This window comes from Cupriavidus sp. SZY C1 (assembly GCF_032190535.1).
GTDB lineage: Bacteria > Pseudomonadota > Gammaproteobacteria > Burkholderiales > Burkholderiaceae > Cupriavidus > Cupriavidus pauculus_C.
The window spans coordinates 1-229435 of the sequence record NZ_JAUANU010000002.1; the positions used below are offsets into that span (position 1 = coordinate 1).

Consider the following 229435-nt stretch of genomic DNA (forward strand, 5'->3'; position numbering starts at 1 on the left):
AGTCGCCGCAGGAGTTTGAGGACAAGTTCAAACGCCAGACAACCTTAATACCTGTCTGAAAAAACTTGACCACTACAAACCCCTCTCCCGCGCGCGGGAGAGGGGAGCAAGAAAGCAGTGGAGACCTGGACTTGAGACCCAATGTTTTCTCCCCTCTCCCGCACGCCTGCGGTACGCCAGGCACCGCGGGACGTCCATCGCCCAGTCTTACTGCGCCCCCTTGTACACCCACTGCATCAGCGCGTCGTGCGCTTCCTGCGCGGCCGAGGCGTTGGGGTGGTTGATGTAGGCCACCACCACGTAGCGGTCGCCGTTGAGTGCGTCGACGTAGCCGGCCAGCGCGCGGACGTCGGCCAGGGTGCCGGTTTTCAGGTAGGCGTTGCCGGCGGCCGTGGCGCGCGTCAGGCGGTTGCGGAGCGTGCCGTCGACGCCCAGGATCGGCAGCGAGTCGACCAGCGTCGGGCCGACGTTGCTGGCCAGCGCCTGTTGCAGCAGGCGGGCCATGTCGTAGGCGCTGATGCGTTCCTCGCGCGACAGCCCCGAGCCGTTTTCCATCACCAGCCCCGGCATGTCCAGCCCCTGCCTGGCCAGCCACTGGTGGATCACGCGCGACGATTTGTCGGTGCTGGCCGGGCCCTTGCGGTCCATTTCCGCGCCGATCGTCAGGAATAGCTGGCGGGCCATCACGTTGTTCGAATACTTGTTGATGTCGCGCACGATGTCGCCAAGCGGCTGGCCGTAGTGGCGCGCCAGCAGGAAGGCGCCGCGCGGCACGGCGCCGCTGCGCAGCCCCGGCGTGCGTGCAAAGCGGCCGCCGGCGTTCTGCCATTCGGCGACGAACCCGCCCCAGATGAAATCGCTATGGCTCAGCGTGGCCAGGTTGACGATGTGCTCGCCGCAATCGGCCGAATAACTGCCGTCGAACGAGGCGACGACCGTGCCGTCTGGCTGCGGCATGATCGCCGGCGTGGCGCGTGACTTCCAGTCGCCGCAGCGGCCGTTGGCCAGCGTCAGCCGATTGTCCACGCGCAACTGCGCCAGCGCCGGGGTAACGGCAACGCCGACGGTGCGATTGGCCGCGTCGGGCGTGATCGTGAACGAAAGCGTCTTGAAGGCGTAGAGCAGGGCGTCCGGATTCACGTTGTAGGCGCGCTGCGTCTCGCCGTCGATCGTGTAGCCGGCTTCGGCGCCGTCGGCAAAGAAGCTGCGGTCCAGCACCACGTCGCCGTCGATGGTGGCGGCGCCGGTGGACCGGGCCGTGGCCACGAGCTTGGCCATTTCCTCGGGCACCAGCTTGGGATCGCCGCGGCCGCGCAGGTAGACGTTGCCGTGGATCGTGCCGTCGGGGCCGGGCTGGGCGTCGGCGTAGAGCGAAGTCAGCCAGCGGAAGTCGGGCCCCAGCAGTTGCAGGCCGGCGAACGTGGTGACCACCTTCATCGTCGACGCCGGATTCATCGGCGTTTCCGCATTCCAGCTCACGCGGGCCTGCGGCGCGCCCACCTTGACGACGTAGAAACTGGCGGCCGACAGCGGCACCTGCGCGCGGCGCAGGGCCGTGGTCACCGTGGCGGGCAGGCCCGACCGCGCGGCGGCGGGATCGGCCGGCTCGGCCCTGGCGCGTGCCACGCCAGCGGTGGCGGCAGCGGTGGCCGCCGCCGTGGCGGCGCGCGCGGCCTTGGTGTTCTTCGAGGGCTTGGCCTGGGCTCCGGACAGGCCGAGGATGAGCAGCGTGGCCGCGACGATGGCGGGCGACAGGCTGCGGCGGAGCAGGGGCGGGCGGTTGGGCATGGCGAGCATGTTAACGCATGGTCCATGCAGCCCGGATGACGTCATGCGGCCGTTTCCGGCCGCAATTCCCGCGCGAGGTCGACCCCGCGCCGCGTGGCGGGGCCGCGTTCGCCGGTCAGCCGTTGGCCGACTGGCAGTCGCGCGTGGCGGAGGGCGGGGCGGCGTTGGGCGTGGCGTTCGGGATCGGGAAGACCGCGTCGTACGCCCAGTTGTAGAAGAACGCGTAGACCATGTAGTAGCCGGCCACGGCAATGTCCATGATGAAGGCGTCCACGAGGCCGATATTCAGGTACCACGCCACCGATGGCAGGAACACGATCAACAGCCCGCCTTCGAACATGACCGCATGGAGTACGCGGATCGGCGTGGACTTCTTGAGTTGGCCCGTGAACCGCAGCATGGCCCGGTCGAACAGGATGTTGTAGACGTAGTTCCACGTGGCGGCGATCAGCGCGGCGACCGCGCCGACGATGCCCATCTGGTGCAGGTCGTAGCCAAAGACCAGGCTGGCCAGCGGGGCAAAGACGATCAGACCGATGACCTCGAACCCGACGGTGTGACGGATACGGTCCGCAGTGGTACGCATGTGATTCTCCAGATGCCCGGGTATCGGGCGACGATGGGCGCCATTCTATCGGCCAGACAGCGGGTCGCAAGTTGGATACCATCTGCCAAACCGATAGATCGCGGGAGTGACCCGTCCCATGAGCCTGTCCCTGGACCAACTGCAGGCCTTCGCCGCCGCCGCCGAGACCGGCTCTTTCTCCGCCGCCGCCCGGCGCCTGGGCAAGGCCCAGTCGGTCATCAGCGCGGCAGTGGCCAATCTCGAAGTCGACCTGGACACCGCGCTGTTCGACCGCAGCGCGCGCTACCCCGTGCTGACGCCGGCCGGCGAGCGGCTGCTGCTGGAGGCGCGCGTGATCCTGGAGCGCTGCGAGCATTTCCGGGGCGTCGCCAAGAGCCTGGGCGAGGGCGTGGAGTCGCGGCTCACGCTGGCTGTCGACGAGCTGTATCCCGAGGAAACGCTGGGCGAGCTGCTGACCGAGTTTTCCGAGCGCTTTCCGTCCGTCGAGCTGGAAGTCCTGTTCCCGCTGATGGAGGACGTGAGCCGGCTGGTGCTGAGCCAGTGCGCGGACCTGGGCATCATGTGGCGCCAGGAAATCCTGCCGCCGGAACTGGGCTTCCACGCGCTGGGCTGGGTGCCGATGCCGATCATCTGCGCGCCCGACCACCCGCTCGCGGCGCATCCCCGCGTCGACTTCGAGGACCTGAAGCGCTACCGCCAACTGATGGTCGCCACGCGCAGCGACAGCGAGGAAAAGAAACGGCTGCGCGTGGCCGCCGAGGTCTGGTGGGTGGAAAGCCAGTGGGTCATCGTCGAACTGGTCAAGCGCCGCCTGGGCTGGGCCTTCGTCCCCTGGCACGTGGCCGCCAACTCCCCGGCCGCCGCCGGCCTGGTATCGCCGCAGGTGACCTTCCAGGACCAGGACTGGCCCGTGGCGATGGAACTGGTCTGGCACAAGCAGCGCCCGCTGGGCAAGGCCGCCACATGGCTGCGCGAGCGGGTCAGCCAGCAGGCGCTGCCGGTGCCGGCGGGGCGGTAGGGGGATGCCGTGGGTTACCGGTCGAGAAACCAGCGCACGAAATTGGCCGCACGCCGATCCGCCGAGGTGGGCGGGAACGTCAACGTGTGGAGCTCGAACGTCCCGCCCCGGACAGGCTGCGCGGCGTCGGTATATCGAATCTCATTGTCGCCAACGTCGAATTTGTTTGCGGGTGACCAGGGCGCGAAGTGATAGCTGCGATGCGCCAACAGTCTCCCCAGCCGGTCGTAGACGCGAAGGCGGGCCTCATGCGGATGGCCGGCCGGGCCGTCAGGGAGGCTGCAAACCTCCAGGACATAGCCTGCGCCGGCGAGTGTTCTTTCGGCCGACCCACAATCCCAGGGACGAGGGTCCAGGCGGAGGGCATAGATGGCAACGGTGCCTGCCAGAAGCAGGCACAGCAGGGAGAAGGTCCGTAGCCGGACCCAGGTTTTCTCGGACATGAGTGATGGGGATTACGGGTCGTTCGTCAGCGCTCCTGTCGATGCGTGACGACGATAGCGCGACACGCTAACGCAGCCACGGTCCGTTGTCTCTCGCACTTCTACGAATTTGGGATGCCTGCCCGCCAGCGGGCGGTGGACGCAGCCGGGCGCTACCTGCCCAACTACGATGCGTGCCAGCCCCGGGCGGCCGTCATGCCGCCGGCCGCCTTTCCCAATGTCACGACGCCCCGCCCGCGGCCCCCTGCTGCGGGGCGGGCTGCGCCGGCTGGGTGGCCTGCGGCGCGCCGTCGGCGGTCGGGCCATGCCACCCACCCCCCAATGCCTTGATCAGCGTCACGGCCGCCGTGCACTGGCGGCCCGTGATCGATAGCGCCGTGCGTTCGGCGGTGTAGGCGGCGGTCTGGGCGGTCAGCACGTCCAGCAGGCCGGCGGTGCCGGCCTTGTAGCGGTTGTTGACCAGCGCCAGCGCCTCGCGGGCCGAGCGCAGGGCGTCGTACTGGACCTGCGCTTCCTCGTCCAGCAGGCGGGCGGCGGCTAGGTTGTCCTCGACTTCCTGGAAGGCTTCCAGCACGGTCTGGCGATAGTTGGCGACGGTCTGGTCGTAGGCGGCCACGGCCTGGGCCTTGGCGGCGCTGCGCAGGCCGCCGTCGAACACGGTGCCGGCCAGGCCGGCGCCGACCGACCATACGCGGTCCGGCAGCGACAGCCAGCGCGCGAGCGTGCTGGCTGTCAGCCCGCCCGATGCGGACAGCGAGAGCGTCGGGTAGTAGGCGGCCTGCGCCACGCCGATGTCGGCGTTGGCCGATGCCATGCGGCGTTCGGCGGCGGCGATGTCCGGACGGCGTTCGAGCAGCGTCGACGGCACCGCCACGGGCACGCGCGGCAGCGTGACGTCGGCATCGGCCACGGCCAGCGCCAGGTCGGCCGGCGGCTTGCCAACGAGCACGGCCAGCGCGTGTTCGTACTGGGCGCGCGTGATCCGGATGTCGATCAACTGGGCCTGGGCGGACTTGAGCTGGGTCTCGGACTGCAGCACGTCGGAGCGCTGCGCCGTGCCGGCCTGGTACTGGTTCTGCACCAGTTGCAGCGAGCGCTGGTAGTCGGCCACGGTGCGTTCCAGCAGCGCGCGCTGGGCATCGGCCACGCGCAGCAGGAAGTAGCTCTGCGCCAGCGTGGCCTGCGTGGACAGCAGCGTCGATGCCAGGTCGGCCTCGCTGGCCTGCGCGCCGGCCTGGGCGCTTTCCACCTGCCGGCGGATGCGGCCCCAGACGTCGATCTCCCATGTGGCGGACAGCGTCGCGTTCTGGCCGTTGGTGATGCGGCCGCCCGAGCTGGACGCGCCGCGCGACACGCCTGCGTTGGCGCCCACCGTCGGGAAATAGCCGGCGCGCGCGGCCGCCAGCGCGGCGGTGGCCTGGCGGTAGACGGCCTCGGCGGCCTTGATGTTCTGGTTCGATACCTGGACCTGCGACATCAGGCCGTCGAGCACCGGATCGTCGAACGCGCGCCACCAGTCGGGGCGGGCCATCGTGTCCTGCGGCTCGGCGGTCTTCCAGTCGCCGGTCCAGGCGGGCATCGCGTCGCCGGCTTCCTTGAACGCCTTGGGCACGGGGGCGTCGGGGCGCTGGTAGTCGGGGCCCACCGCGCAGCCGGCCAGCAGGGCGCAGGCCAGGGCAACGGCGGAGAACGAAGCCGGGATCGGGAAATGGCGGCGGAACATTGCGGGAGCTTTCATCAGTGTTCAAGGTGCGGCGCGGCGCCATCGCCACGGCCGCGCTGGCGGCGGGCGAGCCAGGCGTTGACTTTCAGGCGCCAGCGGTCGAGCGTCAGGTAGACCACTGGCGTCGTGTAGAGCGTGAGCAACTGGCTGACCACCAGGCCGCCGACGATGGAGATGCCCAGTGGGGCGCGCAGCTCGGCGCCGTCGCCGCGGCCGATGGCCAGCGGGATGGCGCCCAGCAGCGCCGCCGCCGTGGTCATCATGATCGGCCGGAAGCGCAGCAGGCAGGCGCGGAAGATGGCGTCACGCGGGCTCAGGCCGTCGCGGCGTTCGGCGTCGATGGCGAAGTCGATCATCATGATCGCGTTCTTCTTGACGATGCCGATCAGCAGAATCACGCCGATCAGCGCAATGATGCTGAACTCGGTCTTGAACAGCAGCAGCGCCAGCAGCGCGCCCACGCCGGCCGACGGCAGCGTCGACAGGATCGTCAGCGGGTGCACGTAGCTTTCGTACAGAATGCCCAGCACGATGTAGATCGTGATGATGGCCGCCAGGATCAGCAGCGGCTGGCTCTTGAGCGAGTCCTGGAACGCCTTGGCGCCGCCGGCGAAGTTGGCCTGCAGCGTCTCGGGCGCGCCGATCTGGGCCATCGCCAGCTTGATGGCGTCGGTGGCCTGCGACAGCGAATAACCCTCGGCCAGGTTGAACGAGATGGTCGACGCCGCGAACTGGCCCTGGTGGTTCACGCCCAGCGGCGTGCTGGTGGGCACCACGCGGGCAAAGGCCGACAGTGGCACGCGGTTGCCGTTGCCGGTGACCACGTAGATGTCCTGCAGCGCGTGCGGCCCCTGCAGGTACTCGGGGCTCAGTTCCATGACCACGCGGTACTGGTTCAGCGGGTGGTAGATCGTCGACACCAGCCGCTGGCCGAAGGCATCGTTCAGGATGGCGTCCACCTGCTGGGCCGTCACGCCGAGCTTGGACGCCGTGTCGCGGTCGATGATGACCGACGTCTGCAGGCCCTTGTCGTTGGTGTCGGTGTCCACGTCCTCCAGCCCCTTGATGTTCGAGATGGCCGCGCGCACCTTGGGTTCCCAGGCGCGCAGCACCTCCAGGTCATCGGACTGCAGCGTGAACTGATAGGCCGAACTGCTCTGCCGGCCGCCCACGCGGATGTCCTGCACCGGCGTCAGGAACAGGCTTGCGCCGGGCTCGCTGGCCAGCTTCACGCGCAGCCGGGCGACGATCTGGTCGGCCGTCTCGGTGCGCTCGGACAGCGGCTTCAGCGTCACGAACATCTGGCCCGTGTTGCGCTGGGAGCCGCCCGTGAAGCCGGTAACGTTGACCACGGCCGGATCGGACTGGACGATCTTGATGAAGCTGTCGAGCTTGGTCCGCATCAGCTGGAACGACGTGGCCTGGTCCGCGCGGATGAAGCCGATCAGCCGGCCCGTGTCCTGCTGCGGAAAGAACCCCTTGGGCACGATCACGTACAGGTACACGTTCAGCGCGATGGTCAGCAGCAGCACGATCCAGACGACCGGGCCGTGCCGCAGCGCCACGCCCAGCGTGCGGCCGTAGGCGTCCTGCATCCAGGTGAAGACGCGCTCGCTGGCGCGGTAGAAGCGGCCCTGCGGCACGTCCGGGCGGGGCGTGCGCAGCAGCCGCGCGCACATCATCGGCGTGGTGGTCAGCGACACCACCAGCGACACCAGGATAGCCACCGACAGCGTGATGGCGAACTCCTGGAACAGCCGGCCGACGATGCCGCCCATCAGCAGCAGCGGGATGAACACGGCGATCAGCGACAGGCTCATCGACAGCACCGTGAAGCCCACCTCGCGCGCGCCGCGCAGCGCGGCGGCCAGCGGCTTCATGCCTTCCTCGATGTGGCGCGAGATGTTCTCCAGCACCACGATGGCGTCGTCGACCACGAACCCCGTGGCAATCGTCAGCGCCATCAGCGAGAGGTTGTTCAGCGAGAATCCGGCCAGGTACATGACCGAGAACGTACCCACCAGCGACACCGGCACGGCCACGCTGGGGATCAGCGTGGCGCGCACGTTGCGCAGGAACACGAACACCACCATGATCACCAGCGCCACCGAGATCATCAGCGTGTGCTCCACCTCGCGCAGCGACGCGCGGATGGTGGGCGTGCGGTCCATCATCACGTCCATCGAGATCGTGGCCGGGATCATCTTGCGCAGCGTCGGCAGCATCGCGTTGACGCGGTCCACCGTCTCGATGATGTTGGCGCCGGGCGACCGGTTCAGCACCAGCAGCACCGACGGCTTGCCGTTGGCCGACCCCGCATTGCGGATGTCCTGCACCGAATCCACCACATTGGCCACGTCCCGCAGCCGCACCGGCACCGCGAACGAATTGGGGCCCGGGTTGGCCGTGTTGCCGCCCGTGGCGCCGGTGCTGATGGTCTGCGTGCCGCTGCTGGTGGTGATGGTGGTCGTGGTGACGCCGTTGACGGTCTTGGTGCTGACGTTGCCGCCGGCGGCCGCGTTGGCCGTGCTGGCGATCAGCGCGCCGGCCGAGGTCGACGAATACGTGCCCGGCGTGGCGTAGCGGATGATCAGCGGCATGTAGTCCTTGGCCGCCATCGCCTGGTCGTTGGCATACACCTGCCACGCCGTGCTGGCGTTGTCCAGGATGCCCAGCGGCCGGTTGGCGTTGGTGGCGCTGATCGTGTTGCGCACATCCTCCAGCGAGATGCCGTACTGGTTCAGCGCCGTGGGATTCAGCTCCACGCGCACGGCCGGCAGCGACGAGCCGCCAATCGTCACCTGGCCCACGCCCTCCACCTGCGACAGCTTCTGCGAGAGGATGGTGGACGCCGCGTCGTAGAGCTGGCCGCGCGACATGGTGGGCGACGTCAGCGCGATGATCATGATCGGCGCGTCGGCCGGGTTGACCTTGCGATAGGTGGGATTGTTCGGCAGGCTCGTGGGCAGCGTGGCGCGGGACGCGTTGATGGCGGCCTGCACGTCGCGCGCGGCGCCGTCGATGTCGCGCGACAGGTCGAACTGCAGCGTCACGCGCGTGGAGCCCAGCGAGCTGCTCGACGTGATCTCGGTGACCCCGGCAATCGCGCCAAGCGCGCGCTCCAGCGGCGTGGCCACGGTGGCGGCCATGGTCTCCGGGCTGGCGCCGGGCAGCGACGCCGAGACCGAGATCGTCGGAAAGTCCACTTGCGGCAGCGGCGATACCGGCAGCAGCCGGAACGCGGCCAGCCCCGCCAGCAGGATGCCGATGGTCAGCAGCGCGGTGGCAACCGGGCGATGAATGAAGGCGGCCGACAGGTTCATCGCAGGGTCGGCTCCTGCGGATGGCGCGGCGCCACGCCGCCGTCACCGCTGTCGTCGCCAGCGTTGCCCGTGCCGCCCGTGCCGTCATCGCCACCCTCGTCCGGGTCGCCAAAGCGGCGCTTGCGCCAGCCCTTGAGCCGGTACGCCACGCGGTCGAACGCCAGGTAGATCACCGGCGTGGTGAACAGCGTCAGCACCTGGCTGACCAGCAGGCCGCCCACCATCGTGATGCCCAGCGGCCGGCGCAGCTCGGACCCGATGCCCGAGCCCAACATCATCGGCAGCGCCGCCAGCAGCGCGGCCATCGTGGTCATCAGGATCGGCCGGAAGCGCAGCAGGCACGCCTGGAAGATCGCGTCGTACGGCTTCATGCCGTGCTCGCGTTCGGCTTCCAGCGCGAAGTCGATCATCATGATCGCGTTCTTCTTGACGATGCCGATCAGCAGGATGATGCCGATGATGGCGATGATGCCCAGGTCCTGGCGGAACAGCAGCAGCGCCAGCAGCGCGCCCACGCCGGCCGACGGCAGCGTTGACAGGATGGTCACCGGGTGGATGGTGCTCTCGTACAGCACGCCCAGCACGATGTACATCGTCACCACGGCGGCCAGGATCAGCCAGAGCGTGTTCGACAGCGACGCCCGGAACGCCAGCGCGGCGCCCTGGAATTCGGTGGCCATCGAGATCGGCAGGCCGATTTCCTGCTCCACCTTGGTGATCTTGTCGACGGCGGCGCCCAGCGACTCGCCCGGCGCCAGGTTGAACGAGATCGTCGCGGCCGGGAACTGGCCCTGGTGGTTGATGACGAGCGGCCCGGTACGCTCGGAAATACGCGCGATCGACCCCAGCGGCACCTGTCCGCCCGACGACGACGGCAGCCGCAGCTCGGCCAGCGACGCCGGGCTGGTGCGGAATTCCGGCATGGTCTCCAGCACCACGCGGTACTGGCTGGCCTGCGTGAAGATCGTGGAGATCAGCCGCTGGCCGAAGGCGCTGTAGAGCGCGCTGTCTATCACGGCCGTGGTGATGCCGAAGCGGGCGGCGGCGTCGCGGTCGATCTCGACGAACGCGCGCAGGCCGTTGTTCTGCTGGTCGCTGGCCACGTCGCGCAGCTCGGGCTCGCGCTGCAGGCGTTCCACCAGCTTCGGCACCCATTCGGCCAGCACGTTCGGATCGGGGTCCTCCACCGTGAACTGGTACTGCGTGCGCGCGACGCGTTCCTCGATCGTCAGGTCCTGCACCGGCTGCATGTAGAGCGCCACGCCGCCCAGCTTCTGCACGGCCGCCTGCAGGCGGTCGGTCACCACCGCCATGCTGTCGCGCTCGTCCTTGGGCTTCAGGTTGATCAGCATGCGGCCGGCGTTGATGGTCTGGTTGGTGCCGTCCACGCCGATGAACGACGAGACGCTGGCCACGGCCGGGTCCTCCAGGATCACCTTCTGCACCGCTTCCTGCTTGCGGCCCATCGACTGGAACGAACTGGTCTGCGCGGCCTCGGTGATGGCCTGGATCACGCCGGTGTCCTGCACCGGGAAGAAGCCCTTGGGCACCAGCAGGTAGAGCAGGCCGGTCAGCACCAGCGTGCCGACGGCCACCACCAGTGTGGCGGTCTGCCGCGCCAGCACCCATTCCAGCGCCCGGCCGTACTTGGCGATCACGTTGTCGAAGAAGCGGCCCGTGGCCAGGTGGAAGCGCGACTGTTCGGACTCGGGCACGTGGCGCAGCAGCCGCGCGCACATCATCGGCGTCAGTGTCAGCGACACCACGGCCGAGATCAGGATGGAGACGGCCAGCGTGATGGCGAACTCGCGGAACAGCCGGCCCACCACGTCGCCCATGAACAGCAGCGGGATCAGCACGGCCACCAGCGAGAACGTCAGCGAGATGATCGTGAAGCCGATCTGCTTGGACCCCTTGAGCGCGGCCGCCATCGGGGAATCGCCTTCCTCGATGTAGCGCATGATGTTCTCGATCATCACGATGGCGTCGTCCACCACGAAGCCCGTGGCGATGGTCAGCGCCATCAGCGTGAGGTTGTTGATCGAGAAGCCGGCCAGGTACATCACGCCAAACGTGCCCACCAGCGACAGCGGCACCGCCACGCCCGGGATGATCGTGGCCGACACGTTGCGCAGGAAGATGAAGATCACCATCACCACCAGCGCGATGGCCAGCAGCAGCTCGAACTCCACGTCGCGCACCGAGGCCCGGATGGTGGTCGTGCGGTCGGTCAGCAACTGCACGTGGACCGATGCCGGCAGCGCCGCCTGCAATTGCGGCAGCAGCGTCTTGATGCGGTCCACCACCTCGATCACGTTGGCGCCGGGCTGGCGCTGGATGTTCACGACGATGGCCGGCCTGGCGTTGGCCCAGGCGGCCAGGCGGCTGTTCTCGGGGCCGTCGACGATCTCGGCCACGTCGGTGATGCGGATCGGCGCGCCGTTCTGGTAGCCGACGATGATCTGCCGGTACTCGTCGGCGGACTTGAGCTGGTCGTTGGCGTCGATGGTGGACGCGCGCGACGGGCCGTCGAAGCTGCCCTTGGCGCCGTTCACGTTGGCGCTGCCGATGGCCGTGCGCAGGTCGTCGATCGACATGCCCAGGTTGGCCAGCGCCGTCGGGTTGGCCTGGATGCGCACGGCCGGGCGCTGGCCGCCGCTGATCGTCACCAGCCCCACGCCCTGGATCTGCGAGATCTTGGCCGCCACGCGGGTGTCCACCATGTCCTGCAGCTTGGGCAGCGGCAGCGTGTCGGACGTCATCGCCAGCGTCATGATCGGCGCGTCGGCCGGGTTGACCTTGCTGTAGACGGGCGGCATCGGCAGGTCGGCCGGCAGCAGGTTGCCGCCGGCGTTGATGGCGGCTTGCACCTCCTGCTCGGCCACGTCGAGCGACAGCGACAGCTCGAACTGCAGCGTGATCACCGACGCGCCGCCCGAGGACGACGACGACATCTGCTTCAGGCCCGGCATCTGGCCGAACTGGCGCTCCAGCGGCGCGGTGACCGACGACGTCATCACGTCGGGACTGGCGCCGGGGTAGAGCGTGGTCACCTGGATGGTCGGGTAGTCGACCTCAGGCAGCGCGGAAAGCGGCAGCAGCTTGAATGCGACCAGCCCCGACAGCAGGATGGCCAGCATCAGCAGCGCCGTGGCGACCGGCCGCTCGATGAAGATGCGTGAAGGATTCATGCCTTGCCCGTCCTGCGCTTACTGCTGCGGCCGCTGACCGACGCTGGCGCCCGGGTTGGCCGGCGAGTTCGTGGTCGGGTTGGGATTGGTGTCGGCGTCGCGCAGGCGGCGGCGCTCGCCGGGCAGCCCGGCGGCATCGCTGGCCGCGCCATGCGCCGCGCTGGCCCCGTGGGCACCGCTGGCACCGCTGGCACCGTGCGCGCCGCTGGCGCCGCCCCAGTTGCCGCGCCGCCCGCGCGCGCGCGGCGCGCTGGACGGCTGCAACTGCGCGGCCCGGGCGGCCGGGTCCACGGCCTCCACGACCATGCCTTCCTTGAGCCGGTCGGCGCCGTCCACGACCACGCGCTGGCCCGGCTCCAGGCCCTTCAGCACGACGGTGCGGGTGCCATCGGTCGGTCCCAGCGTCACCACCTGGACCTTCACGGCGCTGTCGTCGCCCACCACGTAGACGAAGGTGCCCTGCTGGCCACGCTGGATGGCGGCCACGGGGATCACGGTGGCATCCTCCATGGTGTCCACGCGCGTGCGCACGTTGACGAACTGGTTCGGGAACAGCATCCCGTCGGTGTTCTGGAAGATCGCCTTGAGCTTGACCGTGCCGGTGGTGGTGTCGATCTGGTTGTCGGTCGTCAGCAGCGTGCCTTCGGCAAGCTGGTTGCGCATCTGGCGGTCCCAGGCCTGCACGGCCAGCTTCTCGCCGGCGTTGAGCTTCCTGAGCACCGACGGCAGGTTGTCCTCGGGGATCGTGTAGAGCACGGTGATCGGCTGGATCTGCGTGATCAGCGCGATGCCGTTGGTGTCGCCGGTGTTGACGATGTTGCCCGGATCCACCTGGCGCAGGCCGATGCGGCCCGACGTGGGCGCCACGATCCGCGTGTAGCCCAGGTTCAGCCGCGCGTTGTCGACGTTGCCCTGGTCGGTCTTGACCACGCCCTCATACTGGCGCACCAGCGCGTCCTGGGTGTCCACCTGCTGCTTCGAGATCGAATCCTGCGCCAGCAGCGTCTTGTAGCGCTGCTGGTCCAGCCGGGCGTTCTGCAGCAGCGCCTGGTCGCGCGCAAGCTGGCCCACGGCCTGGTCCAGCGCGGCCTGGAACGGGCGCGGATCGATCTCGGCCAGCACGTCGCCGGCCTTGACCATCTGGCCTTCCTTGAACAGCACCTTGAGCAGCGGCCCCGACACCTGGGCCCGCACCGTCACGTTGGCCACCGGCGTGACGTTGCCCAGCCCGTTGAGCACCACGTCCATGTTGCGCCGGGTGACCGTGCTGACCACTACCGGCGAGCGCGGCATCGCGTTCGCCCCGCCCGCTCCGCCCGGCCCCCGCCGGCCCGCGCCCATGCCCGGCGCGCCACTGGCGCCCCCGGCGGCGGCCCCGGCTGCCGGGGTGTCCGCGCGGTGGCCGTACCAGTACCAGGCGGCACCCGCCAGCACGACGATGACGGCGGCGGCAATCCAGGTGCGGCGGCGCGGGCGCGACGGACCGCGCGGCGGGGTGGGGGGGAGAGGCTGACCTTGTTGTGGGTTGGACATGAACGGAATCCTGGGAACCGGCACGACGAAAAAAAGGGGGCGCGTGCCAAACGTATCGCACAGCGGTTGTGACGGCGAAGTGGCAGAAGTATGCCGCATCGCGGGGGCAGGGCGACCCGCCGTCGGATGGGATGGCGCCCGGCATGGGCGCGACACGGGTTGAAGGATAATGTGCAGCCGTCAGCCCCCGTATTTCGCGCCTTCCCGCTTTTATTACACCGGGTTACGGGCGGCGCGGGTGTAACCTCCAGAAACAAAACGCCCGGCGCGGTTTGCAAAGTTGCATGCCGGTCCTGACTATCATGTGCCTATGCGTACAAACCAGCCCACCCAGATCCTTGTCGTCGACGACGACCCCGAACTGCGCGACCTGCTGCGCGAGTACCTGACATCGCAAGGCTTTGCCGTGTCGGTGCTGCACGACGGCGACGGCCTGCAGGCCCGGCTGGAGCGCGAGCGCCCCGCGCTGATCGTGCTGGACCTGATGATGCCCAAGGTCGACGGCCTCACGGCCCTCCGCAACCTGCGTGCCAAGAACGACGACATCCCCGTGATCCTGCTGACCGCCCGGAGCGACGAGATCGACCGGATCGTCGGGCTGGAGATTGGCGCCGACGACTACCTGGGCAAGCCGTTCTCGCCGCGCGAGCTGCTGGCGCGGATCAACGCGGTGCTGCGCCGCAAGCTGGCCCGGCCCGCCGCCGCGCCCGAGGACCGCGAATCGGTGGCCTTCGGCCCGTTCCGCGTGAACTTCCGCCAGCGCTCGCTGGAACGCAGCGGGCAGGCCGTCAACATCAGCGACACCGAGTTCGCGCTGCTGAAGCTGCTGCTGATGCATCCGCTGGAGGTGCTGTCGCGCGAGCGGATCGTGGAGCTGATGTACGGCACCGCCAACGGCATCAGCGACCGCGGCATCGACGTGCAGATCTGGCGCCTGCGCCGCCTGCTGGACGAGGACGCGCAGCGCCCGCGCTATATCCAGACCGTCCGTGGCCGCGGCTACACCTTCGTGCCGGACGAGGCCGAAGACAGCGTCCCGCAATAACTTCCTGGCATGAAGCTGAGAATCGATACCCTGTTCGGGCGGATGGCGCTGCTGATTGCCGCCGTGCTGGTGATCAGCCATTTCTCGTGGCTGGCCATCCTGCGCATGGACCGGCGCCAGCAGCAGATCGACTATTCGGTGGAACAGATGCTGTTCCAGCTCGACAGCATCCAGCGCGCGCTGGACGCCAGGCCGCCGGTGCCGCTGCCCAGCCTGGTGGAGGTGGCGGACACGGCCGCCGCCGACGAGCACGCCGGTCCGGCCAAGGCCGGCCGCCCGCGCCGGCTGGTGGAGCAGTTCACGGGCCGCCTGCCACCGGGGTCCGAAGTGCGGCTGGAGGACGAGCTGTCCACGCCCCGGCTCTGGATCAAGCTGCCGAACCGCAGCCGCTGGATCGCCATGCCGATCCTGTTCGTGCACAACCCGCCGCCCGACAACCGGCTGATGCCGGGCGTGGTGCTGGTGGTGGGCGTGGCTATCGTGTTCGCGCTGTTCGTGGCGTGGCAGATCCAGCGCCCGGTGCGCGACATGGCCGAGGCGGCCGAGAAGGTGTCGCGCCAGCAGGTGGTGCCGCCGCTGCGCGAGCGCGGGCCGCACGAGCTGCGCCAGTTGATCGAGCGTTTCAATCGCATGGTGGCCGACCTGTTCCGCATCGACCAGGAACGCAACACGATGCTGGCGGGCATCGCCCACGACCTGAAGACCCCGCTGGCCCGGCTGCGGCTGCGCGCCGAGATGCTGTCCGATCCCAAGGCGGCGGCCGGGGTGACGCGCGACGTCGACTCGATGTCGGCCATCGTCGAGCAGTTCCTGAGCTTCGCCCAGAGCAGCGAGCCCACCGCCCGCCCGGTGCCGGTGGACAAGCGCATCGGCGAGCTGGCCGCGTCGCTGCAGGAGCAGGACCGGCAGGTGGTGCTGGAACTGGCCGCCGGCGACGGTTTCCGGATGATCGCCACGCAACTGGACCGCATCATCGGCAACCTCGTGGACAACGCCTACGCCTACGGCGCGCCGCCCGTGTGCGTGGCGACGGCCCGCACCCAGGAGGGCTGGCGGCTGACCGTGGAAGACCAGGGGCCGGGCATCCCGGCGGAAGCCATCGAGCGCGTGACCATGCCGTTCGTCCGGCTGGACCCGGCCCGTGGCGGCAACGCCCACTCGGGGCTGGGCCTGGCGATTGTCGACCGGCTGGTCCGCCAGGGCGGCGGCCGCCTGACCATCAGCAACCGCGAGGAAGGCGGCCTGCGCGTGGAAATGGTGTTCCCGTTCACGGCACTGGCCCAGGCCGCCTAGGCCGCGTAGATATTGCGCTGGTTTGCGCCCCTCTCCCGCACGCGGGAGAGGGGTCGGGGGAGAGGGCCGGCCGTCCAGTCAGCGACTGGCCGCCCCCTCAAGCCTTCTTCTTCTCCCCGATCCGGCTTTCCTTGCCGGCCAGCAGCTTGGCGATGTTGGCGCGGTGGCGGGCGATCAGCAGGATGCTGATGACCAGCACGGCGCCGGCGATGATGTCCACGCCGGACGTCAGCACGTAGAAGAACGGCGCGAAGATCGCGGCCACCAGCGCGGCCAGCGACGAATAGCGGAAGAAGAACGCGATGATCAGCCACGTGGCCAGCGTGCCCGCGCCCAGGATCGGGTCGATGGCGAACAGGATGCCGGCCGCCGTGGCCACGCCCTTGCCGCCCGCGAAGCGGTGGAAGACCGGGAACAGGTGGCCCAGGAACACGGCCAGCGCCGCCAGCGCGATGCCGGTGTCGTCGATGCCGTAGCGCGCGCCGACGTACCGGGCCAGCATGACCGCCACGTACCCCTTCAGGCCGTCGCCCAGCAGCGTCAGGATGGCGGCCTTCTTGTTGCCGGTGCGCAGGACATTGGTGGCGCCGGGGTTGCCCGAGCCGTAGCTGTGCGGGTCGGGCAGGCCCATGACCTTGCTGACCACGACGGCGAACGACACCGATCCGATCAGGTAGGCGATGACGGCAGAAATCAGGTTGACCATTGTTGGGTGATGAAGACAAGGAATTTCAGGCTGGCGCGATTGTAGCGCGGCAGCGGGGCCGTTGACTCCGGGGTTACCCCACGGGCCACGGGCCGGCCATCGGGTTCAGTCCGGCAGCGCGCAGGCCACCGGGCTGGCTTCCAGCACGTCGGTCAGCACGGCCGGCGCGATGCTGACCAGATAGCCGCGCCGCCCGCCATTGATATAGATCGTCTCCAGCGCCAGCACGCTGCCTTCCACGTAGACCGGCATCCGCTTCTTCGTGCCAAACGGCGACGTGCCGCCCACCAGGTAGCCGCTGTGCCGCTGCGCCACCTCGGGCTTGCACGGCTGCACGCTCTTGGCGCCGATCTGGCGCGCCAGGTTCTTGGTCGACACCGAGCAGTCGCCGTGCATCAGCACGATCAGCGGCCGGGCGGCCTCGTCCTCCATGACCAGTGTCTTGACCACGTTGTGCTCGGGCACGCCAAGCTGGCGCGCCGATTCGCCGGTGCCGCCGTGGTCGACATAGTCGTAGGGATGCTCGCCGAAGGCCACGCCGCGCTTGCGCAGCAACTGCGTGGCCGGGGTCTCGGAGACGTGTTTCTGTTTGCTCATGGGATGCAAGCCCGCGCTGGCGTCAGCCGCGCGGATGGTGGTGCAGGTGCAGCTCTCGCAGGCGCTCGCGCGCCACGTGCGTGTAGATCTGCGTCGTGGAGATGTCGGCGTGGCCCAGCAGCAGCTGCACCACGCGCAGGTCGGCGCCATGGTTGAGCAGGTGCGTGGCAAACGCGTGCCGCAGCGTGTGCGGCGACAGCGGCGCATGGATGCCGGCGTCGCGCGCGTGCTTCTTGATCAGGTGCCAGAACGCCTGGCGCGTCATGCCCTCGCCGCGCTGGGTCACGAACAGCGCGTCGCTGGCGCGGCCGGCCAGCAGCGCCGGACGGCCCTCGGCCAGGTACTGGCGTAGCCAGTCGCCAGCCTGGGCGCCGAACGGCACCAGCCGCTCCTTGTTGCCCTTGCCGCCCACCACGCGCGCCACGCCCTCGTTCAGGCCGATCTCGATCGTCTTCATGCCGGTGAGTTCGGAGACTCGCAGGCCGCTCGCGTACATCAGCTCCAGCATCGTGCGGTCGCGCAGGCCCAGCGGTGTGCCGGTGTCGGGCGCTTCGAGCAAAGCTTCCACCTGCGCCTCGGACAGCGTCTTTGGAAAGCGCGGCGGCTGCTTGGCCGGCCGCAGCAGCAGGCAGGGGTCGGCCTCGATCATGTGCTCGCGCAGCGCCCACTGGTAGAAGCGGCGGAATACGGTGAGCCGCCGGTTGGCCGACGACGCGCGCGTTTCCGTATGGCGCGCCGAGAAGTAGCCCGACAGCGCCGTATCGTCCACGGCCAGCAGTGCGCCGGCGCCGGTCTCGTGCAGCCAGCGCGCCAGCAGCGCCAGGTCGCGGCGGTAGGCGTCGATGCTGTTGCGCGACAGGCCGTCTTCCAGCCACAGGGCGTCGCAGAACCGGTCGATCAGCGCCAGGTCCTCGTCCAGCGTGGCGCTCATAGCAGCATCGCCCCTTCGTGCCGCAGCAGCCAGCGCTTGACGCCCAGGTGGAAGCCTTCTTCGCCATGGTGGGCAAAGCCGCCCAGCCCGTTGGCGGCCACCACGCGGTGGCACGGAATCACGATCGGAAACCAGTTCTGGCCGCACGCCTGGCCCACGGCGCGCGGCATGCTCTGCAGCCCGCGCGCGATGGTGCCGTAGGTGGTCAGCCCGCCGCGCGGGATGGCGCTGATCGCCTGCCAGACCTTGCGCTGGAAGTCGGTGCCGCGCGTGGCCAGCGGCAGGTTGAACACGACGTCGGGGTTGGCGTAGTAGGCGTTTAGCTGGGCGGCAACCTGGCGGGTCAGCGCGTCGGCCGGGGCGATGTCGGCGAACGATTCGGGCAGGTAGACGATTTCCCGCACCTGCCCGCCCTCGACGCGCACGCCGACCTTGCCGAAGGGCGCGGGCAGGACGGCATCGAAGGGACGTGGCATGGCAGCGGGGCAGGAACGAAGGCGAGGCCCCGATTTTATTCCGATTCTGGCGGGCCGGCGCCAGGACCCTCGCCGCCAGCCCGCCGCCCGGAAAAGAAAAACCACCGGCGCGCGGTGGTTTTTGTCGTCGGCGGGCGGGTGCACCCGCCGCTGGCTTACTGCTCCAGCTTGATGTTCTGCACCTTGACCAGGTTCTTCATCTTGTCGAATTCCTTCTTGATCTCGGCGGCGTGCTGGGCCGGGGAGTTGCCCGACGGCTCGGCGCCGGCAGCCTGCAGGCGGTCGACAAAGCCCTTGTCCTGCAGCGCCTTGACCACGGCGCCGTTCAGCTTGGCGATCACGTCGTCAGGCGTGCCGGCCGGGGCCACCAGGCCGTACCAGGCCGGGTCGTTCGGCTCCTTCAGGCCCATTTCGCCAAATGTCGGCACGTTGGGCAGGCCCTCCACGCGCTTGTTCCAGGCCACCACGATCGGGCGCAGCTTGCCGGCCTTGATGTACGGCATCGACGACGGCAGGTTGTCGACCATGATCGGCACCTGGCCGGCCAGCACGTCGTTCAGCGCCGGGCCCGCGCCACGGTACGGAATGTGGACCATGAAGGTCTTGGTCGACACCTTGAACTGCTCGCCCAGCATGTGGCCGAAGCCGCAGGTGCCCGACGACGCGTACGAGTACTTGCCCGGATTGGCCTTCAGCACGGCCAGGAATTCCTTGTAGTCCTTGGCCGGGAAGCTCGGGTTCACCGCGATCACGTTGGCCACGTTCGCCACGTTGGCGATGGGCTTGAAGTCCTTGATCGGGTCGTACGACAGCTTGGGGTTGCAGGCCGGGTTGACGGCCATGGTCGACACCGTGGAGATGCCGATCGTGTAGCCGTCCGGGGCCGACTTGGCGATGGCGTCGGCGCCAATCGAGCCGCCCCCGCCAGCGCGGTTTTCCACCACCACCGGCTGGCCCAGGATGCGGCTCATCTGGTCGGCCACGCCACGGCCGACGATGTCGGTCGTGCCGCCCGGCGCGAACGGGATGATCAGGCGGATGGGCTTGCTAGGGTAGTTGCTCTGCGCGTGCGCAATCGATGCCACGGACGCGGTGGCCGCGATGGCCAGGGTCAGTGCGGTCTTTACAGCTTGCATGGATGAGGGTCTCCCGTCGTAAAAGCCGGGCAGGTCGCCCGGGGAGGTCATGAATCACCGGCGCCACGGATGGCGTGAGGCGCCGGCGTGCTTGGATCAGCCGCCCAGCAGGCCGCGCTTCAGGTTGCGGTCCACCGGGTGTTCGCCCAGGAAGATCCGCAGCACGGCCTGATAGAAATCTTCGCCCGGGATGGCCTGGCCGCGCGGAATGCCATTCAGCGTGACCGCGGTGCCGCCATCGGGGGTGAAGTCGAAATTGATGATGTCGCCGCGCTGCGCCGTGCCCAACTGGGTCATCGTGCGTTCCAGCAGCAGCACCCGGTCTGACAGAAGCTGCAACTGCAGCTCGGAATGGTTCTCGCGCAGCCCTTCGTTGAGGGCCTTCACGAACTGGGCCGATTCCACCTCGCGCAGCGGCCGGATCTGCAGCCGCTTCGGCCCGGGGGACCCCAGCGCCACCGTGGCGTTGCGCGCCCGCTCGGGCAGGTACAGCGCCGCCGCGTAGCCCTTGATCACGAACACCTGCCGCAGCCCGGTGCCGTTCAGCGGCAACTGCTTGCCGCCCAGGCGCGCCATGTCGTCGAACCGCACGCCCTCGATCTCCATGGCCGATGCCGCCGGCAGCAGCAGGCCGAACGCCAGCGACGCGCACAGCGAAACGGCAAGGCGGCGGGAAAGCAGGGCGCGGCGGGACGAAGACGGCTCGGACTTCATGGTGCGACAGGCGGTTGCGGCGGGCGGTGCAAAACCGAGGGCAAGGCAAATTCAGCGTGCCATCGTGCATGAAATCTGAAAAAATACCCATCCGTATCTGCCCTAGGCTTCACTTTTGACGAAGCCTGCCGTCGGGCCGGACGATAACGACAACATTCGAGACATGTCTGCCGCCCTGCTGCTCGTGCCGGACTTCAGCCTGATCCTGATCGGCTGGCTGCTGGTCCGATATACCCCGTTTGACCGCACGTTCTGGGCTGGCGTCGAGCGCCTGGTCTATTTCGTCCTGTTTCCCGCGCTGCTGTTGCAGTCGACCAACAGTGCGCGGTTCGATTTCTCCACCACCTCCGCCATGCTGGGCCTGGCGCTGGCCACGATGGCCTTCGGCATGGTCACCGGCTTCCTGGTCAGGTTCGTCCTGCGGCCCGACCCGGTGGACTTCGCCTCGGGCTTCCAGACCGCGTTCCGTTTCAATTCCTATATCGGCCTGGCGCTGGCGTCCCGCATCGGCGGTGGCGAGGGGCTGGCGCTGATGGCGCTGGTCGTCGGCATCACCGTGCCCATCTGCAACGTGGCGGCGGTCTGGGCGCTGGCCCGGCAGGGCGAGGCCCGGCTGCTGCGCGAACTGGCGCGCAACCCGCTGATCCTGGCCACGGCCATCGGGCTGGCGACCAACCTGCTGGGCCTGCATCCGCCCGAGGTGGTCGGCATGACGCTGGGCCGCCTGGGCTCGGCGTCCACGGCGCTGGGCCTGATGACGGTGGGCGCCGGGCTGCAACTGAGCGGCGCCACGGGGGCAGTGGGGCCGATGGCGTGGTGGACGGCCGTCAAGCTGCTGGCCATGCCGTGCTTCGCCTGGCTGGCCGGGCGCCACCTGCCGCTGACCACGCTGCAGTACGAGATCGTGGTGGTCTACGCCGCGCTGCCGACCGCGTCCAGCGCCTACATCCTGGCCGTGCGCATGGGCGGCAACGGGCCGATGGTGGCGGCCACCATCTCGGCGATGACCGTCGCGGCCGTGGTTACCACGCCGGTCTGGCTCTCGCTGGTCAGCTAGTCGATCAGTCTGCGGCGGGGTCCTGGGCCAGCGCCCAGTCGACATGCTCGCGCACCAGCGGCGTGGCCGTGTCCTGGCAGGCCCGCAGCGCGGCGCGGATGCGCGCGGCCAGCGCCGGATCGTCCGCCGCCGCCCGCCGCAGGCTGTTGCCCAGCCCCACGGCCAGGTTGCGCAGCCAGCGTTCGTGGCCGATGCGCCGGATCGGGCTGCCTTCCAGCCGCTGGTTGAACTCGGCTTCCGTCCAGCCGAACAGGTCGACCATGTCCGGCGCGTCAAAGCCGTTGCGGACGTCGAAATCGGGCAGCGTGGCACGGTGCGCGAACTTGTTCCACGGGCAGGCCAGCTGGCAGTCGTCGCAGCCATAGACGCGGTTGCCCATCGGCGCGCGCAGCGGCTCGGGAATCGGCCCCTTGTGCTCGATGGTCAGGTACGAGATGCAGCGGCGCGCGTCCAGCCGGTATGGCTCCAGGATAGCGCCGGTGGGGCAGATATCGATGCAGCGGCGGCAGCTTCCGCAGTGCGGGACTTCGGCCGGGTCCGCCGGCAGCGGGATATCGACCAGGATCTCGCCCAGGAAGAACATCGACCCGCCGTCGCGGTCCAGCAGCAGCGTATGCTTGCCGCGCCAGCCCAGCCCGCCCTGGCTGGCCAGCGCCACCTCCATCACCGGCGCCGAGTCGGTGAACACGCGATACCCGAACCTGCCGATCTCGGTCTCGATGCGGGCCGCCAGTTGCTGCAGCCGGTTGCGCAGCACCTTGTGATAGTCCCGGCCGCGCGCGTACAGCGAGACGACGGCCGTGGCCGGATCGTCCAGCCGGGCCAGCTCGTGGCGCCGCCAGTCGGCGGGGCCGTCGGCCGGCAGATAGGGCATCCGTGCGACGATGGCGCGCACCGTGCCCGGCACCAGTTCATGCGGCCGCGCGCGCCGTGTGCCGTGGTTCGCCATATAATCCATGTCGCCGTGGCAGCCCGCCTGCAACCACGCGAGCAGGCCCGCCTCGGCGTGCCGCAGGTCGACGTCGGCCACCCGGATCTCGTCGAAACCCAGCTCGCGTCCCCACCCGCGCAACGCCACCGCGAGCGAGTCCAGCGCCGCCTGCCCGATGACGGGGGCGGTGGCGGCGGGCGTCGGGACGGCGTCTTGCGCGGGCGGATTCCCGCGGCTCGGCGGGGTGGGGGCGGGCACTGCACGGTCGATCATCCCTGAATTGTACGCAATGCCCCTGCTTGAAGAACGCATCCTCCCGCTGCCCGACGAAGCCGCCACCGGCCGGCTGGGCGCCGCGCTGGCCGGGGCCGTGCGCGCCATGCCGCCGCGCACGGTGCACGTGCAGCTTTCCGGCGACCTGGGCGCCGGCAAGACCACGCTGTCCCGGGCCGTGCTGCGCGCGCTGGGCCACGCCGGCAAGGTCCGCAGCCCCACCTACACGCTGTGCGAGCCGTATCCGGTGCAGCGCGCCGATGGCTCGGCGCTGACCGTCTACCACTTCGACCTGTACCGCTTTGCCGATCCCGAGGAGTGGATCGACGCCGGTTTCCGGGACTGTTTTGCCGAGCCGGCCTTCAACCTGGTGGAATGGCCCGAGAAGGCCGGGCGCCTGCTCGGGGAACCGGACCTGCACGTGTGGCTCCAACCGGACAGCCGCGTGCTGCATTCTGGCGACAATCGTGCCGATAACGGTGCCGATGACGACGCGGATCGCCGCATGGCGACGTTGCGCGCCTATACTCCCACTGGACTTATCCTGCTGAACGCATGCTGATCAAGCGACTTGCCACTGACCGACCCGATGGACCCGACGGCCTGCTGCAGGCCCGCCGGAAATGGATGGCGCAGGCCCTGAAGGTGGGCGCCGGAACGGTCGTCCTGTCGCTCGCGGGCCCGCAGATCGCGTTCGGCGCCGGCATCGTGGCCGTGCGCGTCTGGCCGGCCGAGGACTACACCCGGGTCACCATCGAGTCCGACGAGAAGCTCGTGGCCGTGCACCAGATGATCCGCAACCCGGACCGGCTGGTGGTCGACATCGACGGGCTCGACCTGTCGCCGACGCTGCGCGAGCTGGTGGCCAAGATCACGCCGAACGACCCCTACATCCAGTCGGTGCGCGTGGGCCAGAACCGGCCGCGCGTGGTGCGGATGGTGTTCGACCTGAAGGAAGACGTCTCGCCGCAGGTGTTCACGCTGCTGCCGATCGCCGAGTACAAGAACCGGCTCGTGTTCGACCTGTATCCGGTGAATCCGCCCGACCCGCTCTGGAAGCTCGTGCGCGACACCGAGGACAAGCAGCGTCGCTTTGCGTCGAATCCGCCGCCCGCGGGCACCGACGCCGCCATCGCGGGCGCGCCCGCCGGGGCCGAGGAAGACGCCATCGGCGCCATCGTGCGCAAGTTCGAGGACCGCGACCAGTTGCCGCCGGCCACCACCGCGCCGCCGCCGCCCGTGGTGGCGACCGTGAGGCCGAAGCCGTCGGCACCGGACAAGCCGTCCGCGCCGCCCGCGCCGCCGCCGCTGGCCCAGACCAACGTGCCGCCGCCCAGCCAGTTCAAGATGCGCCGGCTGCTGACCGTGGCGCTGGACCCCGGCCACGGCGGCGAGGACCCTGGCGCCATCGGCGCGGCCGGATCGCGCGAGAAGGACGTGGTGCTGCAGATTGCCACCCGGCTGCGCAAGAAGATCGACAACGAACCGAACATGCGCGCGATGATGACGCGCGACTCGGACTTCTTCGTGCCGCTGAACGTGCGCGTGCAGAAGGCCCGGCGCGTGCAGGCGGACCTGTTCGTGTCGATCCACGCCGACGCGTTCGTCTCGCCCGAGGCGCGCGGGGCGTCGGTCTTCGCGCTGTCCGAGCGCGGCGCGTCGAGCTCCGCCGCGCGCTGGCTGGCCAACAAGGAAAACAACGCCGACCTGATCGGCGGCACCAACATGGGCAACAAGGACGCCCAGGTGTCGCGCGTGCTGCTGGACCTGTCGACCACGGCCCAGATCAACGACAGCATGCAGGTGGGCAAGTCGGTGCTGGCCGAGATCGGCGGCATCAACAAGCTGCACAAGGGCAGCGTCGAACAGGCCGGGTTTGCGGTGCTCAAGGCGCCGGACATTCCGTCGATCCTGATCGAGACCGCCTTCATCTCGAACCCCGAGGAAGAGCGCAAGCTCAACGACGACGCCCACCAGGAACAACTGGCCAACGCCATCCTGCGCGGCATCAAGGCTTACTTCGCCAAGAACCCGCCGCTGTCGCGGAATCCGTCGGTGTAGGCGGCGCCACAACACCCGCACCACCAAACAAAAACCGGCGCCTGGGCGCCGGTTTTTTCATGGGCGGGACCGCTCAGGCCCGTACCGTGTTGCGGGCTTCCTTCACGTCGTCGCGGCTGGCGTAGCGGGCGGCCAGCACCGAGCAGACGATCAGCTGGAGCTGGTGGTAGACCATCAGCGGCAGCACCAGCAGGCCCAGCGCCGGGTGGCCGGCGAACAGGATCTTGGCCATCGGGATGCCGTTGGCCAGGCTCTTCTTGGAGCCGCAGAACACCGCCGTGATCTCGTCTTCCACCGAGAAGCCCAGCCGGCGCGCCGTGAACGTGGTCGTGCCCAGGATCACGAACAGCAGGATGGCGGCGATGCCCATCACGGCGCCGATGGTCTGCCACGAATACTGATGCCACAGGCCCGCAGCGGTGGCATCGCAAAACGACGAATACACGATCAGTACGATCACGCCGCGGTCGATCTTGTTGGTGATCTGCTTCTTCCTGGCCAGCCAGTTGCCGATCAGCGGCCGGAACGCCTGGCCCAGCGCGAACGGCAGCAGCAGTTGCAGCGCCACGCCCATCAGCGCGCGGCCCAGCGGCATCGACGCGCCGCTGGCGCTGATCACCAGGCCCATCAGCAGCGGAGTCAGTGCCATGCCGATCAGGCCCGAGATGGTGGCGTTGAAGATGGCGCCGGGCACATTGCCGCGCGCCATCGACGTCATGGCGACCGACGACGACACCGTGGACGGCAGCGCGCACAGGTAGAACACGCCCAGCAGCAGCTCCGGCGGCAGCGTGTTGCGCAGCGACAGCATCAGCAGTGCACCCACGATCGGGAACACCACATAGGTGAACGCCTGCACGAACGTGTGCAGCCGCCAGTGCTTGGCCCCGGCTACCAGCTTTTCGCGCGACAGCGCGGCACCGTGCAGGAAGAAGACCAGCGCGACACCCAGGTTGGTGACGATGCCAAGGTGGAGCGGGCCGTCGCCGGCGCCGATCTCGGGCGCGAGCAGCGCCACGGCGATGGCGCACAGCATGATCAGAACGAACCCGTCGATCAGGTCGTAGGCTTTCTTGAAAGGAGCTAGGAGGGCAGACATCGGGGATAGTGCTTAAGGGTTTCCGCTTGGTATTGGACGCTTGTCTTGCTTAGAATGCAAATTCATTTATTGCATCCATCTATCGCTTCGTTGCATGAATTACACACTGCGGCAATTAAGGGTCTTTCTGGCGGTGGCGGCGCACGGCAGCTTCAGCCGGGCGGCGGACGCCGTGGGACTCACCCAGCCGGCCGTGAGCCGTGGTGTGGCCGAGCTGGAAGACGCGCTGGGCGTCCGGCTGCTCGATCGCACGACCCGCGAGGTGGTGCTGACCGATGCCGGCACCGCGCTCGTCCCGGCACTGGAGCGACTTTTGGGCCAGCTCGATGACACGCTCGAAGAAACCCGCCAATTAGGCGAGCGCTATCGGGGGAGGGTGGTGATAGCCAGTGCGCCGACGATCTCGGCGCGGCTGATGCCGCTGTACGTGTCGGCCTGCGCCAGCCAGTACCCGGAGATCCGGCTGTTCGTGCGCGACAACGTCCAGGCCGACGGCCTGGAGCAGATCCGGGCCGGCGCGGTGGACTTCGGGGTGCTGATCGATCCGCTGGCGCGCGAGGGGCTGACCATCGCGCCGCTGGCGACCGATCCGTTCTGCTTCGTCTGCCGGCGCGACCATCCGCTGGCGCAGGCCGAATCGGTGCCGTGGAGCGCGCTGCATGGCGAGCGGCTGGTGCTGCTGGACTTTGCGTCGGGCAGCCGGCCGCTGATCGACCGGATTCTGGCGCGCCACGGCGTGGCGCCGCAGGTGGTGCAGGAGCTGGGCCACTCGGCCAGCGTGTTCGGCATGGTGGAGGCGGGCATCGGGGCGTCGGTGCTGCCGTCGTTCTCGCTGCCCCTGCCGGAAGCGTCGCCGCTGGTGTCCCGCCCGCTGACGCCGCGCGAGGAGCGCAGCATCGTCATGGTCCGCCGCGAGGACCGCTCGCTGTCGCCGGCCGCCGCGGCGGTCTGGGAGCTGGTCCGGAACCTGCCGATCCCCGCCGAGGCGGCGGGCTGATCAGCTAGTCCCTGGCGGTATCCAGCCTTACTTCGGCTGCATCCGGATCGCGCCGTCCAGCCGGATCACCTCGCCGTTCATCATCGTATTGCCGATAATGGCCTGCGCCAGCCGCGCAAACTCGGCCGGGCGCCCCAGGCGCGGCGGGAACGGCACCATCTTGCCCAGCGCGTCCTGCACTTCGGGCGGCATGCCCAGCAGCATCGGCGTCTCGAACAGGCCCGGCGCGATGGTCATGCAGCGCACGCCGTCGCGGGCCAGGTCGCGGGCGATGGCCAGCGTCATGCCGACCACGCCACCTTTCGACGCCGCATAGGCGGCCTGGCCGATCTGCCCATCGAACGCAGCCACCGACGCGGTATTGATGATCACGCCGCGCTCGCCCTCGGCGTCGGGCGTGTTCTGCACCATGGCCGCCGCCGCCAGCCGGATCATGTTGAACGTGCCGATCAGGTTCACGCGGATCGTCTTCTCGAACGCGTCCAGCGGGTGCGGGCCGTTCTTGCCCACCGTCTTCGACGCCACGGCAATGCCCGCGCAGTTGACCAGCCCGGCCAGCCGGCCCAGCTTCACGGCCGCGTCCACCGCCGCCTGGCCGTCGGCCTCGGCGCTGACATCGCACCGGACAAACTGGCCGCCCAGTTCCTGCGCCAGCGCCGTGCCGGCCGCCTCGTTCAGGTCGGCGATGACCACCTTGCCGCCGGCCTTGGCCAGCATCCGCGCCGTGCCTTCGCCCAGCCCCGAGGCGCCACCGGTCACGATGAATACGTTGCCCTGGATGTCCATCCGTCCGTCTCCTAGTTCGTTGTTGCGTGTTGTGGGGGTCCCGCATCGCATGCCGTTTACGTTAACGTAAATCGCCGGGCGGCGGAACCCGCATCGATACGGAGCCCGGCCGGAAAGCAAAACGGCCCAGCCGAAGCTGAGCCGTTTGTCACGGGCGGGGATGCGCCGGGATTACTTCAGCGCCTCGAACACGCTGGCGGTGATCTTGTCGACGTCGCCGACGCCCGAGATCTTGCGGTACTGCGGCGGCGCCACCTTGGCCGAGGCGTCGCCCTTGGCGGCCCAGCCCGAGTAGTAGTCCACCAGCGGGCGCGTCTGCTGCGAGTAGACGTCCAGGCGCTTGCGCACGGTCTCTTCCTTGTCGTCGTCGCGCTGGATCAGCGGCTCGCCGGTCTCGTCGTCGACGTTTTCCACCTTGGGCGGGTTGTAGCGGACGTGGTACGTGCGGCCCGACGCCACGTGCACGCGGCGGCCGCTCATGCGCTCGATGATCGCGTCGAACGGCACGTCGATCTCCAGCACGTAGTCGATGGCCACGCCGGCTTCCTTCATGGCCTCGGCCTGCGGGATCGTGCGCGGAAAGCCGTCGAACAGGTAGCCCTTTTCGCAGTCGGGCTGCTTAAGGCGGTCCTTCACCAGGCCGATAATGATGTCATCGGACACCAGGCCGCCCGCGTCCATCACTTTCTTGGCTTCGATGCCCAGCGGCGTGCCGGCCTTCACGGCGGCGCGCAGCATGTCGCCGGTGGAGATCTGCGGAATACCGAACTTCTCGCAGATGAACTTGGCTTGCGTGCCTTTGCCGGCGCCAGGCGCGCCCAACAGGATCAAACGCATTTACGGGTCCTCAAGGTATTTGAATTCGGTCTGGCGGGGGGGTATGGAAGGAGGGTACCGCCGCAACTTGACGCGGGACTTACGCGGTGCGTGCCGTAGGGCGCGTGCCCAGGCATGTGCCGGCGTCCGCTCATGCGGCGCCCGGCGCGGCGGCAACGCGCATCCGGGCTGGCTCGATCTCTCTATCTCCCCACCGAGCCTTTGCAGCCGTGCCTCTCACGGTCTGCGGGCTCTGTATCGGCAGGCATTATGCCACGGGCGATGCCGGTTCGGCCTTCGTCCAGGTTGCAGCAGTATGAACCCCGGCGTGAAACCGGGGTCTACGGCAGCCGCCGTCAGGGGCCTTCCTGCGCCATGCCCTGCGTCCACAGCGCGCGCACGCGTTCCAGGTCGGCCGGGGTGTCCACGCCCGGTGCCGGGGCGGCGGCCGTGACCATCACGCCGATGCGCTCGCCATGCCACATCGCGCGCAGCTGTTCCAGCGCCTCCACCTGTTCCACCGGCGAGATCGCCAGCGTCGGGAAGCGGCGCAGGAAGCCCGCGCGGTAGGCGTACAGGCCGATATGGCGCAGCACGGGCATGTCCGGCAGCGGCACGCTGGCCGACGCGGCCGGCTGCGTGGGCACCGCCGACCAGGCGTCGCGCGCCCACGGGATCGGCGCGCGCGAGAAATACAGCGCCCGGCCCGCGTTGTCGCACACCACCTTCACCACGTTGGGATTGAAGACCTCGGCCACGTCGTCCAGCGGATGGGCGGCGGTGGCGATGGCGCAGTCCGGGTGCGCGGCCAGGTGCAGCGCCACGGCGTCGATCAGGTTCGGATCGATCAGCGGCTCGTCGCCCTGCACGTTGACCACGATGGCGTCGTCATCGAGCCCGAGCAGCGTGGCGACTTCCGACAGGCGATCGGTGCCCGAGGGGTGATCGGCCCGCGTGATGACGGCCTCGACGGCATGCGCCGCGCAGGCCGCGGCCACCTCGGGGGCGTCGGTGGCCACCACGGTGCGCCGGGCCGACGACGCGTGCGCCCGCTCGGCCACGCGGACGACCATCGGATGGCCGCCGATGTCGGCCAGCGGCTTGTTCGGCAGCCGCGTGGAGGCCAGCCGCGCCGGAATGACGACGGTGAATGCGGGAATGCTCATGATGCGCGGGAGGGCGGAAGACGGAAGGGGCGGGGGGCGCGGGCTCAGTTGCCGGACGGCTCCACGGGCACCACGCGGCCGGGCACCGACTGGCGGGCCTCGTCGGCCAGCATGACCGGAATGCCGTCGCGGATCGGATAGGCCAGCTTGTCGGCGTGGCAGATCAGTTCCTGGGCGGCGCGGTCGTATTCCAGCTTGCCCTTGCAGAGCGGGCAGACGAGGATTTCAAGCAGCCGGTTGTCCATCCTGGTGTTCCTTGTCGAGCCCGGTCGTCGTGCCGCTGGCAGCGGATTGTCCCGTGGTGACGGGCGTGGCGACGGCCGGGTTGCGCGCCAGCACGGCGCGGCGGATTTTATCGATCAGGCCCGCGTCGATCACGGGCGTGGTGGGGACGACCCAGATCCTCGGGTCGTCAAAGCGCTCGCATTTTACGGCATCCTTCTCGGTGATCAGGATCACGTCGGCGTGCAGCGCGGCGTCGTTGTCCGCGAACGGGTCGGCGGCAAAGTCGTAGTGGTCCGGCAGCGGCAGCGTGGCGATCGACGTCAGGCCCGCCGCGCGCAGGCTGGCGAAGAAGCGTTCCGGATTGCCGATGCCGGCCGCGGCCAGCACGCGCTGGCCCGCGAACCGCGCCACCGGGCGCGCCATCGTGGGGTCGGCAAGCTGCCAGGCATCGGCCAGTTCCAGCCGCATGCCGTAGACGTCGGGCTTGTCGGGCGTGGCGCGGAAGTGCGGGTCGTTGATCAGCGTGGCGTCGCGCGGGCGGTCCAGCGGCTCGCGCAGCGGCCCGGCCGGCAGCAGCATGCCGTTGCCGCCCATGCGCGCGTCGAACATGACGATCTCGAAGTCGCGCTGCAGCCGGTAGTGCTGCAATCCATCGTCGAGCAGCAGCACGTTGACGCCCGGATGCGACACCAGCATGGTCTGCGCGCACAGCGCCCGGTCCGGAAAGACCCAGACCGGCACGTCGGTGGCGCGCGCAATCAGCAGCGGTTCGTCGCCCACGTCAGAAGCCTTGGACGTCGGCTTGACCCGGCGCGGATGCGTGAGCGTCACCCCGTAGCCGCGCGAGACCACGCCCGGGCGCAGGCCCGCTTCCGACAGCGCATGGGCCAGCGCGATGACGGCGGGCGTCTTGCCGGTGCCGCCCACGGTGACGTTGCCGACGACGATCACCGGCATCGGCAGCCGCGTGGACTGGAACCAGCCGCGCTGGTAACCATGGCGGCGGATGCGCGCCACCAGGCCGAACAGCAGCGACAGCGGCCACATCAGCCAGGCAAACCAGCCGCGGCGCTGCCACTGGGCGGTGACGAAGTCGGCAAGGGCGTGTCGGGGTGCGGGCATGAAAGGGAGGGAAGCAGGCCGGGCCGCCGTCCAGGGCTGGATGGGCGGCGCCGGCCGAATGCGGACATTATGCATGGCGCGGCGCACGCGCCCAAGCGTGGCGCCCGCCCTGGCCGCCGGCTAGCGCGGCTGCGAACTCTGCGTGGCGAAGGTCAGCCGCGACAGGCCGGCCACGCGCGCGGCCTCCATCACGTTGATCACGGCCTGGTGGGTGGCCTGGGCGTCGGCATTGACGATTACCACGGGCTGCTGGCCGCTGCCGGCCGGGCCGGCGGCGCTGCGCAGCTGGTCGGCCAGGCTGGTCACGTCCTTCTGCTCCAGCACCTGCTTGTTGACGGAATAGACGCCGCGCGCCGACACCGAGACGACGATCTCGGTCGGATGCTGCTGCGCGCGGTCGGCATCGGCGGTGGGCAGCTGGATCTGCAGCTCGGTGAAGCGCGAGTACGTGGTCGTGATCATCAGGAAGATCAGGATCACGAGCAGCACGTCGATGAGCGGGATCAGGTTGATCTCGGGCTCCTCGCGCCGCTGGCGGGAACGGAAACGCATGGCGTGCTCCCGGCCGCGTCAGGCCCGCCGCTGCGGCAGGATGGCGTCCAGGAACGCGGTGGCGCGGAATTCCAGCTCGGCCACGTAGTCGTCCACGAGCCGGCGGAAGTAGCGCCAGAAGATCAGGGCCGGAATCGCCACGATCAGGCCGAAGGCCGTGTTGTAGAGCGCCACCGAGATGCCGTGCGCCAGCTGTTCGGGGTTGGCGCCGGTGCCGCCCTGGCTGCCGAAGATCTCGATCATGCCGATCACGGTGCCCAGCAGGCCCATCAGCGGCGCCACCGACGCAATCGTGCCCAGCGCGTTCAGGTAGCGCTCCAGGTCGTGCGCCACCACCCGGCCGGCTTCTTCCACCACATCCTTGGCGGCGTCGCGCGACGTCTGCGGCTGCAGCACCACGTGGCGCAGGCCGGCGGCCAGCACGCGGCCCAGCGGCGAATTCTTTTCGAGCGTGTTGACCACCTCGGGCGTGGCCTTGCGCTGCTGGGCGGCGGAAAGCGCCTCCTCGTACAGCCGCGGCGGCAGGATCTTGCTGCGCTTGAGGGAGATGAAGCGTTCGACGATCAGCGCCAGCGCGATGACCGAGGCCAGCAGCAGCGGCCAGATCGGCCAGCCGGCCGCTTGAATGATGGAAAACACGTGGACCCCCGAAATTCTACGTAGACGACAGACCCGAAATGGACGGCTTGAAGCACGAACGACGTGGCAGCCTTTGATGCGGGTCGCGCCCAACGCGCGCCGCACCGGCGATGCTCGAAAAATTGCAGGCGCCACTCTAACCCGCCCGCCGCCAGCGCGGCAAGCCACGCACACCGGCCGCTGTCTGCGGCTTTCCACACATAACCGGGACAGGATTGTGGACCGGTTGTGGACAGCCTTCGGAAAGGTCGCGTAAACCGTTGATTGCAAAGGGCCCCGGGTCGATTGCCTGTTTTTTGGGCAAGCGGGGCAAAGCGGCCATGTGGCGCCTGCTTTCCTTGTCGAACAGGGTTTGCGGACGGTCTGCGGGCGCTCCCGGCCCCTGAATGGGGCAGCTTTCCACATCCGCACGGGACACGGCTGTGGACGGGCTGTGGAAAGCCTTTGAAGATTCTACGTAAACCGTTGATCCGAAAGGGAAAGATCTTCCGTGCCTAATTATTGGGCAACCGCACGCCGCGATCCGGGCGCCAGACAGCCTGCTGGCGGGGCGACGCTTTCCACACCGGAGCAGGAAAGGATTGTGGATCGGTTGTGGATAAACCGGGGAGAAGCGGGCTAAGCCGTTGATCCATAACGACGTATACGTTTCTGCCTAAATTTTGTGCAAACGTAGGCTCACGTGCCTTGTGCGTCGCGGTCGACAATCCGGGGCCCCAGGCCGTTACCACAGCCGGCTCTGGCCTGTCACGTATACGTTGTCCACAGATCCGACGCTTGACAAATCCATTATCCAAAGCTTCTGTGGATAACTTTGTGAACAAGCGTCCCCGGATTTTGGTAAGTCGTTGACGCGTAAGGTTTTCTCTTACATTGCCTGTTTTTTGGACCGGGGCGAATCTTCAACAGAATCAAAGGCTTGTACGGATTCATGCGGATTCCGGGGCCGGCCGTGTGCACCGCGCGATGCCTCTTGACATAGCGGTTATGCTGTGGACATGTCCATCCCACGCCGCCTGCGCGGCCGTGCCCCATGCCAGAGAACGAGAACCTTTCGCGTTTTGCGCCGTCCCAGGCGCCTTCGCGCACGCGCGACGTGATCCCGGTCAGCGAACTGAACCATGCCATCGCCGGCGTGCTCGAACGCAGCTTTCCGCTGGCGTGGGTGCGGGGCGAAATCTCGAACTTCACGCGCGCGGCCAGCGGCCACTGGTATTTCTCGCTGAAAGACGCCCGCGCGCAGATCCGCTGCGTGATGTTCCGCGGCCGCAACCAGCATGTCGACTTCACGCCGCGCGAGGGCGAGGCCGTGGAGGTGCGCGCCGTGGTGTCGATGTACGAGGCGCGCGGCGAGTTGCAGCTTGGCGTGGAAGCCATGCGCCGCGCCGGCCTGGGCAACCTCTACGAGGCGTTCCTGCGGCTCAAGGACAAACTCGCGCAGGCCGGTCTGTTCGATGGCGCACGCAAGCGGCCGATTCCGCGCCATCCGCGCACGATCGGCGTGGTCACGTCGCTGCAGGCGGCGGCCATGCGCGACGTGCTGACCACGCTGCGGCGGCGCGCGCCGCACGTGCCGGTCATCGTCTATCCGGTGCCGGTGCAGGGCGCCGGTGCCGCCGACAAGATCGCGGCGATGCTCGACGTGGCCAGCGAGCGGGCCGAATGCGACGTGCTGATCCTGTGCCGCGGCGGCGGCAGCATCGAGGACCTGTGGTCGTTCAACGAGGAAGTGGTGGCCCACGCCATCGCCCGCAGCCGTGTGCCCGTGGTGGCCGGCGTGGGCCACGAGACCGATGTGACGATTGCCGATTTCGTGGCCGACGTGCGCGCGCCGACGCCCACCGGTGCCGCCGAGCTGGTCAGCCCCGACCGCGACCACCTGCTGCAGGCCGCCCGCCGCGCCCGCGACGCGCTGGCGCAATGCATGGACCGCCAGCTCGCCCGCCGCGCGCAGCACCTGCAATGGCTGACGCGCCAGTTGCGCAGCCCGCAGGCCCAGTTGCAGGAGCGCCGGGCGCACGTCGACAATCTGGCGCGACACCTGCGGGCGGCATTGCGCGACACGGTGTCGGCGCAGCGCCACCGCCACGACGTGCTGGCGATGCGCTGGCGCGCCTGCAAGCCGGACGCCGCCCTGCAACAGCAGACGCTGGACCGCCTTGCCGCGCGCATGGACATGGCGCTGGAGCGGCGCCACGAGCGCGACACCCAGCGGCTGGCGCGCGCGGCCGGCGCGCTGGAGCTGCTGGCGCCCCAGCGCACGCTGGAACGCGGCTACGCCGTGCTGCTCGATGCGCGCGGCCGGGCGCTGCGCTCGCCGCACGAACTGCGCCCGGGCAGCATCGTCGAGGCCCATCTGGCGGACGGTACCGCCGACGTGGAAATCGCCGGCGTGCAGGCCAAGCTGGCGACATTCTGATGCCCCGCGACGCGCCCTGCTGCGACTGATTCTCAGTCGACCCCAGGCGCTTCCCCGGCCCGCCGCCGGGGAAACTAACATGAGGGCAGGGGGCTTTCCGGGGCCGTTTGCGCGGGTCTGGCAAGTCACCTACAATCGTCCGTTCTCCCCACCCAAAACCGAGACAGAACAATGGAACACAAGCTCCCCCCGCTCCCGTACGCGCATGATGCCCTGGCTCCGCACATCTCCAAGGAGACCCTGGAGTTCCATCATGACAAGCATCACCAGACCTACGTCACGAACCTGAACAACCTGATCAAGGGCACCGAGTTCGAGAACGCGTCGCTGGAAGAGATCGTCAAGAAGTCGTCGGGCGGCATCTTCAACAACGCGGCCCAGGTGTGGAACCACACGTTCTACTGGGAATCGATGAAGCCGAACGGCGGCGGCCAGCCGACCGGCGCCCTGGCCGACGCGATCAACGCCAAGTGGGGTTCGTTCGACAAGTTCAAGGAAGAATTCACGAAGGTGGCCGTGGGCACCTTCGGTTCGGGCTGGGCCTGGCTGGTCAAGAAGGCCGACGGCTCGCTGGACCTGGTGTCCACCTCGAACGCCGCCACCCCGCTGACCACCGACGCCAAGGCCCTGCTGACCTGCGACGTGTGGGAACACGCCTACTACATCGACTACCGCAATGCCCGCCCGAAGTACGTCGAGGCATTCTGGAACGTCGTGAACTGGGACTTCGCCGCGAAGAACTTCGCCTGAGCGAACCTGTAGCCCAGCATGAAAGCCCCGGCCAGCCGGGGCTTTTTGCTTTGCGCAGCCCCGCCGATCCGCACCTCAGGACACCTGCCGCAACCGCCGCCGCCACGCCACCGCGCCCGTCGACGCCAGCGCCACGCCGGCCACGATCAGCGTGCAGGCCAGGAAGACCATTGACCAGTCGCGGTCCCTGACGTGGCCGGCCAGCGCCAGGCCCAGCATCGACAGCACCGGGGTGCCGTAGCCCAGGACGCCGATCTGCGCCGCGTTGCCGTGCCGCATGGCGTAGTCCCACAGCACGAACGCGATGCCGAGCGGGCCCAGGCCGATGGCCAGCACCCAGCCCAGGCTTGCCAGCGGCAGGGCGGCCGGCGGTTCCAGCACCAGATGGCTGGCGATGGCCAGCAGCCCGGCGCCCAGGCAGAAGCCGCCGACGGCCCACGACGAGAACGGCGGCAGCCAGCGGGCGCCCAGCGAGTAGACGGCCCAGACCACGGCGGCCAGCAGCGCCATCGCGTAGCCGGCCGCGTACGCGGGGCTGAACGCGACGCCGCCCGGGCCGGACAGGATCGCCACGATGCAGCCGCCGAACCCCAGCAGCGCACCGGCGATCTTCGCCACGCCATCGGCGCCGCGCCAGACCGGCGTGCCGAGCAGCACCAGGATCAGCGGCCACAGGTAGTTGATCAGGTTGGCCTCGGCGATCGGCGCCAGCCGGAACGCCATCACCAGCCCCGCGTTGTAGACGAACAGGCACGCCACGCCGAAGGCCAGCGTGCGCAGCGGCACGCGCCAGTCGCGCAGCCGGTGCACGCAGGTAAGGCTGCCCGCGCACAGGGCCAGGCCGGTCAGCAGCAGCGGCGGCACGTCGGGCGCGCGGGACACCAGCGTGGCGAACGACGCCCAGAGAACGATGGCGCCAGCGGCGCCGAGCCATGCGGCCAGGGTCATGCGAGTACTCCGGGGGCGGCCGTGTCTTCGTCGGCCAGCAGGTTGAAATCGGTCAGGCAGTTCAGCCGCATGGCGCGGATGTGGTCGGTCATGAAGTCGATGAACACGCGGATGCGCGTGGGCAGGTGCTGGCGGCTCAGGTAGCAGATGTAGTGGCCGCGGTCGTCGGGCGCGTGCCGGCGCAGCGCCACCACGAGCTGCTGGTCCGCCAGCGGCTGGCAGATCTGGTAGCCGGCCATCTGGGCGATGCCCCAGCCTTCCAGCACCGCGTGCAGCACCAGGTCGGCGTCGTTGAACGTCATCCGCGCCCGGGGCATGTACTTGCGCACCACGCCGTCCACCTTGAACTCCCATTCGAAGATGCGCCCGCTTGAGAAGCGGAAGTTGATGCATTCGTGCTGCGCCAGTTCGTCCAGCGTCTGCGGCAGCCCGTGGGTGGCCACGTACGACGGCGCCGCGCACAGCGCCATCTGCATCGGTATCAGCTGCTTGGCGATGATGCTGGAGTCCTCGATGCGGCCGTTGCGGAACGCCACGTCGATCTGCTCGGACGCAAAGTCGGTGGGCCGGTCGTCGAGCAGCAGGTCGATGGCGATGTCCGGGTAGACCTTGACGAACTTGTCCAGCAGCGGCGCCACCACCTTGCGGCCGAAGCCCACCGTCGAGCTGATGCGCACCAGCCCGCGCGGCGGGCCCTGGCGCAGCTCCAGCATGTCGTTCATCGCCTCGACGATGTGCGTCACGCCCTGGTGGCAGTTGTCGAAGAAGCGCTGGCCCTCGCGCGTGAGCTGCGTGCTGCGCGTGGTGCGCAGGAACAGCCGCGTGCTGAGCTGGGTTTCCAGCTTCTGCACGTTGCGGCTGACGGCCGAGCGGCCGATGCCGAGCCGCTCGCCGGCCTTGGCAAAGCTGCCCTCGCTGGCCACGGCCATGAACGCCATGATGCCGGCGTAGCTGGCGGCGAAACTGGTCGACAGCGCGTCGGCGTGGTTCGGCAGGCTGAGCCGGAAACTGCGGTCCGCCGCGTCGGGTGACGGCGCCGGTTCCGCCGCCTCCGGTAAGTCCTGTGATTCCGGTAAATCCGGTGATTCCGGTGGTGTGGTGTGTGTCGATCCCATATTCTTTCCCCTGATGCAATCGGGCGCCGTCCGTCGCGGCAATGCCCTGTAAGCGAGTCTTGCGGGCGTGGCCCGCGGCTAGGCGGCGTGTGTGCGGCCGGGCTGCTACGCGGCGGCGCAGGGCAGGCGCACCACGAAGGTTGTCCCGCCGCCGGGCCGCGCCATGGCGTCGATGGTGCCGCCGTGGTCGGCCACGATGCGCCGGCAGATCGACAGCCCCACGCCCATGCCATCCGCCTTGGTCGTCTGGAACGGCTCGAACAGCCGGGGCAGGGCGTCCGCGGCAAGGCCGCAGCCCCGGTCGCTGATGGTCGCCACGGCCGCGTGGCCATCGGCACGCAGCGTGACGGTCAACGGGCGCGCGGCGCGTGGCGCGGCGTCGGTGCCGGCCATGGCCTCGATCGCGTTGACCACGAGGTTGACGAAGAGCTGCTGCAGCGCCGCGCGCTCGCCCAGCACGGGCAGCGGCGCGGCCGGCAGGTCCAGCGCCGCCGTCACGCCGTGGCGGCGCAGGTCGTCGTCGAGCCAGCGCAGCGTGTCGCGCAGCACGCCATCCAGCGGCACCGGCTGCGGCGGCCGCGCCTGCGGGCACGCCAGCCCGCGCAGGTCCGCCAGCACGGTGCCGGCGCGTCCGGCATCGGCCACCAGCGATTCGAGCGAGGCAATGGCGCGGGCCACGTCGGGCGGATCCTGGCGCAGCCAGCGCAGCGCGCCCTGTCCGCGCGTGGCGACGGACGCCACCGGCTGCACCACGTCGTGCACGATCATCGCCACGCTGCGGCCCAGCACGGCCAGGCGATCGGCATGCAGCGCGCGGCGGCCATCGGCATCGGCAGCCGGGGGCGCCGGCGCGGAGGCGCTGGGGTCCACCACCGCCACGCGAACTGCGTCATTCATTGCTTCTCTCGCTGATTTCGGTCACGCCGCCGGCTCGGCAGGACACCTTCCCGCATACCCCGAACACCCGTATGGACCGGTGCGTTCGATGTTAATAAGCGCTTAATATGCCGTAAATGACAGCGTTCCCGTGTTTCCTGCCAGACGGCCAGCCGGGCGCGGCACTTCAGTGCGATTTCGTCGCCGATTGGTGCAAAAGTGGAAACGGCGTGGCTCGCGCCGGCCGCTTGTGACCGGGCCCGCCGCTCACTAGACTCGCTCCCCGATTTGTCCTGTCGCACCGACAACCCGCCACGTGCCGCGGGGACGCCCGGCCCATGCCCGTCCGTCGTGCGACGCCACCGGACCTGACAGACGGGAGCCCAAAAAACGATGACAACCCTGCCCGTGCCCACGCGGCCCCTCCAACCGTTTGCCGCGTCGCGGCGGGGCCGCCCCGCCCCGGCCGTGTCACGCACCGCGCGCAAGCTTGCGCGGGACTGCCCCGCTGTCATAGCATCCACCGTCCACCGCCTTACCTGCCATGCTTCCGAACCAGCCGCCCCCCGCCCCGGGAAACATTGAAGACATGCCGCGCAACGTCCTGTTCGTGGCATACCCCGACGTCAGCCTGCTCGACCTTGCCGGACCCCAGACCGTGTTCTGGGCCGCGTCGAACTACGCGCGGGCGCGCGGCATGGCCGGATACCGCTGCCATACGGCCAGCTATGCGGGCGGCCCGGTGGCAACCGTGGAGGGCACCACGCTCGATTCGGTCTCGCTGGCGTCGTTCGACCTGCGCATGGTCGATACGGTGATCGTGCCGGGGTCGCCAACCATCCTCGAAGTGGCCCGCACCGAGACCGCGCTGATCGGGTGGCTGGCCGGCGCGGCCGGCACGGTGCGCAACATGGCGTCGGTGTGCAGCGGGGCGTTCCTGCTGGCCTTCGCGGGCCTGCTCGACGGCAAGCGCGCCACCACGCACTGGGCCATGCTGGGCCGCTTTCGCGAACTGTTTCCGACCGTCGACCTGGACCCGGACGCCATCTTCGTGCGGCAGCAGAACCTGTGGACGTCGGCGGGCGTGACCACCGGCATCGACCTGGCGCTGGCGATGGTGGAGGCCGACTACGGCCACGAGGTGGCGCTGAACTCGGCCAAGGAACTGGCCGTGTACATGAAGCGGCCCGGCGCCCAGCCACAGATCAGCGAGATCCTGATCTCGCAGAGCCGCCAGGTGCCGGTGTTCGAATCGCTGCACCTGTGGATCATGCAGAACCTGTCGCGCGCGGAGCTGTCCGTGGAGCAACTGGCCGAGCACGTCGGCATGAGTCCGCGCAACTTCGCCAGGGTCTACAAGGAAAAGACCGGGCGGACGCCGGCCAAGGGCGTGGAGCACTTTCGCGTGGAAGCGGCGCGGCGCCAGCTGCAGGACCTGGACCGGCCCATCGAGGTGATCGCCCGCGACTGCGGCTTTGGCAGCGAGGAACGGATGCGCGTGACGTTCCAGCGCCACTTCGGGCTGTCGCCGAGCGAGTACCGCCTCAAGATCAACCGCTAGCGCCGGCCCCGGCCGGCCCGCGATCCGATTGATGCTTTTTGGGAAACATGGTGCGTCCGGCGCCAGTCTGGCGCGGCGCGGCGGCGCCACCTAGCATGCCGGTATGTGGACGCGGTCCACCCCAGCATGGAGAGAGACATCATGAACATCGTAGTGATTGGCGGCACGGGCCTGATCGGCAAGAAAGTGGTGGCGCGCCTGCAGGCGCAGGGGCATCAGGTGCGGGCGGCGTCGCCGGCCAGCGGCGTCAACGCGGTGACCGGCGAAGGGCTGGCGCAGGCGCTGAACGGCGCCCAGGTGGTGGTCGACGTGGCGAACTCGCCGTCGTTCGAGGACAAGGCGGTGCTGGAATTCTTCGAGGCGTCCGGACGCAACCTGGCGGCGGCCGAGAAGGTGGCCGGCGTGTCGCATCACGTGGCGCTGTCCGTGGTGGGCACCGACAAGCTCGAACAGAGCGGCTACTTCCGCGCCAAGAACGCCCAGGAAGCGCTGATCCGCGGCGCGGGCGTGCCGTACACCATCGTGCGCGCCACCCAGTTCCTGGAATTCCTGGGTGCCATCGCGCAGTCCGCCGGCGGCGCCGACACGCTGCGCATCACCACCGCCTACATCCAGCCGATGGCCTCCGACGACGTGGCGCAGGCCGTGGCCGACGCCGCGCTGGCGCCGCCCGTCAACGGCATCGTCGAGACCGCCGGCCCCGAGCGCTTTCGCATGCACGAGATCGTGCGGCGCTACCTGGCCGATACCGGCAACCCGCTCACGGTCAGCGGCGACCCGGCGGCGCCTTACTTCGGCGCCGTGCTGCAGGAAGGCACGCTCGTGCCCGAGGGCGACGCGCGCCTGGGCACCATCCGCTACGAGGACTGGATCCGCACCCAGCAGAAATAGCCGCCAGGAGACACTTCCATGGAGAACGAGGGGCTACAGCCCCCGCCATTGACGTTGCTCGACCGCTACCTGGGTCAGGGATTCACCGCGCTGTACACGACGACGGTCACCGTGACCGGCGGCCAGGCCGCGCATGGCCGCGCGTCGGGCGTGGCGCGCTCCGACGACGGCAACCTGATCCTTGAACTGCGGCTGCCCGCCGCGCTGGGCGGGCCCGGCAGCGGCACCAATCCGGAACAGCTCTTCGCGGCCGGCTACGCCGCCTGCTTCCACGGCGCGCTGAGCCTGCTGGCCAGGCGCGCCGGCATCGACATGACGCCGGCGACGGTGGCTGCGCAGGTGTCTTTCGGCCGCGATCCTGTGGATGGCGGCTACGCGCTCGTGGCCGAGATCCGCATCCGCATGCCGGGCGTGGCACGGCCCGTGGCCGAGGAACTGGTGCGCAACACCGAGCGGCTGTGCCCGTACGCCAAGCTGGCGCGCGAGGGCATGCACAGCATTGTCTGCGTCATCGACTGACCCGCCCGCCGATTGGTGTTCCCAGGGCAACAGACTGGGCACCGACACGGCACTACCCGCGCCCCACGGGGCGCACTACGATTCGATGCAAGCAGTGCCCACCTTGGCGCGATCGTGCAATTGGGCCCGGCGAGCAACATTCCCATCCACCTGCAGGAGAGACACATGTCGCAACGTTTGAACTACTTTCAGCAATCCCCGGAACTGTCGAAGAAGCTCGTGGAACTGGGCGGGCTGTTCCAGAAGACGACGATCGAGCAGCACATCCGCGAACTCGTGGAAATCCGCGCCTCGCAACTGAACGGCTGTGCGTTCTGCGTCGACATGCACATCAAGCAGGCCAAGATCCACGGCGAGCGCGAGCTGCGCCTTCACCACGTGGCCATCTGGCGCGAATCCACGCTGTTCGCCCCGCGCGAGCGCGCCGCGCTGGCCTGGACCGAGGCGCTGACCCAGCTGCCCGCGCACGGCGTGCCCGACGACCTGTACGAGCGCGTGCGCACGCAGTTCTCGGAAAAGGAACTGTCGGACCTGACGTTCCAGATCGGCGTGATCAACACCTGGAACCGCCTCAACGTGGCGTTCCAGACCGTGCCGGGATCGGCCGACAAGATGTTCGGCCTGGACAAGGCCGGCCTGGAGTGATGCCATGAGGCGCTTTGCATCGCTTGCATCGCTCGCGGCGCTGGTTGCCGCGGCCGGGCTGGCCTTCGCGCAGCCCGCGCTGGCCGGGCCCACCGACGCCAAGGTCACGGAACTGACCCGCCAGGCGCTGGCCGACTACCCGGGCAAGGAAGTCGAGATGATCGTCGTGGAGTACCCGCCGGGCGGCTACGACCCCGTGCATCGCCACGACGCGCACGGCTTCATCTACGTGCTGGAAGGCACCATCGTCATGGGCGTGAAGGGCGGCAAGGAAGTCACGCTCAAGGCCGGCCAGACGTTCTACGAAGGCCCGGACGACGTCCACACCGTGGGTCGCAACGCCAGCAAGAGCAAGCCGGCCAAGTTCGTCGTGTTCCTGATCAAGAAGCAGGGCGCGCCGATCCTGACGCCGGTCCAGTAAGCCATCCCACGCCGGCAGGCCCCAGGCGGGGCCCCGCCGCGCGCATCCCGTGCCCGCCGCCCCGCGCGGCGGCCACATCCCGATGCCTGCCCCCGTCTTCATGTAGCGACCTTGTTCGGTCCCGTTGGCCGACGCCTTCCGCCTCCGGGGGCGTCGGCCTTTTTTCCGTGCCGCGCGGGGTTGTCACCGGCCCGGCCGATTGGTGCGCGCACGGAAACGCGGCCTCCCCCGGCGGCGTCTTGTTGCGGTGCCGCGTGGTTTCTAGACTGGTTGCACCATCGTTCCATCCCTGCCTGCAGCGTTATCCGGAGTCCATCGTGCACGCCATGACACCCAAGCCCCCGCGCGGCCGCGAAGCCGTCGAACCGGTCGTCTACATCGTCGACGACGACCCCGGCCTGAACCACGCGCTGGCCGACCTGCTGGCCTCGGTCGGCATCCGCTCGCGGTCGTTCCTGTCGGCCGACGCGTTCCTGGCCGCGCAGATCGAACCGGTGCCCGGCTGCGTGGTGCTGGACGTGCGGCTGCGCGGCGCCAACGGGCTGGAGGTACAGCGCGAGATGGTCCGGCGCGGCATCGGCCTGCCAGTGGTGTTCATCACCGGGCACGGCGACATCGAGATGACGGTGCGCGCGATGAAGGCCGGCGCGCTCGACTTCCTGCCCAAGCCGTTCCGCGACCAGGACTTTCTGGACGCCGTGACAGGCGCCATCGACGTGGACCGCTGCAAGCGCCAGGCGCTGCAGTGCTGCGACGACCTGCGCGCCCGCTACGCCACGCTGAGCGCCCGCGAGCGCGAGGTGATGGCGCTGGCGGTGTCGGGGCTGATGAACAAGCAGATTGCCGGGCGCATCGGCATCAGCGAGGTCACGATCAAGATCCACCGCAGCCGCGCCATGCGCAAGATGGCCGCGCGCACGTTCGCGGACCTGGTGAAGATGGCCATCGAGCTGGAGCTGCCCACGCTCGGCCAGAACGCCATGGCGCCCCGCCACGCCCATGGCCAGGCCGCCCGCAGCCTCGATCCCGCGGGCCACCTTGACGGCCGCCTCCTCGTTGAGATCGGCCACGGCCACGGCCGCGCCCTCCCGGGCCAGCAGTTCCGCGATGGCCTTGCCGATGCCGCTGGCGGCGCCCGTGACGATGGCCGATTTGCCTTGAAGCTTCATGATGTTCTCCGGATAACGGGTTGGCTTACTGTTGCAGGTAGTCGAACACGACTTCGCCGAGGCCCAGCGTCAGGTCGGCCACGTAGTGCCTGGCGCCCAGCACCTCCAGCACCGGCAGCGACGCCACCGGGGCCAGCGCGTGGGGAAAGAGCGACAGGGCGGCGGGGCCGGTCCAGGCGCCCCGCACGGCCACGTCCTTGAGGAAGAAACAGACCAGCTCGCACACGCGCGCCGTGCCGTCGACATGGGGCAGGATCTTGAGCAGGTAGTTCGGCGTGCCGGCCAGGGCGTCGCGCACCGGGTCTGGCGCGATGCAATGGTGCTTGTAGCCCATCGTCCCGGTCGCCACGCGCACCGGGCCGTAGTCGAGCGTGCCCACCAGCGTGTCCTTTTCCATCGACAGGCGCGGGCTCGCCAGCTTCTTCGGAAACCCCCAGATCTCGCGGCCGCCCGCCAGCGGCGGATGGTCGTCCAGGAACATCGCGTGCGTGTAGTTGCCCGGCCGCCCCTGGTAGGTCACCGGAATCACCTGGCCGGACTCGGTGTAGTCGCCAAAGCCCGTGGAATCGGGCATGCGGATGAATTCGTAGTGGACGACGGGCTCGGCCACCGCCAGCGGCTCGGGCACCACCGCGCGCAACAGGTCCGGATCGGTGCGGTACGAAATGACAAGGTATTCCCGCTGCAGGAACCGGTACGGTCCCATCGGGTAGGCCGGGCTGCACAGCGGCGTGGCATACGCGCGCTCCCGGATGGTCTGGACGTCCATGGCATGGCCTCCATAACAATGCCGCGCCGCGACGCCGCCGTCCCGATGACGGCAGCCCATCGCGGCCCGGATTCATTCTGGAAGGCCCGGAGGCGTCAAGCCATTACACCTGCGTATCGCCGGCGCGATGCTTAGGTATGAGGGGGTGAGCGGTTTGGGGGACGTTAGCTGAAGATGCCCAGCCCGTGCTTGTCTATGATTTGCAGGAGCCTGGCCGCCATGCCGCTGGGCTTCTTGTCACCGCGTTCCCATTGCTGCACCGTGGAGGTGCTGGTGTTCAGGTACACCGCGAAAACGCTCTGGCTGACGTTGAATGTCTGCCGAAGCCTGGCAATGTCCCTGGCCTTGAACTCGGGAGGCTTCTCGATGCAGGATGCGTCGAACTCCCGCATGGTCTTCTTGTCGATGATCCGGGCGTCGTGCAGCCCTTTTGCGGCGCTGTGAATCGCCTCGAACGCGTCGCTTCTATAGCGCGTCTTACCCATTGCAGATCTCCACGAGCTCTCTTGATTGCAGCAATCGGTCCATGTCTGCGGCTTTCATCGCGTTATAGAGCTTGGCAAGTTTCCGAAATTCCTTGAGTTCGGCATCGTCGATGTTCTCGCGGTCCTGCTTGGCGAAAAGGAAAACATAGATCCAGAAACTTCCGACTTTGCTCAGGATGATGCCGCGCCGCCGGTTGCCGTCCAGGCGCTTTTTCCAGACGTTGCCGCCCAGGTTGTCGCCTTGGCCGCTGCTGAGGGCCTTGGCGGCCCGGCACAGATCGTCATCGCGAATGCCGCCTGCCTCGGCGGCTTTTGCAAACCATCTAGTTTTAAAGACCCGGTGAAAGTGCATTGCTATTGGTGTGTTGCATGGAATCCTACACCATAGCACTGGGTGCTACAAATACGCCAGATTCCTTCTTGACCGACAACAAGCAAAAAGCCCCGGCAACGCCGGGGCTCCTGAACCGATCGGGTCGTGCCAGGCGGCTTACTGTGCCGTCCAGCCGCCGTCCATGGCCCATGCCGCGCCGCGCACCTGGTCGCCGGCGGGCGAGCACAGCATCAGCACCAGGCCGCCGAGCTGTTCGGGGGTGACGAACTGGCCGGACGGCTGCTTGTCGGACAGCAGCCGGGCCTGGGCGGCGTCGCGCGGGATGTTCTCGCGCTGTGCGATGGCGTCGATCTGGGCGGCCACCAGCGGCGTCAGCACGAAGCCGGGGCAGATCGCGTTGCAGGTGATGCCGGTGGCGGCCGTCTCCAGCGCGGTGACCTTCGTCAGGCCCACCAGCCCGTGCTTGGCGGCCACGTAGGCCGACTTGCCGGCCGAGCCGACCAGCCCGTGGACCGACGCGATGTTGACGATCCGGCCCCAGTTGGCCGCGCGCATCGCCGGCAGCGCCAGCCGCGTGGTGTGAAAGCCCGAGCTGAGGTTGATGGCGATGATGTCGTCCCACTTCTGGACCGGAAAGTCCTCCACGGGCGACACGTGCTGGATGCCGGCGTTGTTGACCAGGATGTCCACGCCGCCAAAGCGCGCCTGCGCCAGCGCGAACATTGCCTCGATCTCGTCGGGGCGGCGCATGTCGGCCGGGTGGTGCACGGCCTGGGCGCCCGTGGCGGCGATGGCCGCCAGCGCGGCGTCCACGTCGCCAAAGCCGTTCAGGACGATGTTGGCGCCGGCCTGGGCCAGCGACTGGGCGATGCCCAGCCCGATGCCGCTCGTGGAGCCGGTGACCAGCGCGGTCTTGCCTTGCAGATTGACCATGATGCCTCCTTGCTTGTCAGACCAGGCCGGTCAGGTAGAACACCAGGATCACGAAGAACACGGCCAGCGTCTTGATCAGCGTGATGGCGAAGATGTCGCGGTACGACTCGCGGTGCGTGAGGCCGGTGACGGCCAGCAGCGTGATGACGGCGCCGTTGTGCGGCAGGGTGTCCATGCCGCCGCTGGCCATCGACACCACGCGGTGCAGCACTTCCAGCGGAATCTGCGCGGCCTGCGCGCCCTGGATGAAGACGTCGGACATGGCCGCCAGCGCGATGCTCATGCCGCCCGAGGCCGAGCCGGTGATGCCGGCCAGCGTGCTCACCGACACGGCCGCGTTGACCAGCGGGTTGGGGATGCTGCGCAGCGCGTCGCTGACCACCAGGAAGCCCGGCAGCGCGGCGATGACGCCGCCGAAGCCGTATTCCGAGGCGGTGTTCATCGATGCCAGCAGCGCGCCCGACACGGCGCTCTTGGTGCCTTCGGCAAAGCGGGCCTTGACGGCGCCGAACGCGGTGGCCAGCACGACGACGATGCCCAGCAGCAGGGCGCCCTCGACGGCCCAGATGGCCGTCACGCTGGCGATCTTGGTTTCCACCGGCTTGGACAGGCCTGGCAGCGACACGCTGTTGGCCTGGCCGTACCAGAGCGGGATCATCCGCGTGAGCCAGAAGTTCGACACGCCGACCACGATCAGCGGCAGGATGGCCAGCAGCGGCGGCGGCAGCTTGCCGCCTTCCATGCGCTGCGGCTCGTTGACGAGGCTGGTGCCGTAGCCCTCGCCGCGCGCGGCGGCGGCGCGGCGGCGCCATTCCAGGTACGACAGGCCCACGATGATGATGAACAGCGACCCGGCCACGCCCAGCACCGGGGCGGCCCAGGACGTGGTGTTGAAGAACGTGGTCGGGATGATGTTCTGGATCTGCGGCGTGCCCGGCAGCGAATCCATCGTGAACGAGAACGCGCCCAGCGCGATGGCGCCCGGCATTAGGCGCTTGGGGATGTTGCTCTGGCGGTAGAGCTCGGCCGCGAACGGGTAGACCGCGAACACGACCACGAACAGCGAGACGCCGCCGTAGGTCAGCAGCGCGCAGACCGCCACGATGACCGCGTTGGCGCGCGAGCGGCCGATGTAGCGGATGGCGGCGGCGACGATCGATTCGGAAAAGCCGGACAGCTCGATGACCTTGCCGAACACGGCGCCGAGCATGAACACCGGGAAATAGAGCTTCACGAAGCCGACCATCTTCTCCATGAAGATGCCGGAGAACACGGGCGCCACGGCCGACGGGTCGGTCAGCAGCACGGCGCCCAGGGCGGCCAGCGGGGCAAACAGGATCACGCTGTAGCCGCGGTAGGCGGCGAACATCAGGAACGCCAGTGCGGCGAGCACTACTACAAAGGACATGGGGTCTCCATCGCTTGTTCTTGAATGCGGTCGAGCAGCGCGGATGCCTGGCCGTGCCGTCGAATGCGATATTCCCTCGCGCAGATGACAAGGGGCCGCTTCAGTAGCAGGCTCTGTGCCACACCAAAAACGTTGTCGAAAAGGCGCTGGAAGTGTATCCCACGCCCTTTTGTCTCGACATTGAGACAACGCAAGCGGTGGCGAACCACCCGTGTCTCCGTTGTGAGACACTGCGCGTCTTCACTTCGAGACACCCACACCCGCATGCAAAAGATCGCCGAGCCCGGTGGCGCCCTGCTGCTGGACTACGACTACGTGGCCCGGCGGGCCATGGAATCGCTGTTCCGCACGTTCGAGAACTTCAGCGAGGGCACGTTCGTGGTGGACGAGCACGCGCACGTGGTCTGGATCAACAAGCGCTACGCGGCGCGCTTCGGGTTCACGAACCCGCAGGACGCCATCGGGCTCGACTGCGAGCAGGTGATTCCGAACAGCCTGATGCGCGAGGTGGTGACCACCGGCAAGCCGATCCTGCTGGACCTGCTGGAAACCGACCGCGAGCCGATGATCGTGACGCGGCTGCCGATCAAGGACGACAGCGGCCGCACCATCGGCGCGGTGGGTTTTGCGCTGTTCGACGAACTGAAGGCGCTGACGCCGATCTTTGCGCACTACTCGCGCGTGCAGGCCGAACTGGCGGCCGCGCGGCGCTCGCTGGACCATGCCCGCCGCGCCAAGTACACGTTCGCCAGCTTTGTCGGCGCCAGCCCGGCCGCGCAGGAGGTCAAGCGCCAGGCGCGGCGCGCGGCGCTGGTGGAGTCGCCGGTGCTGCTGCTGGGCGAGACCGGCACGGGCAAGGAACTGCTGGCCCACGGCATCCACGCCGGCTCGGCGCGCGCCGAACGGCCGCTGGTGACCGTCAACGTGGCCGCCATCCCCGAGACGCTGCTGGAGGTCGAATTCTTCGGCGCGGCGCCGGGCGCCTACACGGGCGTCGACCGCAAGGGCCGGGTTGGCAAGTTCGAGCTGGCCGACGGCGGCACGCTGTTCCTGGACGAGATCGGCGACATGCCGCTGGCGCTGCAGAGCAAGCTGCTGCGCGCGCTGCAGGACCGCGAGTTCGAGCCGCTGGGGTCGAACCGGATCGTGCGCAGCGACGTGCGGATCATCGCCGCCACGTCGGCCGACCTGCCGGCGCTGGTGGCCGACGGCCGCTTTCGCGCCGATCTCTATTACCGGCTCAACGTGCTGACGATCGAGCTGCCGCCGCTGCGCGCGCGCCGGGCGGACCTGCTGCCGCTGGTGTCGGCCATCGTCGAGGAACTGAGCATCAAGGCCGAGCGCCATCCGATTGGCCTGCAGGATGATGCGCTGCGGCTGCTGGCCGACTACGACTGGCCCGGCAACGTGCGCGAGCTGCGCAACGTGCTGGAGCGCGCGGTGATGCTTTGCGACGAGGATTCGGTCGACGCCACCGCGCTGGCGCCGCTGCTGGGCGCCCGGCGGCCCGCCATGGCGGCGCTGGCACCGGAGCCGGCGCCGGCCGGACCGGGCGAGGTGGTCCCGGCGCTGGCACCCGTGGCCGCCGTGGCCGCCGAAGTCCTGCCAGCCGCACCCGCCTCCGCGCCGCCGCTGTCCTACGCCGATGCCATGGCGCAATTCGAGGCTGCGTTCCTGGCGCAGGCGCTGGATGCCTGTGGCGGCCGCGTGGCCGAGGCCGCCGCGCGCGTGGGCATCAGCCGCGCCGCGTTCTACAAGAAGCTGGCCGCCGCGCGCGGGGCGGGCTGACCGTACGAACCGACACGGCGGCGTGATACCGTCGCGCGAGGCAACGTGAAGGGAGGATGCATGCAATCGGGCATTGTCGAGACCGGCTATGGTTCCGATCCGGTCGGGCTGGTCAGCGGTTTCCTGTTCGAGCCGGGGCGGCCCGGGCGCGAGATCGATTCCAACGCCGCCGCCGCGTGGCTGCGCGGCCATCCCGCGGCCGGGCCGGACGATGCGACGCAGGGCGAACGCCCGTTCGTCTGGCTGCATTTCAACCTGTCGCACAGCGCCTGCGAACGCTGGATGCGGGCCCAGCTGGCGTTGCCCGAGGACTATTTCGAGGCACTGCGGCAGGGTTCGCGCTCCACCCGGATCGAGCGCCAGGACGACGCGCTGCTGGCCGTGGTCAACGACGTGATCTACAACTTTGGGGTGACGTCGACCGACATTTCGACACTCTGGGCCCATGCCGACTCCCGGCTGGTGGTCACCGCCCGGGCCCGCCCGCTGCGCTCGGTAGACCGCTTGCGCGCCGCCGTGCGCCGGGGCGAGATGTTCGGCTCGCCGCTGAAACTGGTGGTGCACCTGCTGCAGGACCAGGCCGACGTGCTGGTGCAGATCGTGCGTGAGACCGGCGTCAACGTGGACCAGATCGAGGATCAGTTGCTGTCGCAGCGGCTGCAGTCGAACCGGGCGGACCTGGGGTCGATGCGGCGCGGGCTGGTGCGGCTGCAGCGGCTGCTGGCGCCCGAGCCCGGCGCGCTGTTCCGGCTGCTGAACCGGCCGCCCGCGTGGCTGCAGGAAAGCGACCTGCAGGAGCTGCGGGAGTCGACCGAGGAGTTCTCGCTGGTGCTCAGCGACCTGGCCGCGCTGGTGGAGCGGATCAAGCTGCTGCAGGAAGAAATCGCCGCCAAGCTCAACGAGCAGACCAACCGCACGCTGTTCACGCTGACGCTGGTCACGGTGCTGGCGCTGCCGATCAACATCGTGGCGGGCTTCTTCGGCATGAACGTCGGCGGCATCCCGCTGGCCGAACACCCGCACGGCTTCTGGGTGCTGGTGGTGCTGGTGGCCAGTTTCACGGTGCTGGCGGGGCGCTGGGCGTTCCGCAAGCAGGAAGGCGGCATGATGTGATGCATCGTGCCTCTATGACAGTTCATCGAATTGCCACGGGGCGGGCGTACGATCGGTCACCAAGGCGCCCGCCGTCCGGCGCGTGCAATGGAGGATAGCCATGAACTACAACGACGAGGAACTGATCCGCCGCATCCACCGCGAGGTGGCGGACTACTACGACGAGGAACTGGAGCTCGAACTGGAAGACCGCGACCCGACGCTGGTGCAGAGCGTGCTGGCCGGCGAATCGGGCGGCCCCGGCGACAACAGCAATCTCAACGGCGACGAGGCCGAGCGCGCCGAGCGTCATCGCTACTTCCGCGAGCTGTTCCGCCTGCAGGGCGAACTGGTCAAGCTGCAGAGCTGGGTGGTGGCCACGGGCCACAAGGTGGTGATCCTGTTCGAGGGCCGCGACGCGGCCGGCAAGGGCGGGGTCATCAAGCGCATCACGCAGCGGCTCAACCCGCGCGTGTGCCGCGTGGCGGCGCTGCCCGCCCCGAACGACCGGGAACGCACGCAGTGGTACTTCCAGCGCTATGTGTCGCACCTGCCGGCGGCCGGCGAGATGGTGCTGTTCGACCGTAGCTGGTACAACCGCGCCGGCGTGGAGCACGTGATGGGCTTCTGCACCGACGAGCAGTACGAGGAATTCTTCCGCTCGGTGCCGGAGTTCGAGCGCATGCTGGTGCGCTCGGGCATCCAGGTCATCAAGTACTGGTTCTCGATCACCGACGACGAGCAGCACATGCGCTTCCTGAGCCGCATCCACGACCCGCTCAAGCAATGGAAGCTGAGCCCGATGGACCTGGAGTCGCGCCGCCGCTGGGAAGACTACACGCGCGCCAAGGAGGTCATGCTGGAGCGGACCCACATCCCCGAGGCGCCCTGGTGGGTCGTGCAGGCCGTCGACAAGAAGCGCGCGCGGCTGAACTGCATCCACCACCTGCTCCAGCAGATGCCCTACGTGGAGCCCGCGCAGGCGAGCATCGTGCTGCCCCAGCGCGAGCGCCATGCCGACTACACGCGGCAGCCGGTGCCCGACAACATGTACATCCCCGAGGTCTACTGACCCGCGCCCACGCACGCCAGCCTGCGTGCGTTTCACGACAGATTGAAACGGCCGTTGCATCGAAAGATTGCCCAAAGCGATCTAACGGCCGCTCAATCTGACGCCATCTGCGTCGTTATTGGGAGAGCCCTCCGCCGGACGCGAGCCTGCGCCCGACCCGGAGGTCGCTTTGTTTCTGGAGTCCCCAAGATGCGTCGCAATACCCTGCGTGCCGGTGCACGCGCCCGATTCCCCGCCGGATTGACCGGTATGGCGGCGCTGGCCGCGCTTGCCCTGGCCGGCTGCGGCGGAGGCGGTGGCGACGATGCCGGCGGCAGCGCCGCGACCAGCCAGGCGTCTGCCGCCCCGGCGCCCACGTCGCCCACGGCGGCCGAGCCGCTGCTGGTCAACGGCCTGTCCCAGGCGTGTGCCGGCTGCGGCGCGGCCACATCGAGCAGCTATGCGGGCACCGACGTCGGCGTCTGGGGATACCCCAACGGCAGCGGCGCGGCCGTCGACGTCCAGTACGCGATCTCGGGCGTGGCCGGCAAGTCGGTCTGGCTCCAGCTCTACAACACGGCCGCCGCCGCGGTGGCGATGCCCAGCGGGCTGTCGTCGCGCGTGGCCGCCGAGATGATCTCGCCACAGGGGCTGACCGAGACGTCGGACGAAGAGGCCATGCACCGTGCCATCGGCGAATTCAACCGCAGTGGCTGGGCCGATGCCGCCCGCCCGGCTGGCGAGCCGATGCGCAGCACGCTGGCGGCGCCGGCACCGCTGGCGGCGTCGCTGGGCACCACGGCGATGGGCGAGGGCGCCACGCGCAACTGGTACCACATCGACGGCACCCAGCGCCCGGCCACGCTGCGCAAGCAGCTCGCCGCCAGCGACGGCACCCGGGTCAACCTGTGGGTCGAGACCGCCGAGGCGGCCAATGTGAGCGATGCCATGGTGGCCGAACTGGGCGGCGCGTTCGCGGGTGGCGGCATGGTCTACGACCGGCTGGTGGGCCTGGGCGGCAAGCTCTGGGGCGCCAACGCGTTCACCACGTCGATGCTGCCGGCCGGCATGCCGGTCGATATCGTCGTGCTGAACTTCAACCGCGACGGCAAGCCGTACGGCACCGTGGGCTATTTCTGGGGCGTGCACAACTTCCTGAAAAGCAAGGAAGCGAACAGCAACGAGGCCATCTCGCTGTACCTGGACAGCGAGACGATGGCGGCCGGCGCCGACGGCATGCGGTCGGTCAAGACCACCATGGCGCACGAAGGCACGCACATGCAGAACTTCTACCGCCGGCAGGTCAGCATGGGCGCCACCTACGCCTACGACACGTGGCTGGAGGAAATGACGGCCATGCAGATGGAAGACTTCGTCAGCGCCGCCATCAGCACCAGCTACAACCCCATCCGCGACGTCCGCCTGGCCGACTACTACCGCTACAGCGACTACAACTGCGACGTGACGGTCTTCACCGGCTTCGGCGCCACCTGCGAGAGCTACGCGGTGTCGGGCAGCCTGGGCGGTTTCCTGAACCGCCAGCTTGGCGTGGGGTTCTTCCGCGACCTGCTGGCCCGGCCCACGGCCAACTCGCGCCAGGTGCTGGACGAGGCGATTCGCGCGTCCCGGCCCGAGTGGGGCTTCGACCAGGCGATGGTCAACTGGCGCGCCACCACCAACAGCAACATGCCGCTGGGCCGCACGCCGGGCAGCTACGGCTATCCCGCATGGACCGACGGCACGCTCACGCTGCCCGCGATCGACCCGTCGGCGGCGGGCTACCTGGCGCTGCGCCGGCTGCCGGCCACCGCGCCGTCGATGTTGCAGGGCAACGCCAGCTACATCGCGCCGCGCAGCCCGAACACCAGCGGCGTGTACACCGACAAGGTGCGCGTGCCGGCCGGCGTGTCGCTGTCGGTGGTGGTCTACTGAGTCGTCGGAAAGGGGCGCCAGTCAGCGGCGGCCGCTAGAGCCGCACGGCCGGGAACGCTTCGGCAAAGCTCTGGACCGTGCCGGTCAGCGCGCCGTCGTAGCCGGGCAGGGCGTTGACACGCTCGCGGAAGCTGCCGCTCTTCATGGCGGCCACGGCCCCGACCAGCGCGGGGCTGTCCAGCGCCTCGGTCTCCAGGGCGAAGAAATAGCGCTCCTTGAGCACCGGCACGAACTCCAGGTTGAAGCGCCGGGCGGCCGTTTCCACGCCGAACCCCACGTCGGCCATGCCGCTGCCGATGTAGGCGGCCACGGCGGCATGGGTGAATTCCCCGTTGCTGAAGCCCTCGATGGCGTTGCTGTCGATGCCGCGCCGCGCCAGCATCAGGTCCAGCAGCAGCCGCGTGCCCGAGCCGGGCTGGCGGTTGACAAAGCGCACGTCGGCGCGCGTCAGGTCTTCCAGCGAATGAATCTGCAGCGGATTGCCGGGGCGCACGAACAGCCCCTGCTGGCGCGTGGCCAGGTGGATCAGGCAATGCTTGCCGGGGTGCAGCCAGCGCGTGAAGCCGCGCAGCGTCTCTTCCTCGAACTCGCCCATCGGCACGTGGAAGCCGGCGATGTCGCAGGCGCCCTCGGACAGCGCGGCGGCCGCCTCCAGGCTGCCGCAGTACTTCAGGTCGTGGCGGACCTTCTGCTCGTCAAGGAAATCCCTGAGTGCGGCCACGGCAAATCCGTGGCTGGCGTGGATGCGCACGGCCGGGTCGCTGGCCGCCATCAGCTTCTTGAGTTCGATCTCCAGCTCGGACGCCAAGCTGTCCAGCGTAGGCGTCAGCCGCGCCGCAATGCGCTTGCTGGCCCACACGAGCTGCTGGGCCAGCGGGGTCAGCGTGGACCCACGGCCGCGCGTCTTGGCGATCAGCGCCCCGCCGAACAGGGTTTCGGCGTCACGCAGGATGCCCCAGGCGTAGCGATATGACAACGCCATGGCCTCGGCCGATTGCGCGATGTTTCCGGTCGATTCGATCAGGCCCAGCAGGGCCACCAGACGGGACACATCCAGCGCTGGCGCGGGTGCCGGGGCGGTATCGTCGCGGATCTGCAGGTGGGGAAGGATCGAGATGCGTAGCATATGCGGAAAATAGCATATTGAACGGGGCAAAACACGGTCATATAGTGGCACAAAGAGGCCGAAGCGCCCGTTGTGATGTGCCCGAATATGAATAAGAAAGCCGATATCGGGATCGACAGAACAGAATGGAGACAGCATGCCAGACACCGCCATCCCCACGGCGCCAGCCGGCAGTGGCACCCCCGTACCCGCATCCGAGATTGCGCGCATCGTCGCGGCCCGGCGTGACATGCCTGGCGCGCTGCTGCCGATCCTGCACGACATCCAGGACAGCCAGGGCTTCATCCCGGCCGACGCGGTGCCGGTCATTGCCAAGGCACTGAACCTGTCGCGCGCCGAGGTGCATGGCGTGATCACGTTCTACCACCATTTCCGCCAGCAGCCGGCCGGCCGCCACGTGGTACAGGTCTGCCGCGCGGAGGCCTGCCAGTCGGTGGGCGCCGATGCGCTGGCCGAGCACGCCTGCCGCAAGCTGGGCTGCGATTTCCATGAGACCACGGCCGACGGCCAGTTCACGCTGGAGCCGGTCTACTGCCTGGGCCAGTGCGCCACCGGCCCGTCGATGATGATCGGCGAGCGGCTGCACGGCCGCGTGGATGCCCGGCGCTTCGACCGGCTCGTGGACGCCATCCGCGAAGACGAGGAGGTCCGCGCATGACCACCACCGTCTTTGTCCCCCGCGACTCCACCGCGCTGGCGCTGGGCGCCGACGAGGTGGCCCAGGCCATCGCCGCCGAGGCCGCCCGGCGCGGCGCCGACGTGCGCATCGTGCGCAACGGCTCGCGCGGCATGTTCTGGCTGGAGCCGCTGGTCGAGGTGCAGACCCCAGCCGGCCGCGTGGCCTACGGCCCGGTTGCCGAGGACGATGTTGGCGCGCTGTTCGACGCCGGCTTCCTGGCGGGCGGCGCCCACGCGCTGGCGCACGGCCCGACCGACGAGATCCCGTTCCTGAAGCACCAGGAGCGCCTGACGTTTGCCCGCGTCGGCATCACCGACCCGCTGTCGCTGGACGACTACATCGCCCACGAGGGCTACGCCGGCCTGACGCGCGCGCTGTCGATGACGCCCGAGCAGATCGTGCAGGAGGTGCTGGACTCCGGCCTGCGTGGCCGGGGTGGCGCGGCGTTCCCCACCGGCATCAAGTGGAAGACGGTGCTGGCCGCGCAGTCGCCGGTCAAGTACATCGTCTGCAACGCCGACGAGGGCGACTCGGGCACGTTCTCGGACCGCATGGTCATGGAGGACGACCCGTTCATGCTGATCGAAGGCATGACCATCGCCGGCCTGGCCGTCGGCGCCGAGTCCGGCTACATCTACACCCGTTCCGAATACCCGCACGCGATTGCCGCCACCGAGGCCGCCATCGCCATCGCCACGCAGGCGGGCTGGCTGGGCGACAACATCCGCGGCAGCGGCCGGCGCTTCACGCTCGAAGTGCGCAAGGGCGCCGGCGCCTACGTGTGCGGCGAGGAAACCGCGCTGCTCGAAAGCCTGGAAGGCAAGCGCGGCGTGGTGCGCGCCAAGCCGCCGCTGCCGGCGCTCAAGGGCCTGTTCGGCCAGCCGACGGTCATCAACAACGTGATCTCGCTGGCCACGGTGCCGGTGATCCTGTCGCGCGGCGCGCAGCATTACCGCGACTTCGGCATGGGCCGCTCGCGCGGCACGCTGCCGTTCCAGCTGGCCGGCAACATCCGGCAGGGCGGGCTGGTGGAGAAGGCATTCGGCGTGACGCTGCGCGAGCTGATGTTCGACTTCGGCGGCGGCACGCGCAGCGGCCGGGCCATCCGCGCCGTGCAGGTGGGCGGCCCGCTGGGCGCGTACCTGCCGGAATCGCGCTTCGACACGCCGCTGGACTACGAGGCCTACGCCGCGTTCGGCGCGGTGGTGGGGCACGGCGGCATCGTGGTGTTCGACGAGACGGTGGACATGGCCAGGATGGCCCGGTACGCGATGGAGTTCTGCGCGATCGAGTCATGCGGCAAGTGCACGCCGTGCCGGATCGGCTCCACGCGCGGCGTGGAGGTGATCGACCGCATCCTGGCGGGCGACCAGCCGGTGAAGCACGTGGCGCTGGTGCGCGACCTGTGCGACACCATGCTGGCCGGGTCGCTGTGCGCGATGGGCGGCATGACGCCGTACCCGGTGCTGTCCGCGCTCGACGAATTCCCGGAGGACTTTGGCCTGGCGCCAAAGCCCGCCCGGGCCGCCTGACCGCCGGCCGCCGCCTCACGGCCACCCAACCAGAATGACGCGCCTCTCAGGGGCGCGCATCCCTACAAAGCAGTGCATTACGGGAGACGTCCCTTGAACGCTCGCGACGATTTCGACTACGGTACCCCGGCCATCGACAACGACCTCCAGGTCACGCTGGAAATCGATGGGGTTGCCGTCACCGTGCCAGCCGGCACCTCCGTCATGCGCGCCGCCGCCGAAGCCGGCATCGGCGTGCCCAAGCTCTGCGCCACCGACTCGCTCGAACCGTTCGGCTCCTGCCGGCTGTGCCTGGTCGAGATCGAGGGCCGGCGCGGCTATCCGGCATCGTGCACCACGCCCGTGGAAGCGGGCATGAAGGTGCGCACGCAGAGCGGCAAGCTCGGCGACCTGCGCCGCGGCGTGATGGAGCTGTACATCTCGGACCACCCGCTGGACTGCCTGACCTGCCCGACCAACGGCAACTGCGAGCTGCAGGACATGGCCGGCGTGGTCGGCCTGCGCGAGGTGCGCTATGCCGACGGCGCCGGCGGGGCCGCGCCGATTGCCACGCACACCCAGATGAAGAAGGACGAGTCGAACCCGTACTTCACGTACGACCCGTCCAAGTGCATCGTCTGCAACCGCTGCGTGCGCGCCTGCGAGGAAACGCAGGGCACGTTCGCGCTGACGATCAGCGGCCGCGGCTTCGACTCGCGCGTGGCGGCCGGCACCAGCCAGCCGTTCATGGAGTCTGACTGCGTGTCGTGCGGCGCCTGCGTGCAGGCGTGCCCGACCGCCACGCTGACCGAAACGTCGGTCATCCAGCTTGGCCAGCCGTCCCACAGCGTGGTCACCACGTGCGCGTACTGCGGCGTGGGCTGCTCGTTCAAGGCCGAGATGAAGGGCAACGAGGTGGTCCGCATGGTGCCGTACAAGGACGGCGCCGCCAACGAGGGCCACGCCTGCGTGAAGGGCCGCTTTGCCTGGGGCTATGCCACGCACAAGGACCGCATCCTGAAGCCGATGATCCGCGCCAGGATCACCGACCCGTGGCGCGAGGTGTCGTGGGAGGAAGCCATCGGCTACGCGGCGTCGCAGTTCCGCCGCATCCAGGCCGAGCACGGCCGCGATTCCATCGGCGGCATCGTGTCGTCGCGTTGCACGAACGAGGAAGGCTACCTGGTCCAGAAGCTGGTGCGCGCCGCGTTCGGCAACAACAACGTCGACACCTGCGCGCGGGTTTGCCACTCGCCCACGGGCTACGGCCTGAAGACCACGCTTGGCGAATCGGCCGGCACGCAGACGTTCCGCTCGGTGGCCAAGGCCGACGTGATCATGGTCATCGGCGCCAACCCGACCGACGGCCACCCCGTGTTTGCCTCGCGCATGAAGCGCCGCCTGCGCGCGGGGGCCAAGCTAATCGTCATCGACCCGCGCCAGATCGACCTGGTCGATTCGCCGCACATCCGCGCCGACTACCACCTGCAGCTGCGCCCGGGCACCAACGTGGCCGTGGTCACGTCGCTGGCGCACGTGATTGTCACCGAGGGCCTGCTGGCCGAGCAATTCATCGCCGAACGCTGCGAGGACCGCGCGTTCCAGCAATGGCGCGATTTCGTGGCGCTGCCGGAGAACTCGCCCGAGGCGCTGGAAGCGTCCACCGGCGTGCCGGCCGACCTGCTGCGCGGCGCGGCCCGGCTCTACGCCACGGGCGGCAACGCGGCCATCTACTACGGCCTGGGCGTGACCGAGCATGCGCAGGGGTCCACCACGGTGATGGGCATCGCCAACCTGGCCATGGCCACCGGCAACGTCGGCCGCGAAGGCGTGGGCGTGAACCCGCTGCGCGGCCAGAACAACGTGCAGGGGTCGTGCGATATCGGCTCGTTCCCGCACGAGCTGCCGGGCTACCGCCATGTGTCCGATTCGACGGTGCGCAGCAGCTTCGAGTCGGCCTGGGGCGTGGAGATCAACCCGGAGCCGGGCCTGCGCATCCCGAACATGTTCGAGGCAGCGCTGACGGGCTCGTTCAAGGGCCTGTACTGCCAGGGCGAGGACATCGTCCAGTCCGACCCGAATACCCAGCACGTGTCCGAGGCGTTGTCGTCGATGGAATGCATCGTCGTGCAGGACATCTTCCTGAACGAGACGGCCAAGTACGCGCACGTGTTCCTGCCGGGCTCGTCGTTCCTGGAAAAGGACGGCACGTTCACCAACGCGGAGCGCCGCATCTCGCGCGTGCGCAAGGTCATGCCGCCGCAGGCCGGCTACGCCGACTGGGAGGCGACGATCCTGCTGTCGAACGCGCTGGGCTACCCGATGCACTACACGCATCCGTCCGAGATCATGGACGAGATTGCGCGGCTGACGCCGACGTTCTCGGGCGTGAGCTACCAGAAGCTCGACGAACTGGGCAGCATCCAGTGGCCGTGCAACGCCGAGGCGCCGCACGGCACCCCGACCATGCACGTCGACGGCTTCGTGCGCGGCAAGGGCAAGTTCATCATCACCAAGTACGTGCCGACCGACGAGAAGGTGACCAGGAAGTACCCGCTGCTGCTGACCACGGGGCGCATCCTGTCGCAGTACAACGTGGGCGCGCAGACGCGGCGCACGCACAACGTGCACTGGCACGACGAGGACCGGCTGGAGCTGCATCCGCACGATGCCGAGGAGCGCGGCATCAAGGACGGCGACTGGGTGGGCGTGCAGAGCCGCGCGGGCGAGACCGTGCTGCGCGCCATCGTCAGCCAGCGCATGCAGCCGGGCGTGGTGTACACCACGTTCCACTTCCCCGAGTCTGGCGCCAACGTGATCACCACCGACAACTCGGACTGGGCCACCAACTGCCCCGAGTACAAGGTGACCGCGGTGCAGGTGATGCCGGTGGCGCAGCCGTCCACGTGGCAGCGCAACTACCAGGCGTTCAACGAGGAACAGCTTGCGCACCTGCGGGCGGCAGGCGAGACGGCGCAGGCCGGCTGACGCGGGGCGGGCGATGAAACGCGACGTGCCATCCCCCGACAGCGCCGCCGGCACCGACGCGGTGCCGGCGCAGCGCACGTTCGCGGTGCGGCGCTGGCGCCACGGCGTGATGACGCCGGAGGTGGACCACCTGGCCGAGGAAGTGCCCGTGGCGCTGGAGTACAACGGCATCTCGCACGCGGTGATGCTGGCCACGCCGGCCGACCTGGAGGACTTTGCCATCGGCTTCAGCCTGAGCGAGGGCATCGTCGGCAAGGCCGCTGACATCTACGGCATCGACGTGGAAGCGGGCGAGCAGGGCATCACGGTCAAGGTGGAGATTGCCACCGGGGCCTTTGTCGAGCTGAAGGGGCGCCGCCGCGCGCTGGCCGGGCGCACCGGCTGCGGGCTCTGCGGCACCGAATCGCTCGACGAGGTGATGCGGATGCCGCAGCCCGTGCGCAGCGCGGCCACGTTCGATCCGCGCGTGTTCGAGCATGCGTTTGCCGCGCTGCACAAGCGCCAGGCGCTGCTGCGCGATACCGGCGCCACGCACGCCGCGGCCTGGATGCGCGCCGATGGCGAGCTGGCGCTGGTGCGCGAGGACGTGGGCCGCCACAACGCGCTGGACAAGCTGGCCGGGGCGCTGGCGCGCGGCGGGCAGGAAGACATCGCCCAGGGCGCGGTCATCGTCACCAGCCGGGCCAGCTACGAGATGGTGCAGAAGACCGCCGCCATCGGGGCCGGCGTGCTGGCGGCGGTGTCGGGTCCCACGGCCATGGCGGTGCGGCTGGCCGAGACGGCCGGGCTGACGCTGGCCGGCTTTGTGCGCGGCGGCACCATGGTGGTCTACGCCCACCCCCAACGAATCCAATCCGAGTAAAGCGAGAAGGGTCAGCGATGCATATCGAGAACCTGGTCAAGATGGCCAACCAGATCGGCAGCTTCTTCGAGGCGATGCCGGACCGCGAGGAAGCGCTGGCGGATATCGCCGGGCACGTGAAGAAGTTCTGGGAGCCGCGCATGAAACGGGCGTTCCTGGCGCACGTGGACGCCGGCGGCGAGGGCGTGGACCCGATCGTGCTGGAAGCGGTGGCGCACCACCGCGACCGCTTCGAGGTCACGCTGGCCGCCACCGCCGCCTGAGCTACTTCTTGAGCCGGTAGAGCAGCTGCAGGATCGCCAGCCCGAACACGGTGGCGATCACGGCCGTCATCTCGCGGCCCATGCCGCAGGCCACGCCGATGGCGGCCACGGTCCAGATGCTGGCCGCCGTGGTCAGGCCGCGGATGTCTTCCTCGCTGGCGTTGTGCTTGATGATGGCCCCGGCGCCCAGGAAGCCGATGCCGGACATCAGGCCCTGCAGCACGCGGCTCATGTCGTTCAGCGGCATGCCGGCCTGCAGCGGCACCAGCACGAACAGCGCCGACCCCATCGCCACCATCATGTGCGTGCGCAGTCCCGCGGGCTTGCCGGCCGCCTCGCGCTCGTAGCCGATCAGGCCGCCCAGCAGCACGGCCAGCGTCAGGCGCAGCAGGATGCGCGTCAGTTCCTTGACGTCGGGCACGTCGGCAAATTCCGAACGCAGCGTGCTGTAGATTTCTCCCCAGACTCCTTCCATGGCAGTGTCCTCTTGTCAGTTTTCTGGTCGTCGGAGGCTAGCACGGCAGGGCGGGGCGGCGCCATCGGGCGTCCGCTGACAGCGGGCACTCAGCGCAGCCGCAGCGGCTCCAGCAGCGCGGCGTCGTACTGGGCGCGCGTGATGCGGCCCAGTTCCATCATCCGCAGCAGGATGTAGGTCTGGCGCTGGCGCGCGCGGCGTGGGTTGACCACGGGATTGTTGGCCGACGGCGCCTTGGGCAGCCCGGCCAGCATCGCGCATTCGGCCAGCGTCAGCTGGTCCACCGGCTTGCCGAAATAGGTCTGCGCGGCCTCGCCAAAGCCGTAGGCGCCCTGGCCCAGGTAGATCTTGTTCAGGTAGAGCTCCAGGATCTCGTCCTTGCTCAGCGCGCGCTCGATCCGGTAGGCCAGCAGGATCTCGTAGAGCTTGCGCGTGTAGGTCTTCTGGCGCGACAGGAAGAAGTTGCGGGCCACCTGCATCGTGATCGTCGACGCGCCCTGCGACAGCTCGTCGGACAGGTTGGCGATGCCGGCGCGCATCACGCCCACGTAGTCCACGCCATCGTGCAGGTAGAAGCGGTCGTCCTCGATGGTGACCACCGCCTCGGGCAGCGTGTGGGGAAAATCGGCCAGCCGCACGTAGCCGGCGCTGTGCCGGAACGCCATCAGCGCGTCCAGCGAGGGTAGCTGCCGGTTGGCCATCAACACGGCAAACGCAACCAGCAAAGCGCCACCCACCACGGCGAGCAGCACGAACTTGACGAAGGCGGACCAGAGACGTTGCATGGCGCGTATTGTGCCATTGGTCCACGAGGGTCTGAGGTCTTGCTCCCCTCTCCCACTTGTGGGAGAGGGGAGTCGGACGGCGCGGCGAGAACCGTTATGGCTCCGGCACCCCCACCCCCAACTCCAGCGCCAGCCCCTCCAGATTCCGCCAGATATTCGGATTGATCTCCAGGTACCCATCCGCGGCCGCGCGGCAGGCGGCTTCGTATTCGCCCGGGTACTGCACCTGCGCGTGGCCTGGCGCCGTGGGGGTGTCGTGCAGGTACTGGATGAACGCTTCCACCTCGCCGCGTTCCCAGTTCAGGCCCAGGTCGAACTCGGGGTTGAGCAGCACGGCGAACAGGTTGTTCGTGGCCACGCCGCCGCGCGGGTTTTCGGGCTGGATGGTGCCGCCGCCGGACAGCACGCCGGCCAGCAGCTCGGCCACCACGCCCAGCGCGTAGCCCTTGTGCTGGCCGAACGGCAGCAGGGCCCCCGGCCGCTCGCCGAACATCGCCGATGCGTCGGTGGTGGGGTTGCCATCCGCGTCGATGATGCTGTGCTCGGGCGCCGGCTCGCCTTTCTCGGCCAGCACGCGGGCCTTGTTGATGGCGATGGCGCTGGTGGCAATGTCCACCACCATCGGCGGCCGCCCGTTGGGCATCGGTCCGGCAAAGCAGAGCGGGTTGGTGGTCAGCCGCGCCACGCGGCCGCCGTACGGTGCCACCACTGGCGGCCGGTTGATGACGTTGGTAAAGCTCAGCAGCACCAGGCCGGCCGCGGCGACCATCTCGCCGTAGTGGCCCATGCGGCCCAGGTGGTGCGACTTGCGCAGCGTGACGATGCAGTGGCCGTGCTCGCGCACGCGGTCGATGGCCTGCTGCATCACGGTCTTGCCCACGTGCTGGCCAAAGCCGCCGTGGCCGTCGAAGACCATCAGCGTGCCGCGATCCAGCACGCATTCGGCGCGGCCGGCCGGGTTGACGCTCTGGCCGTCGATGGCCCGCCGGTAGTTCGGCAGGATCGAGATGCCGTGGCTCGTGTAGCCGCTGCGGTCGGCTTCGACAAGGTGCTCGGCGACATCGTCAGCGATGTCGATCGGCACATTCTGCGCTGTCAGAATATTGCGCGCAAAGGCGCGCGCGGCCTCCAGGGACAGTTTCATGATGGGGACGCTTGGTTGTCAGTAAGTGATTGGCGTGTTGGCAATCCGGGGGCGCGGGCGCGGGGTGTCAGACCCAGCCCAGCCAGCGCCAGTACGTGCTGGCGAACAGCAGCATCAGCAGGTAGCCGATGATCGTGACCGGGATGCCGACACGGGCGAACTGCTTGCCGTTGAAGGTATCGGTACCCAGGCACACCATGTTCTGCGGCGCGTTGATCGGCAGGATGAAGCCGAAGCTGACCGTAAAGCCGAGCAGCATCGTCATGCCCACGCGGTTGATGTCGCCCGGCAGCTGCTGCAGCACCGAGATCAGAATCGGCAGCAGGGCCGCCGTCAGCGCCGTGGCGCTGGCAAAGCCCAGGTGGATCAGGATCAGGAACCCGGCCAGCACGGCAAAGATCATCAGCGTGCCGTGCTCGGCCAGGCCCGAATGCTCGACCACGAACCGGCCCAGCCACTGGCCGGCTTGCGTGGTCAGCAGCGCGCTGCCCAGGCTGATACCCACGCCGAACACGATCAGCGTGCCCCACGGTGTGCGCTGCTGCATCGTCTTCCAGTCCATCACGCCGATGCGCGGCATCATCAGGATCACCAGCCCCACGAACGTGATGGTGGCGGTATCGAACGCATGCAGCTTGCCCTCGGTGGCCCAGAACAGCAGCAGGCCGATGGCCACGGCGGCCAGGCGCTTCTGCGGACCCGTCATCGGCCCCAGCGCGGCCAGCTCGCGCTGCACGGCTTCCTTGCCGCCGGCGATGGCGTCGGTCTCGGGCGGCAGCAGCCAGCGCACCAGGAAGTACAGCACGGCCGACATGACGATGGCCCACGGGGCGCCGGCCACCAGCCATTGCAGCCACGTCACCCGCTCGCCCAGCAGCTTGTCCATGAATCCGGCCGTCAGCAGGTTCTGCGCGGCGGCTGTCTGTATGCCGACGTTCCAGACGCTGGTGGCCTGGGCCACCATGATCATGATGCCGGCGGCAATGTTCGACTTCTTGTCGACGCCGAACGCCGCGATCACGCCCATCATGATCGGCACGGTACAGGCGCTGCGCGCGGTGGCGCTGGGCACCACGAGGCTCAGCAGGATGGTCACGGCGATGGTGCCCAGCAGGATGCGCCGGGTGCTGGTGCCGATGGCCGACAGCGTGACCAGCGCGATGCGCCGGTCCAGCCCGGTCACGGTCATCGCGGCCGAGATGAACAGCGCGGCGGCCACCAGCGCCAGCGCGGTGTTCGAGAACCCGGCCAGCGCCATGCCCAGGGCCCGCGACGTGCCGTAGAGGGTGTTGGGATCGTTGACCATCGGCGCAAAGCCGATCAGCCCCGCCATCAGCGACGTGATCATGATGGCGCTGGTTTCGTACGTGACGGCCTCGGTAATCCAGACCACCACGGCGAACGCCAGGATGGCCAGCATGCGCTGGCCCGCCACGGGCAGGTCGGGCGGCATGGGCAAGGCCACCAGCAGGAGCAGTACGGCGACGGCGAGGTAGAGGCCCCAGTGGATGCGCAACTTGGGGGCGGCAGGCGTGGCAGCCGTGGCGGTGGGACCGCCAGGGCCGGCAGGAGAGACTTGCGGATCAGGCATGGTGAATCCTTGGTAAGGAGCAGCCTGTCGAACCCGTCGGGACGCGCAGGTCGCGGCGTTCGACATGGACTCATTATGTGAAGCAGGGCGGGCGTCGCCAAGCCGACTCGGCCTTTGAAATTGCGGCAGATCAAATCGCTGTGAAGTCAGAAACAGTCAAGCGAAATGGCCCGTTGCAGCACCCGCAACGGTTCCCGGGGTATCGTTGCCAGCGGGATGTCCCCCAGTGCGTCGATCTGAAATAATTGACGCCGATGCTGAACATTTTCGAAAGCGTGCCGCATGGCGCGCCAGGACCGATATGCAGAACCCTTCCGAAACGCTGATCGCGGCCGCGCTGCGGCCTTGCCTGGACCTGGAGTCGATCAGCAACGCGCGCGACCTTGGCGGCCTGACCGGCCATGCGGGCCGGCGCGTGGTCCAGAACCGCCTGTACCGCAGCGCCAACCCGGCGCTGGCCTGCGCGGCCGATATTGACAAGCTGCACGCGTTGCGGCTCGACATCGTGGTCGACTTCCGCTCGCCGGGCGAGAAGTCGCCGGCCGAGGCCACGTTCGGCGAGCGCTTCCAGTGGCTCGCGGTACCCGTGCTGGACGGCACCATGGCGATGGACGTGCTGATGCCGCGCCTGCGCGCCAGCAACGCGGCGCAGATGCACGGCTTCATGCTCGACGTCTACCGCGACTTTCCGGTGCGCTACCGCGATGCGTTCGGCACGTTCCTGCGCCACGCCGAGGCCGGCAAGACGCTCTTCTACCACTGCACCGCCGGCAAGGACCGCACCGGCTTTGCGTCGCTGCTGCTGCTGAGCGCGCTGGGCGTGGCCCAGGACGACATCGTCGCCAACTACCTGGAATCGAACCACTGGAACCAGCGCTTCAACGAGAAGCTGCTGGCCGGCGCCAGCCAGCTCGGGGTCTCGCCCGACGCGATGCTGCCGCTGCTGGAAGTGCGCCCCGAGTACATCGAGGCGTCGATGGATGCGATCAGGCAGACCTACGGCAGCGTCGAGCGGTTCCTGGCCGACGACCTGCGCGTCGACGTGGACCGCCTGCGCGGCCACTACCTGGTGTCATAGCCCGCCGGTCTCGCGCAGGATGCGGGCCGTCGACAGCGCGATCATGCCTTCCTCGTCGGTCGGCAGCACCAGCACCGGCACGCGGCTGGTGTCGTGGCTGATGCGCTGGCAGTTGTCGCCATTGGCCGCGGGGTCGAGCGCGATGCCGAACAGTTCGGCCAGGTGCGCGCAGATGCGGGCGCGCACGTCCGGCGCGTTGGCGCCGATGCCGGCCGTGAAGACCAGCGCGTCCAGCCCGCCCAGCGTGACCGCCAGCTTGCCGACTTCCTGCGCGGCGCGCCACGCGTAGAAGTCCACCGCCAGCCTGGCGCGCGGCGTGTCGCTGGCCAGCAGGGCACGCATGTCGCTGCTGATGCCGGAGATGCCCTTCAGGCCCGATTGCCCGTACAGCATGGCCTGGATCGCGTCGGGCGCCATGCCCTGCGCGGCCAGGTACAGCACCGCGCCGGGATCGATCGACCCGCAGCGCGTGCCCATCGGCATGCCGTCCAGCGCGGTCAGTCCCATCGTCGAATCCACGCTCCGGCCGCCGCGCATGGCGCACAGGCTGGCGCCATTGCCCAGGTGCGCCACGACCACGCGGCCGTCGGCCAGGTCCGGCGCCACCTGCCGCAGCCGCCGCGCGATATAGGCGTACGACAGCCCGTGAAAGCCATAGCGCCGCACGCCCTGCTCGTAGTAGGCGTACGGCAGCGCCATGAGCTGCGTCAGCGGATCGCGCCCGGCGTGGAACGCGGTGTCGAAGCAGGCCACCTGCAGCAGGTCGGGCACGGCGCCACGGATGGCGCGGATCGCGGTCAGGTTGTGCGGCTGGTGCAGCGGCGCCAGCGGCACCAGCGCCTCCAGCCGGGCGATCACGTCGTCGTCGATGCGCACGGCATCGGCAAACTCGCTGCCGCCATGCACCACGCGATGGCCGATGGCCACCGGCGGCGTGTCGCGCAGCGCCACGCTCAGCGTCAGCCGGATCAGCCGGAACGCGGCGTCGTGGTCCGCCACCTGCTCCACGGGAAATTTCTGATCGGTCACTTCGCGGCCGTCGGCCATGCGCGCCACCAGGCGCGGCGCCACGCCGATGCCTTCGATCTGGCCGTGCGCGGCCAGCGTGGGCTGGATGTCGACGTTGTCGTGCGCGGCCTCGGGCACCGCGTAGATCGACACCTTGACGCTGGACGAACCGGCGTTGACGACGAGGATGACGGGATGGGGTGTGCTCACGCGGATCGCTCCTCAGGCGGGCACCGCAACCTGGGCGGTGCGGCGCGAATGGGCCAGCAGCACCGCGATGGCGCAACTGCCGATGCGCGCGCGCACGCTGTCGGCGCGGCTGGTCAGGATGATCGGCACGCGGGCGCCCAGCACGATGCCGGCCGCCTCGGCGCCGGCCAGGAAGGTCAACTGCTTGGCCAGCATGTTGCCGGCTTCCAGGTCGGGTACCAGCAGGATGTCCGGGTCGCCGGCCACCTCGGAGCGGATGCCCTTGGTCTCGGCCGCGGCCTTGCTGATGGCGTTGTCGAACGCAAGCGGGCCGTCCAGCAGCCCGCCCTCGATCTGGCCGCGCTCGCTCATCTTGCACAGCGCCGCGGCCTCGATGGTCGACGGGATCTTGTCGGTCACGGTTTCCACGGCCGACAGGATGGCCACCTTGGGCCGCTCCACGCCCAGCACGCGCACGAGGTCGATCGCGTTGCGCACGATGTCGGCCTTCTCGATCAGCGTGGGAAAGATGTTGACCGCCGCGTCGGTGATGAACAGCGGCTTGTGGTAGTTCGGCACGTCCATGGCAAAGACGTGCGACAGGCGCCGCCCGGTGCGCAGGCCGCTGGCGCTGCGCGCCACGGCGTGCAGGATCTCGTCGCTGTGCAGGCTGCCTTTCATCAGCAGCTCGGCGCGGCCGGTGCGCACGGCCTCGACCGCACTTTCGGCGGACGCGTGGCTGTGCGGCGCGTCGATGATCTCCACGTTGTCCAGCGCCAGCCCCTGCTCCTGGGCCACGGCGCGGATGCGGGCGGCCGGCCCGCACAGGATCGGCACGATCAGCCCCAGCCGGGCCGCTTCGAGCGCCCCGTCCAGCGACGACGCGTCGCAGGGGTGGGCCACGGCGGTGGGAATGGGCGGCAGGCCCTCGCAGCGGGCGAGCAGCCTGGCGTACTTGTCGTCGGACGGCGGGGTCGGCATGGGCGTACGGGCTCCGGCTGGGCAGCAGCCGCAACAGCGAAGGCGGATGCTGCGTTGCGCAAACGTCTCGACGCAGTATAGGCGACGCACCCGTGCCATTGGAATGTCTTGCGCCTGTCATATACGGCGCCGTCAGCGGGATTGGCCTTTGGTAACGGTTGTCATGCCGGGCCGAGGCTGGTAGATTTTTGCTGTTGCATCGCAGCAAGCGACGCCCGCACCACGCCCGCATCGGCCCCCGCTGCACGCCATCGGACTCCGCCTATCCCCAAGGAGAAACGGAAATGAATGCACGCCAACCTGTGACGGGCCGCGCGCCCGGACAGGGCGCCTCCGCCTCGCCCTCATCGCCCTCAACGCCTGACTCGCCCGCATCGCCCTCCGCGCCGTCCCCGGCATATCCCCCGCTCCCGCTGCACCCGTTGGCCCAGGCCGCCTGGGAATACGGGATCGACGCGTGGCAGCGATCCATCCTGTTCCTCGACGTCCTGCGCCAGCGCGGCAACGAGACGGCGACGCACGAGAAAGGCGGCATGCCGCCCGTGCTGGTGTTCGACTACGAGGTGCTGATCGACGGGCGCGACCTGCCCCGGCCGGTGAACTACGCGCTGCTGCGCATCGTGCCGCCCGCCGCGCATCCCACCGACATGACCAAGCGCGCGTTCGTGGTGATGGACCCGCGCGCCGGCCACGGCCCCGGCATCGGCGGCTTCAAGGCCGACAGCGAGATCGGCAACGCCATCCGCACCGGCCATCCGTGCTACTTCATCACGTTCTACCGCGACCCGTGCCCGGGCCAGACCATCGAGGACGTGGCGCGCACCGAGGCCCGCTTCCTGCGCGCCGTTGCCGAGCGGCACCCCGACGCGCCGGGCCGCCCGTTCGTGATCGGCAACTGCCAGGCCGGCTGGGCGCTGCTGATGCTGGCCGCCGCCGCGCCCGACGTGACCGGCCCCATCCTGCTGGCCGGCGCGCCCGTGGCCTACTGGTCGGGCGTGCGCGGCAAGAACCCGATGCGCTATGCCGGCGGGCTGCTGGGCGGCACGTGGCTGTCGTCGCTGGCGGCGGACCTGGGCAACGGGCGCTTCGACGGCGCGTGGCTGGTGCAGAACTTCGAGAAGCTGAACCCTTCGAACACGCTCTGGGAAAAGCTCTACAACGTCTACGCCAAGGTGGATACCGAAGGGCCGCGCTTCCTGGAGTTCGAGCGCTGGTGGGGCGGGCACTTCCTGATGAACCGCGCCGAGATCGACTGGATCGTGCAGAACCTGTTCGTCGGCAACCACCTGACGGCCGGCGACGTGCGCAGCAATGACGGCCAGTCCGTGGTCGACCTGCGCAACCTGCGCTCGCCGGTGATCGTGTTTGCGTCCTGGGGCGACAACATCACGCCGCCGCAGCAGGCGCTGAACTGGATTCCGGACCTGTACGCGAGCGTCGACGAGATTGTCGCCAACGACCAGACCATCGTCTATTGCCTGCATCCGTCGATCGGGCACCTGGGCATCTTCGTGTCGGGCAGCGTGGCCAACAAGGAGCACTCGGAACTGTTCTGCGCGCTGGACCTGATCGACGTGCTGCCGCCGGGCCTGTACGAGGCCCGCATCGAGGACTTCGCGCCCGACGCGCCGCACAGCGAGCTGATCGAAGGCCGCTACCTGGTGCGCTTCGAGCGGCGGACCATCGACGACATCCTGGCGCTGGACGACGGCCGGGCCGACGAGCAGCCGTTCGAGGTGGTGCGGCGCGTGGCCGAGATCAACCAGCACGTGTACGACACGTTCGCGTCGCCCGTGGTGCGCGCGATGGCGAACGAGCCCACGGCCGAGGCGATCCGCGCGATGCACCCGTCGCGGCTGGAGCGCTCGCTGTTCGCCGACGGCAACCCGTGGATGCAATGGGTCGCCATGATGGCCCCGGCCGTGCGCGACGCGCGCCAGCCGGTGTCGCCGGACAACCCGTTCCTGGCGATGCAGCAGGCCATGTCCGACCAGATCGTGCGCTCGCTGGACCAGTACCGCGACGCGCGCGACGCCTGGCAGGAGCGCATGTTCGAATCGATCTACGCCGCGCCGTGGCTGCCGGCCATGCTGGGCATGACGACCACGCCAAAGCGGCCCGAGTCGCCGGCCGTGACCGCGCTGCGCAAGGAGGTGGCCGAACTGCGCCGCCGCGAGGCCGAGCGCGAGATCGGCACGGGCACCGCGCTCGACGCCTTCCTGCGCGTGCTGTCGTACGTGACGCAGGGCCGCTCGGCCATCGAGGAGCGGCCGTTCAACCTGCTGCGCAAGCTCGCACGCGAGAACCCGCCCGAGAAGCGCATCACGCTGGCCCAGTTCAAGGACGCCGTGCGACGGCAGAGCTATATCGTCAGCCTGGACCCCGAGGCCGCCATCGCGGCGCTGCCGGCCCTGGTGCCCGACATGCGCGAACGCCGCCGCATCATGGTGCTGGCCCACCGCGTCCTGACCGTCGGCGGCCCGCTGGACGCCGATTGGCTGGCCCGCTACCGCGAAGTCGCCGAAGCCTTCGGCACCGACCACGGCAACGGCAAGGCAACCCAGGAAGCACAAGCGGAATAGTCGACGGGGGCCTTGCCTTCCGCGTCCGGTTGTCTCCCCTCTCCCGCAAACGGGAGAGGGGAGCAAAGATGGCGGTGTGTTCGGCTGTTGCCGCAGCCGGATGCGCTAACCCTCACCCCAGCCCCTGTCCCGCAAGCCAGACAGGAAAGCAAAACCCACCCCAACCCGGAGCCCCCACCATGGTCCACGTTCCCACTCCGCCGCTGTCCGGGCAACGCGTGCTGATCGTCGGCGTTGCCAACGAGGATTCGATTGCCTGGGGTTGTGCGCGGGCGTTCCGCGAACTCGGGGCCGAGATTGCGCTGACGTACCTGAACGACAAGGCGTACCCGCACGTCGCGCCGCTGGCCGAGCGGGTGGATGCGCCGATCCTGATGCCGCTGAACGTGGAGGACGACGCGCAGATGGACGCCCTGTTCGACCACATCGCCAGAACGTGGGGCCGGCTCGACGCGGTCGTGCATTCGGTGGCGTTCGCGCCCAAGGCGGATTTGCAGGGCGGGCTGCTGAACTCATCGGCGGCCGGCTTTGCGCGGGCCATGGACGTGTCGTGCCACTCGTTCATCCGCATGGCACGCCGGGCCGTGCCGCTGATGGACAAAGGCGGCACGCTGTTCGCGATGAGCTACGACGGCGCCAACCGCGTGGTGCCGAACTACGACCTGATGGGGCCCGTGAAGGCCGCGCTGGAGGCCACCTGCCGCTACCTGGCCTACGAACTGGGCCCGCGCGGCATCCGCGTGCATGCGATCTCGCCGGGGCCGCTGAAGACGCGCGCGGCGTCCGGGCTCAAGGATTTCGACGTGCTGCTGGCCGAAGCCGCCGGCCGCGCGCCGCTGGGCGAGCTGGTCGACATCATGGACGTGGGCTTTGCCACCGCCTACCTGGCCACGCCTTATGCGCGCCGCGTGTCGGGCAATACGGTGTACGTGGACGGCGGCGTGCACATCATGGCGTGAAACGTGCGATAGCCGCATCGTTGGGCGCCGGGCCGCGGCACGCGGCCTAGAATACATGCATCACCACTTCCAACAGGGAGAGGCTGCAATGCAGGTACTGATCCGCGGGCTACATCGTGATGTGACCGAGGAAATGCTGCGCGACAAGCTCCAGACCCATGCCCGGGTCAACTCCGTGGAGATCGTGCGCGACGGCGACCCCAACCACCCGTGGGCCTGGGTGGATCTGGCGGTCGACCCGTTCACCTGCTGGCACCTGCTGCGACGGTTCGACAAGCAGTACTTCGCCGGCAGCGTCATGCGCTGGTACATCCCCGCCCACCAGAGCTGACGTCCCCGCCGGGCGTCCGGCGTTGGCGGTACCATACGGGCCATCCGACACCACAGACAGGCTTTGCGCAATGCTTGAACTCCAGGGCGCCATCTGGTTCCGCGCCGGCCAGCAGGACTGGGGCGGCAAGGACCGCATCGCGCTGCTGGCCGCCATTGGCGAGCACGGCTCGATCACGGCCGCCGCGCGCGCGGTGGGCATCAGCTACAAGGGTGCGTGGGACGCCATCGACGCGATGAACAACAGCGCCGGCGAGCCGCTGGTGCTGCGCGCGGCCGGCGGCAAGGGCGGCGGCGGTACGCGGCTGACCGCGCGCGCCGAGCGGCTGATTGCCACCTACCGGGCGATGGAGGCCGAGCACGCGCGCTTCATCGCCCAGCTTGAACGCGCGGGCGCCATGGCCGACGCGCATCCCGAAGACCTTCACCTGATCCGCCGCATGATGATCCAGACCAGTGCCCGCAACAAGCTGTTCGGCCGCGTGGAAACCGTACGCGCCGGCGCCGTCAACGACGAAGTCACGCTGGCGCTGCCGGGCGGGCAGCGGATCGTCGCCACGATTACCCACGAGAGCGTCGAGACGCTGGGCCTGGCGCCCGGCGCCGAAGCGTTCGCGCTGGTCAAGGCGTCGTCGGTGCTGATCGGCCTGGCCGATCCGGCGGCGCGGCTGTCGGCGCGCAACCAGTTGCCCGGCACGGTGGCCCGGGTGGTGCCCGGCGCGGTCAATGCGGAGGTCGTGCTGGAGCTCGATGGTGGCGGCACCGTGGCGGCAATCGTCACGCAGGCGGCAGTGGCCGACCTGGCGCTGCAGGCCGGCACGCGCGCGCTGGCCATCTTCAAGGCGTCGAGCGTGATCCTTGGCACGATGGGCTGAGCAACGGCCCGCGCTGGCGCCCGGCCGGCTGGCTAGATGACCGGCGAGGTCTCGGGCGCGTAGACCGGCGGGTGCCGGTGGGCGCGGCCGCTGGCGTGGATGCGGCCCTCGCGGATTTCCAGCACGTGGTCGCCCAGCACGTCGACATCCTCGGGGTCGTGCGAAATCATCAGCATCGGCACGTCCAGGCTTTCCTGCAGCGCGCGCAGTTCCTGGCGCATGCGGATGCGCAGGGCCGGGTCCAGCGCGGAAAACGGTTCGTCCAGCAGCAGGATGTCAGGCCGGGCCGCCAGCGCGCGGGCCAGCGCCACGCGCTGCTTCTGCCCGCCCGAAATCTGCGCCGGATACTGGCCGACGATGTCGCGCAGGCCGAACGCATCGACCCAGCGCGCCGCCTCGGGCGGCAGCGCGCGCCGCGCGGGGTTGCGCCAGCCGCGACGCAGCCCGAACGCAATGTTCTGCGCGACGGTCAGGTGCGGAAACAGCGCGTAGTCCTGGAACAGGTAGGCCACGCGGCGGTCCTGCGGCCGCAGGTCGACGCCGGCGTCGCTGTCGAACAGCGTGCGGCCATTCAGCACGATGCGGCCGCTGTCGGGCGCCATCAGCCCGGCGATGGCCCGCAGCGTCAGGCTCTTGCCGGCGCCGGACGGGCCGAACAGCGCCACGCGCCGGCTGTCGGACGCGAACGCGATGTCCAGCGCGAAATGGCGGTCTTCCGACGCCATGCGCTTGCGGACGGTGATTTCCATGCTCATGGCGGCCTCACTTGCCCGCAGGCGCGCGCGTGAAGCGGCGCCGCTCGAACAGGTTGGCCGTGCCGCGCTGCGCCGGCGGCACCAGCCGCGCCGCCACCACGAGCAGCACGATGCAGGTAATCGACGTGACCAGCACCAGCAGGTTGGCGGTGTCGTCGTTGCCGGCCTGCACCGCCTCGTAGATCGCCACGGACAGCGTCTGCGTGCGGCCGGGCAGGTTGCCGGCCACCATCAGCGTGGCGCCGAACTCGCCCAGCGCCCGCGCAAAGGCCAGCAGCACGCCGGCCACGATGCCGGGCAGCGCCATCGGCAGCGTCACGCGGAAGAAGATGGCCGCCTCCGAGATGCCGAGCACGCGCGCGGCGTTCTCAAGCTGGTGGTCGACACCCTCGAACGCGGCCCGCGCCGACTTCAGCACCAGCGGAAACGCCACCACGGTCGACGCCAGCACCGCGCCCTGCCACGTGAAGACCAGTTCGATGCCCAGCCGTTCCAGCCACGCGCCAAACACGCCGCGCCGGCCCACCAGCACCAGCAGGTAGTAGCCCAGCACGGTAGGCGGCAGCACCAGTGGCAGCGTCAGGATGGCGTCGACGACGTCGCGCGCCCGCGAGCGCCAGCGGGCCAGCGCGTAGGCCGCGGCCACGCCCAGGATCGCGTTGAGCAGCGTGGCCCAGCCCGCCACCTTCAGCGACAGCAGCAGCGGAATCCAGACGGCGTCCATGGCGGCGATGCGAACCGGGAACCGGCGGTCAGGGCTTCTGGAAGCCGAACTTCGCCAGCGTGGCCTGGCCCTCGGGCGACAGCACGTACTGGACGAAGGCGTTGGCCTGCTGGGCCTGGCGGGCCTGCGCGGTGACGGCGATGGGGTAGGTGACCGGCGTGGGGGTCGGCACGCGGGCGGCGACCTTGACCTTGTCCGGCATCACGGCCGCGTCGGTGGCAAAGACAAAGCCGGCGTCCACCTCGCCGCGCGCCACGTAGTCCAGCGCCTGGCGCACGTTCTGCGCGGGCACGCCCTTGGCCTCGACGGCCGTCCACAGCCCCTGCGATTCCAGCGCGCCGCGCGTGTAGCGGCCCACCGGCACCGACGACGGGTTGCCGTACGCCACGCGCTTGACGTCGGCGCGGGACAGGTCGGCCGGGGCGCCGATGCCGAGCCTGCTGTCGTGCGGCACGATCAGCACGATCGCGTTGGCCGCGAAATCCTTGCGCGTGGCCGGCTGGACGACCTTCTCGGCCACCGCCTTGTCCATCGCGCTCTGGTCGGCCGACGCGAACACGTCGGCCGGGGCGCCCTTGACGATCTGCTGCATCAGCACGTCCGACGCGCCAAAGTTCAGCACCACCTTGGTATCGGGATGGGCGCGCTCGAATTGCTCGCCAAGCTGCTTGAAGGCGTTGGTCAGGCTGGCGGCGGCGGACACCACGAGGTCCGCGGCAAAGGCCGACGGCGCGGCAAGGGTCAGCGCGACCAGGGCGGCGCGGCGGGCGAAGGGCAGGAGGCTCATGGCAGAAGCGTCGGGGAAAGGGAGGGGGTGCCGGATCGTTGGCATCCGCAATATAAGCGGCTATATAACGGGGCGTCAATCGCGCCGATGGATAACCCTCTTCAACCGATTGAAATAGTCCCGCTGGCGGCGCTGGTCGAGCGATATGGCGTTTTTGTCATATTTAGAGCGATTGTCACGAGAATGACGCGATATCGCCACTTGGCTGCCATCGCCGGTTCGCACAATTTCCTCCCACAGAAGAAACACAATCACAGGGGAATCCGAGACCATGCAACTCCATCGCATCCGGGCCGCCTTGCTGGCGGCCATGGTAGCCAGCACCCTGGCCGCTTGCGGCTCCGACGACGACAACGGCGCCGGTAACGGCAACGGCGGCCAGACCGGCGGCGGCACCGCCACCGTGCCGGCCGGCACCAGATCCACGCTGGCCCTGCTGGAGACGACCGACCTGCACACCAACGTACTCAGCTACGACTACTTCAAGCTGGCCGAGGACAAGTCGCTGGGCTTCGAGCGCGTGTCGACGCTGATCAAGGCCGCCCGCGCCGAATTCCCGAACACGATGCTGCTGGACAACGGCGACACCATCCAGGGCACGGCACTGTCCGACTACCAGGCGCTGGTCAAGCCGGTCACGTGCGGCGAGACGCTGGCGATGTACAAGGTCATGAACGCGGCCGGCTTTGACGGCGGCGGCATCGGCAACCACGAGTTCAACTACGGCCTGCAGTACCTGAGCCAGGTCACCGGCAACCGCTTCAACGTGGACGGCCTGCCCGACCCCTCGGCGCAGCAGACCTGCGCCGGGCCCAAGTTCCCGCAGGTGCTGGCCAACGTCTACAGCGTCAAGACGCGCCAGCCGCTGTTCCAGCCGTACGCGATCCTGTCGAAGACGCTGACGGCCACCGGCCCCGACGGCAAGACGGTGTCGGCGCCGATCAAGGTCGGCATCATCGGCTTTGCGCCGCCGGCCATCCTGAGCTGGGACAAGCGCTGGCTGGACGGCAAGGTCTACACCGAAGGCGTGGTCGAGACCGCGCAGAAGTACATCCCCGAGATGCGCGCCAAGGGCGCCGACCTGATCGTCGTGATCTCGCACGGCGGGCTGGACAACTCGGCGTACTCGCCGACGATGGAAAACGGCAGCTACCACCTGTCGAAGGTGGCGGGCGTGGACGCCATGCTGATCGGCCACTCGCACCAGGTCTTCCCGGACGCGGCCAGCACGGTTGGCCAGTTCAACCTGCCGGGCGTGGACAAGGTCAAGGGCACCGTCAACGGCGTGCCGACCGTGATGGCCAACTACTGGGGCAAGCACCTGGGCGTGGTCAACCTGGCGCTGGCCTACGACGGCAAGGCGTGGAGCGTGGACCGCGCCAACACCAAGGTCGAGGCGCGCTCGATCCAGAACGCCGACAAGACCTACGTGGCCGCCGACGCCAGCGTGGCCGCCGCCATCGACACCGAGCACCAGGCGACCATCCAGTACGTGAAGACGCCCATCGGCAGCACCGACTACCGCATGACGAGCTACTTTGCCGACGTGGGCGACCCGGGTGCGATCCAGATCGTCAACCAGGCCCAGGCCAAGTATGTGAAGGACTACCTCGCGGCCAACCTGCCGGCGCTGGCATCGCTGCCGGTGCTGTCGGTCTCGGCCCCGTTCAAGAGCGGCTTTGGCGGCGGCAGCGACTACACCGACGTGGCGATGGGCAGCCTGGCCATCAACAACGCGGCCGACCTGTACCTGTACCCGAACACGGTCTACGCGGTGAAGGTCAACGGCGCCGAGGTCAAGGCGTGGCTGGAGACGGCCGCCAAGCGCTTCAACCAGATCAACCCGGCGCTGACCACCGAGCAGCAACTGATCAGCACCTTCCCGGGCTACAACTTCGACATGTTCACCGACGCCGACATGCAGTACGAGATCGACGTCACGCAGCCCGTGGGCAGCCGCATCAAGAACCTGACGTACAAGGGCGCGGCCGTGACCGCGGCGATGGACTTCATCGTGGCGACGAACAACTACCGCGCCAGCGGCGGCGGCAATTTCCCGGGCCTCGACGGCACCAAGACCGTCTACGCCTCGCCGGACGCCAACCGAGACGTGCTGATCAGCTACATCAAGTCCGTGGCCAACGTGACCCGCGCCGCCAACGGCAGCGCTCGTAGCTGGCGCTTCACGAAGGTGGCGACCAGCGGCGACGTGGTGTTCAGCTCGGCCGCCGGCATGCTGGCGCAGGCCGCCGCCGGTGGCGTGGCGGGCGTGACGCTGGTGGCCGCCGACGACGGCAGCAACAAGAACCTGTCGAAGTACCGCATCGACCTCAACCAGTAACCGTCACGCCGCCGACCACCCGGCCACCTCGCCCGATATGCCGATGCCTGCCACCGCCGCCGCCCCGACCCTCCCCGCGCTGCCCCGTCGCCTGCCGCGCATCCACCCGCTGTTCGTGGCGGCCACGCTGGCCGTGGCCGTGGCTACCGCCGGCGTGGCCGGTGCGGCCATGTGGCGCCACCAGTCCGACGCACGCCAGGCCGAAATCGCCCAGTGGCAGGTCCTGGCGACGTCCGCCGGCGACGCGGCGGCGCTGGACCGCCTGCAGCAGGCCGCCGGGTCTGGCGAGGCCGCCGCGCGTGCCGCGCTTGGCGAAACGCTGATGGCGCGACCCGACGCCGCCACGCGTGCCGACGGCGAGCGCTGGCTGCGCATGGCTGCCGAAGGTGGCCAGGTCCGCGCGCAGTTCCTGCTCGGCAAGGCGGCGATGCTCGGTACCCTGGCGGCCGGCCGAGCCGACCTGCCGCTGGCCTGGCAACAGCTCGACGCGGCGGCGCGCGCCGGCGACATCGGCGCCGCCTACTACCTGGGCCTGCTGTATCGCGGCGGCTACGGCCGCACGCCCGACCCGGCCGCCGCGGCGCGCTGGTTCCGCGTGGCCGCCGACGGCGGCGTGGCGCACGCGATGTTCATGCTGGCCAATGCCTACCGCGAAGGCGAGGGCGTGGCCCGCGACGACGCCCGCGCCGTCGCCTGGTACGAAGCCGCCGCCGAGCGCGAGCATCCGGCGTCGATCCAGGCGCTGGCGATGGCCTATCGCGACGGCGGCCTGGGCCTGCCGCGCGACGCCGCCCAGTACCGCCAGCACATGGCCGAAACCGCCCACGCGCTCAAGCACCCGGCCATCAACCCGTAGCCCGGCGCCGCGCGCTACTGGTAGCTCATGGTGAAGGTCGCCAGCGCGCCCACCGTGCCGGGGCCGACCACGCCGGTCGTCACGTACTCGGCGCTCAGCGGAATCTGCATCAGCGGCTCGGAATGGCCCACCCGCCACTGGTTCACCGTGCCGCGCTCGGCCGAATCGGGGCCGAAGAAGACCGGCGCGCTGGCCGGGTTCAGGATGCGGATGCCCACGCCCGTGGCCGTCGAGGCCGGCGTCAGCGTCAGCACGTCAGACCGGTTGCCCGGCGTCGTGGCGTCCGTCATCGTGATGTAGACCGGCACGTCGGTGCGGCGGCAGTTCAGCGTGATCGTGAACGGCGTCCGGCCGGCGTTCACGCCGTCGCCCCGCAGGCTGCTCGACGCCACGACCGGCAGGTCAACCGTCACGCTGCGGGTGGCCACCGTGCAGGTGGGCCGCTCGGGGATGCCGTTGTTGAACGAGATCGACGCCAGCGGCGGCGACATCGTCCGGGTCGCGTAGTCATAGCTGTACAACTGGTAGATCACGCCCATGTCGACGCGGTCGCTACGGTCCGGCACGTTGATCCGCTCGAACAGCTTGACCAGCCGGTTGGTGAGCACGAACGATCCGGTCTGGCCCGCCGACGAGATGTAGCGGATGATGCGCCTGCTCACGGGATCGGTCCGGTCGGCGCCCGATACGGTGTAGCCGCCCGGGCTGATGGCCACGCGCATGCCCATGCCGTAGGTGTTGGCGTCCCAGAACGCGGGATAGTTGAAACGCGAGCCCGCCGCCGAGAACCCGGTTGGCGAAATCACGATGCCGTACCCGTGCCGGCTGCGCGGGCAGCGGAACGACACGGTCGTGGCCAGGTCGGGCGTCAGCGCCGTGCCGATCGGGGCGCCTTCCACCGGGTAGGAGATCGGCGACGACAGCGCAGACGGCTGCGCCTCGATGGTGCAATGCTGCACGCTCTGCGCAGCGGCCGGCAGCGCGGCCAGGCCGCCCAGCGCAAGCGCCACGGTTGCGGCGCGCAGGTGGATGGATGGCATCACGGGGTCTCCTTCGCATCGGGCTGGCATACCGCGCGGATCTGCGCGTATGCCGTGGCGTGGCGGGTGCTGTCGGGCAGGTTCACGTCGATCGCGCAGCGCTGCGCGCCGCCGGCGCCCCACGTCACATAGAGCCGGTCGACGTTGTCCAGCCCGCGCGCAAAGATGATGCCGCTCTGGCCCACCACGCCCACCTCGGCGCCGGCGCCGTTGGTGACCTGGGCGCCGAACGGCAGCTTGCCGCCGTCGGGCCGCGTGGCCGACACGATGGCCGACCGGCCCGTGACCGCGGCAAAGCGGATCTTGACCGCCGCGTTGGCGCGCGGCGCCACCTGTGTGCTTGTGGCGTCGAGCGAGACATCGAGCGGCAGGCCCTTGGGATCGAGCTGGATCGTGTTCATGCTGTAGGGGTGCAGGTACGGCACGATGGCGTAGCCGAACCGGTCGATCCGCACGCCGGGCGCATTGGCCACGCGCGCGCCACTGGCGCCCTTGGCCTCGACGATGCCGATGGTGTCGCCCAGGAAGTTGGCCAGCGTCACGCCGCCTGCATGGGCCACCAGCGCACCCTGCAGGCCGGCTGAGTACTGCGTGTAGCCGTTGCCGCCGCTGGCGGAGGCCGACACGGTCGTGTACGGGCTGCGGTACTGGACGTTGCCGCCGCCGGACACCTTGCTGCCGGCAGCCCGGTTCACGTTCAGGCCGTAGGAGACCGCGTTGTCCTCCAGCGCGGTGCCGCTGAGCATCAACTGCTGCGACGATCCGCCGCCGTTGTCGTGCGTCGTGCCGAACGACACCAGCGGCGCGTGGGCGCTGCGCCCCAGCGGCGCGGTCAGGTTGGCGAACACCTGGGTCGTGTAGCGGCCGGTGTAGGCATCGCGCAGCCGCGACGCCGACACGTTGAACGTCATGTTGGTGCCGAACAGCCGCAGCGTGTTGCTGTAGCCGGCCTGGAACATCAGCGCGGTGTCGCGGCGGTTCCAGTAGGCCGTGGACGTGCCGGTGGCGTACAGCGTGCCCAGCCGGCCGCCCAGGTTCTGGTTCAGCGTGAGCTGAAGCTGGCTGCGCTGGCGCGCCACGCCGTCGCCGTTGTAGGAGCCGTCGCGCGCCGCAAACGCGTCGCGCATCGACCAGAAGCCCTTGGTCGCGTAGCGGTAGGCGGCCACCGTCAGGTTGGTGCTGGTGGTCGGCACATACTTGCTGTAGCTGATGCGGAAGCTCTGGCCGCTGGCGTCGTTGGCGCCCGGGATCTTCGCGCGCGCGTGCGTGGCGTCGAGCGCGAACGCGCCGATGGGCAGGTTGAAGGCGGCGCCGATCAGCGCGGCCTGATAGCCCTCGGACAGCACCGCGCCCGCGTAGCCGGTGGTGAGGTTGCTGAACCCGTGCTGGACCGTGCCCTGCACGAGCTTCTCGCGCGACGGCGTGGTGTGAGAGCCGCTCCGGTACTCGCCAACCGTGGCCGAGTAGCGCGTGAGGCCCGGCCGGATAAGCTGGACGACCGACGCGTAGGGCACCGTGAAGCTGCTCTGGCTGCCGTCGGCCTCGGTGACGGTGACCAGCAGGTTGCCGCCGTAGCCGGTGGCATGGAGGTCGTCGATCTCGAACGGACCCGGCGCCACCGTGGTTTCGGGTTGCCGTCCTGCGATACCGACACGCGCGCGTTGGTCCGCGCCACGCCGCGCACCAGCGGCGCATAGCCGCGCGTGGAGTCCGGCAGCATGCGGTCGTCGGTGGCCAGGTTCACGCCGCGCACCGAGAAGCTGTCGAACACGGCGCCGTCGGTGAAGGCGTCGCCGAGCGTGAGCTGGCTGCGCCATTTGGGCAGGTCGCGCTGCACGTACGTGGCGATGTTCTGGTACGCGTAGCGCTCGCCTACCGACTGCCACGACATCGACGAGCGCTGGCGCAGGTGCCAGCCGGCCACATTCAGCCCGGCATCGATGCCAAGGTAGGTGTTGGTGCTGTGCTGCGCCCCGTTCATGCCGAACGTGTTGAGCTGGTAGCCGAGCGTGGCCGACGGCACGCCGCTGTCCAGCAGTTCGTGCGGCACCGTGCCGGCCGCGCGGCGGCGCATCAGCGCCTGCGCCACCGTGAAGTTCAGCCGCATGTCGTTGACGCTGAACGACCACGTCACGTCGTCGGAAATGGCGGCCGGATGCAGGCAGGCGCCGTCCGCCGCACCGGCCGCGGCGCTGGCGGCGGCATCGGCAATGGCGGTGCGGCCGGCCGGCGGCAGCGCTTCCTCGTTCAGGTTCAGCCGCGACAGCGTGGCCGGGTCCAGGCAGGGCGCCGCCGCGTCGTCCGGCCCGGCAAAGCGCACCGTCTCGCGCGCAATCCACGTGTCGTTCAGGTAGATGTCGACCGGGTAGCTGCCCGGCGCGACGGGGTTGCCCTTGTCGAAGCGGCTGACGTCCACGCTGGAACCATCGGCCCGCCGCAGGAACTGCGCGTTGAAACGCACCTGCGCCAGCGTCTCGGTGACCGGCGTCTCCGCCAGCACCGGCGCCGGCAGCACCGTGGAGGCCACCAGGCAACGCGCGGCCAGGCGGCGTGGCGATCGGGTCCGCATGTCAGTCCGTTGGCGCTGCCGCAATCCGGGATACGCCTTCGACGGCCGCCCCGAAGTCGTTGATCGTGACGTGGCGCACCTCGCCGGCATCGACGCTGCCGCGCACGGCGTCGCCGAGCGGGAATTCCACGGTCGCGCCCGGCGCGGCCATGGCGCCGGCGTCGTTGCGATGGACCGCGCTCCCCACGCCGGCCTCGACCACGGTGAAGGTCACGTGGTAGGGCGTGGGATTGGTGGCCGACAGCACCTGCTGGCCATCGGCCTTGCGCAGCAGGCGCCAGCGCACGCTGGCGGGCGCTGCGTCGGCGCTGCCGGGCAGGCCGCGCGGCCGGAACATCAGCTTGATGCGGGTACGGAACGCGAACTGCAGTTCGTTGCGCTGCGCGGCGCCGTCCGCCGCCATCGGCGGCACTTCGAGCACGTTGAGCCAGAACAGCGACTCCCGGTCCGTGGGCAGCGGCTGTTGCAGGTAGATGATGCGCAGCGCCTGTCCCTTGCGCGGGTCCAGCCGGAACAGGGGCGGGGCCAGTGTGAACGGCGCGTGGGTGTCGTCGGGCGCGGCATTGGCATCGCCGTCGTCGATCCAGGCCTGCACCAGCGCGGGCGCGGTGCCCTCGTTGGTGAGCCGCAGCGTGACTTCGCGTTCGGTTTCGGGATAGATGACGCGCGTCCCGGCCAGCACCACGGAGGCGTGGGCGGCCGACGTCGCCACGATGGCGAGGCAGGCGGCCAGTGCCACCCGCCAGTGTGAGATTCGGGACATGAGAACGTTCGGCTTGGGCTCCGGCAACAAGGCCGAAGGCTGGAAATACAAATGGATTACCGCCGGCATGGACCTGCCATGCCGGCGCACAATCACGGTGGCCCCGCTTAGGGGTAGACCACCGAGTACGTGACGGTCGTCAGGACATCGCCAGCGGTGGCGGCGCCCGTGGCCACGTATTGCGCGTAGTACTGCAGCGTGGCGGCGCCGTCGGCCAGTGCCACCTGCTGCGAGTTCTGTGCGGCGTAGGCGGCGCCCAGCACGATGTTGTCCAGCGCGTCGTTCAGCAGGCCGACCTGCACGTTGGTGGCGGGGGTGACCGCCGGCGTGGTTTCGGTGGCCGCCGAGGCCACGGCCGTGTTGACCAGGCGGCCCGAGGTGTTGTCCACCGTGGCGCCCGGCTCGAAGTAGACGCCCACGTTGCCGGTGTTCGGCGTGCAGCCGGTCAGGCGGATGTTGAATGGCGTGCGGCCGGCCACGGCGCCCTGCCGGTTCAGCGCGCCCGCGGCCACGGTGGGCATCGGCACCGTGAAATTGGCGGCGCCGCCGTTGCCCGACAGCGTGCAGGTCTGGCCCGTCACGCGCCCGGTAAAGGTAATCGTGCCGTCGGAGGCCATTGCCGGTGCCGACATGGCGGCGAACAGGATGGAAGCGGCCAGCGCTTTGGTATGGATGCTTTTCACTTGAATTCTCGCGTCTTCATTTGAATGGAGGGGTGTCATCGTCACTTTGGCCGCGCATGCAATGCGTGCATGGCGCGTGCATTGGGCGCGGCCGCAACGTGATGCGGCGCCGATGACAGGGCCGAAGACTAACGAGGTAAAGCGGGCGGAAATATCGGAAAATCTCGAAATTTCGGGGCGGGATTTATTTATGACGCATTTGTCATGATTCCCGATAAGATTTTCTATGAGGCCAATAGCGAGGATTTTCTGATAATCGCTAAGAATAATCCGAATAATTCTGATCGATTAACAGACACTGCAGTTGCGGGGCATCGCGATATATCCATGGAAGCGGCGCCGGGGCTGCGTTATTCTCATGCGCATTCCGCCCAAGGACACCCCATGAAGACCCTCTACCTCGCCGGCTTCGACGTATTCCGCAAGGACGCGCTTGCGTGGGGCGCCCACCTGAAGGCGCTGTGCGCGCGGCATGGCTACACGGGCCTCTATCCGCTGGACAAGGCGGTGCCCGCCGGGCTGTCCGGCCCGGCGGCGGCACAGTGGATCTACGAGGCCAATATCGCGCTGCTGCGGCAGGCGGACGTCGTGATGGCCAACCTGGACGACTTTCGCGGCCCGGGCGAGCCCGACAGCGGCACCGCCTTTGAAGTGGGATTCGCCGTGGCGCTCCAGAAGCCGGTCTGGGGCTACGCGGCCGATGCCGGCACGCTGCTGGACCGCGTGCGCCACCATGCCGACGCCGATGGCAGCGCGCTGGACGCGCGGGGCTACGTGGTGGAGGACTTCGGCCTGCCGATGAACCTGATGCTGGCGTGCAGCGTGCGGCTGGTGAGCGGCGACGCCGAAGCGTGCCTGAAGGCGATGTCCGAGGCGGACCGGCGCCGCGCCGCGCGGCGGGCGCAGGCGGCGGCCGGCAACGACGCCGAGGACTAGCGCACCGGCAGCGGCGCGGTGGTGGCCGTGGGTCCGGGCGCGCCAGCCGTGCCGGCCTGCACGCGCAGCGACCGCACGCCCGTGGCGATGTCGGACGCCGTCGTCGCCACGATCTGGCGGTAGGCGCCCACCACATCCTCAACCTGTCCCGATACCGGCACCTCGGCCTCGGTGCGTCCGCTCAGCACGTTGCCGTCGGGCAGGCGCCGCACGGTCCAGGCGATGGTCGCGCCGGCCCGCTGGCCCGGCTCGCCTTCCAGTCGCACCACTTCGGTCGTGATGCGGAAGATCGTGCCGACTTCGGCCAGCCCCTGCTGATAGGTATCCACCGCGCCCAGGTTGGCCTGGAGCTGCTGCGACAGCGCGTCGCGCAGTTCGTCGGGCAGCGGCGCCGACCAGCGCGACTGGTCCAGCAGCCGCACGTTGCCGTTGGCGTCGCTCATCACGAGCTGCGCCCGGTTCAGCCGCTCGGGCACGCGCACCGGCGCCACCTCGATCCAGACCGGCTGCGCCGCGGCCGTGGACGGTGATGAGGGGGATGTGGGCGATGGGGCAGCCGCCGGCGTGCCGGCCGCCAGCGAGTAGTAGCGCGGCTCGGGCGACGCGCAGCCGCTCAGCCCGGCCACGGCCAGCGCCATCGCGCCGGCAATCAGCGTGCGTTTCATTGCTTGTCCTCCGTCTTGCCGCGCAGCAGCGCTTCGGGGTGGCGTTCCAGGTAATCGGTCAGCGCGCGCAGCGACACGGCCGTGCGCGTCAGTTCCTGCAGCATGCGGCGCGTGTCCTGCTGCAGCGGCGCGTCGGATGCCAGCGTGCCGTTGGCGGCCGTCAGCGTGCGGCGGGCGTCCTGCAGCGCGGCCAGCACCTGTGGCGCCACGTCGCCGTTCAGCTGCGCCACGAGCTTGTCGGCCGACTCCAGCATCCGGTTCATCGACACCATCGCGGTCCGCGCCTCCTGGCCGATCTGGTCGAACGGCACCTTGTCGATCTTGTTGACGATGTCGCCCAGCTTGGCCTGCAGTTCGTCGAACGTGCCCGGCGTGGTCGGGAATTCCGGCATCGGCGCGTCGAGGTCGATGTCCTTGGCCGGGGGTGCCTTCGGAAAGAAGTCCAGCGCCACGTAGAGCTGCCCGGTCAGCAGGTTGCCGGTGCGCAACTGCGCGCGCATGCCGCGCTTGACCAGCGCCTGGACGATCGTGCGCTTGCGCGCCTCGTCGGCCACGTCGCGTTCGCGGAAGCCCATGCGCGACGGATAGAGCTCGACCACCACGGGCATCCGGAACGCCTTGCGCTCGCGCTGGTACTCGATGCCGATCGACCGCACCTGGCCCACGATAACGCCGCGGAAGTCCACCGGCGCGCCCGGCGACAGCCCGCGCACCGACTGGTCGAAGTTCAGCACGGCCAGCGTGGGCGCCAGTTCCTCGGGCTCCTTCATGGCCTCGGCCTGGTCGCCGGCCAGCAGGAACTGGGTGTTTTCGGCGGCGGCCGCCTGGGCCGACGAGTTGTCCGGGGCCTGGAACGCCACGCCGCCCAGCAGCACCGTGACCAGCGACTGGGTCGACAGCTTCAGCCCGCTGGCGTCGAGCTTCAGGTCCACGCCGCTGGCGTGCCAGAAGCGCGTGTCGGCGGTCACGAGCTTGTCGTACGGCTTGTTGACGAACACGCGCATCGTGATGTCGCGGCCGTTCGGCTCCAGCTGGTAGGCCACCACCTGGCCCACCTGCACGCGGCGGTAGTAGACCGGCGAGCCGATGTCGAGCGAACCCAGGTCCTGCGCGCGCAGCACGAACTGGCGGCCGGACGCGTCGGTGGTCACCACGGGCGGCACCTCCAGGCCCGTGAAGCTGCGCGTCGGCTCGGCCGACTTGCCGGCATCCACGCCGATGTAGGCGCCCGACAGCAGTGTTTCCAGCCCCGACACGCCGCTGATGGCAAAGCGCGGGCGCACCACCCAGAAGCGCGTGTCCTTGACCGCGAAGTTCTCGGCGTCCTTGGTCAGCTCGATCGTCGCCATCACGTGCGAGCGGTCGGACGCCAGCCGCACGGACTTGACCAGCCCGATGTCGACGTCCTTGTAGCGCACGGCGGTCTTGCCCGGCGTCAGGCCCTCGGCGGTGCTGAACGTGACCGTGATCTCGGGCCCGCGCGACGCCAGCGTGTTGACCAGCAGCGAGATGCCGACCACGGCGGCCACGATCGGGATCAGCCAGACCAGCGACGGCAGCCAGCGCGCGCGGCGCCGGCGGGCCGGCTGCGGCAGGCCGGGCGGGCCGGCGGGACCGGACGGAGGAGGGGAGAGGTCAGGATCGGCCATTGTCGGATTCCGGCAGGTTCGATGAGGGGCGGGCGTCCATGGCGTCCCACAGCAGGCGCGGGTCGAACGACAGCGACGCCAGCATGGTCAGCACGACGACGGAGGCAAAGGCCAGCGCCCCGCCCCCGGGAATGATCGTGGCCAGCGCGCCGGCGCGCACCAGCGCCGCGAGCAGGGCCACCACGAAGATGTCGAGCATCGACCAGCGGCCGATGATCTCGACCAGCCCGTAGAGCCGCGTCTGCTGCCGGATCCGCCACGTGGACCGGAAGTGCACCGACGCCAGCAGCAGCGTCAGGATCAGCATCTTCAGCAGCGGCACGATGATGCTGGCAATCAGCACCACGCCGGCCAGCAGGTGCGAGCCGGACAGCCACAGGTAGATCACGCCGGACAGGATGGTGTCGCGCTGGGTGCCCAGGATCGACTCGGTCACCATGACCGGCAGCAGGTTGGCCGGGATGTAGAGGATGAACGCCGACAGCAGGAAGGCCCAGGTGCGCGCCAGGCTGGCCGGCTTGCGGTGGTGCAGCGTGGCGCCGCAGCGCGGGCACGGCTGGCCTTCGAGCGCGATGGGGCTGACGAGGTCGCACGCGTGGCACGACAGCAGCCCGCGCGACGCCGCCGTGGGCACCTGCGCCACCGGCGTGCGTTCGTCGTCGTCGGTCAGCTCGGCCACCACGCCGGCCGCCACGCGGCGCGAGCGGGCCAGTTGCTCGCGGGCCTGCGCCGCGCGGTTCGGCCGGGGCGGGGTGGGACGCTGCGGCGCGGTCATCGCGCGTCTCCGGCGGGCGGCACCTCGTCGGCGCCGGGCGGCTCCAGGTAGTGCCAGAGGTCGCGCGGATCGAACGACAGCATCGCGGCCAGCACCACGACCAGCGCGCCGAACGACCAGAGCGCCACGCCCGGTATCACCTGCGCCATCGTCGACAGCTTCACCACGGTCACCAGCACGCCGATCATGAACACCTCGATCATGCCCCACGGCCGCGTCTGGCGGATGCCGCGCACGATGCGCTCGAAGCCGGCCGGCATGCGATGGCGGGCCATCGGCACCAGCAGGTAGCACATCATCAGCATCTCGGACAGCGGGAACAGGATGGTGGTGCCGAACACCAGCAGCGCCACCAGCGTCATGTGGTCGGCATGCAGCGCCATCACGGCGCCCCAGAGCGTGGTCTCGGTGCGCACGCCCTTGAGGTCCATCTCGACGATGGGATACGTGTTCGATACCAGGAACAGGATCAGCGCGGTGACCACCAGCGGCAGCAGCCGGCGGTACGCGCGCGTGCTCTCGCGGTACAGCATGCCGCCGCAGCGCAGGCACGTGGCGCGCTCGCCGGGCGCCAGCGCCGTGCGTTCGTAGAGCGCGTCGCAGTACTCGCAGGCCACCAGCCGGTGCAGCGCGGCCGGCGGCGGGGCCGTGGGCGGCGTGTCGCGCGGTGCGGTCATGCGTCGGGCGTCAGTTGCGACGGCGGCGCCGGCGTGACGTCGGTCACGGCGGGCCGCTCCTGCGTGCCGATGGTCCAGTCGCGCAGCAGCGCGTAGGCCACGGCCAGCACGGTCGGGCCCAGGAACACGCCCAGGAAGCCGAACGCCAGCGCCCCGCCCAGCACGCCCATCATGATCCAGATCAGCGGCAGCCCGGTGCCCTTGCTGATCAGCAGCGGCTTGATCACGTTGTCGGCCATGCCCACCACCACGCCGCCCCAGACCACCATGAAGATGGCCCAGCCGGTCTCGCCGCCGTGGTACAGCCACAGCGCGGCCGGAATCCACACCAGCGGCGGGCCCATCGGGATCACCGACAGGAAGAACGTGATCAGGCCAAGGATGGCGGCGCCGGGCACGCCGGCGATCCAGAAGCCGATGGCGGCCAGCACCGCCTGCACGAACGCCGTGCCCAGCACGCCGTAGACCACGCCCTTGATCGTGCCGCCGGCCAGCGCCATCAGGTGGTCTGCGCGCTCGCCCGCCACGCGGCGCATGCCGCCGCGCAGCCAGTCCACGGCCAGTTCGCCGCCGGTATAGAAGAAGAACGCCAGGATGATTGACAGCGCAAGCTGGCCCAGCCCGCCGCCAATCGACAGGCCCGCGCCCAGCAGCGCATGGCCCACCGGCGCGATCAGCTTGCGCAGGTTGGCCACCATTTCGGAATCGGCGTGGATGATCTGGTCGTAGCTGGCCTGCAGCTGCGGGCCCACGTAGGGCAGGCTGCTGAGCCATTCGGGCAGCTGCGGCAGGCCGCGCTCGGCGTAGCGGTTGACGAGTTCGGTGAGCTGGTCCAGATGGGCGGAAAAGCTGGCGCCCGCGTAGACGAACGGGCCCAGCACGATGACGGTGGCGATCAGCACGCAGACCAGCGCGGCCAGCCCGCGCCGGTTGCCGAACCAGCGCGACAGCACGGTATAGGGGTACCAGGAGCTATAGGCCAGGATCGCGCCCCAGACCAGCGCGGTGGCAAACGGGGCCAGCACCAGCAGCGACCCGCCTATCAGGACGATCAGCGCGAATACGGCGGCAAGCTTCTCAATCAGTTGTCCGGAACTCATCGTCGCGCGCCTGACCGGCGTCCATGTGGCAAGAACGCCGTAAGCATAGCGGAATTCGCCTGCCGTTCCGGGTTTTCCCTTGCCCGTCCGGCCGGGCGCGGCGGGTCAGGCGGCGGGCGGCTCCGCGGCGCCGCCCTGGCGCAGCAGCGCGGCCACGAGGTCGGACTGCGTGACGATGCCCACCACGCGCCGCTCGGCGTCCAGCACGGGCACGTGGTGCAGGCCGCCGTCGGAGAAGCCCTGCGCCAGCTCGACGATGGGCTGGTCGGTGCGGGCCGAGATCACGCTGCGGGTCATCAGGTCGCGCACGGTGCCGTTGACGCGCCGCGAGTTGGCGCGATAGGCGCGGAAGAAATCGCTCTGCGTCAGGATGCCCAGCAGCCGCCGCTGGCGGTCCAGCACGGGCAGCGCCTTGATGCGGTGGCGCGCCAGCAGCGCGGCGGCGTCGGCGGCCATCTGGCCGGGGCGCACCGAGATCACGTCGCGCGACATGATGTCCACGCAGCGCGCGCCGCCAAAGCGCCGCGAATAGGCGCGCAGCTCGGCCGCCACCAGGATGGCTTCCAGATCGTCTTCCTCGATGTCCAGAAATTCGCCGCGTGCGGCCAGTACCGCATCCAGGTCCGCGCGCGTGAAGCCGGTGCGGCGGCTGGGCGGCGCATCCTTGGTGTCATGCTGGGCCGCCGGCTCGGGCGGCCGGTGCGGATAGCGGCGCCGCGTGAAGTTGTTGAACGCCAGCGCCGTCAGCAGCAGCAGCGCCGAGTTGATGGCCACCGGAATCACCACGAAGCCGAATCCCAGCGCCTGCACGGCCGGGCCGCCGAACACGGCCGTCACCGCCACCGCGCCGCTGGGCGGGTGCACGCAGCGCAACTGGAACATCAGCGCGATGGCGCCGGCCACGGCCACGCCGGCCGCCAGCCCCGGGTCGGGGATGAACTTCGCGCAGGCCACCCCGACGGTCGCGGCCACGAGGTTGCCGCCGATGATCGACCACGGCTGCGCCAGCGGACTGGCCGGCACGCCGAACAGCAGCACGGCCGACGCACCCATCGGCGCGACAAACCACGGGTTGAAGCCGAGCAGGAACTGGCGGCAGATCCATTCGGTGATCGCCAGGCCCAGCAGCGCGCCAAGACAGCTCTTGAGGCGCTCGTGCCGGCTGGCGGCCACCGGCATGGGGACGAAAGTGCGCAGCCAGGCACGGGCCTCTGCGACGGAGGAGGTCGGGTCGAATCCAGCGGGCATCGAAAGCGGGGGCGGCTTTAGAAGTGTCGGGGGCGCCACGGCGCATTGGCCGGACTCGTGAATGTATCACAGCATGATATATTTCGGCGGCTGCGTACCCGCGCATGATCCCACTCGCCCCGCCCCATGTCCATGTCCAGTCATCCCGCATCGCACCATTCCCCCAAGCGCGATTACGCCGTCAACGGCCGCCTGCCCATGCTGGCCGGCATCGCGCTGCTGATCGGCGCGGTCAGCACCGGCGCGGCGTTCGTGCTCGTGAACCTGATCCGCTTCTTCACCAACCTGTTCTTCTTCCAGACGCTGTCGTTTGCCGAGCGGTCGCCGGCGCACCATGCGCTGGGGCCGTGGGTGATTGCCGTGCCGGCCATCGGCGGGCTGATCGTGGGGCTGATGGCGCGCTACGGCAGCGACAAGATCCGCGGCCATGGCATCCCCGAGGCCATCGAGGCCGTGCTGTTCGGCAAGAGCCGGATGTCGCCCAAGGTGGCGGTGCTCAAGCCGCTGTCGTCGGGCATCGTGATTGGCAGCGGCGGGCCGTTCGGCGCCGAGGGGCCGATCATCATGACCGGCGGGTCCATCGCGTCGCTGCTGGCCCAGTACCTGCACCTGACCGCCGCCGAGCGCAAGACGCTGCTGGTGGCCGGCGCGTGCGCGGGCATGACGGCGATCTTCGGCACGCCGGTGGCGGCGGTGCTGCTGGCCGTGGAGCTGCTGCTGTTCGAACTGCGCCCGCGCAGCCTGCTGCCGGTGGCGCTGGCCTGCGCGGTGGCCGGCTTCCTGCGGCCGTTCCTGTTCGAGGCCGGCCCGCTGTTTCCGCTGCACACCGTGCCGGCCGGCACCGTGGCGCTGGGGTCCTGCGTGTTCGCCGGGCTGCTGTGCGGCGTGCTGGGCGCGGGGCTGACGCTGGCGCTCTATCGCACCGAGGATGCCTTTGCCCGGCTGCCGCTGCACTGGATGTGGTGGCCGGCCATCGGCGGCCTGGTGGTCGGCATCGGCGGGTACTTCGAGCCGCGCGCGCTGGGCGTGGGCTACGACGTGATCGGCGACCTGCTCAACAACCGGCTGGCGCTGGAGGTGGCCGTGGCGCTGCTGGCGGTCAAGGCGGTGATCTGGATTGCCGCGCTGGGCTCGGGCACGTCGGGCGGCGTGCTGGCGCCGCTGTTGATGCTCGGCGCCGGGCTGGGCGTGGTGCTGGCCCCGCTGCTGCCGGGCGGATCGCCGGCGCTGTGGGCGCTGGTCTGCATGGCCGGCGTGCTGGGCAGCGTGCTGGGCGCGCCGCTGACGGCCATCGTGTTCGCGTTCGGCCTGACCCACGACAGCGAGGCGCTGCTGCCGCTGCTGCTGACCACGGCCGTGGCCTACGGGTTCTCGGTGCTGACGATGAAGCGCGGCATCATGACCGAGAAGATCGCACGGCGCGGGCTGCACATCTACCGCGAGTACGGCGTCGATCCGCTGGAACGGACGCACGTGGAAGACCTGATGACGCGCGATGTGGTGACGCTGGATGCCGACCTGCCGGTGGCCGATGCGCTGGCCCGCCATTTCGGCCCGCATGCCGCGCATCGCGCCTATCCGGTGGTGGCGCAGGGCCGCGTGGTGGGGATGCTGCATCGCAGCGCCATCGAGGCGGCTCGTGCCGGTCACGACACCGGCCTGCGCTGCGGCGACCTTGTGGCCGGGCAGGGTGATGGCGACCCCAATACGCCGCCCGTGCTGCTGGCATCACAGACCGGCCGGGCCGCGGCCGGGCGCATGGCGGCGCTGAGCGTGGCGCGCCTGCCCGTGGTCGACAGCCTGGAAACGATGCGGCCGGTCGGCATCGTCTCGCTGCGCGACCTGCTGTCGCCCAGCGAACACGCGCTGCACGAGGAAACGCACCGCGAGCGGCTGCGCGGCCGGCCGCAGGCCGTCGCCGGTCAGAGCTTGTAGCTCGACAGCAGGATGCTGGTCTCGGTGGCGGAAATGCCATCGACCAGCCGGATGCGGTCGAGCGTCCGGTCGAACTGCTCCAGCGTATCGGCGCGCAACTCGGCGATGATGTCCCAGCGGCCGTTGGTCGTGTGCAGCGTCTGCACGTTCGGGTCGCCGCGCAATGCCTGCAGCACCTGGCGCGCCTTGTTGCCTTCCACGGCCACCGTCATCCACGCGCGGATGCGGTGCGGCTCGGCCTCGGGCTTGAGCCGCACCGTGTAGCCGACGATCTGGCCTTCCTTCTCCAGTTTCTCGATGCGGTTCTGCACCGTGGCGCGCGACACGCGCAGCGCCTTGGCCAGCGCCGTCACCGGCGTGCGCGCGTTGTCGCGCAGCAGTCCCAGCAGTTGTCGATCGGTGGCATCCATGGCGCGCTCCCTGGTGCGGTACGGCCGGCATTGCATATCGCCAGCGAAGTCTGGCGAATTGTTAGACGTCCATAGCAATTTGTCCAGTTTGTTGACTGTTCGCTGACGCGCACGCGACCCACAATCCACATCAGGGACGCCCGACACGCCGGGCGCCACTGACAAGGAGACTGCCGTGCTCGACCGTCCGACCATCCTGCTGGTTGCCCCTACGTTCTACGACGTTTCCTACGCCATCAATCCGTGGATGGACCCGGCGGCATGGGCCCGCGACCCGAGCGGCATGCACCGCCGCGCGCTGGCCGCGTTCGATGCGCTGCGCGACGCGCTGGACCGCGCCGGGTTTGCCGTCGAAGTGGCCGACGGCGCGCCGGGCCAGCCCGACATGGTGTTCCCGGCCAACGCGGCCGTGGTGCTCGACGGCAAGGCCGTGCTGGCGCGCTTTCGGCATCCGCAGCGGCGCGGCGAGGAACAGCCGTTCGCGGCGATCTTCGCGCAACTCCGCGAACGCGGCCTGATCGATACGGTGGAACGGCTGCCCGAGGGCTGCTACCAGGAAGGCGCGGGCGACTGTATCTGGGATGCGCGGCGCGGCCATTTCTGGGCCGGCTTCGGCCCGCGCTCGTCGCACGAGGCTGCCAGCGCGATGGCGCGCCAGTTTGGCCAGGAAGTGGTGGCGCTGGAACTGGCCACCGAGCAGAGCTATCACCTCGATGTCTGCTTCTGCCCGCTGTCCGGCGGCGAGGTGCTGTACTACCCGCCGGCGTTCACCGACGCCGCGCTCGGTGCGTTGCGCGCCCGCGTGCCGGTGGCGCAGCGCATCGAGGCCACCGAGGACGACCTGCGCCACTTCAGCGTCAACGCGGTCAATCTGGACGACCACGTGGTGATGACGCGCACCACATCGCATTTACGCCATGAACTGGGCCGGCGCGGCTATCGGCTGCATGAGGTGGACCTGTCGCCGTACATGATGTCGGGCGGCGGCGCCTATTGCATGACGCTGCGGCTGGACCGCGCCAGCACGCCCGTGCGGCGCGCCGCGGCAGCCTGAGGGGAGGGGCGCCATGACTTCAACGAACGCCGCCGTGAAGCACGCCTCGCCCGGCGCGCGCCGCACGCGCTTCCTGGATGCGGGCGACGTGGCCGGGCTGGTGCGCGGCATCGGCGTGCGGCAGGCCATCGTGGCCGTGGCCGATTGCGTCTGCGAGGACTTCCTGCGCTGGGTCGACTTCGAAAAATCGGCGCGGCTGGCCAGCCATTCGCCCGTGGGGGTGATCGAGCTGATGCCGGTCAGCGACGGCCACCACTTCGCGTTCAAGTATGTCAACGGCCATCCCCGCAACGCGCGGCTGGCGCTGCCGACGGTCATGGCCTGCGGGATGCTGGCCGAGGTGCGCACCGGCTTTCCGCTGCTGCTGGCCGACCTGACGCTGGCCACGGCGCTGCGCACGGCGGCCACGTCGGCGCTGGCCGCGCAGGCGATGGCGCGCGGCGGGGCGCACACCATGGCGCTGATCGGCAACGGCGCCCAGGCCGAATTCCAGGCGCTGGCGTTTCATGCGATGGCTGGCATCACCACGATCCACGCGTTCGACATCGACCCGGCCGCCACCGCGCGGCTCATGCACAACCTTGCGGACGTGCCGGGGCTGGCCATCGTGCCGGCGCGGTCGGTGCGCGAGGCGCTGGCCGGGGCCGACATCGTCACCACGGTCACGGCCGACAAGACGCGCGCCACGATCCTCACGCCGGACATGGTCCGGCCCGGCATGCACCTGAACGCGGTAGGCGGCGACTGCCCGGGCAAGACCGAACTGCACGTCGATATCCTGCGGCAGGCGCGCATCGTGGTCGAGTACGGGCCGCAGTCGCGCATCGAGGGCGAGATTCAGCAATGGCCCGAGGCCCCGGTCAGCGAACTCTGGGAAGTGCTGGCCGGCCGGGCGCCGGGCCGCGCCAGCGCCGACGAGGTGACCGTGTTCGATTCGGTCGGCTTTGCGCTGGAAGACTACGCGGCGCTGCGCTGGCTGCACGCGGCCGCCCAGGCGCACCACGCCGGCCGCGATGTCGAGCTGGTGGCCATGCCGCCCGACCCGCGTGACCTGTATGGGTGGATGATGGGGTCACCCGTTGAGGCGGTGGTGCAGGTCGAGGCCGCCCCGACCTGATGCCTCACCCCAAAAACAAAACGGCCCGGACAAGTGCCGGGCCGTTTCAATATCAGACATTAACGAAACATTAAGCGCCGCCGCGTCCCATCATCAACTGGGCGCGCAGGAAGCCCTTGATCTCCTCCAGCGACGGCGTCTTCAGGAACACCATGATCCCCCACTGCTGCAGGGCATCGGCCACGCCGTCGTAGGCCTGGCGGTTGGTAATCACCGCAAAGATCACGCGCTGGCGGGCAAAGAAGTTCTGCAGCTTCTCGATCGTCGCCGATTCGGCGTCGTTGAGTTCCTCCACGTAGTACAGCACCACGCGGGGGCGGGCGTCGACCGACGTGATGACGGTGTCCACCACGTCTTCCAGCACCTGCGTCTTCAGCGGCAGGGACCACTTGCCCAGTTGCGCGCTGATGCGCTGCGCCTCGGTATGGTTGGGATGGAAGACCACGAGGTCGAGGTTGTGCTCGACGGCGGTGTCCGGGATGGCGCGGTCAGCCAGCAGCCGGTGCACGGTCTCCTTGTGGATGCGACGGTGGCCGCCATTGGTCTTCCACGCGCCAAGTTCGCCGCGTTCCACCATTTTCTGCACGGTGCCGAGCGATACGTTGAGCAGTTTTGCCGCGGTTCGCGTGCTGTAGTATGGCTTTTCAGCCAGTTCTGGATCCAGTTTCATCCAATCACCCGTAGTGTCGTTCAGCAGCACAGCACGACTGGCGTACTGCACGGGCGTCCTCGGACACGCCACGTCGGTCATTGACCGGGCTGCTGTTTTTCCTGACCCTGATGCTTGCGACCCGCTCCCCGGCCGGTCTTTGTTGCTTTGTTGTGCGTTGACGTAGCAACGGCTTCAGGTTGCCGTGCCCGCTTGCTGCTTCCGGCTCGGCGGGCCTCCCACATACTCCCCGCTTGCCGAATGCCAATAGTATGGCTTCAAGATGATTCGTTGCCAGAGGGAAAGCAATGATTGGCGTCACACTTTTGTTGTTTAACGAACATCGATGCGATTCGGTAGACAACGGGCGCCCTCTGTCCGACTTGTTCCATGACGCCCGACATGAATGCCGCCCGCGTCTCGTACCCGATCACAGACCCTGCGCCTCGCGTGCCGGTTCCCGCGTCATATACATTTGACACATTTGCATGCGGGGTATTGCACTTGCACACGTGCCGCGTGCCCATCATCACCCCGCCGATTACCCCGCCGATCACCCCGCCGCCAGGCCGTACTTGCGCACCTTGTCGAACAGCGTGGTCTTGGCCACGCCCAGTGCCTCGGCCGCGCGCGTGAGGCTGCCGGCGTGGCGGCGCAGCGCATCGGCCACCAGCGCGCGCTCGAACTGCTCCACGGCCTGCGCCAGCGGCAGCGCGGCCGGTGCCGTGACGCCGTTGGCGGGATCGCACCCCAGCCCCAGCACGTGGCGCTCGGCCACGTTGCGCAGCTCGCGCACGTTGCCGGGCCACGGGTAGGCCACCAGCGACGCCATTTCCGCGGATGAGGCCGGCAGCGCCTCGCGCTCGAACCGCAGCGCGGCCTGCGCCACGAAGTGTTCGAACAGCAGCGGCACGTCCTCGCGGCGCTCGCGCAGCGGCGGCAGCTCCAGCGTGACCACGTTGAGCCGGTAGTACAGGTCGGCGCGGAACTGGCCCGCGTCGGCCAGCGCGCGCAGGTCGGCCTTGGTGGCCGCCACCACGCGCGTGTTGACCGGCACCGGCTGGTTGGACCCCAGCCGCTCCACCACGCGCTCCTGCAGCACGCGCAGCAGCTTGATCTGCATCGGCATCGGCATGCTCTCGATCTCGTCCAGGAACAGCGTGCCGCCTTCCGCATGCTCGATCTTGCCGATGCGGCGCTTGGCCGCGCCCGTGAACGCGCCGGCCTCGTGGCCGAAGATTTCCGATTCGAACAACTGCTCGGGCAGGCCGCCGCAGTTGATCGGCACGAAATGCCGCGCGCGCCGGCCGCTGGCCTCGTGCAGGCAGCGCGCCACCAGTTCCTTGCCGGTGCCGGTCTCGCCGTGGATCAGCACGTTGGCGGCGGTGTCGCCAATGCCGGCAATCATCTGGCGCAGCCGCTCGATGGCCGGCGAATGGCCGATCAGCCGCGCCGCCAGTCCCTCGCGCCCCGCCAGGCGGGCACGCAGTTCCGCCACTTCCAGCGCCAGCCGGCGCTTGTCCAGCGCGCGGCGGCACGTGGCCACCAGCCGTTCGGGCGAGAACGGCTTCTCCAGGAAATCGTAGGCGCCCTGCTTCATCGCCTGCACCGCCAGCGTGACGTCGCCATGGCCGGTGATCATGATCACCGGCAGCGCCGCGTCGCGCGTGCCCAGCTCGCGCAAGAGCGCCATGCCGTCGGCGCCGGGCAGGTGGATGTCGCTGACCACGATGCCCGCAAAGCCGGCCTGCACCGTGCGCAGCGCGGCCTCGGCGCTGGCAACGGCGAGCGTGGCGATGCCTTCGAGCCGCAGCGCCTGTTCGCAGCCCAGCCGCACGTCGGCGTCGTCCTCGACGATCAGCACCGTCAGCGGGGCCGGCGTGCCGGCGGCGTCCAGCGTGTCGATCGGTTCAGCCGACATGGCGGCGCTCCTCGCGTGCGTGCGGCAGCGCCACCGTGAAGCAGGCGCCGCCATCGGGATGATTGCTGGCGGTCAGCGCGCCGCCGTTCTCGCTCAGGATGCCGGCCGACAGCGTCAGCCCCAGCCCCAGCCCCTCGCCAGCCGGCTTGGTCGTGAAGAACGGCTCGAACAGTTTGGCGAACGCCGCCTCGGACAGTCCCGGGCCGTTGTCGCGCACGGTCAGGTGGACCATGCCGCCCGACGCATACGCATGCAGCCACAGCGCCGGGCTGGCGCTGTCCTTCATCGCGTCCAGCGCGTTGCCGATCAGGTTCACCAGCACCTGCTCCAGCCGGTTCGGGTCGCAGGCCACGGCCAGGTGCGGGTCGATGTCGCGCTCGATGCGCGGCGCCACGGCCGCCACGCGCGTTTCCAGCAGGAACAGCGCGTTGTCCACGGCCTCCACCAGCCGGGCCGACTGGCGCTGCGCCGGCGCCGGGTTGCGCGCGAACGACTTCAGCGCGCCGGTAATGCGGCCCATGCGCTCGACCAGGCTGATGATCCGTTCAAGGTTGCCCTGCGCGGTGGCGTAGTCGCCGTGCGCGATGAACTTGCCCGCGTTGCCGGACAGCGTGCGCAGCGCGGCCAGCGGCTGGTTCAGTTCGTGCGCGATGCCGGCCGACATCTGGCCCACCGCGGCGAGCTTGCCAGCCTGCAGCAGCCCGTCCTGCGCCTGGCGCAGGTTGGCCTCCGTGCGGATGCGTTCGGCCACTTCGGCCTGCAGTTGCTGGTTGGTGGCGGAAAGATCGGCGGTGCGCTCGGCCACCTTGCGTTCCAGTTCGCTGTTGGCGGCCTCCAGCGCGGCGCGCGCGGCCAGCCGTTCGCCGATGATCCGGCGCCGCACGTTCCACGCGGCGCCCAGCAGCAGCACGAAGGCGGTGAGCACGCCGGCCAGCGCGGCACTGTTCAGCGCCGCCACGCGCGCCTGCGACGTATTGGTCAGCAGCGTCAGGTCCCAGTCGGTGCCTGGCAGCGCCAGGTGCTGGGCCAGCATCGGCGGACCCTGGCGCAGCCGCACCAGCGCGTCGCCGCCCTGCGCGGGGCCGTTGGCCAGCGGCCGCACGGTGGTCAGCGCCAGTTGCGGCAGCGGCGCGCGGTTGTACTGCAGGCTGCGGTCCAGCCGGCTGCGCTGGTCGCTGCTGAGCGGCCGCAGCGCGGCCAGCTTCCACGACGGGTCGGACGCCAGGATCACCACGCCGTTCTCGTCGGCCAGCAGCATCTGGCTGTCGTTGCCCTGCCAGCGGTTTTCCAGCGGCTCCAGGCCGATCTTGACCACGGCCACACCCACCGGGCGGTCGCGGTCGCCCAGCGGCGCCGACAGGTAGTAGCCCGATTCGCTGCGCGTGGTGCCCACGCCGTAGAAGCGGCCAAGCTGGCCCTCGATGGCGGCGCGGAAGTAGGGCCGGAAGCTCAGGTCCTCGCCCAGGTAGCTGTCCGGGCGCTGGTAGTTGCTGGTGGCCAGCACCTTGCCGCGGGCGTCGAGCAGGTAGATGACCCGCGTGCCGGCGCGGCCGTTCAGCGCGGCCAGGTAGGCGTTGGCATCGGCCACGCGCGTGGCGGACGCCGGCTGGCGCAGCAGCGCGTCGATGCGGGCGTCCAGCGACAGCAGGCTCGGCACGTAGTCGTAGCGCGCCAGTTCGCTCTCCAGCGCCTGCGCGTACAGGCGCATCTGCACCTGGCCGCGCTCGGCCTGGCGGGCCAGCGCGGCGTCGTAGGTGTAGCGGTAGCCCAGCCAGCCGGCCACCGCCACCAGCACGGCCAGCATCAGCAGGGCGATGAGGGGCGCGGCGCGGCGCCACGCGGACGTGGCCGGAGACGCCTGGAGACCGTCGGAGGGGGACAAAATCATGCGGATTCGGGAATGCGGAGGCTGCGAGGTGGCGTATCAGGCAGTTCGCGTGGTCGAAATTGCCATCGCGGGCCGCCGACGCCATCGGCAAGGCGACGTTTTACCACAGCCGCGCCTGCGGCCACCCCAAACCGGGCCCGCCGGCTCCCCCGTTCGGGTGGTGCGGTGCGCGGCCCGTCCGCGCGCGCCAGACGCAAAAAGGCCCGGCAGCCTGATCGGCAGCCGGGCCCCTGGCACGCCTGGGTCAGCTTACTTGCTGGCCATGGCCTGAACGGGTGTCAGGCCGGTATCGGCGGCCGAGGTGTCATCCTCGTCCGCCAGCTCCGGCGCGCCAATCGCGTTCTCGCTTTTGGCGACAACGGTCGTGGCAATGGCATTGCCCAGGACATTGGTCACGGTGCGGCCCATGTCCAGGACGTGGTCGATGCCCAGCACCAGCAGGATGCCGGCCTCGGGCAGGCCGAACATCGGCAGCACGGCGGCCACCACCACCAGCGATGCGCGCGGCACGCCGGCAATGCCCTTGCTGGTCACCAGCAGCACCAGCAGCATCGTGATCTGCTGCGACAGCGACAGCTCGATGCCGTACACCTGCGCCACGAACAGCGCGGCGAACGACGTGTACATGATCGACCCGTCCAGGTTGAACGAGTAGCCCAGCGGCAGCACGAAATTGGTGATGCGGCTCTTGACGCCAAAGCGGCTCAACTGGTCGATCACCTTCGGGTAGGCCGATTCGCTGCTGGCCGTGGCAAAGCCGATCATCAGCGGCGCGCGCAGCTGGCGGATCAGCTTGAAGATGTCGCGGCCCAGGAAGTAGTAGCCCCCGGCGATCAGCGCGATCCACAGCAGCGCCAGCGCGGCATACACGCTGCCCAGCAGCTTGGCGTAGACCACCAGCACGCCCAGGCCCTGCGACGTGATCACGGCCGCCACGGCGCCGAACACGCCCACCGGGGCGAACGCCATCACGTAGTTGGTCACCTTGAGCATGATGTGGCCCAGGCCGTCGATGCCGGCCAGCACGGGCTTGCCCACGCCGTCCTTGAGCGTGCCCAGCGCAAAGCCGAAGAACAGCGAGAACACCACGATCTGCAGCACCTCGTTGGTGGCCATGGCCTCGACGAAGCTCTTCGGGAACATGTGAGCCACGAAGTCGCGCAGGTTCAGCGCGCCGGTCTTCAGGTTCGACGCGGCGTCGGCGGCCGGCAGCGGCAGGTTCATGCCGTGGCCCGGGGCCAGCAGGTTGGCCATCGCCAGGCCCAGCAGCAGCGACGTGATGGACGCCGCCATGAACCACGCCATCGCCTTCAGGCCGATCCGGCCAACGGTCTTGCCGTCGCCCATGCTCGCAATGCCGGACACCAGCGTGGCGAACACCAGCGGGCCGATGATCATCTTGATCATCCGCAGGAACACGTCGGTCAGGATCGACAGCTTGTCGGCAATCGCCTTCGCGGCGGCCGCGTCCGGCGCCATGTTGTGCGCGGCCGTGCCGGCCAGCACGCCAAGCAGCATCGCTACGAAGATCAGGGTTGGCAGTCGTTTTGTCATCGTGGGTTCTTCCTCCTTTGTCCTGTACGCGCACCGGGCGTCACTTATGGCAACGTCCCGGCGGCCTTGCCCATGGGGCGGCGCCATGTGTGCACGTCCCGTGCCAGCCTGTTCGCGCCTGGATACAGGTGTAAGGCCTTGAATACAAAGGGATTTTCTGGGGTGCGGCGGACGGGGCGTTCGGGAGGCCGAACCGGGGCGGGGAAGGGGTGTTCGGGAATCCGAACGGGCGGGGAGGGCGGGGAGATAGGGCAGGCGCTTGGGGTTCAGTCGGGTTGCTCCGCTCTCCCGCGTTGCGGCAGAGCGGAGCAACCCCCGGGCGGGAGCCGACAAACTACGCCTCCGCGCTCTCGCAGGTATCCAGGAATGCCTCCAGCGGCATCGGCTTGCCGATGGCGTAGCCCTGGGCGTAGTCCACGCCGATGGCGCGCAGCGTATGCAGCGTGCCTTCGTCTTCCACCCATTCGGCCACGGTGCGCACGCCCAGGCGGTGGCCGATGTCGTTGATCGAGCTGACGATCTCGCGGTCCACGGCGTTGCGGGCCAGGTTGCGGATGAAGCTGCCGTCGATCTTGAGGTAGTCGACCGGAAACTGCTTCAGGTACGAGAACGACGACAGCCCGGAGCCGAAGTCGTCCAGCGCCACGGTGCAGCCGGCGCTGCGCATGTCGGCCACCACGCGGGCGGCGGCGGTCATGTTGTTGATCAGCGCCGTCTCGGTGATTTCCAGGCGGATGCGGCTGGCCGGCAGCGCCGAGTCTTCCAGCGCGGCGTGCAGGAACGGCAGCAGGAACGGCTCGCCCAGCGAGTTGGCCGACAGGTTGATTGACACCGACAGCCCCGGCACGCCGGCCAGCCGGGTGCCGTACTGCTGCAGCACGTTGCGGATCACCCAGCGGTCGATGTGGCCCATCAGGTCGTAGCGCTCGGCGGCCGGGATGAACGCGCCGGGCATGATCAGCGTGCCCTGCTCGTCGACCATGCGCACCAGGATCTCCACGTGGCGCGAGTCGTCCTGGCCCGGGCGCAGCGAGCGGATTTCCTGCGCGTAGAGCCGGAAGCGGTTGGCTTCCAGCGCCGAGTGGATGCCGGCGGCCACTTCCAGCTCGCGGTGGTGGCGCCGGGCGTCGCTCTCGTCGCGGCGATAGACCGACACGCGGTTGCGGCCGGCCGCCTTGGCGGCGTAGCAGGCCACGTCGGCGCGGCTCATCAGTTCACTCACGGGCGGCACGTCGGCGTCGATGGCCGCGATGCCGATGCTGGCGCCCACGTCGTAGACGCGGCCGTCCCACGGAAAGCGGCGCTCGCGCACGGCGTCGATGACCTTCTGGCAGACCTGCTCGGCGTGGTCGACGCTGCAGTCCTTGAGCAGCAGCGCGAATTCGTCGCCGCCCAGCCGCGCCAGCAGGTCGTCGGGCCGTACCTGGTGGCGGATCACGTAGCCCAGCTCGCGCAGCAGCACGTCGCCGGCGCCGTGGCCGGCCGTGTCGTTGACAATCTTGAAGCGGTCCAGGTCGATGAAGCAAAGCGCCGCGCGATGGCCCTGCGCGCGCGCCTGCTCGCACGACTCGCGCAGCCGCTTCTCGAACCAGGCGCGGTTGGGCAGGCCGGTCAGCGCGTCGTGCGTGGCCGAGTGGGCCAGTTCGCGCTGCAGCGCGCGCGACGTGGTGATGTCCTGGAACACCAGCACCGCGCCCAGCACGCTGCCGTCGTTGGCCAGCACCGGCGCGGCCGAATCCTGCACGTCGTGGCGCTCGCCGGTCAGGCTCTGCAGCACGGCGCCTTCCTGCAGGTAGGCCGGGCGCAGCGTTTCCAGGCACTGCTCCACCGGGCTCGGAATGGTCAGGTCGGTGTCCTCGTCGACGATGCGGAACACCTGTTCCAGCGGCTGGCCCATCGCGGCGTCCATGCTCCAGCCGGTCAGCTGCTCGGCGATCGGGTTCATGAACGTCACGCGCATGACGCGGTCCGTGCAGATCACGGCGTCGCCGATGGAGCGCAGCGTGATGTGCAGCCGCTCCTTTTCCTCGAACAGCGCGCGGTGCAGGCTGCGCTGCTCGGTGATGTCCCAGTTGGTGCCCACCAGCGCGCGCGTGGTGTCGTCCTCGTGGCGCGAGATGGTGGCCATGGCGCGCACGTGGCGGATCTCGCCCGTGGGCCGCACCACGCGGTATTCGGTGTCAAAGCGCCGCACGCCGCGGATGGCCTGGCGCATCTCGGTGCTCACGCGGCTCACGTCCTCGGGGTGGACCATCGCGATCCACTGCGCCAGCGTGGGCGGGCCCAGTTCCGGCGGGGTGCCGTGCAGCGCGTGCATACGGGTGTCCCAGGTGATGGCCGCCTGCGAGAAATCCCATTCCCAGATGCCCACGCCGCCGGCCTCCACGGCAAGCTGGGTGCGGCGCGTGAGCTGTTCGAGCTGTTCCTGCGCCAGCTTGCGGGCGTGGATGTCTTCCACCTGGGCGATGAAGTGGTTGGGGCGGCCCGTGTCGTCGTCGCGGTCCAGCGACACGGCCAGCAGCGTCCAGCGGTAGTGGCCGTCCTTGTGCCGGTAGCGCTTTTCCATCCGGTACGAATTGATCTCGCCGGCCAGCAGTTGCTCCACCTTGCGCAGGTCGGCGGCCAGGTCGTCGGGGTGGGTCATGAGCTGGAACGGCAGGTCGCGCAGTTCGTCGGCGGTGTAGCCAAGCTGGTCGGTCAGCGCGTGGTTGACCACGAGCCAGCGGCCGTCCATGCCCACCAGCGCCATGCCGATGGCCGAGTGCTCCAGCGCCTGCCGGAAGCGCCGCTCGCTGCTGCGCAGTTCCAGCCGGCCCTTGCGGTTCTGTTCGGTCATGAACGCGATGCAGACCGGAAAGACCATCACCAGCGCGCCCGACAGCGGCACCGACCGCGACGCCAGGAATTCCATGCCCGACACCAGCCCGATGCATTCGGCGGCCACGGCGGCCAGCAGCGTCAGCAGCGCCGTGGCAAACGGGTTGCTGGCCAGCGCGACGATCACCAGCGGCAGCGACATCACCACGAACGGGTCGTGCCCGGCCTGCAGCGCGCCGGCGCCAATGGCCACGCACAGCGTGTAGAGCCCGGCCAGCCGCGCCAGCATCGGCCGCTGGCGGGTGGCGCGCACGCGCTCGCGCGAGATCGACACCATCAGCGGCAACAGCAGCACCATGCCGATGGCGCCCGCGTTCCACCAGTTCCACCAGACCTTGGGGAACGCCGTGCCGTACTGCGCCGAGATCACCCAGGCGCCCAGCAGGCCGCTCAGCGCCGGGCCCACCGTGGACGCGATGCCCAGCGTCAGCGCGAACGTGGCCAGCTGGCCCGAGCGCGCCATCGCATGGTGGCCGACCATGCTGCGCACCAGCAGCGCCGAACCGGCCAGCTCGGCAAGGTTGGCGATGGACAGCAGCAGCGCGGCGCCCGGCGGGTGGCCGGCGCCCAGCATGTCCGCCGCGATGTTGGCGGCCAGCATGACCCCCAACAGCGCGGGGGCCTCGCGGCGGGGGCGGTGCAGCAGCAGGCCCAGGCCGAACGCGTTGGCCGTCCACACGGCGGCGGCGTGACCGGGGATGCGGGCCAGCCACAGGCCGACCAGGGCCAGGACGAAGTAACCCGCCGCCGCCAGCAGCAGCGGGCGCCCGCGGCCGGTAGCCGGGGGCGGGGAGGGTAGGACGGGTGCGGCCGTGTCAGGCGTCATCTGTTTCGGGATTCCCTTGGCGCGTGGGGCGCCGAATGCCATGCCGGCGCGGATGCGATGGCCGCACCGTGCCCAGCGTGGGTGGCACTTTAGTCGCGCCAGGCGGAATCCGACCGGGGAGATAGGGGCGACTGCATGGCTCTGTTGGGGCTGGCGCCGGGCGCGGCAATCTGGTATGGGAACGCGGTGGGCCGCGCTGCAAGTGGCCGGGCGGCCCCAGGTTCTGTACGATCGCGCACGGAAGGCGGGGCGCCGGGCCGATTCAATCGGGCGGCGCGGTTTGCGCATCCTGGTTCGACGCTCCCCGGAGGGCACTCATGGACGTCAGGCGATTCTTCCGCATTGCCAGCTCGGCGCTGGCCGCCTTCATCATCTTCGTGGTGCTGGCCGTGGGCAGTACGTACTGGTGGGGCGGGCGCAAGCTCGTGCGCAAGGTGGACGTGGCGGTGCAGCCGGTGCCGATACCGACCGACGCGGGCGCCATCGCCCATGGCCGCTATCTCTACGAGTCGCGCGGCTGCGCCGACTGCCACGGCGCCCGGGGCACGGGCAAGCAGGTGTTCGACGAGGCCAACGGCTTCCGGGTGTTCGCCCCTGACCTGACCCGCGCCAATCCGGACATGGCGGCCTACCAGCCGGCGGACTGGGACCGCGCCATCCGGCACGGCGTGGCGCCGTCGGGCCGGCCGCTGCTGGTGATGCCCAGCGAGGACTACAACCGGCTGTCCAACGACGACTTTGCCGCGCTGGTGGCCTATGTCCAGAGCCTGCCGCCCGGCCCGGGCCGGCGCGGCGAGGTGCATTTCCCGTGGTACCTGCAGGGCATGTACGGCGCGGGCGTGATTCAGGACGCGGCGCAGAAGATCGACCACACCCTGCCGCCGGCCGCGCCGGTGGCCGCGGCGGTGACCACCCAGTACGGCGCCTACGTGGCCAATTCGTGCAAGGGCTGCCACGGCGCGGACCTGCGCGGCGGCCATATCCCCGGCGCGCCGCCGGACTGGCCGTCGGCGGCCAATCTGCAGCCGGGCGGCGCCATGAAGGCGTACCCGCAGGCCGGCCAGTTCGTGACCATGATGCGCACCGGCAAGCGGCCCGATGGCACCGAAGTCAGCCGCGTGATGCCGTTCAGCGCTTTCGCCAAGATGAACGACACCGACCTGCAGGCGCTCTATCTGTTCCTCACCCAGAAATAATCCCCCTCCTGGTGCGCGCGGCCCGTGTGAGCGCGGCTGCGCAAAGTTTTCAGATTTCTACTATGCTCCCCGGGTTCGCCGGGTGGCCAGGGACCGTTTGCCGCCATCAGCCCGGCGTGACACGCGAACAATCAATGGGCCAAGCACCCAAGGAGTCCCCCAACATGACCACCCTCACCCTCAACGGCAAGACCGTGGAGGTGGACGCCGATCCGTCCACGCCACTGCTGTGGGCCTTGCGCGACAACCTCGGCATGACCGGTACCAAGTTCGGCTGCGGCATGGCCGCGTGCGGCGCCTGCACGGTCCACATCAACGGCACCGCCACGCGGAGTTGCGTGATGCCGATCTCGGCCACGGCCGGCAGCAAGATCGACACGATCGAGCACATGGGCAACGACAAGGTCGGCAAGGCTGTGCTCGCGGCCTGGCTCAAGCATGACGTGGCGCAGTGTGGCTACTGCCAGAACGGGCAGGTCATGAGCGCCGTGGGCCTGCTGCGCAGCAAGCCGCGGCCGACCGATGCCGACATCGACCAGGCCATGGCCGGCAACGTCTGCCGCTGCGGCACCTATCAACGGATCCGCGCGGCCATCCACGATGCCGCGCGCACCATCGCCGTCAAGGCTTGAGGGGGCTGTCATGCGAATTCGAGGCATCGAGGCCCTGGCGGGCGGCAGCGGCGCGCCCGGGGCACAAGCAGACGCACCGGGCACATTGAGCCGGCGCGGGTTCCTGAAGCTGTCCGGCCTGGCCGGCGGCGGGTTTGCGCTGGGCATTGCCGGCGTGGACGCAGCGCAGGCGCAGCAGGCCGCCCGGCCGGCGTCGCCGCCGCAGGCGTTCCTGACCATCGCGCCGGACAACACGGTGACCATCGCCGTGAACCGGCTGGAATTCGGCCAGGGCGTGCAGACGGCGCTGCCGATGGCGCTGGCCGAGGAACTGGACGTCGACTGGAAGAACGTGCGCGCGATCCTGGCGCCGGCCGGCGACGCGTACAAGGACCCGGCGTTCGGCATCCAGATGACCGGCGGCTCCACGGCGCTGAACCACTCGTTCGAGCAGTACCGCGAACTCGGCGCGCGGGCGCGTGCCATGCTGATCGCGGCGGCGGCGCGCCAGTGGGAAGTAGATCCGGCAAGCTGCAGCGCGTCGATGGGCGTGGTCACGTCTGGCAGCCACCGCGCCACCTATGGCGAACTGGCGCAGGCGGCGATGAACCAGCCGGTGCCGGCGCAGGTGCGGCTCAAGGACCCGGCCCAGTTCCGCATCGTCGGCAAGCCCACGCCGCGCCTGGACGCCGCGTCGAAGCTGCACGGCGACCCGGTGTTCGGCATGGACGTCCAGCTCAAGGGCATGGCCGTGGCCGTGGTGGCCCGTCCGCCGCGCTTTGGCGGCAAGGTCAAGTCGTTCAATGCCGACAAGGCCCGCCAGGTCAAGGGCGTGGCCGAGGTGATGCAGGTGGACGTGGATCGCGGCGGCTCCGGCGTGGCCGTGGTGGCCAACGGCTACTGGCCGGCCAAGACCGCGCGCGAGGCGCTGGAGATCGTCTGGGAAGACACCGGTTCCACGGTCAGCACGGCCGCGCTGTTCGACCAGTACAGCAAGCTGGCCGCCCAGCCCGGCATCGTCGCCCGGCCGCTCGAAGGCGGCAGCATCGACACGGCGCTGTCGGGCGCGGCAAAGGTGATCGAGGCCGAGTACCGCGTGCCGTACCTGGCCCACGCGCCGATGGAGCCGCTGAACTGCACGCTGCAGCCCGAGGTGTCGGGCGGCAAGGTGTCGGCCGTCAAGGTGTGGGTGGGCTCGCAGTTCCAGACCATCGACCAGGCCGCCATCGCGCGCACGCTGCAGCTGGCGCCCGAGAAGGTCACGCTGAACACGATGATGGCGGGCGGCGGGTTTGGCCGCCGCGCGGTGCCCACCGCCGACTACCTGGTGGAAGCGGCCAACGTGCTGCGCGCCTGGGTGGCCAAGGGCCATACCGGGCCGCTCAAGGTGATCTGGAGCCGCGAGGACGACATCAAGGGCGGCTACTACCGTCCGCTGCACGTGCATCGCGCGCGCATCGGCGTGGACGCCCAGGGCAAGGTGGTGGGCTGGCAGCACACCATCGTCGGCCAGTCGATCATCAGCGGCACGCCGTTCGAGCCGATGATGGTCAAGAACGGCGTGGACGCCACGATGACCGAAGGCATCGTCGAGAACGACTACGACCTGCCGCTGCAACTGCACGTGCACCATCCCAAGGTGGACGTGCCGGTGCTCTGGTGGCGCTCGGTCGGCAATACGCACACCGCGTTCGTCAAGGAGACGCTGGCCGACGAGATGGCGGTGGCGGCAAAGCAGGACCCGGTGGCCTGGCGCCTGGCACGGCTCGACGAGAAGAAGCACGCGCGCCACCGCGCCGCGCTGCAACTGGCCGTCGACAAGTCGGGCTACGGCAGGAAGAAGCTGCGCAGGGGCCATGCCTGGGGCGTGGCCGTGCACGAGTCGTTCGGCTCGGTGGTGGCGTACGTGGTGGACGTGTCGGTGGTGAAGGGCGAGCCGCGCGTGCACCGCGTGACGGCCGGCGTGCACGCCAACCGCGTGGTCAACCCGCTGACCGCCGAGGCGCAGATCCAGGGCGGCTGCGTGTTCGGGCTGTCGATGACCCGGCCGGGCTTTGCCATCGAGATGGAAAACGGCGTGGTCAAGAACAGCAACTTCCCCGACTACCCGCCGCCGCGCATGCCCGACGCACCGGTCGTCGACGTGTTCTTCGTGCCGTCCAACGACAACCCCACCGGGCTGGGCGAACCGGGCACGCCAACCATCGCCCCGGCCGTGGCCAACGCGCTGTTCCGCCTGACGGGCAAGCGCCAGCGGCAGTTGCCGTTTGTGGTGGGTTGAGCCGTGCTGGCTGAAAGCTAGCGCCCGCCTCCGGGTTGCTCCCCTCTCCCGCCTGCGGGAGAGGGGCCGGGGGAGAGGGCAAGGCGGTTCCGCTTGCCGATATCGCGTCTTGAACGGCCGGCCCTCTCCCCTAACCCCTCTCCCGCGCGCGGGAGAGGGGAATCGTTGGCGCCATGCCTCGGCGACGACCGCCCCTCACCCCTCCCCAACCATCCCCGTGATCCGCTCCCGCAGCGCTGCCGGCGCCGTGTAGTACGTCGCGCCGCGCCGGACCGCGGTGTGGACGGCCTGCAGCTGGCCCAGCGCGGCCAGGCAGGTGTCGCAATCCTCCAGGTGTCGCTCCAGCCGGACGCTGTCCGCGCCGCCCACTTCGCCGTCGGCCGTGGCTTCCAGCAGGGTCATCGCTTCCTTGCAGTTCATGCTGCCTCCTTGCCGAGCATGGCCACCGTGGTTGCCAGCATCTGCCGGGCGGCTTCCAGCCGGGTCATGACCGTGGCCGGGGCGATGCCGGCGATCTGGGCGATGTCGCGGTAATGCAGCGCCTCCACGTCGCGCAGCACCAGCATTTCCCGATAGCCGACGGGCAACCGGGCCAGCGCGGCGTCGATGCCGGCGATGTCGCCCGCCGGCCACGTGGCGCGGCGGTCGGGCGGGGCGGGCAGGGTGTCAGGCGATGCCGGGGCGTCCTGCGACCAGGTGCGGCGCACGATCGCCAGCAGCCAGGCGCGGGCATCGCCCGGTGGCAGGCTGTCGGCCAGGGGCCGGGCGGCCAGCACGGCGGCCTCGGTGACGCGCGCGGCGTCGGCGTCGCTGCCGCACAGCCAGCGCGCATAGTTATAGGCGGCATCCAGATGGGGCAGCACCCGGGTGTCGAACGGGGAGCGCATGCGGGGTCCCTCCGTGGGGCCGGGGGGTCCGGCCGACTCGCAGATTCTATGCCGCGTGCCGCGCCGTGCGATGCTAGGGTTTTCTCGCGCCGGGTCGTGCGGCAGCGCACGGCCGTTTCAGCGTACGATGGCCGCTGGCATGATCGGCCAGCCCCATCTCTATCAGGCGGACACCATGGAAACGCAGGAAAGCACCCTGACCCTCGCACTGCTGACGGTGCCGGCCCGTGCCGCCATCTGCCGCGCGCTGCTGGAGGCAGGCGACGACGGCCTGCCGGCCGTGGTGCTGGCCAAGGCATCGGGCGTCACGCTGCGCCGCGCGGCCCATCATTTCCAGGAAATGGTGCAGGCCGAGGTGCTGGCGCTGGCCATCCGCGACCGTGAGGTCTGCTACGTGCTCAAGGCCCGCCGGGCCGTGCGCGAGGCGCTGGACTACGTGGACCGCAGCGGCCTGAACTAGCCGCCCCTTTCCCCTTGCCGGCCAAGGGCTCCCGCCATCGCCCTTCGGGAAAACCCCCATTCAGCCCTCGTCTTGAAATCGAAATACCCCGTCCCTATAATTAGCACTCGCTGGGGGAGAGTGCTAACAACCTGTTAGCATCCCCTGCGGTACCAACCCCCTGGCCGTTGCCGACAACGGCCATTTGTGATTAGAAACTCACTTTTTGTATCTAGGAGTCCGTATGAACCTGCGTCCTCTGCACGACCGTGTGATCGTGAAGCGTCTGGACAACGAAACCAAGACCGCGTCCGGCATCGTGATTCCCGACAATGCAGCCGAAAAGCCGGACCAAGGCGAAGTGCTCGCCATCGGCCCGGGCAAGAAGGATGACAAGGGCAACAACATTGCCCTCGACGTGAAGGTGGGTGACCGCGTGCTGTTCGGCAAGTATGCCGGCCAGGGCGTGAAGGTGGATGGCCAGGAACTGCTGGTCATGCGCGAAGAAGACATCATGGCCGTCGTCAACAAGTAAGACGACCCGCCTGACCGCAACACACCAGATTCCCTGACCGTCCCCACCATGACCGCGGGACGGTCATCCCAGATTCGGAGATTGAGAACATGGCAGCAAAAGACGTAGTGTTCGGCGACGCCGCACGTGCCAAGATGGTCGAAGGCGTGAACATCCTCGCCAACGCAGTCAAGGTGACCCTGGGCCCGAAGGGCCGCAACGTGGTGCTGGAGCGCAGCTTCGGCGGCCCGACCGTGACCAAGGACGGTGTGTCCGTGGCCAAGGAAATCGAGCTGAAGGACAAGCTGCAGAACATGGGCGCCCAGATGGTCAAGGAAGTGGCTTCCAAGACCAGCGACAACGCCGGTGACGGTACCACCACCGCAACCGTGCTGGCCCAGTCGATCGTCCGCGAAGGCATGAAGTTCGTGGCCGCCGGCATGAACCCGATGGACCTGAAGCGCGGTATCGACAAGGCCGTGGCCTCGGCCGTGGAAGAGCTGAAGAAGCTGAGCAAGCCGACCACGACCAGCAAGGAAATCGCCCAGGTTGGCGCCATCTCGGCCAACAGCGACGCCTCGATCGGCGAGCGCATTGCCGAAGCCATGGACAAGGTCGGCAAGGAAGGCGTGATCACCGTGGAAGACGGCAAGTCGCTGGCCGACGAGCTGGAAGTCGTGGAAGGCATGCAGTTCGACCGCGGCTACCTGTCGCCGTACTTCATCAACAACCCGGAAAAGCAGGTTGTTGCCCTGGACAACCCGTTCGTCCTGCTGTTCGACAAGAAGGTCAGCAACATCCGCGACCTGCTGCCGGTGCTGGAGCAAGTGGCCAAGGCCGGCCGCCCGCTGCTGATCATCGCTGAAGACGTGGAAGGCGAAGCCCTGGCCACGCTGGTGGTGAACAACATCCGTGGCATCCTGAAGACCGCCGCCGTCAAGGCTCCGGGCTTCGGCGACCGCCGCAAGGCCATGCTGGAAGACATCGCCATCCTGACGGGCGGCACGGTGATCGCCGAGGAAGTGGGCCTGACGCTGGAAAAGGCCACGCTGCAGGACCTGGGCCAGGCCAAGCGCATCGAGATCGGCAAGGAAAACACCATCATCATCGACGGCGCCGGCGACGCTTCGGCGATCGAAGGCCGCGTCAAGCAGATCCGCGCCCAGATCGAGGAAGCCACCTCGGACTACGACCGCGAGAAGCTGCAAGAGCGCGTGGCCAAGCTGGCCGGCGGTGTTGCCGTGATCAAGGTTGGCGCTGCCACCGAAGTCGAAATGAAGGAAAAGAAGGCACGCGTGGAAGACGCGCTGCACGCCACCCGCGCTGCCGTGGAAGAGGGTATCGTCCCCGGCGGTGGTGTGGCCCTGCTGCGCGCCCGTGCTGCCATCTCGGGTCTGCAAGGCGACAACGCCGACCAGAACGCCGGTATCAAGATCGTGCTGCGCGCCATGGAAGAGCCGCTGCGCCAGATCGTGCTGAACGCCGGTGAAGAGGCTTCGGTCGTGGTGGCCAAGGTCATCGAAGGCAAGGGTAACTACGGTTACAACGCTGCTTCGGGTGAGTACGGCGACCTGGTGGAAATGGGCGTGCTGGACCCGACCAAGGTGACCCGCACCGCGCTGCAGAACGCCGCTTCGGTGGCGTCGCTGATGCTGACGACCGACTGCGCCGTGGCCGAAACGCCGAAGGAAGAGTCGGCTCCGGCAATGCCGGGCGGCATGGGCGGCATGGGCGGCATGGACGGCATGATGTAAATCGCGCCGGACTGCCAGGCCCGACGGCCTGACTGTCAGGAAACCCCCAAGGGTGCGAGCCCTTGGGGGTTTTTGGTTTTTGGCGGAGATTATTTGCCTGCTGGTTGGCTCCCCTCTCCCGCTCGGCGGGAGAGGGGCCTGGGGAGAGGGCATGGCGGTTCAAAATGGCAACCGGTCGGCAAGCAGAGCCTCGACGCCCTCTCCCCCAACCCCTCTCCCGCTCGGCGGGAGAGGGGAGCAGAACAGGAAATGCACGAGGCAAGATCGCTCAAACCACCACCACCTTCCCCCAGTCGAACACCGGGTTCTCCGGCTGGCTGCGGCGGCGCGAGATGTAGCCGCGCGGGTTGCAGGCCACGCGGGTGTCGTCGATCCAGTAGTCGAAGCTCGTGTGGGTGTGGCCGTTACCCGCAAGCAAAGATAAAATGGACATAGAATTTTCCATATAAATCAATTGCTTACCGAAAGGCAATGATGTCCGTTGTTTTTTGGAAAAAATGGACAAACAATATCCCCAGCGGGCGAGAACTGCGCATGCAACAAATCAGCAGCCGCTTGTCTGGTATAGCGCGAAATAGCGCCCAATTGAAAGCATCCTGCCGGTCGTCGCCTCGCCAGTGTATCCCCGGTGACGCGGAGGCGTTGGGCTTGGTGCCTAGCCGGCACCTGGCGTTAGCTCTGTCCCTTCGGTGCTTTGCCTTGGACTGTTTAACGCTGATGGGAGGCTCCTCGTTTCTCTCCCATGCTCCAAGACGTCAAAAGTGTCAATAATCAAAGTATCATTTCCGCTTAACGGAAAAGGCGCCGCATGGTCGGCAACTCAGGTTCTGGGGCGGGGTGCCCCCCACAAGTGGGGTAGTGGCACTCATGCGCGGTCAGCATTCGAATTGGGTCCGTACGTGTCAAAAGACAAGAGCTTTAGCGATAAGACTAGCGCGGATGATAAGAGTATTGGATTCGATTACCAGTACTATTATTTTCTCGATAAAGTTTTGAATCTCAAAACCGGACAGTCGGCGGGTCTTGAGGTAAAAGATGACGTTCATACGGAGCTGGATGTGGACGTCAATATCCTTTTTCAAATCAAGCACACTGTTCAAACAAGCGCGGCCGGCGACCCGATAGCGTTGACAGAACTCGATTCCGACCTTTGGAAGACTTTATATAACTGGTCTCAATTCATCTGTGATAAAAGTCAGGGGCGCGGCACATCGAGGGAGCAGTTGAAGTACCTCGAAAAAACCGAGTTTCATTTAGTCTCTAACAAAACCTCTAGCGCAAAAAACAAATTCCTGAGCTTCGTCGAGTCTTATCAGTGTGGCGACGAGACCTTTGATGCACTGTATTCACATATTGAGTCTCTGGGGCAAAAGGCGGAGGACGCCAATATAAAGTCCTACATTCAATCGGTTCTAAAATTATCGAAAACCGTTTGCAAAAAATTTTTCCAGCGTATTCGCTTCGAGCTGATACTGAATGACGTCATTGGCCGTGTGAAGCAGTCGATACTCGAAAAGATTATTGATGCGGATAAGATTGACCAAGTATTCAGTCGCCTCGATTCTAATATTCGCGCTGACAATTTCATGGCGGTGAAGCGCGGAGAGGCTATTCAGATAAGCTTCGAGCAGTTCATGCAGCGATATAAGCGTATTTTCGATGACGGCCGGACTAAGAAGTTGGTATTTCCTCCTTTTACTCCGGATTTGCCTGACGATATCTTTGCTCAGCGATTCATAAAATGTCTGCTTGCTATTAATGACATTACGATTTCGGGCGAGGAGCTGGCAATTGACTACACAAAATATAAACTTCGTTTGGCGACATATTTAAATCAATGGGTCCAGACTGGCGACCTCGTTATGGATGAGGTGCATGAATTTCATGACGAAGTCTTCGCAAGATGGAGAAATGAGTTCCGTGCGGCATTTCGTGGATGTAGCACAGCCAGTGACATCGTTGATGCGGCGCTATTGATGTTAAATACGCTGCGACGGGAGAGATTCACGTTAGGCGACACTGAGCTCAATACTTCCCTTAGCAATGGTGAGCTTTATTATCTCTCGGATATTGAGAGGATTGGATGGCATAGGGATTGGGAGGTGAAATGAGCACGAAATGGTTGGGGTACAATAATGTTGGCATTTCGGCGGTTGCCCTCATGAGCGTCCTTTCTCATGCCAGATTCCTTACTATTCCGAAGGCGCTATTGGTAATGCCTCTGGTAATGCATGAGGCTACTATCAGGTTTCTCAGTCACGGCGGTGTCCGCAAACGAGAGGCGGCGGCGTTGGCATCGACACATCCTGAGTTCTTCGCCAATTTCTCGACGCGTTTCGACGAAAGCTTGTCCTCGAGCTTGAATGCCATTCAACTTTTGGATGCATCGGGTTTTCTTCGATTCCATGATGGACTACATTTGTTGTCTAGCTTGGGCGTGGATTCGACATTCGGCGCTCGTGCAAAGAAAATAGCGAAAGCTGGTGAAAACATCGCGGCGCTGCTGGCAAGCCCGGTCGAGGAACTGTATTTAAATTTTAGGGTGCAGCTGTGAATTTCGGAATCGACTTCATTACCCTCTGGTCGTGCAATGGTTCTCGGCGTAGCCTTGAGTTCAAACGAAATCGCGTCAACGTCCTTACGGGGGAGAGCCATACTGGGAAGAGTGCATTGCTCGATATTATCGACTACTGCTTCCTGGCGAGCTCACATAAGCTTCCTGACAGCGTGATTAATGAGAATGTCGCGTGGTACGCCGTCACGTTTTTCATTAACGATAAGACATTTACGATTGCGCGTAGAAGCCCGACCGAAAATACCGTTTCATCAGATTACTATTTTTCTACTACGGGGTTTATTCCCGAAAGTCCAGAGCCGAACACGAAGGAGGATGACCTGAAGGGAATTCTGGAGGCGGAATTCCACATTGATGATAAGGTCACCGTGGCGTATGGCGGCAAAGCACTGAAGGCCGGCTCGAGAGTTTCCTTTCGATATTTCTTTCTGTTCAATACTATATCCGAGGATATTATCACGAACAGTAAGGTTTTCTTTGATAAACAATCCGAAGAGCGGTATCAGGAGGCATTGCCTCGTATCTTCGATATGGCGTTGGGAATTGACGACCTTCCTAATATTGCGGCACGGGAGAAGCGAGAAAGTCTCAGGAAGGAGATTGCTCGGCTGCAGCGCAAAGAAACGTATCTCGACTTGGGAAGGGCCACATTCGACGAGGAAGTCCGTGGAATTGCCGCTAAGGCTTTCGAGTACGGGGTAATCTCCGCCGCTCCGGAAGAAATGTCCACTGAGGCAGTCCGCGACGCAATTTACAGAGCCGCATCACCTGAATCTGCTGCAAAAATGGACCGCTATGCCGAAGCAAGCGCAGAGCTCTTCGTGATAGACCGACGACTCCGAAAGCTTAGGCAGTTTGCTGACGAATACCGCACGTACAAGTCAACGCTTAAGTCGACAGAGGACAGTTTGCGTCCTATTGAACAGATTTTAAAGCAAGCTCCGACTATAGTGAAGTCGGAAATTTTCGACGACCTCATTAGCGGAATCAAAACTGACCTGCTAGCAGTCAAACGGGCGATTGTCGGTAAGCAGCCGGTGGATGGGCAGGTGCGGGACATGGTCAAGGAGTTGGAAGGGGAACAGGCAGAGTTGCGGAGAGAATTAGAGGGACTTCCCCAAGAGCCCAGGTCTTTTGCATCGGAGCGCGAGAAGTGGATATTTATTGGCGAGGCCCTTGGCAAGCTAAATACCTATAAAGAGGATGCCCCTGCCGTGCTCAACACGGCTACGCGTAGTGTGGATGAGCTGCAGAAGGAGATGGACGCCATCGATGTGAGAGATGTCGAAGAAACACGCGATGCTGTCGTCTCCATGATTAACGAGATTGCGCTAGAGCTGCTCGGGGAAACTCGTACAGCCCTTGCGAACTACGCTAGCTATCAAACCGACTTCAATTATAAGGAAAAGCGTCTACGGCTACGAAAGCCGAAATCGAAGTTGATTGAGAATGTCGGTAGCAGTTCCAATCACATGTTTTTGCACTTGCTGCATTTCCTTGCGTTGCATGAGGTGGCGATTAGCCATAAGTCCGTCTTCATTCCAAGCTTTCTCATTGTGGACCAGCCGAGTCGTCCCTACTATCCAGATGAGCGTGCCAACGACGATGTGAAGTTGACCAATAGTGACAGTGAAAAGGTGTCTATAGCGTTTAGCCTTCTCAATAGCTTTGTCGAGCGAATGAACCGAGACTACCAGGCAGAGTTCCAAATGATTGTATTGGAGCACGTACCAAGAGACACGTTCGACGGAATGGCATACGTTCACATCCTGCCTGAGTTTCGAGGTGGTGAAGCGCTTATACCGGAGTCATGGCAGTCGCATTGAGGTTGGCTTCCAAGGAGTCGCTGCCGCCGAAAGTATCGCGAGCCAAAGACTGGCAAGACCTGATAGGCCGTGGTCGCGCACCCGCATGGCTCCGCAAATGACCGGAGCGCATCCTCATTGCAGAAGAAGCGTAAGCAAGCCGGGCTCTCTCCTAGGTGACCCGGCTGCATTTACAGGCAACACTTTGCACGTAAAGCGGGAAATTGGTTATAGCTAGCAGAATCTTGCCGGTTATTGCGAAGCCTCCAAGGCCGGCATGTTATATCCTGTGTGCTTACCGCCATTGCTCGCTTGGCAATGTTCTCGTGGAGCTTCGTCTCTTCTGTTAATCGACGGTCGAACCCTTCGGCAAACGCCGGCGGTCGATAACGATTAGCTGCGATGGGGTTACTCGCTCACGACCACGTTCGATTTGAGAGCAAGGGGGGCGGTATGGCACGAAAGACGTTGAGAATGCCGACGTGCCCCCCTGTTGTTACGATGATGGTGCTGAAAGCCGATGGCGTCGGTCAGACCCCGTCCGTAACGCGGTCGAAGCGGGCGTGTGCGCCCTAGGACTCTATCTCGACGACACACTTCGATGGTTGGTGGCTCGGTTAGGCGAGCTCCCATGTCGCGTTCCGAGTCGACACACGTACTCCAGCGTTGTCGGTTGGCGGCGGTCCTGGTGGGATTGGTGGACGCCTGACAGCCTCATGGCGAGGCCTGGCCGCCTCAAACGTCCGCCGCCGTCGCGAGACCTCCAGATACCTAAGGAAATCTGCCTACCCCGTTCGGGGGTTGGACTTTTTGAAGGGCGGATTGTATGGTGGTCCGCTATACAAATGCTAACGCCGTCCATGGAAGCAGAAAAGACTGTGGCCCTCAGCTTTCGGGTTACTCCCACGATGAAGCGGAAGCTCGAGGCCGCTGCTGCGCAGGAGCGCAGGAGCCTGACAAATATGTTTGAAGTCTTGGTGGACGACTTTTGCCGGACGCACGGCATTAGCGACGATGAGGTTGGTAGCCAGAGAAAGGCTGTCTCCACGGGGAAAAAGAGGGCATGAACGCAATAACAAAGTTACTGGCGGCAATTCATCCATCACTTGCCAGCCTGCACGGTGTCCCGCTGTATGTGTTCCTCGTCGTCGCGCTGCTGACGGTAGCATTCCTGATTGGCTACGCATACAAGGGTAGTCAAGTCTGCTGGCAGATTTGGTCAACGCTGCGGGCGATTCGCGCGCTCCGCAAGGACCACGGCTCTCCTAATCCCGCCGAAGTTGGCCGAGCGTTTCGATGGGAGCCACTCAAACACCTCTGGGCTGAGTATTCCGACACGCTGCATGAGTTGCGCGTGGCAGGCTCAGGTGACGCCGCGCTCACGGAAGTCCGCGCGACCGTGGCCGCCGAGTCGATGTTTACTCGAGAAGTGCTGGTCGATGGACGTCTGTTTGACGACTTCACTCGGCATCTTCCCGGTGTGCTGACTGGCCTGGGCATCATTGGCACCTTCGCAGGACTTTTGGATGGTCTTCAACAGTTCAAGCCGACCCCCATCGAGGATGCGGTAAACGGCCTTGGCCCATTGCTGCTTGGTGTTCAGCATGCCTTTGTCGCTTCGGGGACGGCTATTGCTTGCGCGATGCTGGTGGTCTTCATCAGTCGTCTCGTGTTGGCATACCTTTATCGGTTGGTTGAACACCTCAATCAGACAATCGATAGCCTTTACTCGACTGGTGCGGGCGAGGAGTACCTGGCGCGACTCGTTAGGTCATCCGAGCAAAGCGCTACTAGCACCGCGCAACTGAAGGATGCACTTGTGGAGGACCTCCACAAGATGATGACGAACCTCGTCGACCGCCAGATTGCTGCCCAGGAAGCGTCGACCTTGGCGCTCGGTAAGCACATTGGCGAGGCCGTCTCCTCGGCCATTGCGGAGCCGATGCGGCGCGTCGGTGAGGCTATGGAGGTCACGGCCCGCGGCAATGGCGAGCAGGTCAACTCGATGCTTGAGACCCTGCTCACTGGCTTCATGGCCAAGCTGGAAGATACCTTCGGAGGGCAAATGCGCGGCATCAACGAACAGATGCAGCGGTCTATGGATTCGATGTCGGCTGTTCAGTCGTCGCTCCAGGAACTCCTTGCCGACATCAAGCAGACCAATGAGCAGGCTGCAAATCAGATGAGTGGCACGCTTGAGGACGCTATGAAAAAGGCTGCGGACAATCAGCAACTCCTCACGGACCAGATGCGTGAGTTTGTTCAGGACTTCCGACGGCTAGTGACTGAGGAACAGAACAAGTCCAAACAGGCCATGGACGAGGCTGTGATGAAGGTTCTCGGCGAAGTGGCTGTTGCCATGGAGAGCCTAGAGGGTACGCGCAAGGCCGCAGCGGCAGAGGAGGTCGGAAGGAATGACCGGCTCGCTAACCAGACCAATCAGCTGGTCGGCGGCCTGACGACACAGGTGGAGACTCTTCTGGGCACGGTTTCGGAGCAGGTCGCGAAGACTCAACAAAACCTCGACGCACTTGGAGTCGTATCGCTACGGGCAATCGATGGCATGAATCAAGGGGCGTTGACCATGGGCTCCGCGGCTCAACGCTTTGAGACTGCCGGCGGCGCGGTGTCGGCCGTATTCGAGCGTTCGACGAAGGTCGCGGACACGCTGTCTTCGGCTGCTGCTTCGTTGCAGGCGGCATCCACCGCAGTGCAGCGCGGCTTCGAGCAGTACGATTCGACCAGGAAGACCGTTGACACTCAAGTGGCTGCCCTTATGGGGCTCATCGAGACGGTCAAGAGAGAGGCTGGCGTGTCCCAGGAACTGGTTTCCAGCATCAAGGCGAGCGCCGAAGCGATGCGGAAGTCGGAGCAAGAGGCTCGCTTGCACTTGGACCAAGTCAACGCCGCGTTGGTAAAGGCATTCTCCGACTTTGGCAATTCCCTGGTCAGCCAAGTGAAGTCCACGATAGCTGAGACCGACCGCCATCTCGCACAGGGCACTGGGCATCTTAATGGGGTCGTGCAGGAACTTGCGAATGCCGTGCAGCGCATGAAGAGGGCCTGACATGTTCGCTCGTATCCTCCTCAAGCGAGGAAGCAAACATGAAGGGGAGAGTCCATTCTGGATTTCCTTCTCGGACCTGATGTCCGCGCTGATGGTGCTTTTCCTCGTGGTGATGGCTGTGACGCTAGTTGCAGTAACGCAGAGCATTGATGCAGCGACACGTGCGACCATCGAGCGAGCCGCGGCTATCAATAAAGTCATGGCGATGATTGCCAACGACCCAAAGAGCCGTGGCGTGGGCGTTGACCAGCAGAACTACCGTATCGACCTAGGCAAGGAGGTTCGCTTTGATAGCGGCAGTTACACCATCGGCATTCCCGCCGGTCAGTTCTTGCGCAGCTACATCCCTGTCCTACTGAAGGCAAGAGACACGCCCGAGGGCAAGCGCTGGATGCGAAGCGTCGTGGTTGAAGGCTTTACGGACGAGGATGGGTCATACCTCTATAACCTGCAGTTAAGCCTGGACCGAAGTCGTAGCGTGGTCTGTGCTCTGTTCCAGAGTGCTTCCTCTGGTGACGCATTGAGTTCGGAGCAACTTAGAAAGGTGCAGGAACTGTTCCTGGTTGGAGGCTATTCGTTTAACTCCATTAAGAAAGACAAGGCAGAGAGCCGACGCGTTGAATTCAAGGTGGATTTTTGGGGGTTGGACGAAAGGCAGCCAGAAGCTAGCGAAGTGCTCAAAGGCAAGGAGTTCGGAAAGTGCTAGCGGCTGCCGCACTGCAACAACTCAATCGGGACCTCGTCGCCGCCATGGCGTCGATGGGGCTGCATTCCGGTGAGTTTGGCAAACCAGAACTCGTTGAGAAGCCAACCCGAGAAGCAGAACGCATCTTCCAAGGCTTTGCAGGGGCGAAGCCCAGGAAGGAAGATGCGTACGCTGCTGCGCTGAGCTTTCTTAGAGGGAAGGAGTTGGACTCATGGCAACGAGACCTGGTGGCCTCTGCCATTGGCGAGCCTATCCGCGAGCAGGATGGCGCGATGGTGGTCGGGGCCAAGCGGTTCCAGGCGCTTCTGGGCTTGTACGAATCCGAAGTTAAGCGAGGAGACCTTTGGCGGCTTACGTGGCACGGACTGCTGTACTCGTACTTCAATTTCGACCCGAATCTTGCGAAAGATGATGCGACTCGGTCCGGCTGGGAGGCCCTTCGGTCATTCCTGGAGAGGACTTGGCCGCTGATTGACATACAGGCTGGAAAGAGCCTGGTCCCGGATTGGGTCAACGTCCTTCGTAATGAATCAGAGGTACTTTCAGCGAGGCCCGTCGACAAATATTCCCATGCATATCTTCGAGGCGAGACTGGGCCAACCGACCGGCTCGCTGAAGACTTGGGTATCCCGCCGTCGAGCTGGTTTTGGCACGCTTTAGTTCTGGGAGTGGTGCGACGCGCAACAGAAGAGAGCGATGCAGATTTCAGAAGGCTTATTCCCCAACTACTCAAGCTAATCCAAGGGAAGCCCGGCTTCCGCGACGAGGCTTTGGAAGCCATCCTCATTCGATACCATGCCTGCAAGGGCGCTCCGCAATATGAACGACTGCGGGATTTCGTGTGTCAGCCAACGGTGTGGAAGAATCCAAAGCTGAAGGCCGCAGGGATAGCCACCGCCTGGAACAGGGTGCCCGACCCGGTATGGCACATGGTGCTCAGCTGGGTAAACGAGAGAAATCTGAAGGATTTCTTCGACATATTGGCTGCCCGAAACAACGCTGACGAAGGTCGACTTGCTTTCTGGTCCAAGTATCTCAAGCAAATTACCTGGACGAGGTTGGTGTTTGGCGCCGACACAATGGCGCTCAAGCGTAGCAACGCCGGGATTCGGGACCTGATTGCTCGAGAGGAGGGAGCATACGCGCAGCTAACGAGCAAACCTGAGGTGGATGCCTTTATGATGCAGATTGGATCCTATCTCATTATCGAATTCAGCAAGAAACCAAATGCCTGCTACGTCTACGAGGCCGACCAGCTTCCGTTCGAGCCATATGACCGCCACTACGAGGGAGGTACGGCTGACCTAGCCGCCGGCTACCGCCAAGAAGTTGGTTGCGCTCTTCGAATCGTGCATCGAGAAGGCTGGGGTGAACGAGCTGGGGTCGAACTTCGTCAGTTGGGAATTCGGCCTGACCGCTCTGAGGCGCAAAAAGTCGCGACAGCTGGGGCTGCTACCACTTCAACGGCAGGAAATCGTACTACGAGTTCCGGAAAAGCATCGGGACGGGCGACCGCCAAATTCGCAGGCCCAGATATGGCAGCGCTGCGGGCACTGGTAACTCGGTTCCGTGGTGCATCGATAGATGACAGGCGGAGCAACGCAAGCGGCGGCAGGCTTTGGGTCGAGGACCCACAACAGAGGGCGCCACTCGGCTCGGAGCTAAAGGCGCTGGGCTTCAAGTGGGCCAACAGCAGGCAGGCTTGGTATTTTCCGGAGAGCTGATGGGGCTGTTCGACTTCTTTAAGCGGGCGGCCGCAGCAAAGGCCGATAAGCCGAGTCTGATGACCTCCTGGACACAGGAGGGGGTGCGTATTGAGTTCGCACGGGAATTGGCCGAGTCTACGGCCGACGGCATACTCGATGCCATACATGAAGCCGGTCCGGATGACTCCGTCTTGGGAGCATATCTGGCCCAGCTTGCAGCAGAAGACCGTTGTCGATTAGACCGTAAGGGCGCGCTCATTCCATGGGGTGACCTCTATGACTTGCAGGGTTCAGCGGAACACGTCGGCGCACTCAAGCTACTAGGCCTTCCTCCGCAGGGCCCATTGCGTCCCGTACTTGACAGCTCAGGGACGTTGTCCGGTCAAGACTTCGAGCTCATGGTGACAGGGTGGACCGACGGTGCCAAGCAAGTTCACCTGGAGCGCTTGGAGGGCGCGGTGGCGTCAGTGGGCGGCGAGCCTCAGATGCTCTCGGCCGATGCATGGGCTACGGCAGCAGAGGTGTCCGCATTCCGCCGCCGAGATGATAGCGAGAGGACGCAACACGCCCAAGAGCTAGCCTGGGGCCGAATTCGCCGAATTGCTGACCGGGCCGGAGCCCTCTATGCGAGCTCCTACCTCGAGACGACCCTTGTTCTGACACCCGACACGCTGCGGCTCCCTCTTTCAAAGCACGACACACCATTCGGGCGGGTACTGACCGTTTCTCCAACTTTTGAGGGAGCTCCCGACGGTTGGCTGACTGCCTTCGACGGGTTCAGCTCGGTTCAACCCCATTACGACCTCACGCGGGGCTCCGGGCGCATACGAGTCGTTATCAGCGAGCCAGTTCGGAAGGTGCTCAACGTTATCAAACGTGAGATGCCTAACCGCCGCGTAGCCGGGGCCAAGGCCGAGAAGTTTGTCCACAATCCGTTCGCATTCCTTGGTGACGCAGCACACGAAGTACTAAAGACAGATGAGTTCGAGGCAGACCGTGCGGAGGCCGGCGCGGTGGCGGCAGTATTCAACATTGTCGCTAGGACCGCGCATGGCCGGATAAATGCGGTCGAACTGGTCGTCACGGAGCACTTTGGGGACGGTTCAGCTCGAACTGATTGCAAAGCGTGGAAGACGGTTGACGAACTGGATGCGTTCCTCTTGGCGCTCAAGGACGCACTGGAGCAGGACCGGGAACGGTTTCCTTGGGACGAGTACGACCTGACCCTCGATGCAGAATCTACCGTGCAGCTTGAGCAGGGACTTCAGTTGGCCCACCTCTGGCGTACGCAGCCAGCCGAGCGAATCAGCTTCGACGACGTCTATGAGCTAGACGGCTATAGTGGACGTGTCGAGGGGATTGGTGCAGCTAAGCCCATCTACGTTCCCGTTTTCCAGAAGGAGAAGAAGGAAGAGGGGGATAGCGGTTGGCTGCCATCGGACCTGACGCCGATGGTCAAGGTGACCCTGCAAGGGCACGAAGGCCAGGTGCTGGTGCCTCTCACGAAGGAGTGGGTGCGGGACTTCGACAAGCAGGTGCAGGTGGCCGAGGAAAAGGGGCTTCCAGACGTCAAAAATTCCAGCCTGCCGACTCCGATTGCCACCGCACAAGCGCGGACGCTCGCTGATATTTTCAAGAGTATGGTCGAAGCCCAGGAGAGAGTTGAAGAAGAACATACCTCTCAGGCGAAGAAGGAGAAAAAGACCCGTCAAACGCTCTTGGTCAAGACCAATTTCCATGACGTTGACTATTTTGAGGAGCGCAGGACATCGCTGGCACTGCCAGACGACTGGCAAGCTCAGTTGCCCAAGTGTCTGCGACCTGGCATTGAGCTCAAGAAGCACCAGCACTATGGTGTGGCTTGGTTTCAGCACCTGGTTTCGAAGGCCCCCACCGAGTGCCGTGGAGCATTGTTGGCGGACGACATGGGGTTGGGGAAGACACTTCAACTGCTGTCGGTGCTCGCTTGGTACTACGAGGGAAATCCCAATGCTGCTCCCTCGGTTATCTTTGCGCCCAAAAGCCTTCTCGAAAATTGGGTCAACGAATCCAAGAAATTTTTCAATGACTCCTTCCCGGAAGTCTTGGTTCTTTACGGCGATGAACTTAAGGAACGCAAGCAACCGCCTAGCCTCATCGACAGCCAGCTCCGGGACAAGGGCATTGAAGACCTGCTGAAGCCGAGCTGGGTCGGAACGGCGAAGGTCATCATCACCACGTATGAGGTACTGACCTCATACGAGTTCTCGTTGGCCAAGCAACCTTTTGCGTTTCTCATTTGCGATGAGGCGCAGCGCATCAAGACCCCAGGGACGTTGGTCACGCTCGCAGCAAAAAAGCTGAAGGCCGATTTCCGCATCGCGTGTACGGGTACACCGGTGGAAAATTCGCTGGCCGACCTTTGGTGTCTATTTGACTTAGTCCAGCCGGGCTTATTGGGTGCTCTGGAGGACTTTGGCAAAACCTATCGGCGCCCGATTGAATGTGAGACCGAGGAACAGAAGGACGCACTCAGGCGTCTCCAGACTGCCATCGCACCTCAGACATTGCGTCGCACGAAGGCTGACATTGCGGCTGACCTGCCGTTGAAGTACTTCGCGATGAAGAAGGCCGCGCAGACCAAGCTGGAGTTTAAGCCTGCACTGGACACTGAAGAACGTCTGGAAATTGCTCTTACAGAGCACCAGCGCATCCTCTATAAAGGTGGCTTGAAGAAACTTCAGGACGCCGCCAAGGAGTCAAATGGGCGAAAGCGTGCGCAGTTGTCGTTCGGTGCGTTACATCTCATGAAGGCGGTTTGCGCCGAGCCTTACTGTCTGCCGGGCACGAAGTTCCTCGTCGACAGGTCTGGACGCGAAGCGCATCTTGCCAACTCGCCGAAATTGGATTGGCTTCTTGAGCATCTCGCTGAGGTCCAAGCGGCAGGTGAAAAGGCCATTGTGTTCACGGAGCTTCGCGAGGCTCAGGCAGCGCTGTACTACTTCCTCAAAGAGACTTTCGGTATCCGCCCGTACATCATCAACGGCGATTCTCAGGGCCGTCAGGGATACATAGACAAGTTTTCGTCAAAGCCAGGGTTCGACGTCATCATCCTATCTACCCTCGCCGCCGGCGCTGGATTGAACGTTACCGCAGCAAATCACGTTTTCCACTTCACCCGTGCCTGGAACCCTTCCAAGGAGGCTCAGGCGACCGACCGGGCGTTTCGCATTGGGCAGGAACGGGATGTCTTCGTGTATTGCCCGACCGTAGTTGCCGACGACTTCAACACCTTTGAGGTCAGATTGGACGAGCTTCTCAAGCGCAAAGCAGGTCTGGCGGGAGCCACCCTCGATGACGGAGGGCTGAGGGCTATGCTAAATGGTGCCGGTAACGATGCAAGCTTCAAGGAGCTAGTCGAGGAGGGTGGCGCCGGGGAGGCCATCCCGAAGAGGTATCTCACGATGGATGATGTCGACCGCATGGATGGCGAGGCGTTTGAGGCCTTCTGCTGTCTGTTGTGGAACAAGCAAGGATTCCAGGCCACCGTGACGCCCAAGAGGGGTGGGGATGGAGGCATCGACGTGGTTGCTCTGAAGGGCCAAGAGGGGGAGCTGCTCCAGTGCAAGAGCTCGAAATCGGCCGAGGTTGGATGGGACGCCATCAAGGAGGTAACTGCTGGCGCTGCTCGCTATCAGGCGCGCTTCAGGGGCACCAAGTTCCGTAGGGTCGCAGTGACAAACCAAGCCTTTACCCGTGCGGCGGTGACTCAGGCTGAGGCGAACCAAGTCTCCCTTGTGACTAGGTCGCGTCTCGAAGAGCTTATAGGTGCTCACCCGGTTTCCAATCATGAGTTTGATGAAGTCTTGCAGGACCTCACTCAGTTTTCGGCTGAAGTGGTCTAGTCTTACGCGGTCTCAGGGGCGCTAAGTCCGTAGGCGACGTTCAAGTCTCTACATTCTGGCAGAGGGCGGCCGAGCCATCAGAGCTCGCTGTCGTAGGCCGTGTACTCATTCTTCTTCGGAGAAGAGCAAATGGCGCAGGACAACCCATACGAAGACGTCATCGTCGAGAGTTACTGCCCGGCTAGCACAAGCGGGCGACATGGCCCGGTACACATTCGCCCAGCGCCGGGCGGAAAGTACTCGACCGAACTGCTCGTGGAGTGTTCGAAACGATTGTCCCGCGACTACCCACCCGGCACTCGATTCCGAGTGAGAGCGAAACTGACAGACCGGGAAGGTGGTGGCCAGTTTCTTTACAGCTACCATGGATGGAAGTTTGAGGTCCTACCGAGGCTGTAAGCTGTTCAGGCATTTCGTACTCGGCCAGGTGCACCACATATCCTTGCGTTCGCCTAGACGCCTTGAATCGCATTAGAGAGAAGGCGATACCTGCGCTGCAGTTCAGGAATCAGGTTGCTTTCCCTGACTTCTTCCTTCATTACCCGGCGCACGTTCGCCTTTTGTCGCCCGCCAGCAAGCTCTGGGAATGCATTGACCATCGCGGCATGGATGCGCGCAGCCTTGTCCTTTCGAAGGTGCAGTTCACGGTAAACAACGCTGACCAGGTACAGGTTCTCGAGGCTCTCCTCATGTTCGGCTTCGGTCCAATACTCCGGTGGCAGCAGGCGCACGCGCAGGTAGAACGGCCACCAGAGCATATCGTCGTCATCGGGCTCCGTATACTGGAGCCAGCTGCGTTCGAAGATTTGAATCCAGTTGTCGCTCATCTCGGCGTCGAACTCCGCGCCAGGAATGGCTGCCTCGAAGTCCGCCTTCACGAACGACAGATTCTTCAATCGCGTAAGTCGGCTAACCAGCTCGGGATGATGCTGCGCAAACAGCCAAATGTCGCTTTCCGGCTCACCCAAGGTAAGACTTTGGGCCTTGCCCAAGCGGGTCGCGCGCGCGTCGGCAAGTGGCTTGAGCAATGGGCGATACTCGCGCGTCAGACGGGCGAGGATAGTGTCGACCTCCTTCTCGGTCTGCGGCTCGTAGTCCGCCTGCCGCTGACAATAGGAGATGAGCAGACTCGCAGACTGGTTACCCCGCCGAAGCTGCGCTTCAGCGCGGCTTGCTCCGGCCTCCAGCCAGGTATAGTCGAGGTACACCCAGTGCTTGAGCAGCTCGCGCAGCTGCAACTGACGAGAGCGCCCCTTATCGAGAGCGATAAGCCCGACGTGATAGTTCCTGAAGCTCGGATGGCGTTCGACGAGTTGCTGGACGGAACGACGATAGCGGTTCAACTGCTGGTTGCCATGCCGCGCTTTGTACTTGTTTTCGACAACGATGACGAACTGATTGACCGGGTCGACAATGAAGAAGTCCAGGTGGTTCTCTGTCGAAATGCGGTACTCGCGCAGTAGCAGTATGGAATGAAACCCTGTCAGGCTGATGCGCGCTGGCGTCCAGTATGCAAAGAATTCCGCGTTCGGTCCGTCTTCGACTTCGCAATTGGCCCATGCTGCGGTCAGAAAATCCTTGAAAATTGCATCGCCCTGACCATGCCCTTCGCGCGGATTGAGTAGCCACTGGAGAATCTGTGAATGCTGCGTCTCCTGCGGCTCGATAATGTCGAAGATGTCATTTGCGCGCTTTAGGGCCTCAATAGCCTGCCCGAGGTCCGGGTCGCTGATGAACTTCTGAAAGAGCCCTACGTCGTAGGCAGGCTCGGTCCCGTGGCTTCGAGTTCTTCTTGTGGCCATTTCTTGCCCGCAAATAGTCGAGGATTATGCTGCAAAATCCAGCCCCGCGGAGCGGCCGCGCCATTCATGCCCCCAAAGGGGGGGCGGAATCATCCGCTTGCTCGCGCTTCAAGGGGGGCTGCCAGTCCCGGTGGCGAGCGGAACCCTATCTATGGTTTCATCCAAGCGTGTAGATGCCTGGCGTCAGATTGCGGAGACCGACTTCGAGAGTGCGTTTCATCTGTTGCTCGGCCGGCTCGTCCATGCCATCTGGAGATATTGCAGTCTGGTCAGGTAAGAAGAGAGCTCCGCTCCTTACTCTTCTTCTGCAATGCAAAGGCGGTGAGGTCATTCGCCGAGGCACCCCAGATGCGGCTGCGTCCTGACCTGGTCTTGCCGGTCTCCGGGGCGCCATATTAGGGAGGTAACCGCTCCCTTGACTCCTCGGGTGCACGGCTGCCGACAGCGCGTACGCCGCCGAGCATCCTATATTCGTGCTGCCCCGTGGTGGTTTGCCGACGTTGCTCTTAGTGCCTCATATAGCTGCGCGGGCCCAAGCAGAATCTCTTTGAGCCCTTCCCGCACCCTCTCCGAGCCGAGAGCCTGTGTGCTCATCGTATTGTGAGCGTCGAGCGCATCCATGATGGCGTGCAATAGCGCGTCCTTGAGGTCCGGTGAGTTGGCGAACTGCTCTTTGCTATTACTCATGGCCTGCTGAACAAGCGTCTCGTTTTCAAGCAGCTTGCCCTTGAGTACGCCGTTGACATACACAAGTTGGTCGTCATTGGTGAGGTCACCTTCGAACAGCCCGTTGACCTTCTGAATGATTTCGTCGAGCAAGGCCCGCTGCTTGTCCTGAACCGCTCCACTGCCGACGGCGTCCATCGGGGGTAGCTTGGGAGCTTCGCCTTGATTCAGGCTCAACGGCTGGCGGCCTGTATTCCTTAGGCTATGGTGGGTTAACACGACCTTGGAAAGGTCGACGGTATCGCGTTCTCGGCCGAACTCCAGCAGCGGGATGAGTCGCTTGTAAAACAGGAAGCGCTTCTCAATATCCGTGTTTCCGTAATCGAAAATCTGCGATAGGAAGGCATACAAGCGCACAAACGCGCCCATATCGTTCTTGAACAGGACCAGCGCATCGAGTGTGTCCTTAGCGGCCTGCGCGGCCTTGTCCTCCTGCTTGGCTTCGGCGGCTGCCTTGTCCTCCTGCGCTGCCCTGTAACGCTTGAGCAGACGGTCGGCCACTGGCGCTATGGCAGTGCTCAACTGCGCCTGCGTGCCTTTCGGGTCCAAATCAACCTTCGCCACACGGTCGACCTCAAAGTCATCGTAGTAACCAGCGGCATCAAGCTTGGCGCGCAGGTCGTAGACATGATGCGGGTCGGTTGCGGCCTCCAATTCGGCGGTCTCATAGTAAGTCTTGAACGCCTTCAAGATGTCGCCGGGCTCGTTAACGAAGTCGAGGATGTAGGTAGTGTCCTTGCCAGGATGTGCGCGGTTTAGCCGAGACAAAGTCTGCACTGCCTGGATGCCCCCGAGCATCTTGTCGACGTACATACCGCACAGCAAAGGCTGGTCAAAGCCGGTCTGGAACTTGTTGGCAACGAGGAGCAGGTGATACTCGGGCTCGGCGAATGCGTCACGGATGTCGCGCCCCTTGAGGCCAGGATTCAGGTCTTTGCTGGACTCGGTGACGGGCGCTGGGTAGCTCTCAGGGTCGTCAATTTCGCCGGAGAACGCTACCAAGACGCCCAGTGGATAGTTCTGTTTCTGGATATAGGCGCGAATCGCCTTCTGCCAACGCACTGCTTCCTTACGGCTGCCTACCACGACCATTGCTTTGGCCTTGCCCTCCAGCAGAGGCTGAACGTTCTCTCGGTAGTGCTCGACGACGATTTGCACCTTCTGCGTGATGTTGTACGGGTGCAGCCGGACCCACTGCATGATTCCCTTCATCGCGGCACTGCGCTCGACCTCCTTCTCGTCGTATTCCTGTCCATCATGGGCCAGCTTGAATGCGAGCTTGTAGGTCGTGTAGTTTTTCAGGACATCGAGAATGAAGCCCTCCTCGATGGCCTGGCGCATCGAGTATACGTGGAAGGGTTGCGGCATCCCGTCCAGACCGGGGCGGCCAAAGAGCTCCAGTGTCTTCTGCTTGGGGGTAGCGGTGAAGGCCACGTAGGTCAGCCCCTTGGTGCCGGTGCGGGCTTCCATTTGGGCAGCCAGCAGTGCTTCGGTGTCGACTTCGCCGCCATCCTGCAGCTCAGCCCATTCCTCTGCAGAGAGCAACTGCTTGAGCTTGGCGGCAGCCTCGCCTGTTTGTGAACTGTGGGCTTCGTCGGCGATGACCGCGAAACGTTTGCCCTCGGTCGACGCCAGTTCCTGCACGGCCTGCAAGGCGAACGGAAATGTCTGGATGGTGCAGACAATAATCTTCTTGCCGTCCTTGAGCGCCTGGCCCAGTTGCGCGCTCTTGCTCCCGTGCTCGTTAGCGATGGTGGCCACCACACCGGTCGTACGCTCGAAGTCGAATATCGCTTCCTGCAGCTGCGCGTCGAGCACTGTGCGGTCGGATACCACGAGCACGCTGTCGAACATCTTTTGGTGTTCGGCGTTGTGTAGGTCGGCGAGGAAGTGGGCGGTCCAGGCAATCGAATTGGTCTTGCCCGAGCCCGCCGAATGTTGAATCAGGTAACGCTGGCTAAGACCGTGTGCCAGCACATCTGCCACTAGCTTGCGTGTCGCATCGAGTTGGTGATAGCGCGGGAAGATGACGGTCTTCGGCTGCTTCTTCTCGTCGCGCTTACCAATCAGATAGCGGTGCAAGATGTCGAGCCAGCTCTCGCGCGCCCACACCTCTTCCCACAGGTAGGCGGTGGCGAAGCCGTCCGGGTTCGGCGTATTGCCTGCTGCGCCCTGGTTGCCTCGGTTGAATGGCAGGAAGTGCGTACCCGGGCCGGCCAGCCGGGTGGTCATCATTACTTCGGTTTGGCTAACCGCGAAGTGCACGAGTGCCCCACCGGGAAAGCTCAGCAGCGGCTCCGCCTGCCCGCCCTTTGGCTGGGGGTGACGGTCAAACCGATACTGGTCCGCTGCATCGTGTACGCTTTGCGTGAAGTCCGACTTCAGCTCGGCAGTGGCCACCGGGATGCCATTGACGAAAAGGACCAAGTCCAGTGCGTCATGCGGATGGTTTGGCGAATGTCGCACCTGACGCACCACGCGCAGGCGGTTGGCGGCGTAATGATGCCGGATGACTGGGTTGATGGCCAGTGCGGGCTTGAACTGCACCAGCGACAGCGGCTCCTTCAGTCCTAGCATTTCTACACCACGGCGCAACACATCAAGCGTACCCCGCTCGTTCAGGTTCTTGCGTACTCGGTCAGCCAGACGCTCCTTGAGAGCAGGGCCATGAGTTTTGGTAAGGCGTTGCCAAGTATCGGGCTGGCTAGCCTCAATCCACGCCACCAAGTCAGGCAGGTAAAGCGCGCTGGCGCGGTCATAGTGTGCTGCATCGCCCTCGGCATAGAGCCATCCGTTGGCTGCTAAGGACTGGCAGATTTCCGCTTCGAAGTGGTGTTCCTGGTGCAGATTGCTCATGGTTGACCCGTACGTATTCGATATTCTTGTTTCATGGGGCAGGCCAGAGGTGCAACCTAGCCTTCGGCGTAACTGCGTTCTATCAGCGGTTTGGCCCGCACCAAGTCCATCAGAGTGCACAGCGTCAATTCGACGTCGCCGGTGCCCCAGTGGCCGACGTGGCTTATATCGCGGCTGAAGCCATCTTCAAGCGTGACCGACGCCGGGTCGAGCTTGAGCGTGACGAGCAGGCGATTCGGATAGGCAATGACACAGGCAAAGTTCTTCAGGCGACGGAAGGCAGTGTAGAGCTTCAGGCGCTTTTCCTGTACGTCGTCACCCAGAGCGGTCAGATAGCTCGTCGTTTGTGTGTACAGTTCGCGAATGTCGGTCGAGGCAAGTGCAAGCTGCTCTTCCAGGGACTTGTCTTTACCAGCCAGCTTCGGCTTGTCGGATTCGACGGGAACTTCAGTAGCGGCCGGCTTGACCGCCATCGCGTCCGGAACACTCTGGGCGTTCACCAACTCTAGCAACAGCAGGTCGTCGCCAAACAGCTTGTAGCGAATCAGCTCGATATTGCGCGGAATTTGCTGCACGGCGTGCTGGTCGTAGCGGGTGAAATCGGCGGCGATGCACAACAGACGCGTACCGGCCCACTCGATTCGCTCAGCTACCTCCTTGCCGAGCATTTCCATCACAAGCCAGCGGAACTCCGCCTGATGGTCCAGAAGCCAGTCTAGGTAAAACAGGCCTTGATTGATGACGTTCTCGTTGCTGTGGCGCTTGTACTCGATGATGACAGGACAGTCGTTCTCGTCCAGGCCCAGCGAATCGATGCGCCCCCTGTGCGTCTTGCCGGTAGCATATTCGCTGGCGAGGAACCGCACACCAAGGAAGGCCGGCATCTGCGCTTCGATGAGGCTCTGTAACTGCCGCTCGAGCGTTGCAGCACGGCCGGGCAGCTCGCTCGCAGTGCCATTGGACAGACGGAAAAGCTGGATGTCACTCATGCGGCTAACTCCTGCGGCACCGCATTTCGCACGTCGACTTTGCCGGTGGTGGCGGCAGCTATCAGGGCGCTGCGACGCTCTTTGAGCAATTCGATGGTGCGCTCGGCCTCGGCTTTAAGCGCATCGAGTTTCGCTGTCTCTGCATCAACGAAACCGGCGATTTCTTCCTGCTCTTGTTCAGGAGGAATGGCAATCCAGAAGTCCTTGAGGCTGGACTGCGGCAAATTGTTTGCCAGTCCCTCGGCGCCACTGATTGAAGCCTCGATTTGTTGGCGCAAGCCAACAGAGTTGAGCGCTATCGACAAGAAGCGCGGCAACACCCAAGACTTTAGATGCAGTCTGAAAATCTTATCGGAAAGCATTAGCCGTGGCGGTGGGTTCGAAATGTAGGCTACGGAGCCGACCAGCTTCGGCGAGCCGCTTGCCCGAGACATTAGCAAATCACCATCGTGAACCTCAAGGGCCGCAAGGGGTTCGAGCGCCTCGGGCAATGCCTTGTTCTCAATTGGATTGAAAACGCCGCCATTCACACAGCCCGTTTTCAGTACCCCCCATTCCATACCTTCCAAAGGTCGGTTTATGCATTCGGGGCTCCAGCCTTGCTCAATTCGAAGCAAGGTCCTACGCAGCGTGCATACAATCCAATGCCCCGGCACCTCGCCCAGCCGCGCCACGCCCGAATCCTTCATCCGTGCGTTCGGATTGAGGCCACGCGTGACGGCGTGCGAAATGGTCGCATGGCGCTTTTCTGCCAGCAGGGTGAGGAGCTTTTCTTGCTCGGCAATCAGCGCGTCAATCTTGCCGGTCTCACGGTCGAGGAAGGCGGCGATTTCCCTTTGTTCCCCGATGGGCACCACAGGGAGTGGCACCTGCGCAAAGTTCGAAAAGCGTAGTTCTTGCCCGTCACGAATCAGGTCGGTTGTCCGGCGCAGTGCCTGGATATATGGCGCCGACTTGAGCAGGTGAGCAAAGAATGGCGGCCAGACCCATTTCACCGGCGTGAGCATCACGTAATGGAAGCTCGTTGAGCCCCGGAGACGGCACCATTCGATGCCGCCCTGAAAGCTGCGCATGCTGATGATGAAGTCGTCGGGCTCGACATGCTTCAAACTCTCTATACCCTGAATGACCTCAACGACTCGCCGACCCTCCCGAAGCATGAACTCAGCTTGAGGTAGAACACCATACTTTTGAGATGCGGTGAGCATCTGGTCATCCGGCCATGCAGCCTCGCTTCTGACCCTGAACATCCGACGGCTCTGCGAAACGGACCAATGAGTTGGGATGTTTCCCATCCATTGGACTCCGCTGCCCTTATATTCCGGATATTTCGGCAAGCTCATTCCGCCAACTCCTCGAGCATCTTCATGATGTTGGCTGATACCGCCTTCAGTTCTTCGTCAATCGTGTGCAAATCGCGCGGCGGCTCGAACACATAGAAATGCCGATTAAACGGGATTTCATAGCCGACCTTGCTCTTGTCTTCGTCTATCCATGCATCCGGGGCGTGAGGCAGTACCTCGCGCTTGAAGTAGTCGACGACATCTTCTGTGAGTGGCACGTTCTCGGTATCGCGTAGTGCACTGTCTGCCTGTGGCTTGCCCTTTTGCTTGCCTTTGACACCGAGCACTATTTGACCCCGCGCATCGCGTAGTGGGCGCTCCACCGTAATCGTCGTGTAGCCGAACTCCTCGTTCTTGAAGATGCGAGAGATAGGAGTCAGCTTGACTTGGCCTCCAGCGGGCGATTCGGGCGCGTCTGCTGTGGCCGGTACCACGTAGCGGCCGACTTCCTTACCCTCGGCGTCCAGCACTGTCGCCAGCTCCGCCTCGAGAAAATCGCCAAACAGCCGGGTCACCATAGCGATATGGTCGTCGCTAAGCTCCTTCCTCTTGCTGCCCAGGCTCTTCCGCATCTTCTGCCAAAAACTCGAGGCATCGATGAGTTGAACGTAGCCCTTACGGTCATCGGGCTTCTTGTTTGACAAAATCCACACATAGGTAGAAATGCCGGTGTTGTAGAACATATCGGTCGGCAGACCGACAATGGCTTCTACCAGGTCGTTCTCCAGCACGTAGCGGCGGATTTCGCTCTCCCCGCTGCCGGCGCCACCCGTGAACAACGGGGAGCCGTTCAGCACAATGCCGAAGCGGCTACCACCCTCTTGCGCGGGACGCATCTTTGAAAGCAGGTGCATCAGGAATAGCATTGAGCCATCGGACACGCGCGGCAGGCCGGGCCCAAAGCGCCCGTCGAAACCTTTCTGCTCATGCTCTTGGCGCACCGCTTTCTCAACCTTCTTCCACTCGACACCAAACGGGGGATTGGAGAGCATGTAGTCGAACTTGCGGCCACCGTGGCCATCGTCCGATAGCGTGTTGCCCGCGACGATGTTGGCGACGTCCTGGCCCTTGATGAGCATGTCCGCCTTGCAGATGGCATAGGACTCGTCGTTGAGTTCCTGGCCAAACATGGTCAGGCGGGCTGCCGGGTTGTGCTCCAGCAGGTATTCGCCCGCCACCGACAACATGCCGCCGGTGCCTGCCGTGGGGTCGTAAATGGTACGCACCACGGCATTGCCAGGCGTGAGCACATCGTCGTCCTCGATGAACAGCAGGTTGACCATGAGCCGGATGACTTCGCGCGGGGTGAAGTGCTCCCCGGCGGTTTCGTTCGAGATTTCGGCGAATTTGCGAATCAGCTCCTCGAAGACCAACCCCATTTGGGCGTTGTCCACGGTAGACGGATGGAGGTCGATATTGGAGAATTTTTCCGTCACCAGATAAAGCAAGTTGGCCTTGGCGAGGCGCTCAATCTGGCTGTGGAAATCGAACCGCTCAAAGATGTCGCGCGCCGCCGGTGAAAAGCCTTGGATGTAGGCGTACAGGTTCTGCCGGATGTGGTCCTGGTCGCCAAGGAGCTTGACCAGGTCGAGCGGTGAGGTGTTGTAGAACTTGGCGTCTCCGACCTTACGTAACAGGAATGGCTCTGCGTTGAGCCCGGCCTTGGTCTTGGCCTCGAATTCCGCGAGCACTGCCGCTTTGGTCGATTCCAGTACGCAGTCCAACCGTCGAAGCACCGTAAACGGTAGGATGACGCGACCATACTCCGATTGTTTGTAGTCGCCACGCAGTAGGTCAGCAACGGACCAGATGAATGAGGATAGTGCTTGGTGGTTCATTTATTCTAGGACGTTGGGCCTCGGGGTCTCGCAGCCGATTTATGGGGCGCGGATGCGCTGTGGATTTTACCTTGCGGGGGGGGCAATCGGTTTGGGGGAGGGCCAAAGACCCGGATGGAAAGCTCGTTGCGAATTTGACGTATGCACAAAAGAGACACCTCCAGTGGCAATCAGTCCCAGGGCGGAAGCGCCGAGTCGCCTTCCGGCGTTGTCAGTCGCGAATCGCTCTACGAACTTGTCTGGTCTGAACCGATGCTGAAAGTGGCCGCCCGGTTCGAGGTCTCGTCCAGCTATATGGCCAGGGTATGTACATTCCTCAATGTCCCCCGTCCTGAGCGTGGATATTGGGCGAAGTTGGCCGTTGGAAAGGCGCACCCGAAGCCGAGTCTTCCCGACGCTCGTCCTGGCGATGAGCTCGTGTGGGCTCGGGGCGACGCTCAGTGGGGAACTAGGCGCCTACTTCCACAGCCACCCTCAGACCGGCCAAACCGGCGGACCCAGCGCATCAAGCGGACAAACACTGAGCACGCCCTAGTTATCGGGGCCAAGGCACTTTTTGAAGAGGGCCGGGCCACCTACGGCGTTGGGTATCTCAAGCCAAGAAAGAAGTTGCTTGTTGACATACTCGCCACCAAGACAGGCCTTGATAAGGCTCTCTCGTTCGCAAATGAGTTGTTCCTAGCCTTGGAAGAGGATGGCCATCGTGTTGTCCTCGCGCCCCATGGCGAGCATCTCACGCGAAGTGATTTCGATGCGCGCGAAGTAGCTCGGAAGGATAAAAGCTACAGTGACAGATGGTCACCTGGCCGCTGCACGGTTGTCTACGTCGGTACAGTCGCCATCGGACTCACGATTTTTGAGATGTCAGAAGAGGTAGAGGTGAAGTACGTCAACGGTGAATATGTGCGACTCAGTGAGTACGTTCCTCCGAAGCGGGGTCGGTACGTTTCTGACCATGGATGGACCAGCAAACAAGATTTGCCAACCGGCCGTCTTTGCTTGCAGGCCTACTCTCCATATTGGCGTGCGGAGTGGAGTAGGCAGTGGCGGGAGAAGCCGAGCCGTGACATTACTGCTCTCATTCCAGTCATCGTGAAGGAGCTGAGGCAGTCGTCTCCCGAGGTCGCTAGGTTAGCTGCGGAGGGCGAGCGGCTGGCAAAGCTTGAACATCAGCGCTGGGAGGCTCAACGTGAGCAATGGCGCAGAGAGGAAGCGGAAAAGCGAACGGCGAAGGCATTGAAGGACAGTACGGAAGAGCTCCTTCAAATCACTGACGGCTGGGCTCAGGCGAGGCGATTGGCGGAATTCTTCTCCGATGCCGAACTTAGATTGAAAGACTTGGGCACCGAAGAACAGAACAAGATGCGTGAACGCCTAAGACGAGCTCAGGAGCTAGTTGGCAGCGTCGATGCACTAGAGCGCTTTCGCTTGTGGAAGGCACCGGAGGAGCGCTAGTAAAGGACCTCCCACGAACCTGCTGGCGAGCGCCACAATGCCTGCCGGCCCTTCCCCCGTATGCGGATACGGCTCGCACTGTGCTGAATGCGGATGGCTATCTCGGCTTTAGGTAGAGCTGTTTTTGGGACTGGCCAGGTACAGCGCGCTCTTCCGTGACGAAAATGTCACCCCTTGCCTTGACCAAATCCGACAGCTTTTTGAAACCGTAGACCCGGGAGTCGAAATCTGGCTGTAATTTTGTCAGGTAGCTGCCGAAGGTTCCCAAATGTGCCCAGCCACTCTCGTCGGACGATTGTTCGAGGGCAGAGAGCATGAATTCCCTTGGGTAGGCGGAAGTCTGCGGAGCAGCAGTGGTCGACCGAGGCGCAGTAGCTGGGACAGCTTCCTGCTTCGACGCGGTGACTCCTTCGGGTTCTACTTGGGAGGGTCGAAGCACCTCGGTGAGTATGAACTTGTGACACGCGTTGCGAAAAGCATCAGGAGTTTTCTGTTCCCCGAAGCCCAATACCATGAGCCCCTCTTCCCGTATGCGCGTTGCCAGACCTGTAAAATCGCTGTCGCTGGTCACCAAGCAAAAACCATCGAACCGTCGGGTGTATAGCAAGTCCATTGCATCGATGATGAGGGTGCTATCTGTGGCATTCTTTCCGGTGGTGTAGGCGAACTGCTGCACCGGTTTGATGGCGTACTTCTGGAGCACCTTCTTCCAGGACGAACTATTTGGGGAGGTGAAGTCACCATAGATGCGCTTCACGGACGCTTCGCCAAATCGCGCGATTTCAGCAAGAATCCCCTCAATAACGGCCGCTTGGGCATTGTCGGCATCTATGAGGACGGCCAGGCGTGAGGTCGGTTCCTCGGTTTCGATTTTTGCGACGATTCTGGGGGATACCATCACATGATTCGAAGAGTCTACGAAAGCTCAAGCATAATGCATTTGGGCGACTGACCACAAAGTGTTCCGGAGTTGTGCAACCCGAGCCTACATCCCCTTGGCTGCGCTGCGAGATGAAGGCGAACATGGTGCGGTCCGCCATAGAGCTCTCCAGATTTTGAATACTCGGCGTCGTTCGGCTTACGCATTCTTCGTTCAACCAGCGTGAGAATAACGTTGCGCGACGGTCTCTAGGGCGGCTGTCGAGGAGCACATAACGAGCCGGTGCACGACCTAACGGTCTTCGGTTAGCGTCTGCAAGGAACGGCCGTCCGTCTCTTCGATTCTTACTTTGCCCTTCCACCAAAGAGCGATGGTCTTTTCGCCGCGAACAATTGGGAAGCCACGAGCGACCTCACTACCTTTGTCCATCAACACGTAGCAAAACTCCTTCTTTTCCGCGGCGGCTTCACACCCTCGTTCGTAGACGGCCTTTTTTGCTGCTGCCGCCCGCGTACCAGCGTAGTGGCCCAGGCCTGACACTGACATGAGGGCAACCAGCAAAATGACTGGTAGGTAAATGAAGAACATAATGGCAATGGTATTGGCACTCACGAAATGAGCAACCTTCTCAAGCCAAATACGTCGCTTTGTTGGTGGCTTATGCAGGCCAGACCATCGTACAAGCACTTCGAGCTGTCGCAAAATGTGTGGGGCAAACCAGACGAGACTGACTGTTCCGCAGATGGTGAGGAGCGGAAGAAAGCTTCCCAACACAAACTCAACCCAGCCGGATAGTCCGTACACGGCAGCCATGTATGCACCCACGTAGAGCTCGCTGTCGGCAAAAGAGAATAGGAAAGCTTTCAGACCAAACTCATTGATGAAGGCTTGGTTGTATGCCAGTCCGTTGATGTATGCAAATTTCAGTCCGACTCCGCTCGTGAAAATCGCCTTAAGCACCCACCTCGCACGCTGAAACCACATCCTGTTTGCGAGCTCGAGCGAATTGCCCACCTTGTACTCAACAATATCCATGCTTATTCTTCCTTGTGGCTGCCGCTTTGATTTACAAGAGATGCATTGCCCGGCAGCATGAGCAGGACATCACGATGGGATACATCATTCTTTGTATCGCACACAACCTACGTGAGCGTGTGGCTGGATAGCGGCAACGAATTCTCGGCAATCGGAGTCCCGGAATCCAGCTGACATTGCTAGCGGTATAGGGCTGGATTGACGCCAATCGCCCTCATTTGGCGCTGGGCGGTGTGAGAAGGTATCCACGCTACTATTCCTCAATCCCATGCCGCGTCGGTGAGCCAATCCCCTGTGGGGACCCCTCATAGTTCTCCTTCGCGCGACGGGAGCGTATGAAGCGAAGGCATTTCTATGCCCGCCCAGCGCCTCCGCGCACCCTTGCTTGGTCCAACTGGATGAGCGGCAGATATTCGCTTGACCACACGCGGATTCCAGAACGGAGTGCGCGTTTTCTCTGATGCGCGCTCCGAGCGGCCTTACGAGTTCGTGGGTCCACACCAGCAAATCTTGCCATGTCTCATCCAGAAGTGAGACCGGCATCCCACGGTGCGGTCTACGGATGGGGAGAGGCTTGGAAGGCGAGTCCCGTTCCCGGCGAGACTCCAACGCGGCCGTTGGCCGGCCATCATTGGGAGCTGGATGATGTCTCCGCAGCCGCATGGGCACATGAGGGCCGCAAGCCAGTAGTGACCATCTTCACCGACCGCGTACAGCTTCCGAGGCTTGAGTTCATCGGGCAAGTCGTCAACGATGATGACCGTGTATCGGCCTCGGACGGCGTCAAGGCAGGCCAGACCTTGTGTCCAGAGACGTGAAAGCAGTCGTAGCATTTTTACAGGTCCACCAATCCCAGCAATGGTTCTATTGCCCCAAATCCGACCCGTTTGGCAAATGCCGGGCAAACCTCGCCGTCATCTTGGTTGCTGCTTACGAGAGGGTCGGACAGGCTAATGCGCCACTGCGCGAATTCTGAGTTTGGGTCCACGCGAAACGGCGTCAGACGTGCGAGCAGTTCGTTGACTGCGTAAGCTGCCACCAGCATGTTGAGCGAGATTACGGCAGGGCGGTCGACGGCCACGCCCTTCACGTATCCGGCTTTCTCCATTTCCCGGTATCTTTCCGGCTCGTGCTTCTTCATGAACGCCGCATCCAGGTCGGCCTGAGAATAGACGCCGCGGCTCATCAGGCTCGAGCCGCCAGGTAGCACAGCGTGGATTGCGCCGGTGACCTGGTCGACGTTGCCTTTCCCGTCGGCGTCGATGCGAACCCCCATATCGATAAGCGGAATCAGGAAGTGCGAGGCGATTTTGTTGAGGATGTGTCGACCGTCCACCGAATCAACACACCCGAAAAGAACATCGCACTCGGCTAGCGCGAGAATGGCCTCTCTGTCGCTAATATCGCGTGGAAGGGCGTGCACCGTCGTGCCGAGGCCCATGTCTGCGATGGCCTCTTGGGCACGGTCGACCTTCAGCCGTCCTTTGTCCGCGTCGAACGCGCGAGCATTCAGAATGCGATTCAGGTTCTTGCGCTCGATATGGTCTGGGTCAATGATTACTAGGTCGCCCACACAGTTGCGAGCAAGCTGCTCCAAGACGATGCTCCCGGTGCCGGAAGCACCGATAACGCCGATGCGTAATTGTTTCAGGTTGCGATAGGTACCTTCGCCAAAGGTCTGGATAAGGCGCAAAGCATGTGCCGGAACATTTTTGCTTAAGAGCCCGCTATCGCTACGGCGCACGAAGTCAAAGTCGTCGCCCGCAATACGAAACAGGTCGATAGGTGCGCCGAGATTGCCATCGATGACATCGCGTCCGAAGTAGCTACCATCGGGAAGCATGACGACGCTCGCACGTCTCTCGCTGTTATCCAGCACATTGTCGACCGCCGAGAAGAACGCGCGGTCAGATTCGTCGTCATACCGCGAGAATTCTGGGTAGCCATTGGGGTGGCTGTGAAACTTGACCACCGTCAGCTTCGACTTCAACGCGCGGCTTAAAGCCGGAAGCACAACATCGACGGACCACGCGACGGTATCCGGTTCACGCAGCCGGCATGCTTCGTAGGGCACCGGGACAATTTCGTGAACTAGGAGCTGATTGCGATGCGTTCCGACTGAGCTGCCGCACAGACCAATGGCGACGGCCTCTTTCCCATCGCCAGGAAAGAGGTGGTGGCGCAACTGCTCCCGATGCTTACCCGACATCGCCAGGACCGAAAGGCGCTTGCTCCTCGTCATTTCGACAGTTCCGCCTTTAGGAAATCGTCAACCAGCATCATGTGGGTGGCTAGGTTGTCGATGCCTTGGCGCCACGTGCTGTTTGCGGTGCGATGCCGGGACCAGCCTTGCCAGGTCTTACCCTCAAAATCGTTCGTTATCAACGACCGGATACCCACGCCGTCGACCCGCGCCAGCGGCGGGTGGAAGTAGACCATGTCAATCTGGGCGTCCGGATAGCCATGCGGGAGAATCACGAATGCATCGACCTTGGCGGGCGTGAAACCTTGGGGCGGTTCGAATCCGCGCAGCACGACGCGCTTTACGTCAGCCTGGGCGACAGCCTCCCACGTGTAGCCCTTGCTGTTCAAGTACTCGATGTCTTCTTCCAGCATCGTGAAGTCCACGCGGACCGGGCCTTCGCCTTCCTGGACTTCTTTCGGAACCGTCGCGAAGCGTTCCACGCCACGGGCGGTGAAGTCCACAGTCTCGTTGGGCGCGACCGGCAGCATCTGCCCACGGACTTTTTCGGACAGCAGATAGCCCGCGCTGGTCTTGCCCGCCAGGCTGAGAATCTGCTCACCGGTCATGTGCGGAGGGTTGACGACGTAGCGTTCCTTGTCGATGCGAATCTGGTACTTCTTGCCGGGAGGAATCGGTTTCTTCTCGCGGACGAACAGTTCCACATCGATGATTTCGTCGCCGTCGTGGCTCGCCGCCTCGACGTTGGTGATTTCTTTGCCGCTTTGCTCGTAGGCAGACATCTCAAAACTCCGTGGTGTCGAATTGACGGGCGCCAGAAGGCGATGTTGACGTTTGGCCGGTTGGATGCCAGACTTCGTCTTACATGTGAGACAGTCTGGCATGACCCGTTTCATATGTCAAACGGTTTGTGTCTCACATGTAAGACAGGGAAGAGATGGAACATGTGAAGATTGAGGTGCTTGCCCAGCACATCCTCCAACGCAGAGACGGGCGCGGCATCCGTGAAGCCGCCAAGGAAGTCGGCATTAGTCCGGCGACCCTATCCCGCGTTGAGAATAAGAAGGTTCCCGACCTTGAGACCTTCGGAAGAATTTGTGCATGGCTCGGTGAAGACCCCGCGACATTCCTCGGACTAGCCCCGGCGCCGTCTTTGGCTGCCAGGGCTCAAGTGCATTTCAAGAAAGAAACGGCAATACGTCCAGAAAGTGCCAAGGCCTTGAGCGACATGATTCTTCTCGCTCAGGAAGCGCTCATGAAGGAAGAGGTCTGAGCGTACTGTGCAGCGTGGATATAAAGCATGGTGCGAGCGGTATTCAGCCGCAACTCGCAATGAGCTCGGACTGCCCTCGACCGCGTCCCTAGATGCCCGGCAACTGGCAGCGCATTTGGGAATTCGTGTTTGGACACCAGAAGATGTTCCTGGTCTGCCACGTGAGACCAGGGAGGTGCTTTTGCGCAATGACGGTACGCCGAGTTGCTGGTCTGCGGTGACGCTTGTCGTAGGCGAGAAAACTCTCGTCATTCTGAACTCGTCCCATTCACCTGGGCGACAGGCAAGCGACCTGATGCACGAGCTTGCTCATCGTATTCGGAATCACGAGCCGGAAGAGATGAGTATTTCCTCCGAGGGGCTGATGCTACTTAAGGCCTATGACAAGGAGCAGGAGGAGGAGGCCGATTGGCTGGCCGGTGTGCTTTTGCTGCCACGAGATGCCCTGGTCTATATTCGTCGTGAAGGCATGTCCGACGAAGAAGTTATCGCAGCGTACGGCGTGAGTAAGAGGATGTACACCTACCGCTTGTCGATGACGGGCGTAAATCGACAGTTTCGCAGAAGCTGAGCTCGGCACCGGCTTCTGCGGTCCAGGGTCGCCGTCACGCCTCATAGAGGACGCATTTTTGCGCTATCTCCGGCCGGTCAAGAAGTCCTGCCAGTCGGACGCGTAAGCACAGTCCATCGGCGTGGGGTCTTCTTCAATGACGGGGCACCCTGAATACTCAATGCGTTTGCGGAAGAGCGTCGCTGCCGGCTCAGGTATTTCGCCCAGGCGAACATAGTCGGTGTTACCCGAACGGTGGATAGGAACACTGATAGGCTCGGGTCGAGGTGGGAGTTCCTCGGTCCCGGTCAACGCGACTGCGAGCGCACGGGCGACAAGGTCAAAGACGGATGATACGTGGCGCGGGTAAGCATGCAGGGTTCGCGTCTCACCGTGCTCGCGCTGGTCTTCGAGCAACCGCACCGCGTAGTCGGGCGTGGCACTGAGTTCGAGCCTGCCTATATACGCCGTCGCTATCTCTCTGCCGGAGCCGCTCCCATCCGGGCGGACGATTTCTGTGACCTTAAGCATGATGAACGTGGCGTTACACGGATGCTAGTTGGGCGCCGCCGGCGTTTTCGTTCCGTCGGCGGAATAGCGTCGGTTGTAGAGGGCCGCCGTCTGTGCGCCTTTCCGCCTGCACCTTTGGTGAGGAGCTACTTCCGAGAATCGAAGTCATCGTCCAGTTTGACATCCGGCGTCGCCGTCTAAGCGTCCTGGATTGGCGGCCTTTTCCGCCGAGGTTTGCTCGCGCGTTGTCGCGGCTTGGCCTGTCTTGTCAGCATCAACGGATTGATGGTAGGAAGAGGCGCAATCACGTCCAGCCATCCTTCTCCGCCCAAAGCTTTGAGCACCGTGCATAGGGTGCGCAATGATGAACCGTTTCCTGCCTCGAGGTTTCTCAGAGCCCGCACGCTGATACCGGCGCGTTCAGAGAGCGTGGCCTGGTCGATGTTGCGATGGATACGGTACGTCCGCAGATAGCCTCCTATCTCGGCTTCCATTTCCTCCGGTGTGAGGAACTTGCGTGTCATGGCCGGCCCCAGGGTGCTGCAGGCGATGAGTGAGTCGGCGGTGGCGGCGTTTGAGCGCTTGAATTCATACTCGACCACGCCTCGCCCCCTGCTTGGGGGCAGGTTTCCTCATCATCACGCTCAGAACGGACGGGTTGGCCTGTTCTATTCGTCCCAAAGCTATCCCGTAGCCATAGATGCGATGCAATGCGAGCGCCACGGCGGAAGACCTCGAGTATCCGCCCTCACAATGAACGACAACTGAAGTTACCTCGCTCGGCAGGGATTCGATAAATCGACGAATGGCTTGCGCTTGTTCGATAGTGAAGGCGTCGCTAAGGGCTGCGCGTGCTCTCGGGGAGAGCGTAGAGCTGAGGAAGTCGACGTCAGCGAAGCTCACTCGCAGCACATGGTCGAACCCATCGACATCCGCAGGCGGGCGACTGGGGGCGGTGATGGAGATTACGGCAACCCAGGAAAGCCGTGGGAGCCTTTCCGCCTCCCGTCGCGACAGGGCGAACACCTGGCGGACGTCACCAATCGGTCGCCGGTAGAGCGCGACTATAGCTTCCGAGAGTCGCTGAGTCACGGGCGTGACCGGCGAAAAGTGGCTTGCGGTCGATGGGAGCTACGGTTCAAGCTCATTCCTCCAATCCTGTAGGTACGTCGCAACCGAAGCGGGCTCCGAGAAGTCGAGTAAGACAAATGGGCAGCCCCATCGGGCCATGAACTTGAAGAGCTCAGTACGCACCCGAGTTAAGATTTCTGGTGTTGCGGCTTCATTCAAGTCCCCGCCTGCTGGTCTCCAGAACTTCTGGTCATACAAACGCTGACCGAATGTTCCGTAATGTTCGAGTCCTAGGGCGATGTAGGCGTAGACTACTTCGCCATCCTGGTCTTCGGGAATCTGTATCAGGGCACAACCCCTTTCGACCCGCTTCAGTCCGATAGCAATCAGCCGGTCGACCGGGTCGAACGCGCTTTCGTAGTACTCGTGGTTGCCGGGCACGTACAGCACGGGCACGTCGAACGTGCGGGCGGCCCAGTCGATGCCGTCGCGCCCGTTGGCGATGTCGCCGGCCAGGATGACGACGTCGGCGTCGCAGCCGGGCACCGCGTCGGGCGTGTTGTGTTCCAGGTGGATGTCGCTGAGGATGCGCAGCTTCATTGGGCCCCCGTGGGGTGGGATGGACTGCGGTCGATTCTTCGAAAAAAAGACGGCCCGGTCAAGACCGGGCCGCTAAAAGGAGCCAAGGGGGCCTCGCCGACCCGTCATGGAAACGTGCCGCAAGGGGCCGACCACGCCTTGGCGAGCGTACGCGCCCCTGGGGAGCGCCTGGATCGGCCATTGGCTCCAAACGGGGGTTACCTGGCCAGCCTTGGTGGAACGTAGGCCCCGTAGTACGGCCCCACGCCCCCGCCGCCGGCCGTCACCTTGACGTTGGGGATGAAGTAGCCCTCGATGTACTTGCCGCTGCCGCCCACCGAGGCCGTGATGTGGAAGCCGGCGAACGCCGTGACCGGCCCCAGCTGCCCCGGCGACAGGTTCGACGTTACCGGCATCACGTAGTCCTGGCCGACGCCAACATAGCCGTAGTTCGACGTCTTGGTGCCGTCCTGCATCCAGATCTGGTCCCCGATCGACACCGGCGCCGGGTTGCCGCCCTCGATCAGGTCGCGCGTGGCCGTGGCGCTGTTGTCGGTCGACGTGAACGTCGTCCACTGGCCCGATTCGCACACGCCGTAGTGGTATGCCGACCCGATCCGGAACACGTACGCCTTGCCGGTGGCCGGGTCGATCTTCGGCAGGTTGGTCGCCTTGTCCCAGTAGTAGTCGTACAGGCACTGGCTCAGCGCCACCGGGAACAGCCCGCCGTTGTTGACCGTGCCCGGCGCGGCGATGACCGCCACGGCCGTGGCCGACGTGCTGGCCGCGGTGCCGCCAAAGACCTGCGCCAGCAGCATCGTGACCGGGCCGCCGTTGTTGCCGGGGCCGCGCGTGATCGTCACCTGCACGGCGGCCACGTCGTTGCTGCCGGGCGTGATGGTTTGCGCCTGCAGCCCGGCCGGCGTGCCGGTCAGGTTCCAGTAGCCGGCCTGTACCGTGCCGTTGGCCAGGGTGGTGCCACCCACCTTGTTCAGCGAGATCGCGTTGGTGCCCTTGGTCACGCCCGCCGACCACTGCGGCGTGGGGTTGGCCGGGTACAGGCCCGCGGCGCCAGCCAGCGCGGCGGCGTCGGCGGCGTTCTGGATCTCGTTGCGCGCCACCACAAGCTGGGCCACGTCGATGGCGACGGCGCCGACGGACAGGATCGAGATCATCAGCATCGGCATCATGATGCCGACGGCGCCGCGCTGGCGGCGGGGATCGGGGCGGTGAAGTCTCATGGCATGCCTCCGGGCTATTCGCACAGCATCGTCGTGGACGCGTTGATCGTCAGCGGCCCCGTGAACGGGCGGATGATCGCCCCCAGCAGCAGCCCGTTGAACGTGTAGGAAACCTGCACCGTCAGCGGGTTGCCGCTCGTGGCGCAGGCGGTGACCGTGCCGGGGTAGGTGCACGTGGCCGCCGCGCCGTAGGTGACCAGCTTGTTCTGGCAATAGCTGGCGGCCACGGCCTTGATCTGCGTGCTGGTCATGGGCGGGGACTTCAGCACCACGCCGGCGCGCGCGGCCTCGCGGCTGGCGTTGGTGATCACGGCCTTGTCGTAGAGGGCGGTGCCGAACTCGATCACGCCGAACACGATGAACATCAGCAGCGGGAAGACAAGGGCGAACTCCACCGCGGCGGTGCCGGCCGCGCGGCGCGGGCGGCGGCAGCGGGAAGGGGCAGGACGTGCGCGCATGATGGTCTCCTCGGAAGGGCTAGTTGTTGGCCACGCTCTGCAGCGCCGCCACGACCTGGATGGCCGCCGGGCCCAGCAGCACCACGAACAGCGACGGGAAGATGCAGAAGATCAGCGGGAACAGGATCTTGGTGCCGATCTTGGCCGCGCGCTCCTCGGCCAGCATGTGGCGCTTGGTGCGGAGCATGTCCGAATGCACGCGCAGCGAATCGGCCACGCTGGTGCCAAAGCGGTCCGACTGGATCAGCATCGCCACCAGCATGCTCACGTCGTCCACGCCGGTGCGGGCGGCCAGGTTGCGCATGGCTTTCTCGCGCGGCAGCCCGGCGCGCAGTTCCAGCGTCAGCAGTTCGTATTCCTCGGCCATGGCCGGCCGCGCGTTGCGCATTTCCTCCACCACGCGCAGGATCGCGGCGTCCAGCCCCAGGCCCGCTTCCACGCAGACCATGATCAGGTCCAGGCTGTCCGGGAACGATTCGAAGATCTCGCGCTGGCGGCGCTTTACCTTCTGGCGCAGCACCACGTCGGGCAGGTAGAAGCCGGTCAGCGCCACCAGGAACAGCAGCACCGGCAGCCGGGCGTGGGCCTCGGCGTCGAGCTGGCCGGACAGCGCGAGCCAGAGCGCCAGCGGCAGCCCGAACGCGAGCACGGTCTTGATCGCGAAGTAGAGCGGGATGGCTTCGGCCTGGCGCCAGCCGGCGTGGATGAAGCGCGTGCGCAGCGCGGAGTTTTCCCAGCCCTCGCGCGGCACCGACAGCCGCGCGAGCGGCTTGGCCAGCCGCTCCACCTGGCGCAGCCATGCGCGGGCGTCGTCGGGCTCGGCCACGCCCGGGGTTTCGCGGCGGATCTGGCTGACGCGCCGGTCCACGGCGCCGGGCCGCAGCAGCACCATCGCCACGCAGGACACGCCGAACACGATGACGAACGTGGCGGCCAGCAGGAGGATCGTGGATGTAGGCATGATGGGCCTCGCTTGGGGTGAAGGGCGTCAGACGTGGATGCGCACGATCTGGCGCATCCAGACGATGCCCACGCACGTCATCGCCACGGCGTACCAGAGCATCTTGATGCCGGCCGGGTCGGTCCAGAGCGTGGCCATCAGGTCCGGGTTGATCTGGTACACGATGCCGCCGACGATGACCGGCAGCGCGGTCAGGATCCAGCCGCCAAGCCGCCCTTCGGCCGACAGCACGCGGATCTTGTCCATGAGCTGCAGCCGCTTGCGGATCAGGCTGCCGACGTTGTCCAGGATCTCGGCCAGGTTGCCGCCCGATTCGCGCTGGATCAGGATCGCGATGACCAGGTAGCGCAGGTCTTCCAGCGGCACGCGGTCGTTCAGCCCGGCCAGCGCGTCGGCCAGCGGAATGCCGTAGTTGATCTCGCCGAACACCAGCGCCAGTTCCGTGCCGATGGGCGCGGGCAGCTCCTGCCCGGCCATGTCCAGCGCGCTGGGCAGAGAGTGGCCGGCCCGCAGCGCGCGCGCCAGCAGGTCCGCCGCCTCGGGTAGCTGGGCCTCCAGCGTGGCCAGCCGCCGGGCGCGGCGGCGCAGCAGGTACAGCAGCGGCAGCGCCGCCGCGCATGCGGTCAGCGGCACCAGCGCGAACCACGGCGGGTGGAACGGCACCAGCCCCGCCACGGCCAGCAGCCCGGCCATCGCGCAGAGCGCCAGCAGGCGGCCCACCGACCAGTTCAGGCCCGACTGCAGCAGCATCAGGTCGAGCTTGTCCACGCGCGGCAGCCGGCGCAGCAGTTGCGCCATCTCCGGGGATTCGCTGAGCACCCGCTGCTTGAGGATGCTGGCATCCGCCGCGTGGCTGGCGCTGTTGAGCATGGCCGCCTCCACGCGATGGCTGAAGCGCCGCGCGCGCTGGCTGCGCGTCTGGTGCCACCACTGCCACGCGCCGGCGGCGCCCAGCACGCAGGCCAGGAACACCGACACCGCGAATCCGATCATCGTCCCGTTCATGATGTGCTCCCCCGTATCCCCGTATCCCCGATTCCTTGTTCTTGTGGCGGCACCGCCGCGCTAGACCTCGTGCATCGCCGAGGGATCGAACAGCGTCTCGGGCAGGTGGATGCCGAACGCCTGCAGGCGCTCGCAGAACTTCGGGCGCACGCCCGTGGCGCAGAAGTGGCCCCGGATGCGGCCGTCGCGGTCCACGCCCTTGCGGCGGAACGTGAAGATTTCCTGCATGTTGACGACCTCGCCCTCCATGCCGGTGATCTCGCTGACGCTGACCAGCTTGCGCCGGCCGTCGGTCAGGCGCGTCACCTGCACCACCACCGACAGCGCCGACGTGATCTGCTGGCGCATGGTGCGGATCGGCAGGTTCAGCCCGGCCGTGCTGATCATGTTTTCCAGCCGCGTCAGCGCGTCGCGCGGCGTGTTGGCGTGGATCGTCGCCAGCGAGCCCTCGTGGCCCGTGTTCATCGCGTGGAGCATGTCCAGCGCCTCGGCGCCGCGCACTTCGCCCAGGATGATGCGGTCCGGGCGCATCCGCAGCGCGTTCTTGACCAGCGCGCGCTGCGTGATCTCGCCACGGCCCTCGATGTTGGGCGGCCGGGTTTCCAGCCGCAGCACGTGGGCCTGGCGCAGCTGCAGCTCGGCGGCGTCCTCGATCGTGACGATGCGCTCGTCGGCCGGGATGTAGCCGGACAGGATGTTCAGCAGCGTGGTCTTGCCGCTGCCCGTGCCGCCGGAGATCAGCACGTTGAGCTTGGCCTGCACCATGGCCTCCAGCAGCTGGGCCATCTGCGGCGTCAGCGTCGACAGCTCCACCAGGTCCTTCACCTGCAGCGGATTGACCGCGAAGCGGCGGATCGACAGCAGCGGGCCGTCGATGGCCGACGGCGGGATGATCGCGTTGATGCGCGAGCCGTCGGGCAGCCGGGCGTCCACCATCGGGCTCGACTCGTCGATGCGCCGGCCCATGCGCGACACCATCTTCTCGATCACGCGCAGCAGGTGGGCGTCGTCGAGGAACGTGATGTCGGTCAGCTCCAGCTTGCCGCGCCGTTCCACGTAGACGCGCCGGGCCGTGTTGACCAGGATGTCGGAGATCGTCGGGTCGGCCAGCAGCGGTTCCAGCGGGCCGTAGCCCAGCATCTCGTCCTGGACGTCGGACACCAGCCGGCGCCGTTCGGCCTCGTTGAGCGGATGGTTGCCTTCGTCGACGATGCGCTCGACCACCTGGGCCAGTTCGCGCCGCACCTGCTCGGGCGTCATCTGCTGCAGGCGGCTCAGTTCCACGCGGTCGACGATGGTCTGGTGGATCTCCATGGCCAGTTGCTGGTAGGCCGGGCTGACCGCGCCGTTGCCGTTGGCACGCGCCACGCGCTGCGGCATGGCCTCGCCGGCCTGCTGAAAGAGTTGTTCTCGCAAGGACATGATGGTCTCCGTGCGTGCGGGTCAGGCGCGCGCCGCGGCCGGCACCTGCGTGCCGTGGCCGAACAGCTTGCGCAACAGGCCGTCGCGCTGCGGCGCGGCCCCGGGATAGATGTCGGCCGCCAGCGCCAGCAGCGCGCGCGTCAGCGCGCCCTTGGGCGCCACCTGCAGCAGCGGCAGCCCCTGGCTGCTGGCCTCGCGCACGGGCGCCGTGTCGTTGGGCAGCAGGTGCGCGAACCGCATGCCGAAGGCGTTTTCCATCGTGCGCGGGTCGATCGGCGCGTGCTTGTCCTGCCGGTTCAGCACCAGGCGCAGGCGGTCGGTGTGGTAGCCGAGCGAATGGCACAGGTCCAGCAGCCGGCGCCCCGCGCGCAGGTGCGACAGGCTGGGCTGCAGCACCGGGTAGATCAGGTTGCTGTGGTCCAGCACGACGAGCGACATCGGGTTGATGTCCTGCCCCACGTCGAGCACCACTACGTCGTACTGCTGGCGCGCCACGTCGAGCAGCCGCTCGATCTGCGCGGCCTTGATCTCGCCGGCCTTGACCGGGTCGCCGGCGGCCGGCACCACGTCGAAGCCGGGGCCCACGTGGGTCACGCAGGCATCGAGCAGCGCGGCGTCGAGCCGGTCGATCTGGCGGCACACGTCGGTCAGCGTGGCGGGCGGCGTCTGGTCGGTCAGCACGAACGCGGCGTCGCCGTACTGCTGGTTCAGGTCCAGCAGCAGCACGTGCTTGCGGTGCTGGGTGGCCAGCATGTGCGCCGTGTTGGCCGCCAGGAACGTGGTGCCGCTGCCGCCCTTGCACGACACGAATGACAGCACCTGGCCCTCGGCGCGCCCGCCGCTGAGCGCGTGGCTGGTGCAGCGCTGCAGCTCGTCGCGGAACTCGGCCGCGTCGGGCGGCCACGGCAGCACGCACTGCACGCCGGCCCGCATCGCGCGCATCAGCAGGTCCGCCGACGGGTTGCCGGTCAGCAGCATGCAGAGCGTGTCCGGCGCCTCGGTGCGCAGGCGGCGAAGCTGCGCGATGTCGTCGGCGCTGAAGTCGGGCGCGGCCACGATCAGCAGGTCGGTGCCGAGCGTCAGGCCCGGCTGTGACAGCGCCACGCCGGGCGCGGCCAGCGTGCGCTGCACCACGTGGCTGGCGCTTTGGGCGATCAACCCGGCAACGTGCTGCAGTTGCGAGTCATCGGCGGAGACTGCGACGATCTTGGCCATGGCCGGCTCCTGAAGGCTGACGTTTGGGGGCGGCGCGCTAGCGGCCCATGTTGGACAGGCCGCCGCCCTGCGCGGCACCCACGCCGATGCGGAAGGCATTGCCGTCCGACGGCGGCGCCTGGTACAGGCCGTTGAAGCGGTCCATCGCGGCCGTGGACGCCCGGGCGTTGACGTTGATGCCGGGGTCGGCGTTGTTCGGCGCGTCGGGGTTCAGCGTCTGCATCGCCCGCACGATGCGGACCGATTCGCCGAAGTGCTGGTCGTAGACCGGTGACGTCGACATGCAGCCGGTGAGGCCGGCCGCCATGGCCAGCACGGCGGCGAGGAGGAGGGGGCGGCGCAGCGGCGCCGGCACGAAGGCTTGGGACATGATGGGCTCCTTGATCCGGGCGACGGGGCTTACTGTTGGGCCGGGGCCGGGGCATCCGCGGCGGCCAGCGCGGTCGCGGCCGGTACCGGGATGGCGGTCACGGGCGCCGGGGCGCTGCCGGGCATGGGCATCGGCGCGGCGGGGGCGGCCGGGGCCGTGGCGGGCGCGGCATTCGGCATCGCGGCCGGCTGTACGCCGGGCATCGGCGCCGGCGGCTGCGGGCGGCCTTCCATGTTGCCGGTGGCGTAGACCTCGCCGCGATTGACCGTGCCGAAGCTGTCGGTGGGCAGCGGATAGGTGGCCGGCAGCGGCTTGACCAGGCGCGGCGTCACCACGAACAGCAGCTCGGTCCGGTCCTGCTGGAAGTTGGTGCTGCGCATCAGCGCGCCCACCACCGGCAGTTCGCCCACGCCCGGCAGCGCCTTGAGGCTGCCCGTGATGTTGTTCTTGATCAGGCCGCCGATGGCGAAGCTCTGGCCGTCGTAGACCTGCAGCGTGGTCGACGCGCGGCGCGTGTTGATCAGCGGCAGGATCGTCGCGCCGGACACGTTCGGCGCGGTCAGCGCCACCCCGGTGGGCGACAGCTCGGACACCTCGGGCGCCACCTTGAGGTTGATGCGGCCGTTCTCCATCACCGTCGGCGTGAAGCGCAGGCCGACGCCGAACGTTTCCTCCTGCAGGATGATCGTCGTGGTGTTGCCGCCAAAGCTCTGCGGCACCGGGATGAACACCTTGCCGCCGGCCAGGAAGCTGGCCTCCTGGCCGCTGATGGCCATCAGGTTCGGCTCGGCCAGGATCTTGACCAGGCCGTCGCCGCGCTGGGCGTCGAGCGCGAACTTCAGCGGCAGGTTGTTGGCCTTGCTGAAGCTGAGCAGGTCGCTGGCGCCCGACGACAGGAAGTTGGCCAGCAGGCCGAAGCTCCAGCTGCCGAACGCGCCCTGCAGGTTCACGGCGGAGCCCATCTGGTCGATCAGCGTCTTGGACACCTCGGCCACCTTGACCTCCAGCATGACCTGCTGCGGCGCCTCCACCACCATCATGTTGATGATGCGCGGGCTGCGCACCGGCATGCCGGCCGTGGCCGGGTTGGTGAGCTGCGTCATGCTGGTCTGCTGCTGCTGCTGCTGCGGGGCCTGGGTGGCCTGGCCATTGGCGGCCTGCGCCGGGCCGCGCGTCTGGCGGATCACGAACGCGTTGGCGATGTCGAGGATCTTCTGCGCCTGCACGGCGTCGGCCACGCTGCCGGTCAGCACGAGGCTGTCGGCCGCCGACGACACGCGCACGCGGCGCGCCTCCGGCACCAGTTCGCGCAGCGCCGACTGCAGGCCGCCCGGATCGGCGCCGACCGTCAGGTCGATCACGCTGCAGGAGCCGCTGCGGCCCTGCACGATCATGTTGGTCGAGCCCACTTCCTGGCCCAGCACATACAGCGTCTGCGGCGACACCAGCATCGCCTGGGCCACGTTCGGGTTGCCCAGCGTGCGGCTGCGCACGGGCTCGGGCATGTCGATCATCGTCGACTTGCCCACGGGCACGGCCACCTCGCGGCGTTCGCGCACGGTGCCGGTGCAGTTGGGCCCGCGTACGGTCTGGGTCTGGATCTGCGCGTCGCGCTGCGCGGCGGCTCCCGCTGCGCCGCCGGGCTGGACCGGACCGGCCAGTTGCAGCGGGCGGGCCTGGGTGGCGGCGCCCGACGTGGCGATGGCCGCTTCCACGCCGGCCTGGCTGTTGGCGTGGCTGCTCCAGAGCGCGGCCATGACCGCGAGCGTGAGGGCCGGTGCCCGGAGCTGCGTGGCAAGGCTGCTGGTGCGGCGCGCGGCGCCGCGTGGCTGTTGATGACGTTCCATGATGTTCCCCCGGATGGTTGGCCCGCCTGCTGGAGCAGTTACCTTGCGGCCTGCTTCTTGCCGGCTGGCGGGCACCGATGTGTCAGAAGCACTCTTGCCGTTGCTGGTTGCCGCTGATGACGCCGATGCAGTCGGCGGGCGCCTGGCGCTGGGCCACTTGCCTCACCACCTGCACGGTCTTGACCACCGGCGCGGCGGCGGCGATCACGGGTACCTTGAGCAGCGAATCCTTGGTGGCGCCGGCGGTGTCCACCGGGCGCGGGTCCACCTGGTTGCGCAGCACCAGCGAGAGCGTGCCCACGCTGCGTGCCAGGTCGATCTTCTCGGCTTCCTCGGGCGACACCTCCAGCGTCACGGCGTTCACCACCTTGGGCTTGGTCTCGTCGCGGTTCACCTCCTGCGCCACGGCCAGCACCAGGATCTTCTCCAGCACGATCTTCGAGATCGACTGGTCGTTGCGGTCCGCCGCGGCGGTGCCGGGCTTGCCGTCCTTGTCGCGCTGCGTGTTGACGATGATGTCGACGAAGCTGCCCGGCAGCGCAAAGCCGGCCACGCCCACCACGTCGTTCACGCGCACCGTGATCGCGCGCTTGCCGCTAGCAATCACCGCCGACAGACCGCCCTTGGTGCCCACCGGCGTCAGCTTGGAGTCCAGGATCGGCTCGCCGCGCGCCAGGCTGGCCTTGGTGACGCGGCCATCGAGCGACTGGACGTCGCTGGCCACGCCCGGCGGCAGGCTGGCGGACGGCCAGTCCACGAGCTTGATGGCGTCGGGCGTGAGCTGCTGGCCCAGGTCGATGTCGGCACTGGCCACGGCCACCTTGGTGATGCCGCTGGTGCCTTGCTGCATGAGCCAGCGCGACGCCAGCACCACGGCCGTCAGGCCCGCAATCGTTGCCACCAGCAACATGAAGAGGATGCGCAGGTTTTTCATCTCGGTCTCCGCGATCAGAAGAGGTACGGCCGGTGCGCCCGCACGATGGGGCAGGCCACGGGGCGCGTGGCGCCGCCGGCGTGCCGGACGTCGCCACCGGTGCGCCGGCGGGTACGGGTTGCGTGGTGCACGCCGTGCGCGGGCGTGCTGCTGTGGCGATGTGGCGCGGCGCTGGGCCGTGTGCCCGGTTGCGCGTGTGTGCGGCTGCTTGCGTGCATGGCCGTCTCCCCCGTTCCTGACCGTTCGCCAGCCCCTGCGGGCGGTTTCGGCCGTTTGCTTCGAACTGCCTGCTTTCTCAGGCGCAGCACGTGGCTGCGCGGACCCCGTCTGACCGGCGTGGCGAAGGTGACGCCGCCGCCGTCAGAGCACTTCCCATTTCACGAGCAAGGTGCCGGCCGCGATGGCGACGGCATACGGCAACCTGGCCGCCTTGCCCGTTGATGTCTGCGATGCCGGCGCGGCGTGCTCGGCGCCATTGGCCTTGTCCTGTTGCCCGGTGGCGCCCGCTGCCGGGCCGCGCCGTGCCGCCGCCGCGGCCAGCCGCCCGAACGGCAGCGCCAGCAGCAGGCCCGACAGGCTGGCCAGCGTGCGGCGCGACTCGCGATGGATCACCATCGCCGCCAGGGCCAGCACGCCACCCACCAGAAAGCTGACCACGGCCACGTGCGCGCCGCCCAGCGGCCCCATGAACGCACCCACCGCACCCATCAGCTTCACGTCGCCCGCGCCCATGCCGCCCAGCAGGTACACGGCCAGAAAGATGCCCATGCCCGTGGCCAGCCCGGCCAGCCATTGCAGGCTGCCGTCGCGCGGGCCCAGCGTGGCGATCTGCGCCGCCAGGGCCAGGACCATCCCGCTGGCAACCAGCCAGTTCGGGATGCGGCGCGTGCGGGCGTCGCCGATGGCGGCCACCGTGACCATGGCGGCCAGGCTCAGGTTGGCGAGCGCGGTAATCGTGGTGGTCATGGCAGTGTCCGGTGGCGGTGGGCGCCGGTTGCGCGGGGCGCGTGGCCCGGCGCAGCCGTCCGAATTCGAGTGGTGTTGCGCTGCAATCGAACCGGCGCCGCTGGCGCAACGTCGCCGGTCCGCTTGCAGCATGTCGATCAGGCGGCGGAAAGGGCCGTCGCGATCGAGTTCCAGATGGTGCCGACGGCGGTCTTGACGGTCGTGCCGTACGTGACCATCACCAGCGCCACGAAGGCGAGCAGAAGGGCATACTCCACGCCCGCTGCGCCGTCTTCTTCACGAACAAAACGCTTGAAACCTTCGAACATGGAGGTCATGTCCTTCTCCTTTGACGTCATGGTTTGTGGAAAAAAGCGCCCGCTGGAGATCGGGCACAAGGTTTCGGCCGATACTGCCGGCCGAGGCCAAACCGCAAGGCCATCACTGACGTGGCGTCCGTACGATTCCACCTGGCTCAGTCCGGGCCGCGCCGGAAACATCCGGCGCGGCCCGGTCACCCTGTTGCCTGGCCGCCTGACGCGGCACCGGCATCCTGGGGGAGGGCGCCGCGAGCCGATCCTTACTGCTCTCCAGGGATCGTCTCGCGCCTGAATTGCTGCAAAACCTGCGGCGGTCCGGCCTGTTGATCGGCCTTGCCCACCCGGGCGGCACTGCAGCGTGCCGGCCCTGTTCGCTCCCTGTTTCGGACCTTTCGGCCCCCCGTCCCACTGTGTTGGTCTGTGGTCCTGGCATCGTCTGTTGCGAAGCCTGCGAACCTGCCGTGGTTGCGGGACATGGAGCGACGAGCGTGCCACTGGACGCAAGTCGTTGATTTACAAGGGAGTGGGTGTTGGCCGCTGCGTCGTTTGCGAGACGTTGTAACCGGATGTTTCGAAAACTGTGCAGGCCGAATACATCACAAATTTCGGGAACATTAAGGAATTACAACGGAAGGTGCGGACAGCGACGCTTCAAACGCACACGGAAGTCTCGTAAGCGGCGCACGCTGCGGGAAAGCGCGAAGGCTGGCCTGGCGGCCAAAAACGTATCAATCATGAAGCGCCTGATACGCCATGTAATCGAAGGTAGGCGGTGTAGACGGCGCGCGGGGGTGGTGGGGCTACGTCGAACGGCTATGTGGCGCAAAACGCGCCGGCTCGCGGACGAGGGGTGCCGGCGCGCACTCTGTACGATCCATGGCTCATCCGTTCGGCCGACGCCAGCGCGGAAAGGATCGTCTGGGGCACCTGGCCCTCGTCCTGAAGTACGAGGCTGGGGCCGTCATGGCCGCGCGTACAGCGTGCGGCCAAAGTGTTTCGTTCTTGAAACCTCTGGCGGAATGTGATCGATGTTGTTACGTGTATGAAGCGTACGTTGGCCCACACAACGGGGCGTCGAAACGAGAAGTGTTTCAGCCGGGAGACGGCCATGCAGATTCTTCCACCTGCTCGCGCAGCCAAGCATGAAAGCGCAGGATGGCTTTCTCGCGCGGGTTGCCTTCGCGCCACGTGACCCAGTAGTGCAGGCTCGACGGAATGCGCGTGGTGCCGATCTGCACGAGCTGGCCGCTGGCCAGATAGTCGCGCGCCAGTTGCGCGCGCGCCGTGGCCACGCCCAGCCCGGCCACGGCCGACTGCAGCATCAGCCCGGCATCCTGGAAGATCGGCCCGCGCTCGGGCTCCACCGGCGGCAGGCCGGCCAGCAGCAGCCAGTCGCGCCAGGGCCGCAGCGCAAAGCGGAGCATCGGCAGCCGGGGCAGGTCCGCCACCGTGAAACCGGGATAGCGCGCCAGCAATGCCGGGCTGGCCACGGCGATCACGTGGTCCTCGATGAGGTTGTGGCATTCAAAGCCGGGCAGGTCCACGCGCTGATGCCAGATGCCGACGTCGACCGAATAGGGGTCGGGCGGCGAGATCTCGGCATGCAGACGCAGGTGCAAATCCAGTTCCGGCGCCTGCGCGTGCAGGCTTGGCAGCCGCTGGATCAGCCATGCATTGGCCAGGTCGGCCATGACGCTGACCTGGAGCCGGACGACGGGCGGGCTGGCCACGTCGCCGGCCACATCGCTGGCCTCGCGCAGCGCTGCTTCGAGCTGGTCCAGCGCGCCGCGCACCTGTTCGGCCAGCCGGGCGCCGGCGCTGGTCGGCGTCATGGTCAGCCCGGTGCGCCGGAACAGCTTGGTGCCGAGGTTGTCTTCCAGCCCGCGGATATGGTGGCTGATGGCGCTGTGCGTGAGCGCCAGTTCCTCGGCGGCGCGCGAGAAGCTGCGGTGCCGCGCGGCGGCTTCGAGGGCGCGCAGGGCCTGGAGCGGGGGCAGGTGAGGGGGGCGGTTGGTGACCATGGCGGGGGCGGAAAGTCGTCAAATTCTACTCACAATTGACGCGGGTATCTTTCACTGGCCTTGCACCATGGTGGTGATCACAATGGCAGGCATGAACTCTTCCACTGCCGATACCGGGCGGGCCCCCGCCGCCGATGCGCTGCGCCCCGCTTCGCCCCATGCCTCGCCCGCCCGCTGGCGCGTGCTGGCGTTTTTCTCGCTCGGCTTCCTGGTCTCGTACATCTTCCGTGGCGTCAACCTGGGCTTTGCGCCGTACCTGACGCGCGAACTGGGCCTGACCGCCGGCGACCTGGGCCTGCTCACGAGCTTCTACTTCCTGGGGTTTGCCTGCGCGCAACTGCCGGCCGGCATCCTGCTGGACCGCTTTGGCCCGCGCCGGACCGAGGCGGCGCTGCTGATGCTGGCCGTGGCCGGATCGCTGGTCTTTGCGTGGGCGCCGGGCATGATCGGGCTGGCCGCCGGGCGCGCGATGATCGGCGTGGGCGTCTCGGTCTGCCTGGGCGCCGCCATCCAGGCCCTGTCGATGTGGTTTCCGCTGTCGCGCATGCCGCTGCTGAACGGGCTGGTGATGGCCATCGGCGGGCTGGGCGCGGTGGTGGTGGGGGCGCCGCTGTCGTGGCTGCTGTCGTGGACGGACTGGCGCACGGTCAGCGCCGGGCTGGCCGCCATCTCGTTCGGCATGGCCGTGCTGCTCTGGTTTGGCGTGCCCGACGCGCGGCGCGCCGGCAAGGAAAGCTTTGCCGAGCAGTTGCGCGGCACGCGGCTGATCCTGAGCAGCGAGCGCTTCTGGCGCGTGGTGCCGCTGACGCTGCTGAACCAGGGCATCTTCCTGGCCGTGCAGACGCTGTGGGTCAGCGCCTTCATGCGCGACGTGCAGGGCCTGTCCGCCGGCGAAGGCGCGCGGCTCGTGTCGGTGATCGGTATCGCGATGATGGCCGGCTGCGTGGGCGCCGGTTGGGCCGCCCGCCATCTGGAGCGGCGCGGCATCAGCCTCTATGCGTTCGCCGGCTTCGGCATGATGGCGTTCATCGTCGTCCAGCTCCTGCTGATGGCCCACCTGCCGTTCGTGCCGCTGGGCGTGCTGTGGGCGGCCTACGGCGTGTTCGGCTCCAGCGGCATCCTGACCTACGCGCTGCTGGCCCGCCGGTTCCCGGACGCGCTGATCGGCCGCGCCACCACGGCCATGACGCTGACCGTGTTCCTGGCCACGTTCCTGTTCCAGATCGGCATCGGCTTCGTGCTCGACTTCTTCCCGGCCGTGGACGGCCACTACCCCGTGGCGGCCCATCTGTGGGTCTGGGGCGCGCTGGTGGTGGTGCAGGTGCTGGCTGCGGTCTGGTATCTGATGGAGAAGCGGGAGCCGGAGGCGGCGGGGCGTTGAGCGGGTGCGCGGCCACGCCGCGTCACAGGATGATCGGCCGGTCGTCGAGTTCGTTCGGATTGCGGCCCGCCTCGGCCGGAAAGTGCTCGGTCAGCAGGCCGTGGATCTGCGCGATGGCGTCGAGCACGGGTTTGACCGACAGGTCCTTCTTCAGCCCGTGGGTCAGTTGCTCGCACAGCGCCTGCCATGCTTGCGGGCTGACGCAGGCGTCGATGCCCCGGTCGGCCAGCAGCTCCACGGCGTGGTCGGCCAGGTTGATATAGAGCAGCACGCCGGAATGGTCCTCGGTGTTCCAGACTTCCAGCGCGCCGAACAGCGCGCGGGCGCGCTCGCGCGGGGTCACGCCGCGCCACGCCAGCCCCAGCGGCAGGCTGGCTTCGATAACCACGCGCACCTCGCCCCGGTGATGCTGCTCGCCCTTGTGCACGGCCACCTGGATCTGGTGGCGCGCGGCGTCGGGAAACGCCCGGCGCGCCAGGCTGGGGCCGGTGCCCAGGTGGCGCAGCGCGCGCTGGATCGAATGGTTCAGGGCCGGTCGGGCAGGCTTCGGTTTGTGCATTGCTGTCCCCCTTACCAGTTGCCCGAGGCGCCGCCGCCGTCGAAGCCACCCCCGCCGCCGCCGCCGAATCCGCCGCCGCCACCGCCACCGCCCCCGAAACCGCCGCCGCCAAAGCCGCCACCGCCGCCCCAGCGTCGCCCGATCTCGTAGCCGGTCATGCCGCCGAGCCCGCCCGCCGTCCCCGTGGGCCAGCCGCGCCGCGTGGTCACGACGTGCGGCCGTCCGCCGCGCCGCATCATTGCCGACAGGAAGAAGAACACGATGATCGCCAGCGGCAACAGCACGGGCAGCCAGTCGTCCATCGCCACATTGCCCTGGCGCCGCCGGTCGGGCGCGGCCAGTCCTTCCTTGTCGATGGTTGCCTGGATGGCCGAGATGCCGGCGGCCAGCCCGCCGTAGAAGTCGTTCTGGCGAAAATGCGGCGCCATGACGTCGCGCAGGATGCGGGCCGACATGGCGTCGGTCAGCGACCCCTGCACCCCGCGCCCTACCTCCAGCCGCATCTTGCGCAGCCCCGGCGGGTTGTCCTTGGCGATCAGCACGATCACGCCGTCGTCCACGCCCTTGCGGCCGGCGCGCCAGGCGTCGGCCACGCGGATGCTGTAGGCGTCGATGGTCTCGGGCTCCGTGGTGGGCACCATCAGCACGAAGATCTGGCTGCCGCGCTGCTGCTCGTAGTCGGCCAGCACGTTTTCCAGCGCGTTGCGCTGGTCGGCGCTCAGCGTGCCGGTCAGGTCGGTCACGCGCGCGTTGAGCGGCGGCACGGCCACGAAGCCATCGGCCGCCCACGCCGGCAGCGCCAGGGCGATGGCCAGGAACCAGAGCGTGGCGAGCCTGCGCATGGTGGCGTCCCCGTGCGGCCGGTCGATCAGAACTTCACGGCCGGCGGCGTGGAGATCGCCTTCTCGTTCTCCACCGTGAACGACGGCTTGACCGGGTACTTGAACACCATCGCGGTCAGGTTGGTCGGGAAGCTGCGCGCCAGCACGTTGTAGTCCTGCACCGCCGCGATGTAGCGCTGGCGGGCCACCGTGATGCGGTTCTCGGTGCCTTCCAGTTGCGACTGGAGGTCACGGAACGCCGCGTCGGCCTTGAGGTTCGGATAGTTTTCGGCCACCGCCAGCAGCCGCGACAGCGCGCTGGTCAACTGGCCCTGCGCCTGCTGGAAGCGCGCGAACGCCTCCGGATCGTTGAGCGTCTCGGGCGTGACCTGGATGCTGGTGGCCTGCGCCCGGGCCTTGGTCACCGCCTCCAGCGTCTCGCGCTCGTGGCTGGCGTAGCCCTTGACCGTCGCCACCAGGTTCGGAATCAGGTCCGCGCGGCGCTGGTACTGGTTGACCACCTCGCCCCAGGCCGCCTTGACGGCCTCGTCCTTTTTCTGGAAGTCGTTGTAGCCGCAGGCGGAAAGCAGGCTGGCCAGCAGGGCGAGCACGAACCAGCGGAACAGGGCGGGGGTAGGAATGGTGCGCATCAAGGGGCTCCTCGGTCTCCGGCATCACAAGGCTGGAGTGTAGCGCAGCGTCGTCCGCCTGCCGGGCAAAGTGCGGGCGGGTTGACCGGCCCGGGGGCGGCCGGCGCGGCGGGCCCTCCCTCGCGCATATTAGAAACGCGCGGGGAGGGCGCAACCGTCACCCGGCGCGGAACGCCGTCTCGGCTGCCCGGATCGTCCGGTCGATGATCGCGTCGTCGTGGCAGGCCGAGACAAAGCCGGCCTCGAATGCCGACGGGGCCAGGTAGACGCCTTCGGCCAGCATGGCGTGGAAGAAGCGGTTGAAGCGGCCGACGTCGGCCTGGGTGACCTCGGCAAAGCTGGCCGGCACGTCGTGGGTGAAATACAGGCCGAACATGCCGCCGATGGCGTCGGCGCAGAACGGCACGCCGGCCGCGCGGGCGGCGGCGGTCAGGCCGTCGGCCAGCTTGCGGGTCTGGGCGGCCAGCCGGTCGTAGAAGCCTGGCGCCTGGATCAGCTTCAGCGTGGTCAGGCCGGCGGCCACGGCCAGCGGGTTGCCGGACAGCGTGCCAGCCTGGTAGACGCCGCCCAGCGGCGCCAGCTTGGCCATGATGTCGCGCCGGCCGCCGAACGCCGCCGCCGGCATGCCGCCGCCAATCACCTTGCCCAGGCAGGTCATGTCCGGGCGGATGCCGTAGTGCGCCTGCGCGCCGCCCAGCGCCACGCGGAAGCCGGTCATCACTTCGTCAAAGATCAGCACGCTGCCGTGCGCGCTGCACAGGTTGCGCATGGTCTGCAGGAACGCCTGGCTGGCGCGCACCAGGTTCATGTTGCCGGCCACGACCTCGACGATGACCGCCGCGATCTCGCCCTTGTGGCGCGCGAACGCTTCTTCGAGCTGGGCGACGTTGTTGTACTCCAGCACCATCGTGTGGCGCGTGACGTCGGCAGGCACGCCGGCCGACGACGGCGCGTTCTGCGTGGTATCGGCAAAGGTCAGCAGGCCCGAGCCGGCCTTGACCAGCAGGCTGTCGGCGTGGCCGTGGTAGCAGCCCTCGAACTTGATGATCAGGTCCCGGCCCGTGAAGCCGCGCGCCAGCCGCAGCGCGCTCATGGTGGCCTCGGTGCCCGACGACACCAGCCGCACCTGCTCGATCGACGGCACCAGCTTGCAGATTTCCTCGGCCATCACGATCTCGGCCTCGGTCGGGGCGCCGAACGAAAAGCTGTGCGCGGCGGTTTCCTGCACAGCGCGTACCACGTCCGGGTGGGCGTGGCCGACGATCATCGGGCCCCAGGAGCCGATGTAGTCGATGTACTGCTGGCCGTCGGCGTCCCACATGTACGCGCCCTCGGCCCGGGTGATGAAGCGCGGCGTGCCGCCAACGGAACGGAAGGCGCGCACGGGCGAGTTGACGCCGCCGGGAATGGTCTGCTGGGCGCGGTCGAAGAGCTGCTGGTTACGGGACATGGGAATCTGGCCAAAAAGAGGGTCGGGGAGGAGACAGGCGTCCGGTGCGGGGGCGCTGGCGGGGCCCGGGCGGCCACGGGTGCCGGAAAACCGGGCAATCGCGACCGAAAGCGTGCCGTTCGGACGGCATCTGCACGCCAAATTGCACGAACGCGGCGATATTGGGCCGTTCGTGTCGGCCCATGGGTGGCGTCATCGGCGCCGATTGGGTACCATCATGCGCTGGATTTTAATGGAGACTGGCAAGAGCCTGCATATGGAATACAAGACTTGGATGTGCCTGATTTGTGGCTGGATCTACGACGAGGCCACCGGCGCGCCGGAAGACGGCATCGCCCCGGGTACCAAATGGGAGGACGTGCCCATCAACTGGACCTGCCCGGAATGCGGGGCACGCAAGGAAGATTTCGAGATGGTGGCGATCTGAGTCCATCCTCGGAAAACGGCCGCCCGTCGCGCCAAAGCGACAGACCGGCCGGTGGCGCCGGGGTCTGCGGATTGACGGCCCCCCCACGAGTTGTCACACTCTGCGGCAAAACTGAACATCCGTCCGGCCGCGCCGCCCAAGGCAGGCGCGCCGAAGACGGGGTGCCGCGGCACTGGCAGTAGGCAGTAGAACGGCAGGCGTGCAAACAGAAGCGCGCCGCCACCGGCTTGGGTAGCCGGGATTTTTTTGACTGGGAATAGGAAATCGGGGGCCGCCGGTCCGCCATGCGCGGCGCCGTGCGGAAGTTCTCAAGTGAATGCCGACGCCTGTTATGTCACGCAGGACGTGGGTCGCGGGAACAAGATGCGGGTCACTCAAACAGAACAAGACACGTCTGTCGATGGGGTCAACGCCGGCGGCCACGCCGGTGCCAGCGGGGCATCCACGGCGGCCACGGCCGCGGTGAAGGTGCTCGTGATCGACGACTCCAGCACCATCCGCCGCACGGCGGAGATCTTCCTCGCGCAGGCCGGATTCCAGGTCATGCTGGCCGAGGACGGCTTCGAGGCGCTTGCCAAGGTGGGCGACCTCCATCCCGACGTGATCTTCTGCGACATCCTCATGCCGCGGCTCGACGGCTACCAGACCTGTTCCCTGATCAAGAAAAGCCCGCGCTTCCACGCCATCCCCGTGATCATGCTGTCGTCCCGCGACGGCGTGTTCGACCGGTCGCGCGGCAAGCTCGTCGGCGCCCATGACCATCTGGCCAAGCCGTTCTCGCGCGAAGCGCTGCTGCAGGCGGTGCACGCCTGCATGGCCGGCTGCGCGCACGAGGCCGGCGCGGCCGTGGCGGCCTGACCGGGCCGCCGAAGTATCCAGGAACCACACAATGACCATCAGCAAAATCCTAATCGTCGACGATTCGCCCACCGAAGCCCTGTTCATGTCCGACCTGCTCGGCAAGAAGGGCTTCAAGGTCTCCGTGGCCGGCAACAGCGAGCAGGCCATGGCCCGGCTCGACGCCGAAGCCTTCGACCTGATCCTGATGGACGTGGTGATGCCGGGCCAGAACGGCTACCAGGCCACCCGCGCCATCAAGCGCGACGACCGCTTCAAGGACATCCCCGTGATCATGTGCACCAGCAAGGGCCTGGAGACGGACCGCATCTGGGGCATCCGCCAGGGCGCCTCGGACTACATCGTCAAGCCGGTGGACGGCGAGGAACTGCTGTCGAAGATCGCCGCGCTGGCGCATTGAGCGCCGGGCGCCGCGCCACGGGGCGCGCCGTGGACGCCGCGGGCGGCAACACGCCGGCGGCGCCCGCGCACGGCCCGCAGAGGCTGACATCACAGGTTTCACGTTTCACTGGTATCCGAACATGAACGCGCCGCGCCAAGACATCCGAGCCCGCCAGACCCGCCTGCACGACTACCAGGCCATGCTGGCCCGTCGCCTGCGCGAGGCGCGCAACCTGCCCGCCGTCGACAGTTACCTGGGGGTGCTGGTGGGCCAGCGCGGCTGGCTGCTGCCGCTGATGGAAACGGGCGAGGTGCTGGAGATGCGCCCGCCCGCCGCCGTGCCGCTGACGCAGCCGTGGTACCGCGGCCTGGTCAACGCGCGCGGCAACCTGATCGGCGTGATCGACTTCGGCATGTTCTGCGGCGACGGCCCGACGCCGGTGCAGCCGGGCAGCAAGATCGTGGTGCTGTCGCGCCAGGTGGAACGGGCGTGCGGGATCATCGCCACGCGCGTGGTGGGTCTGCGCCACGCGGTGGACCTGACGCCGGCCGGCGGCGCCGAGCCCGAGGGCTGGCGCGGCGCCGGCTTTGCGGACCGGGAGGGGCGCGACTGGCAGGTGCTGGACATCCGCCAGTTGCTGGACGCCCCGGCATTCCTGCAGGCCGGCCGCGGCGGCGCCTGAGCGGCGCCACGCCAACCATACAGAACAACGAAACGAACAGAGGGTTGCTATGGGTATCAAGAAGATCAGCCTGGGCCGTCGCCCCGCCACGGCCGGCGCCACGGCCGATGCGGCCGCGCCGCGCGCGTCGCTCTTCGGACGCGGCGCGGGCAACGGTCCCGCCCGGGCGCCGGCGGAACGCATGACGGGCTGGCTCGCGCGCATGCCGTTCGCGGCGCAGCAGCGGGCGCTGACCGGCGGCGTGGTGGTGTCGCTGCTGGCGCTGCTGGTCTCGGTCTACCTGGATAACCGGCAGGCCAACAACGGCGCGGCGCAGATCGAGATCGCCGGCAGCATGCTGATGCACTCGCAGCGCCTGGGCAAGGCGGTGCCGGTGGCGCTGCTGGGCAACGCGCAGGCGTTCACGCAGCTCCGGCAGTCCAAGGAACAGCTCACCGCCGACATGCTGGCGCTGCAGAACGGCAGCGACGAGATGCACGTGCGCGCCACCACGGGCGCCGCGCAGCCGCTGCTGGAAAAGGCGTTCGCGTCGTGGAAGCGGTCGGAGAAGAGCGCGGCCGACGTGCTGGCCCAGCAGCCCATCCTGACCACCATCGGCCAGACGCTGCAGATCTTCAACGCGTCGAACCCGGAACTGCTCGAAGCGGCCGAACAGGTGGCGGCGATCAAGCTGCAGGCGGGATCGAACACCCGCGAGGTGGCGGCGTCCGCGCAGCTGGTGATGCTGACGCAGCGGCTGGGCAAGAACCTGAACGAGTTCCTGTCCGGCGAGGGCGTGAACCCCGAGACCGCGTTCCTGCTGGGCAAGGACACCAACACGTTCCGCGAGACGCTGGACGGCCTGACCAACGGCTCCGAGGCGCTGCGCCTGGCGCCGGCGTCCGACGCCGAGACGCGCAGCTACCTGCAGCAGTTGTCGCAGCGCTTCGAGGCGGTGCAGAAGACCACGCAGACGATCCTGCAGAACCTGCCCGGCCTGATCGCCGCCAAGCGAGCCCAGCAGCAAATCTTCAACGACAACGAGGCGCTGCGCGGCGAGCTGGAGCAGTTGCAGGGCATGTACGCCGACGGCGCGCGCTACCGCCCGTGGACGTTCGGCGCCATGGTCGTGTCGGCCATCGCCACGCTGCTGTGCCTGGCCGGGCTGGCGGCGCTGTACCTGCGCGATTCCCGCGTGCGGGCGCTGGAAGCCGAGGCGCGCGAGCGCGAGGCCGAGGCGCGCCGGCTGGAGGAAAAACGCAACAACGACGCCACCCAGAAGGCCATTCTGCAGTTGATGAACGAGCTGCAGGACATCGCCGATGGCGACCTGACGCGCCAGGCCACCGTGACCGAGGACATCACCGGCGCCATCGCCGACTCGGTGAACTACACCGTGGAAGAACTGAAGGAACTGGTGGGCCGCGTGCAGCAGACCGCCGGGCAGGTGCAGCAGGCGTCGTCGCAGGTGCAGGACACGTCGGTGCAGCTGGCGTCGACCACCGAGGAGCAGTCGCGCCAGATCCGCCAGACCGGTGAGTCGGTGGTGGAGATGGCAGACCGCATCACGCAGGTGTCGCGGGGCGCGGCGGAGTCGGCCAACGTGGCGCGCGCGTCGCTGGCGGCGGCCGAGCAGGGCCAGCAGGCCGTGCAGAACGCCATCGCGGGCATGAACGACATCCGCGACCAGATTCAGGAAACGTCCAAGCGGATCAAGCGGCTGGGCGAGTCGTCGCAGGAGATTGGCGAAATCGTCGAGCTGATCTCGGACATTACCGAGCAGACCAACGTGCTGGCACTGAACGCCGCCATCCAGGCCGCGTCGGCTGGCGAGGCGGGCCGGGGCTTCTCGGTGGTGGCGGAAGAAGTGCAGCGCCTGGCCGAACGCTCGGGCGAGGCCACCAAGCAGATCGGCGCGCTGATCCGCACGATCCAGACCGATACCCAGGACGCCGTGCACGCCATGGAGCAGAGCACGGCGGACGTGGTGGAAGGCGCGCGGCTGTCGGACAACGCCGGTACGGCACTGGTCGAGATCGGCCGCGTGTCGCGCCAGCTTGCCGAACTGATCGAGCAGATCGCGCAGACGACGTCGCACGAGGCGGGGCTGGCCACCAACGTGGCGCACCACATCGAAGGCATCCTGCAGGTCACCGCGCAGACCACGGCCGGTACGCGCCAGACGGCCACGTCGGTGCGCCAGCTGACCGCGCTGACCGAGGAACTGCGTAACTCGGTGTCGCGATTCAAGATCGCCTGACGCCCGGCCCGACGTTGACGGCTGCACCGGAACTGGTCATGTCCCTGAATTCCATCCTCACCAGCGACGAGGCCGATCCGGCCGCGCCGCCCACGCATGCCACGCCGGAAGCGGCCGCGCCCGACGTACCGGCCGCGCCGCAGCGCGACCTGTCCGTGCTGGCCTGGCTGGCGCCGAGCCTGCGCACCGCGCTGGACGACGCCGCGGCCGAACTGGGCCACTACGTCGACGAAATCCGCCAGACACCGGAGGCGCTGGGCGCGCGCGACACCACGTCGCTGCGCCTGGCGGGGCAGCACCTGCACCAGGCCGCCGGGGCCGTGCACATCGTCGGGCTGCGCGGCGTTGACGCCTACTGCCAGGCGCTGCGCCGGCTGCTGGAGGCCATCGACGCCGGCACCGTCGCCGCCGACGCGCCCGCGCTGGCTGTGTTCCGGACCGGCGTGCAGGCGCTGGCCGAATATGTCGACGACCTGATGGCCGGCGACGCCGAAGACCCGCTGCGCCTGTTCCAGCCCTATGCCGCCGCGCTGGCGCTGATGAAGGAGGAGCGCGTACACCCGGCCGACCTGTGGCTCGACGAGCTGCAGATGCTGCCCGGCATCGTGCTGCCGACGCGCTCGGCCACGGCCGTCACGCGCGCGCGCCAGCGCTTCGAGGCCGCGCTGTTGAAGGCGCTGCGCCTGCCCACGCCGTGCACCGATGCGTCGCTGCTGCGCGAGGCGTGGCTGCCGCTGCAGGTGGCGCTGGACGAAGTCCGCAACCACGAGCAGGACGCGCGCCGCACCGCCGACACGCCCGACCGCGGCATCTGGCACACGCTGGCCATGGTGTTCCGCGCGCTGGCGCACGGGCTGCTGCCATCCGACCTGCTGGCCAAGCGCTTTGCCGCGCGCGCCCACCTGCTGGTGCGCCAGTACCTGCAAGGGCAGGTGCGCGTGCCGCAGGCGCTGCTGAACGACGCCGTCTTCCTGCTGGTCAGCACCGGGTTGACCGCCGATGCCGACGCCACGCTGCCGCCCGCCACGCAGGCCGCCGTGCAGGTGCTGCGCGTGGATATCGCGCGCACGCTGCAGGCTTATCGCGTGGACGCCGCGCACATCGTCGCGCGCGCCGACTATCGCCAGCGCTACTACGGCTGGCTCGATCCGATCGATACCCGCAACCTCCAGCACGCCGCCACCGCCATCGAGCGGGCAGCCGCCGACGACCAGGCCGGCTGGGAACTGGCGCTGGCGTCGCTGGCCGAGGCGGCGATGCCGCTGGCGCAGCCCGCCCTGCAGCAGTGCCTGACCGCCGCCGCGGCCTACGCGGGCCAGAGGCCGGCCAGTGATGCGCTGGGCCGGGGCGGCGTGGCGCTGTTCCTGTCGCGCGCGCTGGCCATGCCGTGGCGCGTGCACGGCCGCTCGGGCCATGCCTCGGCGGCAGCGTTTGCCGGGCGATGCGAGACGCTGGCCGCCGCCGTGGCGGACCCCGACGCCGCCGCGCCGGGCTGGCTGGCCGAAATGGTCCAGTCGGCGGGCGCCCAGGCGCAGCGCGCCGAGGCCGTCACGCAGCTCCGCGCGCACCTGGATAGCGGCGAATCGTGGCTGGACACCTATGACCGCAACGCGGCGCGGGCCGATGCCGGCGCCGCGCTGGACGATGCCGCGCAGGCGTTTGGCGCGCTGCTGGCCACCATCGAACGGGTACACGGCAGCCCCGCGCTGCCCGAGGGCCTGGAGCGCGAGACCGACGCGGCACTGGCCGCCGTCCGCGCGGTGCTGGCGCGGCTGGGCGTGCTGCGCGAGACGGCCGACCATGGCGCGCGCATCGCGCACCTGTCCGATATCGCCGCCGAACTGGGCGCCGTGCATGCGTTTGCAGACCTGCTCGAATTCGGCCGCAAGGCGCGCGACGTGGCCAGCGAAGACCCGTACGCGACCGACGCCGGCCGCCACGACGCGGCGCCGCAAGGCGCGCTGGGCCTGGCGCGCAGCGCCGCGATGGACGCCATCCGCGTGGCCGCCACCGCCGATTCGCCCGAGATCCAGCGGCTGCGCGCCGCGCTGCAGGCTGTGTCGGACCAGGCCGCCATCGATGACGATGCCGGGCTGCGCCGGCAGGCCAGCGAGGCCACCACGCAGCTGCACGCGTGGCTGGCTGGTAGCGAATCCGCCGCCGAGCGCATGGTCGTGGCGCTGGCCGAGCCGATGCCGGTGGCCATGCCGGCCACCGTGCCGTCCGCCGCGCCGATGCCGGCCGATGCCGCCGCCATCGACGCCGAACTGCTCGACATCTTCCTGTCCGAGGCCGAGGAAGTGCTCGGCAATATCGCCGCCGACCTGTCCGGCGGGCTGGACGCGCTGGCCGACGCCGACGTGCTGAGCCGCATGCGGCGCGGGTTCCACACGCTCAAGGGGTCGAGCCGCATGGTCGGCCTGAACCGCTACGGCGAGGCCGCCTGGGCCGTGGAACAGGTGATGAACCTGTGGATCGCCGAGGGCCGCGCGCCGGTGCCGGAACTGCCGGCGCTGCTGGGGCAGGCGCACGACCTGCTGCGCGAATGGGCGCTGGCGCTGCGCGGCGACCCGTCGACGCTGCGCGACATCGCGCCGCTGATGGCCGCCGCCCAGGCGGTGCGCGATCCGGGCGGGGTGGTATCGGCGACCGAGGTCGATCCGCTCGACGCGCTGCTGGCGCAGGCTGCGGCGCCGGAAGCGGCGGAAGCCGTGGCGGCACCCGTGGCCGAAGCCGAAGCCGCCCCGGACGACGACAGCAACGTGCTGCCGTTCCGGCTGGCCGGCGGGCTGGCCGACGAGGACGAGGGCTACAAGGTGATCGGCCCGGTCCGCATCGGGCTGGCGCTCTACAACGTCTACCTGCAGGAGGCCGACGACCTGCTGCGGCAGTTTGCCACCGACCTGTCGGAGTGGAAGCACGAGAACCATCCGTGCCCGAGCGAACTGGCGCTGCGCGTGGCGCACACGCTGCAGGGCAGCGCGTCGACGGTGGGGCTGGAGCCGGTGCGCGAGATTGCCGAGGCGCTTGAACACCTGCTGTTGCTGCTCGGCCGCCATCCGGTGGTCATGCATCCGGCCGATTTCAAGCTGCTGGACCAGTCCGTGGACCGGCTGCGCGCGATGCTGCACCAGTTTGCCGCCGGCATCTGGCCCGATGGCGACGCGGCGCTGTGCCGCGAACTTAATGCGTTTGGCGAACGGGCGCTGGTGCGTCCGCGCGCCGTGGTGCCGGCCGGGCAGTCGGCGGGCCAGGAAGGCTCGGTGTCGCAGCTCTTCGGCACCCAGGCCCAGGCGGCCGAGCCGCTGCCCGAGATCGACGAGGGCGTGCAGCCGCCGCCGGCGGCGCTGCCGCCCGTGAAGCTGACGCCGATCACGTCGCTGCCGCCGGTGTCGGCGCCGGCCGGCCCGGTGCTGACGCCGATCACGCCGGTGCACGACGCGGTGGTCATCTCGCTGCCGACGCCCGCGCGCCACGATGGCATCGCCGTGGCGCACGTCGTGCCTGGCGCGCCCGATCCGGAAGATGTGCCGGAAGCCGTGTCGACTGACGCATCGTCGCTCGATCCGGCGCTGGTCGAGATTTTCCTGGAAGAGGCACACGGCGCGCTGCCCGATATCGGCAAGCTGGTGCGGACGTGGGAGGCGGCGCCCGACGAGGCGCAGCACGGCGGCCTGATCCTGCGCGGGCTGCACACGCTCAAGGGCAGTGCGCGGATGGCCGGCGCGATGGCGCTGGGCCAAGCGGCGCACGAGATGGAAACGCTGCTGGAATCGAGCGTACGTGGCCAGCGCGTGACGCCAGAGCTGTTCGGCCGGCTGTACGCCTGGTACGACCGCATCCTGGCGCACGTGGACGCGCTGCAGAACGGCCGCCTGCTGCCGCTGGACGATGCGGACGTCGTCAACGGGCTGGTGGCCGCGCCGGCCGCCCCGGCGTTGCCGCGCGATGCGGCAGCACCCGGCACCGCCGCGCTGGCGACGCCGGACACACCGGGCCAGGCGCTGGTGCCGTCGGCGCCGCTGATGCCGGCCGCCCCCGCCGCGCTGCCGACCGACGCCGAGCGCCAGCGCGCGCTGGTGCGCGTGCAGGCCCGCACGCTGGACACGCTGATCAACGACGCGGGCGAGGTCAGCGCCACGCGCGCGCGGCTGGACAGCGAGCTGGACGCGCTGCGCAGCTACCTGGGCGAACTGAACGACAACGTCGCGCGTCTGCGCATGCAGCTGCGCGAGATCGAGATCCAGGCCGAGACGCAGATGGCGTCGCGCATTGCCGACCAGCAGCACAACCAGGAATTCGATCCGCTGGAATTCGACCGCTTCACGCGCTTTCAGGAACTGACGCGGATGATGGCGGAGTCGGTCAACGACGTGGCGACCGTCGAGCAGAACCTGCAGCGCGGCTTCGACCGCGCGTCGGGCGACCTCGCGGCGCAGGCACGGCTGACGCGCGGGCTGCAGCGCGGGCTGATGCAGGCGCGCATGGTGCAGTTCGACGCGCTGGCCGAGCGGCTGTACCGCGTGGCGCGCCAGTCGGCCACCGAGACCGGCAAGGAAGTGCGGCTGCTGATCAAGGGCGGCACGGTGGAGATCGACCGCTCGGTGCTGGACCGCATGGCCGGCCCGATCGAGCACCTGATCCGCAACGCCGTGGTGCACGGCATCGAGCCGGCGGACGTGCGGCGCGCGGCGGGCAAGTCGGCCACGGGCGCGCTGACGCTGGAAGTGCAGCAGGAAGGCAACGAGGTGGTGCTGACGTTCTTTGACGACGGCGGCGGGCTGAACCTGCAGCGCATCCGCGAACGCGCCGTGGCGCGCCAGTTGATGGCGCCCGACGAGGACGCCAGCGACGCACGGCTGACCGAGATGATCTTCTCGCCGGGCTTCTCGACGGCGGACGCGGTGTCGGAACTGGCCGGGCGCGGCGTGGGCATGGACGTGGTGCGCGCCGAGACCGTGGCGCTGGGCGGCCGGATCACCCTGTCGACCGAGCCGGGCCGGGGCACCAGCTTCACGGTGCACCTGCCGCTGACCACGGCCATCACGCAGGTGCTGCTGGTATCGCTGGGCGGGCGCCTGTTCGCCATGCCGAGCGGCATGATCGACCAGGTCCACCAGCTGCGCGAGAAGCCGCTGCTGGAGGCGTACAACTCGGGCCGCTTCGCGGCGGCGGGCGCCGAGGTGCCGTTCTACTACTTCGGCGCGCTGCTGGAGGAAACGGCCGGGATGGCGTCGGGCCGCAAGTATTCGCCGGTGGTGGTGGTGCGCTCGGGCGCCGAGCGCGTGGCCGTGCACGTGGACGAGGTGCAGGGCAACCGCGAAGTGGTGGTCAAGCACATCGGCCCGCACCTGGCCCGCCTGGAAGGCATTGCCGGCGCCACCACGCTGGGCGACGGGGAAATCGTGCTGATCTACAACCCCGTGGTGCTGGCGCAGCGCTGGGTGCGCGAGCGCGGCACGGCCGCACCGGCACTGCCGGCCCCGCAGCCGGCCGGACAGGTGGGCGCGGTGGCCGAGTTCGTCGACGCCGGCGCGCCGGTTCCGGTGCCCGGCCTGATGACGCAGCCAACCGTGATGGTGGTGGACGACTCGCTGACGGTGCGCAAGGCCAGCCAGCGCCTGCTGACCCGCGCCGGCTACCAGGTGGTGCTGGCCCGCGACGGCGTGGATGCGCTGCGGCAACTGCAGGAAGTGATGCCCGACGCGATGCTGGTCGACATCGAGATGCCGAACATGGACGGCTTCGACCTGACCCGCAACGTCCGCGCCGACGCCCGCACCAGCCGCATGCCGCTGGTCATGATCACGTCGCGCACAGCGGAAAAACACCGCCGCTACGCCGCCGAGATCGGCGTCAACGTGTACCTGGGCAAGCCATTCAACGAGGACGAACTGCTGCGCACACTGCAGCAACTGATCGGCGATAAAGCCGCCGGCACCGCCGGATCAGTGGCGCAGATGCTGGGAGAGGGGTAGACCCCGGTCTTCGCTCCCCTCTCCCGCTTGCGGGAGAGGGGAGAAACATGGGGCATGTGGATGGTCCCAAAGGGCCAGCGCACCGGCAGGTTTTCGCTCCCCTCTCCCGCCTGCGGGAGAGGGGCTGGGGGTGAGGGCAGGCGCGTGATGCGCGACGGATCGCAAATTGAACCGCCGGGCCCTCACCCCCGACCCCTCTCCCGCGTTGCGGGAGAGGGGAGAAAACATGGGGCATGTGGATGGTCCCAGAGGGCCAGCGCACCGGCAGGTTTTCGCTCCCCTCTCCCGCCTGCGGGAGAGGGGCTGGGGGAGAGGGCAGGCGCGTGATGCGCGACGGATCGCAAGTTGAACCGCCGGGCCCTCACCCCCGACCCCTCTCCCGCGTTGCGGGAGAGGGGCTGGGGGTGAGGGCAGGCGCGTGATGCGCGACGGATCGCAGGTTGAACCGCCGGGCCCTCTCCCCCGACCCCTCTCCCGCGTTGCGGGAGAGGGGAGAAAACATGGGGCACGTGGATGGTCCCAGAGGGCCAGCGCACCGGCAGGTTTTCGCTCCCCTCTCCCACCCCGTTGCGGGAGAGGGGCGCAAACCGGCGCTATGCCGCAGGTCTCCCGCTAGCCCTGCCGACTCACCATCTTCGCTGGCACCGACAGTGCCAGCGCCGCGCCCACCACCATGCAGGCTGCCAGCAGGTACATGCCCGAGTCGGTGCTCTGGGTCAGGTCCTTGAGCCAGCCGACCGCGTAGGGGCTGATGAATCCCGCCAGGTTGCCCAGCGAGTTGATCAGCGCGATGCCGGCCGCCGCGCCCGTGCCGGCCAGGAAGGCGGTTGGCAGGCTCCAGAACAGTGGCAGCGTGGTCAGGATGCCGATGGTGGCCAGCGTCAGCGCGATCATTGCCAGCGTCGTGTCGGCGTGCCACTGCACGGACAGCACCAGGCCCAGCGCGCCCAGCAGCGCGGGCACGGCGATGTGCCAGCGGCGCTCGCCGCGGCGGTCGGCGCTGTGGGCGAACAGGATCATGCCGATCACGGCGCAGCCGTAGGGGATGGCCGTCAGCATCCCCACCTCCAGCGTGCCCTTGACGCCGGTCTGCTTGATGATCGTTGGCAGCCAGAAGCTCACGCCGTACAGCCCCATGACGAAGCTGAAGTAGATCGCGCTCATCAGCCAGACGCGCGGGCTGGACAGCACCTGCCGCACGGGCGGGTCTTCCTTGTGCTGGTCCTCGGCCTCGATGTTGCGCGCCAGCAGCGCGCGTTCGTCGGGGGTCAGCCATTTGGCGTGGGCGATGCGGTCGTCCAGGTACAGCAGCACCCAGATGCCGACGAGAATCGACGGAATGCCTTCGATCAGGAACATCCACTGCCAGCCGGCCCAGCCGTTGTGGCCGTCGAACGACTGCATGATCCAGCCCGACAGCGGCCCGCCGATCACCCCCGACAGCGCGATGGCCGTCATGAAGAACGTGGTGGTGCGCCCGCGCCGGCTGGCCGGGTACCAGTAGGTCAGGTACAGGATGATGCCCGGGAAGAAGCCGGCTTCCGCAATGCCCAGCAGGAAGCGCAGCACGTAGAACATGGTCGGCGTGGTGACGAACATCATCGCCGCCGAGATCAGGCCCCAGGTGATCATGATGCGGGCGATCCAGATGCGGGCGCCCACCTTGTGCAGGATGACGTTGCTCGGCACCTCGAACAGGAAGTAGCCGATGAAGAAGATGCCGGCGCCCAGGCCGTAGACCGTCTCGCTGAACTGCAGGTCGTTGAGCATCTGCAGCTTGGCAAAGCCCACGTTCACGCGGTCCAGGTAGGCCACGACGTAGCACAGCAGCAGGAACGGCACCAGGCGCCAGCTGACCTTGCGGTAGACGGCGTCCTCGAAGCCGGCGTCGCGTGCGCCGGCGTTGACCGCGGTGGAAGTCATCGGTGTCTCCTCATTGGGATGGTTGTCGTTGTGGTACTGCAGGGGGGCGCACGCCCGGGGGCACGCGCCAGGGCGGGTCAGACGCAGCGTCCGCCGTCCACCTCGATGCAGGTGCCGGTGATGAACGCGGCCTCGTCGGATGCCAGGTACAGGCAGGCGTTGGCCACGTCCTGAGGCGTGGACATGCGGCCCATCGGGATGGTCGCCAGGAAGCGGGCGCGGTTCTCGGGTGTGTCGGGCACGCCCATGAACTGCTCCAGCAGCCCCGTGGCGCCGATCACCGGGTTCACGCAGTTGACGCGGATGTTGTCCGGGCCCAGTTCGGCCGCCATGGCCTTGCTGGCGACGATGACCGCGCCCTTGCTGCCGTTGTACCAGACCAGCCCCGGGCGGGGCCGGATGCCGGCCGTGGACGCGATGTTGACGAAGTTGCCGCCGCCGCGCTGGCGGAAGTGCGGGATGAAGTGGTGGGCCGCCCAGTAGATGCTCTTGACGTTGACCGCGTAGACGCGGTCGAACTCGTCCTCGGTGATGTCGAGGATGGGCTTGTTGCGATGGGTGGTGCCGGCGTTGTTGACCACGCAGTGGACGTCGCCGAACGCGGCCAGCGTGGCGTCGCGCGTGGCCGCCACATCGTCGCCGCGCGACACGTCGGCGCGCACCGCCGCCGCCTTGCCGCCCGCGTCGCGGATGGCCGCCGCCACGCGCTCGGCGGCGTCAGCGTTCAGGTCCGCCACCATCACGGCGGCGCCCTCGCGCGCAAACGTCTGCGCGATGCCTTCGCCAAAGCCCGAGCCGCCGCCCGTGACTACCGCTACCTTGCCAGCCAGCCTGGTCATTGCCTGTCTCCTGTTGGTGAGGCCCGGCGCGGTCTCGTTGCCGCGCTGCGGGCGGAACGTCGGAACTGCTTGTCAGTGGAAGGGGCCCTTGTTCTGCAGCGCGTTGGCAACCATCATGATCCCGAGCAGGAACGGCAGCGCCACGTACAGGCACCAGTGCACGCGGTCGCCCACGGTGTCGCCCCACTTGCGCTTGAACACCTGCAGCCGGGGCATGCCCGACGGGTTGGTCGCGCGCTTGTGCCGCACATGCCACGCCATCCAGAAAAAGAAGATCGCGAAGGCGACCGAGAGAAAGTTGATGCTACCCATGTTGAATGGCGATGGTTTTCAGAGTGGTGAATCCGTACAGGGCCTCGAAGCCCTTCTCGCGGCCATGACCCGACTGGCCGGTGCCGCCGAACGGCAGCTCGACGCCGCCGCCGGCGCCGTAGTTGTTGATGAACACCTGGCCCGCGCGCAGCTTGCGCGCCAGCCGCATCTGGCGGCCCCCGTCGCGCGTCCACACGCCCGCCACCAGGCCGTACGGCGTGCCGTTGGCCAGGCGCACGGCCTCGTCCTCGTCGTCGAACGGCATGGCGGCCAGCAGCGGGCCGAAGACTTCTTCCTGCGCCAGCCGGTGCTGGGGCGGCACGTCGCGGAACAGCATCGGCACCTGGTAGTAGCCGGACTCTGGCGCCTCGCCGACGATCTGGCCCTGCGCCATCACCGCGATGCCGGCGTGCTGGGCGTCGGACACGAAGTCCCAAACGCGCTGCTGCTGCTTGCGGCTGATCAGCGGGCCACATTCGAGATCGAGTTCCGACGGGCCCACGCGCAGCGCCTCGAACACGCCCGACAGGCGGTCCAGCAGCGCCTCGTAGACCGGGCGCTCCACCAGCAGCCGGCTGCCGGCCGAGCAGGTCTGGCCCGCGTTCTGGACGATGCCGTTGACGATGACCGGCAGCAGCGCGTCCAGGTCGGCATCGGCAAAGACCACCTGCGGCGACTTGCCGCCCAGTTCCAGCGTCACGGGCACGTGGTTCTCGGCGGCCAGCTGCGCCACGAGCTTGCCGGTCTGCGGCGAGCCCGTGAACGACACGTGGTTGATGCCGGGGTGCCGTGCCAGCGCGGCGCCGGCCTCGTGGCCATAGCCGGTGACGATGTTCAGGGCGCCTTCGGGCAGCCCCACCTCGGCGGCCAGCTCGGCCACGCGCAGGATCGACAGGCAGGCGTCCTCGGCCGGCTTGACCACGCAGGCGTTGCCGGTGGCCAGCGCCGCGCCCACGCTGCGGCCGAAGATCTGCAGCGGGTAGTTCCAGGGGATGATGTGGCCGGTCACGCCGTGTGGCTCGCGCACGGTCAGCACGGTGTAGCCGGTCTGGTAGGGGATGGTCTCGCCGTGCAGCTTGTCGGCCGCGCCGGCGTAGAACTCGAAATAGCGGGCCACGGCGCGTGCGTCGGCGCGGGCCTGGCGCAGCGGCTTGCCGGTGTCGCGCGCTTCCAGCGCGGCCAGCTCGTCCTCGTGCTCGATCAGCTTGAGCGCCAGGCGGTTCAGCAGGCGCACGCGGCTGGCCGGGGCCATGGCGCCCCATTCGCCCTCGAAGGCCTGGCGCGCGGCGCGCACGGCCACGCTGACGTCGGTGGCATTGCCGCGGGCGATCTCGGCGAACGGCTCGCCGCTGGACGGATCGAACACCTTGATGCGCAGGCCGGAATCCGGCGCGATCAGGCGGTTGGCCACGAAGTGCTGGGCATGCATGCGGGTCTCCACGGCTCCGGTTATGGAGCAAATGCTGAAATCGGGAATGCCGCATTATCACCCAGCCCGCCGCGCGCGCAAGGCATGGCACGGCACACGGCGCCACGCCGTTTGTCAGGCCGGGGTCAGGGCCGACCCGCTATAATGCCGGCCATCCCATTCCTACAGGTATTCGGAGAACTCGCATGAGCTTCAACCTCGTCTCCCCGGGCAAGGACCTGCCCAACGATTTCAACGTCATCATCGAGATCTCCGCCCAGAGCGATCCGGTGAAGTACGAGGCCGACAAGGAAACCGGCCTGCTGTTCGTCGACCGTTTCATCGGCACCGGCATGCGCTATCCGGCCAACTACGGCTTCATCCCGCAGACGCTGTCGGGCGACGGCGACCCGGTGGACGTGCTGGTGCTGACGCCGTTCCCGATCCTGGCCGGCGCCGTGGTGCGCTGCCGTGCGCTGGGCATGCTGAAGATGACCGACGAGTCGGGCGTGGACGCCAAGCTCGTGGCCGTGCCCGTGGACAAGCTGTGCCCGGCCACCGCGCACATGAAGGGCCTGTCCGACGTGCCGCAGAACCTGCTGGACCAGATCAAGCACTTCTTTGAGAACTACAAGGCACTCGAAGCAGGCAAGTGGGTCAAGGTGGAAGGCTGGGCCGGCATCGAGGAAGCCCACAAGGAAATCACCGACGGCGTGGCGAACTTCAAGAAGTAATCGCGCCGCTGCCGCGGACCCGCAAGCCCCGCCGCCCGGCGGGGTTTTTTATTGGCGCCAATGATCTCCGGCAAGGCCGGCCGGCGGGCGCCGCCGGTAAGCTGTGCGCCGTTCCCCACCCACCTGGAGTTCCGATGTCCGTTCCACCGCGCGCCGCCGTCCTGCCGGCGGCCGGGCAGGCGCCGGCCGCCTTTGCCCGCTACGAATCCACCGCCATCCTGTTCCACTGGCTGATGTTCGTGCTGGTCGCCGTGGCCTACGCCACGATCGAGCTGCGCGGCTTTGCCGAGCGCGGCACGGCGGCGCGGATGATCGTCATGGAGCTGCACAAGTGGTCGGGCGTGCTGGTGCTGCTGCTGGCGATTCCCCGGGTGCTGTGGCGCCTGATCATGGGCGCGCCGCCGCCCGAGCCCGGCCCGCGTGCCGGCCAGCTTGCCGGCGCGGCCGTGCACGGGCTGCTGTACCTGTTCCTGTTCGCCCAGCCGATCCTGGGCCTGCTGATGTCGAATGCCGCCGGGCGCGTGGTGACGCTGCCGGGGCTCCATTTCGGCGTGCCGCCGCTGATCGGGCCGGACCCGGCGCTGCGCGACGTGCTGGCCGGCATCCACGAGATGGTCGGCAAGGCGTTCTACCTGGTGATCGGCCTGCACGCCATGGCGGCGCTGTTCCACCACTACATGCTGGGCGACAACACGCTGCGCCGGATCCTGCCACGGCGCTGAGCGGGGTTATTCCGCGGTGCGGGCGAACGGGTTGCGGTCGTTGAGTTCGTCGAGATAGGCGTCCATGCCGTGGCGCTCGCGCTCCAGAAAGCGCTCCACGGCATCGGCAAAGGACGGGTGGGCGAGCCAGTGCGCCGAGCGCGTGGCCACGGGCAGAAAGCCGCGCGCCATCTTGTGCTCGCCCTGGGCGCCGCCTTCGAACGTGGCGATGCCCTCGGCGATGCAGAACTCCAGCGGCTGGTAGTAGGCCGTCTCGAAATGCAGGCAGGGGTGGTGCTCCAGCGCGCCCCAGTAGCGGCCGTAGAGCGTGCTGACGCCGGGGGTGGCGTCGTAGACCAGCAGCGAGCTGGCGATGTCCCGGCCGTCGCGCGTGGCCACCACCAGCAGCAGGTTGTCGGGCATCGCCTGGCCGATGCGGCGGAAGAAGTCCAGGTTCAGGTACGGCGACGAATGATGCTCGCGGTACGTCTGCCGGTAGCAGCGGTTGAAGAACTTCCAGGCGTCGTCGTCGATGGCCGGGCCCTTGAGCTGGCGGAACGTGATGCCGGCCTCGGCCACGCGGCGGCGTTCGGCGCGGATGTTCTTGCGCTTCTTCTGGGACAGCGTGGCCAGGAACGCGTCGAAGCTGGCGTAGCCGGGGTTGGTCCAGTGGAACTGCACGCCGTGCCGCATCATCATGCCGGCCGCCTGCATCAGGTCTGCCTCGTGATCGGACGGAAACAGGATGTGCAGCGACGACAGCTCGCTCTCGGCCGCCAGCGCCAGCGCCACGCGCAGCAGCACGGCGCGCGCGGCATCGTCCTCGGCCAGCAGCCGCGTCCCGCGCACCGGCGTGAACGGCACCGCCGCGAGCCACTTCGGGTAGTAATCGAGCCCGTGCTGCCGATAGGCGTCGGCCCAGGCCCAGTCGAACACGTATTCGCCGTAGGAGTGAGTCTTGGCGTAGAGCGGCATGGCCGCCGCCAGCCGGTCGCGGCCTGGGCCGTGGCCGTCGGGCACCCAGAGCGTCAGGAAGCGGGGCATCCAGCCCGTGTCTTCGGTGGCGCTGCCGCTGGCGTGCAGCGCGTGCAGGAAGGCGTGGCGCAGGAACGGGGTGGGCTCGGGCTGGGCGGCCAGCAGGGCATCCCAGTCGGCGGCGTCGATGTCGGCAAGGTCCAGCACGATGTCCGTGCGGTATGGGGGGCGCGGATCGCTCATAAACGGGTTGGCTTGGGTGCCGGGCGAGTCTACCGGAATTGGCATTGTGATGCTGGCGTTGTCAGCGTGACGCGGACGCCGGGTCGCGGCGGGGCGTCGTAGAATGCGCCTATCCGTTTCCCGATGTCCACTGCCGCCCCCGCGGCCCCCGACATGACGCACCCCTTTCACAATCTCTATTCCCACGGCTTTGCGCGCGTGGCCGTTGGCGTGCCCGAGTGCCGCGTGGCCGATCCCGCCTACAACGCCACGCAGACCATCGAACTGGCCCGGCAGGCCGCCGATCGCGGCGCGGTGCTGGTGGTCTTTCCCGAACTGGGCCTGCCGGCCTATACCTGCGACGACCTGTTCCACCAGCGCGCGCTGCTGCGCGAGTGCGAGCTGGCGCTGCAGCGGGTTGTGGAGGCATCCACCGGCATCCGGGCCGCGATCCTGGTCGGCATGCCGGTGCTGGTGGAGCACCAGTTGTTCAACTGCGCCGTAGTGGTGGCCAACGGCGTGGTGCAGGGCGTGGTGCCGAAGTCCTACCTGCCGAACTATTGGGAATTCTACGAAGCCCGCCAGTTCAGCAGCGGCGATTGCGCGGCCGTCGACACGGTGTCGCTGCTGGGCGCCGAGGTGCCGTTCGGGGCCAACCTGCTGTTCGACATCGAGAACATTCCGTTCTTCCGCTTCCATGCGGAAATCTGCGAGGACGTGTGGGTGCCGATCCCGCCGTCGTCGTTCGCGGCGCTGGCCGGGGCCACGGTGCTGGTGAACCTGTCGGCGTCGAACATCGTCATCGGCAAGTCGGGATACCGGCACCAGCTTGTCTCGCAGCAGTCGGCGCGGTGCCTGGCGGCCTACCTGTACACGTCGGCCGGCAAGGGCGAGTCGACGACCGACCTGGCCTGGGACGGCCAGGCGCTGATCTACGAGAACGGCGAGCTGCTGGGCGAATCGGAACGGTTTGCCGATACGTCGCACCTGCTGTTCGCCGACGTGGACCTGGAGCGCCTGTCGCGCGAGCGCATGCACCAGACGTCGTTCGGCCAGTCGGTCCGCCGCCACAAGGACGAGGTGGAAAAGTTCGACGTGGTCGCGTTCCGCATGGAGCTGCCGACCGGGCAGGACCTGCCGCTGGAGCGCAAGGTCGAGCGCTTCCCGTACGTGCCGGCCGACCCGCGCCGCCGCGACGAGCGTTGCATGGAGGTCTACAACATCCAGGTGCAGGCGCTGGTGCAGCGGCTGTCGTCGAGCCGGATCCAGAAGGTGGTGATCGGCGTGTCGGGCGGGCTCGATTCCACCCACGCGCTGCTGGTCTGCGCCAAGGCGATGGACCGCCTGGGCCTGCCGCGCGCCAACATCCTGGCCTACACGATGCCGGGCTTTGCCACCAGCGACCGCACGCTGAAGCAGGCGCGCGAGCTGATGGAGGTGGTGGGCTGCACGGCGCGCGAGATCGACATCCGGCCGAGCTGCGTGGCGATGCTCAAGGACCTGGACCACCCCTACGCGCGGGGCGAGCCGGTCTACGACGTGACGTTCGAGAACGTGCAGGCCGGCGAGCGCACGAACCACCTGTTCCGGCTGGCCAACCACAACGGCGCCATCGTAATCGGCACCGGCGACCTCAGCGAACTGGCGCTGGGCTGGTGCACGTACGGCGTGGGCGATCATATGTCCCACTACAACGTCAACGCCAGCGTGCCCAAGACGCTGATCAGCCATCTGGTGCGCTGGGTGGCCGACACGGGCCAGGTGCTGGACACCGGCAAGGCTGTGCTGCTGGCGGTGCTGGACACCGATATCAGCCCCGAACTGGTGCCGGCCGGCACGGCCGAGGATGGGCAGGACGAGGCCCCCGGGCAGAAGACCGAGCAGATCATCGGCCCGTACGAACTGCAGGATTTCAACCTGTACTACACGCTGCGCTACGGCTACACGCCGTCCAAGGTGGCGTTCCTGGCGCTGCACGCCTGGGGCGACGTGGCGCGCGGCACGTGGCCCAACGGGCCCCATGTGGCCCGCAACAGCTACCAACTGCCGGAAATCAAGCGCATCCTCGGGATCTTTGTCGACCGGTTCTTCCGCACCAGCCAGTTCAAGCGGTCGTGCATCCCCAACGCACCAAAGGTGGGATCGGGCGGATCGCTGTCGCCGCGCGGCGACTGGCGGGCGCCCAGCGACGGCGAATCGGCGGTCTGGATGCGCGACCTGGACCGCATTCCGGACGAGGCCGGCTGACTGGCATGTGGTGTTTCGGGCTAGAATCTGACATCTTCCGACACCTTTAGAGACAGAGGCCAGCCATGAAGCAGATTACCGCCATCATCAAACCGTTCAAGCTCGACGAAGTGCGCGAAGCACTGGCCGACGTGGGCGTGACCGGTCTGACGGTGACCGAGGTAAAGGGGTTTGGCCGCCAGAAGGGTCACACCGAGCTGTACCGCGGCGCCGAGTACGTGGTCGACTTCCTGCCGAAGATCAAGATCGAGGTTGTGGTGGCCGAGAACCAGCTCGACACCGTGCTCGACGCCATCGTCAAGGCCGCCCACACGGGCAAGATCGGCGACGGCAAGATCTTCGTCACCGAGATCGAACGCGTCATCCGCATCCGCACCGGCGAGCAGGACGAAGCGGCGGTGTAAGTGGTGGCTTGAGAGAAGAAACCGGCCTGCGGGCCGGTTTTCTTGTTTTTACGCCGGCCGCCATCCGGAGACTCAGCTTGGCAACTTCCATCCAAACTGCACCGACAGCAGCCGCATGCCCATCGTGACCAGGGCGCCGGACAGCAGGGCCACTTCCTGGTCGGCGCGCAGCCACGTCAGGCCCACGTAGACCCAGCAGCCGACGAACGAGCAGGTGGCGTAGGGCGAGCGGTCGCGCAGGATCATCGGCAGCTCGTTGCAGAGCACGTCGCGCAGCACGCCGCCGAAGACGGCCGAGATGATGCCCATCATGACCGCCACGGTGGGCGTCATCTGCGCCACCAGCGCCAGCGAGGTGCCGGTGACGGAGAACAGGCCCAGGCCGATGGCGTCGGCCACCAGCATGGCGCGGTCCGAGGCGACCGTGCTGACCACGCGGAACACGATGGCGGCGCCGATCGACATCGCAAAGATCAGCAGCACGTAGTACTCGTGCTCGACCCAGTAGAACGGGCGGCGGTCCAGCAGCACGTCGCGGACGGTGCCGCCGCCAAACGCGGTGGCAAAGGCGACGATGAACGTGCCCACCGCGTCCAGCCGTTGCTTGCGCGCGTCCACCACGCCCGACACGGCAAAGGCAAGGACCCCGGTGATCTCCATGACATGGAGGATCAGGGGCAGCCGCCCCATCAGCAGATCGAACGGCAGGTGCATGGGTTCAAGGTTTGGGCTGGCGCAGCAGCACCATCAGGGCGCCCGCGCCGCCTTGCGACTCGCGGGCCTGGACGAAGGCAATCACTTCCTCTTTCTGTACCAGCCAGCTGCGGACCTTGCCCTTGAGCACGGGCAACTTGTCGGGCGAGCCGATGCCCTTGCCGTGGATCACCCGCACGCAGCGCACCCCGTTGCGCACCGACCGGCGCAGGAAGGTGGCCAGCGCCTCGCGGGCCTCGTCGCTGCGCAGGCCGTGCAGGTCCACCTTGTCCTGCGGCACCCATTCGCCGCGGCGCAGTTTCTTGATCACATCCTCGCCAATGCCGGGCCGGCGGAACGACATGGTCTCGTCGATGTCGAGCAGGTTCTCGACGTCGAATTCGTCGGACAGCGATGCCTCCAGCACGGCCTTGTCGTTGAGCTGGGTCTGGATGGCGACGGGTGCCGGGCGCTTGGCCGGGGGCTGCACGCGGTTGCGGTCGCGCAGGGTGCTGACCGTGCCGATGCTGGCGCGGAACACGTTGGCTTCTTCCTCGGCACGCCGGGCGGCAGCCTCGGCGGCCACGCGTGCGGCCTCGCGGCGCTCGGCGTCGGCCTTCAAGTCGTCACGCAGCGTGGCCAGGTCGTGCAGGCCGAATCGCTTGGAAGGGGGCTTGGCGCCGTGCGGCATGGCAAAAACCTCAAAAAAACGCTCGGCTTGATTATAAGGAAATCGGGGACGGCCGCTGGTCAAGGCGGGCGTCCCCGATGGGTACGGCGTACCGGGCCGGCAACAGTGCCGGCCGGCAGTGGTCGACAGGCTTACTGCAACGCTTCCACGTAGCGCTGGGCGTCCAGCGCGGCCATGCAGCCCGTGCCGGCGCTGGTGATGGCCTGGCGGTAGACGTGGTCCTGCACGTCGCCGGCGGCGAACACGCCCGGGATGTTGGTGGCCGTGGCGTCGCCCGTCAGGCCGCTCTTGGTGACGATATAGCCGTTGTTCATCTCCAGTTGGCCGACGAACAGGTCCGTGTTCGGCTTGTGGCCGATGGCCACGAACAGGCCGGAGACCTTCAGGTCCTCGGTCTGCGCCGTGTTCTTGGTGCTGCGGATGCGCAGGCCGGTCACGCCCGACTGGTCGCCCAGCACCTCGTCCAGCGTATGGTCGTAGCGCAGTTCCACGCGGCCTTCCTTGACGCGCTGGAGCAGGCGGTCCACCAGGATTGGCTCGGCGCGGAACTTGTCGCGGCGGTGGATCGCGGTGACCTTGCTGGCGATGTGCGACAGGTACAGCGCTTCTTCCACGGCCGTGTTGCCGCCGCCGATCACGGCCACTTCCTGGTTCTTGTAGAAAAATCCGTCGCAGGTGGCGCAGGCCGACACGCCGCGGCCCATGAAGCTCTCCTCCGACGGCAGGCCCAGGTACTGGGCCGAGGCGCCGGTGGCGATGATCAGCGCGTCGCAGGTGTACTCGCCCGCGTCGCCCACCAGCCGGATCGGCTTTTCGGTCAGCTTGGCCGTGTGGATGTGATCGAAGATGATTTCGGTGTTGAACCGCTCGGCATGCGCCAGGAAACGCTGCATCAAGTCCGGGCCCTGCACGCCGTTAGGATCGGCGGGCCAGTTCTCCACGTCGGTCGTGGTCATGAGCTGGCCGCCCTGGGCCAGCCCGGTGATCAGCACCGGGTTCAGGTTGGCGCGCGCGGCGTAGACGGCGGCGGTGTAGCCGGCCGGGCCGGACCCGAGAATCAGCACTTTTGCGTGTTTTGCAGACATGATGCGTTCCTGTAGGCAGCAAATGACCCGGCGCGGTATTCGTGCCGGCGTCATGCGAAACCGCCATTATATGTGGCGCGGCGTTTGCCGACTGTTGCAAATTCCAATGGAGGCGATAGGGGCCGGCGAGGTTAAAATGGCCGCCATCGTCCACTCCGCACGATCGTACAGACCCTGACGCATGGCTCGCGCAACCACGACTACCCGGACCGACCCCTCGGCACTTCCATCGCGCATCGGCAAGCTGCTTGGCGAGGTACGCTGGTTCCTGCTGCTTGCCGTGACGCTCGGCTTCCTGTGCGTGCTGGCCAGCTACAGCAAGGCCGACCCGGGCTGGTCGCATGCCAGCCAGGTGTCCGATATCCATAATCTTGGCGGCCGCGTGGGCGCCTGGGTGGCGGACGTGCTGTTCTTCGTCTTCGGCTTTTCCGCGTACTGGTGGAGCGTGCTGCTGATGCGCCGCTGCTGGCGCGGCTGGCGCGTGCTGACGGCCGAGCTGCCCGAGCGCGTGCCGGACCCCCAGCACAGCACCGCGGTGAGCTGGATCGGCTTTGCGCTGACGCTGGTGTCCAGCATGGGGCTGGAAGCGGTGCGGATGTACCCGCTGCGCGCCGCGCTGCCCCGCGCGCCGGGCGGCGTGCTGGGCGACCTGCTCGGCGGCTGGCTGCAGGTGGCGCTTGGGTTCTCGGGCGCCACGCTGCTGTTGCTGCTGATGTTCGCCATCGGCCTGTCGCTGTTCTTCCATTTCTCGTGGCTGTCGGTGGCCGAGCATGTCGGCGGCTTCGTCGAGACGCTGTTCATGGGCTTCAAGGCCCGCCGCGAGAAGAAGCAGGACCGCATCATCGGCGCGGCGGCCAAGGTGGAGCGCACCGAGACCGTCGAGGTCCAGCGCGTGAAGCAGGAAGAAGCCGCGCCGGTGCAGATCGTGCGCCCGCAGGCCGTGCCCAAGCACGAGCGCGTGGAGCGCGAGAAGCAGCAGCCGCTGTTTGCCGATATCCAGGACTCCGACCTGCCCCCGCTGTCGCTGCTGGACCCGGTGCCGGCCCACCAGGAAACGGTCAGCGCCGAGACGCTCGAATACACGTCGCGCCTGATCGAGAAGAAGCTCAAGGACTTCGGCGTCGAGGTCAAGGTGGTGGCCGCCTACCCGGGCCCCGTGATCACGCGCTACGAGATCGAGCCGGCCACCGGCGTCAAGGGCAGCCAGGTGGTGAACCTGGCGCGCGACCTGGCGCGCAGCCTGTCGCTGGTGTCGATCCGGGTGGTGGAGACCATCCCCGGCAAGAACTACATGGGCCTGGAGCTGCCGAACCCGAAGCGCCAGACGGTGCGGCTGGGCGAGATCCTGGGCTCGCACGTCTACAACGAGAGCGCGTCCAGCCTGACCATGGCGCTGGGCAAGGACATCGCCGGCAAGCCGATGGTGGCCGACCTGGCCAAGATGCCGCACTGCATGGTGGCCGGCACCACGGGCTCGGGCAAGTCGGTGGGCATCAACGCGATGATCCTGTCGCTGCTCTACAAGGCCAAGGCTGACCAGGTACGGCTGATCCTGATCGACCCGAAGATGCTGGAAATGAGCGTCTACGAGGGCATCCCGCACCTGCTGTGCCCGGTGGTGACGGACATGCGCCAGGCCGGCAACGCGCTGAACTGGGCCGTGGGCGAGATGGAGCGGCGCTACAAGCTCATGAGCAAGCTGGGCGTGCGCAACCTGGCCGGCTACAACAAGAAGATCGACGAGGCCGCCGCCCGCGAGGAAAAGATCCCGAACCCGTTCAGCCTGACGCCCGACGCGCCCGAGCCGCTGGAAAAGCTGCCGACGATCGTGATCGTGATCGACGAACTGGCCGACCTGATGATGGTGGTGGGCAAGAAGGTCGAGGAACTGATCGCCCGGATCGCGCAGAAGGCGCGTGCCGCCGGCCTGCACCTGGTGCTGGCCACGCAGCGGCCGTCGGTCGACGTCATCACGGGCCTGATCAAGGCCAACGTGCCGACGCGGATTGCGTTCCAGGTGAGCAGCAAGATCGATTCCCGCACGATTCTGGACCAGCAGGGCGCCGAGGCGCTGCTGGGCATGGGCGACATGCTCTACCTGGCGCCCGGCACCGGGCTGCCGGTGCGCGTGCATGGCGCGTTCGTGTCTGACGACGAGGTGCACCGGGTGGTCGAGAAGCTCAAGGAGGGCGGCGAGGCCAACTACATCGAGGGCATCCTCGAAGGCGGGCTGGTGGATGGCGACGGCGCCGGCGACAGCCTGGGCGGCGGTGCCGGCATCGGCGGGGGCGGCGGCGAGGCCGATCCGCTCTACGACCAGGCCGTGGAGGTGGTGGTCAAGAACCGCCGGGCATCGATCTCGCTGGTGCAGCGGCACCTGCGCATCGGCTACAACCGCGCGGCGCGGCTGCTGGAGGACATGGAAAAGGCCGGGCTGGTCTCGGCGATGTCGGGCAACGGCAACCGCGACATCCTGGTGCCGGCCGGCAGCAGCGCCACGGCCGACGACTGACGCGCGCGGCCCCCTCGCGCGCGGCCGGAAGTGACGGGTAATATACCGTTACGCCGGTCACAGCCTGTCGCGGAATTGGCGGCAGGCCGTCGGCTCTAATCAGATATTCGCCAAAAACAAGGATCGATTCCATGCGACATCGCATTCTCGCGCCGCTGTGCGCGTCGCTGGCGCTGCTGGCCGCCGTGCCGGCCGCGCACGCCGCCGCCACCGACCAGTTGCAGACCTTCGTGACCAGCGTGAAGACCGCGCGCGGCGAATTCACGCAGAAGCAGATCAAGGGGCAGGGCGGGGACGCCAAGGTGGCCGGCACGTCCAGCGGCACGTTCGCGTTCTCGCGGCCGGGCAAGTTCACGTGGCGCTACGTCAAGCCCTACGACCAGTTGCTCCAGGCCGACGGCCAGACGCTGTACATCTACGACAAGGACCTGAACCAGGTGACCGAGCGCAAGCTGGACAACGCGCTGGGTTCCAGCCCGGCGGCCATCCTGTTCGGCAGCAACGACCTGTCGAAGAACTTCGACGTGAAGAACGGCGCCACGCGCGATGGCGTGGAATGGCTGGAACTGACGCCCAAGTCGAAGGACACGCAGTTCGAGCGCATCGGCATCGGCTTCAAGGGCGGTAACCTGGAGGCCATGGAGCTGCGCGACGCGTTTGGCAACACGACGCTGCTGACGTTCACGGGGATCCAGAAGAACCCGTCGCTGCCGGCGGACGCTTTCCGCTTCACGGTGCCCAAGGGCGCCGACGTGATGAAGCAATAAGACACCGACGCCCACGCCATGAAAGACGCCCCCGCTTTCCACCGTATTTCCGCCATTTCTGCCATTTCCGCCATGCCCACCCTGCGCGCGCTGCGCCGTGCCGCCGCGCCGGGCGGGGCGCTGGCTGCCGCGCTGGTGCTGTCCGCCTGCGCGCACAACCACGCGGCCCGCTTCGATGTCGACGCGTTCCTGCGTGGCTCCGACACGGCGCTGCCCGAGGTGCTGGGCAACACCGACTTCCTGAAGGCAACCCGGCTGGCGCAGAACGAGTGCGCGACGCTGCTGCAATCGCCACACAACGGCGTGCTGGAAGACCTGCCGGCCAGCAACACGACGCGCGGCCCGGCCTGGATCCTGCATCCCAAGGCCACGCCGGACAAGGTCTGGCTGATTGTGGGCCAGCCCAATGGCGACCGCAGCTGTCACGGCCCGCTGCCGGCCGATGCGATGCAGACGCTGACCGATCGCGCCAAGGGCTGAGTCATGCCGGGCCCGCAGGCCCGGCCCGTGGCGTTACGACGACGCCAGCGACTCGCGCGCGTAGCGCTGGCGCGGCTTGGGTAGCGCCTGCAACTGCTCGCGCCGGATGCGGATCGCTTCCGCATCGCCGCGCTTGATGGCGGTGCGCAGTTTCAGCACGGCTTTCTTGTACTGCTTCTTCTTCCGCATCCGGGTCGTGATGGCCATGGCAGTGACGCTCCTCTGGTAGCAGGCCGGCACCAGCGCCGGCCGTCAGCCATGGTACGGCGCGCCGGCCGCCCGGTTGCACCGATTCCGAAAGAATTCATATCGCACCGCAAAGCGTTGCAGTGAGCAGTGCGGCGCGCGCCACCTTATGTGATGTATCGAGCGCCCGGCTCAGAGCAGGAAGCGCCGGTTGTCGTTCTCCGCATAGCGCGGCTCCACCTTCCGGAACTTCAACTTGGTGCTGCTCTTGAGCTTGCGCCCGGCCAGCTTGCGCTGGAGTTGCCGATGGACGGCCCGGATATGGCCCACGGAATCCTGCGCGTACGGCTTGCCGTCGGTGGCGCCGGCCAGCCCGCCACCGGCGGCCAGCGCAGCGTTGTGGGCCGCGGCCGAGCGGGCGATCAGCACGTCCAGATACTGGCGGGCGCGCACGGCGGCGTGGAGCATCCCGTCGGCCGGGTTCTGCTTGGCGCGCACGGCGTCCTGCGGCAGCCGCACGTTGGCGGCAATGCGGCGCAGCGCGGCGCGCACTTCGGCGCCGTCGAGGTCCGCCTCCTGGACGATCCAGACGGCGTCGTGGCGGATCCAGCCTTCCACGTCCATCATCCGGCGCAGCAGCGCGGGCTGGAGCAGCCGGCCGCCGTAGCGGCGCGTGCGGCGGATGGCGGCCAGGCCGATACGGCGCACGTGCGGGTTCTCGTGCTCGAACAGGTCGGTGATGACCTGGTCGGCCTCCTCCTGCGATGCAATCAGTTCGGCAAACTGCCCGGCCAGCGAGATTTCCTCCACGCCGTTGAGCTTGTTCTTGCTCGCCAGCCGGTTCAGCTTGAACATCAGCATGCGGTATCGCAGCATACAAATCCCCGAAATTCGCAAACAATGGTTCTGAAGTGGGCCGCCGGTCGTGGTGCCGGCGTCGACGCTTCCCGCGGGCATGAAACGCGGGCCATTGGACGTTATCGGCGCAACCGGAGCCGGCTTTAGGGCCGCACGCCAAAAAAAGTGACCGCCGGCCGATGGTCTACACTGTGGCGTTCCGCGCCGCTGCGGCGGCCGCAACCAGACTGAAAGGCTCCAGACCGTGGCGGATTCGTTGTTCTCCGACCCTCCCGAACGTTCCCGGCAACCGCTGGCGGAGCGCCTGCGCCCGCGCAATATCGACGAAGTCATCGGCCAGCAGCACCTGCTGGGCGCCGGCAAGCCGCTGCGCGTGGCATTCGAATCGGGCGAACCCCATTCGATGATCCTCTGGGGCCCGCCCGGCGTGGGCAAGACCACGCTGGCCCGGCTGATGGCCAGCGCGTTCGATGCCGAGTTCATCGCGCTGTCGGCCGTGCTGTCGGGCGTCAAGGACATCCGCGAGGCCGTGGAGCGCGCCGAGCAATACCGCGCCCATGGCCGCCGCACGCTGGTGTTCGTGGACGAGGTGCACCGGTTCAACAAGAGCCAGCAGGACGCCTTCCTGCCGCACGTGGAAAGCGGGCTGTTCGTGTTCATCGGCGCCACCACGGAGAACCCGTCGTTCGAGGTCAACGGCGCGCTGCTGTCGCGCGCGGCGGTGTACGTGCTCAAGAGCCTGGACGAGGCCGAACTGCGGCAGCTCGTGCTGCGCGCCAGCGAGGAACTGGGCGGCGTGCAGTGGGACGACGAGGCCCTGGGCCTGATCGTCGGCTCGGCCGACGGCGACGGCCGCAAGCTGCTCAACAACATCGAGATCGTGGTGCGCGCCGCCCGCAATGCCGGCGTGGCAACCATCGACACGGCCCTGCTGGGCAGCGCGCTGTCCGAGAACCTGCGCCGCTTCGACAAGGGCGGCGACGCGTTTTATGACCAGATCAGCGCGTTGCACAAGTCGGTGCGAGGGTCGCATCCGGACGCCGCCCTCTACTGGTTGACGCGCATGCTGGACGGCGGCGCCGACCCCCGGTATCTGGCCCGGCGCATCGTCCGCATGGCCTGGGAGGATATCGGCCTCGCCGATCCGCGAGCCATGCAGATTGCCAACGACGCAGCCCTGACCTACGAGCGGCTGGGCAGCCCGGAGGGCGAACTGGCGCTGGGTCAGGCGGTCATCTATCTGGCCGTCGCCCCCAAGAGCAACGCTGGTTATAACGCCTATAACCAGGCGCGCGCGTTCGTCAAGCAGGACAAGAGCCGGGCGGTTCCAGTCCATCTCCGGAACGCACCGACCAAGCTCATGAAGGAACTGGGCTATGGCCATGCCTACCGATATGCGCATGACGAGCCCAATGCCTACGCCGCCGGGGAAACCTATCTCCCGGACGGCATGACCGCGCCGAACTGGTATCAACCGGTGCCCCGTGGGCTGGAGCTCAAGATCGGGGAGAAACTCGCCTTGCTGCGGAAGTGGGACGAGGAGGCGGGGGGGAAATAAGGTGCTGCCCGAGCCGATTTTTAATCCAACGCAACTGGATGAATAACAAAGTCCCTGCCGACTGGCGGGGCTGGCGCTGCCGTGATAACTGCCGCGTTTCTCTATTCCGACAGTAGAAAAGTCCATGTTCTCGTTGATGCGTGCCATCGAGAAAATCGCGAGGGAAAGGCGGGAGGCTCGGTTTCTGTCGGACTACGAGAAAGGGCGGCTGGAGGCGCTTTCTCGCGTGTTCGGGGTTCCGGTGGACACCCTGAAGGGCCTATTCCGGCAGCCCGTCGGTAATTCCTTTGTCGATTATCCGATGGTGGAATTGCTGCGCAGCCACGGGCTCGAAGCTTTCCTCGTGACACTGCATATCGAGATCGACGCCTTTCCCCGTTGTGTCAATCTGATCAGGCAGGGGCGGACGGAGATCTTGCCCTATCACTACGAGAGGGACGGCGCCCATACCTTCTTCGCGCATGACGATGAGTTCGGCGGCAGGAATATTCGCCTGCTGACCAATGACTTTTCGTTGATCAAGGCACTGGCCGTGGCGAAACTCGGTCCGCCTCCGCCCTGGGTGGTCTGGTATGACGTGGGGCCGGTTCCCTATACCCAAGGCAATCCCGAATTCTGGGTTGCTCATGTCTGGGATCCGTACTGGAAAAGCCTGAGTTCGGTCGAGAAGCGGCAATTCCTGGAGACGTGGCGGGGACGGACGCGTTCGTATATGTCGGATGAGGAGTGGGCGGACTGGCTATTCCTTGTGCAGCCGGAAGACCCGGAACCCGCGGGGGACAATGCCGAAGTGCCTCCCCGACCCGCCGGCGGCTGACGGAGGCCGTTCTCCCCGGAACAAGACCCCGAAATCCCGCCAGATTCGGTCCCGTGGGGTCATGCCGGTGCAGTAAAATGTCGCGTTCGCCGGCATGTCGCCGGTACTGCACACGACTCCCAAGCAACATGCTCGACATCCAGCTGTTCCGCAAAGACATCGACGCCGTGGCCCAGCGCCTGGCTACGCGCGGCTTTCAACTCGACGTGGCCACGTTCCAGGCCCTGGAGGCCGAACGCAAGCAACTGCAGACGCAGACCGAGGACCTGCAGGCGCGCCGCAATGCGCTCAGCAAGCAGATCGGCATGCTCAAGGGCAAGGGCGAGGACGCTTCGGCGCCGATGGCCGAGGTGGCCGGGATTGGCGATACGCTGAAGGCGTCGGCCGAGCGGCTGGCGCAGATCCAGGGCCAGCTTGGCGACGCGATGATGTCGATCCCGAACCTGCCGCACGAGAGCGTGCCGGTGGGCAAGGACGAGACCCAGAACGTCGAGGTGCGCCGTGTGGGCACGCCGCGGGCGTTCGATTTCGAGGTCAAGGACCATGTCGACGTGGGCGCCCGACTGGGGCTGGACTTCGAGACGGCGTCCAAGGTCACCGGGTCGCGCTTTGCGTTCCTGCGCGGCGGCGTGGCGCGGATGCACCGCGCGCTGGTGCAGCTCATGGTCGATACGCACACGCTGGAGCACGGCTACACCGAGATGTACGTGCCGTACATCGTCAATGCCGCGTCGATGCGGGGCACCGGCCAGTTGCCGAAGTTCGAGGACGACCTGTTCAAGGTGCCGCGCAAGGTGGGTGGCGACGACGGCCAGGACACGATCGAAAACTTCTACCTGATCCCGACCGCCGAGGTGCCGCTGACGAACATGGTGCGCGACGCGATTGTCGCGGCCGAGAAGCTGCCGCTGCGCTTCGTGGCCCATACGCCGTGCTTCCGCTCGGAAGCCGGCTCGTACGGCAAGGACACGCGCGGCATGATCCGCCAGCACCAGTTCGACAAGGTCGAGATGGTGCAGGTGGTACCGGCCGAGCAGTCGATGGACGCGCTGGAGCAGATGACCGGCCACGCCGAGGCCATCCTGAAGAAGCTGGAACTGCCGTTCCGCACCGTCGTGCTGTGCACGGGCGACATGGGCTTTGGCAGCACCAAGACCTACGACATCGAGGTGTGGATCCCGGCCCAGAACACGTACCGCGAGATCAGCTCGTGCTCGAACATGGGCGATTTCCAGGCGCGCCGCATGCAGGCCCGCGCGCGGGCCGGGCAGGGCAAGCCGGAACTGGTGCATACGCTGAACGGCTCGGGCCTGGCCGTGGGCCGGACGCTGGTGGCGATCCTGGAGAACTACCAGAATGCCGACGGCTCCGTGACCGTGCCCAAGGCGCTGCAGCCGTACATGGGCGGCATCGAGCGCCTGGAACCGGAAGCATAAAAATTTTCCGAAAAGGGGCTTGCGCTCGGCGTGGCAGTGTCCCTATAATCTTGGTTTCGCTGCTTACGCAACGACCCAGTTACCGGAGAGGTGGCAGAGTGGTCGAATGTACCTGACTCGAAATCAGGCGTACCGGCAACGGTACCGTGGGTTCGAATCCCACCCTCTCCGCCAAAACAAAAAGCTGCCGATTGATTCGACCACCGGCGGATAAAAACAGCGTAGTAAAACTCGAACCGACGCACTGTGAAAACAGGCGTCGGTTTTGTTTTGGGCGTCGCCCGGCTGGCGGGCTTACGGATTCAAAGGATCACGCCCCACCTGCCGTTCCCGTGCCGGCCGCTTCCAGGCGCGACACCAGCAACTGGTCGATCTTGTGGTGGTCGATGTCCAGCACCTCGAAGCGAAAGCCTGCCACGGTGATCGACTCCGATTTCTTCGGAATCCGCTTCAGCGCGTAGATGACCAGCCCGGCGGCCGTGTCGACGTAGTCGTCGCCGGGGATCGTGTCCAGTTCCAGCGCCTTCTTCAGGTCCACCAGCGGCGTCAGGCCGTCGACCAGCCACGACGTGGCGTCGCGCCGCACGATCTGCTCGTCCTCGGCCGAATACAGGATGTCGCCCATCAGCGCCCCGACGATGTCGTCCAGCGTGACGATGCCCACCACCAGCCCGTACTCGTTCATCACCACCGCAAAGCTCTCGTGCATCTCGCGGAAGCGCGTCAGTGACTCCGACAGCGTCAGCGTGTCCGGAATCACCAGCACGTTCTTGTCGTAGTGCTTGCCGATGTCGCCCAGCACCGACGCATTCTCGTTGGCCAGCAGCAACTGCAGGATGTCTTTCGAATCCATGTAGCCCAGCACGTCGTCGATGGTCTTGCCGCAGACCGGGTACTGCGCGTGGGGCTGGTTGACCAGCTTGCGCCGCACGCTGTCGGCGGACTCGTCGAGCGTCAGGAACACCACGTCGTCGCGCGGCGCCATGATCGCGGTGATCGGCTTGGAATCCAGCTCGAACACGTTCTCGATCAGGTGCAGCTCGTGCTTGTGCAGCACGCCGGCCTCGGCGCCGGCGTCGACCATCGCGGCAATGTCCTCGGTGGTGATCTGGTCCACGGGCTTGGTCGGGATGCCCAGCAGCTTCAGCATCGCGTCGGCTGCGGCGTTGAACACCCACACCACGGGCTTGAAGACCTTCAGCAGCGTCAGCATCGGACCGATCACGTTGACCGCGCACGCTTCCGGGAAGGTCATCGCCACCCGCTTGGGAATCAGGTCGGCGAACTGGATGAACAGCAGCGTCACGACCAGGAACGAGCCGATGTTGGCCGTCCGCTGGGCCACGTCGGGGCTCAGCCATGGCAGCAGGGCGTCGAACAGCAGGTCGGAGACGTGTTTCTCGCCGAGGATACCGGCCAGGATCGCCACGCTGTTCACGCCGATCTGGACGACGGTGAAGAAATTGCCGGGCTCTTCCTTGAGCAGCAATACCTTGGTGGCGCGGCGGTCGCCGCGTTCGGAGAGGACTTGGAGCTTGGTGCGCCGGGCCGCGGTCAGGGCGATCTCGGAGATCGAGAAGAACGCGCTCGCCAGCACCAGGAGAACTAGGGTCAGGACGAACATAAAGAAGCTCACGCGCCGGTCGGGGCGTGTCGATGATGGTGCACAGCGTGGTGGGCTGTCAATTGTCTGCGCAACGCCGGGCCTGCCGCCGGGCGGATCAGCGCGGCGCCGGCTCGAACTGCACGGCCGGCACCTCCAGGCGGTCGCCAAGCGTGGCGGCCAGCGCCGCCGCGGCGGCGGCGAACTGGGCCTGCATGTCGTCGACCAGACTCGACGCCCCGCGATGGCTGGCGCGCAGCATGTGGATCTCGAACGCCAGTTCCGGCTGCAGGTCGTGCAGCGCCACGTGCGCCGGGTTGGCGCTGAGCGCCGTGTACTGGTCCAGCAGCGTCAGGCCCAGCCCGGCATCGACCAGCGCCAGCGCCAGCGAGTAGGTCTGCACCTCCAGCGTCGACTGCGGCTCCAGCGCGTGGCGCGCCAGCGTCTGGCGAACCAGCAGCCCCAGCGAGCTGTCGTCGTCATAGCCGATGAACGGCCGCTCCAGAACCTTGCGGATGGCCACCGTGCCGCGCCGGCCGCCCGAGGGCAGCGGCCGGGTGCGCGGCACGGCCAGCAGCATCCGGCCGGCGGCCACCGGCGCGCTGGTGATTGCCTCGTGGCGCGGCGGCGAGAACGCGAATCCGACGTTGATCTGGTTGGCCAGCAGCGCCGCCATGATCTCGTTGGTGTGGTGCGTCAGCACCTGCACCTGCGTCTCGGGATGGCGCGCGCAGAAGCGGCGTACCGCGGGCACCAGCAGCGGGTTGGCCAGGCTGGGCGTGGCGGCCACGCGCAGCCGTCCCGCGCCCTTGTGGCGCAGGCTTTCGGACACGCGCCGCACGCGCTCGATCTCGCCATATAGCCTTTCGACATCGCCATAGAGCGCCTGCGCCTCGGGCGTGGGCTGCAGCCTGCCGCGCTGGCGGTCGAACAGGCGGAAGCCGAGCGACGCCTCGGCGTGCTGCAGCACGCGCGTCACCACCGGCTGGGAGACGTGGAGCAGGCGGGCGGCCTCGCTGACGGTGCCGGTCAGCATGACGGCACGGAAAACCTCGATCTGGCGCAGGCGCATCGTTGTGGTGCGGAAGGGGGCGGGGAGGGGGAGAAAAAATGGTGCTCTGCACTACGGGTAGACCCGGGTGGCGGCGCCCATAGCCTGGGGACATATTCTGGCACGTATTGGCATTGGGCAAGCCGCGTCCGGTGCTCTACGCTCTGGCCCATCGTCGAAACGGGAAGGCAAGGCAAGTCAGATGCGGGTAGCGATCGTGGGCGCCGGCGTGGTCGGCATGACCACCGCGTGGCGGTTGGCCAACGACGGCCATGAGGTGACGGTGGTGGAGCGTCACGACGGCCCGGGGGAGGAAACCAGTTTCGCCAACGGCGGGCAGCTCAGCTACAGCTACGTGGCGCCGCTGGCCGGGCCGGGCGTGCTGTCGAAGGTGCCGGGCTGGCTGCTGGACCGCGACTCGCCGATGCGCTTCCGCCCGTCGATGGACGCCGGGCAGTGGCGCTGGCTGATGGCGTTCATGCTGGCGTGCAATGCCACGACGAGCGAAGCCACCACGCGCAAGCTGCTGCGGCTGGCGTTTTATTCGCGGGACCTGATGCAGGCTTTCGTGAACCGCCCCGAGGCGCGCGAGGAGGGCGGCGGCTTTGATTTCGCGCGGCGCGGCAAGCTCGTGGTGCACCGCGACGCGGCGGCCTACGACTCGGCATGCCGCTTGCTGGACTACCAGGCGAGCCTGGGCTGCGAGCAGCAGGCGCTGGACCGCGACGCGACGGTGGCGCTGGAGCCGGCGCTGGCCGGCATCCGCGACGACATCGCCGGCGCGATCTACACGCCAAGCGAGGAAGTGGGCGATTGCCATCGCTTCTGCGTGTCGCTGGCCCACCTGTTGGAAGGCAACCGGGCCGTGACGCTGCAGTTCGGCACGCGGGTGACGGCGCTGAGGCGGCAGGGCGAGCGCGTGACCGGCCTGCGCACCGACCAGGGCGACATCCCGGCCGACGTGGTGATCGTCTCCGGCGGCATCGGCAGCGTGCCGTTGCTGCGGCCCGCCGGCATCCGGCCGATGCTGTGGCCGCTCAAGGGCTACAGCATCACGGTGCCGATTGCCGACGGGGCGCGGGCGCCGCACATCAGCGTGACGGACTTCGCGAACAAGATCGTCTACGCCCGCATCGGCAACACGCTGCGCGTGGCGGGCATGGCCGACATCGTGCGCGGCGGGGCCGTGGTGGACCGCGAGCGCGCCCAGACGCTGGTCACGCAGACGCGGGCAGTGTTCGGCAACGTGACGAACGGCGCCGGCCTGGACGCCCTGCAGCCCTGGGCCGGCCTGCGCCCCGCCACGCCGACCGGGCTGCCGATGATCGGCCCGTCGCGGCTGCCGGGGCTCTGGCTGAACCTGGGCCACGGCGCGCTGGGGTTCACGCTGGCCATGGGCAGCGCGGGCCTGCTGGCCGACCGGCTGGCGGGCCGCACGCCGGCCATCGGGACGGAAGATTTCAGTGCAGTGTCGGCCTGACCGGGCCGGCGCAACACGGGTTGTGCTGGAAGTGCTGGAAGTGCGCAGTACGTTGGGTAGTGAGATTGCCTCGATATCGATAGCTATTAAACCAAGCCCCTTGAAGGAGCGAACCATGAAGTCACTGTCTGTCCGTTCAACCCCCCTCCATCGCCTGGCCGCCGCCGTCCTGCTGGCTGGCGCGGCCGCCGGCGCCCACGCCGCCGATGGCGACACGCTCAAGAAGATCAAGGACAGCGGCGTGATTTCGCTGGGCTACCGCGAATCGTCGATCCCGTTCTCGTACTCGGACGGCAACCAGGTCATGGGCTATTCCCACGACTACCTGCTGGCCATCGTCGACAAGGTGAAGTCGACGCTGAACATGCCGAACCTGCAGGTCAAGATGACGCCGATCACGTCGCAGAACCGCATCCCGCTGATGCAGAACGGCACGCTCGACATCGAGTGCGGCAGCACCACCAACAACACCGAGCGCCAGAAGCAGGTGGCCTTCTCCAACAGCCTGTTCATCTACGGCATCCGCATGCTGACCAAGAAGGACTCGGGCGTGACGGACTTCCCGCAGCTCAAGGGCAAGAACGTGGTCACCACGGCCGGCACCACCGGCGAGCGCCTGCTGGTGAAGATGAACGGCGAGGGCTGGAACATGAATCTGACCAGCGCCAAGGACCATGGCCAGGCGTTCCTGATCCTGGAATCGGGCCGCGCCGCCGCGTTCGTGATGGACGAGCCGCTGCTGTACGGCGAGCGCACCAAGGCCAAGAACGCCGGCGACTGGGTGGTGGCGGGCACGCCGCTGCAGACCGAGAACTACGCCTGCATGTTCCGCAAGGACGATCCGTCGTTCAAGCAACTCGTGGACGGCGTGGTGGCCGACATCCAGAAGAGCGGCCGGGCCGAGAAGCTGTATACCAAGTGGTTCCTGCAGCCGATTCCGCCGCGCAATATCAACATGAACTACGCGCTGTCGCCGGAAATGAAGCAACTGTTCGCCGAGCCGAACGACAAGGCGTTCCAGTAAGCCGCTGTCCCTGACGCCGCGGCCGTCCTCCGCCTGCCAGCGGGCGGCGGCTGCAGTGCAGAACCAGTTATATAACCATATCCAATCGTTATTTCGCCCTCGATAGTATTTGCGGTACCTTTGAGCCCGTTATAGGCTCCTAGAGCCGCCGGCATTCCCTCAAAAGGGGCACCGGCAACGCCACCGCATCCCACTGGAGAAGATATGCGAACGATTCGATCGGGTTGGTTCAAGTCCCTGCTGGCTACCGCACTGGTGGCCGGCGCCACCGGCATGGCCGCCACGGCCGCCCATGCCGCTGACCTGCTGGACACCGTCAAGCAGGCCGGCGTGCTCAAGGTCGGGCTCGAAGGAACCTACCCGCCGTTCGGCTATCGCGGCGCCGACAACGAGCTGGACGGCTTTGACGTCGACGTGGCCCGCGCCGTGGCCGGCAAGCTCGGCGTGAAGCCCGAGTTCGTGACCACCGAATGGAGCGCGATCATCGCCGGGCTGCAGGCCGGCAAGTTCGACATCATCGTCAACCAGGTGTCGGTCACCCCGCAGCGCAAGCAGGTGCTGGACTTCTCGACGCCGTACGTCTACTCGGCCGCCCAGCTTATCCAGCGCAAGGACGACAAGCGCGAATTCGCGTCGCTGGACGCGCTGAAGGGCCACAAGCTCGGCGTCAGCCTGGGCAGCAACTACAACGACCTCGCCAAGTCGGTGCCCGGCATCGACGTCAAGACCTACCCGGGTGCCCCCGAGTACCTGCGCGACCTGGCCGCCCAGCGCGTGGACGCGGCGCTGAACGACCGCCTGATGGTCAACTACCTGATCAAGCAGGCCAACCTGCCGCTGCGTCCGGGCGCGGTGTTGCCGGGCGCCAACAGCGAGGTCGCCATCCCGTTCCGCAAGGACAACCCCAAGTTCGCCGCCGCGATCGACAAGGCGCTGGACGACCTGCGCCGCGATGGCACGCTGGCCAAGCTGTCGAACAAGTGGTTCGGCTCGGACGTGACCAAGCCGGCCAAGTAACCGGCCCAAGCGCGTCCGGCGCCTCTGGGGCGTCTGCCGCGTCGTTTCCTCCCTGGCCAGGGGCGCCGGACCGTCGTCCGGCCGCTTCTGGCCCGATGGCCGGGCGCGTCCCGGCCAATGTTTTTCCCGCAGCCTGCCCATCACCCCCTTCCTGCGCCCGTCCCCGCGCTATCCCCACGCCGCCGCCCGCGCTCCCGATCACGTATGATCGCGGCATTCCACGCCCAGTCGAATTCGAACCGCCCCATGTCCGCGCTCCAACTCGTCATCGATTCGCTGCCCGTCTTGCTGCAGGGCACGCTGCTCACGCTGAAGTTTGCCGTGCTGTCGATGGCGTTCGGTCTCCCGATCGGTATGGTGGTCGCGCTGATGGGCATTGGCCATCAGAGGATTCTGAAAGGGATTGCCTGGGTGTACGTCAGCATCATGCGTGGCACGCCGCTGCTGGTGCAGATCTTCGTCGTCTACTACGGGCTGCCGGGCATCGGCATCGCGCTGGAGCCCACGCCGGCCGGCGTGCTGACGCTGAGCCTCAACGTGGGGGCGTATCTGTCGGAAAGCATGCGCGGCGCCATCCTGGGCGTGGCGCGCGGCCAGTGGCTGGCCGCCTACAGCCTGGGGATGACGCCCGTGCAGACGCTGCGCCTCGTGGTGGGCCCGCAGGCGCTGCGGCTGGCGGTGCCGAGCCTGTCGAACAGCCTGATCAGCCTGATCAAGGACACGTCGCTGGTGTCGGTGATCACGGTGACGGAACTGCTGCGGACCTCGCAGGAAATCATCGCCGCGACCTACCAGCCGCTGCCGCTGTACCTGGCGGCCGCCGCGATCTACTGGATCCTGAGCACGGCGCTATCGGCCGTGCAGCACGTGATGGAGCGGCGCCTGTCGCTGCCGTCGCGTCACTGAGCGGGCTGGGGCGCGGGCGGCGGCTTGGGCGCCTCGACGTTGAGCGGGCGGCCCGTTTCGAGCAGCGTCTTGAGCCCGGCCAGGATCAGCGGCCAGCCGTTGCGGCCGCCTTGCAGGATCTGCGCGTCCACGGGCTCCTGATGCAGCTCGCTGACCGTCAGCCGCACCGCCTCGTCGCCCAGCGCGTCGACCTGCCAGGTGACCACGACCTCGGGTAGCTGGCGGAACGCCTCCAGCCATTCCACGCGCCACGTCACCGACAGCCGGTAGGGCGGCTCGGCGGCCAGCACCACGCCCTGCGAATCCACCTTGCCGTCCTCCATCCGCAGCACGAACGGGCTGCCCGGCTGCCAGTCCGATTCCACGCGGCGCCCAAAGAAGTAGCGCACGCTCTGGGCCGGGTCGGTCAGCGCCTGCCAGACCTGTTCCGGCGTGGCGGCGATATAGGTGACGACGATGGTCTGCGGGGTGGTCATGGAGGCGTCTCCCTGCGTGGAAGGTGGCGCCTATTATGCGCTTGGCGGGGGGGTGTGGGGGAGGGGGTGATACCGGGGGATGCGGGGTTTGGCGCGCGATTTGGTGCGCTGGCGCGCTTCCCGGGCCCCTCTCCCGCGGGCGGGAGAGGGGCGCAAACCAGAGGTAGCGAACGTCCTCAGGCCTGCGACGTTTCCGCGATGCGCCGGGCGATGTGGTCCAGCGCGTCTTCCACCTGGTCGATCAGGATCAGGCACAGGTCGCCGGGCTGCAGGCGGGACAGGGCCGTGTCGATGGCCAGGTACTCGCCGCGGATTTCCTCGGTGTGGCGGGTGCGTTGCGCGCCAACCAGCCCCTCGCGCAGCAGCGCCAGCACTTCGCCGTCCTCACGGCCGCGCTGGCACTGGTCCTGGTACAGCACGACCTCGTCGAACACGCCGCCCAGGATCTGCGTCTGCTTGCGGATGTCCTCGTCGCGGCGGTCGCCGGCGCCGCTGATCACCACCACGCGCTTGTTCGAGCGCATGGTCTGCACGGCGTTGCACAGCGCCTGGATCGCGTCGGGGTTGTGGCCGTAGTCGGCAATCAGCGTGGCGCCCTTGTAGTCGAACACGTTGAAGCGGCCCGGCGCCGTGGCGGCGTCGCTCGCGAACGTGGCCAGCGCGCGGCGGATCACGTTCCAGTCGATGCCCAGCGCCCAGGCGGCGGCGATCGACGACATCGCGTTTTCCACCTGGAAGCCGATCGAGCCATTGCGCGTGAGCGGAATGTCGGCCAGCGCAAACCGCACGCTGGTCTCGCCTTCGGTGGCCACGATCTCGGCGCCTTCCACGAACACCACGCGCTTGCCCTGGGCGCGGTGCAGCGCCATCGTCGGCAGGCCGGCGTCATGGGCGAAGAACGTGACTGACCCCGGGCAGGCGTCGGCCATGCGGGCGACCATCGGGTCGGCGGCGTTCAGCACGGCCATGCCGTGCGGCGCCACGTTCTGGACGATCACGCTCTTCAGCACGGCCAGGTCTTCGACGGTGCTGATGAACGACAGGCCCAGGTGGTCGCCTTCGCCCACGTTGGTCACCACGGCCACGTCGCAGCGGTCGAAGGCCAGGCCCTCGCGCAGCAGGCCGCCACGGGCCGTCTCGAACACGGCGGCGTCCACGTCGGGATGCAGCAGCACGTTGCGGGCGCTGCGCGGGCCGCTGCAGTCGCCGGTGTCGATGCGCTGGCCCTGGATGTACACGCCGTCGGTGCCGGTCATGCCCATGCGCAGGCCGTTGGAGGCCAGGATATGGGTGATCAGCCGCACGGTCGTGGTCTTGCCGTTGGTGCCCGAGACGGCCACCACGGGGATGCGGCCATCGTCGCCGTCGGCAAACATGGTCGAGATGATGGCCTCGCCCACGGCGCGGCCCTTGCCGTACGACGGCTGCAGGTGCATGCGCAGCCCCGGCGCGGCGTTCACCTCGACGATGCCGCCGGCCTGTTCCTCGAACGGCTTGAGCATCGTCTCGCACACGGCGTCCACGCCGCAGATGTCCAGCCCCACCATCTGGGCCGCCGCCACGGCGCGCGCGGCGATGTCCGGGTGGACGTCGTCGGTCACGTCGGTGGCGCTGCCGCCCGTCGACAGGTTGGCGTTGTTCCGCAGCACCACGCGCACGCCCTTGGCCGGCACGGCGTCGGCGGACAGGCCCTGCTTGGCCAGCGTGGCCAGCGCGATGTCGTCGAAGCGGATCTTGGTCAGCGACGTGGCATGGCCCTCGCCCCGGCGCGGGTCGCGGTTCACTTCCTCCACGAGCTGGCGCACCGTGTGCGTGCCATCGCCAATCACCTGCGGCGGGTCGCGGCGGGCCGCGGCCACCAGGTGCTTGCCGACGACCAGCAGCCGGAAGTCGTGGCCGGGGATGTAGCGCTCGACCAGCACGTCCGACGAGATGTCGGCCGCCACTTCATAGGCCGTCATCACTTCCTCTCGGGTGCGGATGCGCACCGCCACGCCCTTGCCCTGGTTGCCGTCGCGCGGCTTGACCACCACCGGGCCGTTGATTTCCTGCGCGGCGGCCCAGGCTTCCTCTGCGCTGGTCACCGACCGGCCCAGTGGCACCGGCACGCCGGCCGCGTGCAGCAGGCTCTTGGTCAGTTCCTTGTCCTGCGCGATCGATTCCGAGACCGCGCTGGTCATGTCGGTCTCGGCGGCCTGGATGCGGCGCTGCTTGCTGCCCCAGCCAAACTGGACCATCGAGCCCTGCGTCAGGCGCCGGTACGGGATGCCGCGCGCCACGGCGGCGTAGACGATAGAGCCGGTGCTGGGGCCCAGGCGCACGTCCTCGTCCAGCTCGCGCAGGCGGTGCAGCGCATCGTCCAGGTCGAACGGCTTGTCGTCGCGCGCGGCCAGGCAAAGCTGCTCGGCCAGCTCAAAGGCCAGCCGGCCCACTTCTTCCTCGCTGTACTGCACCACCACCTGGTAGGTGCCCGGTTCCAGCGTCGGCGCGGCGTGGCTGAACGTTACCGGGCAGCCGGCTGCGGCCTGCAGGCCCAGCGCGGCGGCTTCCAGCGCGTGGGCCATCGAGGGCGAGCCGGCTTCGTCGTCGGGGCGCATCGGCGGAATGGCCGGAAAGCGCGCCCGCAGGCGATCCTCGAAGCCGGGCAGTTCGGCCAGCAGGTGCGATTGGTCCGAACAGGCCACGATGGCTTCGATGGCGGTATGCCGGCACCAGAGATTCGGGCCACGCAGAGCCCGGATACGAGAGACTTCCATAGAATCGTTTGTCCGTTGTTCTTCGGGCCGGGATCAGGCGCGGCGTCCGCTGCGGCCCATCCACTGGTGCACCTGCTCGACGGTGGACTCCGGGGAGCCCTCGTCGCACTGCAGGACCAGCAGGTCGCCCGCCACAAGCTGCGACAGCGCGGCTTCCACCGCGGCGCGGCGCGCGCCTTCGTCGATGATCTTGGTCACGCGGCGGCCCTCGTAGAGGCCCTTCTTGACCAGCGCGCGGGCCTCGGCGTCGGGCAGGTCGCGGCGCACGCTGTGGTCCTCGCACAGGAACACGCGATCGAACGACTTGCCGATGACCTTGCCCTGCTGCACCAGGTCTTCGTCGCGGCGCTGCACGCCGGCGCCGAACACCAGCATGCGGCGCTCGGCCGGAAAGCGGTCCAGTGCGGCGGCCAGCGCTTCCAGCGCGGGGGCGTTGTGGGCGTCGTCGACGATCACCATGGCGCCCTGGCGCTCGAACATCGTGAAGCGGCCCGGCACGTCCACCTGGCCCACGTCGAACGTGACGATGCCGGCGCGGATGAGGTCGTTGGAGATGCCGAGCGCCCAGCCCGTGGCCACGGCGGCCAGCACGTTGTCGATCTGGAACGCGACGCGGCCGGCGTAGGTCAGCGGAATGGCCGACACGTCGGTCAGCGCGGTCTCGCTGCCGCCGGTGGCCATGACCACCTTGCCTTCGCGCACGAACACGGCGCGCTTGCCGGCGGCGCGATGGGCGACGATGGCGGGCAGGTCGGCGGACAGGCCGAAGAAGATCACGTCGCCATCGCACAGCTCGGCCATCTCGACCAGGCGCGCGTCGGCGGCGTTCAGCACGGCGGCGCCGGTCTTCAGCACCACGTCCACCTGGGTACGCAGCACGCTGTACATGCGGTCCGCGTCCTCGACGTAGTAGTCGCCCAGGTGGTCGGGCTGGCCGAAGTTGGTCACCACGCCCACCTGGCAGCGGTCGTAGGGCAGGCCCTGCGACAGGATCATGCCGCTGTCGTTCTCGAACACCGCGGCTTCCACCGCGCGGTTCATCAGGATGCGGTGGCCGGCTTCCCAGCTCGCGCGCTCGCCCAGGTCGCCTTTCTCCACCTGGCGGCGGTCCAGGAACAGGCCGTCGCTGCAGGCCAGGCCGGTGTGCTTGCCCGATAGCTGCAGCAGCCGCGCCACGAGCTTGGCCACCACGGTCTTGCCGTTGGTGCCGGTGATGCCCACCACGGGGATGCGGCCGTCATCGTCCACGCCGTTGCGCGACGGGAACAGGTGGTCGACGATGGCGCGGCCCACGGGGCGCGGCTCGCCGTCGGCGGGCTTGATGTGCATCAGCAGGCCGGGGCCGGCGTTGACCTCGACGATGGCGCCGCGCTGGTCGGCCAGCGGGCGCGAGATGTCCTCGGCCACCAGGTCCACGCCGGCGATGTCCAGCCCGACGATGCGGGCGGCCAGCGCCGCATGCGCGGCCACGCTGGGGTGCACGCGGTCGGTCACGTCGAACGCCACGTTGCCGTTGCGCTGGATCAGCACGGTGCGGCCCTCGGGCGGCACGGCGCTGCCATCGGCATAGCCCTGGCGCTTCAGTTCCAGCCGCGCGGCCGAATCCAGCCGCACGCGGTTCAGCGGGTGGTCCTCGGTGCTGCCACGGCGCGGATCGGAGTTGATCTGCGATTCGATCAGCTCGTCGATGGTCTGGCGGCCGTCACCCACGACCGACGCGGTCTCGCCCATCGCGCAGGCGACCATGCGGCCGCCGACGATCAGCAGGCGGTGCTCGTTGCCGGGCACGAAGCGCTCGACGATCACGCCGTTGCCTTCCTCGATGGCCACGCCGTAGGCGGTTTCCACTTCCTCGCGCGTCATCAGGTTCGTGAACACGCCGCGGCCGTGGTTGCCGTCGTAGGGCTTGACCACCACGGGCACGCCGATGCTTTCGGCGGCGTCCCAGGCGTCCTCGGGGCTTTCGACCATGCGGCCTTCCGGCACCGGCACGCCGCACGATTCCAGCAGCGTTTTGGTCAGGTCCTTGTCGCGCGAGATCGATTCGGCGATGGCGCTCGTGCGGTCGGTCTCGGCCGTCCAGATGCGGCGCTGGCGCGCGCCGTAGCCAAGCTGCACCAGGTTGCCGTCGGACAGCCGGATCGACGGGATGTCGCGGTCGTCGGCGGCGTCGACGATGCAGGCCGTGCTGGGGCCCAGGCAGTGTTCGTCGACCAGGCGGCGCAGGTGGTCCACGGCCGCGGGGACGTCGAACGGCCGGTCCTCGATGGCGGCCATGACCAGGTCGCGCGCGGTGAACAGCGCCGCGCGCGTGACCTCTTCATGCCAGGCGCGCACGATGACCTTGTAGACGCCGCGTACCGGGGTCTCGCGCGCCTTGCCAAACCCGCCGGGCATGCCGGCCAGGTTCTGCAGTTCGAGCGTGACGTGTTCCAGGATGTGGCCCGGCCAGGTGCCTTCCTTCAGCCGCATCAGGAAGCCGCCGCGCACGCCAGGGCTGCAGCGGTGCTCGATCAGCGTGGGCAGCCAGGCCGACAGGCGTTCGTAGAAACCGGGAATCTTGTTGGACGGAAAGTCCTCCAGTTCGCCGATGTCGACCCATGCCTCCAGCACCGGCCGATATGTCCACATATTCGGGCCGCGCAGCGACATGACATCGAAAATCTCAATGTCCTTCTTTTTCATTGCATTTGCTTGAGGCAGTGGGCGAGTGCCCGAGAAATGGAAGCCTAACCTTTCAATAACGTTACTGTAGCCTCAGGGTTGACCCTCGGTTATCCCTTTTGAGACTGGTAACGCATTGTGCAGCGCACCAAGACGCCCGCTTGTTTGCGTTATGTATACTTGCGGGCAAAATTGCGGGCCGCCAGCCTGGCTGACCGCTTAAATTGTTTCAAGTTATGTCCGTATTTGATCCATTTTTGGGCCTGCGGACGCGCTTTTATCGCTTTTTGCGCCAACAATGACCCAGTCCTCCCCGTCTGCTTCCACCCACCCCGGCCCGCATGGTCCCTGGGCTGCCGAACTCGGCGCCGGCCTGCTGCCCGGGGAAACCGTCCTGGCCGGGCTGATGCTGGACCTGGACGCAAGGCTGCATTTTACCCAAGGGTGGCTGGTTGTGACGGATCGTCGTCTGATCTCTCGCGCCCCGGGTGAAAAAGACCTGCGAAGCTGGGAAATCGGCCCCGGCCTGACCCTGACCCATGGCGACCACGCCGGCGTGGGCACGCTGGAGCTGGCCGACGGCCCGATCCGGCTGGCAAGCTGGCGCTACACGCTTGGTTACAATCCCGACGCATTGCGGCTGGCCGACCAGTTCGACGCGCGCCGCGACACGCTCGCCACGGGCCATGCCGCCGTGCCCGATGCCGATGTCTGTCCCACCTGCAAGGCGCCGATTCCGCCGGGCGAGGAACAGTGCCCGCAATGCAGCCGCGAGCTGGAGACCCCGCCGTCGACGTGGGCGCTGCTGCGGCTGTGGCGCTTTGCCCGGCCGTACCGCTGGCAACTGGCCGGCGGCTTCATGCTGCTGTTGCTGGGCACGGCCGCCACGCTGGTGCCGCCGTACCTGACCATGCCGCTGATGGACAAGGTTCTGATTCCTTATCAGAACGGCCTGCCGATCGACTACGACCTCGTCAAGCTGTACCTGGCCGGCCTGCTCGGCGCCTCGCTGGTGGCCTGGGCGCTGGGCTGGGCCCGCACCTACCTGCTGGCGCGCGTGTCCGAGCGCATCAGCGCCGACCTGCGCACCACCACCTACGAGCACCTGCTGAAGCTGTCGCTCGAATACTTCGGCGGCAAGCGCACGGGCGACCTGATGGCGCGGATCGGCTCCGAGAGCGACCGCATCAGCGTGTTCCTGTCGTTGCACCTGCTCGATTTCGCCACCGACGTGCTGATGATCGCGATGACATCCATCATCCTGATCTCCATCAACCCGTGGCTGGCGCTGGTCACGCTGGTGCCGCTGCCGTTCATCGCGTGGATGATCCACCTGGTGCGCGACCGCCTGCGCCACGGCTTCGAGAAGATCGACCGCATCTGGTCCGAAATCACCAACGTGCTGGCCGACACCATCCCGGGCATCCGCGTGGTCAAGGCGTTCGCGCAGGAAAAGCGTGAGGTCGTGCGGTTCCGCGAGGCCAATCGCCACAATCTGGCCATCAACGACCGTGTCAACGCGGTGTGGTCGCTGTTCACGCCCACCGTCACGCTGCTGACCGAGGTGGGCCTGCTGGTGGTGTGGATCTTCGGTATCTGGCAGGTCAGCCACAATGCGATCACGGTGGGCGTGCTGGTGGCATTCCTGACCTATATCAGCCGCTTCTACACGCGGCTGGACTCGATGAGCCGCATCGTGTCGGTCACGCAGAAGGCGGCGGCCGGCGCCAAGCGGATCTTCGACATCCTCGACCATGTGTCCAGCGTGCCCGAGCCGCAGAAGCCCGTGCATCTGGAGAATGTACGAGGCGCCATCGAGATGCGCGACCTTGGCTTCCGCTATGGCAACCGCGCCGTGATTCGCGGCCTGGACCTGACGATCGCGCCCGGCGAGATGATCGGGCTGGTGGGCCACAGCGGATCGGGCAAGAGCACACTGGTCAACCTGATCTGCCGCTTCTACGACGTTTCCGAGGGGGCGATCCGGGTGGACGGCGTTGATATCCGCTCGCTGCCGGTGTCCGAGTTCCGTCGCAATATCGGGCTGGTGCTGCAGGAGCCGTTCCTGTTCTTCGGCACCATCGCGGACAACATCGCCTACGGCAAGCCGGACGCCACGCGCGAGGAAATCATCGCGGCGGCCCGCGCGGCGCATGCCCACGAATTCATCCTGCGGCTGCCGCATGGCTATGACTCGCTGGTCGGCGAACGCGGCCAGGCGCTGTCCGGCGGCGAGCGCCAGCGCATCTCGATCGCCCGGGCGCTGCTGATCGACCCGCGCATCCTGATCATGGACGAGGCGACGTCGTCGGTGGACACCACCACGGAGAAGGAAATCCAGAAGGCGCTGGACAACCTCGTGCAGGGCCGCACCACGATTGCCATCGCGCACCGGCTGTCGACGCTGCGCAAGGCCGACCGGCTGGTGGTGATGGACCGCGGCCAGATCGTCGAAGTGGGCAGCCACGACGAACTGCTGGCGCGCGAAGGCGCCTACTACAAGCTGTATCAGGCGCAGGCGCGCAACGTCGACGCGGAAGCGGACGAGCCCGGCACGGGCGAGCGCGCCGAGACGGCGGAGCCGGTCAGTGCCCAGTAATCGATCATTTGAGCAAACGGCTATGCAGACGCCCGATTTCACCCTGACTCGCAACCGCCTCGGCAAGCTGGTGCTGACCACGGCCGATGGCACGCCGTACGAGGGCGTGGTGCCCGTGCGCGCCTTCCCGATCTCGGCGGCCGACGACGGCGTCGGCATGATGAGCACCGACGGCCACGAACTGGCCTGGATTCCCCGGCTCGCCGCCTTGCCGGGCCCGACGCGCCAGCTGATCGAGGAAGAACTGGCATCGCGCGAGTTCATGCCCGAGATTCAGAAGATTCTGGGCGTGTCGACCTATGCGACGCCGAGCACGTGGACCGTGCAGACGGACCGCGGCCAGACCGATCTCGTGCTGCGCGGCGAGGAGGACATCCGCCGGCTGACCGGTACCTGCCTGCTGATCTCGGACAGCCACGGTATCCACTACCTGATCCGCGACCAGCTTGCGCTAGACAAGCCCAGCCGCAAGATCCTGGACCGGTTTCTCTGACCGCCGGTCGGACGACCGCATCAGCCAGGGCAGCCTGGCCAACGAAAACGGCACGCCTGGGCGTGCCGTTTTTCCTGGTGCGTGCGTGGCGGGGCGGTCAGTGCAGGACGGACGGGGCGTCGTCGTCGTCCTCGCCGTCCCAGTCCTCGTACTCGATCGACGATTCGGGCGCCATGTCCCAGACCATCGAATGGAAGCGGATGGTGAACCATTCGCGGAACATGTCGAGCGTCAGGGTCTCGGGCCACACCGAGTCGTCGAACCACTCGCCGAGCATGAATTCGAAGAAGTACTGCCAGCGCTTCTCGACCCAGCGCAGGGCGTTCTCGGACGTGTCGGCCACCTCGTCGGGCAGCAGGAAGACGCTGGCATCGTCCCGCACGTCGTCGAGCGTCAGCGTCGGCACGGGTTCGGGATCCACGGCCTGGATCCAGTCCAGGAACGGCTGCTCGGGCAGCAGCATGACCATGGACCGGTTGACGGTGAAGCGGGGGTGTTCGGACATGAAGGCGGGAAGGTGAGAACGACGGGCCTATTGTAGCGCCCAGTCACCAGCACGCCGCGATGGATTCGGATTGTCATCGGATTGACCACCCGCATGGCACCGGACGGTTTCAGAAAAATCCGATTCCTCGCGCATGGGCGAGCGGTTCAAATCGCGCGGCCGTCTTCTGCACGGCATCCCGACCCGCAGAACCAAGGAAAACACCATGCAATTCAACAGAGCCGTATTGGCGGGGCTGGCGACAGCCGCCGCGATGGCCACGCCGCTGACCGCATTCGCGCACGGCACGATGGAACTCCCGGCCAGCCGCGTGCTGACCTGCTACAGCGAAGGCGCCGAACAGCCCAAGTCCGGCGCCTGCCAGGCCGCCCGGGCCGTGGGCGGCGCGCAGCAGTTCTACGACTGGAACGGCGTCCGGCAGGGCAGCGCCGCCGGCAACCACAAGGCATTCGTCGCCGATGGCGAGCTGTGCTCGGGCGGATCGGCCAGCTTCCGCGGGCTGGACCTCGCCCGGCTGGACTGGCCGCAGACGTCCATCGTCCCGACGGCGTCCGGCGACTACACGTTCGTCTGGCGCGCCACGGCCCGCCACGCCACCCAGTACTTCAAGTACTACATCACCCGCGACGACTGGGACCCGGGCGTGCCGCTGCGCTGGCAGGATCTTGAGGAATTTGCGACGGTCACCGGCGCGCAGGCCACCGAGGAGGGCGGCCGCTACCGGATGAACGTGCAGCTCCCCAAGGGCAAGAAAGGCAGCCACGTGATCTACAGCATCTGGCAGCGTAGCGACAGCCCGGAAGCGTTCTACGCCTGTGCCGACGTGCGGTTCCCGGGCGACGGCCTGCCGGTGCGCGAGATCGGCTGGGAAGACCAAGGCCCGCTGGCCGCGATGGGCGACCTCGTGGCCGGTACCAAGTTGACGTTCCGCGCGCTTGACAGCGCCGGCCGCGACGCTGGCAAGCATGTGCTCACCATCACCGCAAGCAACGCCCGGGCACGCACCTGGGCCTATCAGCTGGCCCAGAAGGTGAACGCGGAGTCGCAGATCTTCCGCATCGGCGAACTGCAGGCGCGCAACGGGGTCTCGAACATCGTGCCGCTGCAGTCGGCCACGGCGAACCGCGTGTACCTGGGCAAGTCCTACCCGGGTTACCGTTTCGAGATCGACAAGGAAGCGCCCAGCGCCAGCGGCCGGTCCGGCGGTGGCGGACAGGCGGCCACGGGCCAGGTCGACGGCCGCGCGCTGGACACATGGCGCGAAGGCCCGACCTATGAAATCGGTCAGGCCGTGACCTATCAGGGCCGGCGCTACGTCTGCCTGCAACGCCATACGGCGTGGCGCGGTGCAGGATGGAGCCCTGCCGTGACGCCGGCATTGTGGCGTGTGATTCGCTAAGTGTTGTTTTTTCGCCGGAAGCTGCAGGGATCGGTTCCGATTTCTACAGTTTTCGGCGAAAAATGCCGTCATTGTTCAGACACGGGGTCAGGAGCCGTCTGATGAGCTTTACCTTTCTCCCGCCCGGCGATGCGTTCATGCCGACCATGACGGAACGCTTTGCCGAAGCGGACAAAATCGAAGATCGCGCCGCGCGCTGGACCGCGCAGGCGGAAATCGCCCTCGATACGGGCGACATGTACCTGGTGGGCCTGGTGCTGTTCAAGGCAATCCAGGAATACGGCGTGGATGCGTTCGCCACCCACTCGGGCGAACCGCACGCGCGCCTGCAGCGGTTGTGGATGCCGGGCATGATCGGCTCGGTCGACAACGCGCGGCACCTGTACGGCCACCTGGGCGTGAGCCTGCCGGTGGACCGCTACTACGCCGCCCGGCTGCAGAGCATGCCGATGGACGGCGCGGCGGTGCACTGACCGGCGCCGCCGGCCGCGCATCGAGCAAAGAAAAACGGGCCGCAAGGGCCCGTTTGTTCATGGCCCCGGACGTGCGGCATGTCCGGGGTAGGTGTGTTTGGTGGAGCCGGCGGGAATCGAACCCGCGTCCGCAAGCCCTCCACAGAGAGTTCTACATACTTAGTTCTGTCATTTGATTTAACCGCACCATCGCGGACGAACACGCTCTGTTACGGCGAGTCACTTGGTTTTCGTCCCCGCAGTCGTGACACCGACGGGGCTTATCTGACGTAAATGACCTCGCTGGTTCTTGCGAACCCTAGCCCGTCAGCGAGCCAGTGCGAGGACGGCGGCCCTTAGGCTGCCAGTGCGTAACGTTCGTCGTTAGCAGTTATTGCATTCCCATTGATTAACGAGGTGACGGGTCCTCGGTATGCCCTCCACTGCTTTGCAACCCACGTCGAAACCAGGTCGGCCCCAAGTGCGTAGTCAAACGCGAAAGAAAACGGATTGTACCCGGTTTCGACGCCGCTGGCGCGCCGGGGTTCCCTAACCTGAACTGGGGGCTCAGGCCAGCAATGCAAGCAGTTCCGAGGGGTGATGGATCAGGTAGTCGGCGCCCCAGGTATCGGGCGGGTCGGCGTCGCCGCAGTAGCCGTAGGCCGCCGATACCGTGGCCATGCCGGCGGCCTTGCCGGCCTGGATGTCGCGCAGGTCGTCGCCGACGTACAGGCAGCGCCCGGGCGCCACGCCGCTCAGTTCGGCCGCATGGAGCAGCGGCGCAGGGTGGGGCTTGGCGTGCGGCGTGGTGTCGCCGCTGACCACCGCGGCGGCGCGCGGCGCCAGGCCGATGGCCGCGACCAGCGGCACCGTGAACCGGGCGATCTTGTTCGTGACGATGCCCCACGGCACGCCGGCCGCTTCCAGCTTCGCCAGCACGTCGTCCATGCCGTCGAACAGCCGCGTATGCACGGCGATATCGGCCTCGTAGTAGTTCAGGAACGTATCGCGCAGGGCCGGGAATTCGGGGTCCTCGGGCCGCTTGCCGAACGCCGCGCCAATCAGCCCGCGGGCGCCATGCGATGCCACGGGGCGCAGCTTCTCGTAGGCAACCGGCGCCATGCCGTGCTCGACGACGAGCCGGTTGGCGGCTGCTGCCAGGTCGGGGGCCGTGTCGGCCAGCGTGCCATCGAGGTCAAAGAAAACCGCGTCGAACTTCGCCATCGTCAAGCCACCTTCCGGAACGCCATCATGTAGTTGACGTCGGTGTCGCGGCTCAGCGAATAGATCTGCGTCAATGGGTTGTAGGTCATGCCGCGCATCTCGACCAGGTCCAGCCGTGCGTTGCGGGCAAAGCGGGCCATTTCGGAAGGCGTGATGAACTTGTCGTAGTCATGCGTGCCGCGCGGCAGCATGTTGAGCATGTATTCCGCGCCGACGATGGCCAGCAGGTACGCCTTCAGGTTGCGGTTGATCGTCGAGAAGAACACGTAGCCGCCGGGTTTGACCAGCGTCGTGCAGGCGCGGACGATCGACTGCGGGTCCGGCACGTGCTCGAGCATTTCCATGCAGGTCACCACGTCCACACTGGCCGGCGCGCGCGCGGCCAGGTCTTCCACGGCGATTTCCTCGTAGCTGACGGCCACGCCCGATTCCAGGCTGTGCAGGTCGGCCACCTTCAGCGCCTTGGTGGACAGGTCGATGCCTCGCACCGTCGCGCCCAGGCGCGCCATGCTTTCGGACAGGATGCCGCCGCCGCAGCCGACGTCAATCACCTGCTTGCCGGCCAGCCTTGCGATGCCGTCGATCCAGCCCAGCCGCAGCGGGTTCAGGTCGTGTAGCGGCTTGAATTCGCTGTTCGGGTCCCACCAGCGGTGCGCCAGTTCGCTGAACTTGTCGATCTCTTTGGGATCGGCGTTGCGGCCCGTAGGGGCGGGAGAGGTCAGGGAGGTGGAAAGCGACATCGTATGCGCCGGTCTTCGCGGCGGGTCGTATGAGAAGGCTGCGGCAACTGTACCAAAAAAACCGGCCCGCGCCGAATGCGGCCGGCCGCCCGGCGGCTGGCGACGGGCGAAAAAAAAGCCCAGCTTGCGCTGGGCTTTTCTGCATCGGAGAGGATCCGATTAACGTGCGCTGCGGGTGCCGACCACTTCGACTTCCACGCGGCGGTTCGGCTGCTGGCAGGCGATCTGCGCGGTGCGGTTGCCCTTGCACGACTTCGGATCGACCTTCAGCTGGCGCTTGCCCTTGCCTTCGGTGTACACACGGTTGGCTTCGACGCCCTTGCTCACCAGGTAAGCCTTGACCGATTCAGCACGACGGATCGACAGGCGATCGTTGTACTTGTCCGAACCGAACGAGTCGGTGTGGCCAACGGCGATGATGACTTCCAGCGTGATGCCTTGCAGCTTCGAGACCAGGTCGTCCAGCTTGGCCTTGCCTTCGGGCTTCAGAACAGCCTTGTCGAAGTCGAACAGGGTGTCAGCTGCGAAAGTGACCTTCTCGCTCGAGACAACCGGCGGAGCAACCGGAGTCGGTGCCGGAGCCGGTGCAGCGGCCGGAGCCAGTGCGCCATCGCACAGGGCGTTTGCCGTTGCCGGGGTCCAGGAGCTGTCGCGCCAGCAGAGCTCGTTCGTGCCATTCTTCCACACGTACTCGCTCGTACCGTTGCCCCAGTTATCGTTCACGGCCTTCTTTTCGTAGGGGACGGACTGGGCTTGAGCGGATGCAGCCATTACTGCGGTAGCTGCAACGAGCGCGAGCTTGGCAAATTTTTTCATATTTCTCCTCTCAGGATGAGATCACCGCAGGGTTACTGCGAGCAAATGGACGAAAACAAGTCATACATTCTTCGGAGTATAACATTCTCGATGTGGTGGATGCTCCACTTCGAACAATGTCTGGCTCTTCGCTGGGGAATTGTGCCACAAGGCTCGTTTCCTAAGAAGTAAATATATTCGATTCAACCACGTGGTTTTGGGCCTGTGGTGTTTGTGCAACATCGCTCTTGCGGTGCCTGCAAACCCTTGTCCTGTATGGGTTGCAGGGCGTCGGGGGGTGGCGCGCCGCGCGTCGGGCGGGCCCCGCAGGGGGCGGTTCGGACGGGGGCGGAGAGGGGTTCCGCGCGTGTTAGAATGCCATGTTCGCCCGTCGCCGGCAGGGGCCTTCCCGCGCCGCCGGATGCCGGGCTATTTGCTTAAACCCGCCGCATAAACCACGCCGCAATGGATCAATTCGCCAAAGAAACTCTTCCGGTCTCGCTGGAAGAGGAAATGCGCCGTTCATACCTCGATTACGCGATGAGCGTGATCGTGGGGCGCGCGCTGCCCGATGTCCGGGACGGCCTGAAGCCGGTGCACCGGCGCGTGCTCTTTGCGATGCATGAGCTGAACAACGACTGGAACCGGGCCTACAAGAAATCGGCCCGTATCGTCGGTGATGTGATTGGTAAGTACCACCCGCACGGCGATACGGCCGTGTACGACACCATCGTCCGCATGGCGCAGAACTTCTCGCTGCGTTATATGCTGGTCGACGGCCAGGGTAACTTCGGCTCGGTGGACGGGGATAACGCCGCGGCGATGCGTTATACCGAAATCCGCCTGGCGAAGATCGCCCATGAAATGCTTCACGATATCGACAAGGAAACTGTCGATTTCGAACCGAACTATGACGGTTCGGAGAAAGAGCCGGGTATTTTGCCGGCGCGTATTCCGAATTTGCTGATCAATGGTTCGTCGGGTATTGCCGTGGGTATGGCCACGAATATCCCGCCGCATAACCTCAATGAAGTCGTCGACGCCTGCCTGCATCTGCTTGGTAATCCCGAGGCGACGGTCGATGAGCTGATCGAACTGGTGCCGGCGCCCGATTTTCCGACCGCCGGCATTATCTATGGCATCCAGGGTGTGCGTGAGGGCTACCGCACCGGCCGCGGCCGGGTGGTCATGCGCGCGCGCACGCACTTCGAGGATATCGACCGCGGCCAGCGCCAGGCGATCATCGTCGACGAACTGCCGTACCAGGTGAACAAGCGGACGCTGCTGGAGCGGATCGCGGAGCTGGTCACCGAGAAGAAGATCGAGGGCATCTCGGACATCCGCGACGAATCTGACAAGTCAGGCATGCGCGTGGTGATCGAGCTGAAGCGCAACGAGGTGCCCGAGGTTGTGCTGAACAACCTATATAAGAACACCCAGCTGCAGGACACGTTCGGCATGAACATGGTGGCGCTGGTCGACGGCCAGCCGCGCCTGCTGAACCTGAAGCAGATGCTGGACGCCTTCCTGTCGCATCGCCGCGAAGTGGTGACGCGCCGCACGGTGTTCGAACTGCGCAAGGCCCGCGAGCGCGGCCACGTGCTGGAAGGCCTGGCCGTGGCGCTGGCCAACATCGACGAGTTCATCGCGATCATCAAGGCCGCGCCGACGCCGCCGCTGGCCAAGCAGGAACTGATGGCCAAGCCGTGGGATTCGGGCCTGGTCCGCGAGATGCTGTCGCGTGCCGAAAGCGACACCGCGGGCGGCCGTGCGTCTTACCGTCCCGATGGCCTGCCGGCCGTGTTCGGCATGCAGCCGGATGGCCTGTACCGGCTGTCGGACGGGCAGGCGCAGGAAATCCTGCAAATGCGACTCCAGCGCCTCACGGGGCTGGAGCAGGACAAGATCGTGCAGGAGTACCGCGAGGTCATGGGTCTGATCGCGGACCTGCTGGACATCCTGGCGCGCCCGGAGCGCATCACGACGATCATCACCGAGGAACTGGGCGCTATCCGCGCCGAGTTTGGCGACGCCCGCCGCTCGCAGATCGAACTGAACGCCACCGAGCTCGACATGGAGGACCTGATCACCCCGCAGGACATGGTGGTCACGCTGTCCCACTCGGGCTACATGAAGAGCCAGCCGATTTCCGAGTACCGCGCGCAGAAGCGTGGCGGCCGCGGCAAGCTGGCCACGGCGACCAAGGAAGACGACTGGATCGACACGCTGTTCGTGGCCAACACCCACGACTACATCCTGTGCTTCTCGAACCGCGGCCGGCTGTACTGGCTGAAGGTCTACGAGGTGCCGCAGGGCTCGCGCAACTCGCGCGGCCGCCCGATCGTCAACATGTTCCCGCTGGCCGACGGCGAGAAGATCAATGTGATCCTGCCGGTGCGCCAGTTCGACGCCGAGCATTTCGTGTTCATGGCCACCGCGCGCGGCACGGTCAAGAAGACGGTGCTGACCGATTTCTCGAACCCGCGCAAGGCCGGCATCATCGCCGTGGACCTGGACGAGGGCGACTTCCTGATCGGTGCCGCCATCACCGACGGCCAGCATGACGTGATGCTGTTCTCGGACGCCGGCAAGGCCGTGCGGTTCGACGAGAACGACGTGCGTCCGATGGGCCGTCAGGCCCGCGGCGTGCGCGGCATGAACCTCGACGAAGGGCAGGCCGTCATCGCCATGCTCGTGGCGCCGGCAGAGACTGCCGATGCTGAAACTGCCGAAGGCGTGCCGGCCATCGGCAGCGTGCTGACCGCCACCGAGAATGGCTACGGCAAGCGCACGCCGATCTCGGAATACACTCGACATGGCCGCGGCACCAAGGGCATGATTGCGATCCAGACGAGCGAGCGCAACGGCCGCGTGGTGGCCGCCGCCCTGGTGTCGCCCGAGGACGAGATCATGCTGATCACCACGGGCGGCGTGCTGATCCGCACCCGCGTGGCGGAAATCCGCGAGATGGGCCGCGCCACCCAGGGCGTGACGCTGATCAACGTGGACGAAGGCACCAAGCTGTCGGGGCTGCAGCGCATCGTCGAGAGCGATGCCGACAGCAACGGCAACGGCGAGGACGACGAGCTGGCCCAGGACGCCGCGAGTGACGCCGCCACGGGCAGCGATACCGGCGCGGGCGCCACCGACGCGGACGCCAATTCGTAAATTGTTGCAACAACGGGACGACGGCCGGAACTCGCCAGACGGCCGTTCGGACTAAACCGGACGTATTTACCAGGGAGTCATAATGCTCAAAACCTATCGACGTATCGCTGTTCTGGCTGCTTTCGCTCCGATGATGATGCTGGCGCAAGGTGCGCACGCTCAGGAAGACAAGGACAAGACCGCGGCCATCAAGGAACTGCTGTCCGTCATGCAGGCCGACCAGGCCGTCAAGGGTCAGGCCGAGAACTGGCAGCAGGGCGCCAAGCAGGAAGCGCCGCTGGTGCTGGAGCAGGTCCTGGTCGAGAACAAGACGATGGACGACAAGAAGAAGCAGGCCGCCGTCGAGAAGCTCAAGAAGAACGGCGCCGTGCAGCGCATGGTGGACGGCGCGGGCACCGCGTTCAACACCGACGGCTTCCGCCAGGATGCCATCAAGGCGCACTACGATGCCTTCGGCAAGTACTACACGACGCAGGAAATCAAGGACCTGACCACGTTCCTGAAGTCGCCGACGGGCCAGAAGTTCATGCAGAACCAGGGCAAGGCCACCCAGGAAATCTGGGGCTCGATGATGCAGAAGTACGGTCCGCAGGTTGGCAAGTCGATGCGCGACGCCGCCGAGAAGGAAATCGCCGCCGCCGCGAAGTGATCGACGGCTGGCCTCTCCGGGCCCTGGCACGGAGAGGCCGACCCGCCCGGGTCCGCGCCGGACGCCCTGGTGTCCAAGGGGCGCGGGTTTTGGGCGATAATGGCTGCCTGGTGCAATCCGGCAGCCATTTTTCTTTTCCCCCTCCATGAACGATCCCCAGAATCCCGCCCTCGACGGCCTGCAACGATCGCTGGCCGAGCGCGTCTTCAATTTCTCGCCGGGCCCGGCCGCGCTGCCGACCGAAGTCCTGCAGCAGGCCGCCGCGGAAATGCTGTCGTGGCGGGGCACCGGGGTGTCGGTGATGGAGATGAGCCACCGCAGCAAGGAATTCGAAAGCATCCACCAGCAGGCGCTGGCGGACCTGCGCGAACTGCTGCACGTGCCGAAGAATTTCCGCATCCTGTTTTTGCAGGGCGGCGCCATCGGCGAGAACGGCATCGTGCCGCTGAACCTGGCGAATCGTGTCGATGCGTCGCGGCCGAAGACCGATTTCGTGGTCACCGGCACGTGGTCGGTCAAGACCGAGCAGGAAGCGCGCCGCTATGGCGAAGTCAACATCGCCGCGTCCAGCAAGGACCAGAAGTGGCACAAGATTCCCGATGCCAGCACCTGGAAGCTGTCCGACGACGCGGCCTACGTGCACCTGTGCACGAACGAAACCATCGTCGGCGTGGAGTTCCAGGAGATCCCGGACATCGGCCAGACCGGCACCCATGACAAGGGCCGCATCGTCGTGGCCGACGCGTCGAGCCACATCCTGTCGCGCCCGATCGACTGGTCGCGCGTGCAGGTGGTCTACGGCGGCGCGCAGAAGAACATCGGTCCGGCCGGCGTGACGATCGTCATCGTGCGCGAAGACCTGATCGGCTTTGCCCACCCGCTCTGCCCGTCGGCGTTCAACTGGCGCCTGGTGGACGAGCACGACTCGATGTACAACACCCCGCCCACCTACGCGATCTACGTGGCGGGGCTGGTGTTCCAGTGGCTCAAGGCCCAGGGCGGCGTGGCCGCGATCGAGCAGCGCAACATCGCCAAGGCGCGCGCGCTGTACGACTTCCTGGACCAGAGCGACTTCTACCGCAACGAAATCGATCCCGGCAGCCGCTCGCGCATGAACGTACCGTTCTTCCTGCGCGACGAATCGCGCAACGAAGCGTTCCTGACCCAGGCGCGCGCGAACGGCCTGGTACAGCTCAAGGGCCACAAGTCCGTGGGCGGCATGCGCGCCAGCATCTACAACGCGATGCCACTCGAAGGTGTGACCGCGCTGATTGAATTCATGCGCGAATTCGAGCGCACCGCCGCCTGACGGCGGTGCTTTCTGCCGGGCGCGCGCCACGCGGGTCCGGCAACAGCCCAGACTTTCCGAGGCCGTGCCACGCGCGGCCCATAGGCCTATGACAGAGCAAGACAAGTCCGGCGCGCAGGCCCCGGACACCGACAACGCCGCCCCGAGCCCGCAGGAGCAGGCCCTCTCGGCAGACCTGGCGCCGCTGCGCGACCAGATCGACGCCGTGGACCGCGAACTGCTGGCGCTGCTGAACCGCCGCGCCCAGCTTGCGCTGGACGTGGGCGAGGTCAAGAAGAAGTACGGCGCGCCGGTGTTCCGCCCCGAGCGCGAGCTGCAGGTGATCCGCAAGGTGCAGGGCGCCAACCCGGGCCCGCTGCTGGGCGAGAGCGTCGCGTCGATCTGGCGCGAGGTGATGTCGGCCTGCCGCGGCCTGGAGAAGCCGCTGGAGATCGCGTTCCTGGGCCCGGCCGGCACGTTTTCCGAGCAGGCGCTGTATGCCCACTTCGGGCATGAAGTCCACGGGGTGCCGGTGCCGAGCATCGACGAGGTCTTCCGCGCCGTGGAAGCCGGCACGGTCGAATATGGCGTGGTGCCCGTGGAGAATTCCACCGAGGGCGCCGTGTCGCGCACGCTGGACCTGTTCCTGCAGACGTCGCTGAAGATCAGCGGCGAGATTGCGCTGAAGGTGCATCACAACCTGATGGCGTCGTCGCCGGACATGCAGGGCGTGACCGTGGTGCGCGCCCATGCGCAGGCGCTGGCGCAGTGCCAGCACTGGCTCACGGCCAACTACCCGCACCTGGAGCGCCAGGCGGTGTCCAGCAACGCCGAAGCGGCGCGCATGGCGAGCCTGGACCCCACCGTGGCCGCCATCGCTGGCGAGACCGCCGCCAACCGCTACCACCTGCACATCGTCCGCGCCAATATCCAGGACGATCCGCACAACCGCACGCGCTTTGCCGTGATCGGCCGCTACGAGACGGAGCCGTCGGGCAGCGACCAGACGTCGATGATCCTGTCGGTGCCGAACAAGGCCGGCGCGGTCTACCAGTTGCTGGCGCCGCTGGCCGAGAACGGCGTGTCGATGTGCCGCTTCGAGTCGCGCCCGGCCCGCAGCGGTGCCTGGGAGTACTACTTCTACGTCGACGTGGAGGGCCACCAGCACGAGCCGGCCGTGGCGCGCGCGATCCAGACGCTGCGCGCCAATGCCGCGTACCTGAAGGTGCTCGGGTCCTACCCGTCCAGCAAGTAAGCCCGGCAGCAAGGAGACACCATGGCACAGCAGGACAACGCCCACGTGGCGGACTACTTCGGGCCGACCTACGTCCGCAAGATTTCGCCGTACATCGCAGGAAAGCCAATTTCGGAAGTCGCGCGCGAATTCGGGCTCGACGAGGCGCGCATCGTCAAGCTGGCCTCGAACGAGAATCCGCTCGGGATGCCGGCATCGGCGCAGAAGGCCATCGCGGCCGCCGCTGGCGACCTGGGACGCTACCCGGACAGCAACGGCTTCGCGCTGAAGGCTGCGCTCTCGGAAAAGTACGATGTCCCGGCCGAGTGGCTGACCCTGGGCAATGGCAGCAACGACATCCTGGAACTGGCCGCGCACGGGCTGGTGCGGGCCGGTGAGTCGATCGTCTATGCCGAGTATTCGTTCGCCGTCTACGCGCTGGCGACCCAGGAAGTGGGCGCGCGGGCCATCGAGGTCAAGTCGCGCGACTACGGCCATGACCTGGACGCGATGGCCGCGGCGATTGCGCCGGACACCAAGCTCGTCTTCATCGCCAATCCGAACAATCCGACCGGGACCTTCGTCACGGCCGACCAGATCGCGGCGTTTCTGGCGAAAGTGCCACCCCACGTGGTGGTCGTGCTCGACGAGGCGTACAACGAGTACCTCGACCCGGACCAGCAGTACGAGTCGTTGGCGTGGGTGCGGCAGTATCCGAACCTGATGGTGTCGCGCACGTTCTCGAAGGCGTACGGGCTGGCCGGCCTGCGCGTGGGCTATGGCGTGGCGCAGCCGCCGCTGACCGACCTGCTGAACCGCGTGCGCCAGCCGTTCAACGTGAACAGCCTGGCGCAGGCCGCGGCCGTGGCGGCGCTGGGCGACGCCGGCTTCCTGCGCGAGAGTGCCGAGCTGAACCGCGCCGGCAAGGCGCAGCTGGTGGCGGCGTTCGAACGCATGGGGCTGGAATACGTGAAGTCGTCCGGCAACTTCGTCATGGTGCGCGTGGGCACCGACGACGGCGCCGGGGCGCGGGTCAACCTTGCCATGCTGAAACAGGGCGTGATCGTGCGGCCCGTGGCCAACTATGGCCTGCCGCAGTGGCTGCGCATAACCATTGGACTGCCTGACGAGAACGCGGCGTGCATCGCCGCGCTCGAACAGGCGCTGAAGTGAATACGAGGCGACCGGAAGCCGTGACCGCTCTGCATTTTTCCCGTGTTGTGATTGTTGGCGTCGGCCTGATTGGCGGATCGCTGGCGTTGTCGCTCAAGCGTGCCGGCGTGGTCGGCACCGTGGTGGGCGTGGGCCGCTCCGGCGCGTCGCTGGACAAGGCGCTGGCGCTGGGCGTGATCGACGAAGCGGCCACGTCGCTGGCCGAGGCCGCGCGCGGCGCCAGCCTGATCGTGCTGTGCGCGCCCGTGGCCCAGAACTTCGCGCTGCTGCACGCGCTGGAGCCGCACCTGCAGCCGGGCACCATCGTGACCGATGCCGGCAGCACCAAGTCCGACGTGATCATGGCCGCCAAGACCGCGCTGGGCGACAAGGTGGCCCAGTTCGTGCCGGCCCATCCCATCGCCGGGCGCGAGCAGCATGGCGTGGAGGCGGCGCTGAACGACCTCTACCGCGAAAAGAAGGTGGTGATGTGCCCGCTGCAGGAAAACAGCCGCGCCGACGTGGCCGCGGTGCGGGCCATGTGGGAAGCGGCCGGCGCCGATGTGCACGTGATGTCCGCCGTGCAGCACGACGCCGTGTTCGCATCGGTCAGCCACCTGCCGCACGTGCTGTCGTTCGCGCTGGTGGCGCAGGTCGCCAATGCCGAGGACGCCGCGCTGAAGCTGGGCTTTGCCGGCGGCGGGTTCCGCGATTTCACGCGCATTGCCGCGTCGTCGCCCGAGATGTGGCGCGATATCTGCCTGGCCAACAGGGAGGCGCTGCTGCGCGAGATCGGCACGTACGAGGCGATGCTGGCCCACCTGAAGGCGCAGATCAAGTCCGGCGACGGTGCCGCGCTGGAGCGGGTGTTCCAGCGCGCCAGCGAGACGCGCCAGAAGTGGGGCGTGGCCAGTGCCGGCGCCCATAACATCGAACCGTGAAGCGCGTCGCCACAGGGCGGCGGCTCAAGCAGCCAAGACCATGGAACATCTGACCCTCGGCCCCCTGACCCGCGCATCGGGCACGGTCCGCCTGCCCGGCTCCAAGAGCATCTCCAACCGCGTGCTGCTGCTGGCCGCGCTGGCACAGGGCGAAACGCGCGTGCGCGACCTGCTGGATTCGGACGACACGCGCGTGATGCTCGACGCGCTCAAGGTGCTGGGCGTGGCCTGGCGCCGCGAGGGCGGCGACTGCATCGTGACCGGCGTGGGTGGGAATTTTCCGAACAAGGCGGCCGACCTGTTCATGGGCAACGCGGGCACCGCGATCCGTCCGCTGACCGCCGCGCTGGCGCTGCAGGGCGGCACCTACGCGGTGAGCGGCGTGCCGCGCATGCACGAGCGGCCCATCGGCGATCTCGTCGACGGCCTGTTGCAGGTGGGCGCGGCGATCGACTACCTTGGCACGCCCGGTTATCCGCCGCTGCGCATTCGCCCGGCCGACATCCAGATCGACGCGCCGATCCGCGTGCGCGGCGATGTGTCCAGCCAGTTCCTGACCGCGCTGCTGATGACGCTGCCGATGGCGGCGGCGCCGTCCGGGCGCATCGAGATCGAGGTGGTGGGCGAGCTGATTTCCAAGCCGTACATCGACATCACGCTGAACCTGCTGGCGCGCTTCGGCATCGAGGTGGAGCGCCACGGCTGGGAGCGCTTTGTGCTGCCGGCCCGGGCGCAATACCGGTCGCCGGGCGAGATCTACGTCGAGGGCGACGCGTCCACCGCGTCGTACTTCCTGGCCGCCGGTGCCATCGGCGGCGGGCCGGTGCGGGTGGAGGGCGTGGGGCTGTCGAGCATCCAGGGCGACGTGCGGTTTGCCGACGCGCTGAACCGGATGGGCGCCAACGTGATGGCCGGCGACAACTGGATCGAGGTGCGCGGCACCGAGCGTGACGACGGCCGCCTCAACGGCATCGAGCTCGATTGCAACCACATTCCCGATGCGGCGATGACGCTGGCCGTGGCGGCGCTGTTCGCCGAAGGCCCGACCACGCTGACCAACATCGCAAGCTGGCGCGTAAAGGAAACCGACCGCATCGCGGCCATGGCCGCCGAACTGCGCAAGCTCGGGGCCGGGGTGGAAGAGGGCGCCGACTACCTGAAGGTGACGCCGCCGTCATCTGTTGACGCATGGCGGACGCCGGCCGACGGCATCGGCACCTATGATGATCACCGGATGGCCATGTGCTTCTCGCTGGCCGCGTTCGGCCCGCTGCCCGTGCGGATCAACGATCCGGGCTGCGTGGCCAAGACGTTCCCGGAGTACTTCTCGGTATTTGCCGGGGTAGCGCGGTAAGCGCTCGCTCCGGTTCAATGGCGGGTGTCAGGCGGCGGCCAGCCGGTGGCGGGCCAGCGCGGCGGATGCATGGCGCGGCGTGCCGCCGTCCGCGCGGCGCGCCCGGCGTTCCCAGTATCGGTCGAAGAAATAGTGCGCCACCGTGTTGACGGCCGGCTCGATGAACGTGATGGCACCGCTGATGGCCAGGCTGCCGGTCAGCGCGTAGGTCACGCTGAACGCGATGCCCAGGTGCATGATGCCGAAGGTCAGGGTCTTGGCCATGATCGTTTGCCTCGCATGAAAGTCGGAATGGTTGCGCAGCGTCTTGTGGGGACCGGGAGCGTTGCTGCCACGCAACCATGGATCGAATGATAACGATTCTCAATTAAGAACGAAAATCAATAGTTTCTAGCATATCAATTAAGAATGACTATTATCGACGTCATCGCGATAGATGGGCCAACCGCGTCGGGCAAGGGCACCGTCGCCCACAAGGTGGCGGACGCGCTGGGTTTCCATCTGCTCGACAGCGGCGCGCTCTATCGCCTGGTGGCCCTGGCCAGTGACCGCGCCGGCGTGGACGTCGCCGACGTCGACACCCTGGCCCGCATCGCCCTGCGGCTGGACGTGAAGTTCGGCCCGGACCGCGTCTGGCTGGAAGGCGAGGAGGTCAGTCAGCTGATCCGCCAGGAGGCCATCGGCAACCGGGCCTCGGCGCTGGCCGTGCATCAGCCGGTGCGTGATGCGCTGACCGCACTTCAGCGCGGCTTTCGCAAGCTGCCTGGGCTGGTGGCCGACGGGCGCGACATGGGCACCGTGATCTTCCCGGAGGCCCGCCTGAAGGTATTCCTGACCGCGAGTGTCGAGGCGCGCGCGCGGAGGCGCTATAAACAATTGATTGATAAGGGAATTTCTGCTAATATCGAAGACCTTTTGCGTGACCTCGAGGCGCGCGACGCGCGGGATCGTTCCCGTGCCGCCGCGCCACTGCGTCCCGCGGAAGACGCGCAACGCCTGGACACCTCCGAAATGACGGTGGACGAGGCGGTGGCGCAGGTGCTGGAGTGGTTCGCCGCGGTGCGGTGATTCAAACCACGAGGCACCGCCTGGGCCCGTGCCGGAACCCAACCCGTCCGGTTCGGGTGATCAACCTGACCCCGCTGCGTGAGGCAGACTGTGCGCGACCGTCGCGCCGGCCAACGTACTGCGGATTGCAAACCTACGTTTATGTCCGACCTGCAAACCAACGAATCCTTTGCCGCACTGTTCGAGGAATCGATCGCCCGCTCCAACATGAAGGCTGGCGAAGTGATTTCCGCTGAAGTCGTGCGCATCGACCACAATTTCGTGGTCGTCAACGCCGGCCTCAAGTCCGAAGCCTTTGTGCCGGTGGAGGAGTTCCTGAACGACCAGGGCGAACTCGAAGTGCAGGCCGGCGACTACGTCTCCGTGGCCATCGACGCGCTCGAGAACGGCTATGGCGACACCATCCTGTCCCGTGACAAGGCCAAGCGCCTGGCATCGTGGCTGAACCTCGAGAAGGCGCTGGAAGACGGCGAGATCATCTCGGGTACCGTGACCGGCAAGGTCAAGGGCGGCCTGACCGTCATGGTCAATGGCATCCGCGCCTTCCTGCCCGGTTCGCTCGTCGACGTGCGTCCGATCAAGGACACCACGCCGTACGAAGGCAAGACCCTCGAATTCAAGGTCATCAAGCTCGACCGCAAGCGCAACAACGTCGTGCTGTCGCGCCGCGCCGTGGTGGAAGCCACGCTGGGCGAAGAGCGCCAGAAGCTGATGGAAACGCTGAAGGAAGGCGCGATCGTCAACGGTATCGTCAAGAACATCACCGACTACGGCGCGTTCGTGGACCTGGGTGGTATCGACGGCCTGCTGCACATCACCGACCTGGCATGGCGCCGTGTCCGCCACCCGAGCGAAGTGCTGTCGGTTGGCCAGGAAATCACCGCCAAGATCCTGAAGTTCGACCAGGAAAAGAACCGCGTCTCGCTGGGCGTGAAGCAACTGGGCGAAGATCCGTGGGTGGGCATCTCGCGCCGCTACCCGCAAGGCACCCGCCTGTTCGGCAAGGTCACGAACCTGACCGACTACGGCGCGTTCGTCGAGATCGAAGCCGGTATCGAAGGCCTGGTCCACGTGTCGGAAATGGACTGGACCAACAAGAACGTGGCCCCGTCGAAGGTTGTCCAGCTGGGCGACGAAGTCGAGGTCATGGTCCTGGATATCGACGAAGACAAGCGTCGTATCAGCCTGGGCATGAAGCAGTGCAAGGCCAACCCGTGGGACGATTTCAGCCGCAACCACAAGAAGGGCGACAAGCTGTCGGGCCAGATCAAGTCGATCACCGATTTCGGCGTGTTCATCGGCCTGCCGGGCGGCATCGACGGCCTGGTGCACCTGTCGGACCTGTCGTGGCAAGAGTCGGGCGAAGAAGCCGTGCGCAAGTACAAGAAGGGCGACGAAGTGGAAGCTGTCGTCCTGGGCATCGACGTCGACAAGGAACGCATCTCGCTGGGCATCAAGCAACTGTCGGGCGATCCGTTCAACAACTTCATCTCGGCCAACGACAAGGGCTCGCTCGTCAACGGTACGATCAAGGCCGTTGACGCCAAGGGCGCCGTGGTGCAGCTGGCTGACGACGTGGAAGGCTACCTGCGTGCCTCGGAAATCTCCGCGGACCGCGTGGAAGACGCCCGCAACGTGCTGAAGGAAGGCGAGCAGATCACCGCCCTGGTGGTGAACGTCGATCGCAAGTCGCGCAACATCAACCTGTCGATCAAGGCCAAGGACTCCGCAGAGCAGCAGGAAGCGATGCAGAAGTTCCAGGCTGACACCGGCGCGGCTGGCACGACCAACCTCGGTGCACTGCTGAAGGCCAAGCTGGGCCAGGACAACCAGTAATATAGAGCGCCGCGCACTCAAGCGAGACCGCCCATGACCAAGTCCGAGCTCGTCGAAAAACTGGCTGCCCGCTTTCCGCAGTTGCTGCTGCGGGATGCGGACATCTCGGTGAAAACGATCCTCGACGCGATGTCCGAAGCCCTGGCCGATGGCCATCGCATCGAGATCCGCGGGTTCGGCAGCTTTGGTCTGAACCGGCGGCCCCCTCGCGTGGGGCGCAACCCCAAGTCCGGCGAACGGGTGCTGGTCCCTGAAAAACGGGTGCCGCACTTCAAGGCGGGCAAGGAATTGCGCGAGCGGGTGGACCGTCCGGCATCGCCGCCGTCCGGCATCGTGGCCGTCAATGGCCAGGTGTCGCACGGCAAGGCGGGGCAGTCGCTGGCGCCCTCGCAGTCGGCTTCGGCCGGGCTGCACGAGGATGGCCAGCTCAATCTGGTTCGCTCATAACGCGGCTCTTGCATCACTGGCAAGTCTTCAGGAAAGCGCTCCCCCGGGAGCGCTTTTTCTTTGGGCGTTTCCGCGCGCGGGTGCCCGGGTGCGCGGGAGTCGGCGCAGCGATGCGACCAATCGTTACCGTTTCCGAGAAGTGATTCCGCTACAATGCCGGGAATCTTGGCCGGGCAACGCCCGACGCGCCCCCGCGTGACCGGGTAAGCACTCACGTTCCGATGACCTTCCTCGCATGAAACTCGTCACCTGGATCTTCCGTATCGTCCTGTTCGTGCTGCTGTTCGTGCTGGCGCTGCGCAACACTGGCGACGCCGATCTGCAACTGTTCTTCGGCGCCGTCTGGCATGCCCCGCTGATCCTGATCCTGCTGGCGGCCTTCGGGCTCGGCATCGTGGCCGCGCTGGCCTCGGTGGCGCCGGGGCTGATGCGGCAGCGCATGGAGGCAGCCCGCCTGCGCCGTGCGCTGGGCGAGGTGCGGGCCGCGGCAGCCCCCGTGGATGCCGTGCCGCCCGAGGCCAAGCCGGGCGTACCTTATAACGTAGTCGGTCCGAAAGTCTGACCCATGATGTTTGAAACCTGGTGGCTGCTGGCGCTGCCACTTGTCTTTGGCCTTGGCTGGATGGCTGCCCGGTTCGACCTGCGGCAGCTAATGAGCGAGCAGGGCGCCTTGCCCCGCTCCTATTTCAAGGGCCTCAATTTCCTGCTGAACGAACAACCCGACAAGGCGATCGACGCCTTCGTGGAAGTGGCGCGGCTGGACCCCGAAACCACCGAGCTGCACTTTGCGCTGGGCGCGCTGTTCCGCCGCCGCGGCGAAACCGAGCGCGCGATCCGCGTCCATCAGAACCTGGCCAACCGCCCGGACCTGCCCGAGCCCGAACGCGAGCACGCACTTTACGAGCTGGGTCAGGACTTCCTGCGCGCCGGCCTGCTGGACCGTGCCGAGGAATCGCTGCGCCGGCTGATGTCGGGGCCGTATGCCGCGTCGGCCAAGCGTGTGCTGC

193 protein-coding genes, 1 tRNA gene, 1 other RNA gene and 6 pseudogenes (1 of these 201 cut by a window edge) are annotated in these 229435 nt (G+C 67.0%); 89 read left to right on the plus strand and 112 right to left on the minus strand.

Annotated elements, in window-relative coordinates:
• Positions 1-207: 207 nt before the first annotated feature.
• Positions 208-1797, minus strand: coding sequence for a D-alanyl-D-alanine carboxypeptidase/D-alanyl-D-alanine-endopeptidase (gene dacB / locus QTN24_RS04150; protein ID WP_313835400.1), 1590 nt, complete (start codon positions 1795-1797; stop codon positions 208-210).
• Positions 1798-1903: 106 nt separating this feature from the next.
• A complete protein-coding gene (locus QTN24_RS04155) occupies positions 1904-2374 on the minus strand; it encodes a PACE efflux transporter (RefSeq protein WP_124682350.1) in 471 nt (156 codons plus the stop codon).
• A 118-nt stretch (positions 2375-2492) separates the two neighbouring features.
• On the opposite strand from QTN24_RS04155, the gene QTN24_RS04160 reads away from it, so the two are divergent.
• Entirely contained in the window at positions 2493-3392 is a 900-nt protein-coding gene (locus QTN24_RS04160) for a LysR family transcriptional regulator (protein WP_313835401.1), read from the plus strand.
• Between the two features lie 14 nt (positions 3393-3406).
• On the opposite strand, the gene QTN24_RS04165 is transcribed toward QTN24_RS04160, so the two are convergent.
• The 5 genes from QTN24_RS04165 to QTN24_RS04185 form a co-directional block, all read right to left on the minus strand.
• Positions 3407-3835: a hypothetical protein gene (locus QTN24_RS04165; protein WP_124682348.1), complete on the minus strand. Its 429-nt coding sequence runs from the start codon at positions 3833-3835 to the stop codon at positions 3407-3409.
• Between the two features lie 220 nt (positions 3836-4055).
• Entirely contained in the window at positions 4056-5573 is a 1518-nt protein-coding gene (locus QTN24_RS04170) for an efflux transporter outer membrane subunit (RefSeq protein WP_313835402.1), read from the minus strand.
• Positions 5573-8881: an efflux RND transporter permease subunit gene (locus QTN24_RS04175; protein WP_313835403.1), complete on the minus strand. Its 3309-nt coding sequence runs from the start codon at positions 8879-8881 to the stop codon at positions 5573-5575. The genes QTN24_RS04170 and QTN24_RS04175 overlap by 1 nt, the downstream gene beginning before the upstream one ends.
• The gene (locus tag QTN24_RS04180) at positions 8878-12072 is read right to left on the minus strand and encodes an MdtB/MuxB family multidrug efflux RND transporter permease subunit (protein WP_313835404.1); all 3195 of its coding nucleotides are present in this window, start codon (positions 12070-12072) and stop codon (positions 8878-8880) included. The genes QTN24_RS04175 and QTN24_RS04180 overlap by 4 nt, the downstream gene beginning before the upstream one ends.
• A gap of 18 nt (positions 12073-12090) precedes the next feature.
• Entirely contained in the window at positions 12091-13605 is a 1515-nt protein-coding gene (locus tag QTN24_RS04185; RefSeq protein ID WP_313835405.1) for an MdtA/MuxA family multidrug efflux RND transporter periplasmic adaptor subunit, read from the minus strand.
• 310 nt (positions 13606-13915) lie between these two features.
• Here QTN24_RS04185 and QTN24_RS04190 point away from each other — a divergent pair, with 310 nt between their 5' ends.
• Together QTN24_RS04190 and QTN24_RS04195 are read left to right on the plus strand one after the other, a co-directional pair.
• A complete protein-coding gene (locus QTN24_RS04190; protein ID WP_124682343.1) occupies positions 13916-14650 on the plus strand; it encodes a response regulator in 735 nt (244 codons plus the stop codon).
• Between the two features lie 9 nt (positions 14651-14659).
• Positions 14660-15943, plus strand: coding sequence for an ATP-binding protein (locus QTN24_RS04195; RefSeq protein WP_124682342.1), 1284 nt, complete (start codon positions 14660-14662; stop codon positions 15941-15943).
• 97 nt (positions 15944-16040) lie between these two features.
• Here QTN24_RS04195 and plsY read toward each other — a convergent pair whose 3' ends face one another.
• The 6 genes from plsY to QTN24_RS04225 form a co-directional block, all read right to left on the minus strand.
• Positions 16041-16649 (minus strand): glycerol-3-phosphate 1-O-acyltransferase PlsY, encoded by a 609-nt coding sequence (gene plsY, locus QTN24_RS04200; RefSeq protein ID WP_124682341.1) that lies wholly within the window; start codon positions 16647-16649, stop codon positions 16041-16043.
• A 105-nt stretch (positions 16650-16754) separates the two neighbouring features.
• Positions 16755-17246 carry a Cys-tRNA(Pro) deacylase gene (gene ybaK / locus QTN24_RS04205; protein WP_313835406.1) on the minus strand — a complete coding sequence of 164 codons (492 nt, stop codon included), beginning with the start codon at positions 17244-17246 and terminating at the stop codon, positions 16755-16757.
• Positions 17247-17268: 22 nt separating this feature from the next.
• The gene (xerD, locus tag QTN24_RS04210; RefSeq protein WP_313835407.1) at positions 17269-18177 is read right to left on the minus strand and encodes a site-specific tyrosine recombinase XerD; all 909 of its coding nucleotides are present in this window, start codon (positions 18175-18177) and stop codon (positions 17269-17271) included.
• Positions 18174-18653 (minus strand): methylated-DNA--[protein]-cysteine S-methyltransferase, encoded by a 480-nt coding sequence (locus QTN24_RS04215; RefSeq protein WP_313835408.1) that lies wholly within the window; start codon positions 18651-18653, stop codon positions 18174-18176. Before QTN24_RS04215 ends, xerD begins: the two co-directional genes overlap by 4 nt.
• A gap of 155 nt (positions 18654-18808) precedes the next feature.
• Positions 18809-19789, minus strand: coding sequence for a tripartite tricarboxylate transporter substrate binding protein BugE (locus tag QTN24_RS04220; protein WP_313835409.1), 981 nt, complete (start codon positions 19787-19789; stop codon positions 18809-18811).
• Between the two features lie 96 nt (positions 19790-19885).
• Positions 19886-20503 carry a chalcone isomerase family protein gene (locus QTN24_RS04225; protein WP_124682336.1) on the minus strand — a complete coding sequence of 206 codons (618 nt, stop codon included), beginning with the start codon at positions 20501-20503 and terminating at the stop codon, positions 19886-19888.
• Between the two features lie 163 nt (positions 20504-20666).
• Here QTN24_RS04225 and QTN24_RS04230 point away from each other — a divergent pair, with 163 nt between their 5' ends.
• Positions 20667-21560 carry an AEC family transporter gene (locus tag QTN24_RS04230; protein WP_124682335.1) on the plus strand — a complete coding sequence of 298 codons (894 nt, stop codon included), beginning with the start codon at positions 20667-20669 and terminating at the stop codon, positions 21558-21560.
• 4 nt (positions 21561-21564) lie between these two features.
• On the opposite strand, the gene queG is transcribed toward QTN24_RS04230, so the two are convergent.
• Entirely contained in the window at positions 21565-22764 is a 1200-nt protein-coding gene (gene queG / locus QTN24_RS04235; RefSeq protein WP_313835410.1) for a tRNA epoxyqueuosine(34) reductase QueG, read from the minus strand.
• A 16-nt stretch (positions 22765-22780) separates the two neighbouring features.
• Here queG and tsaE point away from each other — a divergent pair, with 16 nt between their 5' ends.
• Positions 22781-23326 carry a tRNA (adenosine(37)-N6)-threonylcarbamoyltransferase complex ATPase subunit type 1 TsaE gene (gene tsaE, locus QTN24_RS04240; protein ID WP_124682333.1) on the plus strand — a complete coding sequence of 182 codons (546 nt, stop codon included), beginning with the start codon at positions 22781-22783 and terminating at the stop codon, positions 23324-23326.
• Positions 23320-24825, plus strand: a complete 1506-nt coding sequence (locus QTN24_RS04245; protein ID WP_313835411.1) for an N-acetylmuramoyl-L-alanine amidase — start codon at positions 23320-23322, stop codon at positions 24823-24825. Before tsaE ends, QTN24_RS04245 begins: the two co-directional genes overlap by 7 nt.
• A 73-nt stretch (positions 24826-24898) precedes the next feature.
• Here the strand turns inward: QTN24_RS04245 and QTN24_RS04250 are convergent, their stop codons facing one another.
• Complete coding sequence (locus tag QTN24_RS04250; protein ID WP_313835412.1) at positions 24899-25924, minus strand: bile acid:sodium symporter family protein; 1026 nt, start codon at positions 25922-25924, stop codon at positions 24899-24901.
• Between the two features lie 94 nt (positions 25925-26018).
• Here QTN24_RS04250 and QTN24_RS04255 point away from each other — a divergent pair, with 94 nt between their 5' ends.
• Complete coding sequence (locus tag QTN24_RS04255; protein WP_124682330.1) at positions 26019-26921, plus strand: LysR family transcriptional regulator; 903 nt, start codon at positions 26019-26021, stop codon at positions 26919-26921.
• Positions 26922-26948: 27 nt separating this feature from the next.
• Here the strand turns inward: QTN24_RS04255 and QTN24_RS04260 are convergent, their stop codons facing one another.
• From QTN24_RS04260 to QTN24_RS04290, 7 genes are all read right to left on the minus strand, one after another.
• The gene (locus tag QTN24_RS04260; protein ID WP_124682329.1) at positions 26949-27707 is read right to left on the minus strand and encodes a 3-hydroxyacyl-CoA dehydrogenase; all 759 of its coding nucleotides are present in this window, start codon (positions 27705-27707) and stop codon (positions 26949-26951) included.
• A 171-nt stretch (positions 27708-27878) separates the two neighbouring features.
• The gene (adk, locus tag QTN24_RS04265; RefSeq protein ID WP_124682328.1) at positions 27879-28544 is read right to left on the minus strand and encodes an adenylate kinase; all 666 of its coding nucleotides are present in this window, start codon (positions 28542-28544) and stop codon (positions 27879-27881) included.
• Between the two features lie 335 nt (positions 28545-28879).
• On the minus strand, positions 28880-29689 hold the full coding sequence (gene kdsB, locus QTN24_RS04270) for a 3-deoxy-manno-octulosonate cytidylyltransferase (protein WP_313835413.1): 810 nt from the start codon (positions 29687-29689) through the stop codon (positions 28880-28882).
• A gap of 44 nt (positions 29690-29733) precedes the next feature.
• On the minus strand, positions 29734-29934 hold the full coding sequence (locus QTN24_RS04275; RefSeq protein ID WP_101680194.1) for a Trm112 family protein: 201 nt from the start codon (positions 29932-29934) through the stop codon (positions 29734-29736).
• On the minus strand, positions 29915-31036 hold the full coding sequence (gene lpxK / locus QTN24_RS04280) for a tetraacyldisaccharide 4'-kinase (RefSeq protein ID WP_313835414.1): 1122 nt from the start codon (positions 31034-31036) through the stop codon (positions 29915-29917). Before lpxK ends, QTN24_RS04275 begins: the two co-directional genes overlap by 20 nt.
• Before the next feature lie 120 nt (positions 31037-31156).
• Positions 31157-31588 (minus strand): ExbD/TolR family protein, encoded by a 432-nt coding sequence (locus QTN24_RS04285; RefSeq protein ID WP_124682325.1) that lies wholly within the window; start codon positions 31586-31588, stop codon positions 31157-31159.
• Positions 31589-31606: 18 nt separating this feature from the next.
• Positions 31607-32227, minus strand: a complete 621-nt coding sequence (locus tag QTN24_RS04290; protein ID WP_124682324.1) for a MotA/TolQ/ExbB proton channel family protein — start codon at positions 32225-32227, stop codon at positions 31607-31609.
• Between the two features lie 1033 nt (positions 32228-33260).
• Between QTN24_RS04290 and xseA the strand changes: the two genes are divergently transcribed.
• Entirely contained in the window at positions 33261-34646 is a 1386-nt protein-coding gene (gene xseA, locus QTN24_RS04295) for an exodeoxyribonuclease VII large subunit (protein WP_313835415.1), read from the plus strand.
• 171 nt (positions 34647-34817) lie between these two features.
• Entirely contained in the window at positions 34818-35396 is a 579-nt protein-coding gene (gene sodB / locus QTN24_RS04300) for a superoxide dismutase [Fe] (RefSeq protein ID WP_124682322.1), read from the plus strand.
• Between the two features lie 75 nt (positions 35397-35471).
• On the opposite strand, the gene QTN24_RS04305 is transcribed toward sodB, so the two are convergent.
• From QTN24_RS04305 to QTN24_RS04315, 3 genes are all read right to left on the minus strand, one after another.
• On the minus strand, positions 35472-36344 hold the full coding sequence (locus QTN24_RS04305; RefSeq protein WP_124682321.1) for a DMT family transporter: 873 nt from the start codon (positions 36342-36344) through the stop codon (positions 35472-35474).
• Positions 36341-37459, minus strand: a complete 1119-nt coding sequence (locus QTN24_RS04310; protein WP_313835416.1) for a LysR family transcriptional regulator — start codon at positions 37457-37459, stop codon at positions 36341-36343. The genes QTN24_RS04305 and QTN24_RS04310 overlap by 4 nt, the downstream gene beginning before the upstream one ends.
• Positions 37460-37564: 105 nt before the next feature.
• The gene (locus QTN24_RS04315) at positions 37565-38356 is read right to left on the minus strand and encodes a sensor histidine kinase (protein ID WP_313835417.1); all 792 of its coding nucleotides are present in this window, start codon (positions 38354-38356) and stop codon (positions 37565-37567) included.
• A gap of 568 nt (positions 38357-38924) precedes the next feature.
• On the opposite strand from QTN24_RS04315, the gene QTN24_RS04320 reads away from it, so the two are divergent.
• The 6 genes and pseudogenes from QTN24_RS04320 to QTN24_RS04345 form a co-directional block, all read left to right on the plus strand.
• Positions 38925-39896 (plus strand): GlxA family transcriptional regulator, encoded by a 972-nt coding sequence (locus QTN24_RS04320; RefSeq protein ID WP_253699945.1) that lies wholly within the window; start codon positions 38925-38927, stop codon positions 39894-39896.
• Between the two features lie 141 nt (positions 39897-40037).
• A complete protein-coding gene (locus QTN24_RS04325; RefSeq protein WP_313835418.1) occupies positions 40038-40787 on the plus strand; it encodes an SDR family oxidoreductase in 750 nt (249 codons plus the stop codon).
• An 18-nt stretch (positions 40788-40805) separates the two neighbouring features.
• Positions 40806-41306 (plus strand): Ohr family peroxiredoxin, encoded by a 501-nt coding sequence (locus QTN24_RS04330; RefSeq protein ID WP_313835419.1) that lies wholly within the window; start codon positions 40806-40808, stop codon positions 41304-41306.
• A 165-nt stretch (positions 41307-41471) separates the two neighbouring features.
• The gene (locus QTN24_RS04335; protein ID WP_124682315.1) at positions 41472-41951 is read left to right on the plus strand and encodes a carboxymuconolactone decarboxylase family protein; all 480 of its coding nucleotides are present in this window, start codon (positions 41472-41474) and stop codon (positions 41949-41951) included.
• 4 nt (positions 41952-41955) lie between these two features.
• On the plus strand, positions 41956-42372 hold the full coding sequence (locus tag QTN24_RS04340) for a cupin domain-containing protein (RefSeq protein WP_124682314.1): 417 nt from the start codon (positions 41956-41958) through the stop codon (positions 42370-42372).
• 326 nt (positions 42373-42698) lie between these two features.
• Positions 42699-43256 (plus strand): annotated as a pseudogene (locus QTN24_RS04345) (response regulator transcription factor); the annotation flags it as partial.
• A 105-nt stretch (positions 43257-43361) separates the two neighbouring features.
• Here the strand turns inward: QTN24_RS04345 and QTN24_RS04350 are convergent.
• From QTN24_RS04350 to QTN24_RS04375, 6 genes and pseudogenes are all read right to left on the minus strand, one after another.
• Positions 43362-43541: pseudogene (locus QTN24_RS04350) on the minus strand (SDR family NAD(P)-dependent oxidoreductase); the annotation flags it as partial.
• Positions 43542-43566: 25 nt separating this feature from the next.
• Positions 43567-44310: an acetoacetate decarboxylase gene (locus QTN24_RS04355; RefSeq protein WP_313835420.1), complete on the minus strand. Its 744-nt coding sequence runs from the start codon at positions 44308-44310 to the stop codon at positions 43567-43569.
• Positions 44311-44474: 164 nt separating this feature from the next.
• A complete protein-coding gene (locus QTN24_RS04360; protein WP_313835421.1) occupies positions 44475-44795 on the minus strand; it encodes a DNA-binding transcriptional regulator in 321 nt (106 codons plus the stop codon).
• Positions 44788-45153: a type II toxin-antitoxin system RelE/ParE family toxin gene (locus QTN24_RS04365; protein ID WP_409558985.1), complete on the minus strand. Its 366-nt coding sequence runs from the start codon at positions 45151-45153 to the stop codon at positions 44788-44790. Before QTN24_RS04365 ends, QTN24_RS04360 begins: the two co-directional genes overlap by 8 nt.
• 132 nt (positions 45154-45285) lie before the next feature.
• On the minus strand, positions 45286-46062 hold the full coding sequence (locus tag QTN24_RS04370) for a 3-hydroxybutyrate dehydrogenase (protein ID WP_313835423.1): 777 nt from the start codon (positions 46060-46062) through the stop codon (positions 45286-45288).
• A 16-nt stretch (positions 46063-46078) separates the two neighbouring features.
• Complete coding sequence (locus QTN24_RS04375; RefSeq protein ID WP_313835424.1) at positions 46079-47470, minus strand: GntP family permease; 1392 nt, start codon at positions 47468-47470, stop codon at positions 46079-46081.
• Between the two features lie 264 nt (positions 47471-47734).
• On the opposite strand from QTN24_RS04375, the gene QTN24_RS04380 reads away from it, so the two are divergent.
• The 4 genes from QTN24_RS04380 to QTN24_RS04395 all read left to right on the plus strand — a co-directional run bounded on the left by QTN24_RS04380 (position 47735) and on the right by QTN24_RS04395 (position 53333).
• A complete protein-coding gene (locus QTN24_RS04380; RefSeq protein ID WP_313835425.1) occupies positions 47735-49258 on the plus strand; it encodes a sigma-54 interaction domain-containing protein in 1524 nt (507 codons plus the stop codon).
• A 60-nt stretch (positions 49259-49318) separates the two neighbouring features.
• On the plus strand, positions 49319-50371 hold the full coding sequence (locus tag QTN24_RS04385; protein WP_313835426.1) for a transporter: 1053 nt from the start codon (positions 49319-49321) through the stop codon (positions 50369-50371).
• Between the two features lie 100 nt (positions 50372-50471).
• Entirely contained in the window at positions 50472-51422 is a 951-nt protein-coding gene (gene ppk2, locus QTN24_RS04390; RefSeq protein WP_124682305.1) for a polyphosphate kinase 2, read from the plus strand.
• 189 nt (positions 51423-51611) lie between these two features.
• Positions 51612-53333: a M30 family zinc metallopeptidase gene (locus tag QTN24_RS04395; protein ID WP_313835427.1), complete on the plus strand. Its 1722-nt coding sequence runs from the start codon at positions 51612-51614 to the stop codon at positions 53331-53333.
• A gap of 34 nt (positions 53334-53367) precedes the next feature.
• On the opposite strand, the gene QTN24_RS04400 is transcribed toward QTN24_RS04395, so the two are convergent.
• Positions 53368-54459 (minus strand): substrate-binding domain-containing protein, encoded by a 1092-nt coding sequence (locus QTN24_RS04400; RefSeq protein ID WP_313835428.1) that lies wholly within the window; start codon positions 54457-54459, stop codon positions 53368-53370.
• Between the two features lie 136 nt (positions 54460-54595).
• Here QTN24_RS04400 and QTN24_RS04405 point away from each other — a divergent pair, with 136 nt between their 5' ends.
• The 5 genes from QTN24_RS04405 to QTN24_RS04425 all read left to right on the plus strand — a co-directional run bounded on the left by QTN24_RS04405 (position 54596) and on the right by QTN24_RS04425 (position 60762).
• The gene (locus tag QTN24_RS04405; protein ID WP_124682302.1) at positions 54596-55117 is read left to right on the plus strand and encodes a formate dehydrogenase subunit gamma; all 522 of its coding nucleotides are present in this window, start codon (positions 54596-54598) and stop codon (positions 55115-55117) included.
• A complete protein-coding gene (locus QTN24_RS04410) occupies positions 55114-56670 on the plus strand; it encodes a formate dehydrogenase beta subunit (protein WP_313835429.1) in 1557 nt (518 codons plus the stop codon). Before QTN24_RS04405 ends, QTN24_RS04410 begins: the two co-directional genes overlap by 4 nt.
• Before the next feature lie 93 nt (positions 56671-56763).
• Entirely contained in the window at positions 56764-59637 is a 2874-nt protein-coding gene (fdhF, locus tag QTN24_RS04415) for a formate dehydrogenase subunit alpha (RefSeq protein WP_313835430.1), read from the plus strand.
• Between the two features lie 13 nt (positions 59638-59650).
• Entirely contained in the window at positions 59651-60499 is an 849-nt protein-coding gene (gene fdhD, locus QTN24_RS04420) for a formate dehydrogenase accessory sulfurtransferase FdhD (protein WP_313835431.1), read from the plus strand.
• Between the two features lie 17 nt (positions 60500-60516).
• Complete coding sequence (locus QTN24_RS04425) at positions 60517-60762, plus strand: formate dehydrogenase subunit delta (protein ID WP_124682298.1); 246 nt, start codon at positions 60517-60519, stop codon at positions 60760-60762.
• A 1-nt stretch (position 60763) separates the two neighbouring features.
• On the opposite strand, the gene QTN24_RS04430 is transcribed toward QTN24_RS04425, so the two are convergent.
• From QTN24_RS04430 to QTN24_RS04445, 4 genes and pseudogenes are all read right to left on the minus strand, one after another.
• Positions 60764-61237, minus strand: a complete 474-nt coding sequence (locus QTN24_RS04430) for an MgtC/SapB family protein (RefSeq protein WP_124682297.1) — start codon at positions 61235-61237, stop codon at positions 60764-60766.
• A 92-nt stretch (positions 61238-61329) separates the two neighbouring features.
• Positions 61330-62022: pseudogene (locus QTN24_RS04435) on the minus strand (transglycosylase domain-containing protein); the annotation flags it as partial.
• Positions 62023-62116: 94 nt separating this feature from the next.
• Positions 62117-63166, minus strand: coding sequence for an Ldh family oxidoreductase (locus QTN24_RS04440; protein WP_313835433.1), 1050 nt, complete (start codon positions 63164-63166; stop codon positions 62117-62119).
• Positions 63167-63233: 67 nt separating this feature from the next.
• Positions 63234-64757 carry a DASS family sodium-coupled anion symporter gene (locus QTN24_RS04445; RefSeq protein WP_124682294.1) on the minus strand — a complete coding sequence of 508 codons (1524 nt, stop codon included), beginning with the start codon at positions 64755-64757 and terminating at the stop codon, positions 63234-63236.
• Positions 64758-65058: 301 nt separating this feature from the next.
• Here QTN24_RS04445 and QTN24_RS04450 point away from each other — a divergent pair, with 301 nt between their 5' ends.
• Complete coding sequence (locus tag QTN24_RS04450; protein WP_313835434.1) at positions 65059-65835, plus strand: tyrosine-protein phosphatase; 777 nt, start codon at positions 65059-65061, stop codon at positions 65833-65835.
• Here the strand turns inward: QTN24_RS04450 and QTN24_RS04455 are convergent.
• On the minus strand, positions 65830-67053 hold the full coding sequence (locus QTN24_RS04455; protein ID WP_313835435.1) for an acetate/propionate family kinase: 1224 nt from the start codon (positions 67051-67053) through the stop codon (positions 65830-65832). The two genes, QTN24_RS04450 and QTN24_RS04455, sit on opposite strands and share 6 nt — an antisense overlap.
• Positions 67054-67065: 12 nt before the next feature.
• Positions 67066-68013 carry a bifunctional enoyl-CoA hydratase/phosphate acetyltransferase gene (locus QTN24_RS04460; RefSeq protein WP_124682291.1) on the minus strand — a complete coding sequence of 316 codons (948 nt, stop codon included), beginning with the start codon at positions 68011-68013 and terminating at the stop codon, positions 67066-67068.
• 284 nt (positions 68014-68297) lie between these two features.
• Here QTN24_RS04460 and QTN24_RS04465 point away from each other — a divergent pair, with 284 nt between their 5' ends.
• The 4 genes from QTN24_RS04465 to QTN24_RS04480 all read left to right on the plus strand — a co-directional run bounded on the left by QTN24_RS04465 (position 68298) and on the right by QTN24_RS04480 (position 72759).
• A complete protein-coding gene (locus tag QTN24_RS04465) occupies positions 68298-70595 on the plus strand; it encodes a DUF3141 domain-containing protein (protein WP_124682290.1) in 2298 nt (765 codons plus the stop codon).
• A 179-nt stretch (positions 70596-70774) separates the two neighbouring features.
• On the plus strand, positions 70775-71554 hold the full coding sequence (gene fabI, locus QTN24_RS04470) for an enoyl-ACP reductase FabI (RefSeq protein ID WP_313835436.1): 780 nt from the start codon (positions 70775-70777) through the stop codon (positions 71552-71554).
• 88 nt (positions 71555-71642) lie between these two features.
• Positions 71643-71885 (plus strand): RNA recognition motif domain-containing protein, encoded by a 243-nt coding sequence (locus QTN24_RS04475; RefSeq protein ID WP_124682288.1) that lies wholly within the window; start codon positions 71643-71645, stop codon positions 71883-71885.
• Between the two features lie 70 nt (positions 71886-71955).
• Entirely contained in the window at positions 71956-72759 is an 804-nt protein-coding gene (locus QTN24_RS04480) for a TOBE domain-containing protein (RefSeq protein WP_313835439.1), read from the plus strand.
• A 32-nt stretch (positions 72760-72791) separates the two neighbouring features.
• Here the strand turns inward: QTN24_RS04480 and QTN24_RS04485 are convergent, their stop codons facing one another.
• Genes QTN24_RS04485 through modA form a run of 3 tightly spaced genes read right to left on the minus strand, consistent with a single transcriptional unit; the run spans position 72792 to position 75025 of the window.
• The gene (locus QTN24_RS04485; protein WP_124682286.1) at positions 72792-73514 is read right to left on the minus strand and encodes an ATP-binding cassette domain-containing protein; all 723 of its coding nucleotides are present in this window, start codon (positions 73512-73514) and stop codon (positions 72792-72794) included.
• A 7-nt stretch (positions 73515-73521) separates the two neighbouring features.
• Positions 73522-74238 (minus strand): molybdate ABC transporter permease subunit, encoded by a 717-nt coding sequence (modB, locus tag QTN24_RS04490; protein WP_313835455.1) that lies wholly within the window; start codon positions 74236-74238, stop codon positions 73522-73524.
• A gap of 28 nt (positions 74239-74266) precedes the next feature.
• A complete protein-coding gene (gene modA / locus QTN24_RS04495) occupies positions 74267-75025 on the minus strand; it encodes a molybdate ABC transporter substrate-binding protein (protein WP_313835457.1) in 759 nt (252 codons plus the stop codon).
• A gap of 271 nt (positions 75026-75296) precedes the next feature.
• Here modA and QTN24_RS04500 point away from each other — a divergent pair, with 271 nt between their 5' ends.
• Positions 75297-77366 (plus strand): bifunctional 2',3'-cyclic-nucleotide 2'-phosphodiesterase/3'-nucleotidase, encoded by a 2070-nt coding sequence (locus tag QTN24_RS04500; RefSeq protein ID WP_124682282.1) that lies wholly within the window; start codon positions 75297-75299, stop codon positions 77364-77366.
• A 43-nt stretch (positions 77367-77409) separates the two neighbouring features.
• Positions 77410-78222 (plus strand): tetratricopeptide repeat protein, encoded by an 813-nt coding sequence (locus QTN24_RS04505; RefSeq protein ID WP_313835460.1) that lies wholly within the window; start codon positions 77410-77412, stop codon positions 78220-78222.
• Between the two features lie 14 nt (positions 78223-78236).
• Here QTN24_RS04505 and QTN24_RS04510 read toward each other — a convergent pair whose 3' ends face one another.
• The 5 genes and pseudogenes from QTN24_RS04510 to QTN24_RS04530 form a co-directional block, all read right to left on the minus strand.
• Positions 78237-79262, minus strand: a complete 1026-nt coding sequence (locus QTN24_RS04510) for a fimbrial protein (RefSeq protein WP_313835462.1) — start codon at positions 79260-79262, stop codon at positions 78237-78239.
• Positions 79262-80881, minus strand: coding sequence for a fimbria/pilus outer membrane usher protein (locus QTN24_RS04515; protein WP_313835464.1), 1620 nt, complete (start codon positions 80879-80881; stop codon positions 79262-79264). Before QTN24_RS04515 ends, QTN24_RS04510 begins: the two co-directional genes overlap by 1 nt.
• Before the next feature lie 71 nt (positions 80882-80952).
• Positions 80953-81921: pseudogene (locus tag QTN24_RS04520) on the minus strand (FimD/PapC N-terminal domain-containing protein); the annotation flags it as partial.
• A complete protein-coding gene (locus tag QTN24_RS04525; protein ID WP_124682278.1) occupies positions 81833-82594 on the minus strand; it encodes a molecular chaperone in 762 nt (253 codons plus the stop codon). The pseudogene QTN24_RS04520 and the gene QTN24_RS04525, both read right to left, overlap by 89 nt.
• A gap of 107 nt (positions 82595-82701) precedes the next feature.
• Positions 82702-83277 (minus strand): fimbrial protein, encoded by a 576-nt coding sequence (locus QTN24_RS04530; protein ID WP_301337471.1) that lies wholly within the window; start codon positions 83275-83277, stop codon positions 82702-82704.
• Between the two features lie 384 nt (positions 83278-83661).
• Between QTN24_RS04530 and QTN24_RS04535 the strand changes: the two genes are divergently transcribed.
• Entirely contained in the window at positions 83662-84213 is a 552-nt protein-coding gene (locus QTN24_RS04535; protein WP_313835468.1) for a nucleoside 2-deoxyribosyltransferase, read from the plus strand.
• On the opposite strand, the gene QTN24_RS04540 is transcribed toward QTN24_RS04535, so the two are convergent.
• The 6 genes from QTN24_RS04540 to QTN24_RS04565 all read right to left on the minus strand — a co-directional run bounded on the left by QTN24_RS04540 (position 84210) and on the right by QTN24_RS04565 (position 90327).
• Positions 84210-84878, minus strand: coding sequence for a PqiC family protein (locus QTN24_RS04540; RefSeq protein ID WP_313835470.1), 669 nt, complete (start codon positions 84876-84878; stop codon positions 84210-84212). The genes QTN24_RS04535 and QTN24_RS04540 overlap by 4 nt on opposite strands.
• Positions 84875-86527: an intermembrane transport protein PqiB gene (locus tag QTN24_RS04545; protein ID WP_124682274.1), complete on the minus strand. Its 1653-nt coding sequence runs from the start codon at positions 86525-86527 to the stop codon at positions 84875-84877. Before QTN24_RS04545 ends, QTN24_RS04540 begins: the two co-directional genes overlap by 4 nt.
• On the minus strand, positions 86514-87302 hold the full coding sequence (locus QTN24_RS04550; protein WP_313835471.1) for a paraquat-inducible protein A: 789 nt from the start codon (positions 87300-87302) through the stop codon (positions 86514-86516). The genes QTN24_RS04545 and QTN24_RS04550 overlap by 14 nt, the downstream gene beginning before the upstream one ends.
• Positions 87299-87979 (minus strand): paraquat-inducible protein A, encoded by a 681-nt coding sequence (locus QTN24_RS04555; RefSeq protein ID WP_313835472.1) that lies wholly within the window; start codon positions 87977-87979, stop codon positions 87299-87301. Before QTN24_RS04555 ends, QTN24_RS04550 begins: the two co-directional genes overlap by 4 nt.
• Positions 87976-89079: an AI-2E family transporter gene (locus tag QTN24_RS04560; RefSeq protein ID WP_124682271.1), complete on the minus strand. Its 1104-nt coding sequence runs from the start codon at positions 89077-89079 to the stop codon at positions 87976-87978. The genes QTN24_RS04555 and QTN24_RS04560 overlap by 4 nt, the downstream gene beginning before the upstream one ends.
• Before the next feature lie 105 nt (positions 89080-89184).
• A complete protein-coding gene (locus QTN24_RS04565) occupies positions 89185-90327 on the minus strand; it encodes an HPP family protein (RefSeq protein WP_313835473.1) in 1143 nt (380 codons plus the stop codon).
• A gap of 132 nt (positions 90328-90459) precedes the next feature.
• On the opposite strand from QTN24_RS04565, the gene QTN24_RS04570 reads away from it, so the two are divergent.
• On the plus strand, positions 90460-92262 hold the full coding sequence (locus tag QTN24_RS04570; protein ID WP_409558980.1) for a chloride channel protein: 1803 nt from the start codon (positions 90460-90462) through the stop codon (positions 92260-92262).
• Here the strand turns inward: QTN24_RS04570 and QTN24_RS04575 are convergent.
• Positions 92250-92672 carry an Lrp/AsnC family transcriptional regulator gene (locus QTN24_RS04575; RefSeq protein ID WP_124682268.1) on the minus strand — a complete coding sequence of 141 codons (423 nt, stop codon included), beginning with the start codon at positions 92670-92672 and terminating at the stop codon, positions 92250-92252. The genes QTN24_RS04570 and QTN24_RS04575 overlap by 13 nt on opposite strands.
• A 175-nt stretch (positions 92673-92847) precedes the next feature.
• Here QTN24_RS04575 and QTN24_RS04580 point away from each other — a divergent pair, with 175 nt between their 5' ends.
• Together QTN24_RS04580 and QTN24_RS04585 are read left to right on the plus strand one after the other, a co-directional pair.
• The gene (locus tag QTN24_RS04580; RefSeq protein ID WP_313835477.1) at positions 92848-93726 is read left to right on the plus strand and encodes a dimethylarginine dimethylaminohydrolase family protein; all 879 of its coding nucleotides are present in this window, start codon (positions 92848-92850) and stop codon (positions 93724-93726) included.
• Positions 93727-93739: 13 nt separating this feature from the next.
• Positions 93740-94843 (plus strand): ornithine cyclodeaminase, encoded by a 1104-nt coding sequence (locus QTN24_RS04585; protein ID WP_313835479.1) that lies wholly within the window; start codon positions 93740-93742, stop codon positions 94841-94843.
• A 70-nt stretch (positions 94844-94913) separates the two neighbouring features.
• On the opposite strand, the gene QTN24_RS04590 is transcribed toward QTN24_RS04585, so the two are convergent.
• The 5 genes from QTN24_RS04590 to QTN24_RS04610 form a co-directional block, all read right to left on the minus strand.
• Positions 94914-95513 (minus strand): helix-turn-helix domain-containing protein, encoded by a 600-nt coding sequence (locus QTN24_RS04590; protein WP_124682265.1) that lies wholly within the window; start codon positions 95511-95513, stop codon positions 94914-94916.
• A 532-nt stretch (positions 95514-96045) separates the two neighbouring features.
• Positions 96046-97413, minus strand: coding sequence for a sigma-54-dependent transcriptional regulator (locus tag QTN24_RS04595; protein ID WP_124682264.1), 1368 nt, complete (start codon positions 97411-97413; stop codon positions 96046-96048).
• The gene (locus QTN24_RS04600; protein ID WP_124682263.1) at positions 97403-99301 is read right to left on the minus strand and encodes an ATP-binding protein; all 1899 of its coding nucleotides are present in this window, start codon (positions 99299-99301) and stop codon (positions 97403-97405) included. The genes QTN24_RS04595 and QTN24_RS04600 overlap by 11 nt, the downstream gene beginning before the upstream one ends.
• A 249-nt stretch (positions 99302-99550) precedes the next feature.
• Positions 99551-100855, minus strand: coding sequence for a dicarboxylate/amino acid:cation symporter (locus QTN24_RS04605; RefSeq protein WP_124682262.1), 1305 nt, complete (start codon positions 100853-100855; stop codon positions 99551-99553).
• Between the two features lie 334 nt (positions 100856-101189).
• Complete coding sequence (locus tag QTN24_RS04610) at positions 101190-104558, minus strand: diguanylate cyclase (RefSeq protein ID WP_313835485.1); 3369 nt, start codon at positions 104556-104558, stop codon at positions 101190-101192.
• 317 nt (positions 104559-104875) lie between these two features.
• On the opposite strand from QTN24_RS04610, the gene QTN24_RS04615 reads away from it, so the two are divergent.
• From QTN24_RS04615 to QTN24_RS04625, 3 genes are all read left to right on the plus strand, one after another.
• On the plus strand, positions 104876-105754 hold the full coding sequence (locus tag QTN24_RS04615) for a c-type cytochrome (RefSeq protein WP_313835487.1): 879 nt from the start codon (positions 104876-104878) through the stop codon (positions 105752-105754).
• A gap of 164 nt (positions 105755-105918) precedes the next feature.
• The gene (locus QTN24_RS04620) at positions 105919-106386 is read left to right on the plus strand and encodes a (2Fe-2S)-binding protein (protein ID WP_313835489.1); all 468 of its coding nucleotides are present in this window, start codon (positions 105919-105921) and stop codon (positions 106384-106386) included.
• Positions 106387-106396: 10 nt separating this feature from the next.
• The gene (locus QTN24_RS04625; protein ID WP_313835491.1) at positions 106397-108646 is read left to right on the plus strand and encodes a xanthine dehydrogenase family protein molybdopterin-binding subunit; all 2250 of its coding nucleotides are present in this window, start codon (positions 106397-106399) and stop codon (positions 108644-108646) included.
• Between the two features lie 195 nt (positions 108647-108841).
• Here QTN24_RS04625 and QTN24_RS04630 read toward each other — a convergent pair whose 3' ends face one another.
• Together QTN24_RS04630 and QTN24_RS04635 are read right to left on the minus strand one after the other, a co-directional pair.
• Positions 108842-109066, minus strand: a complete 225-nt coding sequence (locus QTN24_RS04630) for a zf-HC2 domain-containing protein (RefSeq protein ID WP_313835492.1) — start codon at positions 109064-109066, stop codon at positions 108842-108844.
• Positions 109063-109533, minus strand: a complete 471-nt coding sequence (locus tag QTN24_RS04635) for a sigma factor-like helix-turn-helix DNA-binding protein (RefSeq protein WP_313835493.1) — start codon at positions 109531-109533, stop codon at positions 109063-109065. The genes QTN24_RS04630 and QTN24_RS04635 overlap by 4 nt, the downstream gene beginning before the upstream one ends.
• Positions 109534-109708: 175 nt before the next feature.
• On the opposite strand from QTN24_RS04635, the gene QTN24_RS04640 reads away from it, so the two are divergent.
• The 3 genes from QTN24_RS04640 to groL all read left to right on the plus strand — a co-directional run bounded on the left by QTN24_RS04640 (position 109709) and on the right by groL (position 112240).
• On the plus strand, positions 109709-109993 hold the full coding sequence (locus tag QTN24_RS04640; RefSeq protein ID WP_124682255.1) for an ArsR family transcriptional regulator: 285 nt from the start codon (positions 109709-109711) through the stop codon (positions 109991-109993).
• Between the two features lie 223 nt (positions 109994-110216).
• Positions 110217-110507, plus strand: a complete 291-nt coding sequence (gene groES, locus QTN24_RS04645) for a co-chaperone GroES (protein WP_008644494.1) — start codon at positions 110217-110219, stop codon at positions 110505-110507.
• A gap of 89 nt (positions 110508-110596) precedes the next feature.
• Positions 110597-112240 carry a chaperonin GroEL gene (gene groL, locus QTN24_RS04650; protein WP_124682254.1) on the plus strand — a complete coding sequence of 548 codons (1644 nt, stop codon included), beginning with the start codon at positions 110597-110599 and terminating at the stop codon, positions 112238-112240.
• 268 nt (positions 112241-112508) lie between these two features.
• On the opposite strand, the pseudogene QTN24_RS04655 reads toward groL, so the two are convergent.
• Positions 112509-112646 (minus strand): annotated as a pseudogene (locus tag QTN24_RS04655) (metallophosphoesterase); the annotation flags it as partial.
• A 493-nt stretch (positions 112647-113139) separates the two neighbouring features.
• On the opposite strand from QTN24_RS04655, the gene QTN24_RS04660 reads away from it, so the two are divergent.
• From QTN24_RS04660 to QTN24_RS04690, 7 genes are all read left to right on the plus strand, one after another.
• Positions 113140-114351 (plus strand): ABC-three component system protein, encoded by a 1212-nt coding sequence (locus QTN24_RS04660; RefSeq protein ID WP_313835494.1) that lies wholly within the window; start codon positions 113140-113142, stop codon positions 114349-114351.
• Positions 114348-114794, plus strand: a complete 447-nt coding sequence (locus QTN24_RS04665) for a three component ABC system middle component (RefSeq protein WP_313835495.1) — start codon at positions 114348-114350, stop codon at positions 114792-114794. Before QTN24_RS04660 ends, QTN24_RS04665 begins: the two co-directional genes overlap by 4 nt.
• 116 nt (positions 114795-114910) lie before the next feature.
• Positions 114911-116641 carry a DUF3732 domain-containing protein gene (locus QTN24_RS04670; protein WP_313835496.1) on the plus strand — a complete coding sequence of 577 codons (1731 nt, stop codon included), beginning with the start codon at positions 114911-114913 and terminating at the stop codon, positions 116639-116641.
• Between the two features lie 1042 nt (positions 116642-117683).
• A complete protein-coding gene (gene zorA / locus QTN24_RS04675) occupies positions 117684-119687 on the plus strand; it encodes an anti-phage ZorAB system protein ZorA (protein ID WP_313835497.1) in 2004 nt (667 codons plus the stop codon).
• 1 nt (position 119688) lies between these two features.
• Positions 119689-120393: a flagellar motor protein MotB gene (locus tag QTN24_RS04680; protein ID WP_313835498.1), complete on the plus strand. Its 705-nt coding sequence runs from the start codon at positions 119689-119691 to the stop codon at positions 120391-120393.
• Positions 120387-122117, plus strand: a complete 1731-nt coding sequence (locus QTN24_RS04685) for an EH signature domain-containing protein (protein WP_313835499.1) — start codon at positions 120387-120389, stop codon at positions 122115-122117. The genes QTN24_RS04680 and QTN24_RS04685 overlap by 7 nt, the downstream gene beginning before the upstream one ends.
• Positions 122117-125983, plus strand: coding sequence for an SNF2-related protein (locus QTN24_RS04690; RefSeq protein ID WP_313835501.1), 3867 nt, complete (start codon positions 122117-122119; stop codon positions 125981-125983). The genes QTN24_RS04685 and QTN24_RS04690 overlap by 1 nt, the downstream gene beginning before the upstream one ends.
• Positions 125984-126435: 452 nt before the next feature.
• On the opposite strand, the gene QTN24_RS04695 is transcribed toward QTN24_RS04690, so the two are convergent.
• From QTN24_RS04695 to QTN24_RS04715, 5 genes are all read right to left on the minus strand, one after another.
• Positions 126436-127785 carry a PD-(D/E)XK nuclease family protein gene (locus QTN24_RS04695; protein WP_313835503.1) on the minus strand — a complete coding sequence of 450 codons (1350 nt, stop codon included), beginning with the start codon at positions 127783-127785 and terminating at the stop codon, positions 126436-126438.
• A gap of 465 nt (positions 127786-128250) precedes the next feature.
• Positions 128251-131367, minus strand: a complete 3117-nt coding sequence (locus tag QTN24_RS04700) for a type I restriction endonuclease subunit R (RefSeq protein ID WP_313835505.1) — start codon at positions 131365-131367, stop codon at positions 128251-128253.
• Positions 131368-131423: 56 nt separating this feature from the next.
• Positions 131424-132356: a DUF5655 domain-containing protein gene (locus tag QTN24_RS04705; protein WP_313835506.1), complete on the minus strand. Its 933-nt coding sequence runs from the start codon at positions 132354-132356 to the stop codon at positions 131424-131426.
• The gene (locus QTN24_RS04710) at positions 132353-133699 is read right to left on the minus strand and encodes a hypothetical protein (RefSeq protein ID WP_313835507.1); all 1347 of its coding nucleotides are present in this window, start codon (positions 133697-133699) and stop codon (positions 132353-132355) included. Before QTN24_RS04710 ends, QTN24_RS04705 begins: the two co-directional genes overlap by 4 nt.
• A complete protein-coding gene (locus QTN24_RS04715) occupies positions 133696-135537 on the minus strand; it encodes a class I SAM-dependent DNA methyltransferase (RefSeq protein WP_313835509.1) in 1842 nt (613 codons plus the stop codon). The genes QTN24_RS04710 and QTN24_RS04715 overlap by 4 nt, the downstream gene beginning before the upstream one ends.
• Positions 135538-135789: 252 nt before the next feature.
• On the opposite strand from QTN24_RS04715, the gene QTN24_RS04720 reads away from it, so the two are divergent.
• On the plus strand, positions 135790-136992 hold the full coding sequence (locus tag QTN24_RS04720; RefSeq protein ID WP_313835511.1) for a hypothetical protein: 1203 nt from the start codon (positions 135790-135792) through the stop codon (positions 136990-136992).
• 97 nt (positions 136993-137089) lie between these two features.
• Here QTN24_RS04720 and QTN24_RS04725 read toward each other — a convergent pair whose 3' ends face one another.
• From QTN24_RS04725 to QTN24_RS04740, 5 genes are all read right to left on the minus strand, one after another.
• Positions 137090-137890 carry an NYN domain-containing protein gene (locus QTN24_RS04725; RefSeq protein WP_313835512.1) on the minus strand — a complete coding sequence of 267 codons (801 nt, stop codon included), beginning with the start codon at positions 137888-137890 and terminating at the stop codon, positions 137090-137092.
• Between the two features lie 273 nt (positions 137891-138163).
• Positions 138164-138907: a hypothetical protein gene (locus QTN24_RS04730; RefSeq protein ID WP_313835513.1), complete on the minus strand. Its 744-nt coding sequence runs from the start codon at positions 138905-138907 to the stop codon at positions 138164-138166.
• A gap of 479 nt (positions 138908-139386) precedes the next feature.
• Positions 139387-139740 carry a DUF6527 family protein gene (locus QTN24_RS24885; RefSeq protein ID WP_409558981.1) on the minus strand — a complete coding sequence of 118 codons (354 nt, stop codon included), beginning with the start codon at positions 139738-139740 and terminating at the stop codon, positions 139387-139389.
• Between the two features lie 2 nt (positions 139741-139742).
• Positions 139743-141149, minus strand: a complete 1407-nt coding sequence (locus QTN24_RS04735) for a ThiF family adenylyltransferase (protein WP_313835514.1) — start codon at positions 141147-141149, stop codon at positions 139743-139745.
• Positions 141146-141892 carry a multiubiquitin domain-containing protein gene (locus QTN24_RS04740; RefSeq protein WP_313835515.1) on the minus strand — a complete coding sequence of 249 codons (747 nt, stop codon included), beginning with the start codon at positions 141890-141892 and terminating at the stop codon, positions 141146-141148. The genes QTN24_RS04735 and QTN24_RS04740 overlap by 4 nt, the downstream gene beginning before the upstream one ends.
• Positions 141893-142047: 155 nt before the next feature.
• Between QTN24_RS04740 and QTN24_RS04745 the strand changes: the two genes are divergently transcribed.
• Positions 142048-142383, plus strand: coding sequence for a helix-turn-helix domain-containing protein (locus tag QTN24_RS04745; RefSeq protein WP_020206031.1), 336 nt, complete (start codon positions 142048-142050; stop codon positions 142381-142383).
• Positions 142384-142600: 217 nt separating this feature from the next.
• The gene (locus QTN24_RS04750; protein ID WP_313835520.1) at positions 142601-142954 is read left to right on the plus strand and encodes an ImmA/IrrE family metallo-endopeptidase; all 354 of its coding nucleotides are present in this window, start codon (positions 142601-142603) and stop codon (positions 142952-142954) included.
• A gap of 63 nt (positions 142955-143017) precedes the next feature.
• On the opposite strand, the gene QTN24_RS04755 is transcribed toward QTN24_RS04750, so the two are convergent.
• From QTN24_RS04755 to QTN24_RS04830, 16 genes and pseudogenes are all read right to left on the minus strand, one after another.
• The gene (locus tag QTN24_RS04755) at positions 143018-143464 is read right to left on the minus strand and encodes a hypothetical protein (protein ID WP_313835522.1); all 447 of its coding nucleotides are present in this window, start codon (positions 143462-143464) and stop codon (positions 143018-143020) included.
• Between the two features lie 176 nt (positions 143465-143640).
• Positions 143641-144045, minus strand: coding sequence for a helix-turn-helix transcriptional regulator (locus QTN24_RS04760; protein WP_313835524.1), 405 nt, complete (start codon positions 144043-144045; stop codon positions 143641-143643).
• A gap of 850 nt (positions 144046-144895) precedes the next feature.
• Positions 144896-145114 (minus strand): annotated as a pseudogene (locus QTN24_RS04765) (metallophosphoesterase); the annotation flags it as partial.
• 197 nt (positions 145115-145311) lie between these two features.
• Positions 145312-146334 (minus strand): TadG family pilus assembly protein, encoded by a 1023-nt coding sequence (locus QTN24_RS04770; protein ID WP_124682252.1) that lies wholly within the window; start codon positions 146332-146334, stop codon positions 145312-145314.
• Positions 146335-146348: 14 nt separating this feature from the next.
• A complete protein-coding gene (locus tag QTN24_RS04775; RefSeq protein WP_313835527.1) occupies positions 146349-146792 on the minus strand; it encodes a TadE/TadG family type IV pilus assembly protein in 444 nt (147 codons plus the stop codon).
• Between the two features lie 19 nt (positions 146793-146811).
• Positions 146812-147753, minus strand: a complete 942-nt coding sequence (locus tag QTN24_RS04780) for a type II secretion system F family protein (RefSeq protein WP_124682250.1) — start codon at positions 147751-147753, stop codon at positions 146812-146814.
• A gap of 27 nt (positions 147754-147780) precedes the next feature.
• Positions 147781-148758, minus strand: a complete 978-nt coding sequence (locus QTN24_RS04785) for a type II secretion system F family protein (protein WP_124682249.1) — start codon at positions 148756-148758, stop codon at positions 147781-147783.
• A 60-nt stretch (positions 148759-148818) separates the two neighbouring features.
• Entirely contained in the window at positions 148819-150180 is a 1362-nt protein-coding gene (locus tag QTN24_RS04790) for a CpaF family protein (RefSeq protein ID WP_124682248.1), read from the minus strand.
• Positions 150181-150201: 21 nt separating this feature from the next.
• Entirely contained in the window at positions 150202-151395 is a 1194-nt protein-coding gene (locus QTN24_RS04795) for a CpaE family protein (protein ID WP_124682247.1), read from the minus strand.
• 37 nt (positions 151396-151432) lie between these two features.
• Complete coding sequence (locus QTN24_RS04800) at positions 151433-151765, minus strand: hypothetical protein (protein ID WP_253699942.1); 333 nt, start codon at positions 151763-151765, stop codon at positions 151433-151435.
• Positions 151766-151794: 29 nt separating this feature from the next.
• A complete protein-coding gene (locus QTN24_RS04805) occupies positions 151795-153612 on the minus strand; it encodes a type II and III secretion system protein family protein (protein ID WP_313835531.1) in 1818 nt (605 codons plus the stop codon).
• An 82-nt stretch (positions 153613-153694) separates the two neighbouring features.
• Positions 153695-154546 (minus strand): Flp pilus assembly protein CpaB, encoded by an 852-nt coding sequence (cpaB, locus tag QTN24_RS04810; RefSeq protein WP_124682245.1) that lies wholly within the window; start codon positions 154544-154546, stop codon positions 153695-153697.
• 14 nt (positions 154547-154560) lie between these two features.
• Positions 154561-154764, minus strand: a complete 204-nt coding sequence (locus QTN24_RS04815; protein ID WP_313835533.1) for a hypothetical protein — start codon at positions 154762-154764, stop codon at positions 154561-154563.
• Positions 154765-154906: 142 nt separating this feature from the next.
• On the minus strand, positions 154907-155512 hold the full coding sequence (locus QTN24_RS04820) for a prepilin peptidase (protein WP_313835535.1): 606 nt from the start codon (positions 155510-155512) through the stop codon (positions 154907-154909).
• A gap of 137 nt (positions 155513-155649) precedes the next feature.
• Positions 155650-155829, minus strand: a complete 180-nt coding sequence (locus tag QTN24_RS04825; RefSeq protein WP_172965998.1) for a Flp family type IVb pilin — start codon at positions 155827-155829, stop codon at positions 155650-155652.
• A 1073-nt stretch (positions 155830-156902) separates the two neighbouring features.
• Positions 156903-157832 (minus strand): LysR substrate-binding domain-containing protein, encoded by a 930-nt coding sequence (locus QTN24_RS04830; protein WP_313835539.1) that lies wholly within the window; start codon positions 157830-157832, stop codon positions 156903-156905.
• A 91-nt stretch (positions 157833-157923) separates the two neighbouring features.
• On the opposite strand from QTN24_RS04830, the gene QTN24_RS04835 reads away from it, so the two are divergent.
• Positions 157924-159213, plus strand: coding sequence for an MFS transporter (locus tag QTN24_RS04835; protein ID WP_409558982.1), 1290 nt, complete (start codon positions 157924-157926; stop codon positions 159211-159213).
• A gap of 22 nt (positions 159214-159235) precedes the next feature.
• Here QTN24_RS04835 and QTN24_RS04840 read toward each other — a convergent pair whose 3' ends face one another.
• The 4 genes from QTN24_RS04840 to hemL all read right to left on the minus strand — a co-directional run bounded on the left by QTN24_RS04840 (position 159236) and on the right by hemL (position 162693).
• The gene (locus QTN24_RS04840; protein ID WP_124682241.1) at positions 159236-159772 is read right to left on the minus strand and encodes a TPM domain-containing protein; all 537 of its coding nucleotides are present in this window, start codon (positions 159770-159772) and stop codon (positions 159236-159238) included.
• Between the two features lie 11 nt (positions 159773-159783).
• The gene (locus QTN24_RS04845) at positions 159784-160614 is read right to left on the minus strand and encodes a YgcG family protein (protein ID WP_313835541.1); all 831 of its coding nucleotides are present in this window, start codon (positions 160612-160614) and stop codon (positions 159784-159786) included.
• A gap of 26 nt (positions 160615-160640) precedes the next feature.
• Positions 160641-161243 (minus strand): LemA family protein, encoded by a 603-nt coding sequence (locus QTN24_RS04850; RefSeq protein WP_124682239.1) that lies wholly within the window; start codon positions 161241-161243, stop codon positions 160641-160643.
• Positions 161244-161400: 157 nt separating this feature from the next.
• Positions 161401-162693, minus strand: coding sequence for a glutamate-1-semialdehyde 2,1-aminomutase (gene hemL, locus QTN24_RS04855; protein ID WP_313835542.1), 1293 nt, complete (start codon positions 162691-162693; stop codon positions 161401-161403).
• Between the two features lie 256 nt (positions 162694-162949).
• Here hemL and QTN24_RS04860 point away from each other — a divergent pair, with 256 nt between their 5' ends.
• From QTN24_RS04860 to QTN24_RS04885, 6 genes are all read left to right on the plus strand, one after another.
• Positions 162950-163120 carry a rubredoxin gene (locus tag QTN24_RS04860; RefSeq protein ID WP_011298773.1) on the plus strand — a complete coding sequence of 57 codons (171 nt, stop codon included), beginning with the start codon at positions 162950-162952 and terminating at the stop codon, positions 163118-163120.
• Positions 163121-163483: 363 nt separating this feature from the next.
• Positions 163484-163978, plus strand: a complete 495-nt coding sequence (locus tag QTN24_RS04865) for a PleD family two-component system response regulator (protein ID WP_124682237.1) — start codon at positions 163484-163486, stop codon at positions 163976-163978.
• A 31-nt stretch (positions 163979-164009) separates the two neighbouring features.
• Positions 164010-164378, plus strand: coding sequence for a PleD family two-component system response regulator (locus QTN24_RS04870; protein WP_124682236.1), 369 nt, complete (start codon positions 164010-164012; stop codon positions 164376-164378).
• A 121-nt stretch (positions 164379-164499) separates the two neighbouring features.
• Positions 164500-165042 carry a chemotaxis protein CheW gene (locus QTN24_RS04875; RefSeq protein ID WP_124682235.1) on the plus strand — a complete coding sequence of 181 codons (543 nt, stop codon included), beginning with the start codon at positions 164500-164502 and terminating at the stop codon, positions 165040-165042.
• Between the two features lie 49 nt (positions 165043-165091).
• Positions 165092-167281, plus strand: a complete 2190-nt coding sequence (locus QTN24_RS04880) for a methyl-accepting chemotaxis protein (protein ID WP_313835545.1) — start codon at positions 165092-165094, stop codon at positions 167279-167281.
• A gap of 38 nt (positions 167282-167319) precedes the next feature.
• Positions 167320-173259, plus strand: a complete 5940-nt coding sequence (locus QTN24_RS04885) for an Hpt domain-containing protein (RefSeq protein ID WP_313835547.1) — start codon at positions 167320-167322, stop codon at positions 173257-173259.
• A 612-nt stretch (positions 173260-173871) separates the two neighbouring features.
• Here the strand turns inward: QTN24_RS04885 and QTN24_RS04890 are convergent.
• From QTN24_RS04890 to QTN24_RS04905, 4 genes are all read right to left on the minus strand, one after another.
• Positions 173872-175182, minus strand: a complete 1311-nt coding sequence (locus QTN24_RS04890; protein ID WP_313835549.1) for an MFS transporter — start codon at positions 175180-175182, stop codon at positions 173872-173874.
• Positions 175183-175259: 77 nt separating this feature from the next.
• Positions 175260-176021: an SDR family oxidoreductase gene (locus tag QTN24_RS04895; RefSeq protein WP_313835551.1), complete on the minus strand. Its 762-nt coding sequence runs from the start codon at positions 176019-176021 to the stop codon at positions 175260-175262.
• A 72-nt stretch (positions 176022-176093) separates the two neighbouring features.
• A complete protein-coding gene (locus QTN24_RS04900) occupies positions 176094-176333 on the minus strand; it encodes a hypothetical protein (RefSeq protein WP_124682230.1) in 240 nt (79 codons plus the stop codon).
• On the minus strand, positions 176326-177762 hold the full coding sequence (locus QTN24_RS04905; protein ID WP_313835552.1) for an aldehyde dehydrogenase family protein: 1437 nt from the start codon (positions 177760-177762) through the stop codon (positions 176326-176328). Before QTN24_RS04905 ends, QTN24_RS04900 begins: the two co-directional genes overlap by 8 nt.
• Before the next feature lie 185 nt (positions 177763-177947).
• Here QTN24_RS04905 and ppa point away from each other — a divergent pair, with 185 nt between their 5' ends.
• The gene (gene ppa, locus QTN24_RS04910; RefSeq protein ID WP_124682228.1) at positions 177948-178475 is read left to right on the plus strand and encodes an inorganic diphosphatase; all 528 of its coding nucleotides are present in this window, start codon (positions 177948-177950) and stop codon (positions 178473-178475) included.
• A gap of 134 nt (positions 178476-178609) precedes the next feature.
• Positions 178610-179197 (plus strand): cytochrome b, encoded by a 588-nt coding sequence (locus QTN24_RS04915; RefSeq protein ID WP_124682227.1) that lies wholly within the window; start codon positions 178610-178612, stop codon positions 179195-179197.
• Between the two features lie 6 nt (positions 179198-179203).
• Here the strand turns inward: QTN24_RS04915 and QTN24_RS04920 are convergent, their stop codons facing one another.
• Entirely contained in the window at positions 179204-180394 is a 1191-nt protein-coding gene (locus QTN24_RS04920) for a GNAT family N-acetyltransferase (RefSeq protein ID WP_313835555.1), read from the minus strand.
• A gap of 153 nt (positions 180395-180547) precedes the next feature.
• On the opposite strand from QTN24_RS04920, the gene QTN24_RS04925 reads away from it, so the two are divergent.
• Positions 180548-182620, plus strand: coding sequence for an NAD(+) synthase (locus QTN24_RS04925; RefSeq protein WP_313835556.1), 2073 nt, complete (start codon positions 180548-180550; stop codon positions 182618-182620).
• 65 nt (positions 182621-182685) lie between these two features.
• Complete coding sequence (glnK, locus tag QTN24_RS04930; RefSeq protein WP_006162803.1) at positions 182686-183024, plus strand: P-II family nitrogen regulator; 339 nt, start codon at positions 182686-182688, stop codon at positions 183022-183024.
• Positions 183025-183096: 72 nt separating this feature from the next.
• Here glnK and QTN24_RS04935 read toward each other — a convergent pair whose 3' ends face one another.
• The 3 genes from QTN24_RS04935 to trxB all read right to left on the minus strand — a co-directional run bounded on the left by QTN24_RS04935 (position 183097) and on the right by trxB (position 185493).
• A complete protein-coding gene (locus QTN24_RS04935) occupies positions 183097-183738 on the minus strand; it encodes a trimeric intracellular cation channel family protein (RefSeq protein ID WP_124682224.1) in 642 nt (213 codons plus the stop codon).
• 4 nt (positions 183739-183742) lie between these two features.
• A complete protein-coding gene (locus QTN24_RS04940; protein ID WP_124682223.1) occupies positions 183743-184408 on the minus strand; it encodes a Smr/MutS family protein in 666 nt (221 codons plus the stop codon).
• Positions 184409-184539: 131 nt separating this feature from the next.
• Positions 184540-185493 (minus strand): thioredoxin-disulfide reductase, encoded by a 954-nt coding sequence (gene trxB / locus QTN24_RS04945; protein ID WP_313835559.1) that lies wholly within the window; start codon positions 185491-185493, stop codon positions 184540-184542.
• A 181-nt stretch (positions 185494-185674) separates the two neighbouring features.
• Between trxB and QTN24_RS04950 the strand changes: the two genes are divergently transcribed.
• The 3 genes from QTN24_RS04950 to QTN24_RS04960 all read left to right on the plus strand — a co-directional run bounded on the left by QTN24_RS04950 (position 185675) and on the right by QTN24_RS04960 (position 189252).
• On the plus strand, positions 185675-188005 hold the full coding sequence (locus QTN24_RS04950) for a DNA translocase FtsK (RefSeq protein WP_313835561.1): 2331 nt from the start codon (positions 185675-185677) through the stop codon (positions 188003-188005).
• 131 nt (positions 188006-188136) lie between these two features.
• Positions 188137-188772, plus strand: a complete 636-nt coding sequence (gene lolA / locus QTN24_RS04955; RefSeq protein WP_124682220.1) for an outer membrane lipoprotein chaperone LolA — start codon at positions 188137-188139, stop codon at positions 188770-188772.
• 72 nt (positions 188773-188844) lie between these two features.
• Entirely contained in the window at positions 188845-189252 is a 408-nt protein-coding gene (locus QTN24_RS04960) for a hypothetical protein (RefSeq protein ID WP_313835564.1), read from the plus strand.
• Between the two features lie 33 nt (positions 189253-189285).
• Here the strand turns inward: QTN24_RS04960 and QTN24_RS04965 are convergent, their stop codons facing one another.
• Together QTN24_RS04965 and QTN24_RS04970 are read right to left on the minus strand one after the other, a co-directional pair.
• A complete protein-coding gene (locus QTN24_RS04965) occupies positions 189286-189459 on the minus strand; it encodes a hypothetical protein (RefSeq protein ID WP_313835566.1) in 174 nt (57 codons plus the stop codon).
• Positions 189460-189630: 171 nt separating this feature from the next.
• A complete protein-coding gene (locus QTN24_RS04970) occupies positions 189631-190314 on the minus strand; it encodes a hypothetical protein (RefSeq protein WP_124682219.1) in 684 nt (227 codons plus the stop codon).
• A 226-nt stretch (positions 190315-190540) separates the two neighbouring features.
• Between QTN24_RS04970 and QTN24_RS04975 the strand changes: the two genes are divergently transcribed.
• From QTN24_RS04975 to QTN24_RS04990, 4 genes are all read left to right on the plus strand, one after another.
• Complete coding sequence (locus QTN24_RS04975) at positions 190541-191854, plus strand: replication-associated recombination protein A (protein ID WP_124682218.1); 1314 nt, start codon at positions 190541-190543, stop codon at positions 191852-191854.
• A 124-nt stretch (positions 191855-191978) separates the two neighbouring features.
• The gene (locus QTN24_RS04980; protein ID WP_313835568.1) at positions 191979-192671 is read left to right on the plus strand and encodes a hypothetical protein; all 693 of its coding nucleotides are present in this window, start codon (positions 191979-191981) and stop codon (positions 192669-192671) included.
• A gap of 128 nt (positions 192672-192799) precedes the next feature.
• Positions 192800-194107 carry a serine--tRNA ligase gene (gene serS, locus QTN24_RS04985; protein WP_313835569.1) on the plus strand — a complete coding sequence of 436 codons (1308 nt, stop codon included), beginning with the start codon at positions 192800-192802 and terminating at the stop codon, positions 194105-194107.
• Positions 194108-194191: 84 nt separating this feature from the next.
• A tRNA-Ser gene (locus QTN24_RS04990) sits at positions 194192-194281 on the plus strand.
• A 136-nt stretch (positions 194282-194417) separates the two neighbouring features.
• Here QTN24_RS04990 and QTN24_RS04995 read toward each other — a convergent pair.
• On the minus strand, positions 194418-195731 hold the full coding sequence (locus tag QTN24_RS04995) for a hemolysin family protein (RefSeq protein ID WP_313835570.1): 1314 nt from the start codon (positions 195729-195731) through the stop codon (positions 194418-194420).
• A gap of 97 nt (positions 195732-195828) precedes the next feature.
• A complete protein-coding gene (locus tag QTN24_RS05000) occupies positions 195829-196782 on the minus strand; it encodes a LysR substrate-binding domain-containing protein (RefSeq protein ID WP_313835572.1) in 954 nt (317 codons plus the stop codon).
• A gap of 181 nt (positions 196783-196963) precedes the next feature.
• On the opposite strand from QTN24_RS05000, the gene QTN24_RS05005 reads away from it, so the two are divergent.
• The 4 genes from QTN24_RS05005 to QTN24_RS05020 all read left to right on the plus strand — a co-directional run bounded on the left by QTN24_RS05005 (position 196964) and on the right by QTN24_RS05020 (position 201188).
• A complete protein-coding gene (locus QTN24_RS05005; protein WP_313835573.1) occupies positions 196964-198241 on the plus strand; it encodes a D-amino acid dehydrogenase in 1278 nt (425 codons plus the stop codon).
• A 115-nt stretch (positions 198242-198356) separates the two neighbouring features.
• Positions 198357-199265, plus strand: a complete 909-nt coding sequence (locus QTN24_RS05010) for a glutamate/aspartate ABC transporter substrate-binding protein (RefSeq protein WP_313835574.1) — start codon at positions 198357-198359, stop codon at positions 199263-199265.
• Positions 199266-199469: 204 nt separating this feature from the next.
• On the plus strand, positions 199470-200282 hold the full coding sequence (locus QTN24_RS05015; RefSeq protein WP_313835576.1) for a transporter substrate-binding domain-containing protein: 813 nt from the start codon (positions 199470-199472) through the stop codon (positions 200280-200282).
• Positions 200283-200528: 246 nt separating this feature from the next.
• Entirely contained in the window at positions 200529-201188 is a 660-nt protein-coding gene (locus tag QTN24_RS05020) for an amino acid ABC transporter permease (RefSeq protein WP_124682208.1), read from the plus strand.
• On the opposite strand, the gene QTN24_RS05025 is transcribed toward QTN24_RS05020, so the two are convergent.
• From QTN24_RS05025 to cphA (QTN24_RS05035), 3 genes are all read right to left on the minus strand, one after another.
• Complete coding sequence (locus QTN24_RS05025) at positions 201182-201664, minus strand: SRPBCC family protein (RefSeq protein WP_124682207.1); 483 nt, start codon at positions 201662-201664, stop codon at positions 201182-201184. The genes QTN24_RS05020 and QTN24_RS05025 overlap by 7 nt on opposite strands.
• A 176-nt stretch (positions 201665-201840) precedes the next feature.
• Positions 201841-204420, minus strand: coding sequence for a cyanophycin synthetase (cphA, locus tag QTN24_RS05030; protein ID WP_313835578.1), 2580 nt, complete (start codon positions 204418-204420; stop codon positions 201841-201843).
• 33 nt (positions 204421-204453) lie between these two features.
• Positions 204454-207105 carry a cyanophycin synthetase gene (gene cphA, locus QTN24_RS05035; RefSeq protein ID WP_124682205.1) on the minus strand — a complete coding sequence of 884 codons (2652 nt, stop codon included), beginning with the start codon at positions 207103-207105 and terminating at the stop codon, positions 204454-204456.
• A 277-nt stretch (positions 207106-207382) separates the two neighbouring features.
• Here cphA (QTN24_RS05035) and QTN24_RS05040 point away from each other — a divergent pair, with 277 nt between their 5' ends.
• Both QTN24_RS05040 and QTN24_RS05045 read left to right on the plus strand, forming a co-directional pair.
• Entirely contained in the window at positions 207383-209683 is a 2301-nt protein-coding gene (locus QTN24_RS05040) for an ABC transporter ATP-binding protein (RefSeq protein ID WP_313835579.1), read from the plus strand.
• Positions 209684-209705: 22 nt separating this feature from the next.
• Positions 209706-210176 carry a DUF1854 domain-containing protein gene (locus QTN24_RS05045; RefSeq protein ID WP_313835581.1) on the plus strand — a complete coding sequence of 157 codons (471 nt, stop codon included), beginning with the start codon at positions 209706-209708 and terminating at the stop codon, positions 210174-210176.
• A gap of 97 nt (positions 210177-210273) precedes the next feature.
• Here QTN24_RS05045 and QTN24_RS05050 read toward each other — a convergent pair whose 3' ends face one another.
• Positions 210274-210681 (minus strand): hypothetical protein, encoded by a 408-nt coding sequence (locus QTN24_RS05050; protein ID WP_124682202.1) that lies wholly within the window; start codon positions 210679-210681, stop codon positions 210274-210276.
• Positions 210682-210886: 205 nt separating this feature from the next.
• Here QTN24_RS05050 and QTN24_RS05055 point away from each other — a divergent pair, with 205 nt between their 5' ends.
• Complete coding sequence (locus QTN24_RS05055; RefSeq protein ID WP_313835582.1) at positions 210887-212080, plus strand: lytic polysaccharide monooxygenase; 1194 nt, start codon at positions 210887-210889, stop codon at positions 212078-212080.
• Between the two features lie 101 nt (positions 212081-212181).
• A complete protein-coding gene (locus tag QTN24_RS05060; RefSeq protein ID WP_124682200.1) occupies positions 212182-212553 on the plus strand; it encodes a hypothetical protein in 372 nt (123 codons plus the stop codon).
• A gap of 98 nt (positions 212554-212651) precedes the next feature.
• Here QTN24_RS05060 and ssrA read toward each other — a convergent pair.
• The 4 genes from ssrA to ompA all read right to left on the minus strand — a co-directional run bounded on the left by ssrA (position 212652) and on the right by ompA (position 215312).
• Positions 212652-213011: a transfer-messenger RNA gene (gene ssrA, locus QTN24_RS05065) on the minus strand.
• 88 nt (positions 213012-213099) lie between these two features.
• Positions 213100-213756 carry a phosphoglycolate phosphatase gene (gene gph, locus QTN24_RS05070; RefSeq protein ID WP_313835583.1) on the minus strand — a complete coding sequence of 219 codons (657 nt, stop codon included), beginning with the start codon at positions 213754-213756 and terminating at the stop codon, positions 213100-213102.
• 2 nt (positions 213757-213758) lie between these two features.
• Positions 213759-214496: a bifunctional 2-polyprenyl-6-hydroxyphenol methylase/3-demethylubiquinol 3-O-methyltransferase UbiG gene (ubiG, locus tag QTN24_RS05075; RefSeq protein ID WP_313835584.1), complete on the minus strand. Its 738-nt coding sequence runs from the start codon at positions 214494-214496 to the stop codon at positions 213759-213761.
• 159 nt (positions 214497-214655) lie between these two features.
• Entirely contained in the window at positions 214656-215312 is a 657-nt protein-coding gene (gene ompA / locus QTN24_RS05080; RefSeq protein ID WP_066739225.1) for an outer membrane protein OmpA, read from the minus strand.
• 444 nt (positions 215313-215756) lie between these two features.
• On the opposite strand from ompA, the gene gyrA reads away from it, so the two are divergent.
• The 7 genes from gyrA to aroA all read left to right on the plus strand — a co-directional run bounded on the left by gyrA (position 215757) and on the right by aroA (position 225077).
• A complete protein-coding gene (gene gyrA / locus QTN24_RS05085; protein WP_313835587.1) occupies positions 215757-218459 on the plus strand; it encodes a DNA gyrase subunit A in 2703 nt (900 codons plus the stop codon).
• Between the two features lie 82 nt (positions 218460-218541).
• Positions 218542-219108: a DUF2059 domain-containing protein gene (locus QTN24_RS05090; RefSeq protein WP_124682196.1), complete on the plus strand. Its 567-nt coding sequence runs from the start codon at positions 218542-218544 to the stop codon at positions 219106-219108.
• A gap of 145 nt (positions 219109-219253) precedes the next feature.
• The gene (serC, locus tag QTN24_RS05095; protein ID WP_313835590.1) at positions 219254-220417 is read left to right on the plus strand and encodes a 3-phosphoserine/phosphohydroxythreonine transaminase; all 1164 of its coding nucleotides are present in this window, start codon (positions 219254-219256) and stop codon (positions 220415-220417) included.
• Positions 220418-220505: 88 nt separating this feature from the next.
• Positions 220506-221651, plus strand: a complete 1146-nt coding sequence (gene pheA / locus QTN24_RS05100) for a prephenate dehydratase (RefSeq protein ID WP_124682194.1) — start codon at positions 220506-220508, stop codon at positions 221649-221651.
• Positions 221652-221672: 21 nt separating this feature from the next.
• On the plus strand, positions 221673-222803 hold the full coding sequence (gene hisC, locus QTN24_RS05105; protein WP_313835592.1) for a histidinol-phosphate transaminase: 1131 nt from the start codon (positions 221673-221675) through the stop codon (positions 222801-222803).
• A gap of 20 nt (positions 222804-222823) precedes the next feature.
• Positions 222824-223723 carry a prephenate dehydrogenase gene (locus QTN24_RS05110; RefSeq protein ID WP_124682193.1) on the plus strand — a complete coding sequence of 300 codons (900 nt, stop codon included), beginning with the start codon at positions 222824-222826 and terminating at the stop codon, positions 223721-223723.
• Between the two features lie 40 nt (positions 223724-223763).
• On the plus strand, positions 223764-225077 hold the full coding sequence (gene aroA, locus QTN24_RS05115) for a 3-phosphoshikimate 1-carboxyvinyltransferase (RefSeq protein ID WP_313835593.1): 1314 nt from the start codon (positions 223764-223766) through the stop codon (positions 225075-225077).
• 27 nt (positions 225078-225104) lie between these two features.
• Here aroA and QTN24_RS05120 read toward each other — a convergent pair whose 3' ends face one another.
• Positions 225105-225341: a DUF2061 domain-containing protein gene (locus QTN24_RS05120; protein ID WP_253699936.1), complete on the minus strand. Its 237-nt coding sequence runs from the start codon at positions 225339-225341 to the stop codon at positions 225105-225107.
• A 144-nt stretch (positions 225342-225485) separates the two neighbouring features.
• Here QTN24_RS05120 and cmk point away from each other — a divergent pair, with 144 nt between their 5' ends.
• The 5 genes from cmk to lapB form a co-directional block, all read left to right on the plus strand.
• Positions 225486-226145 carry a (d)CMP kinase gene (cmk, locus tag QTN24_RS05125; protein ID WP_313835595.1) on the plus strand — a complete coding sequence of 220 codons (660 nt, stop codon included), beginning with the start codon at positions 225486-225488 and terminating at the stop codon, positions 226143-226145.
• A 90-nt stretch (positions 226146-226235) separates the two neighbouring features.
• A complete protein-coding gene (gene rpsA / locus QTN24_RS05130; protein ID WP_313835873.1) occupies positions 226236-227981 on the plus strand; it encodes a 30S ribosomal protein S1 in 1746 nt (581 codons plus the stop codon).
• A gap of 33 nt (positions 227982-228014) precedes the next feature.
• Positions 228015-228428 carry an integration host factor subunit beta gene (locus QTN24_RS05135; protein ID WP_124682189.1) on the plus strand — a complete coding sequence of 138 codons (414 nt, stop codon included), beginning with the start codon at positions 228015-228017 and terminating at the stop codon, positions 228426-228428.
• Positions 228429-228663: 235 nt separating this feature from the next.
• Positions 228664-228990, plus strand: coding sequence for a lipopolysaccharide assembly protein LapA domain-containing protein (locus QTN24_RS05140; protein WP_124682188.1), 327 nt, complete (start codon positions 228664-228666; stop codon positions 228988-228990).
• Between the two features lie 3 nt (positions 228991-228993).
• Positions 228994-229435, plus strand: partial view of a lipopolysaccharide assembly protein LapB gene (gene lapB, locus QTN24_RS05145; RefSeq protein ID WP_313835599.1) — the 5' portion only. 779 nt of this gene lie beyond the right edge of the window; 442 of the gene's 1221 nt are visible here — the first part of the coding sequence; its start codon is at positions 228994-228996; the stop codon falls past the right edge of the window.

Bases quoted from the DNA above. Each gene is read 5' to 3' on its own strand.
- dacB (WP_313835400.1), bottom strand. From the start codon at position 1,797: ATGCTCGCCATGCCCAACCGCCCGCCCCTGCTCCGCCGCAGCCTGTCG.
- QTN24_RS04155 (WP_124682350.1), bottom strand. From the start codon at position 2,374: ATGCGTACCACTGCGGACCGTATCCGTCACACCGTCGGGTTCGAGGTC.
- QTN24_RS04160 (WP_313835401.1), top strand. From the start codon at position 2,493: ATGAGCCTGTCCCTGGACCAACTGCAGGCCTTCGCCGCCGCCGCCGAG.
- QTN24_RS04165 (WP_124682348.1), bottom strand. From the start codon at position 3,835: ATGTCCGAGAAAACCTGGGTCCGGCTACGGACCTTCTCCCTGCTGTGC.
- QTN24_RS04170 (WP_313835402.1), bottom strand. From the start codon at position 5,573: ATGAAAGCTCCCGCAATGTTCCGCCGCCATTTCCCGATCCCGGCTTCG.
- QTN24_RS04175 (WP_313835403.1), bottom strand. From the start codon at position 8,881: ATGAACCTGTCGGCCGCCTTCATTCATCGCCCGGTTGCCACCGCGCTG.
- QTN24_RS04180 (WP_313835404.1), bottom strand. From the start codon at position 12,072: ATGAATCCTTCACGCATCTTCATCGAGCGGCCGGTCGCCACGGCGCTG.
- QTN24_RS04185 (WP_313835405.1), bottom strand. From the start codon at position 13,605: ATGTCCAACCCACAACAAGGTCAGCCTCTCCCCCCCACCCCGCCGCGC.
- QTN24_RS04190 (WP_124682343.1), top strand. From the start codon at position 13,916: ATGCGTACAAACCAGCCCACCCAGATCCTTGTCGTCGACGACGACCCC.
- QTN24_RS04195 (WP_124682342.1), top strand. From the start codon at position 14,660: ATGAAGCTGAGAATCGATACCCTGTTCGGGCGGATGGCGCTGCTGATT.
- plsY (WP_124682341.1), bottom strand. From the start codon at position 16,649: ATGGTCAACCTGATTTCTGCCGTCATCGCCTACCTGATCGGATCGGTG.
- ybaK (WP_313835406.1), bottom strand. From the start codon at position 17,246: ATGAGCAAACAGAAACACGTCTCCGAGACCCCGGCCACGCAGTTGCTG.
- xerD (WP_313835407.1), bottom strand. From the start codon at position 18,177: ATGAGCGCCACGCTGGACGAGGACCTGGCGCTGATCGACCGGTTCTGC.
- QTN24_RS04215 (WP_313835408.1), bottom strand. From the start codon at position 18,653: ATGCCACGTCCCTTCGATGCCGTCCTGCCCGCGCCCTTCGGCAAGGTC.
- QTN24_RS04220 (WP_313835409.1), bottom strand. From the start codon at position 19,789: ATGCAAGCTGTAAAGACCGCACTGACCCTGGCCATCGCGGCCACCGCG.
- QTN24_RS04225 (WP_124682336.1), bottom strand. From the start codon at position 20,503: ATGAAGTCCGAGCCGTCTTCGTCCCGCCGCGCCCTGCTTTCCCGCCGC.
- QTN24_RS04230 (WP_124682335.1), top strand. From the start codon at position 20,667: ATGTCTGCCGCCCTGCTGCTCGTGCCGGACTTCAGCCTGATCCTGATC.
- queG (WP_313835410.1), bottom strand. From the start codon at position 22,764: ATGATCGACCGTGCAGTGCCCGCCCCCACCCCGCCGAGCCGCGGGAAT.
- tsaE (WP_124682333.1), top strand. From the start codon at position 22,781: ATGCCCCTGCTTGAAGAACGCATCCTCCCGCTGCCCGACGAAGCCGCC.
- QTN24_RS04245 (WP_313835411.1), top strand. From the start codon at position 23,320: ATGCTGATCAAGCGACTTGCCACTGACCGACCCGATGGACCCGACGGC.
- QTN24_RS04250 (WP_313835412.1), bottom strand. From the start codon at position 25,924: ATGTCTGCCCTCCTAGCTCCTTTCAAGAAAGCCTACGACCTGATCGAC.
- QTN24_RS04255 (WP_124682330.1), top strand. From the start codon at position 26,019: ATGAATTACACACTGCGGCAATTAAGGGTCTTTCTGGCGGTGGCGGCG.
- QTN24_RS04260 (WP_124682329.1), bottom strand. From the start codon at position 27,707: ATGGACATCCAGGGCAACGTATTCATCGTGACCGGTGGCGCCTCGGGG.
- adk (WP_124682328.1), bottom strand. From the start codon at position 28,544: ATGCGTTTGATCCTGTTGGGCGCGCCTGGCGCCGGCAAAGGCACGCAA.
- kdsB (WP_313835413.1), bottom strand. From the start codon at position 29,689: ATGAGCATTCCCGCATTCACCGTCGTCATTCCGGCGCGGCTGGCCTCC.
- QTN24_RS04275 (WP_101680194.1), bottom strand. From the start codon at position 29,934: ATGGACAACCGGCTGCTTGAAATCCTCGTCTGCCCGCTCTGCAAGGGC.
- lpxK (WP_313835414.1), bottom strand. From the start codon at position 31,036: ATGCCCGCACCCCGACACGCCCTTGCCGACTTCGTCACCGCCCAGTGG.
- QTN24_RS04285 (WP_124682325.1), bottom strand. From the start codon at position 31,588: ATGCGTTTCCGTTCCCGCCAGCGGCGCGAGGAGCCCGAGATCAACCTG.
- xseA (WP_313835415.1), top strand. From the start codon at position 33,261: ATGCCAGAGAACGAGAACCTTTCGCGTTTTGCGCCGTCCCAGGCGCCT.
- sodB (WP_124682322.1), top strand. From the start codon at position 34,818: ATGGAACACAAGCTCCCCCCGCTCCCGTACGCGCATGATGCCCTGGCT.
- QTN24_RS04305 (WP_124682321.1), bottom strand. From the start codon at position 36,344: ATGACCCTGGCCGCATGGCTCGGCGCCGCTGGCGCCATCGTTCTCTGG.
- QTN24_RS04310 (WP_313835416.1), bottom strand. From the start codon at position 37,459: ATGGGATCGACACACACCACACCACCGGAATCACCGGATTTACCGGAA.
- QTN24_RS04315 (WP_313835417.1), bottom strand. From the start codon at position 38,356: ATGAATGACGCAGTTCGCGTGGCGGTGGTGGACCCCAGCGCCTCCGCG.
- QTN24_RS04320 (WP_253699945.1), top strand. From the start codon at position 38,925: ATGCCGCGCAACGTCCTGTTCGTGGCATACCCCGACGTCAGCCTGCTC.
- QTN24_RS04325 (WP_313835418.1), top strand. From the start codon at position 40,038: ATGAACATCGTAGTGATTGGCGGCACGGGCCTGATCGGCAAGAAAGTG.
- QTN24_RS04330 (WP_313835419.1), top strand. From the start codon at position 40,806: ATGGAGAACGAGGGGCTACAGCCCCCGCCATTGACGTTGCTCGACCGC.
- QTN24_RS04335 (WP_124682315.1), top strand. From the start codon at position 41,472: ATGTCGCAACGTTTGAACTACTTTCAGCAATCCCCGGAACTGTCGAAG.
- QTN24_RS04340 (WP_124682314.1), top strand. From the start codon at position 41,956: ATGAGGCGCTTTGCATCGCTTGCATCGCTCGCGGCGCTGGTTGCCGCG.
- QTN24_RS04355 (WP_313835420.1), bottom strand. From the start codon at position 44,310: ATGGACGTCCAGACCATCCGGGAGCGCGCGTATGCCACGCCGCTGTGC.
- QTN24_RS04360 (WP_313835421.1), bottom strand. From the start codon at position 44,795: ATGGGTAAGACGCGCTATAGAAGCGACGCGTTCGAGGCGATTCACAGC.
- QTN24_RS04370 (WP_313835423.1), bottom strand. From the start codon at position 46,062: ATGGTCAATCTGCAAGGCAAGACCGCGCTGGTCACCGGCTCCACGAGC.
- QTN24_RS04375 (WP_313835424.1), bottom strand. From the start codon at position 47,470: ATGTCCTTTGTAGTAGTGCTCGCCGCACTGGCGTTCCTGATGTTCGCC.
- QTN24_RS04380 (WP_313835425.1), top strand. From the start codon at position 47,735: ATGCAAAAGATCGCCGAGCCCGGTGGCGCCCTGCTGCTGGACTACGAC.
- QTN24_RS04385 (WP_313835426.1), top strand. From the start codon at position 49,319: ATGCAATCGGGCATTGTCGAGACCGGCTATGGTTCCGATCCGGTCGGG.
- ppk2 (WP_124682305.1), top strand. From the start codon at position 50,472: ATGAACTACAACGACGAGGAACTGATCCGCCGCATCCACCGCGAGGTG.
- QTN24_RS04395 (WP_313835427.1), top strand. From the start codon at position 51,612: ATGCGTCGCAATACCCTGCGTGCCGGTGCACGCGCCCGATTCCCCGCC.
- QTN24_RS04400 (WP_313835428.1), bottom strand. From the start codon at position 54,459: ATGCTACGCATCTCGATCCTTCCCCACCTGCAGATCCGCGACGATACC.
- QTN24_RS04405 (WP_124682302.1), top strand. From the start codon at position 54,596: ATGCCAGACACCGCCATCCCCACGGCGCCAGCCGGCAGTGGCACCCCC.
- QTN24_RS04410 (WP_313835429.1), top strand. From the start codon at position 55,114: ATGACCACCACCGTCTTTGTCCCCCGCGACTCCACCGCGCTGGCGCTG.
- fdhD (WP_313835431.1), top strand. From the start codon at position 59,651: ATGAAACGCGACGTGCCATCCCCCGACAGCGCCGCCGGCACCGACGCG.
- QTN24_RS04425 (WP_124682298.1), top strand. From the start codon at position 60,517: ATGCATATCGAGAACCTGGTCAAGATGGCCAACCAGATCGGCAGCTTC.
- QTN24_RS04430 (WP_124682297.1), bottom strand. From the start codon at position 61,237: ATGGAAGGAGTCTGGGGAGAAATCTACAGCACGCTGCGTTCGGAATTT.
- QTN24_RS04440 (WP_313835433.1), bottom strand. From the start codon at position 63,166: ATGAAACTGTCCCTGGAGGCCGCGCGCGCCTTTGCGCGCAATATTCTG.
- QTN24_RS04445 (WP_124682294.1), bottom strand. From the start codon at position 64,757: ATGCCTGATCCGCAAGTCTCTCCTGCCGGCCCTGGCGGTCCCACCGCC.
- QTN24_RS04450 (WP_313835434.1), top strand. From the start codon at position 65,059: ATGCAGAACCCTTCCGAAACGCTGATCGCGGCCGCGCTGCGGCCTTGC.
- QTN24_RS04460 (WP_124682291.1), bottom strand. From the start codon at position 68,013: ATGCCGACCCCGCCGTCCGACGACAAGTACGCCAGGCTGCTCGCCCGC.
- QTN24_RS04465 (WP_124682290.1), top strand. From the start codon at position 68,298: ATGAATGCACGCCAACCTGTGACGGGCCGCGCGCCCGGACAGGGCGCC.
- fabI (WP_313835436.1), top strand. From the start codon at position 70,775: ATGGTCCACGTTCCCACTCCGCCGCTGTCCGGGCAACGCGTGCTGATC.
- QTN24_RS04475 (WP_124682288.1), top strand. From the start codon at position 71,643: ATGCAGGTACTGATCCGCGGGCTACATCGTGATGTGACCGAGGAAATG.
- QTN24_RS04480 (WP_313835439.1), top strand. From the start codon at position 71,956: ATGCTTGAACTCCAGGGCGCCATCTGGTTCCGCGCCGGCCAGCAGGAC.
- QTN24_RS04485 (WP_124682286.1), bottom strand. From the start codon at position 73,514: ATGAGCATGGAAATCACCGTCCGCAAGCGCATGGCGTCGGAAGACCGC.
- modB (WP_313835455.1), bottom strand. From the start codon at position 74,238: ATGGACGCCGTCTGGATTCCGCTGCTGCTGTCGCTGAAGGTGGCGGGC.
- modA (WP_313835457.1), bottom strand. From the start codon at position 75,025: ATGAGCCTCCTGCCCTTCGCCCGCCGCGCCGCCCTGGTCGCGCTGACC.
- QTN24_RS04500 (WP_124682282.1), top strand. From the start codon at position 75,297: ATGCAACTCCATCGCATCCGGGCCGCCTTGCTGGCGGCCATGGTAGCC.
- QTN24_RS04505 (WP_313835460.1), top strand. From the start codon at position 77,410: ATGCCTGCCACCGCCGCCGCCCCGACCCTCCCCGCGCTGCCCCGTCGC.
- QTN24_RS04510 (WP_313835462.1), bottom strand. From the start codon at position 79,262: ATGCCATCCATCCACCTGCGCGCCGCAACCGTGGCGCTTGCGCTGGGC.
- QTN24_RS04525 (WP_124682278.1), bottom strand. From the start codon at position 82,594: ATGTCCCGAATCTCACACTGGCGGGTGGCACTGGCCGCCTGCCTCGCC.
- QTN24_RS04535 (WP_313835468.1), top strand. From the start codon at position 83,662: ATGAAGACCCTCTACCTCGCCGGCTTCGACGTATTCCGCAAGGACGCG.
- QTN24_RS04540 (WP_313835470.1), bottom strand. From the start codon at position 84,878: ATGAAACGCACGCTGATTGCCGGCGCGATGGCGCTGGCCGTGGCCGGG.
- QTN24_RS04545 (WP_124682274.1), bottom strand. From the start codon at position 86,527: ATGGCCGATCCTGACCTCTCCCCTCCTCCGTCCGGTCCCGCCGGCCCG.
- QTN24_RS04550 (WP_313835471.1), bottom strand. From the start codon at position 87,302: ATGACCGCGCCGCAGCGTCCCACCCCGCCCCGGCCGAACCGCGCGGCG.
- QTN24_RS04555 (WP_313835472.1), bottom strand. From the start codon at position 87,979: ATGACCGCACCGCGCGACACGCCGCCCACGGCCCCGCCGCCGGCCGCG.
- QTN24_RS04560 (WP_124682271.1), bottom strand. From the start codon at position 89,079: ATGAGTTCCGGACAACTGATTGAGAAGCTTGCCGCCGTATTCGCGCTG.
- QTN24_RS04565 (WP_313835473.1), bottom strand. From the start codon at position 90,327: ATGCCCGCTGGATTCGACCCGACCTCCTCCGTCGCAGAGGCCCGTGCC.
- QTN24_RS04570 (WP_409558980.1), top strand. From the start codon at position 90,460: ATGTCCAGTCATCCCGCATCGCACCATTCCCCCAAGCGCGATTACGCC.
- QTN24_RS04575 (WP_124682268.1), bottom strand. From the start codon at position 92,672: ATGGATGCCACCGATCGACAACTGCTGGGACTGCTGCGCGACAACGCG.
- QTN24_RS04585 (WP_313835479.1), top strand. From the start codon at position 93,740: ATGACTTCAACGAACGCCGCCGTGAAGCACGCCTCGCCCGGCGCGCGC.
- QTN24_RS04590 (WP_124682265.1), bottom strand. From the start codon at position 95,513: ATGAAACTGGATCCAGAACTGGCTGAAAAGCCATACTACAGCACGCGA.
- QTN24_RS04595 (WP_124682264.1), bottom strand. From the start codon at position 97,413: ATGTCGGCTGAACCGATCGACACGCTGGACGCCGCCGGCACGCCGGCC.
- QTN24_RS04600 (WP_124682263.1), bottom strand. From the start codon at position 99,301: ATGATTTTGTCCCCCTCCGACGGTCTCCAGGCGTCTCCGGCCACGTCC.
- QTN24_RS04605 (WP_124682262.1), bottom strand. From the start codon at position 100,855: ATGACAAAACGACTGCCAACCCTGATCTTCGTAGCGATGCTGCTTGGC.
- QTN24_RS04610 (WP_313835485.1), bottom strand. From the start codon at position 104,558: ATGACGCCTGACACGGCCGCACCCGTCCTACCCTCCCCGCCCCCGGCT.
- QTN24_RS04615 (WP_313835487.1), top strand. From the start codon at position 104,876: ATGGACGTCAGGCGATTCTTCCGCATTGCCAGCTCGGCGCTGGCCGCC.
- QTN24_RS04620 (WP_313835489.1), top strand. From the start codon at position 105,919: ATGACCACCCTCACCCTCAACGGCAAGACCGTGGAGGTGGACGCCGAT.
- QTN24_RS04625 (WP_313835491.1), top strand. From the start codon at position 106,397: ATGCGAATTCGAGGCATCGAGGCCCTGGCGGGCGGCAGCGGCGCGCCC.
- QTN24_RS04630 (WP_313835492.1), bottom strand. From the start codon at position 109,066: ATGAACTGCAAGGAAGCGATGACCCTGCTGGAAGCCACGGCCGACGGC.
- QTN24_RS04635 (WP_313835493.1), bottom strand. From the start codon at position 109,533: ATGCGCTCCCCGTTCGACACCCGGGTGCTGCCCCATCTGGATGCCGCC.
- QTN24_RS04640 (WP_124682255.1), top strand. From the start codon at position 109,709: ATGGAAACGCAGGAAAGCACCCTGACCCTCGCACTGCTGACGGTGCCG.
- groES (WP_008644494.1), top strand. From the start codon at position 110,217: ATGAACCTGCGTCCTCTGCACGACCGTGTGATCGTGAAGCGTCTGGAC.
- groL (WP_124682254.1), top strand. From the start codon at position 110,597: ATGGCAGCAAAAGACGTAGTGTTCGGCGACGCCGCACGTGCCAAGATG.
- QTN24_RS04665 (WP_313835495.1), top strand. From the start codon at position 114,348: ATGAGCACGAAATGGTTGGGGTACAATAATGTTGGCATTTCGGCGGTT.
- zorA (WP_313835497.1), top strand. From the start codon at position 117,684: ATGAACGCAATAACAAAGTTACTGGCGGCAATTCATCCATCACTTGCC.
- QTN24_RS04680 (WP_313835498.1), top strand. From the start codon at position 119,689: ATGTTCGCTCGTATCCTCCTCAAGCGAGGAAGCAAACATGAAGGGGAG.
- QTN24_RS04690 (WP_313835501.1), top strand. From the start codon at position 122,117: ATGGGGCTGTTCGACTTCTTTAAGCGGGCGGCCGCAGCAAAGGCCGAT.
- QTN24_RS04695 (WP_313835503.1), bottom strand. From the start codon at position 127,785: ATGGCCACAAGAAGAACTCGAAGCCACGGGACCGAGCCTGCCTACGAC.
- QTN24_RS04700 (WP_313835505.1), bottom strand. From the start codon at position 131,367: ATGAGCAATCTGCACCAGGAACACCACTTCGAAGCGGAAATCTGCCAG.
- QTN24_RS04705 (WP_313835506.1), bottom strand. From the start codon at position 132,356: ATGAGTGACATCCAGCTTTTCCGTCTGTCCAATGGCACTGCGAGCGAG.
- QTN24_RS04710 (WP_313835507.1), bottom strand. From the start codon at position 133,699: ATGAGCTTGCCGAAATATCCGGAATATAAGGGCAGCGGAGTCCAATGG.
- QTN24_RS04715 (WP_313835509.1), bottom strand. From the start codon at position 135,537: ATGAACCACCAAGCACTATCCTCATTCATCTGGTCCGTTGCTGACCTA.
- QTN24_RS04720 (WP_313835511.1), top strand. From the start codon at position 135,790: ATGCTGAAAGTGGCCGCCCGGTTCGAGGTCTCGTCCAGCTATATGGCC.
- QTN24_RS04725 (WP_313835512.1), bottom strand. From the start codon at position 137,890: ATGGTATCCCCCAGAATCGTCGCAAAAATCGAAACCGAGGAACCGACC.
- QTN24_RS04730 (WP_313835513.1), bottom strand. From the start codon at position 138,907: ATGGATATTGTTGAGTACAAGGTGGGCAATTCGCTCGAGCTCGCAAAC.
- QTN24_RS24885 (WP_409558981.1), bottom strand. From the start codon at position 139,740: ATGCTACGACTGCTTTCACGTCTCTGGACACAAGGTCTGGCCTGCCTT.
- QTN24_RS04735 (WP_313835514.1), bottom strand. From the start codon at position 141,149: ATGACGAGGAGCAAGCGCCTTTCGGTCCTGGCGATGTCGGGTAAGCAT.
- QTN24_RS04740 (WP_313835515.1), bottom strand. From the start codon at position 141,892: ATGTCTGCCTACGAGCAAAGCGGCAAAGAAATCACCAACGTCGAGGCG.
- QTN24_RS04745 (WP_020206031.1), top strand. From the start codon at position 142,048: ATGGAACATGTGAAGATTGAGGTGCTTGCCCAGCACATCCTCCAACGC.
- QTN24_RS04755 (WP_313835522.1), bottom strand. From the start codon at position 143,464: ATGCTTAAGGTCACAGAAATCGTCCGCCCGGATGGGAGCGGCTCCGGC.
- QTN24_RS04770 (WP_124682252.1), bottom strand. From the start codon at position 146,334: ATGAGACTTCACCGCCCCGATCCCCGCCGCCAGCGCGGCGCCGTCGGC.
- QTN24_RS04775 (WP_313835527.1), bottom strand. From the start codon at position 146,792: ATGCGCGCACGTCCTGCCCCTTCCCGCTGCCGCCGCCCGCGCCGCGCG.
- QTN24_RS04780 (WP_124682250.1), bottom strand. From the start codon at position 147,753: ATGCCTACATCCACGATCCTCCTGCTGGCCGCCACGTTCGTCATCGTG.
- QTN24_RS04785 (WP_124682249.1), bottom strand. From the start codon at position 148,758: ATGAACGGGACGATGATCGGATTCGCGGTGTCGGTGTTCCTGGCCTGC.
- QTN24_RS04790 (WP_124682248.1), bottom strand. From the start codon at position 150,180: ATGTCCTTGCGAGAACAACTCTTTCAGCAGGCCGGCGAGGCCATGCCG.
- QTN24_RS04795 (WP_124682247.1), bottom strand. From the start codon at position 151,395: ATGGCCAAGATCGTCGCAGTCTCCGCCGATGACTCGCAACTGCAGCAC.
- QTN24_RS04800 (WP_253699942.1), bottom strand. From the start codon at position 151,765: ATGTCCCAAGCCTTCGTGCCGGCGCCGCTGCGCCGCCCCCTCCTCCTC.
- QTN24_RS04805 (WP_313835531.1), bottom strand. From the start codon at position 153,612: ATGGAACGTCATCAACAGCCACGCGGCGCCGCGCGCCGCACCAGCAGC.
- cpaB (WP_124682245.1), bottom strand. From the start codon at position 154,546: ATGAAAAACCTGCGCATCCTCTTCATGTTGCTGGTGGCAACGATTGCG.
- QTN24_RS04815 (WP_313835533.1), bottom strand. From the start codon at position 154,764: ATGCACGCAAGCAGCCGCACACACGCGCAACCGGGCACACGGCCCAGC.
- QTN24_RS04820 (WP_313835535.1), bottom strand. From the start codon at position 155,512: ATGACCACCACGATTACCGCGCTCGCCAACCTGAGCCTGGCCGCCATG.
- QTN24_RS04825 (WP_172965998.1), bottom strand. From the start codon at position 155,829: ATGACCTCCATGTTCGAAGGTTTCAAGCGTTTTGTTCGTGAAGAAGAC.
- QTN24_RS04830 (WP_313835539.1), bottom strand. From the start codon at position 157,832: ATGGTCACCAACCGCCCCCCTCACCTGCCCCCGCTCCAGGCCCTGCGC.
- QTN24_RS04835 (WP_409558982.1), top strand. From the start codon at position 157,924: ATGAACTCTTCCACTGCCGATACCGGGCGGGCCCCCGCCGCCGATGCG.
- QTN24_RS04840 (WP_124682241.1), bottom strand. From the start codon at position 159,772: ATGCACAAACCGAAGCCTGCCCGACCGGCCCTGAACCATTCGATCCAG.
- QTN24_RS04845 (WP_313835541.1), bottom strand. From the start codon at position 160,614: ATGCGCAGGCTCGCCACGCTCTGGTTCCTGGCCATCGCCCTGGCGCTG.
- QTN24_RS04850 (WP_124682239.1), bottom strand. From the start codon at position 161,243: ATGCGCACCATTCCTACCCCCGCCCTGTTCCGCTGGTTCGTGCTCGCC.
- hemL (WP_313835542.1), bottom strand. From the start codon at position 162,693: ATGTCCCGTAACCAGCAGCTCTTCGACCGCGCCCAGCAGACCATTCCC.
- QTN24_RS04860 (WP_011298773.1), top strand. From the start codon at position 162,950: ATGGAATACAAGACTTGGATGTGCCTGATTTGTGGCTGGATCTACGAC.
- QTN24_RS04865 (WP_124682237.1), top strand. From the start codon at position 163,484: ATGCGGGTCACTCAAACAGAACAAGACACGTCTGTCGATGGGGTCAAC.
- QTN24_RS04870 (WP_124682236.1), top strand. From the start codon at position 164,010: ATGACCATCAGCAAAATCCTAATCGTCGACGATTCGCCCACCGAAGCC.
- QTN24_RS04875 (WP_124682235.1), top strand. From the start codon at position 164,500: ATGAACGCGCCGCGCCAAGACATCCGAGCCCGCCAGACCCGCCTGCAC.
- QTN24_RS04880 (WP_313835545.1), top strand. From the start codon at position 165,092: ATGGGTATCAAGAAGATCAGCCTGGGCCGTCGCCCCGCCACGGCCGGC.
- QTN24_RS04885 (WP_313835547.1), top strand. From the start codon at position 167,320: ATGTCCCTGAATTCCATCCTCACCAGCGACGAGGCCGATCCGGCCGCG.
- QTN24_RS04890 (WP_313835549.1), bottom strand. From the start codon at position 175,182: ATGACTTCCACCGCGGTCAACGCCGGCGCACGCGACGCCGGCTTCGAG.
- QTN24_RS04895 (WP_313835551.1), bottom strand. From the start codon at position 176,021: ATGACCAGGCTGGCTGGCAAGGTAGCGGTAGTCACGGGCGGCGGCTCG.
- QTN24_RS04900 (WP_124682230.1), bottom strand. From the start codon at position 176,333: ATGGGTAGCATCAACTTTCTCTCGGTCGCCTTCGCGATCTTCTTTTTC.
- QTN24_RS04905 (WP_313835552.1), bottom strand. From the start codon at position 177,762: ATGCATGCCCAGCACTTCGTGGCCAACCGCCTGATCGCGCCGGATTCC.
- ppa (WP_124682228.1), top strand. From the start codon at position 177,948: ATGAGCTTCAACCTCGTCTCCCCGGGCAAGGACCTGCCCAACGATTTC.
- QTN24_RS04915 (WP_124682227.1), top strand. From the start codon at position 178,610: ATGTCCGTTCCACCGCGCGCCGCCGTCCTGCCGGCGGCCGGGCAGGCG.
- QTN24_RS04920 (WP_313835555.1), bottom strand. From the start codon at position 180,394: ATGAGCGATCCGCGCCCCCCATACCGCACGGACATCGTGCTGGACCTT.
- QTN24_RS04925 (WP_313835556.1), top strand. From the start codon at position 180,548: ATGACGCACCCCTTTCACAATCTCTATTCCCACGGCTTTGCGCGCGTG.
- glnK (WP_006162803.1), top strand. From the start codon at position 182,686: ATGAAGCAGATTACCGCCATCATCAAACCGTTCAAGCTCGACGAAGTG.
- QTN24_RS04935 (WP_124682224.1), bottom strand. From the start codon at position 183,738: ATGCACCTGCCGTTCGATCTGCTGATGGGGCGGCTGCCCCTGATCCTC.
- QTN24_RS04940 (WP_124682223.1), bottom strand. From the start codon at position 184,408: ATGCCGCACGGCGCCAAGCCCCCTTCCAAGCGATTCGGCCTGCACGAC.
- trxB (WP_313835559.1), bottom strand. From the start codon at position 185,493: ATGTCTGCAAAACACGCAAAAGTGCTGATTCTCGGGTCCGGCCCGGCC.
- QTN24_RS04950 (WP_313835561.1), top strand. From the start codon at position 185,675: ATGGCTCGCGCAACCACGACTACCCGGACCGACCCCTCGGCACTTCCA.
- lolA (WP_124682220.1), top strand. From the start codon at position 188,137: ATGCGACATCGCATTCTCGCGCCGCTGTGCGCGTCGCTGGCGCTGCTG.
- QTN24_RS04960 (WP_313835564.1), top strand. From the start codon at position 188,845: ATGCCCACCCTGCGCGCGCTGCGCCGTGCCGCCGCGCCGGGCGGGGCG.
- QTN24_RS04965 (WP_313835566.1), bottom strand. From the start codon at position 189,459: ATGGCCATCACGACCCGGATGCGGAAGAAGAAGCAGTACAAGAAAGCC.
- QTN24_RS04970 (WP_124682219.1), bottom strand. From the start codon at position 190,314: ATGCTGCGATACCGCATGCTGATGTTCAAGCTGAACCGGCTGGCGAGC.
- QTN24_RS04980 (WP_313835568.1), top strand. From the start codon at position 191,979: ATGTTCTCGTTGATGCGTGCCATCGAGAAAATCGCGAGGGAAAGGCGG.
- serS (WP_313835569.1), top strand. From the start codon at position 192,800: ATGCTCGACATCCAGCTGTTCCGCAAAGACATCGACGCCGTGGCCCAG.
- QTN24_RS04995 (WP_313835570.1), bottom strand. From the start codon at position 195,731: ATGTTCGTCCTGACCCTAGTTCTCCTGGTGCTGGCGAGCGCGTTCTTC.
- QTN24_RS05000 (WP_313835572.1), bottom strand. From the start codon at position 196,782: ATGCGCCTGCGCCAGATCGAGGTTTTCCGTGCCGTCATGCTGACCGGC.
- QTN24_RS05005 (WP_313835573.1), top strand. From the start codon at position 196,964: ATGCGGGTAGCGATCGTGGGCGCCGGCGTGGTCGGCATGACCACCGCG.
- QTN24_RS05010 (WP_313835574.1), top strand. From the start codon at position 198,357: ATGAAGTCACTGTCTGTCCGTTCAACCCCCCTCCATCGCCTGGCCGCC.
- QTN24_RS05015 (WP_313835576.1), top strand. From the start codon at position 199,470: ATGCGAACGATTCGATCGGGTTGGTTCAAGTCCCTGCTGGCTACCGCA.
- QTN24_RS05020 (WP_124682208.1), top strand. From the start codon at position 200,529: ATGTCCGCGCTCCAACTCGTCATCGATTCGCTGCCCGTCTTGCTGCAG.
- QTN24_RS05025 (WP_124682207.1), bottom strand. From the start codon at position 201,664: ATGACCACCCCGCAGACCATCGTCGTCACCTATATCGCCGCCACGCCG.
- cphA (WP_313835578.1), bottom strand. From the start codon at position 204,420: ATGGAAGTCTCTCGTATCCGGGCTCTGCGTGGCCCGAATCTCTGGTGC.
- cphA (WP_124682205.1), bottom strand. From the start codon at position 207,105: ATGAAAAAGAAGGACATTGAGATTTTCGATGTCATGTCGCTGCGCGGC.
- QTN24_RS05040 (WP_313835579.1), top strand. From the start codon at position 207,383: ATGACCCAGTCCTCCCCGTCTGCTTCCACCCACCCCGGCCCGCATGGT.
- QTN24_RS05045 (WP_313835581.1), top strand. From the start codon at position 209,706: ATGCAGACGCCCGATTTCACCCTGACTCGCAACCGCCTCGGCAAGCTG.
- QTN24_RS05050 (WP_124682202.1), bottom strand. From the start codon at position 210,681: ATGTCCGAACACCCCCGCTTCACCGTCAACCGGTCCATGGTCATGCTG.
- QTN24_RS05055 (WP_313835582.1), top strand. From the start codon at position 210,887: ATGCAATTCAACAGAGCCGTATTGGCGGGGCTGGCGACAGCCGCCGCG.
- QTN24_RS05060 (WP_124682200.1), top strand. From the start codon at position 212,182: ATGAGCTTTACCTTTCTCCCGCCCGGCGATGCGTTCATGCCGACCATG.
- gph (WP_313835583.1), bottom strand. From the start codon at position 213,756: ATGGCGAAGTTCGACGCGGTTTTCTTTGACCTCGATGGCACGCTGGCC.
- ubiG (WP_313835584.1), bottom strand. From the start codon at position 214,496: ATGTCGCTTTCCACCTCCCTGACCTCTCCCGCCCCTACGGGCCGCAAC.
- ompA (WP_066739225.1), bottom strand. From the start codon at position 215,312: ATGAAAAAATTTGCCAAGCTCGCGCTCGTTGCAGCTACCGCAGTAATG.
- gyrA (WP_313835587.1), top strand. From the start codon at position 215,757: ATGGATCAATTCGCCAAAGAAACTCTTCCGGTCTCGCTGGAAGAGGAA.
- QTN24_RS05090 (WP_124682196.1), top strand. From the start codon at position 218,542: ATGCTCAAAACCTATCGACGTATCGCTGTTCTGGCTGCTTTCGCTCCG.
- serC (WP_313835590.1), top strand. From the start codon at position 219,254: ATGAACGATCCCCAGAATCCCGCCCTCGACGGCCTGCAACGATCGCTG.
- pheA (WP_124682194.1), top strand. From the start codon at position 220,506: ATGACAGAGCAAGACAAGTCCGGCGCGCAGGCCCCGGACACCGACAAC.
- hisC (WP_313835592.1), top strand. From the start codon at position 221,673: ATGGCACAGCAGGACAACGCCCACGTGGCGGACTACTTCGGGCCGACC.
- aroA (WP_313835593.1), top strand. From the start codon at position 223,764: ATGGAACATCTGACCCTCGGCCCCCTGACCCGCGCATCGGGCACGGTC.
- QTN24_RS05120 (WP_253699936.1), bottom strand. From the start codon at position 225,341: ATGGCCAAGACCCTGACCTTCGGCATCATGCACCTGGGCATCGCGTTC.
- cmk (WP_313835595.1), top strand. From the start codon at position 225,486: ATGACTATTATCGACGTCATCGCGATAGATGGGCCAACCGCGTCGGGC.
- QTN24_RS05135 (WP_124682189.1), top strand. From the start codon at position 228,015: ATGACCAAGTCCGAGCTCGTCGAAAAACTGGCTGCCCGCTTTCCGCAG.
- QTN24_RS05140 (WP_124682188.1), top strand. From the start codon at position 228,664: ATGAAACTCGTCACCTGGATCTTCCGTATCGTCCTGTTCGTGCTGCTG.